The organism is Bartonella capreoli (assembly GCF_902813205.1).
Classification (GTDB): domain Bacteria; phylum Pseudomonadota; class Alphaproteobacteria; order Rhizobiales; family Rhizobiaceae; genus Bartonella; species Bartonella schoenbuchensis.
In genome coordinates, this window is sequence record NZ_CADDZX010000001.1 from 57,672 (window position 1) to 288,357 (window position 230,686).

The 230,686-nt window shown below is 37.1% G+C and carries 174 protein-coding genes, 2 tRNA genes and 6 pseudogenes (2 of these 182 only partly in view); 103 read left to right on the forward strand and 79 right to left on the reverse strand.

Annotation, left to right across the window (positions count from 1 at the left end; genetic code table 11):
* From J7R05_RS00250 to truB, 11 genes are all read left to right on the forward strand, one after another.
* Window positions 1–545 carry the 3' portion of a hemolysin family protein gene (locus tag J7R05_RS00250; protein WP_208540700.1) on the forward strand. It extends 484 nt beyond the left edge of the window, so 545 of the gene's 1,029 nt are visible here — the last part of the coding sequence; the start codon falls outside the window, past its left edge; its stop codon occupies window positions 543–545.
* Window positions 546–552: 7 nt separating this feature from the next.
* Window positions 553–2,142: an apolipoprotein N-acyltransferase gene (gene lnt / locus J7R05_RS00255; RefSeq protein ID WP_208540701.1), complete on the forward strand. Its 1,590-nt coding sequence runs from the start codon at window positions 553–555 to the stop codon at window positions 2,140–2,142.
* A gap of 148 nt (window positions 2,143–2,290) precedes the next feature.
* Window positions 2,291–2,701, forward strand: a complete 411-nt coding sequence (locus J7R05_RS00260; RefSeq protein ID WP_010703292.1) for a helix-turn-helix domain-containing protein — start codon at window positions 2,291–2,293, stop codon at window positions 2,699–2,701.
* 133 nt (window positions 2,702–2,834) lie between these two features.
* Complete coding sequence (gene metK, locus J7R05_RS00265) at window positions 2,835–4,103, forward strand: methionine adenosyltransferase (protein WP_010703291.1); 1,269 nt, start codon at window positions 2,835–2,837, stop codon at window positions 4,101–4,103.
* A complete protein-coding gene (gene trmB / locus J7R05_RS00270) occupies window positions 4,100–4,801 on the forward strand; it encodes a tRNA (guanine(46)-N(7))-methyltransferase TrmB (protein ID WP_208540702.1) in 702 nt (233 codons plus the stop codon). Before metK ends, trmB begins: the two co-directional genes overlap by 4 nt.
* A 143-nt stretch (window positions 4,802–4,944) precedes the next feature.
* The gene (gene rimP / locus J7R05_RS00275) at window positions 4,945–5,571 is read left to right on the forward strand and encodes a ribosome maturation factor RimP (RefSeq protein WP_208540969.1); all 627 of its coding nucleotides are present in this window, start codon (window positions 4,945–4,947) and stop codon (window positions 5,569–5,571) included.
* Window positions 5,572–5,620: 49 nt separating this feature from the next.
* Window positions 5,621–7,234 carry a transcription termination factor NusA gene (gene nusA, locus J7R05_RS00280; RefSeq protein WP_208540703.1) on the forward strand — a complete coding sequence of 538 codons (1,614 nt, stop codon included), beginning with the start codon at window positions 5,621–5,623 and terminating at the stop codon, window positions 7,232–7,234.
* 19 nt (window positions 7,235–7,253) lie between these two features.
* Window positions 7,254–7,889 (forward strand): RNA-binding protein, encoded by a 636-nt coding sequence (locus J7R05_RS00285; protein WP_208540704.1) that lies wholly within the window; start codon window positions 7,254–7,256, stop codon window positions 7,887–7,889.
* On the forward strand, window positions 7,886–10,435 hold the full coding sequence (infB, locus tag J7R05_RS00290) for a translation initiation factor IF-2 (protein WP_208540705.1): 2,550 nt from the start codon (window positions 7,886–7,888) through the stop codon (window positions 10,433–10,435). Before J7R05_RS00285 ends, infB begins: the two co-directional genes overlap by 4 nt.
* 126 nt (window positions 10,436–10,561) lie before the next feature.
* Entirely contained in the window at window positions 10,562–10,969 is a 408-nt protein-coding gene (rbfA, locus tag J7R05_RS00295) for a 30S ribosome-binding factor RbfA (protein WP_208540706.1), read from the forward strand.
* A 6-nt stretch (window positions 10,970–10,975) separates the two neighbouring features.
* Window positions 10,976–11,938, forward strand: coding sequence for a tRNA pseudouridine(55) synthase TruB (truB, locus tag J7R05_RS00300; protein ID WP_208540707.1), 963 nt, complete (start codon window positions 10,976–10,978; stop codon window positions 11,936–11,938).
* 108 nt (window positions 11,939–12,046) lie between these two features.
* On the opposite strand, the gene J7R05_RS00305 is transcribed toward truB, so the two are convergent.
* On the reverse strand, window positions 12,047–13,675 hold the full coding sequence (locus J7R05_RS00305) for an MFS transporter (protein ID WP_208540708.1): 1,629 nt from the start codon (window positions 13,673–13,675) through the stop codon (window positions 12,047–12,049).
* A 297-nt stretch (window positions 13,676–13,972) separates the two neighbouring features.
* Here J7R05_RS00305 and rpsO point away from each other — a divergent pair, with 297 nt between their 5' ends.
* Window positions 13,973–14,242, forward strand: a complete 270-nt coding sequence (gene rpsO / locus J7R05_RS00310) for a 30S ribosomal protein S15 (RefSeq protein WP_007476079.1) — start codon at window positions 13,973–13,975, stop codon at window positions 14,240–14,242.
* 230 nt (window positions 14,243–14,472) lie between these two features.
* Window positions 14,473–16,674 (forward strand): polyribonucleotide nucleotidyltransferase, encoded by a 2,202-nt coding sequence (gene pnp, locus J7R05_RS00315; protein WP_208540709.1) that lies wholly within the window; start codon window positions 14,473–14,475, stop codon window positions 16,672–16,674.
* A 1,089-nt stretch (window positions 16,675–17,763) separates the two neighbouring features.
* Here the strand turns inward: pnp and hslU are convergent.
* Window positions 17,764–19,074, reverse strand: coding sequence for an ATP-dependent protease ATPase subunit HslU (gene hslU, locus J7R05_RS00320; protein ID WP_208540710.1), 1,311 nt, complete (start codon window positions 19,072–19,074; stop codon window positions 17,764–17,766).
* A pseudogene (gene hslV, locus J7R05_RS00325) lies at window positions 19,075–19,657 on the reverse strand (ATP-dependent protease subunit HslV).
* A gap of 200 nt (window positions 19,658–19,857) precedes the next feature.
* Here hslV and J7R05_RS00330 point away from each other — a divergent pair.
* From J7R05_RS00330 to J7R05_RS00350, 5 genes are all read left to right on the forward strand, one after another.
* Window positions 19,858–20,847, forward strand: a complete 990-nt coding sequence (locus tag J7R05_RS00330) for an asparaginase (protein ID WP_208540711.1) — start codon at window positions 19,858–19,860, stop codon at window positions 20,845–20,847.
* Window positions 20,848–20,984: 137 nt separating this feature from the next.
* Entirely contained in the window at window positions 20,985–21,983 is a 999-nt protein-coding gene (gene coaA / locus J7R05_RS00335; RefSeq protein WP_425490145.1) for a type I pantothenate kinase, read from the forward strand.
* A 13-nt stretch (window positions 21,984–21,996) separates the two neighbouring features.
* Window positions 21,997–23,370, forward strand: coding sequence for a leucyl aminopeptidase family protein (locus J7R05_RS00340; protein ID WP_208540712.1), 1,374 nt, complete (start codon window positions 21,997–21,999; stop codon window positions 23,368–23,370).
* 5 nt (window positions 23,371–23,375) lie between these two features.
* Entirely contained in the window at window positions 23,376–24,239 is an 864-nt protein-coding gene (locus J7R05_RS00345) for a C40 family peptidase (protein ID WP_208540713.1), read from the forward strand.
* 549 nt (window positions 24,240–24,788) lie between these two features.
* Entirely contained in the window at window positions 24,789–25,346 is a 558-nt protein-coding gene (locus tag J7R05_RS00350; protein ID WP_208540714.1) for an SH3 domain-containing protein, read from the forward strand.
* Between the two features lie 61 nt (window positions 25,347–25,407).
* Here the strand turns inward: J7R05_RS00350 and irrA are convergent, their stop codons facing one another.
* On the reverse strand, window positions 25,408–25,851 hold the full coding sequence (gene irrA / locus J7R05_RS00355; RefSeq protein ID WP_349770590.1) for an iron response transcriptional regulator IrrA: 444 nt from the start codon (window positions 25,849–25,851) through the stop codon (window positions 25,408–25,410).
* Between the two features lie 259 nt (window positions 25,852–26,110).
* On the opposite strand from irrA, the gene fabA reads away from it, so the two are divergent.
* From fabA to fabI, 3 genes are read left to right on the forward strand one after another with little or no spacing between them, the layout of a single operon-like run.
* The gene (gene fabA, locus J7R05_RS00360) at window positions 26,111–26,620 is read left to right on the forward strand and encodes a 3-hydroxyacyl-[acyl-carrier-protein] dehydratase FabA (RefSeq protein WP_208540716.1); all 510 of its coding nucleotides are present in this window, start codon (window positions 26,111–26,113) and stop codon (window positions 26,618–26,620) included.
* Window positions 26,621–26,676: 56 nt separating this feature from the next.
* Complete coding sequence (gene fabB, locus J7R05_RS00365; RefSeq protein WP_208540717.1) at window positions 26,677–27,897, forward strand: beta-ketoacyl-ACP synthase I; 1,221 nt, start codon at window positions 26,677–26,679, stop codon at window positions 27,895–27,897.
* Window positions 27,898–27,947: 50 nt separating this feature from the next.
* The gene (gene fabI / locus J7R05_RS00370; RefSeq protein WP_208540718.1) at window positions 27,948–28,766 is read left to right on the forward strand and encodes an enoyl-ACP reductase FabI; all 819 of its coding nucleotides are present in this window, start codon (window positions 27,948–27,950) and stop codon (window positions 28,764–28,766) included.
* Window positions 28,767–28,910: 144 nt separating this feature from the next.
* On the opposite strand, the gene cyoD is transcribed toward fabI, so the two are convergent.
* The 11 genes from cyoD to J7R05_RS00425 all read right to left on the reverse strand — a co-directional run bounded on the left by cyoD (window position 28,911) and on the right by J7R05_RS00425 (window position 41,896).
* Complete coding sequence (cyoD, locus tag J7R05_RS00375) at window positions 28,911–29,435, reverse strand: cytochrome o ubiquinol oxidase subunit IV (RefSeq protein WP_246468180.1); 525 nt, start codon at window positions 29,433–29,435, stop codon at window positions 28,911–28,913.
* 5 nt (window positions 29,436–29,440) lie between these two features.
* Window positions 29,441–30,106 (reverse strand): cytochrome (ubi)quinol oxidase subunit III, encoded by a 666-nt coding sequence (locus tag J7R05_RS00380; protein WP_208540720.1) that lies wholly within the window; start codon window positions 30,104–30,106, stop codon window positions 29,441–29,443.
* The gene (cyoB, locus tag J7R05_RS00385) at window positions 30,103–32,121 is read right to left on the reverse strand and encodes a cytochrome o ubiquinol oxidase subunit I (protein ID WP_208540721.1); all 2,019 of its coding nucleotides are present in this window, start codon (window positions 32,119–32,121) and stop codon (window positions 30,103–30,105) included. The genes J7R05_RS00380 and cyoB overlap by 4 nt, the downstream gene beginning before the upstream one ends.
* Window positions 32,122–32,197: 76 nt before the next feature.
* A complete protein-coding gene (gene cyoA / locus J7R05_RS00390) occupies window positions 32,198–33,169 on the reverse strand; it encodes a ubiquinol oxidase subunit II (protein WP_208540722.1) in 972 nt (323 codons plus the stop codon).
* 129 nt (window positions 33,170–33,298) lie between these two features.
* A complete protein-coding gene (gene aroQ / locus J7R05_RS00395) occupies window positions 33,299–33,754 on the reverse strand; it encodes a type II 3-dehydroquinate dehydratase (protein ID WP_208540723.1) in 456 nt (151 codons plus the stop codon).
* 24 nt (window positions 33,755–33,778) lie between these two features.
* The gene (gene recF / locus J7R05_RS00400; protein WP_208540724.1) at window positions 33,779–34,951 is read right to left on the reverse strand and encodes a DNA replication/repair protein RecF; all 1,173 of its coding nucleotides are present in this window, start codon (window positions 34,949–34,951) and stop codon (window positions 33,779–33,781) included.
* A gap of 12 nt (window positions 34,952–34,963) precedes the next feature.
* The gene (dnaN, locus tag J7R05_RS00405) at window positions 34,964–36,085 is read right to left on the reverse strand and encodes a DNA polymerase III subunit beta (RefSeq protein WP_208540725.1); all 1,122 of its coding nucleotides are present in this window, start codon (window positions 36,083–36,085) and stop codon (window positions 34,964–34,966) included.
* A gap of 194 nt (window positions 36,086–36,279) precedes the next feature.
* A complete protein-coding gene (gene dnaA / locus J7R05_RS00410; protein WP_208540726.1) occupies window positions 36,280–37,854 on the reverse strand; it encodes a chromosomal replication initiator protein DnaA in 1,575 nt (524 codons plus the stop codon).
* 690 nt (window positions 37,855–38,544) lie between these two features.
* Entirely contained in the window at window positions 38,545–38,811 is a 267-nt protein-coding gene (gene rpsT, locus J7R05_RS00415; protein WP_208540727.1) for a 30S ribosomal protein S20, read from the reverse strand.
* 215 nt (window positions 38,812–39,026) lie between these two features.
* Window positions 39,027–41,714, reverse strand: coding sequence for an aconitate hydratase AcnA (acnA, locus tag J7R05_RS00420; protein WP_208540728.1), 2,688 nt, complete (start codon window positions 41,712–41,714; stop codon window positions 39,027–39,029).
* Between the two features lie 17 nt (window positions 41,715–41,731).
* Complete coding sequence (locus J7R05_RS00425; protein ID WP_208540729.1) at window positions 41,732–41,896, reverse strand: hypothetical protein; 165 nt, start codon at window positions 41,894–41,896, stop codon at window positions 41,732–41,734.
* Window positions 41,897–42,006: 110 nt separating this feature from the next.
* Between J7R05_RS00425 and ccmA the strand changes: the two genes are divergently transcribed.
* Genes ccmA through J7R05_RS00450 form a run of 5 tightly spaced genes read left to right on the forward strand, consistent with a single transcriptional unit; the run spans window position 42,007 to window position 44,939 of the window.
* Complete coding sequence (gene ccmA, locus J7R05_RS00430; protein WP_208540730.1) at window positions 42,007–42,618, forward strand: heme ABC exporter ATP-binding protein CcmA; 612 nt, start codon at window positions 42,007–42,009, stop codon at window positions 42,616–42,618.
* Between the two features lie 13 nt (window positions 42,619–42,631).
* Complete coding sequence (gene ccmB / locus J7R05_RS00435) at window positions 42,632–43,294, forward strand: heme exporter protein CcmB (RefSeq protein ID WP_208540731.1); 663 nt, start codon at window positions 42,632–42,634, stop codon at window positions 43,292–43,294.
* Between the two features lie 45 nt (window positions 43,295–43,339).
* Window positions 43,340–44,089, forward strand: a complete 750-nt coding sequence (locus J7R05_RS00440; RefSeq protein WP_208540732.1) for a heme ABC transporter permease — start codon at window positions 43,340–43,342, stop codon at window positions 44,087–44,089.
* A 36-nt stretch (window positions 44,090–44,125) separates the two neighbouring features.
* Window positions 44,126–44,359, forward strand: coding sequence for a heme exporter protein CcmD (gene ccmD, locus J7R05_RS00445; protein ID WP_418214935.1), 234 nt, complete (start codon window positions 44,126–44,128; stop codon window positions 44,357–44,359).
* Window positions 44,334–44,939, forward strand: coding sequence for a DsbE family thiol:disulfide interchange protein (locus tag J7R05_RS00450; protein ID WP_208540733.1), 606 nt, complete (start codon window positions 44,334–44,336; stop codon window positions 44,937–44,939). Before ccmD ends, J7R05_RS00450 begins: the two co-directional genes overlap by 26 nt.
* 873 nt (window positions 44,940–45,812) lie before the next feature.
* Here the strand turns inward: J7R05_RS00450 and J7R05_RS00455 are convergent.
* Complete coding sequence (locus tag J7R05_RS00455; RefSeq protein WP_078689334.1) at window positions 45,813–46,346, reverse strand: GcrA family cell cycle regulator; 534 nt, start codon at window positions 46,344–46,346, stop codon at window positions 45,813–45,815.
* Window positions 46,347–46,773: 427 nt separating this feature from the next.
* On the opposite strand from J7R05_RS00455, the gene J7R05_RS00460 reads away from it, so the two are divergent.
* The 3 genes and pseudogenes from J7R05_RS00460 (at window position 46,774) to J7R05_RS00470 (ending at window position 49,949) form a co-directional block, all read left to right on the forward strand.
* Window positions 46,774–47,961 (forward strand): aspartate aminotransferase family protein, encoded by a 1,188-nt coding sequence (locus J7R05_RS00460; protein ID WP_208540971.1) that lies wholly within the window; start codon window positions 46,774–46,776, stop codon window positions 47,959–47,961.
* 18 nt (window positions 47,962–47,979) lie between these two features.
* Window positions 47,980–48,906: pseudogene (gene argF / locus J7R05_RS00465) on the forward strand (ornithine carbamoyltransferase).
* Between the two features lie 29 nt (window positions 48,907–48,935).
* Complete coding sequence (locus J7R05_RS00470; protein ID WP_208540734.1) at window positions 48,936–49,949, forward strand: Hsp33 family molecular chaperone; 1,014 nt, start codon at window positions 48,936–48,938, stop codon at window positions 49,947–49,949.
* Window positions 49,950–50,035: 86 nt separating this feature from the next.
* On the opposite strand, the gene J7R05_RS00475 is transcribed toward J7R05_RS00470, so the two are convergent.
* Window positions 50,036–50,620, reverse strand: a complete 585-nt coding sequence (locus J7R05_RS00475; protein WP_208540735.1) for a Smr/MutS family protein — start codon at window positions 50,618–50,620, stop codon at window positions 50,036–50,038.
* Window positions 50,621–50,679: 59 nt separating this feature from the next.
* A complete protein-coding gene (locus J7R05_RS00480; protein WP_208540972.1) occupies window positions 50,680–51,372 on the reverse strand; it encodes a Tim44/TimA family putative adaptor protein in 693 nt (230 codons plus the stop codon).
* 183 nt (window positions 51,373–51,555) lie between these two features.
* Between J7R05_RS00480 and J7R05_RS00485 the strand changes: the two genes are divergently transcribed.
* A complete protein-coding gene (locus J7R05_RS00485; protein WP_208540736.1) occupies window positions 51,556–52,053 on the forward strand; it encodes an FxsA family protein in 498 nt (165 codons plus the stop codon).
* 134 nt (window positions 52,054–52,187) lie between these two features.
* Window positions 52,188–52,664: a protein-export chaperone SecB gene (gene secB / locus J7R05_RS00490; RefSeq protein WP_010703251.1), complete on the forward strand. Its 477-nt coding sequence runs from the start codon at window positions 52,188–52,190 to the stop codon at window positions 52,662–52,664.
* Between the two features lie 76 nt (window positions 52,665–52,740).
* Here secB and J7R05_RS00495 read toward each other — a convergent pair whose 3' ends face one another.
* The gene (locus tag J7R05_RS00495; protein WP_208540737.1) at window positions 52,741–55,041 is read right to left on the reverse strand and encodes an NADP-dependent malic enzyme; all 2,301 of its coding nucleotides are present in this window, start codon (window positions 55,039–55,041) and stop codon (window positions 52,741–52,743) included.
* 212 nt (window positions 55,042–55,253) lie between these two features.
* Between J7R05_RS00495 and mutS the strand changes: the two genes are divergently transcribed.
* The gene (gene mutS / locus J7R05_RS00500; protein ID WP_208540738.1) at window positions 55,254–57,980 is read left to right on the forward strand and encodes a DNA mismatch repair protein MutS; all 2,727 of its coding nucleotides are present in this window, start codon (window positions 55,254–55,256) and stop codon (window positions 57,978–57,980) included.
* A gap of 615 nt (window positions 57,981–58,595) precedes the next feature.
* Here mutS and ilvD read toward each other — a convergent pair.
* The 3 genes from ilvD to J7R05_RS00515 form a co-directional block, all read right to left on the reverse strand.
* Window positions 58,596–60,434 carry a dihydroxy-acid dehydratase gene (ilvD, locus tag J7R05_RS00505; RefSeq protein WP_208540739.1) on the reverse strand — a complete coding sequence of 613 codons (1,839 nt, stop codon included), beginning with the start codon at window positions 60,432–60,434 and terminating at the stop codon, window positions 58,596–58,598.
* A 763-nt stretch (window positions 60,435–61,197) separates the two neighbouring features.
* Window positions 61,198–61,273, reverse strand: a tRNA-Ala gene (locus J7R05_RS00510).
* Between the two features lie 126 nt (window positions 61,274–61,399).
* Window positions 61,400–61,780, reverse strand: coding sequence for a TIGR02300 family protein (locus J7R05_RS00515; protein WP_010703247.1), 381 nt, complete (start codon window positions 61,778–61,780; stop codon window positions 61,400–61,402).
* A 190-nt stretch (window positions 61,781–61,970) separates the two neighbouring features.
* Between J7R05_RS00515 and aroA the strand changes: the two genes are divergently transcribed.
* The 5 genes from aroA (at window position 61,971) to pncB (ending at window position 76,010) form a co-directional block, all read left to right on the forward strand.
* The gene (aroA, locus tag J7R05_RS00520) at window positions 61,971–63,299 is read left to right on the forward strand and encodes a 3-phosphoshikimate 1-carboxyvinyltransferase (RefSeq protein WP_208540740.1); all 1,329 of its coding nucleotides are present in this window, start codon (window positions 61,971–61,973) and stop codon (window positions 63,297–63,299) included.
* The gene (cmk, locus tag J7R05_RS00525; protein WP_208540741.1) at window positions 63,296–63,940 is read left to right on the forward strand and encodes a (d)CMP kinase; all 645 of its coding nucleotides are present in this window, start codon (window positions 63,296–63,298) and stop codon (window positions 63,938–63,940) included. Before aroA ends, cmk begins: the two co-directional genes overlap by 4 nt.
* A 140-nt stretch (window positions 63,941–64,080) precedes the next feature.
* Complete coding sequence (gene rpsA, locus J7R05_RS00530; RefSeq protein ID WP_010703244.1) at window positions 64,081–65,781, forward strand: 30S ribosomal protein S1; 1,701 nt, start codon at window positions 64,081–64,083, stop codon at window positions 65,779–65,781.
* Window positions 65,782–66,000: 219 nt separating this feature from the next.
* Window positions 66,001–74,592 (forward strand): GH36-type glycosyl hydrolase domain-containing protein, encoded by an 8,592-nt coding sequence (locus J7R05_RS00535; RefSeq protein ID WP_208540742.1) that lies wholly within the window; start codon window positions 66,001–66,003, stop codon window positions 74,590–74,592.
* A 113-nt stretch (window positions 74,593–74,705) separates the two neighbouring features.
* The gene (pncB, locus tag J7R05_RS00540; RefSeq protein ID WP_208540743.1) at window positions 74,706–76,010 is read left to right on the forward strand and encodes a nicotinate phosphoribosyltransferase; all 1,305 of its coding nucleotides are present in this window, start codon (window positions 74,706–74,708) and stop codon (window positions 76,008–76,010) included.
* A gap of 371 nt (window positions 76,011–76,381) precedes the next feature.
* On the opposite strand, the gene J7R05_RS00545 is transcribed toward pncB, so the two are convergent.
* From J7R05_RS00545 to nth, 10 genes are all read right to left on the reverse strand, one after another.
* Window positions 76,382–76,792 (reverse strand): YbaN family protein, encoded by a 411-nt coding sequence (locus tag J7R05_RS00545; protein ID WP_208540973.1) that lies wholly within the window; start codon window positions 76,790–76,792, stop codon window positions 76,382–76,384.
* A gap of 385 nt (window positions 76,793–77,177) precedes the next feature.
* Entirely contained in the window at window positions 77,178–78,089 is a 912-nt protein-coding gene (locus J7R05_RS00550) for a metal ABC transporter permease (protein ID WP_208540744.1), read from the reverse strand.
* Window positions 78,090–78,096: 7 nt separating this feature from the next.
* Entirely contained in the window at window positions 78,097–78,951 is an 855-nt protein-coding gene (locus J7R05_RS00555) for a metal ABC transporter permease (protein WP_281388186.1), read from the reverse strand.
* Complete coding sequence (locus tag J7R05_RS00560) at window positions 78,948–79,778, reverse strand: manganese/iron ABC transporter ATP-binding protein (protein WP_208540745.1); 831 nt, start codon at window positions 79,776–79,778, stop codon at window positions 78,948–78,950. Before J7R05_RS00560 ends, J7R05_RS00555 begins: the two co-directional genes overlap by 4 nt.
* Entirely contained in the window at window positions 79,775–80,683 is a 909-nt protein-coding gene (locus tag J7R05_RS00565; protein WP_208540746.1) for a metal ABC transporter substrate-binding protein, read from the reverse strand. Before J7R05_RS00565 ends, J7R05_RS00560 begins: the two co-directional genes overlap by 4 nt.
* A 317-nt stretch (window positions 80,684–81,000) precedes the next feature.
* A complete protein-coding gene (gene pheT / locus J7R05_RS00570) occupies window positions 81,001–83,415 on the reverse strand; it encodes a phenylalanine--tRNA ligase subunit beta (RefSeq protein ID WP_208540747.1) in 2,415 nt (804 codons plus the stop codon).
* A 31-nt stretch (window positions 83,416–83,446) separates the two neighbouring features.
* The gene (pheS, locus tag J7R05_RS00575) at window positions 83,447–84,532 is read right to left on the reverse strand and encodes a phenylalanine--tRNA ligase subunit alpha (protein WP_208540748.1); all 1,086 of its coding nucleotides are present in this window, start codon (window positions 84,530–84,532) and stop codon (window positions 83,447–83,449) included.
* A gap of 92 nt (window positions 84,533–84,624) precedes the next feature.
* Window positions 84,625–85,026 (reverse strand): 50S ribosomal protein L20, encoded by a 402-nt coding sequence (gene rplT / locus J7R05_RS00580; RefSeq protein WP_208540749.1) that lies wholly within the window; start codon window positions 85,024–85,026, stop codon window positions 84,625–84,627.
* 33 nt (window positions 85,027–85,059) lie between these two features.
* On the reverse strand, window positions 85,060–85,263 hold the full coding sequence (rpmI, locus tag J7R05_RS00585; RefSeq protein ID WP_010700643.1) for a 50S ribosomal protein L35: 204 nt from the start codon (window positions 85,261–85,263) through the stop codon (window positions 85,060–85,062).
* 136 nt (window positions 85,264–85,399) lie between these two features.
* Complete coding sequence (gene nth / locus J7R05_RS00590) at window positions 85,400–86,140, reverse strand: endonuclease III (RefSeq protein ID WP_208540750.1); 741 nt, start codon at window positions 86,138–86,140, stop codon at window positions 85,400–85,402.
* Between the two features lie 544 nt (window positions 86,141–86,684).
* On the opposite strand from nth, the gene J7R05_RS00595 reads away from it, so the two are divergent.
* Window positions 86,685–86,936: a BQ00720 family protein gene (locus J7R05_RS00595; RefSeq protein WP_007476185.1), complete on the forward strand. Its 252-nt coding sequence runs from the start codon at window positions 86,685–86,687 to the stop codon at window positions 86,934–86,936.
* A gap of 328 nt (window positions 86,937–87,264) precedes the next feature.
* Here J7R05_RS00595 and J7R05_RS00600 read toward each other — a convergent pair whose 3' ends face one another.
* Window positions 87,265–87,852 (reverse strand): transglycosylase SLT domain-containing protein, encoded by a 588-nt coding sequence (locus J7R05_RS00600; RefSeq protein ID WP_208540975.1) that lies wholly within the window; start codon window positions 87,850–87,852, stop codon window positions 87,265–87,267.
* A 111-nt stretch (window positions 87,853–87,963) separates the two neighbouring features.
* Entirely contained in the window at window positions 87,964–89,127 is a 1,164-nt protein-coding gene (locus J7R05_RS00605; protein ID WP_208540751.1) for a DNA recombination protein RmuC, read from the reverse strand.
* An 89-nt stretch (window positions 89,128–89,216) separates the two neighbouring features.
* Between J7R05_RS00605 and def the strand changes: the two genes are divergently transcribed.
* From def to truA, 3 genes are read left to right on the forward strand one after another with little or no spacing between them, the layout of a single operon-like run.
* Window positions 89,217–89,747 carry a peptide deformylase gene (gene def, locus J7R05_RS00610; protein ID WP_208540752.1) on the forward strand — a complete coding sequence of 177 codons (531 nt, stop codon included), beginning with the start codon at window positions 89,217–89,219 and terminating at the stop codon, window positions 89,745–89,747.
* Window positions 89,747–90,676: a methionyl-tRNA formyltransferase gene (gene fmt, locus J7R05_RS00615; RefSeq protein ID WP_208540753.1), complete on the forward strand. Its 930-nt coding sequence runs from the start codon at window positions 89,747–89,749 to the stop codon at window positions 90,674–90,676. The genes def and fmt overlap by 1 nt, the downstream gene beginning before the upstream one ends.
* Before the next feature lies 1 nt (window position 90,677).
* Window positions 90,678–91,421, forward strand: a complete 744-nt coding sequence (gene truA / locus J7R05_RS00620; RefSeq protein ID WP_208540754.1) for a tRNA pseudouridine(38-40) synthase TruA — start codon at window positions 90,678–90,680, stop codon at window positions 91,419–91,421.
* Window positions 91,422–91,448: 27 nt separating this feature from the next.
* Here truA and J7R05_RS00625 read toward each other — a convergent pair whose 3' ends face one another.
* On the reverse strand, window positions 91,449–92,312 hold the full coding sequence (locus J7R05_RS00625) for an LOG family protein (RefSeq protein WP_208540976.1): 864 nt from the start codon (window positions 92,310–92,312) through the stop codon (window positions 91,449–91,451).
* A gap of 109 nt (window positions 92,313–92,421) precedes the next feature.
* On the opposite strand from J7R05_RS00625, the gene dapD reads away from it, so the two are divergent.
* On the forward strand, window positions 92,422–93,270 hold the full coding sequence (dapD, locus tag J7R05_RS00630) for a 2,3,4,5-tetrahydropyridine-2,6-dicarboxylate N-succinyltransferase (RefSeq protein WP_208540755.1): 849 nt from the start codon (window positions 92,422–92,424) through the stop codon (window positions 93,268–93,270).
* 80 nt (window positions 93,271–93,350) lie between these two features.
* On the opposite strand, the gene lepA is transcribed toward dapD, so the two are convergent.
* The 5 genes from lepA to dnaK all read right to left on the reverse strand — a co-directional run bounded on the left by lepA (window position 93,351) and on the right by dnaK (window position 101,666).
* The gene (gene lepA / locus J7R05_RS00635; RefSeq protein WP_010703225.1) at window positions 93,351–95,156 is read right to left on the reverse strand and encodes a translation elongation factor 4; all 1,806 of its coding nucleotides are present in this window, start codon (window positions 95,154–95,156) and stop codon (window positions 93,351–93,353) included.
* Between the two features lie 261 nt (window positions 95,157–95,417).
* Window positions 95,418–96,332 carry a DMT family transporter gene (locus J7R05_RS00640; protein WP_208540756.1) on the reverse strand — a complete coding sequence of 305 codons (915 nt, stop codon included), beginning with the start codon at window positions 96,330–96,332 and terminating at the stop codon, window positions 95,418–95,420.
* A 35-nt stretch (window positions 96,333–96,367) separates the two neighbouring features.
* On the reverse strand, window positions 96,368–97,273 hold the full coding sequence (gene argB, locus J7R05_RS00645; RefSeq protein WP_208540757.1) for an acetylglutamate kinase: 906 nt from the start codon (window positions 97,271–97,273) through the stop codon (window positions 96,368–96,370).
* Between the two features lie 1,206 nt (window positions 97,274–98,479).
* Complete coding sequence (gene dnaJ, locus J7R05_RS00650; RefSeq protein WP_208540977.1) at window positions 98,480–99,610, reverse strand: molecular chaperone DnaJ; 1,131 nt, start codon at window positions 99,608–99,610, stop codon at window positions 98,480–98,482.
* A 160-nt stretch (window positions 99,611–99,770) separates the two neighbouring features.
* Window positions 99,771–101,666 (reverse strand): molecular chaperone DnaK, encoded by a 1,896-nt coding sequence (gene dnaK, locus J7R05_RS00655; RefSeq protein ID WP_208540758.1) that lies wholly within the window; start codon window positions 101,664–101,666, stop codon window positions 99,771–99,773.
* Window positions 101,667–102,451: 785 nt separating this feature from the next.
* Between dnaK and J7R05_RS00660 the strand changes: the two genes are divergently transcribed.
* From J7R05_RS00660 to thpR, 4 genes are all read left to right on the forward strand, one after another.
* A complete protein-coding gene (locus J7R05_RS00660; RefSeq protein ID WP_208540759.1) occupies window positions 102,452–102,961 on the forward strand; it encodes a copper chaperone PCu(A)C in 510 nt (169 codons plus the stop codon).
* A gap of 923 nt (window positions 102,962–103,884) precedes the next feature.
* Window positions 103,885–104,607 carry a response regulator transcription factor gene (locus tag J7R05_RS00665; RefSeq protein ID WP_208540760.1) on the forward strand — a complete coding sequence of 241 codons (723 nt, stop codon included), beginning with the start codon at window positions 103,885–103,887 and terminating at the stop codon, window positions 104,605–104,607.
* Window positions 104,608–104,646: 39 nt separating this feature from the next.
* The gene (locus tag J7R05_RS00670; protein ID WP_208540761.1) at window positions 104,647–106,431 is read left to right on the forward strand and encodes a sensor histidine kinase; all 1,785 of its coding nucleotides are present in this window, start codon (window positions 104,647–104,649) and stop codon (window positions 106,429–106,431) included.
* Between the two features lie 905 nt (window positions 106,432–107,336).
* Window positions 107,337–107,876 (forward strand): RNA 2',3'-cyclic phosphodiesterase, encoded by a 540-nt coding sequence (gene thpR / locus J7R05_RS00675; RefSeq protein WP_208540762.1) that lies wholly within the window; start codon window positions 107,337–107,339, stop codon window positions 107,874–107,876.
* Window positions 107,877–107,978: 102 nt separating this feature from the next.
* On the opposite strand, the gene grpE is transcribed toward thpR, so the two are convergent.
* A complete protein-coding gene (grpE, locus tag J7R05_RS00680) occupies window positions 107,979–108,653 on the reverse strand; it encodes a nucleotide exchange factor GrpE (protein ID WP_208540763.1) in 675 nt (224 codons plus the stop codon).
* Between the two features lie 121 nt (window positions 108,654–108,774).
* Window positions 108,775–109,845 (reverse strand): heat-inducible transcriptional repressor HrcA, encoded by a 1,071-nt coding sequence (hrcA, locus tag J7R05_RS00685; protein ID WP_208540978.1) that lies wholly within the window; start codon window positions 109,843–109,845, stop codon window positions 108,775–108,777.
* A gap of 610 nt (window positions 109,846–110,455) precedes the next feature.
* Here hrcA and rdgB point away from each other — a divergent pair.
* Complete coding sequence (rdgB, locus tag J7R05_RS00690) at window positions 110,456–111,100, forward strand: RdgB/HAM1 family non-canonical purine NTP pyrophosphatase (protein WP_078689306.1); 645 nt, start codon at window positions 110,456–110,458, stop codon at window positions 111,098–111,100.
* The gene (gene hemW, locus J7R05_RS00695; RefSeq protein ID WP_208540764.1) at window positions 111,100–112,299 is read left to right on the forward strand and encodes a radical SAM family heme chaperone HemW; all 1,200 of its coding nucleotides are present in this window, start codon (window positions 111,100–111,102) and stop codon (window positions 112,297–112,299) included. Before rdgB ends, hemW begins: the two co-directional genes overlap by 1 nt.
* Window positions 112,300–112,391: 92 nt before the next feature.
* Here hemW and dapE read toward each other — a convergent pair whose 3' ends face one another.
* The 3 genes from dapE to J7R05_RS00710 form a co-directional block, all read right to left on the reverse strand.
* Window positions 112,392–113,564, reverse strand: a complete 1,173-nt coding sequence (gene dapE / locus J7R05_RS00700; RefSeq protein ID WP_078689304.1) for a succinyl-diaminopimelate desuccinylase — start codon at window positions 113,562–113,564, stop codon at window positions 112,392–112,394.
* A 577-nt stretch (window positions 113,565–114,141) separates the two neighbouring features.
* Entirely contained in the window at window positions 114,142–114,870 is a 729-nt protein-coding gene (locus tag J7R05_RS00705) for a M48 family metallopeptidase (protein ID WP_078689303.1), read from the reverse strand.
* A gap of 22 nt (window positions 114,871–114,892) precedes the next feature.
* Window positions 114,893–115,684, reverse strand: coding sequence for an alpha/beta hydrolase (locus J7R05_RS00710; RefSeq protein ID WP_208540979.1), 792 nt, complete (start codon window positions 115,682–115,684; stop codon window positions 114,893–114,895).
* A gap of 210 nt (window positions 115,685–115,894) precedes the next feature.
* Between J7R05_RS00710 and infC the strand changes: the two genes are divergently transcribed.
* Both infC and J7R05_RS00720 read left to right on the forward strand, forming a co-directional pair.
* Window positions 115,895–116,413 (forward strand): translation initiation factor IF-3, encoded by a 519-nt coding sequence (gene infC / locus J7R05_RS00715; RefSeq protein WP_010703209.1) that lies wholly within the window; start codon window positions 115,895–115,897, stop codon window positions 116,411–116,413.
* Between the two features lie 213 nt (window positions 116,414–116,626).
* Window positions 116,627–118,393 (forward strand): ABC transporter ATP-binding protein, encoded by a 1,767-nt coding sequence (locus J7R05_RS00720; RefSeq protein WP_208540765.1) that lies wholly within the window; start codon window positions 116,627–116,629, stop codon window positions 118,391–118,393.
* A gap of 26 nt (window positions 118,394–118,419) precedes the next feature.
* Here J7R05_RS00720 and J7R05_RS00725 read toward each other — a convergent pair whose 3' ends face one another.
* Window positions 118,420–123,066 (reverse strand): translocation/assembly module TamB domain-containing protein, encoded by a 4,647-nt coding sequence (locus J7R05_RS00725; protein ID WP_208540766.1) that lies wholly within the window; start codon window positions 123,064–123,066, stop codon window positions 118,420–118,422.
* Complete coding sequence (locus J7R05_RS00730; protein WP_246468184.1) at window positions 123,066–124,973, reverse strand: autotransporter assembly complex protein TamA; 1,908 nt, start codon at window positions 124,971–124,973, stop codon at window positions 123,066–123,068. The genes J7R05_RS00725 and J7R05_RS00730 overlap by 1 nt, the downstream gene beginning before the upstream one ends.
* A 471-nt stretch (window positions 124,974–125,444) precedes the next feature.
* On the opposite strand from J7R05_RS00730, the gene J7R05_RS00735 reads away from it, so the two are divergent.
* From J7R05_RS00735 to trxA, 14 genes are all read left to right on the forward strand, one after another.
* Window positions 125,445–126,977, forward strand: coding sequence for a YifB family Mg chelatase-like AAA ATPase (locus J7R05_RS00735; RefSeq protein ID WP_208540768.1), 1,533 nt, complete (start codon window positions 125,445–125,447; stop codon window positions 126,975–126,977).
* Between the two features lie 682 nt (window positions 126,978–127,659).
* Window positions 127,660–130,089, forward strand: a complete 2,430-nt coding sequence (gene gyrB, locus J7R05_RS00740) for a DNA topoisomerase (ATP-hydrolyzing) subunit B (RefSeq protein ID WP_208540769.1) — start codon at window positions 127,660–127,662, stop codon at window positions 130,087–130,089.
* 116 nt (window positions 130,090–130,205) lie between these two features.
* Window positions 130,206–130,988, forward strand: coding sequence for a bifunctional demethylmenaquinone methyltransferase/2-methoxy-6-polyprenyl-1,4-benzoquinol methylase UbiE (gene ubiE, locus J7R05_RS00745; protein ID WP_208540770.1), 783 nt, complete (start codon window positions 130,206–130,208; stop codon window positions 130,986–130,988).
* 3 nt (window positions 130,989–130,991) lie between these two features.
* Window positions 130,992–132,578 (forward strand): 2-polyprenylphenol 6-hydroxylase, encoded by a 1,587-nt coding sequence (gene ubiB / locus J7R05_RS00750; RefSeq protein ID WP_208540771.1) that lies wholly within the window; start codon window positions 130,992–130,994, stop codon window positions 132,576–132,578.
* Window positions 132,579–132,650: 72 nt separating this feature from the next.
* Entirely contained in the window at window positions 132,651–134,045 is a 1,395-nt protein-coding gene (gene coaBC / locus J7R05_RS00755; protein ID WP_208540772.1) for a bifunctional phosphopantothenoylcysteine decarboxylase/phosphopantothenate--cysteine ligase CoaBC, read from the forward strand.
* A 228-nt stretch (window positions 134,046–134,273) separates the two neighbouring features.
* Window positions 134,274–134,993 (forward strand): sulfate transporter family protein, encoded by a 720-nt coding sequence (locus J7R05_RS00760; RefSeq protein ID WP_078689294.1) that lies wholly within the window; start codon window positions 134,274–134,276, stop codon window positions 134,991–134,993.
* An 887-nt stretch (window positions 134,994–135,880) separates the two neighbouring features.
* Window positions 135,881–136,801, forward strand: a complete 921-nt coding sequence (gene accD / locus J7R05_RS00765; protein ID WP_010703199.1) for an acetyl-CoA carboxylase, carboxyltransferase subunit beta — start codon at window positions 135,881–135,883, stop codon at window positions 136,799–136,801.
* Between the two features lie 3 nt (window positions 136,802–136,804).
* Complete coding sequence (locus J7R05_RS00770; RefSeq protein WP_208540773.1) at window positions 136,805–138,112, forward strand: bifunctional folylpolyglutamate synthase/dihydrofolate synthase; 1,308 nt, start codon at window positions 136,805–136,807, stop codon at window positions 138,110–138,112.
* Window positions 138,113–138,155: 43 nt separating this feature from the next.
* Complete coding sequence (locus J7R05_RS00775) at window positions 138,156–139,157, forward strand: complex I NDUFA9 subunit family protein (RefSeq protein ID WP_208540774.1); 1,002 nt, start codon at window positions 138,156–138,158, stop codon at window positions 139,155–139,157.
* 751 nt (window positions 139,158–139,908) lie between these two features.
* Entirely contained in the window at window positions 139,909–142,374 is a 2,466-nt protein-coding gene (locus J7R05_RS00780) for a sensor histidine kinase (RefSeq protein ID WP_208540775.1), read from the forward strand.
* Between the two features lie 54 nt (window positions 142,375–142,428).
* On the forward strand, window positions 142,429–143,922 hold the full coding sequence (gene tsaE, locus J7R05_RS00785; protein ID WP_208540776.1) for a tRNA (adenosine(37)-N6)-threonylcarbamoyltransferase complex ATPase subunit type 1 TsaE: 1,494 nt from the start codon (window positions 142,429–142,431) through the stop codon (window positions 143,920–143,922).
* Window positions 143,923–144,355: 433 nt separating this feature from the next.
* Window positions 144,356–147,487: a double-strand break repair protein AddB gene (gene addB / locus J7R05_RS00790; RefSeq protein WP_208540980.1), complete on the forward strand. Its 3,132-nt coding sequence runs from the start codon at window positions 144,356–144,358 to the stop codon at window positions 147,485–147,487.
* The gene (gene addA / locus J7R05_RS00795) at window positions 147,484–150,939 is read left to right on the forward strand and encodes a double-strand break repair helicase AddA (RefSeq protein WP_208540777.1); all 3,456 of its coding nucleotides are present in this window, start codon (window positions 147,484–147,486) and stop codon (window positions 150,937–150,939) included. The genes addB and addA overlap by 4 nt, the downstream gene beginning before the upstream one ends.
* A gap of 108 nt (window positions 150,940–151,047) precedes the next feature.
* Entirely contained in the window at window positions 151,048–151,371 is a 324-nt protein-coding gene (gene trxA / locus J7R05_RS00800; RefSeq protein WP_010703192.1) for a thioredoxin, read from the forward strand.
* Window positions 151,372–151,457: 86 nt separating this feature from the next.
* On the opposite strand, the gene J7R05_RS00805 is transcribed toward trxA, so the two are convergent.
* From J7R05_RS00805 to J7R05_RS00815, 3 genes and pseudogenes are all read right to left on the reverse strand, one after another.
* The gene (locus tag J7R05_RS00805; protein ID WP_208540778.1) at window positions 151,458–153,035 is read right to left on the reverse strand and encodes a peptide chain release factor 3; all 1,578 of its coding nucleotides are present in this window, start codon (window positions 153,033–153,035) and stop codon (window positions 151,458–151,460) included.
* Window positions 153,036–153,045: 10 nt separating this feature from the next.
* On the reverse strand, window positions 153,046–154,695 hold the full coding sequence (locus J7R05_RS00810; protein WP_208540779.1) for a lysine--tRNA ligase: 1,650 nt from the start codon (window positions 154,693–154,695) through the stop codon (window positions 153,046–153,048).
* A 339-nt stretch (window positions 154,696–155,034) separates the two neighbouring features.
* A pseudogene (locus J7R05_RS00815) lies at window positions 155,035–155,550 on the reverse strand (argininosuccinate synthase domain-containing protein).
* 177 nt (window positions 155,551–155,727) lie between these two features.
* Between J7R05_RS00815 and J7R05_RS00820 the strand changes: the two are divergent.
* On the forward strand, window positions 155,728–156,372 hold the full coding sequence (locus J7R05_RS00820) for a LysE family translocator (RefSeq protein WP_078689284.1): 645 nt from the start codon (window positions 155,728–155,730) through the stop codon (window positions 156,370–156,372).
* A 7-nt stretch (window positions 156,373–156,379) separates the two neighbouring features.
* Here the strand turns inward: J7R05_RS00820 and rlmN are convergent.
* The 6 genes and pseudogenes from rlmN to lptC all read right to left on the reverse strand — a co-directional run bounded on the left by rlmN (window position 156,380) and on the right by lptC (window position 162,204).
* Window positions 156,380–157,610: pseudogene (gene rlmN / locus J7R05_RS00825) on the reverse strand (dual-specificity RNA methyltransferase RlmN).
* A gap of 42 nt (window positions 157,611–157,652) precedes the next feature.
* The gene (locus tag J7R05_RS00830; protein WP_208540981.1) at window positions 157,653–158,156 is read right to left on the reverse strand and encodes an invasion associated locus B family protein; all 504 of its coding nucleotides are present in this window, start codon (window positions 158,154–158,156) and stop codon (window positions 157,653–157,655) included.
* A gap of 868 nt (window positions 158,157–159,024) precedes the next feature.
* Entirely contained in the window at window positions 159,025–159,489 is a 465-nt protein-coding gene (gene ptsN / locus J7R05_RS00835) for a PTS IIA-like nitrogen regulatory protein PtsN (protein ID WP_208540781.1), read from the reverse strand.
* 578 nt (window positions 159,490–160,067) lie between these two features.
* Window positions 160,068–160,862: an LPS export ABC transporter ATP-binding protein gene (lptB, locus tag J7R05_RS00840; RefSeq protein ID WP_078689282.1), complete on the reverse strand. Its 795-nt coding sequence runs from the start codon at window positions 160,860–160,862 to the stop codon at window positions 160,068–160,070.
* Window positions 160,863–160,875: 13 nt separating this feature from the next.
* On the reverse strand, window positions 160,876–161,445 hold the full coding sequence (locus tag J7R05_RS00845; RefSeq protein ID WP_246468194.1) for an LptA/OstA family protein: 570 nt from the start codon (window positions 161,443–161,445) through the stop codon (window positions 160,876–160,878).
* A gap of 114 nt (window positions 161,446–161,559) precedes the next feature.
* The gene (gene lptC, locus J7R05_RS00850; protein ID WP_208540783.1) at window positions 161,560–162,204 is read right to left on the reverse strand and encodes an LPS export ABC transporter periplasmic protein LptC; all 645 of its coding nucleotides are present in this window, start codon (window positions 162,202–162,204) and stop codon (window positions 161,560–161,562) included.
* 194 nt (window positions 162,205–162,398) lie between these two features.
* Between lptC and ihfB the strand changes: the two genes are divergently transcribed.
* The 7 genes from ihfB to J7R05_RS00885 all read left to right on the forward strand — a co-directional run bounded on the left by ihfB (window position 162,399) and on the right by J7R05_RS00885 (window position 168,194).
* On the forward strand, window positions 162,399–162,677 hold the full coding sequence (gene ihfB, locus J7R05_RS00855; RefSeq protein ID WP_208540784.1) for an integration host factor subunit beta: 279 nt from the start codon (window positions 162,399–162,401) through the stop codon (window positions 162,675–162,677).
* Between the two features lie 8 nt (window positions 162,678–162,685).
* On the forward strand, window positions 162,686–162,997 hold the full coding sequence (locus J7R05_RS00860; protein ID WP_208540785.1) for a LapA family protein: 312 nt from the start codon (window positions 162,686–162,688) through the stop codon (window positions 162,995–162,997).
* A 154-nt stretch (window positions 162,998–163,151) separates the two neighbouring features.
* Window positions 163,152–164,084, forward strand: a complete 933-nt coding sequence (locus tag J7R05_RS00865; RefSeq protein ID WP_208540982.1) for a class I SAM-dependent methyltransferase — start codon at window positions 163,152–163,154, stop codon at window positions 164,082–164,084.
* A gap of 2 nt (window positions 164,085–164,086) precedes the next feature.
* Window positions 164,087–164,926: a TrmH family RNA methyltransferase gene (locus tag J7R05_RS00870; RefSeq protein WP_010703180.1), complete on the forward strand. Its 840-nt coding sequence runs from the start codon at window positions 164,087–164,089 to the stop codon at window positions 164,924–164,926.
* 26 nt (window positions 164,927–164,952) lie between these two features.
* On the forward strand, window positions 164,953–165,441 hold the full coding sequence (gene lspA, locus J7R05_RS00875; RefSeq protein ID WP_208540786.1) for a signal peptidase II: 489 nt from the start codon (window positions 164,953–164,955) through the stop codon (window positions 165,439–165,441).
* A gap of 965 nt (window positions 165,442–166,406) precedes the next feature.
* Window positions 166,407–167,180 carry a Bax inhibitor-1/YccA family protein gene (locus J7R05_RS00880; RefSeq protein ID WP_182479942.1) on the forward strand — a complete coding sequence of 258 codons (774 nt, stop codon included), beginning with the start codon at window positions 166,407–166,409 and terminating at the stop codon, window positions 167,178–167,180.
* A 135-nt stretch (window positions 167,181–167,315) separates the two neighbouring features.
* On the forward strand, window positions 167,316–168,194 hold the full coding sequence (locus tag J7R05_RS00885; protein ID WP_208540787.1) for an endonuclease/exonuclease/phosphatase family protein: 879 nt from the start codon (window positions 167,316–167,318) through the stop codon (window positions 168,192–168,194).
* Here the strand turns inward: J7R05_RS00885 and polA are convergent.
* From polA to J7R05_RS00915, 6 genes are all read right to left on the reverse strand, one after another.
* Complete coding sequence (polA, locus tag J7R05_RS00890) at window positions 168,191–171,100, reverse strand: DNA polymerase I (protein ID WP_208540788.1); 2,910 nt, start codon at window positions 171,098–171,100, stop codon at window positions 168,191–168,193. The two genes, J7R05_RS00885 and polA, sit on opposite strands and share 4 nt — an antisense overlap.
* Before the next feature lie 326 nt (window positions 171,101–171,426).
* Window positions 171,427–172,134: a DNA polymerase III subunit epsilon gene (gene dnaQ / locus J7R05_RS00895; RefSeq protein ID WP_208540789.1), complete on the reverse strand. Its 708-nt coding sequence runs from the start codon at window positions 172,132–172,134 to the stop codon at window positions 171,427–171,429.
* A 4-nt stretch (window positions 172,135–172,138) separates the two neighbouring features.
* Window positions 172,139–172,741, reverse strand: coding sequence for a dephospho-CoA kinase (coaE, locus tag J7R05_RS00900; RefSeq protein ID WP_208540790.1), 603 nt, complete (start codon window positions 172,739–172,741; stop codon window positions 172,139–172,141).
* The gene (locus J7R05_RS00905) at window positions 172,738–173,613 is read right to left on the reverse strand and encodes a shikimate dehydrogenase (RefSeq protein WP_208540791.1); all 876 of its coding nucleotides are present in this window, start codon (window positions 173,611–173,613) and stop codon (window positions 172,738–172,740) included. Before J7R05_RS00905 ends, coaE begins: the two co-directional genes overlap by 4 nt.
* Window positions 173,606–174,202, reverse strand: coding sequence for a Maf family nucleotide pyrophosphatase (locus tag J7R05_RS00910; protein ID WP_208540983.1), 597 nt, complete (start codon window positions 174,200–174,202; stop codon window positions 173,606–173,608). Before J7R05_RS00910 ends, J7R05_RS00905 begins: the two co-directional genes overlap by 8 nt.
* 8 nt (window positions 174,203–174,210) lie before the next feature.
* On the reverse strand, window positions 174,211–175,035 hold the full coding sequence (locus J7R05_RS00915; protein WP_208540792.1) for a pyruvate, water dikinase regulatory protein: 825 nt from the start codon (window positions 175,033–175,035) through the stop codon (window positions 174,211–174,213).
* A 731-nt stretch (window positions 175,036–175,766) separates the two neighbouring features.
* Between J7R05_RS00915 and rho the strand changes: the two genes are divergently transcribed.
* Genes rho through J7R05_RS00945 form a run of 6 tightly spaced genes read left to right on the forward strand, consistent with a single transcriptional unit; the run spans window position 175,767 to window position 182,706 of the window.
* On the forward strand, window positions 175,767–177,032 hold the full coding sequence (gene rho, locus J7R05_RS00920; RefSeq protein WP_208540793.1) for a transcription termination factor Rho: 1,266 nt from the start codon (window positions 175,767–175,769) through the stop codon (window positions 177,030–177,032).
* Window positions 177,033–177,064: 32 nt separating this feature from the next.
* Complete coding sequence (gene mnmE / locus J7R05_RS00925; protein WP_208540794.1) at window positions 177,065–178,372, forward strand: tRNA uridine-5-carboxymethylaminomethyl(34) synthesis GTPase MnmE; 1,308 nt, start codon at window positions 177,065–177,067, stop codon at window positions 178,370–178,372.
* 45 nt (window positions 178,373–178,417) lie between these two features.
* Window positions 178,418–180,286 (forward strand): tRNA uridine-5-carboxymethylaminomethyl(34) synthesis enzyme MnmG, encoded by a 1,869-nt coding sequence (mnmG, locus tag J7R05_RS00930; RefSeq protein WP_208540795.1) that lies wholly within the window; start codon window positions 178,418–178,420, stop codon window positions 180,284–180,286.
* Complete coding sequence (rsmG, locus tag J7R05_RS00935; RefSeq protein ID WP_208540796.1) at window positions 180,286–180,933, forward strand: 16S rRNA (guanine(527)-N(7))-methyltransferase RsmG; 648 nt, start codon at window positions 180,286–180,288, stop codon at window positions 180,931–180,933. The genes mnmG and rsmG overlap by 1 nt, the downstream gene beginning before the upstream one ends.
* 6 nt (window positions 180,934–180,939) lie before the next feature.
* Window positions 180,940–181,737, forward strand: a complete 798-nt coding sequence (locus J7R05_RS00940) for a ParA family protein (protein ID WP_208540797.1) — start codon at window positions 180,940–180,942, stop codon at window positions 181,735–181,737.
* 60 nt (window positions 181,738–181,797) lie between these two features.
* Window positions 181,798–182,706, forward strand: coding sequence for a ParB/RepB/Spo0J family partition protein (locus J7R05_RS00945; RefSeq protein ID WP_208540798.1), 909 nt, complete (start codon window positions 181,798–181,800; stop codon window positions 182,704–182,706).
* Here J7R05_RS00945 and J7R05_RS00950 read toward each other — a convergent pair.
* The 5 genes from J7R05_RS00950 to dapF all read right to left on the reverse strand — a co-directional run bounded on the left by J7R05_RS00950 (window position 182,703) and on the right by dapF (window position 187,764).
* Window positions 182,703–183,164, reverse strand: a complete 462-nt coding sequence (locus J7R05_RS00950; protein WP_246468185.1) for a hypothetical protein — start codon at window positions 183,162–183,164, stop codon at window positions 182,703–182,705. The two genes, J7R05_RS00945 and J7R05_RS00950, sit on opposite strands and share 4 nt — an antisense overlap.
* 541 nt (window positions 183,165–183,705) lie before the next feature.
* Window positions 183,706–184,395, reverse strand: coding sequence for a septation protein A (locus tag J7R05_RS00955; protein WP_208540800.1), 690 nt, complete (start codon window positions 184,393–184,395; stop codon window positions 183,706–183,708).
* On the reverse strand, window positions 184,392–185,615 hold the full coding sequence (gene ftsY / locus J7R05_RS00960; RefSeq protein WP_208540801.1) for a signal recognition particle-docking protein FtsY: 1,224 nt from the start codon (window positions 185,613–185,615) through the stop codon (window positions 184,392–184,394). The genes J7R05_RS00955 and ftsY overlap by 4 nt, the downstream gene beginning before the upstream one ends.
* Window positions 185,616–185,629: 14 nt before the next feature.
* Complete coding sequence (gene mtaB / locus J7R05_RS00965) at window positions 185,630–186,913, reverse strand: tRNA (N(6)-L-threonylcarbamoyladenosine(37)-C(2))-methylthiotransferase MtaB (protein ID WP_208540802.1); 1,284 nt, start codon at window positions 186,911–186,913, stop codon at window positions 185,630–185,632.
* Window positions 186,913–187,764, reverse strand: coding sequence for a diaminopimelate epimerase (gene dapF, locus J7R05_RS00970; protein ID WP_208540803.1), 852 nt, complete (start codon window positions 187,762–187,764; stop codon window positions 186,913–186,915). The genes mtaB and dapF overlap by 1 nt, the downstream gene beginning before the upstream one ends.
* Before the next feature lie 309 nt (window positions 187,765–188,073).
* On the opposite strand from dapF, the gene J7R05_RS00975 reads away from it, so the two are divergent.
* From J7R05_RS00975 to lpdA, 8 genes are all read left to right on the forward strand, one after another.
* Entirely contained in the window at window positions 188,074–188,607 is a 534-nt protein-coding gene (locus J7R05_RS00975; RefSeq protein WP_208540804.1) for an AprI/Inh family metalloprotease inhibitor, read from the forward strand.
* A 72-nt stretch (window positions 188,608–188,679) separates the two neighbouring features.
* Window positions 188,680–189,858: a cell division protein ZapE gene (gene zapE / locus J7R05_RS00980; RefSeq protein ID WP_208540805.1), complete on the forward strand. Its 1,179-nt coding sequence runs from the start codon at window positions 188,680–188,682 to the stop codon at window positions 189,856–189,858.
* A gap of 271 nt (window positions 189,859–190,129) precedes the next feature.
* Window positions 190,130–191,095: a malate dehydrogenase gene (gene mdh / locus J7R05_RS00985; protein ID WP_208540806.1), complete on the forward strand. Its 966-nt coding sequence runs from the start codon at window positions 190,130–190,132 to the stop codon at window positions 191,093–191,095.
* 83 nt (window positions 191,096–191,178) lie between these two features.
* Window positions 191,179–192,375: an ADP-forming succinate--CoA ligase subunit beta gene (gene sucC / locus J7R05_RS00990; protein ID WP_208540807.1), complete on the forward strand. Its 1,197-nt coding sequence runs from the start codon at window positions 191,179–191,181 to the stop codon at window positions 192,373–192,375.
* A gap of 3 nt (window positions 192,376–192,378) precedes the next feature.
* Window positions 192,379–193,281 (forward strand): succinate--CoA ligase subunit alpha, encoded by a 903-nt coding sequence (gene sucD, locus J7R05_RS00995; RefSeq protein ID WP_208540808.1) that lies wholly within the window; start codon window positions 192,379–192,381, stop codon window positions 193,279–193,281.
* Between the two features lie 137 nt (window positions 193,282–193,418).
* Window positions 193,419–196,409 carry a 2-oxoglutarate dehydrogenase E1 component gene (locus J7R05_RS01000; RefSeq protein ID WP_208540809.1) on the forward strand — a complete coding sequence of 997 codons (2,991 nt, stop codon included), beginning with the start codon at window positions 193,419–193,421 and terminating at the stop codon, window positions 196,407–196,409.
* A 33-nt stretch (window positions 196,410–196,442) separates the two neighbouring features.
* Window positions 196,443–197,645 (forward strand): 2-oxoglutarate dehydrogenase complex dihydrolipoyllysine-residue succinyltransferase, encoded by a 1,203-nt coding sequence (odhB, locus tag J7R05_RS01005; protein WP_208540810.1) that lies wholly within the window; start codon window positions 196,443–196,445, stop codon window positions 197,643–197,645.
* A gap of 32 nt (window positions 197,646–197,677) precedes the next feature.
* The gene (gene lpdA, locus J7R05_RS01010; RefSeq protein ID WP_208540811.1) at window positions 197,678–199,084 is read left to right on the forward strand and encodes a dihydrolipoyl dehydrogenase; all 1,407 of its coding nucleotides are present in this window, start codon (window positions 197,678–197,680) and stop codon (window positions 199,082–199,084) included.
* Window positions 199,085–199,217: 133 nt separating this feature from the next.
* Here the strand turns inward: lpdA and J7R05_RS01015 are convergent, their stop codons facing one another.
* Together J7R05_RS01015 and J7R05_RS01020 are read right to left on the reverse strand one after the other, a co-directional pair.
* The gene (locus tag J7R05_RS01015; protein ID WP_208540812.1) at window positions 199,218–200,456 is read right to left on the reverse strand and encodes a saccharopine dehydrogenase family protein; all 1,239 of its coding nucleotides are present in this window, start codon (window positions 200,454–200,456) and stop codon (window positions 199,218–199,220) included.
* 51 nt (window positions 200,457–200,507) lie between these two features.
* Complete coding sequence (locus J7R05_RS01020; RefSeq protein ID WP_208540813.1) at window positions 200,508–201,605, reverse strand: carboxynorspermidine decarboxylase; 1,098 nt, start codon at window positions 201,603–201,605, stop codon at window positions 200,508–200,510.
* A gap of 810 nt (window positions 201,606–202,415) precedes the next feature.
* Between J7R05_RS01020 and J7R05_RS01025 the strand changes: the two genes are divergently transcribed.
* From J7R05_RS01025 to mnhG, 6 genes are read left to right on the forward strand one after another with little or no spacing between them, the layout of a single operon-like run.
* Window positions 202,416–205,337 (forward strand): monovalent cation/H+ antiporter subunit A, encoded by a 2,922-nt coding sequence (locus J7R05_RS01025; protein WP_208540814.1) that lies wholly within the window; start codon window positions 202,416–202,418, stop codon window positions 205,335–205,337.
* Window positions 205,337–205,678, forward strand: a complete 342-nt coding sequence (locus tag J7R05_RS01030; protein ID WP_208540815.1) for a Na+/H+ antiporter subunit C — start codon at window positions 205,337–205,339, stop codon at window positions 205,676–205,678. The genes J7R05_RS01025 and J7R05_RS01030 overlap by 1 nt, the downstream gene beginning before the upstream one ends.
* Complete coding sequence (locus tag J7R05_RS01035; protein ID WP_208540816.1) at window positions 205,675–207,300, forward strand: monovalent cation/H+ antiporter subunit D; 1,626 nt, start codon at window positions 205,675–205,677, stop codon at window positions 207,298–207,300. The genes J7R05_RS01030 and J7R05_RS01035 overlap by 4 nt, the downstream gene beginning before the upstream one ends.
* A complete protein-coding gene (locus J7R05_RS01040; protein ID WP_208540817.1) occupies window positions 207,297–207,779 on the forward strand; it encodes a Na+/H+ antiporter subunit E in 483 nt (160 codons plus the stop codon). Before J7R05_RS01035 ends, J7R05_RS01040 begins: the two co-directional genes overlap by 4 nt.
* Window positions 207,779–208,060, forward strand: a complete 282-nt coding sequence (locus J7R05_RS01045; RefSeq protein WP_010704433.1) for a K+/H+ antiporter subunit F — start codon at window positions 207,779–207,781, stop codon at window positions 208,058–208,060. Before J7R05_RS01040 ends, J7R05_RS01045 begins: the two co-directional genes overlap by 1 nt.
* Complete coding sequence (gene mnhG, locus J7R05_RS01050; protein ID WP_208540818.1) at window positions 208,057–208,449, forward strand: monovalent cation/H(+) antiporter subunit G; 393 nt, start codon at window positions 208,057–208,059, stop codon at window positions 208,447–208,449. The genes J7R05_RS01045 and mnhG overlap by 4 nt, the downstream gene beginning before the upstream one ends.
* Window positions 208,450–208,480: 31 nt before the next feature.
* Here mnhG and J7R05_RS01055 read toward each other — a convergent pair whose 3' ends face one another.
* The 3 genes and pseudogenes from J7R05_RS01055 to J7R05_RS01065 form a co-directional block, all read right to left on the reverse strand.
* On the reverse strand, window positions 208,481–208,885 hold the full coding sequence (locus J7R05_RS01055; RefSeq protein ID WP_208540819.1) for an MliC family protein: 405 nt from the start codon (window positions 208,883–208,885) through the stop codon (window positions 208,481–208,483).
* Window positions 208,886–209,300: 415 nt separating this feature from the next.
* The gene (aroB, locus tag J7R05_RS01060) at window positions 209,301–210,437 is read right to left on the reverse strand and encodes a 3-dehydroquinate synthase (RefSeq protein WP_208540820.1); all 1,137 of its coding nucleotides are present in this window, start codon (window positions 210,435–210,437) and stop codon (window positions 209,301–209,303) included.
* Window positions 210,403–211,042 (reverse strand): annotated as a pseudogene (locus J7R05_RS01065) (shikimate kinase). Before J7R05_RS01065 ends, aroB begins: the two are co-directional and overlap by 35 nt.
* A 259-nt stretch (window positions 211,043–211,301) precedes the next feature.
* On the opposite strand from J7R05_RS01065, the gene J7R05_RS01070 reads away from it, so the two are divergent.
* The 3 genes from J7R05_RS01070 to J7R05_RS01080 all read left to right on the forward strand — a co-directional run bounded on the left by J7R05_RS01070 (window position 211,302) and on the right by J7R05_RS01080 (window position 214,069).
* Window positions 211,302–212,240, forward strand: coding sequence for a site-specific tyrosine recombinase XerD (locus J7R05_RS01070; RefSeq protein ID WP_208540822.1), 939 nt, complete (start codon window positions 211,302–211,304; stop codon window positions 212,238–212,240).
* A gap of 74 nt (window positions 212,241–212,314) precedes the next feature.
* Window positions 212,315–213,271, forward strand: a complete 957-nt coding sequence (locus tag J7R05_RS01075) for an acetyl-CoA carboxylase carboxyltransferase subunit alpha (RefSeq protein ID WP_078690249.1) — start codon at window positions 212,315–212,317, stop codon at window positions 213,269–213,271.
* 48 nt (window positions 213,272–213,319) lie between these two features.
* On the forward strand, window positions 213,320–214,069 hold the full coding sequence (locus J7R05_RS01080; protein WP_208540823.1) for a L,D-transpeptidase family protein: 750 nt from the start codon (window positions 213,320–213,322) through the stop codon (window positions 214,067–214,069).
* Window positions 214,070–214,301: 232 nt separating this feature from the next.
* On the opposite strand, the gene J7R05_RS01085 is transcribed toward J7R05_RS01080, so the two are convergent.
* The 3 genes from J7R05_RS01085 to J7R05_RS01095 form a co-directional block, all read right to left on the reverse strand.
* Window positions 214,302–215,384 carry a D-alanyl-D-alanine carboxypeptidase family protein gene (locus J7R05_RS01085; protein WP_208540824.1) on the reverse strand — a complete coding sequence of 361 codons (1,083 nt, stop codon included), beginning with the start codon at window positions 215,382–215,384 and terminating at the stop codon, window positions 214,302–214,304.
* Window positions 215,385–215,483: 99 nt separating this feature from the next.
* A complete protein-coding gene (locus tag J7R05_RS01090; protein ID WP_208540825.1) occupies window positions 215,484–216,290 on the reverse strand; it encodes a lysophospholipid acyltransferase family protein in 807 nt (268 codons plus the stop codon).
* Between the two features lie 526 nt (window positions 216,291–216,816).
* Window positions 216,817–216,891, reverse strand: a tRNA-Gly gene (locus J7R05_RS01095).
* A gap of 879 nt (window positions 216,892–217,770) precedes the next feature.
* Between J7R05_RS01095 and holA the strand changes: the two genes are divergently transcribed.
* Window positions 217,771–218,814, forward strand: coding sequence for a DNA polymerase III subunit delta (gene holA / locus J7R05_RS01100; RefSeq protein ID WP_208540826.1), 1,044 nt, complete (start codon window positions 217,771–217,773; stop codon window positions 218,812–218,814).
* A 537-nt stretch (window positions 218,815–219,351) separates the two neighbouring features.
* Window positions 219,352–220,206 (forward strand): YihY/virulence factor BrkB family protein, encoded by an 855-nt coding sequence (locus J7R05_RS01105; RefSeq protein ID WP_208540827.1) that lies wholly within the window; start codon window positions 219,352–219,354, stop codon window positions 220,204–220,206.
* A gap of 531 nt (window positions 220,207–220,737) precedes the next feature.
* Here the strand turns inward: J7R05_RS01105 and J7R05_RS01110 are convergent.
* Window positions 220,738–221,427 carry a TlpA disulfide reductase family protein gene (locus tag J7R05_RS01110; RefSeq protein WP_208540828.1) on the reverse strand — a complete coding sequence of 230 codons (690 nt, stop codon included), beginning with the start codon at window positions 221,425–221,427 and terminating at the stop codon, window positions 220,738–220,740.
* A 63-nt stretch (window positions 221,428–221,490) separates the two neighbouring features.
* Between J7R05_RS01110 and argH the strand changes: the two are divergent.
* From argH to J7R05_RS01135, 5 genes and pseudogenes are all read left to right on the forward strand, one after another.
* Window positions 221,491–222,865 (forward strand): annotated as a pseudogene (gene argH / locus J7R05_RS01115) (argininosuccinate lyase); the annotation flags it as partial.
* A gap of 63 nt (window positions 222,866–222,928) precedes the next feature.
* Window positions 222,929–223,108 (forward strand): lipoprotein, encoded by a 180-nt coding sequence (locus J7R05_RS01120; protein WP_208540829.1) that lies wholly within the window; start codon window positions 222,929–222,931, stop codon window positions 223,106–223,108.
* 8 nt (window positions 223,109–223,116) lie between these two features.
* Window positions 223,117–224,391, forward strand: coding sequence for a diaminopimelate decarboxylase (lysA, locus tag J7R05_RS01125; RefSeq protein ID WP_208540830.1), 1,275 nt, complete (start codon window positions 223,117–223,119; stop codon window positions 224,389–224,391).
* 114 nt (window positions 224,392–224,505) lie between these two features.
* Complete coding sequence (locus J7R05_RS01130; RefSeq protein ID WP_208540831.1) at window positions 224,506–226,935, forward strand: TIGR02302 family protein; 2,430 nt, start codon at window positions 224,506–224,508, stop codon at window positions 226,933–226,935.
* A 267-nt stretch (window positions 226,936–227,202) separates the two neighbouring features.
* Window positions 227,203–227,964: a class I SAM-dependent methyltransferase gene (locus tag J7R05_RS01135; protein WP_208540832.1), complete on the forward strand. Its 762-nt coding sequence runs from the start codon at window positions 227,203–227,205 to the stop codon at window positions 227,962–227,964.
* 42 nt (window positions 227,965–228,006) lie between these two features.
* Here the strand turns inward: J7R05_RS01135 and J7R05_RS01140 are convergent, their stop codons facing one another.
* Complete coding sequence (locus J7R05_RS01140; protein ID WP_208540833.1) at window positions 228,007–228,690, reverse strand: response regulator transcription factor; 684 nt, start codon at window positions 228,688–228,690, stop codon at window positions 228,007–228,009.
* A 67-nt stretch (window positions 228,691–228,757) separates the two neighbouring features.
* Here J7R05_RS01140 and J7R05_RS01145 point away from each other — a divergent pair, with 67 nt between their 5' ends.
* Window positions 228,758–229,321 (forward strand): L,D-transpeptidase family protein, encoded by a 564-nt coding sequence (locus J7R05_RS01145; RefSeq protein WP_007476382.1) that lies wholly within the window; start codon window positions 228,758–228,760, stop codon window positions 229,319–229,321.
* Here J7R05_RS01145 and J7R05_RS01150 read toward each other — a convergent pair.
* Together J7R05_RS01150 and tsaD are read right to left on the reverse strand one after the other, a co-directional pair.
* Window positions 229,313–229,747, reverse strand: coding sequence for an EVE domain-containing protein (locus J7R05_RS01150; RefSeq protein ID WP_208540834.1), 435 nt, complete (start codon window positions 229,745–229,747; stop codon window positions 229,313–229,315). The two genes, J7R05_RS01145 and J7R05_RS01150, sit on opposite strands and share 9 nt — an antisense overlap.
* Before the next feature lie 114 nt (window positions 229,748–229,861).
* Window positions 229,862–230,686: the 3' portion of a tRNA (adenosine(37)-N6)-threonylcarbamoyltransferase complex transferase subunit TsaD gene (gene tsaD, locus J7R05_RS01155; RefSeq protein ID WP_208540835.1), read on the reverse strand. It continues 270 nt past the right edge of the window; the window shows 825 of its 1,095 coding nt (coding positions 271–1,095); the start codon falls outside the window, past its right edge — the gene reads right to left on this strand; it ends in the stop codon at window positions 229,862–229,864.

Consider the following 230,686-nt stretch of genomic DNA (forward strand, 5'->3'; position numbering starts at 1 on the left):
CACTTCAGTTAAACCATACAGAGGGTTTAGATACCCCAATTGGTAAACTAGATCTTATTCGGACGGTTTTATTTGTTCCAAGCTCTATGCTTGCTAGTAAATTATTAACACGTATGCAAGCTACACGAACACAAATGGCTTTGGTTATTGATGAATATGGTGGCACAGACGGTTTAGTTTCTATGGAAGATATTGTTGAGCTCATCGTTGGTGATATTGAAGATGAACACGACAATATCAACAATGTTATTGTGCGTGAACCCGATAATAAATGGCTTGTTGATGCAAGAACTGAATTAGAAGATGTGGAAAAAGCTCTCGGTCCTGATTTCATTGTAGGAGAATATGGTGATGAAGTCGACACCATTGGTGGTTTGATTGTTTCCATTCTTGACCGCATTCCTTCAAAAGGTGAAATCATTGAAGCTATACCTGGCTACAAATTCCGTATTTTAGAAGCTGATAAACGCCGGATTAAGCGATTACGCATTGTTCGTATCCCAGAAAATGAGCACTTAACTGAAGAGGCTACTTTAAAAGGGTGATGATCAAGTGCTTGTTAATAAGCTCACAGCTTTTCTACTTTCTATCACTGGTTGGAAACGGCAAATATGTGTTTTTTTATGTGGTGTACTCACATCCTTTGCGCTCCCACCCTTCTATCTGACACCTGTCAGCTTTTTAACTTTTCCTGTCTTTGTTATCTTACTTGATGCAATCTACGCTATTCAAAATCTCAAAAAACGCCTTTTGATAAGTGCATTAACTTGCGGAAATTTTGGCTTTGGTTATTTTGTTTGCAGCCTTTGGTGGATAAGCAATGCTTTATTGATAGATCCGATTACTTATGTTTGGACAATACCATTTGTTGTTTTTGGCCTTCCTGCTTATCTTGCTCTTTATTGGGCTTTTACTGGTTTTATTGTTGGTTGGTTATGGACAAAAGGGATAGCACGCTTTTTTGTCCTTGCTTTTGCACTGGGACTAGCAGAATGGTTACGCGCCATCTTGTTGACAGGATTTCCATGGAACGCTCTTGGTTATACGGCTATGCCAACTCCGATGCTCATGCAATCAGATATGATTGTAGGACTTTACGGAATGAATATTCTTGCTGTTTTAGTCTATAGTTTACCTACAGTTTTATTCACGAATGAAAAAAAGAAATCTGCACTTGTTCTTTGTTTTTTACTTACATTAGCCCATAGCTTCTTTGGATTTTATCGACTGAATAGAGCACCTAATATTACTGATTATCAAAAGAGTAGTTATTGGGTACGCATTGTTCAACCTTCCATCCAACAAAACAAAAAATTAGATAATGCTATACCTGAAGATATATTCACAGCTCATCTAAATTTAAGTATAATGTCAGAAACTGATCAAACTTTAAAACCTGACTTCATCGTATGGCCGGAAGCATCTGTTCCTTATATTCTCACAGGTACCTCTGATATCACAATGCGCATCGCCTCACTTCTTAAGCCACAACAATGGGCTATTATTGGTGCTGTGCGAGCCAATACTGACTTCCCAAATGCCCAAACACAATATTTTAATACAATTGAAGTTATTGATGCCAAAGGCAATATTCTTAACGCTTCCGATAAACTTCATCTGGTCCCTTTTGGTGAATACCTCCCCTATCAAAGTTTATGGAATAAAATTGGATTACATGCCATTGCGGATAAAATTGGTGGATATAGCTCTGCTTCTGAGCGCCAAACTATTATGATGCCAAATGGATTTTCTTATCTCCCTCTCATTTGCTATGAAGCCATATTTCCCCATGAAATGACTTTTAAAGGCCCTCTTCCTCAAGCAATTATTAATGTTACAAATGATGCATGGTTTGGCATAACACCTGGCCCGTATCAACATTTTCAGCAAGTACGGCTGCGTGCAGTTGAACTAGGAATACCTCTTATACGAGCAGCCAACAATGGAATATCAGCTGTGATTGACCCTTATGGACGAATCGTTGATGCTCTTGAACACAATGCTATTGGTTTTCTTGATTCTCCGATTCCATCGCCAATTATTCTAATATGGAACAATGAATACAGAATATTCTCTACTTTCATCTTATTCATTCTTATGCTATTGTGCCGTATTAGTTTTGGCTTTACAAGACGACCTTAATGATTGAGTGCTTATGTATAATATCATGTTATGCGTACCAGTAACGTTGGGGAAAAGTATTACATATTATCCTAATTTATGATAAACTAACTTTACGTGCATCTAATATTGATTTGGAAACAAAGCGCTGAAAATAAAGAGTTGCAGTATGACCGAAACTAGAAAAAAGCCCGATCCAATAGATGTTTATGTTGGCACTCGTATTCGTTTACGTCGTAATATGTTAGGTCTTACCCAAGAAAAATTAGGTGAGCAATTAGGTATTACTTTTCAGCAAATCCAAAAATATGAAAAAGGTACAAACCGTGTTGGTGCAAGTCGCCTTCAAGCAATTGCAGAAATTATGGATGTTCCTGTTTCTTATTTTTTTGATAAAGGCATTACTCAATCCGTAGAAGGTTTTGCTGAAAGCGAGAGTAATTTCATGGATTTTTGCTCTAGCAGCGAAGGAATCCAATTAATGCGTGCTTTTACTAATATACTTGATGCTAAAGTACGTCGAAAAATCATTGATTTAGCAAAAGCTCTTTCTGAAGAAGATCAAACAAATAAATTATAAAAATAAAAATTACATTTTTCCTTTAATATCGCCTCATAAATCAGCATTGACGATTTGCCATAGGATTGGCAAATAGAGCAAACTTTAAATAAATAATAAGAAAGTGCCGGTTTTCTTTTTTGAGGGAGTTTTTATGCCGCATCAAAATTATTTTTTCACTAGTGAATCAGTATCCGAAGGGCATCCTGACAAAATCTGTGATCGTATTTCGGATGAAATCGTTGATATGGTTTATAAAGAAGCGCAAAAAACTGGAACTGATCCATGGTTAATGCGAATCGCTTGTGAAACTTTAGTAAGCATAAATCGCGTGGTTATTGCTGGTGAGGTACGTGTTCCTGATACGCTTTTAAAAAGAGATAAAAATGGAGAATTTATTTATGATAAAATTGGTTCTCCGATCATCAACCCTACTCATTTTCGTACAGTTGCACGTCAAGCTATTCGTGCAATTGGTTATGAACAGGCAGGTTTTCACTGGAAAACGGTTAAAATTGATGTTCTCTTGCGTCAACAATCGGCTGATATTGCACAAGCGGTTGACAATGCAACTGATCGTCAAGGCCAAGAGGGGGCAGGCGATCAAGGTATTATGTTTGGATATGCTTGCCGTGAAACACCAGACCTTATGCCTGCACCAATCTATTATGCGCACAAAATCTTAGAGCTTCTTGCCATAGCGCGCCATAAAAAAGAAGGAGAAGCTGGAAAACTGGGGCCAGACGCTAAAAGTCAAATAACAATACGATATAAAAATGGAAAACCTATAGAAGTAACGTCTATTGTTCTTTCAACACAACATTTGGATGAAAGTTGGGATTCAAATAAAGTACAAACAGTGGTTGAGCCTTATATTCGCCAAGCTTTACGTGATATTCCTATTTCTGATGAATGCAGTTGGTATATCAACCCAACAGGCAAATTTGTTATTGGCGGTCCTCAAAGTGATGCAGGGTTAACAGGACGCAAAATCATTGTTGATACTTATGGTGGTGCAGCACCCCATGGTGGAGGGGCGTTTTCAGGTAAAGACACAACAAAAGTCGATCGTTCTGCAGCATATGCTGCACGCTATCTAGCTAAGAATATTGTTGCAGCTGATTTAGCAGAACGGTGTACTATTCAACTTTCTTATGCAATTGGCGTTGCACAACCCCTATCTATCTACCTTAACCTTCACGGAACAGGAAAAGTAGATGAAAATACTATTGAAACCGCAATCCGCAAAATAATGGATCTTTCACCAACAGGTATCCGAAAACACCTTGGTCTTAATAAACCCATTTACGCCAAAACAGCTGCTTATGGCCATTTTGGGCGCAAACCAGAACATGATGGTTCATTTTCATGGGAAAAAACTGATCTAATTGCAACGCTTAAATCAATGATTAAAGTACCATGATTCCACATAAAACACGTATGAGCGAAGCTTTTTTTGGTCGCCGACAAGGAAAACGGCTACGAAACAATCAACTTTCGTGTATAAAAACGCTTCTCCCCACTCTTAATATTGATTTAAATAAACCAGCGCCCTTAGAGTTAACATCTTTATTTGCTACTCAAGTAAAGGAAGTCCGGCTTGAAATTGGTTTTGGTGGAGGTGAAAATTTAATTCATGAAATGGAACGTTTTCCACAAACTGGTTTTATTGGCGTAGAACCCTTTATTAATGGTATGGCAAAAATATTGGTCCATATTGAAAAACACACACATTATCAAAATCATCTTCGCCTTTATGATAATGATGCCACACAACTTCTTGATTGGCTGCCAACAGCATCACTTGATGGAATAGACCTTTTTTATCCCGATCCATGGCCTAAAAAAAAGCATTGGAAACGGCGATTTATCAATGCAAAAAATCTTAATCGTTTTGCTCGAGTTCTTAAGATAGGTAAAAAATTCCGTTTTGCTAGTGATATAGATACTTACGTTAATTGGACCCTATATCACTGCACACATCACGACAGTTTTGAATGGCAAGCAGAAAATCCTCAAGATTGGAAAAACCCCTACCCGTCATGGCAGAGCACCCGTTATGAAGCAAAAGCTTTGCGCGAAGGCAGAACACCTGCTTATCTTACTTTTATTAGGAAATAGCTGATAAAACACTTTACCATGGACGACTTGAAAAACTTTAAATTTAAGAATATAATGAAAAGAATTCTTAATCTTGTGATAAGGAGTGGGTTATTTGGACCCGCTCTTTTTTAATATCAGTGGGTCAAAACAACTTGAATGATATAAACGAAACTGGAACAATAAATAACATTGACGAGCCGCGTCTATTTGAAGAAGATGGCATCGAAGGGCGTGTGGCTGCTCTTGTCTCACCATTGCTCAAACCTTTAAGTTATCGTTTAATTCGCGTAAAATTCTCTGGTTTAAATGGCTTAACTCTTCAGATTATGGCTGAACGCACTGATGGCACCATGACAATAGAAGATTGCGAAATTATTAGCCGCACTGTTTCGCCTTTTCTTGATGTACAAAACATCATTGAACGAAAATATCATTTGGAAATCTCATCTCCTGGTATTGATCGCCCATTGGTAAGAAAATCTGATTTTTTCAAGTGGCAAGGACATGTTGCAAAAATTGAAACTGGTGTTGTTATTAATGGACGCCAGAAATTTCGTGGCACACTAACAAATATTACACAAAATAGCTTTACCTTAAATACCGATAAAGCTTCCCACGGAGAAATAGCGGATGTTTTGATTCCCTTCGCTGATGTTACGAATGCGCGTCTAGTACTCACTGATGAACTTATTCGCGACGCACTGAAAAAAGATAAAGAGTTACGTCAACAGCTAATCCCTGAAGATAATTTCAACACTTTAACCGAAAAAACAAACTGTCAAAATTAATATTAATTAGGATCATTCCGCTTGGATGGTATAAAAAAGGAGAAAATCTATGGCTATAAGCGCTAACAGGCTTGAACTTCTGCAAATCGCAGATGCTGTTGCACGCGAAAAGTCAATTGACCGTGAAATTGTCATTTCTGCAATGGCTGATGCTATACAAAAAGCAGCACGTTCACGTTATGGTCAAGAAACCAATATCCGTGCTGAGATTAATTCTAAAACTGGTGAAATTAAATTACAGCGCTTGCTTCAAGTCGTTGATATTGTTGAAGATTATACAAATGAAATCGCTTTATCTGACGCCTTAAAATATCAAGTCGATATAAAAATTGGTGATTTTTTCTGTGACCCTTTACCTCCTATGGATTTTGGGCGCATTGCAGCGCAATCTGCCAAACAAGTTATTGTCCAAAAAGTACGTGATGCGGAACGTAACCAGCAATTTGAAGAATTCAAAAACAAAGTTGGTGAAATAATTTCTGGTACAGTCAAGCGTGTAGAATATGGTAATGTTATTGTCGATCTAGGACGTGGAGAAGCTATAATACGACGTGATGAGCTAATTCCTCGTGAGTCCTTTCATTATGGAGATCGGATCCGTGCTTTTGTTAATGACGTACATCGTGAACAGCGAGGGCCGCAAATTTTCCTTTCGCGTACGCACCCTCAATTTATGGCAAAACTTTTTACCATGGAAGTGCCAGAAATTTATGATGGTATTATAGAAATTAAATCCGTTGCACGTGATCCAGGTTCGCGTGCCAAAATTGCTGTCGTTTCACGTGATGGCTCAATTGATCCTGTTGGAGCGTGCGTTGGAATGCGAGGAAGTCGGGTTCAAGCTGTTGTTGCAGAATTGCAAGGAGAAAAAATTGACATTATTCCTTGGTCACCTGATGCTGCAACATTTATTGTCAATGCACTACAACCTGCTGAAGTTTCAAAAGTCGTTCTTGATGAAGATGCAGAACGTATTGAGGTTGTCGTTCCTGATGACCAACTCAGTCTCGCTATTGGGCGACGTGGGCAAAATGTTCGTTTAGCCTCGCAATTAACAGGGTGGAGCATTGATATCTTAACAGAACAAGAAGAATCCGAAAATCGTCAAAAAGAATTTAATGAACGCAGTAAGCTTTTCATGGAATCCTTAGATGTTGACGAAATGGTCGGACAAGTTATGGCATCAGAAGGTTTTGCTTCAATTGAAGAAATTGCCTATGTTGATCTTGAAGAAATCGCTTCTATTGATGGTTTTGATAATGAAACTGCTTCAGAAATTCAAAGCCGTGCACGCGAATACCTAGAACGCAAAGAAAAAGAATTAGATGAAAAACGTAAAAAACTCGGTGTTGCTGATGAATTGCGATCACTTCCTGGCATGACAAACGCAATGTTGGTTGCTATTGGTGAAGATGGTATTAAAACAATAGACGATTTTGCAGGTTATGCAGTGGATGACTTAATCGGCTGGCGAGAACGCAAAGGAGGTCAAGTTCAAAACTTCTCTGGTATCTTAACCCCATTTGATATTACACGTACTGATGCAGAAGCTATGATTTTAGCTGCACGTGTGCAAGCAGGTTGGATATGCCAAACTGATTGTGTCGTAGAAAATTCTACAGAAAATGAGAAAACAGATAACGTGGATGAAGATACACTTTAAAATAGGAGACACACTTTAAATGAATGAACGGACCTGTATTGTGACAAAGAAGAGCGCTTCAACAACAGCGTTGATCCGTTTTGTCGTTGGTCCAAACAATCAAATTATCCCCGATCTTAAAGCTAATTTGCCTGGGCGTGGTATTTGGGTTTCTGCTCATCATCATACCATTGAAGAAGCAATTAAACGTAAAGCTTTTAGCAGAAATCTTAAAACAGATGTGGAGGTTGCTTCAAATCTTGCTAATATTGTGGATAAACTCCTCCTAAAGTCTGCCCTTGGGAGCCTTTCTATGGCGCGAAAAGCAGGTGCTGTTGTTACAGGTTTAACCAAAGTTGATTCTGCTATCCGCTCTGGTCAGGTTGCTCTCGTGCTGCATGCAAAAGAAGCTACAAAAGATGGTAAACGGAAAATTTTACAAGCAATCTATGCAATACAACAGAAAACGAATCAGGATATAAAAGTTTTATCTTTATTTACAAGCGATGAAATGAGTGTGGCTTTTGGAGCTAATCTTGTGATACATGCAGCCTTATTGAATACAAAATCTGCAGAGGGTTTTAGCAAAACGATAAACAAATTGATCGCCTATCGTAACGAGAAATACAATAAGCCTTGTGAGATGACGGCAAAAGCCGTGAAGGAAATACAATGAGTGAAAATAATAATGACAAGATAACAGCTAAAAAGACGCTGACCCTCAAACGAACAGGGCTGGAAACTAGTATGGTCAAACAAAATTTTAGTCATGGCCGTACAAAAGCTGTAGTTGTCGAAACTAAACGACGTAAAATTACACGTCCTGATGAAAAAGTTGAGACATCATTGTCAATTACTAAACCGCATGTGGCTCAACCACGTTCCAAACCGCGGTTTGAAGAAAAAGCAACGAGTAAACCTATAGCCCAAAAATCTGTGGCTCAAAGTAATCTTTCGTCAACTGAAATAGAAGCAAGATTTCGCGCTTTAGAAGAAGCAAAAATCCAAGAACAGATAACGCGTCAACAAGCTGAAGAAAAAGAAAGACGTGCCAAAGAGCGTGAAAAAAGTTTACGTTTACAAGCTGCTCAAGAAAAAACAAAACAGCAAGACAATCAACACACTGTTGTACAAACTCAAACTTTCTCTCCTGCAGTCTCTCTAACAGAACCAATAGAATCAGCAAAAGCAGCTGCCCCGTTTAAAAATACAGCTTCAATCGAAAAACGTGCCATAGATGACAATGAAGACGAAGAAAAGCGTAACCGTCGCGCTAATCTTTCTAAATCAGAAATACGTGCACCTAAAGCTGTAAAAGGTGCCGATGAACGCCGCCGCGGAAAACTCACACTTAACAGTGCCTTAGATGAAGAAGGCAGTGCACGTGGCCGTTCAATGGCTGCAATGCGCCGCAGACAAGAAAAGTTTAAACGCGCTCAAAACCAAGAACCACGGGAAAAAATTTCTCGTGAAGTTATTCTTCCTGAAACTATTACCATCCAAGAACTTGCACAACGTATGGCTGAACGCTCCGTTGATGTTATTAAATTTCTGATGAAACAGGGCCAAATGATGAAGCCCGGCGATGTTATTGATGTAGATACTGCTGAACTTATTGCTATTGAATTTGGTCATACAGTTAAATGTGTCTCAGAATCGGATGTAGAAGAAGGTATCTTTAATATAGCTGATGACCCTCAAAAAATGCGGCCACGTCCACCAGTGGTAACAATTATGGGTCATGTCGATCACGGAAAAACGTCTTTGCTTGATGCTATTCGCAAAGCCAATGTTGCATCTAATGAAGCAGGTAGTATTACGCAACATATTGGTGCTTATCAAATTGAACACAATGGTCAGAAGATTACCTTTATTGATACACCCGGACACTCTGCCTTTACAGCCATGCGTGCTCGAGGTGCCCAAATCACTGACATTGCTATTCTGGTAATCGCTGCAGATGATAGTGTTATGCCGCAAACAATTGAATCAATCAATCATGCAAAAGCTGCTGGTGTGCCTATTATTGTTGCCATTAACAAAACTGATAAACCAACTGCTGATGCACAAAAAGTGCGCACAGAGCTTATGCAACACGAAGTTTTCGTGGAATCCATGGGTGGGGAAACTTTAGAGGTTGAGGTTTCTGCTAAAACTGGTCAAAATCTTGATAAACTTCTAGAAGCTATTCTTCTTCAAGCTGAAATTCTTGACCTGAAAGCAGATCCAGAGCGAACTGCAGAAGGTATTGTTATTGAAGCAAAACTTGATCGAGGACGTGGATCTATTGCAACTGTTCTTATTCAAAAAGGTGCATTGCATCTTTCCAATATTATCGTAGCAGGTAATGAATGGGGCCGTGTTCGTGCCTTGATTGATGATCATGGTAACCATATTAAAGAAGCAGGTCCTTCTACACCGGTTGAAATTTTAGGTATGCAAGGTACACCGCAAGCTGGTGACCGTTTTGCTGTTGTAGTGAATGAAGAAAAAGCACGTGAAATTTCTGAATATCGTCAACGATTAGCACGTGAAAAAGCTGTAGCACGAAAAGCTGGTTCTCGTGGTTCTCTTGAACAAATGATGACAAAACTGCAAACCGCTGGCATAAAAGAATTTCCGCTTATTATTAAAGGAGATGTTCGGGGATCTATTGAAGCGATTGCATCAGTATTAGAAAAGCTCGGAAATGAGGAAGTATGTGCACGTATTGTTCACTCTGGTACTGGAGGAATCACTGAAAGTGATATTTCTCTTGCTGCAGCATCTAATTCTGCTGTTATTGGTTTTAATGTCCGAGCTAATAAACAAGTGCGTGATCTAGCAGCAGCTCAAGGAATCGAAATTCGCTATTATAACATCATTTACGATCTCGTTGATGATGTCAAAGCGGCCATGTCAGGATTACTTTCACCAGAAAAACGTGAAACATTTCTTGGTAATGCTGAAATTTTGGAAGTCTTTAACATTACAAAAATTGGAAAAGTTGCTGGCTGTCGAGTTACAGAAGGTAAAATAGAACGAGGTGCAAGCGTTCGTCTCATTCGAGATAATATTGTTATTCATGAAGGAAAACTTAAAACACTTAAACGTTTCAAAGATGAAGTCAATGAAGTGCAAGTTAGCCAAGAATGTGGGATAGCATTTGAAAATTATGAAGATACACGTATAGGTGATATTGTTGAAATTTTCCGAGTCGAGCACATTAATCGCACATTATAAAATTACCTGATAACTTTCCTCTTTATTAAATGAGAGAATTATTGGGTTGATGGATGGCGCCTCTTTCCTTTTTAATTTTTTAAAAAAGTAAAGAGAAGAGAAATTGTAATAAAGGTTATGAGGTCAATGAAAAACACAGGCCCATCACAACGGCAATTAAGAGTGGGAGAACAAGTTCGCCACGTATTAGCTCATATACTGCAACGAGATATTTTACTTGATGATGTCTTAAAAGGTGTTGTTATTTCTATCTCTGAAGTACGTATGTCAGCAGATCTGAAAATTGCCACTTGCTTTGTTTCTCCGCTCAGTACTGTTCACGATATTTCTCACACTGCTATTATAGAAGTCTTGAATAAACATAGTCGTTTTATCCGTAAAGAAATTAGCCATCAATTGCGACAAATGAAATACATACCTGAATTACGTTTTCGGTTTGATAGTAGTTTTGATAATTTTTCAAAAATTGATGCTCTACTCCATTCACCTGAAGTAGCACGCGATCTTCTTCATAATAACGAGCCTGAAAATTAAAAGAGCATGGCACAACAACGCAAAAAAAAAGGTCGTTCTATCTCTGGTTGGGTAATTCTTGACAAACCAAAAGGAATGAGATCAACAGAAGCTGTCTCACAAATCAAATGGCTCTTTAATGCACAAAAAGCAGGGCATGCAGGCACACTCGATCCACTTGCTTGTGGTATGTTACCTATTGCATTAGGCGAAGCAACCAAAACTATTCCTTATGTTATGGAAGGTATAAAAACCTATCACTTTCACGTAGCTTGGGGAGAAGAGCGCTCAACAGATGATCTCGAAGGTGAAGTCATTAAAACAGCGACTCAACGTCCAACACAAGAAGATATCCTCGCCCTTTTACCTAAATATACAGGTGTTATTTTACAAACACCTCCAAAATTTTCTGCAATTAAAATTGCCGGAAATCGTGCTTATGATTTAGCCCGTGCAGGCGAAATTGTTGAAATTCCGCCCCGCGAAGTGAAAATTGAATCCCTCAAACTTACTGGAACCACCACACAAGGACATTCCATTTTTGAAATAACATGCGGAAAAGGAACATATGTACGCTCCTTAGCACGCGATATGGGACGTGATCTTGGTTGTTATGGATATATTGCTGACTTACGCCGTGTCGCAGTAGCTCCTTTTAATGAAAATGATCTCATTCCATGGAGTAAATTAGAAGCAGCCGTAACACATAAAGACGAAAAAAGAGAAAATTATGCATTTCCCAAACGCGATTTCTCTATACTTGATGAACTACTAACTGAAACAAAGGCTGCATTAGTTCATCTCCCTCATTACCCCATAAACGAAAATCAAGTACAGCATTTAAGCACGGGCAATCCAGTACTCTTACGTAATCAAAATACATCCGTTGATGAAAGTGATGTTTGTATAATCTACAAAGACCAACTTCTCGCTATAGGTACTATTGAAAAAAACCAATTCAAACCCAAACGTATTTTCACAAATAGATGAACTTCTTTCTGCCTGCGATAACCTCTTTATGAAACGAAATATTCTCTTACACTTATTACGAATAATTGATCTATTTTACCACTTTATATCCAAGCTGTTCTACTAAAATCATTGCTCTGTAGAAAGCTTCAAATATACCTCATCAGCCTGTGGTACTGTTTGCCATTCGATCATACGATGTACTCTTATACCATCGGGTGCACAATTTAATCGATCAAGATGTTTATTCACCTCTGCATCTGCTTTTATAGCCCGATAATTATGGCGTAAATAATCTACCCATGTTGGCATATGATAAACTTCTGTCCAATAGCCAGGTTTTTCAAGGTTACGTACAAGAACCCATTGGCGAGCACCATCACGTCGACGAATATGACGACGACGTGCCATAACTTCAAGAAATTCTTCGAGATCATTTTCATTGATTTGATAATCAATCATAATCATGATAGGGCCACTACATGCTTCCAAGTCAAGCAAAACTTGTGGTTCTTTAAATTGATTAAGTGGATCAAAATCTATCTGAGGAATTTCTTGGATTTTAAACTTTATACCCGCAAGAGCCCCTAAAATTAAGAAGAGAGCACAAACACTCAAAGCCACTGTTGGAGAATAAGCATCAGCAAATACACCCCAGATCACACTACCAACTGCCATACCACCATAAGATGCAGTCTGATAAAGTGCTAAAGCACGTGCAACAACCCAGCGTGGTGTAGAAAGTTGTACAGATGTATTAAACAGCGACAACGCTAAAACCCAGAATAAACCAGCAGGAAATAAAACAAGATGGCTTACAACAATTGAACGACTAATTGCTAAAACAAAGCAAACAAAAGAAAAACCAATAAATGAAGTTGCAACAATCGTTTCTGAACTAAAACAATGCCGTATATACGAATTAACAAAGCCAGCTGTAATCGCACCTATACCAAAACAACCAAGTAACGTACCATAGAGAAGGGCACCTCCCCCAAGAATGTCACATGCAACAATTGGTAACAAAGCAGAAACCGAAATCGTCCCGATACCAAAAAGAAATGCTCTGGCCATAACGTTTAAAAGATTAGGCGACATCACAATATAACGCAGACCATCTGCTATAGCCCCTAAAAATTTCTCTCGTGGTAATGGTAATGTATTGGTCTTATAGTTTGGTTTCCATAAAAATAAAGCACTCGTTAAAGGAATATAACTCATAGCATTTAATAAAAACGCAACTGCTCCACCTAGAGTAGCAATGATAGCTCCTCCGATGGCAGGACCTATACTGCGCATTAAATTAAAGCCAATACTATTTAGAGTAACAGCAGCAGGAATATTTTCTCTACTTACAATATCCCCCATTGTTGCTTGCCAAGCAGGATTATGAAAAGCAAGCCCACACCCAATCAAAAATGTAAAGCACAGTAAAAGCCAAGGCGTTATCAATCCTAAATAGGATAAAACAGTCAAATTAATTGATACAATTATCATAACTATTTGTGCAAATAACATAATTTGGCGCCGATTAAAATTATCGGCTAATGCTCCTGCCATCAGAGAAAAAACAACAAGCGGTAATACTGTAGCACCTTGAACAAGCCCAACCATGAAATGCGACGAACTAATCAAAGTCATCAACCAGCTTGCCCCTACAGCTTGTATAACAACTCCTAAATTAAAAATGAGATTCGCTGACCATAAATTTCGAAACATTGAATTTCGAAAAAGCTCTAACGTCGAAATTTTCTGCATCTTTTGTCTCCAAATCGGCAGTCTAATCTTTTCTTACCATAAACACATTGCGCAAAGCTGCAATCTTTCTCTCAAATAGATATGCCATATTTCATAAAATAGCCTTAAACTAAACAACTTTATTTCTAAAGAAGATCTTCAATATACTTTCAAGGGCTAGTATTTTGTTCTTCTTTCTTATATAAATACCAAAGCAAGTAAGAATTTTTATTCTTCCTGTTTTTTCATAGACCCTCGCTGGACGACATCTCGGCTATGGGTGGCTGTTGTTTCCTCATTTTTTGAAAGGATGATATGATGTCGATTACAGCTGAACGTAAACACGCTCTCATTACAGAATATGCAACTAAAACCGGTGATACAGGTTCGCCAGAAGTGCAAGTTGCTGTTCTTTCTGAACGTATTTCTAATTTAACTAATCATTTTAAATCTCACAAAAAGGACAATCATTCTCGTCGTGGCCTTTTAAAGATGGTTTCTAAACGCCGTCGTCTTCTTGACTACCTTAAAGAAATTGACCAAGATCGCTATCAGGTGTTGATCGGAAAACTAGGCTTGCGTCGCTAAAATAAAGTAAATGGGTGTTTTTACAAAAAATATCCATTTATGTCAGCTTACTGCTTTCATCTTCAAAATTGATAAAAAATTTTCATAAGGCAGGATTGCCAGTTGCTTCGTATCTCAATTGTGATTTATTCTTATCTTTGCGAAAGAACAGAAGCATCTTGTTGTCTTGCCCGCATTTGAAAGAAAACATACAAAATTAGAACGTGAACACTGGCCATTAAGGATAAAAAATGTTTAAAACCCATAAGGTAGAAATTGAATGGGCCGGTCGGCCACTCATCCTCGAAACAGGAAAAATTGCACGTCAAGCTGATGGTGCAGTTCTTGCAACCTACGGTGAAACCATCGTCTTGGCAACCGTCGTTTCAGCAAAAAATCCAAAACCAGATCAAGATTTTTTTCCATTAACCGTCAATTATCAAGAAAAAACCTATGCTGTTGGTAAAATACCAGGTGGTTATTTCAAACGCGAAAGCCGGCCGAGTGAAAATGAAACATTGATTTCACGTTTGATTGATCGTCCGATTCGTCCTCTTTTTGTCGACGGTTATAAGAATGACACTCAAGTCATTATCTCTGTTATACAGCATGATTTAGAAAACAACCCTGATATTCTTGCTATGATTGCATCTTCTGCTGCATTAACTTTATCAGGCATTCCTTTTGTAGGTCCTATCGCTGGTGCTCGCGTTGGTTATTGTAATGGACAATATGTTCTCAATCCTCACATTGATGAAATGCCCGAATCAAAACTTGATCTTGTCGTTGCCGGAACAGAAAATGCCGTGTTAATGGTTGAATCAGAAGCGCAAGAATTACCTGAAGATGTCATGCTTGGTGCTGTTATATTTGGTCAAAAAGGTTTTCAACCGGTTATTGACGCTATCATTAAACTTGCCGAAGTTGCCGCAAAAGAACCGCGCGATTTTATTCCAGAAGATTTATCTGACCTTGAAACAACTATGCTTGAAATGGTCGAAAAAGACCTTCAAAAAGCTTATACAATCACCGATAAACAAGAACGTCACACTGCAATTGACGTTATTAAAGCAGAAGTTGTTGACAAATTTATGTCGAAAATGGAAGAAAATTGTGAATTTAATGCTGATCAAATTGCCACTGTTTTCAAGCATTTACAGGCTAAAATTGTTCGCCAAAATATTCTTGATACTGGAAAACGCATTGATGGACGCACCCTTTCAACTGTACGTTCAATTCAATCAGAAGTTGGTATTTTACCTCGTGCACACGGATCAGCGCTTTTTACCCGTGGCGAAACACAAGCGCTTGTTATCGCAACCTTGGGAACGAGTGAAGACGAACAATATATTGATTCATTAACAGGAACGTACAAAGAAACATTCTTACTCCATTACAATTTTCCACCTTTTTCAGTAGGTGAAACAGGACGTATTAGTTCTCCTGGCCGTCGAGAAATTGGTCATGGTAAATTGGCATGGCGTGCTATTCACCCAATATTGCCCACAAAAGACTCTTTCCCTTACACTATTCGTGCTGTATCGGAAATTACTGAATCTAATGGATCATCTTCAATGGCAACTGTCTGTGGAACTTCACTTGCGCTCATGGATGCAGGTGTTCCTTTGGCTCGCCCTGTTGCGGGTATTGCGATGGGCCTGATTAAAGAAGGTGAACGTTTTGCTATTTTGTCTGACATTTTAGGCGATGAAGATCATCTTGGTGATATGGACTTCAAAGTAGCAGGTACAAAAAATGGTATCACATCTTTGCAAATGGACATTAAAATTGATGGTATTACCGAAGAAATTATGAAAATAGCACTTGAGCAAGCCAAAGACGGTCGAATCCATATTCTCAATGAAATGTCAAAAGCCTTAACCAGTGCACGTGATGAACTAAGCGAATTTTCTCCACGTATAGAAATGATGAACATTCCTGTAGATAAAATACGTGATGTTATTGGCTCTGGTGGAAAAGTAATTCGGGAAATCGTTGAACAAACTGGAGCTAAAATTAACATTGAAGATAATGGAGCAATTAAGATTGCTTCTACCGATGCTAAAGCCATTGAAGCAGCAAAACGTTGGATTCATTCGATTGTTGATGAGCCCGAAATTGGTGCCATTTATCAAGGAACAGTTGTAAAAACTGCAGAATTTGGCGCATTTGTGAACTTTTTTGGCTCACGCGATGGACTCGTCCACATTTCCCAACTGGCATCAGAACGCGTAGAAAAAACAACTGATATCGTTAAAGAGGGTGATAAAGTTTGGGTTAAATTAATGGGCTTTGATGAACGCGGTAAAATCCGATTATCGATGAAAGTTGTTGACCAACAAACCGGGAAAGAAACTGCTCTCGATGATTCAATAAAGTCAGAAAAAGAAAATAGTTCTGATAAAAAAAGTAACACTGAACGAAAACGCCGCAGTAAGAAAAAAGAAAATTGAGTTTTTTCTTATTATCATGAAAAAAATGCTATCCTCACGTTAGGGTAGCATTTCTTTTTGAAAGAACCCAATGCGTCACTGTTTTTATCTTTAAAAATATGATTTTCTTCAACTTAACCCAAATTAATATTGGCTGTTTTCTGATTTAATTAAGATACTCAATGAATAATAAATACAAACTTTTAAATTATAATCGTCTTGGTAATTAAATTTCTTAAAATCTACCAATGTCAAATTCCGTCTCTTTTGCAAACAAGCTAAATTATTTGCCTATGATGGATGGTGTGTTTTTACAATTTGATAAATACCGTGATCCTCGCTAAAAATGACTTCTTGGATTTGTCTAAATAGGTCAAACCAAGTATATAAATTGTCACCAACAAAGATAAAACTAGCAAACATCACTTCAATGATGAAATAGATAAATTATATTAGTGATAAATTACCCAAAATCAAAGTCTTGTATTTTGGTTTTAAGTATCACTATCTATATAGATAGATACAATTTTTATCGTTTCGTTCATCACTACTCAGTTTTGAAAATAAATTTCATAACATTTTGGCATGTTTTTATGGTTGTTACTGTTCCAGAATCTGCCATATTTGCTATTCCGTGTATTTCTGGAAAAACTGTTATTTTAGTAACTAGATTAAGACTTCTTTTCTTATGCAAAAACCTAAGAAAATAAATAAAACCTAGCCTGCACTTAATCTTTATGAAATTAATCATAACGGAAAGCAACCAAAAACACATGTAACAATTAACAGCTATTATTTTCATGGTTTTTTATTAGAACGATCTTGTTTACGAGTTTATCATAGATTTTCACGATACAATCATTTCAAACCTACGGTCTCATACAACAAAACATAAATATCTTATCTTCATCTTAAGAAAGGAAAGCATTGCGATTATCAATACCTACAAAATCCTTCAAATAAGAAAGCAGCTTATTTTATTGTTTGCTAACCTAATCTACTCTTGTGAAAGAGTGTAAAAAACTCTTTCACAAAGTTTTGATATATAAAAAGCACACAGTTTTTAAAGTTATCGAAACACAACGAAAAGATGATAACAAGCGATAATCCTTAAAGAATAAAACGTGAAAGATCGACATCAGCCGCCAGATCACCTATAGATTGTTTGACATAAGCAGCATCAACTTTAAATGAAGTACCAGCTTTATCAGGCGCTGTAAAAGAAATTTCATCTAGAACACGTTCCATCACTGTTTGCAATCGACGTGCCCCAATATTTTCAATCCTTGCGTTTAAATCAACAGCAATATCAGCCAAAGCATCAATTGCATCATCTGTAATTTCTAAATGAACCTCTTCTGTCGCCATTAAAGCAATATATTGCTTAATCAAACTTGCTTCAGGTTCGGTAAGAATACGCCGTAAATCTTCCCTTGTTAAAGCATTTAACTCTACACGTATAGGCAAACGACCTTGAAGCTCTGGCAACAAATCAGATGGCTTGGACACATGAAACGCACCAGAAGCAATAAAAAGAATATGATCCGTTTTTATCTGCCCATATTTAGTAGCAACTGTTGTTCCCTCAACTAAAGGCAAAAGATCCCGCTGAACCCCTTCACGTGAAACAGTAGCACCTGCTCCACCGTCTCTGGTTGCAATCTTATCAATCTCATCAATGAAAACAATTCCATCATTTTCAGCCACACGCAATGCTTCTTGAATAATTTGATCCTGATCAAGAAGTTTTTCAGATTCATCATCAATTAATGGTTTAAAAGCATCCCGCACAGTTGTTTTGCGGATTTTTGTACGAGTCCCCATTTTGCCAAAAATATCTGATAGACTCATAATACCCATTTGTGCACCAGGCATACCAGGAATATCAAAGGTAGGAGTACCGTTACTGCTATTATCGGCTACTTCAATCTCAATTTCTTTTTCATCTAATTCACCTTCGCGTAATTTTTTACGAAAACTATCACGTGTAGCAGGACTTGCCGTTTTGCCAACAAGGGCATCTAAAACCCGCTCTTCAGCATTCATATGGGCTTTAGCTTTCACCTCATCCCGCCTTTTTTCGCGTACAAGAGAAATTGCTATTTCAACAAGATCACGAATAATTTGTTCAACATCACGCCCAACATAACCAACTTCGGTAAATTTAGTGGCTTCTACTTTAACAAAAGGCGCACCAGCAAGTTTTGCCAATCGACGTGCTATTCCTGTTTTACCAACACCTGTCGGCCCTATCATTAAAATATTTTTTGGCATAACTTCTTCACGCATTTGTCCTTCAAGTTGTTGCCGACGCCACCGATTACGCAAAGCAATAGCAACAGAACGCTTAGCGTCTTTTTGACCAATAATAAAACGATCAAGTTCAGAAACAGTTTCGCGAGGAGAAAATACAACACACATTCAAATAGCTTTCTCTAAAGAATTATAACTCTGTATCCAATGTTTCAATTGTGAAATTGCCATTGGTATAAACACAAATTTCAGCGGCAATGCTCATCGCCTTACACGCAATAGCTTTTGCATCCAAATCCGTATCTATGAGTGCCCGCGCAGCCGATAAAGCAAAATTGCCCCCAGAACCAATTGCCATGATTCCATCTTCTGGTTCTAATACATCTCCAAGACCTGTTAAAGCCAAAGTTACTTTTTTATCAGCCACAAGCATCATTGCTTCAAGACGACGCAAATAGCGGTCAGTTCGCCAGTCTTTTGCAAGCTCTACACACGCACGCATAAGCTGATCAGGATACTGTTCAAGCTTAATTTCCAATCTTTCTAACAATGTGAAAGCATCCGCTGTAGCGCCTGCAAAACCAGCAATAACCGTTCCACCCTTCCCAAGACGACGCACTTTACGTGCATTACCTTTCATAATGGTTTGCCCAAGTGAAACCTGACCATCACCAGCCATAACTACTTTATCACCCTTTCGTACAGTAACAATAGTTGTACCATACATTCTATCAGACTTATGTTCTGTCATTAAGAAAACTCCTTAATATTGCTTCCCTTTATCAGACATAAAATGCAACTATCTATCTCTTTATTTAAGAACATATATTGCAAAACACAACGACTGAGCTTAACTCAATTATTTAAATAAGAAAATGATACCGTTGCTGCCAACTTAAATTATTGTTAAATAACTTTCACATGTAATCTGCATTTTTAAAAGGGCAAACTATGAAAAAAATAGCCATAGGAACATTGGGTGGCACTATTGCAATGGCGCCCGATAGTTTTGGGAAAATGCAACCAACTTTAACTTCAGATATCCTTATAAAAAGTGTTCCTGATTTAAAAAATATTGCCGATATTTATGCTCAAACATTAACACAATTACCAAGCGGATCTTTATCTTTTAAAATTCTTTTTGAAACAATAGAATGGGCAACACAGCAAATTGCAGCAGGTGCCGATGGTATTGTCTTAACACAAGGTACTGATACACTAGAAGAAACAGCTTTTTTTCTTTCCCTTTACTGGAATAAAGTTGAACCACTTGTTATAACTGGCGCTATGCGTCTGCCCTGTAATGCAGGTGCTGATGGGCCGGCTAATCTTTTAGCCGCAACCCGCGTTGCTGCTGATCAACAAAGTCGTAACAGAGGTGTCTTGGTTGTAATCAACGATACTATTCATTCACCCTACTGGGTGCAGAAAAGCCATACTGTCAAGGTTGAAACATTTCAGTCAGATTTAGCAGGTGTTTTAGGAACCATTTTGGAAGGAAAACTTATTTATTTCAATGATCGAAATTTCTTCCCTACAACTTTTACCTTTCCCAAAAATGATGATCACCAAGTTGCACTCCTGCACTCCTCTCTTTCATCTGATACAAACTTAATGAAATTCTGTCTTGAAAGTGGACATTATGCAGGCCTTGTTATAGCTGGTTTTGGTGCAGGTCATTGCTCTTTTCAAGAAGCAGACATTATACGACAATACGCCAAGAAAATTCCAATTATCATCGCAAGCCGTTCTTATAATGGCTCAACAGCTAAAACAACCTATGGTTATAAAGGTTCAGAAATCGATATGATCGCTTCTGGCGCCTTAATGTCAGGTTATTTATCCGCAGTGAAAGCACGTTTACTTTTATGGGCTTTTTTGGCACAAGGTCTATCACGAGAACAAATTAATATGTATTGGAATGATTGGACTATAAGTTGAGCAAACCCGTTGATTATCTTAAATGAAGAGAATATGCACAATAAAATATTTCTGACAATAAAGCGCCCTATCTTTTCATACTCAAACATTGCTATTGCAAAAAAAGCAATCCAGCAAAAATCCTTGGCTGGTAAAAAATGATTGATATCAATCTGTCAAAAACCAATCAAGGAGATGATCTGATCAACTACATTTCTGGCCCTTATTCTCCTTATAGTGTCTTTACCGCACAAGAATGGTCACAGTTTCGTGCAGATACACCACTTACTTTAACCTTTGATGAAATTAAGCGTCTACGATCAATTGGCGATCCTATTGATCTTGAAGAAGTACAACGCATTTATCTCTCGTTGTCGCGTTTGTTATCATGCCACGTTGAAGCAGTGCAAAAACTCTTCCAAAAACGACAACAATTTTTGTACCAAGAAGACACAATAAAAACTCCTTTTATTATTGGAATTTCCGGTTCTGTTGCAGTAGGAAAATCAACCACTGCACGCATCCTTCAAGAACTTTTGAAGCGCTGGACATCCAGCTTTAAAGTCGACCTAGTGACAACTGATGGTTTTCTCTATCCTAATGCCGTATTACAGAAGAAAAATCGTATGAATCGTAAAGGTTTTCCTGATTCTTATGATATTAAAAAATTGCTGAGCTTTCTTTCTGCTATAAAAGCTGGTATCGGTAATGTCAGCGTGCCACTTTATTCACACATGACCTACGATGTTTTAGAAAATAAAGAAGCTATCATTGACCACCCTGATATTTTAATCGTTGAAGGTGTTAATGTTCTTCAGATCAGTAATTTTCTCAATGATAAAAAAATTATGCCTTTTGTTTCAGATTTTTTTGATTTTTCAATCTATGTAGACGCTGAAACAGAAATGATTCGCCATTGGTATCTAGATCGTTTCAAGCGTTTATGTAAAACAGCGTTTCAAAACCCTGAATCTTATTTTCATCGTTATGCGCTCTTAAGTGAAGAAGAAGCCTTTAAAATTGCTGAAAATCTTTGGCGTACGATTAACTTAAAAAATTTACAGGAAAATATATTGCCAACACGGCCACGAGCTAACCTTATTCTACGGAAAGGAAGAAACCATTTAGTCGAATATGTCGCACTTCGAAAACTATAAGGATCAAATAGATATGCTTCAACACCAAATTAATTTCACTTCAACACGTGCTGACAATAGCTGCCCTATTATTTTAGTGTGCAAAAAAAATTGTGCTGACTTACCTTTTGATGCATCAACAACCAAATGGATGAAAGTCAATAATTTTACTGGAAAAGCAGGGCAAATATTATTTGTTCCTCATGAAACAGGACAACTAAAAAAAGTTTTATTTGGAATTGGCAATGGTGAAGAACCTTTTATCACAGGGCTTCTTGCCAAACATCTGCCCGCCGGCCATTGGCATCTACAAGGATCAGCCGCAAATGAAATAAATACTTATTTAGGATTAGCATTAGGAAGCTATCAATTTAACCGTTATCTCCAAAATCCTTCTTTCAAATCATTATCGATTCATGTTCATGACACAATTGATCTTAATGAACTCAAACGAATTTATGAGACAGTCTTTTTTGTTCGTGATCTTATCAACACTCCAGCCAATGACATGACCCCTGATACTCTGGAGACCACAACCTACCAACTAGGGCAAACTTATAATGCTCACGTCAAAAGCATTTGTGGAGACGAACTCCTTACACAAAACTTTCCAATGATTCACGCCGTAGGGCGGGCAAGCAATATTGCACCACGACTTATTGAACTACAATGGGGGCAGGAAAATCATCCTAAAATAACATTAGTTGGTAAAGGCGTGACCTTTGACACTGGGGGATTAGACATTAAATCAGCCAACAACATGCTGTTAATGAAAAAAGATATGAGTGGTAGTGCACATGTCTTAGGCTTAGCTAAGCTTATTATGGATGCACAATTACCCTTCCGTTTACAGGTTCTAATTCCAGCCGTCGAAAATGCAGTTTCGGGTAACGCCTTTCGGCCAGGTGACATTTTAAAAAGTCGAAAAGGACTAAGCGTTGAAATTGGCAATACAGATGCTGAAGGCCGACTTATTCTTGCCGATGCATTAACCTATGGTGATGAAAACAAACCTCAATTCATGCTTTGTATGGCTAGTTTAACAGGGGCTGCTGGCATAGCATTAGGTCCAGATCTTCCTGCATTTTATTGTAATGACTCATCATGGGCACAAAAAATTTCTCAAGCTGCCAACTGTGTTAGTGATCCTCTTTGGCAAATGCCACTCTGGCAACCTTATAAGGAAAAATTATCATCACCGATTGCTGATCTCAATAATGTGACTCAGGATAATTTAGCTGGTTCTATAACTGCTGCCTTATTTCTCAACTCTTTTGTTGAAAAAACCCAACATTTTGCTCATTTTGATCTTTATGGGTGGATACAAAAAGAAAAACCAGGTTATCCTACTGGTGGTAGTGCACAAGTTATTCGTGCCCTTTATCATCTTTTCAAAGACCAAAGTTAACATAGATGATACATAAAGATCCACGATTATATCCATTCAGAAATGATCTTGCAGATCAGCACATTATAAAAGAAATGACAGCTCAACGCCCTATTCAAGGAGAAAAAAAACGCGTTAATACAGCAGTTGCCGGTTTGTTTAAGGATAAAAGTCAAAAAAGCGAAAGGCAAACTGAATGTCTTTTTGGAGAAGAACTTTTAATCTTTGAACAAGGAGAAACCATGTCATGGGGGCAATCACTCAAAGACAACTATGTGGGTTATATTGATACAAAAATTCTTTGTACACCAACTATAAAACAAACTCATATCGTTTCAGTGCCGCGTAGCTTTCAATATTTACAGGCTGACTTACGTGGACCAATAGAAAGTGCCTTATCCATGGGAAGCAAAGTAAGTGTCGTTGATGAAATTGAGACACGAAATACAATGTATTCTATCCTTGAAAATGGAAAAGTTATTGTTTCTTGTCACCTTAAGCCCATTGAATATATCTATGAAGATTACGTTACAGTTGCGCAAACTCTTGTCGGCACACCTTATCTTTGGGGTGGTGTCAGTGGTTTTGGTATTGATTGTTCGGGATTGGTCCAACTTTCTATGATGATGACCGGTCAAATGGTTTTACGAGATACCGATATGCAACAGAAAACCATAGGAAAACAATTAACAGACGATGAAAATCTTCAACGAGGTGATTTGATTTTTTGGAAAGGCCATGTTGCTATTATGGTCGATCACCAAAATATCATTCACGCAAATGGCAAATCTATGGATGTTATGATCGAACCATTAGAAGAAGCTGTCGCATATTTTGCTAAGAAAAATCAGTATCTCATAGCAAAACGTCGACCAATCCAGAAAATATAACATACGCTCTCTCATATGAGAGAGTTTAAAAAATACAACAACGCAATTATTATTTATCATATGTAGAAAATAATAATTTGATTTTATATACTTATTAATGCAGAGCTGAATTCCACACTTACTTTTTTAAACATATAAATTTACCACCTGTTATAAGGCTTTTCATTTACGCACTTTAACTAAAACATTTCCGTTTATAATTTTGCACGTATTTTCCTCATAAGATAGCTTATGCATAAACATTAAAACATTGAAAAATGACTTTTTATTATTGTATATTATAAATTGTATCATTTAATCAAATGAATGGCAAAAAGTTCGTTTATATATTGCTTTATTAAAAGAAGAAATTTACTTTAATGTTATGATGAATCTTTATTTATTGTACATCTATATTTTCAATATGTTTTTAGTATTTTCCACTAATTTTATCATAATTTCTCAATTAATTTAAACCTCTTTAACTAAACATATGCCATATTAAATAAGTCTCAGACCTATTTTCCAAATGTTAAATTACAAAGCGTAGAATAAGAAAAAGGTTGAAAAATGAAAAATTCTATTTGGTTTCGATTTTCAACATTCCTATCATGTATATTAATAACAGGAGAATTTTTATTTGGTTCTCTTGTTCCTTCGTACGCACAAGCACCCAATCAAAATTTTGGTCCAAGTGGTTTACCACTTCCACGATTTGCGTCGATTAAGCCTGCGCGTGTTAATGTACGCGTGGGACCAGGAAGTAATTATCCTATTATCTACACCTATCAAAAGCAGGGCTTACCTATTGAAATTATTCAAGAATATGATCAATGGCGCAAAATTCGTGATGCTGAAGGAGACGAAGGGTGGGTCTATCAATCGCTTTTATCGGGAAAACGAACTGCTATAACTATTCCGTGGCAAAAAGATAAAACAAAAAGACTTATGGTACGCCAAACCCCAACAGATAATGCAAAACTTTTAGCAGAAGTAGAACCCAATATTATCGGTAATATCCGTCAATGTGACGGGCATTGGTGTGAACTAGATATTCGTAACATTCGCGGATGGTTTCATCAAACCCAATTATGGGGAATTTATCCTGATGAAAAAATCAAAAATTAATGATTTTTCAGTTTTTGAACTTAATTTTTACGTATTAAACTGTTTAATTCCTAATATCAGACTAAATTTTGGGTTTTAATCGAATGATTAAATCAACATGTGAAATTTCCATCCCCTCCGGCGGTTTAGGCAAATTTTCAATGATAGGAGCCCCTTTTAAATTACAAGGAATATCAAGAATACGATTCTCACCTTCAATGTAGAAATGGTAATGATCAGATGTATTCGTATCAAACCAAGTTTTTGAACCTTCTACAGCAATAATTCGTAATAAACCAGCTTCCGTAAATTGATGAAGTGTATTATAAACTGTCGCTAAAGATACAGGAACATTTGATTTAACCGCCTCTTCATAAAGCTCTTCAGCCGCAATATGGCGATTACCTTGAAAAAAAATCATTTTGGCGAGCTCTAATCGCTGGCGTGTTGTCCGCAAACCATTTTGGCGTAAATGCTTTTCTAATTCAGGTAAGGAATAATAATTCACAACTCTCTCACGAACTATTTCTCTTTATAAATCCTAAATTGTTTATGTTTATTGACGCAATATAAGCTGCATTACATTTATATTCAAGTAAGGTTGACATTCAGGAAAATGAGGAAGATAAAATATAAATTCTTGATTTTATCAAAAATAGCTTTTCATAATAAAAATATATAAAAAAGGCCTTTAATCATATAAAATCATTTCCTTCTCCCTCAAATTTGCTTTAAAAATAAGTTGAAAAAGCACAATGAAATATACGGAGATAAATGGAGTAACAATGACTGAACAAAAGTCTCGCTACACTTATGAAGAGCTCCTAAGCTGTGCTCGCGGTGAAATGTTTGGTAAAGGTAATGCGCAATTACCTGCACCTCCAATGTTAATGATTCACCGAATCACCCAAATTAGTGAAACTGGTGGTGAATATAATAAAGGAGTAGTTCGTGCGGAATTTGACATCACTCCAGATCTATGGTTTTTCGATTGTCATTTTATCGGTGACCCTGTCATGCCAGGATGTCTTGGTTTAGATGGACTATGGCAATTAACAGGTTTTTTCCTTGGTTGGTTAGGTGAACCAGGAAAAGGGCGTGCTATATCGACAGGCGAAACAAAATTATCAGGTATGGTTACTCCGCAAACTCAACTGCTTGAATATGAAATCAATTTTAAACGTATTCGACGTGGGAATTTGGTCTTAGGAATAGCAGATGGATGGGTGAAGGCAGATGGAAAATCCATTTACAAAGCCAATGATTTACGCGTTGCTTTATTTAAAGAAGACTAACATTATTCCATCAGAAAAAACATTTTGTTGTGCTCTAATGAACTAAGGAGGTATGAATGCGTCGAGTTGTTGTAACCGGAATGGGAATTATCTCCTCAATTGGAAACGGACTTCAAGCTGTTTTAACGAGTTTGCGTGAAGCAAAATCAGGAATTTCTTATGCACCAGAATATGCTGAATTAGGCTTTCGTAGCAGAGTTTATGCCAAACCAAATGTAAATATAGAAGAATTGGTTGATCGACGAGCTATGCGTTTTCATGGTCATGGAACAGCATGGAATCATATTGCTATGGATCAAGCAATAGCTGATGCAGGTTTAGAACCTAGTGAAGTATCAAATGAACACACTGGTATTATTATGGGTTCTGGAGGACCCTCCACTCGTTCAATCGTTGAAGCTGCCGATATTACACGTCAGAAAGGCCCTAAACGTGTTGGACCTTTTGTGGTACCCAAAGCGATGAGTTCTACAGCAGCAGCAACTCTTGCAACTTTCTTTAAAATTAAAGGAGTAAACTATTCGATCTCTTCAGCTTGTGCTACATCCAATCATTGCATTGGTAATGCTTATGAGATGATACAATACGGCAAACAAAATCGCATTTTTGCGGGAGGTTGTGAAGATTTAGATTGGACGTTATCTGTTTTATTTGATGCCATGGGTGCTATGTCTAGTAAATATAATGACACACCAGAAAAAGCTTCACGTGCGTATGATATCAATCGTGATGGATTTGTTATTGCTGGTGGCGCTGGTGTTTTGGTTCTTGAAGAGTTAGAAGTAGCCAAAGCACGTGGCGCAAAAATCTATGGTGAAATTGTTGGTTATGGTGCTACATCTGATGGACATGATATGGTTTCTCCATCTGGTGAAGGAGCAGAAAGATGCATGCGCATGGCGCTTGCAACCGTAAAAAATAAAATTGATTACATCAATCCCCATGCAACAGCAACACCCATTGGTGATCCCCCTGAAATAGAAGCAATCCGCCAGATCTTTGGGACAGGTGATCAATGCCCACCAATTTCTGCTACAAAATCTTTAACAGGTCATTCTTTAGGTGCAGCAGGTGTTCAAGAAGCAATCTATACATTGTTAATGATGAATCATAATTTTATTTGTGAGAGTGCTCATATTGAAGAACTTGATCCCGCTTTTGCCGATATGCCGATTGTCCGTAAACGCCGTGATCATCAAGAATTAAATACTGTATTATCAAATACATTTGGTTTTGGAGGTACCAATGCAACGCTTGTTTTCCAACGTTATACGTAAATGATGATTCTTAACTGATTGACAATGGCACGATCTTACGGAGAAATAATATGAAAGGTTTGATGGAGGGCAAGCGTGGCCTCATTATGGGGATTGCGAATGATCATTCAATTGCTTGGGGCATTGCATGTCAATTAGCAAAAGAAGGAGCTGAACTCGCGTTGACTTATCAAGGAGATGCTTTTGGAAAACGCGTTCAACCGCTTGCAAAAAAACTTGGCTGCAAATTATTACTTGAGTGTGACGTTGAAAAAATTGAAAATGTTGACCAAGTTTTTGAATATTTAAAAAAAGAGTGGGGATCAATTGATTTCGTTGTCCATGCCATTGGTTATTCAGATAAAACACAATTAAAAGGGCGTTATGTCGATGTTACAACTCGCGAGAATTTTACTCGCACAATGGTAATTTCAGCTTATTCTTTTACGGAAATCGCTCAACGCGCGGGTAAGCTCATGCCCAATGGTGGAACACTTTTAACACTCACTTATGGAGCTTCACAGCAAGTTGTTCCTAACTACAATATCATGGGCGTTGCTAAAGCAGCCTTAGAAGCTATGGTGCGTTATTTAGCTGCAGATTTTGGTCCTCAAAATATCCGTGTCAATGCAATTTCAGCTGGTCCTGTTAGAACCTTAGCTGGTAATGGCATTGCAGCTGCAAGAGCAATCTTTTCATATCAACGTCGCAATGCACCACTCCGCCGCACTGTAAACATTAATGAGATTGGGAAATCTGCTCTTTATTTGCTTTCTGATTTATCATCAGGTGTTACTGGAGAAATTCACTATGTTGATTCAGGATACAACATTATGTCCATGCCAACACTTGAAGAACTAAAACAAAGTGAAGAAACTCAAGGAGAATAATGGTTTAGACATTAGAAAAAAGTAGAAAAACTTATTCAATAATTCTTACGAATTCTTGCCAAAATATTTAAGCCTATAAATTTTTAAGAGAATGATTCCTTTTACTATAGAATCATTCTCTTTCTCTTTTACAATGAAAGCATTCTAATCATTAAAAGACGATGAATCTCTCAACGCTGGTTCTTCCGGCTCTTGTGCACTTGACGCCGGTTCCTGCATACCTTGCACTGGTTCTTCCGGCTCCTGTATACCTGATGCTGGTTCCTCCTGCTCTTGTATACTTGATGCAGGCTCTTCTGGTTCAGTTACATTCATTTCTAACACTTCTGGCACAATAATACGTCCTGAACCACCCATCATATTATAATTCAAATGAGAAATAGCCCACCACGTTCCTCCAATAATAATGAAAACGCATATAGCCGCAAACCATAAGGTTATCCAGTTCCACTTAGCGTCTGGACCAGAATTCAAGTGCAAAAAGAAAACAATCTGTACAACAATCTGGATCAGTGCCATACCAATGAGATAAATAACTTTTGTACTAACCGCCCAACTGTCCAACATCCCATACATTACAGGAATAAAAGAACCTAAAGTAAAAAAAACAGCCAGAATAAAACCAACCAAATAAGAGATAGTACTTGGATTATGTGCTTTGTCATGCATGCTCATTACAGTACTCCTAACAAGTAAACCATAGTAAAAACACCAACCCAAACAATATCAAGCAAATGCCAGAAAATTGAAAGACATGTTAAACGTGTTTTATTGTTCTGATCCAAACCACTACGACATAGGTGAAAAAACATCACAATCATCCAAAGCAGACCAACACTTACATGGAGACCGTGAGTACCAACCAAAGCAAAAAATGCTGACCAATAAGCAGATAAAACTTCTCGCCCAAAAAGCTGCGTACCTGTTGTCAAATCAATACCAGCATAAGCGCCAGCATCATAATAATACACCTCACTCAAAAGTTCATGAAATTCATAAATTTCCATCCCAATAAAGCAAGATCCAAGTACAAAGGTTATAGCCATCCATAAACGTACGCCAGCCAAATTACCCTTGTGGGCTTGCACCATTACGAAGCCATAGGTAATTGATGACAACAACAAAATAGCAGTTTCAACCAACACAAAGTTTAAATCAATAAACTCATTGCCTGCTTTACCTCCACCATAAGAAGCAGAAAATACAGCAAAACTTGAAAAAAGCGTCGCAAACACGATCAAGTCCGAAAGGATATAAATCCAAAATCCAAATATCATTACCGAACTATTGTCGTGGTGATGTTCATCCGCGTAAACATTATTCATTGTTACCGCACTCATGCTTTTACTCCTTGTTCTTTAAGAACAGCTGTGAAGGTGTCTTCTGTTTTCTGCACTTCTTCAGCTGGAATATAATAACCATGATGATCGCCCATTAATGAATGGCAAATAATCGTTGCAACAAAGCCAATCACCCCAATCGCAACAAGCCACCAAATATGCCAGACAAGCGCAAAACCCACAATTAATGAGAATAAACCTGCAATAACTCCAGCTGATGTATTTGACGGCATATGGATTTTTGTAAACCCACTCGTTGGACGCTGATAACCATTTTTCTTCATATCCCAATAAGCATCCTCAGCCTGTACTTCTGGAATAATTGCAAAATTATAAGAAGGAGGAGGAGAAGAAGCCAACCATTCAAGCGTACGCGCATTACCCCAAGGATCATTCGGTGTTACTGGCAAGCGCCCCTTATGCTTGATACCATACCAAATTGCCAAAACAACTTGCAGCACAAAACAAAGGATACCAAGAAGAATAATAAAGGCTCCCACTGCAGCAATAACAAACATTGGTTGCCAACTAGGCTCAATATAGTGTTGGAGACGACGCGTAACGCCCATCAAACCAAGTATATAAACCGGGAAGAAAGCAATGTAAAAACCAATAAACCAACACCAGAAAGATGCGATACCTAACATGCGGTTTGGTTTAACACCAAAAACTTTTGGAAACCAAAAAGCCAGACCCCCCAAATAAGCAAAGACAACACCCCCAATAATTGTATGGTGAAAATGAGCCACCAAAAATAGAGAATTATGAAACTGCCAATCAGCAGGCACAATGGACATCAAAACACCTGTCAACCCACCACCAACAAATGTAAACATCATCCCCATACACCAAAGCATAGGAGGCTCAAAGCGAATCCGACCCTTATACATAGTGAGCAACCAATTAAAGACTTTAACACCCGTTGGAATTGCAATAATCATCGTTGCAACGCCAAAGAAAGTATTAACAGCTTCACCACCACCCATTGTAAAGAAATGGTGCCCCCAAACAATAAGTGAAAGAATCAAAATGACCAAAATCGCCCAAACCATTGAGCTATACCCAAAAAGACGTTTTGAAGAAAAGGTGGGTACAATTTCAGAAACAATCCCAAAAGCAGGAACGACTAAAACATAAACTTCAGGGTGACCAAAAATCCAAACATAATTAATCCAAACCATTGGATTGCCACCAGCTGCATTGGTAAAAAAATTCATACCCAAATAACGGTCACCTGCCAACAATGCAAACGCTACAGCTAGAACAGGATAAATAACTATAATAAGAATATTGCTAACAAAAGCTCCCCAACAAAAAACGGGCATCTTCATCAATGTCATCCCGGGAGCGCGCATTTTAATAATAGTTGCAACAAAATTGATTGCCCCCATCGTTGTCGCGATACCAGAAAGCTGAAGTGACCACAAATAATAATCAACACCTGTATCTGGACTACTTTGTAACTCTGAGAAAGGTGGATACATCAACCAACCACCACGACCAAAATTACCAACACCAAGAGATATATTGAGTAGTATTGCTGCTGCAACCGTAATCCAAAATCCTAGATTATTTGCAAACGGAAACGCAACATCACGAGCACCGATTTGAAGAGGTATAAGGTAATTAAAAATACCAAATAAAATTGGTGTCGCCATGAAGAAAATCATAATAACACCATGAGCCGAGAAAATCTGATCAAAATGCTCAGGAGGCAAATAACCTGCTGTTTCATTACCAAGCGCCATAGCCTGATGTGTTCGCATCATAATCGCGTCAGCAAAACCACGCACAAGCATGATAATTCCGAGAACGACGTACATAATACCAATGCGCTTATGATCAACTGTTGTAATCCAATTACGCCAAAGAATTCCCCACCAGCCAAACGCCGTTAAAGCAATAATAGCGACCAAACTAATCACAACAATTGCAATACATGTATGAAGAACAATTGGCTCATGTGTAAGTGCATGAAAAGCACCAGCCGTAGGATCCGTAAATCTTCCAAACATTTCTCACCCCATATCCAATGAATTTTAGTTTTAAAAAACCTTTTTAAAAAAGAGTTTTTTCTCGATTGATGCCTTCTTAAAGAACACCCGGATCAAAAACAGAACAAAGTGTACCCCAAAGTGTCTGAGCGGCAGCACGCTTCATTAAATCTTCATTACATATCGTATTTTCATCAACACACCGGTTAACAATTCGATAATAAAGCCGTTCTTCAACAGGTGCAAAATAACGCACTTCAGCATCTTTTTCTTTCGCAACAACATCACCCATACGAGGTACACTTGAAAGTTGACGATAAGATAAACGATCAAGTTTTTGCCCACTCGCCCGAGCTTTAGCAATCCAATCATCGAAATCCTCTAAAGACACAGAATGCCATTGAAAACGCATACTTGAAAAACCATCACCACTATAGTTCGCCGAGCCCCCGTTGAATATTCCTTGCTCATCAGCCACTAAATGTAATTTAGAATTCATCTGCGGCATAGCATAAAGAACTGTACCAAGTTTTGGCACCCAGAATGCATTAACAGAGTTTTCTGATGTTAACTGCAACAATACTTGACGACCTTCCGGCGCATAAATTTCATTGATCGATGCAACACCATATTCAGGATAAATAAACAACCATTTCCAATCCAGAGCCACAACATCGACCTGCAACGGCTTCTCCTCACCAGCAACATCTACTGGAAGTGGATTTGAAGGTTCAAGCCTAAAAGTGTAATAAGCCGTCAATAAACCTAAAATCGCAACAATAACAATGGGAACACCCCACATAAAAACTTCAATTTTATTTGAGTGCCCCCAATCAGGCAAATAATCTGCCGTTGTGTTCGATGCGCGATATTTAATAGCCAAAAGAACTACCGCAATCATCACTGGAATCACGACACAAAGCATAACAAGAACACATATAACAATTAAAGTAAGCTGTTGACGTGCAATATACCCCCCAGGTTGAAGAACATCTATTTTACAACCGGATAAAAGTAATGCCCCCCCTAAAATAGCAAGCATCTTAATTTGTTCAAAACAGTTTCTCATTCTGACCTGCCTGTTATATGTATTAATAAATTATCATAAAAACAGTAATAGTATTTTTATAAACTATCTTACTCATTTGAAACAAATTATTAAGAAAATGTCAAACACACCTTATCAATATTGTCCAATTTATGCCTTTTTTATACCACATTTCAGCCGCTTAGCAATATAATTAAGTGCAAATAAATATCCCTCACTCCCACACCCGGCAATGACTGCATCTACCCCCATAGAAATATAAGAATGATGACGAAAAGATTCACGCTGATAAATATTTGACAAATGAATCTCCACTATTAACCCTGAAAACATTTTTAATGCATCAAGAATTGCAAGAGATGTATGACTATAAGCAGCTGGATTAATAATCAATCCAGCACTCACTCCAGTTGCTGCTTGTATCCACTCAATTAATTGTCCTTCATAATTACTTTGATGAAATTGCACCGTTATTCCAAGGTTTATTGCATAATTTTTGCAAGAATTTTCAATATCTTCTAAGGTTTCACTGCCATAAATTTCTGGCTCACGTCTTCCAAGAAAATTCAAATTAGGACCATTTAAAACCGTTATAATTGCAGACACAACAAGCCTCTTTTTCTTCAATTATTATCCCATCAAAAACTTTGAATAGGTTTCTTTCTGCAATAAAGCTCCATCTTCAATCTCAAAGAACTCTGCTCGTCCTTTTAAGGAATCAAATAAAATACGATCTGTTCCCGTCATAAATGTCTGACTACCTAAATCATCAAGAATATCAAATAAAGCAGCACGCCGACGAGAATCAAGATGAGCAGCCATTTCATCAAGAAGAAGAATAGGTGTCATATTTGACATCATACCCGTTAAACGCGCATGACATAAAACTAAACCTGTCAACAAAGCTTTCTGTTCACCTGTTGAACAAGATGTTGCAGCTATATTTTTATCCGCATAAAAAACCTGTAAATCTGTACGATGCGGCCCTTCTAATGTTCGCCTAGCAGCATAATCTACCGGGCGATTGCGACGCAATCGTTCTAAAAATTGCTCTTCAACCTCAATTGCTGATGTTGTTCCAAGAGCTTTTTCCAAAAAACCATCAATTTGCAGAAAAGCCCGTGGAAAAAGTGTATAAGACGATGTTTGCTCAGACATATCATTCAAAAGCTGAATAACATCAATCCGTGCAGCTGCAATAGCTGTCGCAAGTTCAGCCATCTGCGCCTCTAAAGCATCAAACCAAGCACAATCTTCATTTCCATCTAAAAACAAACGATTACGCGCGCGCATAGCCTTATCATAATCTGCGATGCGCCGACTATGTAAAGAATCAATAGCCAAAACCATACGATCTAAAAAACGACGTCGATCAAGTGAAGGCCCCATAAAAAGTCCATCCATAGAAGGAGTCAACACACTCACATGGCAATAATCTGTCAAACAATCACACGACTCATGCACACCATTGATATGTACTTTTCGGCTACTATCACCAGTCTCTAAAGTTGTACCAATATGCACTTCACCATAAAGAGCACATTGGAGACGAGCAAATACAACAAATGCAGCCTCTCCACTCTTAGAAAAACTGATATCAGAATAAGCCGCACGCCGTAACCCACGACCAGGAGAAAGAAAAGATAATGCCTCTAAAAGATTAGTTTTACCAGCACCGTTATGACCAGTAAAAACTACATGCTGACCTGATAAATGAACATTGAAAGAGCAATAATTGCGATAATGCGTTAATTTCAGCTGCCTCACTGTTACCTTATGTACACGGCTAGCACTGCACTGCAAAGCGCATTATCCTTAAACACGAATAGGCATCAGCACATAAAGTGCAGCTGCATCATCACTTTCACGAATCAGTGCCGGTGCCCCAGCATCAGCCAACATAAAAACCATTTCATCACTTGTAAGTTGCGCAGCAATATCTAAAAGGTAACGTGAATTAAAGCCTATCTCAAGCGGATCAGATGTGTAATTTGCAATTAATTGATCTTCTGCACTTCCAGAATCAGGATTATTAACCACAAGCTTTAGCTGCCCATTTTCGATTGTTAATTTTACCGCACGACCACGGTCGCTTGAGATTGTTGAAACACGATCAACTGCAGCAGAAAAATCCTGCCGGTTGACAGCCAGCTTTTTATCATTGCACAGAGGAATGACGCGTTGATATTCTGGAAATGTTCCATCAATTAATTTCGATGTCAAAACCACAGACCCAACAGAGAAACGAATCTTTGTTTCTGAGAGTTCTATAGAAACATCAGCCTCAGTTTCTTCGGCAAGAAGTTTTTGTAACTCTCCCACAGCTTTACGAGGAATAATAACACCCGGCATATCCTTAATTTCTGAAGGCGCCTCCATATCAACCTGCGCTAGACGATGACCATCAGTCGCAACTAAACGCAACTTCAAAATACCATCATCAACGACATGAAAATAAATACCATTAAGATAATAACGCGTTTCTTCAGTCGAAATAGCAAATTGCGTACAATCAAATAAGCGCTTTAAATCTGATGCCGACAAAGAAAAACGACAACTAAACTGACCTGGAAGTGACTCTGGAAAATCTACCTTAGGAAGACATTGAAGTTGGAAATTAGCACAACCAGAAACAACAGACATTGTATTTGCTTGATTATTATCAACCTTTAGCACAATCTCACTTCCACTGGAAAGCTTACGAACAATGTCATAAAGCAAATGCGCTGGAACAGTTATTGCTCCTTCCTGCTCAACTTTAGCTAAAGAAGACTCTATAACTTCAAGATCAAGATCTGTTGCTTTTAATTGTACACCATCACCACTTGCGTTAATCAATACATTTGACAAAATAGGAATCGTATTACGACGCTCAACCACACGATGAACACGATTAAGAGACTTTAAAAATTGATTGCGGTCAATTGTAATGTGCATAAAAATCCCCGTTGATAATTTATTTCATAACTATAGGAATTTGCTCAGCCAAAGCACTCGATTCATTTAAAGAATCATAGTTGAAGTTTATTCAACCTCTACTAAAATGGCAATAGGGCATCACACAAGCAAAAATGACTATTTTCACTGAATCTTTCCAACATATCAATAAATAGAATAAAAAATTATCAATGTTATACAGCCTGTTCTCCAATTAGTCGCTTAAGTAACTCAAGTTCTTTAGCTAAAGTTTGATCATCATAAATCAAATCTTCAATTTTGCGTACAGCATGTAAAACTGTTGTATGATCGCGCCCTCCAAAACGACGCCCAATTTCAGGCAACGAGCGAGGCGTCAACACTTTTGCCAAATACATTGCAACTTGCCGTGGCTTAACAACTGTACGTGTTCGGCGATTGGATAATAAATCCTGCTTAGAAACGTTATAATGACGTGCAACCGTACGTTGAATTTCCTCAATTCGAATACGTTTTGGCTCACCTGAACGTGTCAAATGACCTAATAATTCATCAACACGCTCTAAAGACAAATCAGATTCAAAAGACTGACGGAATAAAAGCTGATTAAATGCTCCTTCAATATCGCGCCCTGACCCTAAAATTGTTTTAGCAATATACTCTAAAATATCATTAGAAATTTCAATTGCACTATCATCTTGTCGTGCTACCTTCAATCGTTGCTGCAACATTTTTAGGCGCATTTCATAATCTGGCGCTTCAATTTCAAGAGCAACCCCCCCTTGAAGACGAGACCGAACCCGAAGATCAAGCGATTCCAATTCCGCTGGTGGACGATCTGCAGCCACGATAACCTGCTTTGCACTATCAAGTAACATGTTGAGCAAATGGCAAAATTCGTGCTGAATCGATTTACCCTGTAAAAATTGCATATCATCAATAATTAAAAGATCAATATCGCGAAGCTGTTCTTTAAAAGAAAGAGCATTATTATCACGAATAGCTGTCGCAAAACGCCACATAAAATATTCAGCAGTCAAATAAATAACCCGTGCTGGCGTTAAACGCTTCAAAGCGGCGGCTGCGATAGCTTGAAGCAAATGCGTTTTTCCCAAACCAACTGATGCATGAATAAAAAGAGGATTAAATCGTAACGCACTTTTATGACCCTCCGCAATTGAACGCGCTGCAGCTAAAGCAACACGATTTGAAGCACCCTCAACAAAATTCTCAAAAGTATAACGCGAATCAAGTGGCGAACCAAAGATTCCTGCCTGAGAATTCTTAGTTGAATGCTCCACATAACTCTCAGCTAAAGATGAAGTATTCTGCTCCTCAGAAACTGCAATAACAGAGCTTCCATTTGTTTTGCACATTTCATTTTTTGAAACACGTTTTAAATCACGAACAATAACTTCAACTCGAAGAATCGCTGAATTTTCCTGTTGCCATAAACTGGTTAAAAGAGAACCGTAATGATTATTAATCCATGAACGCAAAAATGCTGTAGGAACAGAAAGTTTCACAAGATTGCGATTATACTCGGAAAGTTTCAAACGACCAAACCAACTGGTATAAGCCTCAACACCAACCCGCACTTTTAATTGCGCCATCACACGTGCAAAAGCAGCTGCACCTTCTTCTTCCAAAATAACTGGACGCTCTCCAAGAGTACTTGTACCACCCATTTCATTTATATTCGTCATTTGATTTATTGCTCTTTCTGTTGACAGGACATCCACCGAAACCCTTTTCAAGGAATTAGCTCTAGAACTCAATTTATCCACCATTTTTTATTCCGATAAAAACTACAATCTTGTCCTGCCAAACAGCTAAATATTTACTTAGCCAAGGCAAGTGCTCCTTTCCCAAAATGAGATGATTCATCCTCCCCTAAGATAGCCTCATTACAACCTGACTAACAAAGATGACCAATAAGATTTATCTTTTACTGATTGTACGATATGCTCTTCAAGATGACAAAACATATCAATAAAGAAACCAAAAAGCTCACTCGAAAACTCGCTTAAGCTAAAGCATTCTTCACCTAACACGCTATAGCATCTAGCTGATGTAAACCTTGTGCATTTTCAATTTCTATTAAAGACCATACAAAACAGAAGAGGTAAAATGCAAGAGGCCAAAATAAAATCAAAAGACCATTAAAATCCGCAATAATTTTGCAATCGTAAAAAACAAATAAGAAAGTTCATTGATTCAACTCACTTTTTCTTTACGAAAAATTTACTACTAATGAAAAAATTCATTCATTAAAAAAAAAATAAAAAAAGCTTGACAAGAAAAGACTCTATCACAATCCACAAGGCTTGTGGATAACTATCTTAACATTATAAATTTATTCTATTTTTTAACAGTAATAACCGTCGTATAGCTTTTATAAAAAAAGCATCATGTTTGAAAATAAATAAAAAAGCCAGCACCTGTTCGGCACTGACTTAATTTAATAAATTAGAAAAAATTTAGGCGCTAAAGGCTTTTAAGCGTTTCGCTAAACACGACACCTTTCGTGCAGCAGTATTCTTATGAAAAACCCCTTTAGAAACCGCACGCATAATTTCAGGTTCAAAATTTTTAAATGCTACTTCTGCAGAAGCTTTATCACCGCTAGCTAAAGCATCATTAAATTTACGAATAAAAGTGCGAACGCGTGAACGGCGGGCCTTATTGATTTGCGTGCGTGCTGCAATCTTGCGCACTGCTTTTTTGGCTGAAAGTGTATTCGCCATCGTATCTTTCTCTTTCAACTAATCAGTAAAAATTAACTCGACAAAATATTTTACTGAAATAAACAAGTCTAAGCTCTAAAGCTGTTCATTATTGATGCTCTTATAACGTAATCTGAAAACAAACGTCAATTAGATTCTCAAAGATGAACCTAAAAATCAGCAACACACCTCTTTGAGACCCTACTTAAACACACTGTTAAACAGATAAATCTTATTTAACCTGCCAAATTACGCAAAACATAGTGCAAAATGCCACCATGATGCAAATAATCTAACTCATCCTCAGTATCAACACGACATAATAATGGTACAGTTTTCACCATTCCATCAGAAAAAGTGATTGTAGCTGTAGTCTTCTGACGAGGTTTCAAATTATCGATTCCTTCAATCGTTATTTGTTCATCTCCTTTTAAACCAAGCGATTGCCAACTTGCACCCGCTTCAAATACAAAAGGAACAATACCCATACCAACAAGATTAGACCGATGAATACGCTCAAAAGATTGAGCAATCACTGCTTTTACGCCAAGAAGATTAGTACCTTTAGCCGCCCAATCACGAGATGACCCGTTGCCATATTCAATACCAGCAAAAATAACGAGTGAAACTCCTTCTTGCTTATATGCCATTGCTGCATCGTAAATTGTTGTTTCCTCTTTGGACGGATAATGAACTGTATAACCTCCTTCACAACCACTTTCTCCCAACATAAAATTACGAATGCGAATGTTAGCAAAGGTCCCACGCATCATAACTTCATGATTTCCACGACGGGTTCCATACTGATTAAAATCAGCCACTTTAACACCATGATCAGTCAAATATTGCCCCGCAGGCGAATCAACCTTAATAGAACCAGCAGGAGAAATATGATCAGTCGTAATTTTATCACCAAACAAACCTAAAATTCGTGCATTTTTAATATCTTCTAACGCACCAGGAACTTTCAGCATACCATCGAAATAAGGCGGATTACGTACATAAGTTGATTGATCATCCCAAGAATAGGTAACACCAGAAGACACTTGGACTTTTTGCCAATTTTCATCTCCCTTAAACACATCTGCATATTTCTCAACAAAAATCTTACGAGTAACATTTTCTTCGATAAATTCTTGTATTTCTTTAGAAGTAGGCCAAATATCTTTTAAGTAAACTGGCTGACCATCCGAACCTCTACCTAGAGGTTCTTTGGTTAAATCTTTGCGTACTGTCCCCATAAGAGCATGCGCTACAACTAACGGTGGTGAAGCCAAATAATTTGCTTGTACATCAGGTGATACACGCCCTTCAAAGTTACGATTACCTGAAAGGACTGCTGAAGTAATTAAACCATTATCGTTTATCGTTTTGGAAATGGCTGGCAGCAAAGGACCAGAGTTCCCGATACATGTCGTGCATCCAAACCCAACTAAGTTAAACCCTAAAGCATCCAAATCTTTCTGAAGACCTGAACTAAGAAGATAAGCTTCAACTACCTGTGAACCAGGCGCAAGAGAAGTCTTAACCCATGGCTTGGTTTTGAGACCTTTTGCCACAGCATTACGTGCCAAAAGGCCAGCAGCAATAAGAACACTTGGATTTGATGTATTCGTACAAGAAGTAATCGCAGCAATCACCACATCTCCATGACCGAGCTCATACTCCTCACCCTCAACCTTATAACGGTTATTTTGCCCAGTAGTTTTCTTATAATCCTGAACCAATGCCATCTCAAAACCTTGGCCCACATCTTCCAATGGAACCCGCCCTTCAGGACGTTTAGGGCCAGCCATAGAAGGCACAATGCTTCCCATATCTAATTCAATTACATCACTAAAAACAGGACCAGACCCTGTTTCATCACGCCACATCCCTTGTGCTTTAGAATAAGCCTCCACCAAAGCAATCCGACTTTCATCGCGCCCTGTCATATTGAGATAGCGTATTGTTTCTTTATCAATTGGGAAAAAACCACAGGTTGCCCCATATTCAGGCGCCATATTCGCAATTGTCGCCCGATCAGCAAGCGTCATATACTCTAAACCAGGACCAAAAAATTCAACAAATTTACCAACAACACCTTTTTGGCGTAAAATTTGTGTTACCCTTAGAACTAAGTCAGTAGCAGTTACACCTTCTTTCAGTTTTCCAGTTAAATGAAAACCAATAACTTCAGGTAATAACATTGAAACTGGCTGCCCCAACATGGCAGCTTCTGCTTCAATACCGCCAACACCCCAACCTAAAACACCCAAACCATTCACCATGGTTGTATGCGAATCAGTCCCCACGCACGTGTCAGGATAAACCGTCTGACAACCATCCCCATCGTTCATCCATACACATTGCGCTAAATATTCTAAATTGACCTGATGACAAATCCCTGTTCTGGGAGGAACAACACGAAAATTTTTAAACGCTTTCTGCCCCCATTTAAGAAAACGATAACGCTCGCCATTGCGCTCATATTCACGCTCAACATTTTTCTTAAATGCCATTGAATTGCCAAAATTATCAACGATAATTGAGTGGTCAATGATGAGGTCAACAGGAATGAGAGGGTTTATTTTTTCAGCGTCTCCTTCCAATTTGACCATAGCATCGCGCATTGCAGCAAGGTCAACAATTGCAGGGACGCCTGTAAAATCTTGCATGAGGACACGTGAGGGGCGATAAGAGATTTCTGCACCAGCACTGCCTTTATCATTCAGCCAATGAGCAATATTTAAAATATTTTCTTTTTTAACTGTACGGCCATCTTCAAATCGTAGCAGATTTTCAAGAAGAACCTTCATGGAAAATGGCAAACGAGAAACACCTTTAAGACCGTTTTTCTCTGCTTCAATCAAGCTATAATAAACGTATTCTTTGCCACCAACATTTAAAGTTTTACGACACTTAAAGCTATCAATTTGAGACATGATTGTTCACCCTTATATTACACATTCACCCATTTCCCGGAATGAACAACACAAACTACAGATATAAATGCAGCTTGAATATGAATGCAGTCACTTCCGCTATCCATTCCCCGCTTTCTTCGGTCAATTCGCAAGCTCGATCCTAAAATCCATTCTACATCGACAACTGATAGAACATACACCTTATAAAACTATTCCTAGAACTATTCTAGATACAATTACATAAAAAACGTGTTTTTTATTTTACAATGTAATAAAAGCTATAGAAATAACAAGAATAACAGGCAATCACATGGTGTTATTAGGTAAAAATCTAGCAGCACGTAGAAATGAAGAAATTTTATTTCAAGGTCTTTCTTTTTGTCTACTCCCACAACAGCTCATGACAATCACAGGCCCAAATGGCATCGGAAAATCGACATTGTTGCGAATCATTGTCGGCCTTCTTGAAGCTGCTGAAGGCCATGTCATTTTTAAAGAACGTACACAGACATATCCTTTAGCTAGTGTATGTCATTATCTCAGTATTCAAAATGCTATGAAATCCTCCTTATCAGTCATTGATAATTTGCAATTTTGGGCAGCATTTTACAGTCAATATCTGCGTACGCCCCATGAAGCCCTTGCAGATGTTGGTCTTTCTGATCTTGGGCACCTACCTTTTCGCGTTTTATCAACTGGGCAAAAAAGACGCGTAGCTATTGCTCGTCTTTTGCTATCTTATCGTCCTGTTTGGATTCTAGATGAACCAACATCTGGCGTTGATAGCCATACCCAAAACATTTTCGCAAATCTTTTTCAAAATCATCTCAACCAAGGCGGCATGATTATTGCTGCAACCCATACACCCCTTGGTCTTCCAGAAAACTATACGATTGCCCTAGAGCATTTTCTACCCTTATAAAGAGAAAGTATAAATGAAAGCATTATTCTGGCGAGATCTTAAATTAACCTTAGAACCACAAGTTTCTTCACTAACAGAGCTCTTATTTTTTATTGCTGTTATTATGATCATTCCTTTTGCCATCGGGCCAGATCCAGATATTCTCGCACGAATAGGTCCAGGTATATTATGGCTTGGTGCTCTTCTAGCTAGCCTACTTAACCTTAATAAACTGTTTCAAATTGATCATGATGATGGCAATCTTGATCAACTTATCCTTGCCGCTCACAGACAAAGCTTAACACTTATTGTTTTTACCAAATGCCTTGCCCATTGGGCAGGCACTATGCTGCCTCTTATTCTTGCTACCCCTATTTTAGCATTTATGCTCCATTTAGATGCTAAAACAACTTTCGCAACGATGCTCACCCTTTTATGTGGAACACCTGCTATCATTTTTATTGGTGCCATTGGTGCAGCATTGGCAACATCATTGCCGCACAGTACTATCCTCACTTTCATTATTATTCTGCCATGGACAATTCCAATCATGATTTTTGGTGTTGCAGCTTCTACAGCCCCAATAATACCAAACATCTTTTTTACTGCCTTGGCTTTTCTTATTGCTTTCTCACTTTTTTTGAGTGTCTTTAGCTCTTTTGTCGCAGCTATAACACTGAAATATTTATTAGAATAATAAAAGATAATTGCTGCAAAACTAAAGTTTGCTTATTATAAACTTATGAATGAATTACCACGTCAAAAAAATACGAAGCTTTTCCTCATAAATTCAACTCGTTTTATGGAAATTAGCAATGCTGTTTTGCCTTGGTTAACTAGTGCAACAGTGCTTTTTCTTATCTTAGGATTAGCTCTTGTTATACATTCTCCCGATGACTATCAACAAGGTATTACTGTTAGGATTATGTATATTCATGTGCCTTTTGCATGGCTATCTACAATTTGCTACATTATGATGAGTGCCGCTGCACTAAGCAGCCTGATTTGGAATAATTGCCTTGCTGATATAGCACTCAAATGTAGTGCTCCCATTGGAGCAATCTTTACAGCTTTAGCCTTAATGACAGGAGCCCTTTGGGGACGCCCCACATGGGGAACATGGTGGGTATGGGATGCTAGATTAACATCAGTTTTAATCTTATTTTTTATTTATCTTGCTATTATCACGCTCGCTCGTGCTTTTGATAACCAAGTAAAAGCTGCACGTGCTACAGCGATTTTAACACTGGTTGGATTAGTTAATATCCCCATTATTAAATTTTCCGTCAATTGGTGGAATACGCTTCATCAATCAGCATCACTTTTACGTTCAGGTGGTACAACAATTGATGGCCCCATGCTATGGCCACTTATAACTATGATGTTTTGTTTTATCCTTCTATTTATCTTATTAAACTTAATGGCCATGCAAAATGAAATTACTCGCCGTCATATTCAAGCACTCCAAACTAAAATAACCCGTCGTACTTAACATTAAAACTTCTTTACCATACCTAACTCAAATAATATGCAAAACAAACTTTTAGCAAATTTTTCTCAGCGCATTGATTTTCTCCTTGGCACTCTTCACCATGAACAAACTGTCATTTTAAGTTACATGCTTTCTGCAATTACTCTGCTTTGTTTTATTGGGCATATTCTCCGTAAAGGAGCCCATCAAAGAAAAATCTTGCAACAACTACAAGCAAAAGAGCTTATTTTGGAAGAAAAATGCGATGAAAACAACTCCATCCAAATGTAAAAAAAGTATATCTTTATCTATTTTATTTGGCCTGCTTGCGCCATTTTTGCTCTTTCTTCTCCTGATCTTACTGCTCTTTAGCTCTATAAAAAACAAACACTCCAACAATCTCTCCATCACCCCAAATATATTAATTGGAAAACAAGCTCCCAAAACTAACCTTCCCTTGTTAAACAAAGACGATTATTTAAATTTAGAACAGTTTAAAGGACGCATAACATTAATTAACTTTTGGGGATCCTGGTGCCCACCCTGCCGTGAAGAACATCCCGTCCTGATGAAAATCGCAAAAGATCATCGTTTTGATCTTATCGGAATTAATTTTAAAGATAACAAAGAAAATGCCAAACGTTTTTTAACCCATTTTGGCAATCCTTTTAAACTTATCGGTTTTGATGTTTCAAACCATACAGCCATTAACTGGGGCGTATATGGACCACCGGAAACCTTTGCTCTGGATAAAGAAAACATCATCATTGCCAGACATATTGGCCCTTTAACATGGCAAATTTATCAAAAAGAAATTCTGCCAAAAATAGAAAAAGCTATAGCTGTCAAAGGATCTTCTAACGATAAATGATTTATTTCACCCAAATAAACAATTTTACTCTTTCGGTGCTTTATTAAGAAATAAAACAAACAAGCAATATTTTTGATTTAAATCATTTCTATATTAGAGTGGACATTTCAGCTTTCTTACGAAACCTTAAAATTAGTTTGTACACACCGTATTAGTTTAGCTTTATTCTCTTGATGTGCACTTTTTATACAAGCACAGACTTTATCTTTCAAATCACTATAACTTGGTTAACACCACAGTTCACTCAGTATTACTCATTCTACCCTATGAACCGTAATCTCAAACAATTCAACCAATCATGTTAATATGCAATAATGGGCTTTATTGCTGTAATATCAAGAATAGCCTCAATTAACATATACAGTTAACAACTAACAAAAAACACCTCTATGAATAAGAAGCAATAAAACTGCTTAACAACTAATAATAATTAAATACGCACAGTTAGTACTTTGATATAGCCACCAAGACTTGCTTGAACTTCCTATTACTTTCGTTTTAGGAGAATTTCTTATCATAAAAGTGCATCAAAAAATGAAAAAGTAAATATCAAACACACCAGTTGAATGATACAATTTAGCCTTAAGAATCAAGAAATACCTACAGATAACAAAACATCCGCGGAATAATGAAACTTTGTCTAAATTTTGTAATGATTTATACACACACTAATGCGTATTATCATTCGAACGAACAACCACGAAAAGTGAAATTTGAACCCTCAAGATTCCAATAAAAATTTCACATCCATTTAAATATATATCTTCACAAAAGATCTCTTTTATAAGATCCAGATTTAAAAAATAATTTTTTACTTTTTTAACTAAAATTCACTTATAAAATATAAATTCTAATATAGGATAATACCTTTAATTATATTCTTACTCGCCGTTTTTCTGATATTGGTTGAAACGCTATTTTGGCATGAAAAGCGCAATAAGGGTTGCCTTCACCAGAATCAGCGCCACAAAAATGAAAATCTGATGACAAAGGATCTCCCACTGGCCATCTACATGTATTTTCACTCAGTTGCAAAAGATTAAGATGACGTGAAATAGGAACAACCACTTTTGATTGCTCTAAAACATCAACTGCCTCCACATCCTCAGCTATAAAATCCATTTTCAAAGCTGTAGCTCCAACACTGCAAGAAATAGCATTTTCTGGAACTACAGAGGATGCAGCACGACGCATTCGTGGTATTGATGAACCAACACCTGTTGATGTTTTTTGTACACGCGATATCACAGGTGTTGTTTTACCACGCCCTGGTAATTTTAGCCGATGCACTTTACCGATCACTGCATTTCTGCTAACCCCACCTAGTTGAGCTGCGATCTGACTTGCACTTAGACCCTCACTCCAAAACTTCTTAAGAAGTTCAACGCGTTCACATGTCCAGCTCATACAAGAACTCCTTTCTGATTATATCATTGAAATGCATTTTTATCGCATTTTCAAATGTCTTAACTTTTTTTTATATTTTAAAATCAAGCGCAAAAAGATCTCTTTTGATCCGTAGATTTACAAACGTAAATACAATTTCGTTTGCTTATTTAGACTATAATATGCACTGACTCTATGACAAGAGCCTTTACCTTCTGAAATGTCTTTTTAAAAAGTTTTCCCCAACTTGCGAATCAATCATAGACAAAATTCTTTCTTTTTCTCCAACCTTTTCATGTAAACATACCTTTTAGAAACCTTAATTGACTTTTTATAAATTGGCGCGATAGTTTATCGATAATTTTGAAGTACCGATTACATTGCATTGATAAGCGTAGCAGTATTTTGTTCATCAGATTGCGGTGCTTAAGAAATAAAGGAAATAATGATGGAAAGCACCTCTACACAATCACTTTATAATAATTATGCTCGACGTAATTTGTGTTTTAAACAAGGCAATGGTGCATGGCTTATTTCCGATAAAGGAGAGCGTTATCTTGATTTTACATCTGGCGTTGCTGTCAATGTTTTAGGATATGCTCACCCAAAACTAATTGATGCTCTTAAAATAGAGGCTGAAAAACTTTGGCATATTTCCAATCTTTTTCAATCACCTGAACAAGAAACACTTGCTACACGTCTTTGTGCAAATAGCTTTGCTGACAAAGTTTTTTTCTGTAACTCTGGTGCAGAAGCATTAGAGTGCGCATTTAAAACTGCACGACATTATCACTACGCAAATGGTCAACCAGAACGTTTTGAAATTATTACTTTTGAAGATGCATTTCATGGCCGTACACTTGCAACGCTTGCTGCTAGCGGACAAAAAAAATATCTTGAAGGTTTTGGCCCTAAAGTAAGTGGTTTTATTCAAGTTCCCTTTGGGGATGAAAAAGCTTTACGTAGTGCCATTAATAAAAATACTGCAGCCATCCTTATTGAGCCCATTCAAGGAGAAGGGGGGCTTCGAGTAGTACCTCTTGAAACTCTAAAGCTTTTACGCAAACTATGTGATGAAAATGGCCTGTTATTGATTTTAGACGAAGTTCAAACTGGTATTGGACGAACAGGTAAACTTTTCGCTTATGAATGGAGTGATATTATACCTGATATTCTCACTCTAGCAAAAGGGCTGGGTGGGGGCTTTCCATTAGGGGCTTGCCTTGCAACAGATAAAGCTGCAAAAAGCATGACACCGGGAACCCATGGTTCAACTTTTGGAGGCAATCTTCTTGGTATGGCTGTTTGCAATAGTGTTCTTGATGTTGTGTCAGAACCTGGTTTTCTTAACCATGTGCAACACGTAGCTCATCAGCTAAAACAAGGGCTTTTAACTATTCTTGAAGCTTATCCTGATGTTATTTGCTCAGTTCAAGGAAAAGGCCTTATGATAGGTGTCCAGTGTATCGTTCCCCAAAATGATGTCATCACTGCATTGGAAAATGAATATATTTTAAGTGTTAGTGCCAGCAATAATTTTGTGCGTTTCTTACCTCCTCTCATCATAACTGAAGAAGAAATACGTGAAGGTCTGCACCGTATTGAAAAAGCAATTGCTCACCTTTCAAATTCATAAAAAAATAAATGTAATCTCATGATAAATGCTCTTTGCTATTTTTTTGACTTATCCATTTTAACCCTGAAAACAGCACGCACTATCATCGATTATGCTGCAATCCTTAAAACAACTTTCAAAGCAGAGCAAAATTCAAAACCCTTTATTAGTAAAACATTAGCAATGATTTTTAAAAATCGTCCGTCCACACGCACTCGCATTTTATTTGATATCGGCATGCGATAGCTTAGTGGAGAAACGCTTATGTTAACTGGTTCACAGATGCAACTCAGTCACAGCAAAATCATTGCTGATACAGCACGAATATTATCGCGTTTTGTAGACATCATTACACTAAGGACTACAGTACACCATCGAATGCTCAAATTAGCACAACATGTCCAAATTCCTGTCATTAATGTCCTCACAGATGATACGCATCCTTGCCAAATTCTAGCAGATATTCTTACTTATGAAGAGCATCGTGGACCAATTTTTAGCAAAATATTTGCTTGGATGGGAAAGAGTAATAATGTTCTTCATTCCTTAATCGAAGCGACAGCTCTTTTTAACTTTCATCTACGCATTGTCATACCCAAAAGCAGCAAACCACAAACAAAATATGTTAAACGGGGTGCTCATATTACACTTACTAACGATCCCCAAAAAGCTGCAGAAAATGCTGATTGCATTATTACCGATACATGGGTTTCCATGGGGCAAGAATTTCGTGCCCGCAATCATTCTATTTTTCAGCCCTATCAAGTCAATGAAGCTTTAATGAAATTAGCAAAACCCAATGCTCTTTTTATGCATTGTCTTCCTGCTCATCGTGGCGAAGAAGTCGTAGATACTGTAATTGATGGACCACATTCTGTCGTTTTTAATGAAGCTGGAAATCGTTTTCATACCCAAAAAGCGATTTTTGCTTGGTGTTTACATGACGCATTTTTCTCTACACAATAACTTACTTAAAATCATAAAAAGTCAAAGACATGAACACTGAAAGCAAAAAAAACAATAACGAAACTTATTCTAATGACGTCTTCTTGAATGGAGATGATACTGTTATTCCCTTTCAAGTTGAAGGACTTGATGTGCGTGGACGTATTGTACAACTTGGAGAAGCTGTAAACTCTATTCTTACAAGCCATCAATATCCTGAACCTGTCTCTTATCTTTTGGCAGAAGCTTTGGTTTTAACCGTTCTGCTTGGAACATCACTCAAAATTAAAGGGAAATTTATCTTACAAACTCACTCTAATGGACCAGTAAATATGCTGGTATGTGACTTTACTACTCCCTCTCAGCTACGTGGTTACGCTCGCTTTGATGAAAAAAATTTAAAACAAGCAATAATCAATGGTCAAACATCTTCAGAAATGCTGCTTGGCAAAGGAACCTTAGCATTTACCATCGATCAAGGTTCCCATACGAAACGCTATCAAGGAATTGTCGCATTAGATGGATCAAATCTACAAGAGGTTGCCTGTACTTATTTTGATCAATCAGAACAAATCTCCACAGATATCCGTTTGGCAGTCGCCATGTTAATCAATCATGATCACCAAGGAAAATTAACAAAAACCTGGCGAGCAGGGGGTATTTTAACCCAACTTTTGCCTCAAGCATCACCCTATCATAAAACGCATATAACACATAAACAAGTAAAAGAAACCAAAACTCATGCCCAACTTAAAGATCAATGGCAAGAAGTTAAAGTACTCACTAAAACCATTGAAAATGAAGAGCTTACAGACCCTCAAGTTGGTCCTAAACGGTTACTGTTCCGTCTTTTTCATGAACAAGGCGTTACAGTTTTTAAAGCCTCTTCTATTGTGGCTCAATGTTCTTGCTCACGCAAAAAAATTAAAATGATATTAGATAAATTTTCTACTGAAGAACGTGCTCAAACAGTTGAAAACCAACAAATTTCAGTCACATGTGAATTTTGTTCAACAGTCTATTATTTCAAACCACAAGAATTTTCTGAAACAGAACACGAATGATCTCTACTTATAACAAAGAAGAGTTGTTTCTTCTTAATTCAACAATAAACATGATTTGCACAATTTCGCTAAACACAGCATCATAACTATTTCCCCTTATGTAAACTGCGTAACCGGATATAAAGTGCACCGTTTCCACCATGCTGACGAGAAGCTTTCTCAAAAGCATGAATATAATACCGAAAAACTGGTGTTGATAACCAATAAGGAACATACTGACATAGAACGCCATTACTGCCATGTGATTGGCCTTTTCCTGTAATCACTAGAACATAGCGCAACCCACGCTGTTGAGATGATTGTAGAAATTTTTTCAAGAAAAAATAGGCTTCATCCTGTATAAAACCATGAAGATCAATACATGCTTCAATAGGATAGTAACCCTTTGCAATTTTACGATGTGTTGCACGATCAAAAAAATATATTTTTTCTGTTTGTTCTATCATCCCTCTACTGTTTTTAACCATTGCTAATTGTTTTTGATTTTGTTGAGAAAATGAAAGAACATGTTCTTCTTGCAGTTTTTTATGTTTGGTATTTTGAATATCTTCTCTCATAAAAGGAGAGCTTCTATCATGAAGTGGTATCGTAGTACGACAAACCTTCTCCCACAAAAGGCTATCTTCTAACACCAATAACTTATGCCCCTCCTCCTCTTGACCTCTAGCCATTTTGACCCTGCAATTTTCTTGAATTTAATTAAAAAAACTCAAATAAACGAACAATCGTTTTAATCTCCATCTTCTGTTGCAAAAAGTTTCCAATTTGGATCTTGTGACAAACTGTTGCGAACAAAGGTCCAAACATCTTTAATTTCTACAATAGCTTCAGGATCACCATCTATACATTCGTCTTGCTTATTATAAGTTACAGAAATAATTTCACTAACAATACGCACAGTTAAAAACTCTTCATTTTTTTGCATTTCTGCTGCAACAAATTCAACTTTATTAATCCCGACAAAAGTAAATTCGACTTTCTCTTCTCTTTTTTCGCGCTGCTCAATAGCTGCACAAAAACTTTCAAAAACATCTTGAGAAAGCAACTTTTTAAGCTGATCACGATCGCCTTGTGCAAAAGCTGTCATAATCATCTCATAAGCAATTTGAACACCATTGATAAAAAATTGAGGAGAAAAATTAGAATCAGCCTGACAGATAGCCCGTAAACCATCATTCAATGCGCTTCCTTCTGGTGCAATTGCATCAATTTCGCTAAAATCTTTCTTTCGTGCGTTAGCCTGATGAGGAAACGAAAAACTATGATCGACTGTTTCTGTTTCAATCTGCTTTTTAGAACAACCAGAATAAGGATCAAAGGGAGGTCTTTCAAAACCAGTCCGCTTTCCTAATACATTACGTAGTTGCATAAAAACAACAACCATAATAACAAGAGCTATTACAAGTACAACGTCAAATTCCATGGGTGCTGTCAATCTCCAAACTTAAAGTGATCTGTAATAAACATTGCAGTTAATATTATTTATCAATAAATATATAAATTAAATAAATCTACCATTCAAATAGTGTTTATGGTCTCTAATTTAAGTTGAAAAGACACTATATATAAATTTTCCTATAAAAAATCTTGAGAAGGGAAGTTTCGTGTGACAAAATTCTATCATATAAAGCCTCGCTTTTTTGTGGTTATTGTCCTTAGCGTTCTTTTTATCGAAATTGCCAGTTTTATTGTTGTTGGGAATGAAATCGGAATTTTAGCAACTTTAAGTTTAATCCTTTTAACAATGATAATTGGAAGTATTTTATTACGTATTCAGGGTATTAGCCTTTTAAAAAATATACAAAGAGAACTTATCCAAGGGACTATGTCAGAATATTATATAGCTGATGATGTCCTCATTATTATTGGAGCGATTTTACTTATTTTTCCTGGTTTTGTAAGCGATATTTTAGGAATATCACTCCTTATAAAACCTATACGTACCTTTATCCGTTTCCTCTTTTTATCATTAAAAAATAAAATTAATGCTAAAACCAGTGCCAATACCCAAAATAAATCTGAAAAAATAATTGAGCTTAACGCAGAGGATTATCAAAGCTATAATATCAAGGAATCTCCTTGGCGTATAAATGATGATCATTAAAATATAAAAAAACGACAACAAACCAAAAAATAACGAAGACAAAAGAACGTTTCTTGTAACCTTGCACAAAGCATGGTAACCACTTTATTTTGAAACCTGAAAAATATATGCATTCTATATGAAAGGTATTTAATATGGCCGAAGGTGAAATAAATAATAAAAATGCAGGGCCAGTTTTTGCTGTATTGACTCAGTACTTAAAAGATTTTTCATTTGAAAATCCAAACGCCCCTCAGTCATTGCGTCCGCGAGAAAAAGCACCGCAAATTGATATTAACATAAATGTTGATGCCAACCCAGCTGGCAACGATAATTATGATGTAACCTTATCACTTTCAGTCAAAGCCTTTGATGATGCTGAAATATTATTTCATGTAGAACTAATTTATGGTGGTATTTTCCATATTAAAAATATTCCACAAGAACACGTTATGCCATTGGTCTTTATTGAATGTCCCCGTCTTTTGTTTCCCTTTGCTCGGCAAATTATATCTGATGCTACTCACAATGGTGGTTTTCCGCCCTTGCGCATTGATCCTATCGATTTTGCAGCTTTATTTCAAAAGCGTATTGCTGAAGAACAAAAAAATAACTCAACACAACCATCTTAAAAATTGTTTCAAAACAGATGCGATCTATTTTTGGTTTTCCAATATCAAAAAGATCTTAAAATTTCAGTTTTTTCTCTCAAACAATTTTTGCTGCATGATAAGCCGCCAGTGTTGCAATATTGACAATATTTGTGTCGTGTCCACTAAACGGCACAATTTGGACAGATTTTTTCAACCCAATTAAAATGGGGCCAATAATGGTTGCTTGGCCAAGCTCTTGTAACATTTTACTTGCAATTGAAGATGAATGATATCCAGGCATGACCAAAATATTAGCAGGTTCTGTTAACTTCATAAAAGGATATTGTTGCATCAATTTCGGATTGAGTGCTACATCAGCACTCATTTCTCCATCAAATTCAAAATCAACCTTACGTTCACACAAAAGATCAACAGCATCTTGAATATGCTGAGTAACCTGCCCTTTCATATACCCAAAGGTAGAGAATGCTAAAAATGCTACCCGTGGCTGATACCCCAGCCCACGAACAAAAGAAGCCGTCTGTTCAGCTATGTCGGCAAGTTCTTCAGCGCTAGGATGTTCATAAATAGCTGTATCAGCAATAAATACAGTCCGTTCACGACAAATAGCCATTGAGATACCAAGCAGCCGTTCTTTTGGTTTTTCATCAATTACCCGGCGTATATCCATTAAAGCTGTTTCATAATTTCGTGTTACCCCTGTAATCATCACATCAGCATGGCCCAATGCTACCATACAAGCGGCAAAATAATTGCGATCATTATTAATGCGGCGATGACAGTCTCTCAACAACCAACCTTGGCGCTGCATTTTTTTATAAAGATAATCGGCATAAGCATCCGTATAATCGGATAGCTTAGCATTAACAATAGAAATACCCTCACGTTCAAGATCAATTCCAGCAACAACAGCAGTATCTTTAATCTGTTCTTCACGGCCAATTAAAATTGCTTTGCCCAATTTTTGATGAACATAAGAAACTGCTGCACGCATCACTTGTTCTTCTTCGCCTTCTGCAAAAACAATTTGTTTTGGCGCTTGACGAACACGATTGTAAACACCACGCATCATGGATGCAATAGGATCGCGCCTAGCATTTAAATCACGCTCATAAGCCTCTAAATCATCAATATGCTTCCTTGCAACACCACTCTCCATTGCTGCTTTTGCCACTGCAATTGAAACAACTGTAAGTAAACGTGGATCAAATGGAACGGGAATAATATAGTTTGGGCCAAATTTTAGCCGATTGCCATGGTAAGCTTCTGCAACGCTATCTGGCACATCTTCATGCGCTAAACCAGCAATAGCTCTTGCTGCAGCAATCTTCATACTTTCATTAATAACTGTCGCACGCACATCAAGCGCACCACGAAATATATATGGGAAACAAAGAACATTATTAATTTGATTGGGATAATCTGATCGACCTGTTGCTATAATAGCATCATCACGTACTTGCATAACCTCTTCAGGTGTAATTTCGGGATCGGGATTGGCCATAGCAAAAATGATCGGCCGTGGAGCCATTGACTTGACCATTTCACGAGTTAATGCACCTTTAACTGAAACTCCGAAAAATATATCAGCCCCTTCCATTGCTTCGGCAAGAGTACGCTTATCTGTTTTTGTAGCATGAGCAGACTTCCACTGATTCATCCCCTCTTCACGACCTTCATAGACAACGCCTTTAGTGTCACATAATATAATATTTTCAGGACGAAAACCCATTGCTTTGATGAGCTCAATACAAGCAATCCCCGCAGAACCAGCGCCATTGCAAACCAACCGCGTATTCTTCATATCACGCCCAGTTAAATGCAAAGCATTGAGAACACCAGCAGCTACGATAACTGCTGTTCCATGTTGATCATCGTGAAAAACAGGAATGTTCATTATCTCGCGCAAACGGCTTTCGATAATAAAGCAATCAGGCGCCTTAATATCTTCAAGATTAATGCCACCAAAAGATGGCTCCAAATGATGCACTAGATTGATAAAACTTTCTGTATCGTTTGTGTCAATTTCTAAATCAATCGCATCGATATCTGAAAAACGCTTAAAGAGTACTGCTTTTCCTTCCATCACTGGTTTAGATGCCAGTGCCCCTAAATTCCCTAAACCTAAGATAGCAGTCCCATTTGATATAACAGCAACAAGATTGCCTTTTGCTGTATAATCATAAGCCAATGCTGAATCGTGAGCAATTTCTTTAACCGGAATAGCCACACCCGGCGAATAAGCAAGCGCTAAATCACGCTGAGTTGCCATAGACTTTGTTGCAACAATTTCAAGCTTTCCTGGCCGACCACGACTATGAAAATCAAGAGCCTCTTGCTCGCTTGCACTATAAGCTTTTTTATGCACTTTTTGACCCTGTTCACTTTTTTTCATCTGACTTATTTTTCTCCAAAAACAGTATATATTCTGCTTACTAACAAGTGCAACTACTTGATTTTAAAGTTTGATTCATATGCTAAAAATCGCTATGTTTTCATTAAATAGATAATTTACTATACGTTTCAATTTAGAGATAATAAAGATCTGCATTGAAGTAAATAAAAAAGGGCGTAAAAACCTATATCAAAGGAAATGGGCACGTCAAAATGACAGAAAAGGCTGAATATAAAAATAATTTAATCCCACAGTCTGCAACTGCACATCAAGATCGCCTTACACCCATGATGGAGCAATATATAGAAATCAAAGCAGTCAATAGCGATTCTCTCCTTTTTTATCGTATGGGTGATTTTTATGAATTATTCTTCAATGATGCAATTGAAGCTTCACAAGCTTTAGGAATCACGCTCACAACACGTGGCAAACATTTAGGCGAAGACATTCCCATGTGTGGTGTTCCTGTTCATTCTGCAGATGATTATTTGCAAAAGCTTATCGCTCGTGGCTATCGTGTTGCTGTATGTGAACAAACAGAAGATCCTGCAGAAGCAAAAAAGCGTGGTTCAAAATCCGTTGTTCAGCGTGATGTTGTACGCCTTGTTACACCCGGAACCATAACAGAAGAAAAGCTCCTTGATCCAACGCGCGCAAATTATTTGATGACACTTGCTCGCACCAGAACCAATGATAGAAAAGAGTTTGCCCTTGCTTGGATTGATATTTCCACGGGCATATTTCGTGTTACACAAAGTCACCATGAAAAGCTTTTGACAGATATCATGTGCGTAGACCCACAAGAAGTAATTGTAGCCGACTCATTTTTCCATGATCCATCGCAAAAATCGCTCTTTAATGCTCTTGGTCGTATTGTCTCACCTCAACCACTTAGCCTTTTTGATACAATAACCGCTGAACATGATATTTGTAACTATTTTAAACTATCAACTCTTGAAGGCATTGCAGACTATTCACCTGCAGAACTTTCAGCAATCGCAGCAGCCATCCGTTATATTGAAAAAACACAAATCACTCATCGTCCTCCTCTTATGCGACCTGAGCGCCAAAATGAAAGTGCCACCCTTTTTATTGATGCAGCTACTAGACTTAACCTTGAACTTATTCGTACCACATCTGGACAACGCGACGGGAGCTTACTAAAAACTATCGACCGCACTGTCACAGGAGGTGGTTCACGTCTTCTTGCTGAGCGCTTAATTTCCCCGCTTACTACTCCTGAAATCATTGATAAACGTCTTGATTCAATTGCCTTTTTTCTGAGCAATACTTCCCTTGCAAAAGCTATCCGTCTTATTTTGAAAGGGGGGGCAGATATGCCGCGTGCAGTTTCACGCTTAGCTCTTGGCCGAGGAGGACCACGTGATATAGCCACAATTCAGCGTGGTTTTGAAATTATTAATGAGCTTAACCAACTTCTGAGCAATGAATTGCCTCCTCAAGAAATAGGTGACGTACGAGAAGTATTCTCACATTTACCCATTGCTTTGCATGTTCAATTAGAAAAAGCATTAGCCGATGATCTGCCTCTTCTTAAACGTGATGGTGGTTTTATTCGTTCTAATTATCATCAAGAATTAGATGAAACGCGCAGTTTACGTGACGAATCCCGTCGTATCATTGCTGAACTTCAAGCACAATATGCTCAAGAAACAGATATTAAAACACTCAAGATTAAGCATAATAACATTTTAGGATATTTCATTGAAGTCACAAGCTTACAAGCTTCAGCTCTCACAGATAACCCGCAATCAAAAGAACGTTTTATCCACCGGCAAACAATGGCAAGCGCTATGCGCTTTACTACAACAGAGCTTGTTGAACTTGAAAGTCGTATTGCTCATGCAGCAAATCACGCAATAACGCTTGAATTAGAAATTTTTGATACACTTGTTAATGAAATTACCGCACATGTTGATTTCATTCGTACAGCCTCTGAAGCGCTTGCTGTTTTAGATATATCTGTTGCTTTAGCTCATTTAGCTGAAGAACAAGGATATTGTCGTCCCAAAATTGACGATTCGCTTACCTTTCAGATCACTGGGGGACGTCACCCCGTTGTAGAGCAAGCATTACGAAAACAAGCAACAGAATCATTTGTTGCCAATGATTGCGATCTCTCTGCACAACAAGACCATCAATATGCAGCAATTTGGTTATTAACAGGCCCAAACATGGGAGGAAAATCAACCTTTTTACGGCAAAATGCTCTCATTGCTATTATGGCACAAATGGGCTCCTTTGTTCCAGCTGCTTCAGCTCATATTGGTGTTGTTGACCGCTTGTTTAGTCGTGTTGGTGCTTCTGATGATCTTGCACGGGGGCGTTCAACTTTTATGATGGAAATGGTCGAAACAGCAACCATTCTCAATCACGCTAGTAACCGTTCTCTCGTTATTCTTGATGAAATCGGGCGGGGTACATCAACCTTTGATGGCCTCTCAATTGCCTGGGCAGCCGTTGAATATCTTCATGAGGTAAACCACTGTCGTGCCATCCTTGCCACACATTTTCATGAAATGACAGCGCTGACTAAAAAACTTAATCGTCTTCATAATGTAACAATGAAAGTCAAAAATTGGAATGGTGATGTGGTCTTTCTGCATGAAGTCACTAAAGGAGCTGCTGACCGATCCTATGGTGTACAGGTTGCAAAACTTGCAGGACTTCCCCCAGCAGTTATCGCTCGTGCTACAGATGTTCTACAACAATTAGAAAAAGGTGAAATGAATGGAAAAGGAAACAAATTAATTGATAACTTGCCGCTATTTTCTCCTCAAACAACGTCACCTACAACTGAAGAAACAGATAAATATTATGCAATTAAAGAAGCTTTAAATAATATCCACCCTGATGAATTATCACCTAAGGCTGCGTTAGAAGAGCTCTATCGCCTTAAACAGCTGAATGCACAATAAATTTTCTAATAAACTGTAGAAAGATTTCTTATCATTTACTTAGGCATATTTTTTAAAAAAGCTTTATTTGGATTTAAATCCTTTTGATTTTTCTCCTTTTAGGATTCATAATTTTTTATTTGGAACATGAACAATTTGACAAGTAAACTTCACTTTTCTGATTTTTCCTTACCAACAACATTAAGTGATTTAATTATCAGTATTATGGTGCATCAGTTTCTTTGGTAAACACTCTTACCTTGTCAAGATAACCTTCAAATATACCACTCTCTATTCATTCCCCATTTATGCTTATAACTCATTGTATTATTATTGCTTTTTGTTATGATCAGCATAACTTATAGATAAGTGTAAATTGATTTCATCTCTTAAGTGCAGATCTTCTTTTGGCATTTTAGTAGAGCTTATTTATAGTATTGTTTGGGATAACTTTTTGTTCTCTCTATGACGTAGAGAAACTACAGCAATTAAAAATTACATCATTACATTTTTCAATCTCTCTAAGCTTTAATCAAAATAGTTCATAACTCTCCCCTCTACCAATGAGTGACAATCTGAAAAATTAAAGTTTTGGTCAATTTTATTTATCTGCACTAAACTTAAATTTTACTTAAATCAAATATTACGAACCGCGCCTTTAGCAGCAGAAGTAGTCATAGCTGCATAAGCTTTTAGAGCTTTTGAAATCTTACGCTTACGTTCTTCAACCGGTTGCCAAGCAGTGTTTCCTTTTTCTTCCATCTTGGCACGACGGCGTACAATCTCAATATCATCAACCATCAAATGAATGATACGGTTTGGAATATCAATCTCTATGATATCGCCCTCTTCCACTAAAGCAATTGTGCCCCCTTCAGCAGCTTCTGGTGAAATATGACCGATAGAAAGCCCTGAAGACCCCCCCGAAAAGCGACCATCTGTTATAAGTGCGCAAACCTTCCCTAATCCTTTAGATTTAAGATAGCTCGTGGGATAGAGCATTTCTTGCATTCCAGGCCCACCACGTGGACCTTCATAACGGATCAAAACAATGTCACCTGGTTTAATTTTATCGGCCAAGATTGCTGAAACAGCTGAATCTTGACTTTCAAAAATCCGTGCAGGACCTTTAAAAGTTAAAATCGACTGATCAACACCTGCGGTTTTCACAATACAACCATCTTGTGCAAGGTTCCCATAAAGAACCGCCAATCCTCCATCTTGCGAATAAGCGTGTGCAATATCACGGATGACACCTTTTTCACGATCAAGATCAAGAGTATCATAACGAGATGCTTGGCTAAAAGCTATCTGTGTTGATACACCACCTGGTGCCGCACGATAGAATTCATGAATGCTTTGTTCATTGGTTTGTTTCACATTCCACCGACACAAAGCCTCTTTCATCGTTTTTGCATGAACCGTGTAAGTTGATGTATCGATAAGTCCGGCTGCATCTAATTCACCCAAAAGCCCCATAATACCACCAGCGCGATGAACATCTTCCATATGAATATTAGCAATAGCAGGTGCAACTTTGCACAAAACAGGAACACGGCGTGAAAGACGGTCAATATCAGCCATGGTAAAATCCACCTTGCCTTCTTGCGCTGCTGCTAAAAGATGCAGCACAGTATTAGTTGATCCGCCCATAGAAATATCTACAATCATTGCATTTTCAAAAGCCTTGCGTGAAGCGATAGAACGCGGCAAAACTGTCTCATCATCTTGTTCATAATAACGCTCTGTTAATGTAACGATACGTCGGCCTGCCTCTTCAAAAAGCCGCTGACGATCCGCATGTGTAGCTAACATCGATCCATTTCCAGGAAAAGAAAGCCCTAATGCTTCTGTAAGACAATTCATAGAATTGGCAGTAAACATGCCTGAACAAGAGCCACATGTAGGACAAGCGGCGCGTTCCATTTCAGAAACTTCTTCCTCTGAATTACGATCATCAGCCGCAACAATCATTGAATCAACTAAATCAACAGTAATATCCTGATCTTTCCATTTAATCTTGCCAGCTTCCATAGGCCCACCTGAAACAAAGATTGTTGGAATATTTAACCGTAAAGAAGCCATCAACATGCCAGGCGTAATTTTGTCACAATTAGAAATGCAAACAAGAGCATCTGCACAATGGGCATTGACCATATATTCAACAGAATCAGCAATGATTTCACGGGAAGGTAAAGAATAAAGCATTCCATCATGCCCCATAGCAATCCCATCATCGATAGCAATGGTGTTAAATTCCTTCGCAACACCACCAGCGGCAGCTATTTCTTGTGCAACAAGTTGCCCAAGATCTTTCAAATGGACATGCCCTGGCACAAATTGTGTGAAAGAATTCGCAATTGCAATAATGGGCTTACCAAAATCCGTATCTTTCATTCCTGTTGCACGCCAAAGACCACGAGCCCCTGCCATATTGCGTCCATGAGTTGACGTTCTTGAACGATAAAAAGGCATTATTTCTTTCCTTGAATAATTTAAAATTCTTCTCTATTGTGTTGCACCCTAATTATAAAGACAAGAATTTTAGCGCTAAAAATAAAATATTGTTCTACTGAAGCATTTGAATCTCTAAAAGACTGGTATTCTTTATAAAATTCAATTCAATAGCTGTTATTTGTTCATAATCAATAAGATTATCCTATGTACCACTTCTTTAATTTTGATTAAATATAACAATAAGTTACAAGAAATAAATAAAAGCACAACCAGACAATAATAATAACCAATATCAATTGAATTCATGATGAATAAAATTTAAATCATGAATTTATAGTGCATAATGCATTGATTTTATTAATTGTTTTCTTGAAAACAAAATTCAAATCCCATTGCTATTTTGGTATGTGCTGCGCATTACGAATCATGAAGTTAGCACTATTTTCCAGTTTATGGATCTAATTTTACGCTACTCTTGAGATCTTTTATTACAAGTTATAATTCAATCAATGACTTTTTTGTACTACCTTCGAGCAATAATAGAGTTTTTGTTTAGCGAATAGTTTATTTCACTTTGCTTTTATTAAACTTTCATTTTTATGGCTGTTAAAAATTCAAAAAGACATAGAATGAATGAGTGCAAGACAAACATATTACAAACTCTATTGAATAAACCTCTTAAAAAAGAGATTGATCACGAAAACCACAGTACCTCTCAACCGATGTATAAATCTTCTTTCCAAATATTTGCGTTATATTAAGAAAAATATCCCGACCTTTTTGGTGGAGCTAAGCGGGATCGAACCGCTGACCTCTTGCATGCCATGCAAGCGCTCTCCCAGCTGAGCTATAGCCCCATAAAAGATACCCCTCTCTTCCCAAAAGGAAGATTAACAATCTAACAAGATTCCTAAAACGAGAAAAATCGAAGATCAAGAGGAATTTGTCTTCAACAAAACGAATACTGAATCTTCTCGTTTTTTTTAAGTACCATCATCGTCTGGAACACTACCACCAATAATGTCGGTTACATCGTCATCCTCATCGCTTTCAGTGTGCGATAAAAATGTATCGTCGTCATCCCCGAGATCCATATCATCATCTTCCAAAATAGGGAGATCGTCATCCTTAGAATCGTCAACATCTTCTTCCAGCAACATAAAAGCAGACTTTTCAAGTGCTGTATCCAGCTCTTCAGTGTCAACTTCTTCTTCGCTACTGGCTTCAGCTGCGGCAACCTCAAAATAAGAGCGCGGATAAGAAAGCCCTGTATAAGGTGATACAATAGGATCACGATTAAGATCATAAAATTTCTTTCCCGTTTCCGGGTCAACACGTTTGGTTCCAAGTTCCTGTTTTGCCATGGACCGTGCCTCTTTTTTGGTTAGCTACAATTTCATTTAAAAACGAATTTAAGGTGCTTAAGCGAAAAACAATGTATTTGTCAAAGATAAATGCATCGTTTCACACGGATTTTCTCATGACGCTTATTAAAGCGTGTGCTAAAGAACACTTAATTTTGTAAAATTTAGATTAAAATTAAATAAAGCTTCTATGCAAAACGCAATACCCGCAACAGCTCAAAAATCTACCAATCTTTGTGGTACAATCAAAATACCAGGAGATAAATCAATCTCTCATCGATCTCTCATATTAGGGGGGCTTGCAAATGGTGAAACACATATTCACGGGCTTCTTGAAAGCGATGACATTTTGCAAACAGCTGCTGCTATGCAAGCTATGGGTGCCCATATTCATAAGGAAAATAATCTCTGGGTCATTCGCGGAACTGGGAATGGTTGCCTTTTGCAAGCACAGACACCTTTAAATTTTAAAAATTCTGGAACAAGCGCTCGCTTGATTATGGGAATGGTCAGTTCTTATCATATGAAAACAACTTTTACTGGCGATTCTTCTCTATCTAAACGTCCCATGAAGCGTATCCTTGACCCTTTGTGTTTTATGGGCGTTTCAGTTGAAAAAATGTGTGATGATCATTTACCTTTAACGCTTTATGGTCCTAGAATGGCTAGCCCGATTTATTATCGTGTACCAATGGCTTCTGCCCAAGTTAAATCAGCAATTCTTCTTGCAGGTCTTAATACTCCTGGTATTACTACTGTTATTGAGCCAATCCTCACCCGAGATCACACGGAAAAAATGTTAAAAGCATTTGGTGCTGAACTTGAGATAGAAACAGATAAAAAAGGTACACGTTTCATTCATCTGAATGGCCAACCACATCTTACTGGACAAATTATAGATGTTCCAGGGGACCCTTCCTCTGCTGCTTTTCCACTCATTGCAGCCCTTCTTGTGGAAGACTCCGATATCATTATTGAAAATGTTCTCATAAACAACTCTAGAATCGGTCTTATCCAAACATTGTGGAAAATGGGAGCTAAGATCGATCTTTTAAATCAACGCCAAACAGGCGGAGAGGATGTTGCCGATCTACGAGTCAGATCATCAATATTAAAAGGCGTAACTGTACCTAAAGAGCGAGCCCCATCAATGATTGATGAATATCCCGCTTTAGCAGTAGCAGCAGCCTTTGCTGAAGGTAAAACAACTATGCTAGGAATTGAAGAATTGCGTGTTAAAGAATCAGACAGGCTTTCTGCTATTGCCCAAGGATTAAAAATCAACAATGTCGATTGTGAAGAAGGTGTAGACTTCCTTATTGTCCATGGGCAAAACTCAACAAAAGGCCTAGGAGGTGGATGCGTTACAACATATCTTGATCATCGAATCGCAATGTGCTTCCTTGTCTTTGGATTGGCATCAGAAAAACCCGTAACCGTCGATGATACGCGAATGATTGCCACCAGCTTTCCAGAGTTTATCCCCTTAATGCACCAACTTGGAGGTCAAATTCTTTGAAACCTTTTATCATTGCAATTGATGGCCCAGCAGCTTCTGGTAAAGGAACATTAGCCCGTAAAATTGCAACCCATTACCATCTTTACCATTTAGATACTGGTCTAACCTATCGTGGTGTTGCTTATGTACTTTTACAACAAGGATTGGCTCTTGATGATGAAACCAGTGCTATCACATACGCCACAAAGCTTGATTTTAACACTTTAGATTCAAATCTTCTCACTTCTCATGAAATTGGCGAAGCGGCTTCAAAAATAGCAACCATACCGGCTGTGCGCGAAATTCTTGTTGCAAAACAACGCAATTTTGCCAAAACCCTGCCAGGCAGCGTGCTTGATGGTCGTGATATTGGCACTGTTGTTTGCCCTGACGCAAATATAAAATTCTACGTTTTTGCAAATGCTCAAACACGCGCAAAACGCCGCTATCAAGAAATTTTAAAAAAAGGAGCACAAGCAGATTATCATGAAATCCTTGCTAATCTTAAACAACGCGACAAACGTGATTCAACCCGCAAACAAAGCCCTTTAAAACCAGCAAAAAACGCCCACTTGCTTGACACGTCAGAATTGAGTATAGAAGAAGCATTAACAGCTATGTGTACCTTTATTGATCCTGTCATAAAAGCTCATATTAGTTAAATAAAATCACCCTGGTGATTCCAGCTTAGCGCTAATTTTTCTTTCCTGTATTAAAGATGAGAAATCATGGAATTACCCCATATTAACACTAACCCAGCGCTTATACCTCTTTAAATAAAGGTATATATTTAGGAGTTCTTATGTCACAATATAATCCCACAACAGCGGATTTTGAAGCTCTTTTAATGGAATCCTTTCAAACCAACGATCTTACTGAAGGATCCGTTGTGAAAGGTCGTATCATTGCAATCGAAAAAGACATGGTCATTATCGATGCTGGCCTTAAAGTAGAAGGACGTATTCCACTTAAGGAATTTGGCACAAAAGGTAAAGATGGTTCCTTGCAAGCTGGTGATGAAGTTGAAGTTTATGTTGAACGCATCGAAAATGCGATGGGTGAAGCTGTTTTATCACGCGAAAAAGCACGTCGTGAAGAAAGCTGGACTCGCCTTGAAGAAAAATTCAATGCCGGTGCGCGTGTAGATGGAGTTATCTTTAGCCAAGTTAAAGGTGGATTTACAGTCGACCTTGATGGTGCCATTGCTTTCTTGCCCCGCAGCCAAGTTGACATTCGCCCTATCCGCGATGTTGCACCTTTAATGCACAATCCACAATCTTTTGAAATTCTAAAAATGGATCGTCGCCGTGGCAATATTGTTGTCTCACGCCGCACCGTCTTAGAAGAAAGCCGTGCTGAACAGCGTTCAGAAATTGTTCAAAATCTTGAAGAAAATCAAATTGTTGAAGGCGTTGTTAAAAATATTACCGATTATGGTGCCTTTGTTGATCTTGGTGGAATTGACGGCCTTTTGCATGTTACCGACATGGCATGGCGGCGTATTAATCACCCATCTGAAATCCTTACAATGGGTCAAACTATTAAAGTTCAAATTATTCGCATCAATCAGGATACGCACCGTATTTCACTTGGGATGAAGCAACTTGAAAATGACCCCTGGGATAGCATTAGTGACAAATATCCAGTTGGTAAGAAAATTACAGGTGCTGTTACGAACATCACTGATTATGGTGGTTTTGTTGAAATTGAACCAGGAATTGAAGGGTTAATTCATGTCTCTGAAATGAGCTGGACGAAGAAAAATATTCATCCTGGAAAACTCCTTTCTACATCACAAGAAGTAGAAGTTGTTGTTCTTGAAATCGACGCTTCTAAACGGCGTATTTCCCTTGGTTTAAAACAAACATGTGAAAATCCATGGGTAGCTTTTGCTAATAAATTTCCTGTAAATTCACAAATTGAGGGTGAGGTTAAAAATAAGACAGAATTTGGTCTTTTTATCGGCCTTGAAGGTGATGTTGATGGGATGGTACACTTATCTGATCTTGATTGGAACCGTCCTGGTGAACAAGTCATCGAGACTTATAACAAAGGTGATATCGTTAAAGCTGTTGTTCTTGATGTTGACGTTGAAAAAGAACGCATCTCTTTGGGAATTAAGCAACTTTCCTGTGATAAAGTTGGAGAAGCAGTAGCTTCTGGTGAATTGCGTAAAGGTACTATCGTGACCTGTGAAGTTTCTGGAATCAATGAAAATGGCATTGATGTGAAATTAATTGATCACAACCTTGAAACGACTATTCGCCGTTCTGATTTGGCCCGTGATCGTGATGAACAAAACCCTGAACGTTTTGCTATTGGACAAAAAGTTGATGCTTGCATCACCACATTCGATAAAAAAACGCGGAAACTGTCAGTATCCATCAAAGCCTTGGAAATTGCAGAAGAAAAAGAAGCAGTAGCGCAATATGGATCAACAGATTCTGGTGCTTCTCTTGGTGACATTCTTGGTGTGGCCTTAAAAAAACAAGAACAAGATTGATAATCTCAATAACTAATACTTAAGACCGCTTATATTTTTGAGCGGTCTTTTTTATCTTTTGCTGGAAACATTTTCTTGACTTTTCAGCGGGCTGACAAAAAAATAAATATTTTCCAATAAAAAACTTATTTTTTTCACTAACCATTCATGACTAGGATAAAATGTTAACAATTCATTAAATAAAGAGAAATTTGCATAATTGAGTGGCAATAGAATATTATGGCACCCACACTATTTTTCATGAAGTGGTTTTCTTCTCAAAAAACAGAAATTTGTTATTTTTCTAAAACCGATTCCCCTATTCGTTCAACTGATAAATCGCAAGAAGAGCTTTATAAATTAGGCCATGATATAGCTTTGGGCAAAAACAATTTTCTTGCCGAATACAAGGGAGAGAGTGATTTTCGCAAACGATTAACTGAAAATGCTAAACTTATTCTCCATGCTTTCCGCATTAGCGATGTTGCTGCACGTAACAATGAAACTATAGCACCATCTGCTCAATGGCTTATTGATAATCATTACACCATTGACAAAACCATACAACAGTTACGCTGCAATTTTCCAAAAACGCTCACTAACAAACTCTCCCTTGATGAACAAAAAGCAGGAATCCCACGTATTTTTGCTTTAACCTGGCTTTATATCGCCCATACAGATAGCAGTTTCTCACAAGAAACCCTTACAGCCATGGTTAATGGCTTTCAGAAAGTATGTAACCTTAAAATTGGCGAATTATGGGCTTTGCCTTCTGTTATTCGTATGATTTTAATTGAAAATGTTCGTCGTCTTTCATTGCGTATTGAGCAAGCACAGCATATGCGTTACCTTGCCAATCAAGTGGCTAACAAAATTACCCTTGCAAAAAATGAGACTGAATTACATAATCTTTTCACTCTTTATGAAAAATTTACTGCTAATTTAACCTTTTCAACTCATTTATTTTATCGTCTGCGGAGTGCATCTGTTGATGTTACAGTGGCACTGACTTGGCTTGAAAAGCAATTACATCATCACGGCAGTAATCCAGAAATTGCAACAGCTGATGAACATACCCGTCAAGCAAAAGACGGTGTGACCATGGGCAATATTATTCGTGCTCTTAAAACTATTGATGATATTGATTGGACAGCGTGGTTTGAAACCGTTAGCTATGTGGACTCTATCTTGCGTCAAAACAGTGATTTTTCTGAACTCGATTCTCATTCACGTAATACCTATCGGCAAGTGATTGAAAAAATCGCACACCGTTCTCCACTCAGTGAATTGGAAGTTACGCAAAAAGCCGTAGAGATGACGCAAACCTTCCTTGAAGATGACGCTCATCAAAATAACTCTTCTATTGGCTGGTACCTTGTTGACAACGGGCGTTATGCCTTTGAAAAAGCTTGTGGATACACTCCATCCCTTTTCATAAGATGGATGCGCGCTTACCGTCGCTTAAAAGTAGGAACAATTGCAATTCCTGTTTCTATTTTAACGCTCATCCTTTTGTTTGCAACTTATACTCTATTACAGATATCCAACCTAGCGCCATGGGTGAGTCTTATTTTTACCGCTCTGGCACTCTTTCCTGCCATGGAAGCTTCTTTTTCCTTTTTTAATACTGTTGTTTCATGGTTTATCCCACCAAATCAGCTCATTGGTTATGAATATAAAGAGGGGATTCCTAAACACGCACGTACAATAGTTGTCGTGCCCACTTTAATTACTTCATATGATTATATTGATGAACAAGTGCGTAATCTTGAAGTACATTATCTTTCTAACCCGCAAGGTGCTATTCATTTTGCGTTAATCACGGACTGGGCAGATTCTTCATTAGAAGAAACACAAGATGACCTTGATTTGCTGCATTATGCACAAGAGAGCATAGCTAAACTTAACCACCGTTATCATCGTGATGACATTCCTTTGTTTTTCCTTCTTCATCGCCGACGCCTTTACAATGCTAGCGAAAAATGCTGGATGGGGTGGGAACGTAAACGTGGTAAGCTTCATGAGCTCAACCTTTTACTACGAGGAAATCAAAATACGAGCTTTTACACTCCAGATCCACGCCTTCCTGTAGATTGTCGTTTCGTTATGACCCTGGATTCAGATACACGTTTAACACCTGAAGGGGTTACTAAACTTGTTGGCAAGCTCAACCACCCACTCAATCATCCCGTTTTTGACCCTCAAAATGGAACAATTGTAAAAGGTTATAGCATTTTACAACCGCGTATTACGCCTTCTCTTACAACAGGAAAAGAAACATCAATTTTTCAACAAATTTTTTCTACCAATCGTGGAATTGATCCTTATGTCTTTGCTGTCTCTGATACTTATCAAGACCTTTGGGGAGAAGGAACTTTTACCGGCAAAGGTCTTTATAATATTGATGCATTTGAACAAGCGCTTAGTGGAAAAATCAAAGAAAACACTGTTCTTAGTCATGATCTTTTGGAAGGAAGCTATGCACGCGCAGCACTCGTGAGTAATGTAGAGGTAATTGAGGATTATCCAACAGCCTATAACATTGATGTTGCTCGTCATCACCGTTGGATTCGTGGTGATTGGCAATTATTGCCTTATCTCTTTAAGCGCTGTCAAATTAATCTTATGAATCGTTGGAAAATTCAAGACAATTTACGCCGTTCTCTCACACCACTTACATGGCTAATTGCAGCAATCATGGGATGGTCTATTTTACCATTAAAGATAGCAGCCATCTGGCAAATATTTTTACTGCTCAGTCTATTTATCTCTCCAATTCTAGGTATGCTTCAGACATTCATGCCATTTAGTCTTGATTATTCTTTGCGTGGACAGCTGAAATTAATTTTGAACAGTATTATTTCAACGGCAGCAGAAATACTTCTTAAAACCACCTTTATTGCTCATTCAGCTTATTTTGCAACCGATGCAATCATCCGCACTTTCTATCGCATGTTGATTTCAAAACAACATCTCCTTGAATGGAAAACCTCGGCTGCAACAAGATTAATCCCCAATAGTTTAAGCTTCTATATTCTCACAATGTGGCCAGCATCACTGATTGGTGCCATTGCCATAGCGCTACCTATATCCTTTTATAGCCCGACAATCTTCATTGCTTTGCCCTTTGGACTGGTTTGGTTTTTCTCACCACTCATTGCGTGGATTGTAAGCCAACCAGCAACATTCCAAGATATGCTTGATATATCTTCAGAAGATGAAAAAGCACTTCGGTGTATTGCACGACGTACGTGGCTTTATTATGCAACTTTCGTCAATGCGCAAAACAATTATTTGCCACCTGATAATTTCCAAGAAGATCCCGAACCCCTTGTCGCTCAGCGTACATCCCCCACCAATATTGGAGTTTATCTTCTTTCCACTATTGCCGCACGTGATTTTGGTTGGATTGGCTTTAAAGATGCTATTACACGCATCAAGCGTACATTAAGTACTCTTGAAAAAATGGAAAAATTCCGTGGTCATCTTTATAATTGGTATGAAACAGACACTCTTAAACCTTTATTGCCAACTTATGTTTCAACAGTTGATTCAGGTAATCTTGCCGGTCATTTAGTGACACTCTCTTCAGCTTTAAATGAATGGGCTCAAACACCTGACATGTTTTTACAAAGTGATCCAGCAGGTTTACTTGATGTTAGTGATATTCTTGAAGAAACTTTAAAAGAGATTCCTGATAATCAGCATTTTTCATGCTCTCTATACCAACAGATCGAAGAACGCATTGTTTACTTTCGTCATGTCGTTAGTACTTTCAAAGAAAAGACAGAAACTGTAACTTCATGCACTATTAATTTTCCACTCTTAGCTCGTGATATTGCACTCTTAACAGAGGAACTTGATAAAAAAATTCAAACTGTAGAATCTGCTCACACTCTGTCTTGGGCTAAATGTCTTGTGGAAACCTGTGAAGCACATCATCATGATATTACCTATGACTATGACATCGAAAAACTGCGCAAACAATTAAACACTTTAGCGACAAAAGCACGACAAATAGCTTTTGATATGAAATTTGATTTTTTAGAACAACCTGAACGGCAACTTTTGTCTATCGGCTATCGTGTTCAGGAAAATAAACTTGATGAAAGCTGTTATGATCTTCTAGCTTCAGAAGCACGTCTCTCAAGTCTTTTTGCTATTGCCAAAGGCGATATAAAATTCAAACATTGGTTTCATCTTGGCCGTTTACTCATCCCAATTGGTTGGAAAGGTGCTTTATTATCATGGTCGGGATCTATGTTTGAATATCTTATGCCTTCTCTGGTTATGCGTGAACCCTTAGGATCCATACTAGATCAAACTAATCGATTGATTATTCGCCATCAAATACAATACGCCCGTAAACGGGAACTGCCATGGGGTATTTCAGAAGCTGCGTTTAATGCCCGCGATCATTTAATGAATTACCAATATTCCAATTTTGGAGCTCCAAGCCTTGGACTTCAACGCGGTTTATCACGTAATGCTGTTATTGCTCCTTACGCCAGCATTTTAGCTGCGCAATATATGCCAACTCAAGCTCTTATAAATTTAAAACATTTACGTGATCTTGGCGCTTTAGGAGCCTATGGATATTATGATTCTATTGATTTTACTCCTTCGCGTGTGCCAAAGGGAGAACAATATGCTATCGTGCGTAATTATTATGCGCACCATCACGGCATGTCAATTCTTGCAATTAATAATGTCATTTTTGAAGGACGGATGCGTAACCGTTTTCATCGTGATCCCGTTATTGAAGCTACACAATTATTATTACAAGAAAGAGCCCCCCTTCAAATTCCTATCATTCACGCCAAAGTTGCTAACCCAATGCGCAATGACTCTGGAGAATTTGATGACGCTCCTTTGCGCACTATTACAAACCCGCTTCTCAAACCCCGTGAGACTTTGCTCTTATCCAATGGTTGTTATTCCACAATGCTAACAGCCAATGGTTCCGGCTATAGCCGTTGGCATGATTATACTATCACACGCTTTATCCCTGATGCATCAGAAGATCAACAAGGTACCTTGTTTTTCCTACGTGATACACAAAATGGACGCTGGTGGTCTGCCACCGGTGAGCCAACACGCATTGTCGAAGAAGAATCAGTCACCATTTTTACAGATGAAAAAGCTGAATATACAAAAATAGTTGATGGTATAAAATCAACGCTTGAATGTCTTGTGGCATCGGAAGGTGATGGTGAAGGCAGACGCCTTCAGCTTATAAATACAACCAACAAAGATCGCATTATTGAAGTGACATCTTATAGTGAACTAGCACTAGCAACTATGGATAGTGTTTGTGCTCACCCTGTTTTTTCACACATGTTTGTAGAAACAGAAATTGCTGATTCAGGTGGAACGATTTTTGCTAAAAGGCGCAAACGCGCCCCTAGTGATCCGGATATTCATATTGCCCATTTTGTCACTGACCCATCTGGAACTATTCCAAAATCAGAAGCTGAAACTGACCGTTGTATTTTTATTGGTCGTGGTCGATCTATTCATCGTCCAGCTGCATTTGATCAAAATGCCCACTTTAGTAACCGTCAAGGCTGTGTTCTTGACCCGATTATCTCAATTCGCTGCTACTTAAAAATTCCAGCACATGAAAAAAAAGAACTTATTTTCTGGACATTTGCTGCTCATTCAAAAGAAACGCTGCAAAATCATATTGAACGTTATCGCCAACCTAATATGTTTCAGCGAGAATTTTCTATAACATGGACACGCTCGCAAGTTTCACTATTTCAAAACAATATCCGCCCCAGAGAAGCTATTGTTTATCAAAAATATGCAACACCACTTATATACCCCGACAGAACATGGCGTCTTCCCTCTAAAATGCTTGCTAATACTCTTGGAAAACAATCTGATCTTTGGCCAATGTCCATCTCAGGAGATTATCCTATTTGTCTTCTCAGAATTGATAGTGAAACGAATATAACTGTACTACGCGACCTGCTTAAAGCACACGAATATTGGCGTATGCGAGGGTTAATTGTTGATATGGTTGTTTTGAATGAACAGGCATTTTCTTACATACAAGACACTCAACGCGCTATTGAATGGACATGTGAATCTTATCGTCGTCATGCCAATGAAATGAATGGAAATAAACATATTTTTACCCTTCAACGTGATCAAATAAATGAGCAAAGTTTCAAGACACTCCTTGCATCAGCCCGCATCATACTTCATGCCCAAAATGGTTCCTTATCTGAACAGCTTAAATGTACAGAAAATATTGATCCCGATCTGATAACTCGCAATCGTAGGAAAGATGTTAATCACAAACTAAATCACAGCAAACATGACAAAAAACGACAAGCAGAAACGCAAGATGAACAAAATTCATCTACTTCTATTGGTCTTATAGCTCAGCAAAAACAATCATCTCCTCTTATCAATGGAAAAGACCTGCGTTATTGGAATGGTTATGGGGGGTTTAATCAACATAATCATTATGTGGTGCATCTTAATGGGCATACCACTACACCACAGCCATGGATTAATGTCATTGCTAATCATAATTTTGGCTTTCACGTATCAGCTGAAGGTGCAATCTTCACCTGGGCTCACAATAGTCGTGATTATCACTTAACCCCTTGGACCAACGATCCTGTTTCCAATCGCCCAGGAGAAGCACTATATCTTGTTGATCGTCTTTCTTTAAAACGTTTTTCTCCAGTCTCTGCTGTCGAATGTGATGACAGTGTTGTTTACGAAGCTTGTCATGGTTTTGGATTTTCAACCTTTAAATCCACACATTCCGATATTGCATTAGAACTTACCCATACGCTCGATCGAGAAAGACCTGTTCGTTTTTCGCGCCTTATTATTAAAAATGAAAGCAAAAAACCACGCAGTTTACGTCTTTATAATTACGTTGAGTGGGTTTTGGGTAATGCACGTACAAAATATGCTCCCTTTATCATTCCCTCTTATGATTCCAAACGTGGCGCACATTTTATTCAAAACCCCTATCACATCGAAAGATCTCAACAGGTCACTTTTTTATCAGCATCCGAAATACCAACCAGTGTTACGACTGATCGCACTGAGTTTATTGGTTCAACAGGAACAGTTAAACACCCTCATGCCATTTACAAAGCTGAAGAACTTTCAAATACAGTAGAAGCAGGCCGTGATCCTTGTTCAGCATCAGCCTATGATATTTATCTATTACCGGGTCAAACAAAAGAAATCATCTTTTATCTTGGTAGTGCTGGAAATAGACAAGAAGCTGAAAAATTGCTGGATCAAGTACGCATAGATGATTTTCAAGTTATTCTTGCACAACAAAAACAGCAATGGAATGATTTTGTTTCTCCTTTGCAAGTTAAAACGCCTGATCCTTCTTTTGACATTATGGTCAATCATTGGCTTCCTTACCAAATCTATGCATGCCGCATGATAGCACGTGCAGCTTTTTACCAAGCCAGTGGCGCATTTGGCTTTCGCGACCAGTTACAAGATAGTTTATCTTTGTTACTGCTTAAACCACAATTAGCGCGTGAACAATTATTAAGCGCTGCAGCCCGTCAATTTACTGAAGGTGATGTACAACATTGGTGGTTTCCTGATACTAACGCTGGTGTTCGCACACTCATTTCTGATGACATAGTCTGGCTTGCTTATGGAACAGCCCTTTATGTCAATACTACTGGTGAGCACACATTTCTTGATACTCCTATTCCTTTTATTGAAGGAGCTCCTCTCAAAACAGGACAACATGATGCTTATTTTCACCCCATACAATCGCCAAAAATTGCAACACTTTATGAACATTGTGCCCTAGCTTTAGATCTTACTATCAAACGTTGTGGTCCACACGGTCTCCCACTTATTTTAGGTGGTGATTGGAATGATGGTATGAATTTGGTAGGCTTAGAAGGAAAAGGTGAAAGCATTTGGTTGGGCTGGTTTCTTGGCACCACATTACAAGCATTCATTCCCATTGCTAAAAACCGCGGTGACGATAACCATGTAAAAGCTTGGAGCACACACCTTAAACGTTTAACAAAAGCTCTGGAAAAAAATGGTTGGGATGGCGCTTGGTATCGACGTGGTTATTTTGACGATGCAACCCCTTTTGGTTCTCAAATAAATACTGAATGTCAAATTGACGCCATCGCTCAATCTTGGGCTGTAATTTCTAAAATGGCATCTCCCAATCGCCAAAAACAAGCAATGATGTCAATGCTTGATCATTTATGCGATGAACAAGGTGGGCTTATTCGTCTTTTCTGGCCGCCTTTTAATAAAAGCACTCTCGAACCCGGCTATATTAAAGGATATCCACCAGGTATTCGAGAAAATGGTGGACAATATACCCATGGTGCTATTTGGAGTATTATAGCGCTTGCAGAAATAGGTGAAATAGACAAAGCGTACAACTTATTTTCCATGATAAACCCTATCACTCATGGTCAAAATCCTGAAATTTACTGTGTTGAACCTTATGTCATGGCCGCAGATATCTATGCTGTTGAACCACACCGAGGACAAGGTGGTTGGACATGGTATACAGGTTCAGCAGGCTGGTTTTATCGTGCAGCGACAGAAACTATTCTTGGGATTCACATCCAAGCCAATCAGTTATTTTTACGCCCACATTTACCCTCCTGTTGGCCTGAATACGAAGTAAAAATGAAATTCTATGAAGCCGTTTATATTATTAAAGTTAAATGGGCTGCAAAAGATACTCTCCGTGTTAACAGCGCGGAATATACCAACACTGATGCAGGTATAGAATTACAAAAAACAGGTGTTCATGAGATCATACGTACTCTTAAATCCCCAACTCCAAAAAAATGAAAAGTTTTTTATACTGTTCACAGTTATAAAGTTGTTATAGTTTTTATATTTTTTATGATGATTATATTGATACACAACAATTTTAGATTTCACTCAGTTGAAAGAACAGGGGCATGAATCATACAGATATCGCTAGACGCGTTTATAACCACACATGGAAACTTGACCCCATTATTCGCTCGCTTCTCGATACGGATTTTTATAAGCTTCTTATGGTACAAATGATTTGGGGACTTTACCCAAATGTTCATGTCACCTTCTCACTTATAAACCGCAGTAAAACAATTTGTCTTACCAATGATATTGATGAAGGTGAGCTACGTGCTCAGCTTGATCATGCCCTCAGTTTACGCTTTACCAAAAAAGAAATAATCTGGCTTGCTGGTAATACATTTTATGGACGCAAACAAATTTTTAAACCGGATTTTCTTAATTGGCTTGAAAAATTTCAACTACCCGAATACGAATTAACCCACAAAGACGGTCAATATATTCTACGTTTCCATGGTCCATGGGCTTACAGCTCTATGTGGGAAATTCCTGCCCTTTCTATTATCAGTGAATTACGTTCACGCGCTGCAATGAAAAACCTTGGTCGTTTTGCACTCGATGTCCTTTATGCTCGTGCTAAAGCAAAAATGTGGAGCAAAATTGAACGCCTGAAACAATTGCCTGATCTTAACATCGCTGACTTTGGCACTAGACGTCGCCATTCTTTTTTATGGCAACGTTGGTGTGTCGAAGCATTAAAAGAAGGAATTGGCAATTCTTTGGCGGGATCTTCCAATATCCTTCTAGCAATGGATACAGACTTAGAAGCTCTTGGAACAAATGCGCATGAATTACCTATGGTTATCGCAGCCCTTGCTAATAATGACAACGATTTGCGCCAAGCATCTTACCAAGTTCTGCAAAATTGGAACCGTTATTATGGCGGAAATCTTTTGATTGTTTTGCCTGATACTTTTGGAACAGAAGCATTTTTACGCAATGCACCAGATTGGGTAGCAGACTGGACAGGGTTTAGAATTGACAGTGCTCTACCTATTGAAGGAGGTGAACGCATTATAAAATGGTGGCAAGAAAAAGGAAAAAATCCACGAGAAAAATTATTGATTTTTTCCGATGCACTAGATGTAGATACAATTGAAAAAACCTATCATCACTTTCATGGTAAAGTACGCATGAGTTTTGGGTGGGGAACCAACCTCACTAATGATTTTGAAAATTGTGCACCCCAAAACATCATAAATCTTGAAGCTGCTTCCCTTGTTTGCAAAGCCACTCATGCTAATGGCCGACCAACTGTAAAACTTTCAGATAATCCTGAAAAAGCAATTGGAGATCCACAAGAAATACAACGTTATTTGAATTTTTTCAATCTTGAACTATCCACTATCAAACCCATCAAAATTTAATCATTAACTGATTAGATAAAAAAGAAACAAACTATGAAATAAATCATTGTCCAACCCAAATAGCGATATTATTTCTATTTCTCTTAACAAGCCAAAATAATATCATTACATGAATGACCTCTTATTGCTTGTTAAAATGATTTGATCAGCACCTAAAAGCATTCACGCACAATTCTATTGATGATAAATTTTTCACGAGGCGTACTCCATCTAGCGAACATGCCTGTACTACTTTAGAAAATGACAGCTGATGTGTATATTGATATCAACAGATGAAAACTTTATCTTAAAGGTCTTTAATCAGAAAATTTTCTGCAAACAGTCTCAATAAAACAAGAAAAATGTAAGACAGATTCAATTAATAAAATTTTTTATTTTGATAATGATGATGACGTAGATGAGGATGGGCGTGTCACAATATAAATAGCGATCATCAACAAAAGAATTGCAGCTGATAAAGCAAACCATAAAGCAGGGTGTACAATTATTAAAAATGATAAAAAACCACCGATGATACTTACCACAGCAAAAATTTTAACAAAAGGTGAGATGATTCTCTTTTCTTCCCATTGCTTAATGGGAAGACCAAAAATTCGATGATTATGCAACCAATAATGAAACCGTGGTGATGAACGGGCAAAACACCATGAAGCAACTAATAAAAAAGGTACGGTTGGCATAATAGGTAAAACCACACCGATCAGACCTAATACAATCATCACCCAACCCAATATAGAATAGAAAACCCGTAAAGGGCGAGATATTTTAAAATCTTTTTCTATCATTTATTGCTGTTTCTTCTCTCATTCAAATATCATAATGTAAAATTTTGTCTTCTATATATAAGCATATAATTTTGCTGAACGCTCTCCATCAACAAGCATATTTCAATAATGATCATTGCCTAAAATGTAGGACAGTTTATGCAATATGATGATCATTTAAAAGTTTTCAAGAAATGAAAATAAGTTTTTAGGACATTTAAAAATAAAAAGGCTGCACGATAAATCAATGCAGCCTCTTAATTACGAATGCAGTGTTGGGAGGAGAAAATACTGCATCCATCGGCTAGACATTAGGAGGAAAATAACCTAGCACCCCCCCATTTAATAAAAAGAAAAATTTAAAACAACATACAAAAATGCATGGCTGCTATGCAAAGATCTATCATACTTGCGTTTCCCGAGTTGTAGCCTGTTGAACAAAAATCCATATAAAAACAGCGGTAAAAATTAGTGTCAAAATCAACACAATTGTAGAAGCAGAATCAGAACCAACAAATAAGCTTAGATAAATTCCTAAAAAACTAGAAAAAACAGCAACCAATACAGCAATCAAAAGCATAGAGAAAAACCGCTTAGTAATAAGGTAAGCAATTGCTCCTGGTGCAATCAGCAAAGAAATAACTAAAATAATCCCAACTGCTTTCAAAGCCGCAACAATCGTGAGAGAAATCATTGTTAACAGAGCATAATGGAGCACTGATATCTGTAATCCTATTGCACGCCCTTGAATCGAATCAAAAATATACAGCATAAAATCACGCCATTTTGTTCCCAAAATTAAAGTGACGATAATAGAAATTATTGCTGTCTGCGTAATATCAAGCCAATTAATGCCCAAAAGATTACCGAATAAGATGTGATTTAAATCCAAATTACTATAAATCGCCGTTGCTAGAACAAGCCCCAAACCAAACATAGACGAAAAAACAACCCCCATGACCGTATCTTGTTTTATACGGCTATTGCTCCCTAAAAAACCTGTCATGATGGCACAAATCATACCAGCAATGAAAGCACCAAAAACAATTAAAATCATCGTAACATTGGCTGGATATAAATGATGAAACCAAGAAAATGGCAAAGAGGCTAAAAGTGTTATCACCCACGGTGTTGTCATATAACCAATAACTACACCAGGAAAAACTGCGTGAGAAATCGCATCTCCTAAAAGCGCCCACCCTTTTAAAATAAGGAAACAAGAAAGCATAGCCATTGGAATGGAAAGAATAACGGTAATAGTCATACCCTTAACCATAAAAGAAAGCTGAAAAGGGAGCAGTAATTGATCTATCATGTTGTTATCACATTTTTTTTGCCATTCTCACGCGCAAACGGGCAGCGAGAAAACCGTATTTTGGAGAAAAAATAAAAGTTATAATAAACAGAAACGCCTGGAAAAGCACAACAACACCACCGGTATGCGCATTTAAAAAATAACTTACATAAACACCCAATACACTCGTAAATGTTCCAATCACTACTGCAATTATCAAAAGGTTCACAAAGCGATCACTTAAAAGATAAGCCGTAGCCCCTGGTGTTACCACAAGACAAATAACCAAAAAAGCTCCTACTGTTTGCATGGCAGCAACAGTGCAAGCGGCAAGCAGCGTAAAGAAGAGAATTTTCAATAGCTTTACATTCAATCCAAGAGCACGTGCATGACTTTCATCAAATAAAGAAACTAATAAATCTTTCCACTTCGCACATAATATCAACAAAGAGAAAACACTAATACAAACTAACTGCATAATATCTGATGAACTAATTGCCAAAACATTTCCAAGAACAATCGTATCAATGTTAACAGCCATTGGTTTTAATGACTTGAGAAACAATCCAAGAGCAAAAAAGGAAGAAAAAGTTAAACCAATAATCGTATCTTCTTTCAGTTTTGTTCGATGGTTAAGAAATAACATCGCAGCAGCAGCAGCCCCACCAGAGAAAAAAGCCCCAAGCGAAAAAGGCAATCCTAAAAGATAAGCCCCAGCAACCCCAGGCACAATCGAATGAGAAAGTGCATCACCAATTAACGACCAGCCCTTTAACATTAGAAAAGCCGAAAGAAACGCACAAACACACCCAACCAACCCCGAAACCCACATTGCATTGACCATATATTGATAGTTGAATGGCTCAAGTAACCAAGACATCATGAAACGTGCTTCCGCTCTTGATCGTAGTCAAAAAATAAAGGCTCTTCACCATCTGCAAAAATATTATTTTTTTTTCCACCTTGGAAATCAATATTATGGCGGTGTAACGTACCATCAAAAGTTCGTTCAAGATTTTTCTGCGTGAAAACCATTTGTGTCAATCCAGAAGCTAAAACAGTTCCTTTTATTAAAATTGTACGATCACAAAATTCAAAAACAGAACTTAAATTGTGGGTAGAAACTAATATTATCGCACCTTCTTTACGCAGATCTTGCAATAAAGCAATAATTTTATCTTCCGTTTTAATATCAACTCCCGTAAATGGTTCATCTAACAAAATAGCTTTTGCCTCCTGTGCTAAAGCACGCGCTAGAAAGACACGTTTTTTCTGTCCACCAGAAAGTTCCCCAATTTGGCGTTTAGCAAACGCCAACATATCAACACGCTCTAAAGCAGAACGAACAGCCTCGCGATCTTGCGCACGCGCATAGCGAAAAAAATTCATATGGCCGTACCGCCCCATCAATACAACATCTTCAACAAGAACAGGAAAATCCCAATCAACATCTTCACTCTGAGGTACATAAGCAATAAGATTTTGTTTTAAAGCCTTCTTAACCGGCAAACCTAAAATGCGAATTTTTCCCTTTGAAGGCTGCACAAACCCCATAATGGCTTTAAATAACGTTGACTTTCCTGATCCATTAACCCCGACCAATGCTGCAATCGAACCAATTGGATTTTCAAAACTTACTTCACGCAAAGCCATATGCCCATTGCGATAAACCACCGTTACATCTTGAACAGATATTCCAGATTCAATCATTGACCTTTCACCCCATAAGATAACCCATGGGCAATACGCGCGCTCGTAACACGTAACAAATCAATATAGGTCGGAACCTCCCCGCTTTTTTCACTGAGTGAGTCAACATAAAGAACACCGCCATATCGAGCACCTGTTTCTCTTGCAACTTGTTTTGCAGGTGCATCAGAAATGGTGCTTTCAGAAAAAATGACTTGAATATGGTACTTGCGAACCATATCAATAACATGCTTAACTTGCTGTGGTGTTCCCTGTTGATCAGCATTTATTGGCCATAAATAAAGCTCTTTTAGACCAAAATCACGAGCCAAATAACTAAACGCACCTTCACTGGTCACAAGCCAACGCTTATCTTCTGGCAATGCTTCCAATTCAGCTTTGATTGGATCAAGACTTAAACGAATCTTCTGCTTATAGATTTCAGCATTTTCTTTATAAATGTTAGCATGCTCAGGATCATACTTTACAAAGGCATCACGAATATTATCAATGTAAATTAAAGCCAAAGTCGGTGACATCCACGCGTGAGGATTCGGTTTACCGCTAAAAGGCCCCTCGCCAATTGCGATGGGTACAACACCTTGTGAAACAACAACACTTGGAACATCTTTAATATTTTGAAAAAATTTTTCAAACCAAAGCTCTAATTCTAACCCATTCCACAATATAAGATTGGCGCCTTGCGCACGCATAAGATCGCGCGGTGTGGGCTGATATTCGTGAATTTCAGCACCTGGTTTAGTAATGGATTCAACATCAGCAACATCACCTGCTACATTACGTGCCATATCAGCAATAATAGTGAACGTTGTAACAGCTTTAAATTTGTTAGCGCTCAAAGCTAAGTTAGGAATTAAAAAGATTAAACCTAAAAAAAATGTAGTAAAAAACGTTTTTACTTTCATCGATCTACTTCCTATTGCAAATGATTTGCATTATCAATTAGCAGTTAATTTTTACCTTTGCAACGAGAAATTATCCAAAATAACGGTTTTTTTCTGTTATTTTCAGTTATTTAAAAAATTTTTTTACACCGAAAACTGTTTATAATTTCAATTAATAGTCTACTGATATTGAAAATCAATTTCGAAAAATTCCCTGGCCCTTTAATTTAAGGCCCATATTTGCCACTCTAGTACTCAACAAAAAAATACCCAAAAGGCTCTTATGTATAAAATAATTCATACAAAAGAATAGTAACCAACTGTGAAAAACATAAAACTCAGCAACGCAAACATGCACCTGTGGCTTTAGTAACATTTTCCACGACTTTCAAAGCAAGTTCTTCAAGATCTTCATCTGTTAAGGTTCGTTCAATAGGTTGAATAGCAACTTCAATCGCCACAGACTTTTTATCCTCACCAAGACTTGGATCTTCAAAAAGATCAAAAATCTGTACTGAATGAATAAGTTTTTTATCTGCCCCACGTGCAGCATTAACAATTAAAGAAGATGCTATTGCTTTGTCAACCACAAATGCAAAATCGCGTCGTACCATTTGAAAAGGTAACAACTTTAAAGGAGAACGAATTTTTGTTGCCTTTTTCTTTGGTTCCGGAATTTGGTCAAGAAAAACTTCAAAACCGCATAAAGGACCACTAACATCTAATTTTTCTAATGTATCAGGATGAAAAACACCAAAGAAACCAAGAATAATCTTCGGTCCAAGCTTAATGACACCTGAACGACCAGGATGATACCAATCAGGTGTTTCAGTTCCAATTTGTACTTTGCTAATATCTACACCACACGCCTCCAAAATAGCCAATGCATCTGCTTTGGCATCAAAAACATCAACTGTTTTTACATTTCCGCTCCAAAAACGCCCAGACCCTTCAAATTTTTCTGTACCACGACGAATACCACCAGCAACACACTGTTGTTCATCAGGTGCATCGCCCTTATAAATACTTGAAACTTCAAACAAAGCAAAATCTGGAAAACCACGATCAACATTTCTCTGTGCAACAATAAGCAAACCAGGCAAAAGAGAAGGGCGCATCACTGACATATCAGTTGCAATAGGATTTACCAATTTAAGCTGCGCTTGACCTCCTCCAAAAGTCAGTGCCTGATTTTCAGAAATAAATGACCAAGATACAGCTTCCACCATGCCTCTACACGCTAAAGCCCGGCGAGCAACACGTGAGACAATTTGCGAGAACGTTAAAATTTTATTATTTCCCCCAGTAAAATCTTTCAATGGTATAGGTTCAATTTTATCCAGCCCATAAATTCGTATCACTTCTTCTACTAAATCAGCTTTACCCACAACATCAAAGCGCCATGTTGGCACTTCGACCGTAACCACATCTCCTTCTCCTTTAATGCCAAATCCAAGCTGTTTTAAAATAGCAATGGCTTTTCCGCGTTCTATTTCTAAATTAGTCAAACGTTTAATTTCAGAAAATGGAAAGCTGATCTGTTTAACTTCTGGCTTCTGGTAGCCAACAACTTGCGCTTTTGATACCTCACCACCACAAAGATTCAGCACCAACTGTGTGGCAATCTCAAGCCCCGATTCCATAAAAGCAGGATCAACACCCCGTTCAAACCGATAACGCGCATCACTAATAAGGCCTAATGTGCGACCGGTCTGTGCAATGCTGCGTGAATCCCAAAGAGCTGATTCAATAATGACACGACGTGTCATTTCATCACAACTTGTCCTGACACCACCCATAATGCCAGCAATAGCAACAACCCCTTCTTCATCTGCAATGACACAATCCTTGGTACTTAAGTTATAGGTTTTACCATTCAGAGCTTGCAGCTGTTCACCTTCACAACCACAACGTACTCTTAAAGCCCCTTTAACTTTATCGGCATCAAAAACATGAAGTGGACGACCAAGATCAAAACTTATATAGTTTGTTATATCAACCAGCGCATTAATCGGTCTCAAACCGATTGCATTCAAACGTCGTTGCATCCATTGTGGTGATGCACTATTTTGCACATTGCGTACTTCACGCCAAGAAAAGCCTAAACATAGTGATGTACTTTGAAAAAAATCCAAAGTGACTTGAACTGATGTTTCAAAAGAGGTCTCAAACTGCGGTATCGATAATTCTTTCAATCGCCCAATTCCAGCTGCAGCTAAATCACGAGCAATCCCATAAACACCTGTGCAATCAGAACGATTAGGCGTCAGCCCAACATCAATTACAGGATCATTCAAACCTGCATAATCTGCATATGGCACTCCAAGAGGAGCATCCTCTGGCAATTCAATAATCCCATCATGCTCATCTAATAATTTAAGTTCTGCTGATGAACACATCATACCAAAACTATCAACACCGCGGATTTTCCCCACAGATAATGTCACATCAAGCCCCGGCACATAGGTGCCTGGCAATGCAAGAACACTAACAAGCCCAGCACGTGCATTTGATGCCCCACACACAACCTGCACAGGTGTACTGGACCCTGTATCTACTGACAAAATTTGTAATTTATCCGCATCAGGATGTTTTACAGCTGTTAAAACCTTTGCATTCACAAAACCTGCTAAAGAAGCATAATCTTCAACATGATCAACCTCAAGACCAATAGCTGTCAATTTATTACAAATTTCATCTAAAGATGCATCTGTTTCTAAGTGATCCTTCAACCAAGACAATGTAAATTTCATCTTAAAACCTCACATGAAAACCACGACAAAATTATACATTGCTCAAGCCAGTAAAAAGGGCAGGCACATCAAAGCAACGAAAACCATAATGATTCAACCAACGTAGATCAGTTTCAAAAAAAGCCCGCAAATCAGGCATGCCATATTTTAACATAGCCATACGATCAATCCCCATACCCCACGCAAATCCTTGATATTCATCCGGATCAAAACCAGCATTCTTTAACACATGAGGATGCACCATACCACACCCTAAAATCTCCAACCAATCACGACCTTCTCCAAACCTCACTTCTGAACCGGAACGATTACATTGAATGTCTACTTCCATAGATGGCTCAGTAAAAGGAAAAAAAGATGGACGAAAACGCATCTTTACCGAAGATACTTCGAAAAAAGCCTTACAAAAAGTTTCATGAAGCCACATCATATGTGCAATAGTGGAAGTTTTATCAACCACCAACCCTTCTACCTGATGAAACATCGGTGAATGCGTTGCATCAGAATCCATACGGTAAGTTTTTCCAGGAATAATGATGCGTATCGGTGTTTGTTGCTTTTCCATTACACGAATTTGTACTGGTGATGTGTGCGTGCGCAACAATTTTCGATTCCCCGCTTCATCCTCATCAAAAAAGAAGGTATCGTGCATTTCACGCGCTGGATGATCTTCAGGAAAATTCAATGCAGTAAAATTATAATAATCCGTTTCAATATCTGGCCCCTGCGCAATAGAAAAACCCATATTCGCATAAATAGCTATGATTTCATCAATCACTTGCGAAATAGGATGGATACGACCACGCTCTATAGGCGAAGAACGAACAGGCAAAGTTACATCAATTGTTTCCTTAGAGAGACGTAGAGCTGTTGCATGACGTTTGAGAACATCGCGCTTTTGCGCCCACAATTCTAAAATACGATTTTTTAATCCATTAAGTATCGGTCCGACTTTATGGCGCTCATCGGGATTCATCTTTCCTAATGCTTTTAATCTTTCAGAAATGCTACCTTTTTTGCCCAATGCCGCAATACGTACCGCTTCAAGTGCCTGTTCATCATTGGCTGCTTCTAAAGCTGAACAAATTTCTTGTTCTAGACGTTCAATATCATTCATATTTCTGCCTATTTTACATTAAAAAAACCGCACCAGTAATAACCAGAGCGGAATCTTGAATAAATAAATGCTTTAAGAAAACGCAAACTGGCTTACTTGACAGCACCTTCAAAAGCATTAGGCGTTGTGTCTTTTAAATATTCTAAAGCCTTCTTTGCAGAAACCACTAAAGCAGTAAATGCTGTGGGCTCATAAATAGCTATATCAGACAGAACCTTACGATCAATCTCAATACCGGCCTTTGACAGTCCGTCAATAAAACGCCCATAAGTTAAACCTTCTACACGAACAGCTGCATTGATCCGCTGAATCCACAAAGAGCGGAAAGTACGCTTGCGGTTTTTACGATCACGATAAGCATATTGCTTTGAACGATCAACCGCTGCTTTAGCTGCACGAATGGTATTTTTACGCCGACCACGAAAACCTTCAGCTTCTTTAAGAATTTTTTTGTGTTTAGCGTGAGCTGTAACACCTCTTTTTACACGTGCCATATGACAATCTCCTATGAATCAAAAGTGCAAGGCTTAAAGGCCATTGGGTAAATAATACTGAGTGATTTTTTTAGCATCTGATTCAGCTAGAATCATTGTTCCACGTGCATCACGAATGAACTTATTTGAACGTTTAATCATACCGTGACGTTTGCCTGCTGCTGCTGCTTTCACCCGACCTAGTGCAGTAATCTTGAACCGTTTCTTAGCAGATGATTTGGTCTTCATTTTGGGCATTTTGCTACTCCATATGTTTAAATTTGATCAAATTGATCAAAACTTGAATAAGCCATTTGAACAGCCACGGCATGCCCTGCCGGGCGGTTCCAACCATGTTTTCATAAGCCAGTATACATAAAATAGCAAGGCCGTATTAAAAAAAAACAGGAGCTCCATTCCCTTTAACTTCAACCAAGGGTGCTGGAATGGCATTTGTTTTGATTGCTGCTTTGCAAAGATCAGCAATGATGCACTGTGTACAAAGTGCTTTACGCGCCTTGCAAATGTAACGCCCATGTAAAATAAGCCAATGATGAGCATAATGCATATAACAAGCTGGTATAATTTTCACTAACTTCTCCTCAACCACCTCTGGTGTTTTACCTGGTGCTAAACCAAGGCGGTTTCCAAGGCGCAAAATATGCGTATCTACAGCTAGAGTAGGTTGACCAAAAGCAACATTCAAAACAACATTAGCCGTTTTGCGCCCTACACCAGGTAGCGCCATAAGTGCTTCGCGACTATCAGGCACTTGGCCATTGTATTGATCAATTAAAAGGCAACAAAGTGCATAAATATTTCGGGCCTTTGCACGCCAAAGACCAATGGTTCGGATATAAGATGCGATCCCATCTTCTCCCAACGCAACCATTTTTTCCGGTCTATCTGCAAGGGGAAATAACTCTTGTGTAACCTTATTAACACCAACATCTGTAGCCTGAGCTGAAAGAATAACCGCAACCAAAAGAGTAAAAGCATTCGTATACACAAGATCGCTTTTGGGAGTAGGGCGTTGAATAGAAAAACGGCGAAAAATTTCTACAATTTCACCTTTTCTATATAATGTTCCGACGACTTTTTGCATTTTTCTCAATTGCCTTGTCTTTTCAGCCATCAACCTTCTTTCTCATTTTCTTTGGAAGTTATTGCTCATACTTGGCCCTCATAAAAGAAATATGAAAAATGCTTTTTAAAGATTTGTCAATTAATCACTTTAAAGAGTAACTATTACAATGACACATATTTTATTCTTTTCTTTTTAAATTTGAAAAAGGAATAAAACGTCACAATATATTAATATAACTAATAAAGCTTACGCTAATTATAAATAGTGCGTATTTTTCATAAAAATAATGAGGAGAGCTATACGTGTAAACTCTAGCTGTTATCGCACAAAATTTAATATGCTTAAGCTTCCTCTAGAAGAGAATCAACTGGCTATTCACAATGAGCAAACAGTTAAAACCATTAATATTTCTATCATGGTATAACTTTGCATAAGTTCCAATACGCTTTTCTTCTCACTAAAGATATGTATAGCATGAGTACTAAGTTGAAAAATAATCTTTTATCAATTATTCTTTATTTATTAAATGCAATAGATCTAATTTAAGTCAGCAGCGAAAGTAACAAAAGTCAATGCATAAAGGACCAATGAAATGAGTGAGCATAAACAAATCTTGTCATTACAAGACACAGCATCTTCTAATGAAGGACAAATTGCTTATTTAAAAAAAGTTTGTACAGACGATCTAGCTAAAAATTTTCCAGATCTTCCGCCAATGACTCCAGGAATTACAGTATGGGCTCTCTTTGGTGAAACGGGCCACCCAATTATTTTATCCGATGAGCGCTCTATCGCTCTTGCAGGTGCCAATGAACATGAGTTACAAATTGTCACATTGCACTAAATTATTTTAAGAAAAATTATGAAATCATCTAATCTATGAACTTAAGTGTTGTAGCTATTTTACAGTCTTAATTCTTGTCATAAAAGCTATCGCAGAAAATTAGCTTTTTTAAAAATGAGCCTATTTTGTGATAATTATTGTTGAAGATATAACTGCACTTCCCCGACTAATATGAGCTTTAAAACTTAAAAAGTTTCAACTAATCAGAATAAAACCTGACCTAAAGAAATAGAAATAATCAATCATTTTCTCGTATATCACTCACAATAAACGTGAATTTTCACAAGATATTGAATGACTTTTTGATTCGGCTATTTGCACAATCTTTCTAGCGCCATCCACACATTCTTAATTGCTGATTATAACGTCTTGCCATTTTATCCATACGTTGTGCAGCTTCTGTAATCGCTGGAGTAGAACGGCCTCTATTGCGAGCATAAGCATCATGCCCCATATAATAATTTAAATAAAGATTATATGCATCATTGGGGTTAACACCATTGCGTCTAACACTTTGACGATGATACCAAGCAACAAAATCAGCAGAATCAGCAAAATTAGTTCGTCGTGCAGAAGATCTTCCTGTAGAGCGGATATAGACTGCCCACGTATTATCAAGCGCTTGAGCATAACCGTAAGCCGTTGAACGACGCTTCCACGGAATAAAACCAAGAAGTTTTTTACGTTTAGGACGTGCATTATGACGAAAGCCCGATTCTGTATTAATCGTTGCAAGAATAATAGATGCAGGAATTCCATGACGCATTTCGGCATTTCTAGAAGCTTTTTTCCAATTATCAAAAAAGCCATTCTTTTGAGCTAAAATAGCACAAGCATTATTTGTATATGTGGGAGGCTTTGTTGCGCAACTGCCTAAAAAAAATACAAATGTCCCCAATAATAAAAGGCGCCGCATCACCTTGTGTTCCCTTATAAAAAGATAAAACGTGATATAAATACTCCCAAATTCTTACCAAATTAATAAAAGATAAAATGATCCTCTATTTATTTGGGTAACTCTATTTTACTACTCATCACTCAAATGTAATGTTTGTGACTGAATATGCGCTGTTATTGGCTTTGACACAAAATCATTTTCTTTTAATTCAAAAGCCTCAATGCGGCTAGCACGTCTCATGATTTTAGAAGACGATGTTAAAATTGCCTCAATATCCTCGCCTGTTTTGTAAAAATGTTTCTGTAAAGCACGAACACGCATATCCATCCGTCCAAAGTCTTCCATTAATTTTGCTACCTCTGATTGAACCAAATGCGCTTGTTCACGTATCTTTGCATCTTTCATAATGGTTTGTACAACTTGAACAGATAACATCAACAAAGATGGCGAGACAATAATCACATGCGCACGATTGGCTTTTTGTACTAATGATTCAAAATCTTCATAGATTGTTGCAAAAATTGATTCTGATGGCACAAAGAGAAAAGCTGTATCATGTGTTTCTCCGGGAATTAAATATTTTTGCGCAATATCACGAATATGAACATCCATATCAGTGCGAAATTGGCGTTCAGCTCTTTTTCGTTCTTCAGAAGATGATGCTTTGCGCATAGCATTCCAAGCTTCTAGAGGAAATTTAGCATCCACAACAAGGGCTGGTGCTTTATTTGGCATATGAATAAGGCAATCTGGTTGTTTTCCATTTGAAAGAACCGCTTGAAAAACATAAGTATTAGCTGGTAAAGCGTCAGAAATAATAGCTTCCATCCGTCCTTGGCCAAAGATGCCGCGTGTTTGCTTGTTGTTTAAAATAGCCTGCAGTTGAATAATCTGCCCAGTAAGCGATTGAATATTATTTTGTGCTGCATCAATGACCGCTAAACGTTCTTGCAAACGAGTCAAATTTTCATAAGTAGATTTGGTCTGCACTTGGAGAGTTTGACCTAAATTAGTTGTCATCCCATTGAGTTGTTCGCGAATAGACTGATTTAATTCAGCCTGTCTTTGACCAAAAATTTCTGCCATTGTCTGCATGCGCCCTTGCATTTCTGCTTGGGTTTTTAAAAATGCAGCCATCTGCATCTGCATTTCATGCGCGTGTGTAGTCGCTTCAATAGTCTTTTTCCGGTTACTGCGTATAATTATCATCAGCACAAAACCAGCTAAAAATAAAACTATAAATCCATAAAAGCGCTCATTTAAGAGTATCAAAGAAAAAAACGAATCAAACATAATAGTAATATAGCGATTTTATTACGAAAAAGTGCGCGAATCTCTTATTCAATATTGACCAGTCATAAACCATTGATTAATTTATTTCCATGCTAATGAAATCTTTAGTTACTCTACCTGACCCGATTCTACGTGAAGTTTCAAAACCTGTCGAACATATCGATCTAGCCATTCAAAAGCTAGCCGACGATATGTTGGAAACCATGTATCACGCTCAAGGCATCGGTCTTGCTGCTATTCAAGTTGGTGTGCCATTACGTATGCTGGTTATAGATATTGCTGAAAACAATACCCCTAAAAATCCGCTTGTTGTGATCAATCCGGAAATTTTATGGCTATCAGATGAACGCAATATTTACAAAGAGGGTTGTCTTTCTATTCCTGAATATTATGCACAAGTTGAACGTCCTAAACGTCTTCGTGTTCGTTATAGCGATCGTGAAGGAAAACAAACAGAAATTGAAGCAGATGATCTTTTGGCTACTTGTCTGCAACATGAAATCGACCATTTGAATGGCTGCCTTTTTATTGATCACATTTCAAAAATCAAGCGCGATATGGTAATTCGAAAATTAAAAAAACGCGCAAAAGAAAAAAACACACAGAAAGCAATTATTTAATGGTATTACGATTAGGTTTTATGGGAACACCTGATTTTTCTGTGCCCATTTTTCATGCCTTATTAGATGCTGGTCATGATATTGTAGCAGTCTACAGCCAACCTCCCCGTCCGGCGGGACGGCGTGGTCTTAAATTGGTTCCTTCTCCTGTCCAAAATGCTGCACAAGCAAAATCCATCCCCGTTTTTACCCCTCAAAGTCTCAAAACACCTGAAGAACAAGATCGATTTGCAGCATTATCTATTGATGTTGCTGTTGTTGCAGCTTATGGATTACTTTTGCCAAAAGCTATTCTCGAAACACCACGCTTTGGTTGTTTAAATGTTCATGCCTCATTATTACCGCGCTGGCGTGGTGCAGCCCCTATTCAACGCGCGATTATGGCTGGTGACCAAGAAACTGGAATCATGATTATGAAAATGGATGAAGGGCTAGATACAGGGCCTATTGCTTTATCCCGTTCAATCACTATCACCGATAATATGACAGCTCATGAACTTTCAAACAAGCTTTCACATATAGGAGCAAAGCTCATAGTAGAAGCTCTATCAACTCTTGAAAGAAACCAACTCAAACTTACCCCACAACCCTTGGAAGGGGTAACCTATGCTGCCAAAATTAAAAAAGAAGAAACCCGAATTGATTGGACGCAATCTGCACAATCCATCCACAAATGTATCTGCGCTCTCTCCCCCTTTCCTGGTTGCTGGTGCATTATGGATATTGGTGGAAAACAAGAACGGGTAAAAATTCTTGGAAGTCGCGTAAGAGAAGGTGTCTCACTTGAAATTGGTCGAATAGAAGCAAAAAATTTGATTATCCATTGCGGAAAAGGACAAATAGAAATAACTCACCTCCAACGATCTGGCGGTAAAATTCTTGATAGTCCAACATTTTTGCGGGGAACCAATATTTCTGCAGTTTTTTGATATGGTACGTTTTAAACTTACTCTTGAATATGATGGTTCAAATTATGCTGGTTGGCAACGTCAAGCGGGGCTGCGCACTATACAAGGTGCCATTGAACAAGCTATTTTTAACTTTAGCGGCGAAAAATTGACCATCGTTACAGCTGGTAGAACCGATGCTGGTGTCCATGCTATAGAACAAGTTGCGCATGTTGATTTTACGAAAAACTGGCATGCTAATACTGTACATAATGCACTCAATGCTCATTTGCAGCAACAAGGTGAAAATATTGCTGTTTTAAATGTACAAAATGTCCCAGATAGTTTTCATGCACGATTTTGCGCAACTAAACGCTATTATCTCTTTAAAATTCTCAATCGTCGTTCACCACCAGCTCTAAATGTCAAACGTGTATGGTGGCTGCCAAAACATCTTAATGCAGATGCTATGCATGAAGCAGCTCAAAAGCTTGTAGGACAGCATGATTTTACTACTTTCCGCTCAGCCCACTGCCAGGCTAAAAGCCCTATCCGCACCCTTGAACGCTTAGATGTGTACAGAAAAGGAGAAGAAATTTTTCTATATGCACAGGCTCGCTCTTTTCTTCACCATCAAATCCGTTCATTTGTAGGAAGTCTTGTGAAAGTTGGTACTGGACAATGGACAGCTCAAGATCTTGAAGCAGCGCTTAATGCCAAGGATCGTGCACGCTGTGGCATGGTCGCACCTCCTTCAGGTCTTTATTTGATGAAAATTGACTATTAACTATTTTAAAAACGTCTTCTTAAGCTATCAACCCAACTTATAAAAAGAACGAATTACTTCAAAAGCTTGTTCTGCTGTATTGACGAACGTGAAAAGATCAACATCAGAAGGAGAAATCATGCCTTGAGTGGACAAATAATCAAAATTGATAACATTGTTCCAAAATTCCTTCCCAAATATTAAAATAGGAATCTTTTTCATACGACCTGTTTGCATTAAAGTTAATGCCTCAAACAGCTCATCCAAAGTGCCAAATCCCCCAGGAAAAATAGCCAATGCTTTCGCCCGTATTAAAAAATGCATTTTTCGTATTGTTAAATAATGAAAATTAAAACACAAATGCGGTGTTACATAAGTATTAGGCCATTGTTCATGAGGCAAAGAAACATTCAAACCAACCGTCGGTGCACCAACATCATCAGCTCCACGATTTCCTGCTTCCATTACCCCAGGTCCTCCCCCCGTTGCAATTATGAATTCGCGATATTTTGTGGTAGCAGAATAGCGCGAGCACAAACGCGCAAACTCTCTTGCCTCATCATAATAATGAGACATATTTTGCAAATTATTCTTTTGTTGTTGATTTTTTGCTGCCCACGCTTCTTGCCCAGGCTCAGGAATACGTGCCCCACCAAATAAAACAACAGTTGATTGAATGCCACATTCCTGAAAAACCATTTCTGGTTTTAAAAACTCAAGACCAAGACGCTGTGAACGCAATTCAGGACGCATCATAAATTCCTGATCCATATAAGCTATACGGTAAGTAAGTGAACGCATCTGTGGTGTATCAGATATTGTATCCACTTGTTGCCTAACCTCTTTTGCATAGGAAGATAGCGTATTATTTTTTTCTTCTTTTTTTACCATTCTTTTATAGCCTTCTTTTATATACCTGTTACACTCTTTTAAAACCCTTTTATTGACTACACACATTTCTTCACGTAGGCCATAAATAATAAATCTTTATGCTTTCAACTTGCTTAATGGAACTTTGGCAATGACCAATCTTACACAACTTGAAACGATTATTGAAAAAGCATTTAACAATATCGATTCTATTAATACCTCTACAAAAGGTGAAATTCGTGACAGCGTTGAACACGCATTAAATCTTCTAGACAAAGGTGAAGTCCGCGTAGCAAAACGCCAAGAAGATGGTCAATGGCATATTCATCAATGGTTAAAAAAAGCTATTCTTCTATCGTTTAAACTCAATCCTATGCGCATCATTTCTGGTGAAACAAATGGATCGTGTTGGTGGGATAAAATACCTTTAAAATTTTCTGGATGGCAAGAAGCTGATTTTAAACAAGCCAATTTCCGCTCAGTTCCTGGAGCGATTGTACGCCATTCTGCTTATATTGCACCCAATGTCATCTTAATGCCATCTTTTGTTAACCTTGGTGCCTATATAGGCGAAGGAACAATGATTGATACATGGACCACTGTTGGTTCCTGTGCTCAAATTGGTAAGCATGTTCATCTTTCTGGTGGTGTCGGCATTGGAGGTGTTTTAGAACCACTACAAGCAGGTCCAACAATTATTGAAGATCATTGTTTTATCGGTGCACGTTCTGAAATAGTTGAAGGTTGCATTATTCGTGAAGGCGCTGTTTTAGGTATGGGAGTTTTTATTGGAAAATCTACAAAAATTATTGACCGTACAACAGGTGAAATTTTTATAGGTGAAGTACCAGCCTATTCAGTTGTTGTTCCAGGCTCTCTTCCTGGAAAACCACTACCCAACGGTGAAATAGGCCCCAATCTTTATTGTGCTGTCATTGTCAAACGAGTCGATCAAAAAACACGAAAAAAAACGTCTATTAATGATCTCCTACGCGACTAAAAGTATTGTTTAAAGATCTTTCTCGACAAGCATTATATCAAACAAAATAATCAAAAAAGGCAAACACTTTCCTTTTTAAATTATTTATTCATTTTAAGTGCTTGAATAAAGGCTGACTGTGGAATTTCTACCTTCCCAAACTGACGCATGCGTTTTTTGCCTTCTTTTTGTTTTTCTAACAATTTGCGTTTACGGGTAATGTCACCACCATAACATTTAGCTGTCACATCTTTGCGTAAAGCACGAATTGTTTCACGTGCAATAATTTTACCACCAATTGCTGCTTGAATTGGAATCTGAAACATATGTTGAGGAATAAGATCTTTAAGCTTTTCGCACATAGAACGCCCACGCTTTTCTGCTATAGTGCGGTGTACAAGCATTGACAATGCGTCAATAGGTTCTCCATTGACTAAAATAGACATTTTAACCAAATCACCTTCAGAATAATCAATCATCTGGTAATCAAAAGAAGCATATCCCTTTGAAATTGACTTTAACCGATCATAAAAATCGAAAACTACCTCATTTAGAGGTAAATCATACGTTACTATGGCACGCGTCCCAACATATGATAAACCAACTTGTACCCCACGCCGTTCTTGGCAAAGTTCCAAAATCGCTCCAAGATAATTATCAGGTGTCATAATTGTTGCGCGAATCCATGGCTCTTCAATGGAAACAATTTTAACACTATCAGGCATATCAGCTGGATTGTGCAATTCCTCAACAGAACCATTAGTCATATGCATGCGATAAACAACAGAAGGTGCTGTTGCAATTAAATCTAAATTAAATTCGCGCTCTAATCGTTCTTGAATAATTTCAAGATGAAGCAGCCCTAAAAAGCCACAACGAAAACCAAAACCCAAAGCAGCCGATGTTTCCATTTCAAAAGAAAAGCTCGCGTCATTTAAGCGCAATTTCCCCATAGCTGCACGTAAATCTTCAAAATGAGCTGCATCAATTGGAAAAAGGCCACAAAAGACAACCGGCTGAGCAGGTTTAAAACCAGGCAACATATCTTCACAAGGGCGGCGTTCCTCAGTAATAGTATCCCCAACGCGCGTATCAGCAACTTCTTTAATAGAAGCAGTTATAAAACCGATCTCTCCTGGCCCTAATTCATCAACCTGTATCATTTTTGGAGTAAACACTCCAACTCGTTCAACGGGATATTTTGCTCCTGTGCCCATCATACGAATGGTTTGACCTTTTTTTAACACACCATCAATTACCCGCACCAAAACAACAACACCAAGATAAACATCATACCAACTATCAACTAGCATTGCCTTTAGTGGTTTTGTAACATCACCAACGTGGGGAGGAGGTAGGTGCATAACAATTGCTTCTAAAACATCCACAACACCTAAACCTGTTTTTGCCGATATTTCCAACGCTCCAGATGCATCGATACCGATCACATCTTCAATTTGCTCTTTAATTCGTTCAGGCTCTGCAGCTGGAAGATCCACCTTATTGAGCACAACAACCAATTCATGATTATTATCAATGGCCTGATAAACATTTGCTAATGTTTGTGCTTCCACCCCCTGACTTGCATCCACTACCAATAATGAACCCTCACAAGCCGCCAATGAACGCGATACTTCATAAGCAAAATCAACATGCCCAGGTGTATCGATAAGATTTAAGATATATGTATCACCATTCTTTGCTTTATAGTGCAAACGCACTGTTTGCGCTTTAATAGTAATCCCACGTTCGCGCTCAATATCCATAGAATCGAGCACTTGATCTTTCATCTCTCGTGTTTCAAGACCACCTGTCATTTGAATCAAGCGGTCAGCCAAAGTTGACTTTCCATGATCGATGTGTGCCACAATGGAAAAATTACGGATATAATTGCGATCTATTGTCATACAAGGCGATTTAGCAAAGAATAGCACAAAACGCAAAGACCAATTATATACTCTTGAAAACCTTAAAAGAATAGAGGTAAAGATTGTTCGTAAAACCCCATTAACTTAAACAAAGATTAAATTTTTATTTGCTTCAATCATAATGAGAATCACTCAATATGAAATTCTCTATTTTGGTTTTTTCAACTATAGACTCTAAGCATTTTCAATAACCTAGCTCTCTCAAGCAAAACCGTCATAAAAATTGTTAAGAAGAAAAAGTTAATTGATTTTTTTATTCACTACGCCTTTTTTACGCCATTGCGCAGGCTGTAATTCAGCTATTACAATCCCAATTAGAATAAATAAACCACCCAATAAAGCTGAAGCAGACAAACGCTCACCAGCCAAACGCCCAACAATACCAGCCCAAACAGGTTCACCTGCATAAATGAGTGTTGCGCGGGTAGGTGAAACAGATTTTTGTGCCCAATTCATAGTCAATTGGATCACCGTACTCATCAAAGCCAAACTTAAACCTACATTTAGCCAAACCCATGAAAATTCAGGAATATTTTCTCCCATTAAAGGCATACAGAGAAATGAAAAAACACCACCAAAAAATAATTGTATAACCGTTATACGCCGACTATCAACCTTATTTGCAAAAAGCCCAATAAGAATAATTTCTCCAGCAATCGCTAAAGCTCCAAGCAAAGTAAGAATTTCACCTTTTGAAAAATCAACACTTTTAAATCCTTGTCCCGAAACCAACACAAGCCCGACAAAAGCAAAAATAATACCAATCCAACTGGCAAAATGGGGTGGCTTTTTAAACAAAATCCATTGTAATATTGGAACCATCGGCACATAAAGTGCAGTGATAAATGCTGACTGACTACTGATAATAGTCTGAAGTCCTGCTGTTTGCAAAGTATAACCAAAAAACATTCCCAAACCGATGCTCATACCAGCAAAAATCTCATAAAAAGTTACGCTTTTCATAGAGCGCCAAAAAATCATTCCAGATATGAATGCTGCAACAATGAAACGAAACCCTACAAAAAAAAGTGGTCCACTATATTGTACTGCAATATGAATAATTAAAAATGTAATACCCCAAAGTATTGTCGCAGCAAATAATGCCAATTCTTGCTTACTGAATAAAAAACGCCTCAATTGTTGCATCTCAGCCATGAAAGGTTCCATCCCTAAATTGATTCCGATACATTTTATGAAACGATAAGCGTCCCAACCCCATGTTCGGTAAATAATTCAAGCAAAACAGAATGAGGTGTTTTACCATTTAAAATAACTACACCTTCCACGCCATTTTGAATAGCCTCAATACAAGTTTCTACTTTTGGAATCATACCATCCGAAATTGTTCCATCTTTGATAAGGTGCTTAGCCTCAGAAATTGTCAATTCTTTTAAAATTTTACCCTTTTTATCCAACACACCAGGAACATCAGTTAGAAATAAAAGGCGTTTAGCTTTTAAAGAACCAGCAATTGCTCCAGCAAAAATATCAGCATTAATATTATAGGTTTTACCATCGCGGCCTGGAGCAACCGGAGCAAGTACCGGAATCATTTCAGAACGTGCTAACAGATCCAGCAATGTTCGGTCAATTTCAACAGGTTCACCAACAAATCCTAAATCTAAAACACGTTCAATGTGTGACTCAGGATCAATTATAGTCTTATAAGCTTTTTCAGCAAAAACCATATTGCCATCTTTGCCACAAAGACCAATTGCCCACTCTCCTTCAGCATTGATAAGAGCTACAATTTCCTTATTGATGGAGCCTGCTAACACCATCTCAACTACTTCAACGATTTTTTCATCAGTTACGCGTAAACCATTTTCAAATCGCGATTCGATACCCATTTTCCTCAAAATTTCAGCGATCTGAGGGCCACCCCCGTGAACTACAACAGGATTAATGCCTGATTGTTTCAAAAGAGCAATATCACGTGCAAATGCCTGCCCCAAAGCAGGATCACCCATAGCATGTCCGCCATATTTTACAACAACCGTTTTATTTTCATATTTTTGCATGTAAGGCAAAGCAGATGACAAAAACGCTGCCTGTTTTTCGAAAATATCTGCGGCAGTATTTGCAATATCACCCATTAAAAGAGTCTCCTCATCATTTTTTGCCCTCTTTTATAAAATTTAGGGAAAATGAAAACAGATTTGAAATACATTTTTTATTCAACTCCTTAAAAATCATCTGATTTTTTCCAAAATTGCGTTTAAAACAAACGAAACTAGATAAATGCATCTTAAGCAATTATTGACACTGGAGTGTTTAAAAAAGAGGAACAAAAAATATTACCACTTTATAATCTTACTTTATCAAAAGTGCTAAGATAATATAGAAAACCCTTTGGGAAATGCTATATAATTACTGATTAAACTACACAATAACGCTTTAACAAAATAGGTTGTAAAAAATCAATGGTTTTATGGAGAAAATATATTTTTCTATAATGCAATTAATTGCCATACCTTTAGTAAATGGAACAACTTGGTAAGTGTAATAATCTCTAATACATAAATGTATTATCATCACTAATTAAACATTGTTTAATGGAATCCAAACCTTAGCAATTTCTGCATAAAAGTTAAACATTCATAAAGGCGATTGTATTTTGGTCTCTATGCCCATCTTTTAAGGGTTTTACTTTTATCATAATCTGTACCATATTGGCCCAATCCACTCTATCCTTTTTGAAGAATTAACTGTCAAATTATGATGCACCTTAATAAGTTTCCAATAAAATTAATTATCATCATTGTGCAATATTGAAACTTATTCGTTATTTTCTCTCACAATCCATAGCTTTACAAGCTACTGAAATTTAAACACTAATTCATTACTCAACTATCATTGCTGTAAAACTAAAGCTGTAAAACAAAAATTTCTTTCAAACACAAAAATCAAATGTGATTTGAGTTTTTCTATTATATTTTACAAAACATATGACAAAAAACATTGAATATATTGAAATTTGTGCAATCAATTCACAACCTCTTCATACTGTAGAAACTACAAAAAACTGAAGAACAGATGCATGAAATCTATAGTTAATGATACTCTGATTGCATCCAATGAAAAGTATTTTATACATAAATCTTAATGAAGCTATGTTTATCGTCCTTAACCTCAGGCAGAGGATTGACTATTCTTATATTTTCTAAAACCATCCTCTATAGGTATTTTAGAGATTATACTTAAAGAAAAACCTGTTAGGTTACCTGATTTAAGAATATGTAGACAGATTTATTGCAAAAACATTCGTGTGTATTTTTTGTCGTTCCCTGCTTATGTTTATTTTATGAATTTTGACCAGCAATATTTTCAAAAAACTCTTTCATACGTGAAAAAAAACCGTGTGATTGCGGTGAATTTTCATGGTTGGAAAGCTTATCAAATTCTTGCAATAATTCACGTTGTTTTTGCGTCAATTTTTGCGGTGTTTCAATAGTGATATGTATATAAAGATCACCCCTTGTTTGTTGGCGTAACATAGGCATTCCTTTACCTTTAAGGCGGAATTGATGCCCATTTTGTGTACCTTCTGGAACCTTCACTCGGGCTTTGACACCATTAAGATCAGAAACCTCAAACTCTCCCCCTAACGCAGCCGTAATCATTGAAATAGGCACACGACAATGAAGATCTGCCCCATCTCGTTGAAAAAATTCATGCGGTTTAATGGAAAGAAAAATATAAAGATCACCCGCAGGACCTCCACGAGTTCCAGCATCACCTTCGCCAGAAAGACGAACACGAGTACCATCTTCAATACCCGCTGGAATATTGACACGCAACGAACGGTTCGCTTCCACCCGTCTTGTACCATGGCATTTTGAACATGGGTCTGTGATAATTTCACCACGGCCATGACAAAGTGGACATGTTCGTTCAATAGAAAAAAAGCCTTGCGCAGCACGCACACGCCCAGCCCCATAACAAGTGCCACAAGTTTGTGGCTTGGAGCCTTTTTTTGCACCCGATCCCTCGCAAACATCACACATAATGGAACTGGGAATATTAATTTGCGCCGTTTTACCTGCAAATGCTTCTTCTAATGTCACCTCCATATTATAACTTAGGTCTGCACCACGTTCACGGACATCACTCCGTTTACGATGTCCACCGCCCATGATTTCACCAAAGAAATCTTCAAAAATATCAGCAAATCCACCACCAAACGGACTAGCCCCTTCACGACCACCATTTTCAAAAGCGGCATGACCAAATCGATCATAAGCAGCCCGCTTTTGAGGATCTTTCAGAACTTCATAGGCTTCACCAATTTCTTTGAATTTTTGTTCTGCTTCTTTATCCCCTGGATTACGATCAGGATGATATTGCATTGCCAGCTTACGAAAAGCAGATTTCAGCTTTTTATCATCACATCCACGCGTTACGCCGAGAATTTCGTAATAATCAACTTTCATCATGTATTCCTGATAAATTTTCCGTCATCCATCTCAAGATAATATTTGTTTTAATCTACATTCTTTAAGCAACAAAGTTATAAACTTGCTCCTAAATAACAAAACCCAGCCTTATATTTCACAGGCCGGGTTTATTAACTTATAAATACATTTGCTTCAACTATTTCTTTTGATCATTAACTTCTTCAAAATCAGCGTCCACAACATCATCATTTTTGGTATCTGTTTCAGTATCAGTCTTTGCTTCTGTTTCTGAAGCCTCATACATAGCTTGTCCAAGCTTCATGCTAACTTCTGCTAATTTTTGCATCTTCACTGTTACTTCTTCAGTATCAGTACCTTCAAGTGCAGTCTTTAAATCAGCCATTGCTGTCTCAATTTGACCTTTATCTTCAGGCGATACCTTATCACCATATTCAGCTAAAGATTTTTCAGTTGAATGGACAAGAGCTTCTGCCTGATTTCTCGTTTCAACACTTTCACGACGCTTTTTATCTTCAGCAGCATGCGCTTCTGCATCCTTGACCATATTTTCAATATCAGCATCACTCAAACCACCTGATGCTTGAATACGAATCTGATGTTCCTTGCCAGTACCTTTATCCTTAGCTGAAACATTCACAATACCATTTGCATCAATATCAAAAGTGACCTCAATCTGAGGGACACCACGTGGTGCTGGTGGAATACCAACAAGATCAAACTGAGCTAATAACTTGTTATCATTAGCCATCTCGCGTTCACCTTGGAAAACACGAATAGTGACAGCATTTTGATTGTCATCAGCTGTTGAAAAAGTTTGCGATTTTTTAGTCGGAATAGTGGTATTGCGTTCAATTAGACGCGTAAATACCCCACCTAATGTCTCAATACCCAAAGATAAAGGCGTAACATCTAAGAGCAACACATCTTTTACATCACCTTGTAATACACCCCCTTGAATAGCAGCACCCATAGCTACAACTTCATCGGGATTAACGCCTTTATGTGGATCTTTACCGAAGAAGCTTTGTACGACTTCCTGAATTTTAGGCATACGGGTCATACCACCCACCAAAACGACTTCATCAATTTCACCAGCGCTTAAACCTGCATCTTTTAATGCAGCTTTACAAGGCTCAATAGTGCGCTGAATCAAATCTTCTACTAACGATTCAAATTTCGCTCTGGTTAATTTCATCGTTAAGTGTTTAGGACCAGATTGATCAGCTGTAATAAATGGTAAATTAACCTCAGTCTGCTGTGAAGAAGATAGCTCGATCTTTGCTTTCTCCGCTGCTTCCTTCAAGCGCTGTAAAGCTAGTTTATCATTTTTCAGATCAATTCCATGCTCCTTCTTGAATTCATCCGAAAAATAGCTAACCAAACGCATATCGAAGTCTTCACCACCTAAGAATGTATCTCCATTGGTTGACTTAACTTCAAAAACACCATCTCCAATTTCAAGAACAGAAATATCAAATGTACCACCCCCAAGGTCATAAACTGCAATAGTTTTACCGTCTTTCTTATCTAAACCATAAGCTAAAGCAGCAGCTGTGGGTTCATTAATGATTCGCAAAACTTCAAGCCCAGCAATTTTACCAGCATCTTTAGTCGCTTGACGTTGCGCATCATTAAAATAGGCAGGAACAGTAATAACCGCCTGCTCAACCTTTTCACCTAAATAAGATTCTGCGGTCTCTTTCATTTTTTGCAAAATCATTGCAGAAATCTGCGATGGAGAATATTTCTTTCCTGCTTCCTCAACCCATGCATCACCATTGTCACCTTTAACAATTTTATAAGGCACAAGCACTTTATCTTTTTCAACCATAGGATCATCAAAGCGGCGCCCAATTAGACGTTTAACCGCAAAAACCGTTCCTTCAGGGTTGGTAACCGCTTGCCGTTTAGCAGGTTGCCCAACAAGCCGCTCACCACTATCGGTAAAGGCAACAACAGAAGGTGTAGTCCGTGCTCCTTCTGAATTTTCAATGACCTTCGCATTTTTGCCATCCATGACAGCAACACAGGAGTTGGTCGTCCCCAAATCAATACCAATTACTTTTGCCATATTTTAATCTCCATTCAGCAAGCTGCCTAAACCTTTATCAAGCATCTTTCCAAGACAGCTCCTTATCACATTTAAAGCCTGTTTTTGATTTCAATACTATAAACGATAATTTGAAAATCATAACAAGTCTTGTTAGCTGGTATATAAGAACAGCTTTTTACCCCTACAAGAGAATAACGAGAGAAACATTTCTAAAATAAAAATTTTCTTTAAAATAAGCATTCGTACTTTTAATATCTTCGCTAAAATATATTTCTACAACTAAAACAAGTACAATAGCATATCTCTCACAAAGCTGTAAATTACGCCCATAAAACTTGAAGGAATAAGAATAATTATTCCACTTTTCCTTAACCTTTATTTCTCATAGTGACTAAAAATATTCAAGGAAAAGTTTGTAAAAATATCCTTCGTGCACAATAAGTTTACCCAAATATTTCCAATCGTACTAAATAAACTTTATATTGGTTGCAATAAATCAGACTTAATTGCTAGACATAAGTATTTCTGCATCACTTATAAAATTAAACTCAATCTTTAAATGAAGTGAAACTCTTAATTCTTATGTACTCCCTAACATATTTTCTCTCTGAACATCTTGAACTTTTCTCATTTCTTTAACTAATATGCGCATGTACCCTTTTGCTTAATCATTCATACCAACATAATTTGTGCAATATTACCTTTTATTAATATGCGTAAGAATTGTACTTACAATTAATATGAGTTTAATAAACTAAAAATAAACCAATGGCGACACCTACCACCCCAAAATGGAGAGTTTTATGGACACACACACTACTTCTACACAATATGCATTTAAAACTATTATCACCTGCATCTTGTATACTCTTATTTCTGCCTTTATAGCTCTACCTGCAATTGCAAATGTTAACCAATACAAACTTGGCGAATTAGAAATCATTTACCCTTGGACACGAGAAACGCCTAAAAGTGCAAAAGTTGGCAGCGGTTATCTCCATATTATTAATCACGGCAATACCCCCGATCGGTTAATTGCTATTTCAATGGACGGAGTACAAGAAACAGAAATTCATTCCATGGCAACAGTTAACAATATTATGCAAATGAAAAAACTATCCAATGGCATTGAAATTCCCGGCAATGGTGAAATCATGTTGAAACCTGGTGGTAATCACATCATGTTTATAGGGCTTTCACAGCCATTTCAACAAGGCAATAAAATCAATGCAAAGTTAACATTTGAGAAAGCTGGAGCAATTAATGTTGACTTTTTCGTAGATGCTATAGGAGTAACATCACCTTCTAAGTGACATACCTCTCATTAAACTCTTACAAAAGCCATATGACACGATAAGAGTAGGGTTTTTACGCTTTTCAATTTTTCTTAAACACCATTAATAGTCTATAATCTATCATAAAAATAGAGCGTTTCCCACCGCTCTTATTTATCATATTTGGCCAATGTCAGCAATATATAAGTATTGTTCAAAGTAATTTATCAAGCGGCTTTAACATTGGTTCATTGGTTTCAAAAACAAATGTATTTTAGCCTTTTTCTACAAAACTTTTTTAGTTTTTTAAACCTTGTACAGCAGCAGATTTGTAATCTTACGATCAGATTGGTAAACATTAATAGAAAAAACACCATACGAATTATTAACGATTAAAACCATTCCTTCAAATGTTTCTTTAATCTTGAACTTCTCTGCTCAAAACAATTTTGTAATTTTCAATCTAAAATCGATTTTTTCTGTACCAAACTGAAAATTATTAAGTGCAGCTTTAAGGTTGTCTTCTTTTTGTTTATAATTGCCTATATTAATTGACTAATTTTAGAAAAATTTAAAATCCTCTTATAATTTTCTTTGGTACAATAACAGCGTATCTTTAATAGCGCACCTGTTTCCCCTATATCACCATACTATAAAAACAGATTAGGTGCACTTTATAAACTCCAACCATTAAAAAAAATGAACTCTTTCACTTCTTTGGCACAAACAATGGTAGATTTTGTAAAAAACGCCTCAATGAAAACCTACACTAAGCGAGGGAATCCTAACTAAGCAAAAACGCATTACAAAACTGCAAAGAAAAAATAGTCTTTACCATTAAGACGAAATGTATTTTACTTTGCTACAATTTGTACCATATTTGTTTTGCAAAAAAAATATGAACTCTCATATAAGAGCTATGGGCGATTCTCTGCCACAGCGATAGAAAGGTCTAAGAAGCTATGAAGGATACTCCAGCAATCACCCAGACGATTGTACTTGTTGATGATGATCGCAATATTTTGACATCCTTATCTTTTGCACTTGAAACAGAAGGCTATCGGGTTGAAAGCTATACAGATGGAGCATCTGCGCTTAAAGGCTTAACGTTACATCCCCCTCACTTAGCTATTTTTGATATTAAAATGCCACGCATGGATGGAATGGAACTTTTGCGTCGACTACGTCAGAAGTCTGATATCCCAGTTATTTTTCTTACATCTAAAGATGATGAAATTGATGAACTTTTTGGGCTTAAAATGGGTGCTGACGATTTTATTACCAAACCTTTCTCTCAACGTCTTCTTATTGAGCGAGTAAAAGCTATTTTACGCCGTTCAAACGCTCGCAATCAAGCGCTTCTAACAGGGACATCACCTGCCTCTTCTCTTAAACGTGGAGATCTTGTTATGGATCAAGAACGTCACACCTGTACATGGAAAAATAGACCTGTTATATTAACAGTCACAGAGTTTTTGATTCTGCAAACTTTAGCGCAACGACCAGGAGTTGTTAAAAGTCGTGATGCTTTAATGGATGCCGCCTATAATGATCAAGTTTACGTAGATGATCGTACCATTGATAGTCATATTAAACGTTTGCGTAAAAAATTTAAACAAGTGGATGATGATTTTGCAATGATTGAAACGCTTTATGGTGTAGGTTATCGTTTCCATGAGGTTTAAAATTATTGTGTCACGATAATTTGAACAACAATCAAATCAATGACAACAAATACTCAATCAAACACTGTATCAAATAAAACACCCAATAACGTTTCCCCTACACGATTTCCTATACTTACTCATTTGCATTTTCGGGGACAGCGTTTATTTAGACAATTGTTTTTTTCTAGTCTTACACGCCGCATTGTCATTTTAAATCTCGCTGCTCTTGGCATTTTGGTTACAAGTATTTTGTATCCTAAACAATTTCGTGATGGTTTGATTGAAGCAAAAATTGAAAGTTTGCGCACCCAAGGAAAAATCATTGCTGGGGCTATTGCTGCTTCTGCAACAGTAGATACGAATTCTATTTTAATTGATCCCCAAAAACTTTTGGAATTACAAGCTGGAGAAAGTGTTACACCAACACCCCAATCAACCGACACTTGGGATTTTCCTATTAATCCGGAGCAAATAGCTCCACTTTTACGCCGCCTTATCACACCAAAAACAACAAGAGCACGTATTTATGATCGAGATGCCACTCTGCTTCTTGATTCACGTGTTCTTTATTCCAGTGGAATAGTTTCTAGCTATGATCTTCCCGCTATTGAAACAAAACAAAGTCCCTGGAAACGCTTATATTCATGGTTTTCACATGCACTCTACGGTGGTGGCCTTGCTCTTGATAGAGAGCAAGCAAAAAATAATGGTGATATCTATCCAGAAGTTTATCAAGCATTAAATGGTTCTTCTGCTACTGCCCAACGACGTAACAAGCATGGACAACTGATTGTTTCGGTTGCTGTTCCTGTGCAGCGCTATCGTGCAGTAGTTGGTGCTCTTCTTCTTTCAACCCTCAGTTCAGACATTGATAATATTGTGAAAGCTGAAAGGCTTGTTATTTTTAAAGTTTTTGCAGTTGTTGGTAGTGTACTTTTTGTACTTTCTTTGTTTTTAGCCTATACAATTGCTAATCCATTGAGCAAATTATCTGCCTCTGCCAATCGTGTGCGTCATGGCAACAATAAGCGGGTAGAAATTCCTGACTTTTCAGAACGTGAAGATGAAATTGGCCATCTTTCAACTTCTATACGCGATATGACTAACGCCCTTTATACACGTATTGAAGCTATTGAACGCTTCGCTGCCGATGTGAGCCATGAATTAAAAAACCCTCTTACTTCACTGCGCAGCGCTGTTGAAACGCTACCATTGGCTAAAAATGAAGCAGCACAAAGACAATTGTTTGAAATTATCCAACATGATGTCCGCCGTCTTGATCGTTTAATTACCGATATTTCTGATGCCTCACGGCTTGATGCAGAACTTGCCCGTGAAACTGCGCAGATTGTTGATATGAGTCAGCTTTTGGAAAGTCTTATTCATGCCGTTCGTGAAGTATATCGTAATAAGCAAACTATTAATATCAGCCTTAATATTATGCCGCGCCCTTACAATAAGCCCTATCTTGTTTTGGGACATGAATTACGTTTAGGTCAAGTCATTTCCAATCTTATTGAAAATGCACGTTCCTTTATTCCGTGTAACAATGGTGAAATCCGTATTACAATGAAAAATAATGCTTCAACTCTTACCTTAACTGTTGAAGACAATGGCCCTGGCATTCGTTCAGAAAGTATTGATCACATTTTTGAACGTTTTTATACTGACAGACCAAATGAAGATACATTTGGACAAAATTCAGGACTTGGTTTATCTATTAGTCGGCAAATTATTGAAGCCCATAATGGAACACTCACAGCTGAAAATATTATTGACCCCTTACTTGAAAATAGCAAAACTGGTGCACGGTTTATCATTGTTCTTCCCCTTACCAAATAGAACCTTCTACTCACAATACACCAAGGTGCAAAAAAGATAAAATATCGCTATGTTAATTATCTCCAACTAAAGAATAAAAAGCTGGATTAGCAATCCTCCTGAACAAAGAAAACTATTCCTCTCTCTTGCCTTACTTGACTGTATGAGCTAACCCAACATAAAGTAAAAAGTAAAACTGATTAGTAATCAGAATGCGATACTGTGCGCAAAAAATAAAAAATGCTGCAAATAACATTCCAGAAAATTTAAAGAACAGCATTTAAATTTGTAAAATTGGCTTTTACAATAGAATTTAGAAAACGAATTCAACTGTATTATTTTCTTTAATTTTGAATATGAATATTTTTCCATTAATCAAATTGTTGAATTTGTGAATTAATGCATTCTTCTTTTAAAATTTTTTAGCTTTCATAAAATACAATTTACAGTCATTTGTTAAGCTATCAAAATATTCTTTTTAGAAACATTACTCTTAGTACACTGTAATGTTTTGTATAATAATAAAATTCTCGAAAATAAAAAAGCTTACTTTTTAGTTAGACACGTTAGGGCGTAATCTTTTTGCCATTTTTTTAGTCAATAAAGATTATTAAGTAATCAGAATTTTTAAGTCCCCCTTACTCTAAGCTGCATTCAGTGCCACTAAAATGGACAGATATTTTATTTTTTCACAAATTGTATATCAAATTTGCTGTTCTAATATTCACGCAAAAGTCTTTTCTATTGGTGACAGCACCACCCTTTTCAGCACAAATAATCTTATGAATTCAATTAATAATATAGGGCTCGTTATTTCTGTCTACATCATTATCTATCTTATAATAATTGGCTCTATCTTAGTTTATCCATCATCACATTCAAAACATTTAAGCGTCAAAATTATCTGCCAACAATAAGGAGGCTCTATGCCACGTCTATTTGCTGCTATTAAAATTCCTCAAGAAACAACAAAAGCACTTATATCACTGCAAAATGGCTTGCCAAAAGCCCAGTGGATTAACCCACAAAATTTCCATGTCACCTTGTCTTTTTTTGGAGAGATCGCAAACTCTGTTGCTGATGAACTTATTGAGGCCTTTGATACAATAAAATGCCCTCCTTTTATGCTCCAACCTAATGGCTTTGAAATTTTTGGTTCAGAAACTTCCCCTCATTCTCTGGTTGTCCGCATAAAACCCTGTGAACCCCTCACCCTTTTACATGAGAAAATACTATGCATTCAAAAACGTTTAGGATTAACTCCCGATGAGACGCAATATACCCCGCATATTACTCTTGCACGACTGCTCGATATTCAACTTGAGGACCTTTCTTCGTATTTATCTGCTCAAAGTGATTTTTCTTGCCCTCCCTTTTCAGTTGACCACTTTGTCTTACTCCTGTCGAAAGACCCCTCAAGTGATGCCCTTTATATTGTAAAAGGAAGTTGGCCCCTTCAAGCGTAAGAGCACTTCAACAAAGTACTCTTTAAAGCTGTTCTAAAAATTTCTTTAACAATGCGAAGTCGAATATAAAATAATATGCCTTCATAGTTTAAAATATCTTTTTTACTGATGTGTTGAGGCTGGATCAACTTTAACAGAATCTTCTTTAAGCCCCCCCTTAGCTACACCAACCATGGCCGGACGCAAAACACGCTCACCAATAATATAACCTGCCTGAACGACTTGCTGTACAGTATTATCAGGAACATCAGTGTTAGGAATTTCAAACATTGCCTGATGAAAATGAGGATCAAATTTCTGCCCTTCTGGGTGAATCTTTTTTACTCCATGGCGTTCTAAAGCTGTCATCATGGCCCGCTCTGTCATTTCAACGCCTTCTGCTAGCATTTTCAAGCCAGTATCATTTTCGCGTGCACCTTCTGGAATAGCTTCTAAAGCACGATTAAGATTATCAGAAACAGATAACATATCACGGGCAAAATTAGCGATCGCATAAGCCCTTGCATCAGCTACATCACGCGTTGTACGACGTCGAAGATTTTCCATATCAGCAGCAAAACGTAAAAGTTGATTTTTTAGTTCCTTATTTTCATTCTGTAAATCAGCTAAGGGATCTGTAGACTCACTTTCTTTTTCTTCAACGTTCTCGCAAATCTCTTCTTTATTCATTTTCAAAAGCTCATCAGCAGCTTTTTTAAGTATTTCACGATCGTTTGGGTTTTTTAGATTACAATTTTCAAATGAAGCATCAGCAAATTTGTTTTTTTCGTCAGACATAAAAGTTCCATTCCTTCATAAGATTTGTTATTTCCGATATTGAAATTTTGCAGACAAAAATCAAGAGGTATTTATTCACCTTAACATAATGAGTGTCTACAATAAAAATGCCCGATACAAGCTAACGCAATAACTGTGACATAAGTTGAGCTGTATAATCAACCATAGGTACAATTCTTGCATAATTAAGCCGTGTTGGTCCAATAACACCCAAAGCACCAATTACCCTTTGCTGTGAATCGCAATAAGGTGCTACCACTAAAGAAGAACCTGAAAGCGAAAACAACTTATTTTCCGAACCGATAAAGATACGAACCCCCAAACCTTCATCTGCTAAATCAAGCAATTGTGCCATACTTTCACGCGTTTCAAGATCATCAAATAAATGCCGTAACCGCTCTAAATCTTCTTCTGCTTTTACATCTTCAAGTAAATTGCTTCGCCCACGAACAATAAGATGCATCTTATGATCTGAATCTTCTCCCCCCCAAAGAGCTAATCCAGTTTCAACAAGATGATGGGATAATTGATCAAGCGCAGCCCGCGTTTCCACACATAAACGTGCAATTTCCGTTTTAGCTTCATTGAGTGTACGCCCTTGAATATGAGCATTGAGAAAATTCGTTGCTTCCGTCAATTGCGAATGCGTAACGCCTTCTGGCAAATGAATGATGCGGTTTTCAACCTCACCTTGTTGTGTCACTAAAACTGCAAGAGCATGCTCGCAATCAAGACGTACAAATTCAATATGTTTTAATGTACCTTCATGTTTCATCGCTAAAACCAACCCCGCTCCACGTGAAAGGTCTGAAAGAATTTGGCTAGCTTGGATCAAAAAGTGTTCAACTGATTGTGTATGACCTGCTTCTTTGACTTGAAATTCAATATTCTCACGTTCCTCAGATGGTAAGTCGCTTACTTCCATAAATGCATCAACAAAAAATCGTAAACCTGATTGCGTTGGCATTCGCCCTGCAGACACATGAGGTGCATAAATCAAACCCAGGTGTTCAAGATCACTCATTACATTGCGAATTGTTGCAGGTGATAATGTTTGTTGTAAAAGCCGCGATAGATTACGTGATCCCACCGGCTCACCATCATTAAGATAGGCTTCAACAATATGGCGAAAAATATCACGCGAGCGTTCATCAAGCCCTTTAAGCTCATCGGTAATAGATGCTTGTTTTATCACAATTATTTCACCACTTCAAAAACACTTTTTCTTATATAAGTTTTATTAAGGTTTGGTCAAATAGTCTAAAGCAACGTAAAAAGCATATCACATATTTATTGCCAAAAGTACTATCGTTTTATCATCAAAGATACCATCATCAAAAGAGAAGCTATTTTATGTAGCACTCTAATCTTCATCCTTCTCAAATGCAAATAATCCTCTTTGAATAAGATCTCAAAAAAAATTATAGAAGGATCAAATTACGCAAAATTTGGCAATATTCACATTTTATAATTATTCAAGTTAGACACCACTATAAAAAATTTTCTCACGATAAAATCCTTAAAAACCATAAGGGTGTTATTTTTTGTCATATCTATAAAAATATATTCATGATTGACTTTAACTATGATGTAAATTTACAAACTAAACCTAATACTAATTTCGTTATAATAAGTCGCAAAACTTTTGTGGACGTGAAAAAACCACCGCAAATAAATCTCTCAAGCTGTATTGATCACTTCATTTATTGGAATTTACAAAACCGGTATTGTCAAATTTATTCTCCTATAAACAAACTCTCAATCCAACAAATAATTCATCCCTCATATCAGGAGAGATACGTATGAAACGTATAACAAATGAAAAACTTGTTATTGCTACACATAACGCCGGAAAATTGCATGAAATCACCGCATTAATTGCTCCTTTCGGCTTAACAACACTCTCAGCAAAAGAGCTCGGTTTGCCCGAACCAAAAGAAACAGGAACAACATTTGAAAAAAATGCCTATATCAAAGCCTTTGCAGCAGCAAAAACTACACAGCTTCCTGCTTTATCTGATGATTCTGGCTTAGAAATAGACGCATTAGGTGGTGCACCAGGCGTCTATACAGCCGACTGGGCCATTCAGCCTGATGGTACACGTAATTTTTCAAAAGCTATGCAAAAAATAGAAGATGAATTACAAAAAATTGGAGCCCTTGAAAAAGGCCAGCGTAAATGTCGGTTTATATCAGTCATCTGTGTTGCATGGCCCGACGGCTATGCAGATTATTTTCGTGGCAGCATTGAAGGCACATTCATTTGGCCACCACGTGGAGATAAAGGTTTTGGTTTTGATCCCATTTTTCTACCAGATGGATATGAAAATACCTTCGGTGAAATGTCAACAGAGCAAAAACATGGCTGGACACTTAATGATAAAACACCCCTTTCCCATCGCTCACGCGCTTTTAAGCTCTTTGTGGAAAATTTTTTGGCATCCTAATGGCTGAACCCTTCGGTATTTATATTCATTGGCCTTTTTGTGTTGCTAAATGTCCTTATTGTGATTTTAATTCGCATGTTCGCAAAAATGGGGTGGATCAACAGCGTTTTGTAGCCGCCTTTAAACGCGAAATGACAACACAATATCGTATGATAGGCCCCCGTCATATTACAAGTATCTTTATAGGCGGTGGTACACCTTCCCTTATGACACCTCAAACTGTTGATGCTTTACTACAAACTGTCGCCAAAAATTGGACAATCAACGATAAAACTGAGATCACGTTAGAAGCCAACCCTTCCAGTGTAGAAGCAGAGCGCTTTCGCGGCTACCGTGCGGCAGGTATTAATCGCTTATCTTTAGGTGTACAAGCACTCAATGATAAAGCCCTGCGACAACTTGGCCGTCTTCATGATGTTAAACAAGCTCTTCATGCTATCACTTTAGCACGTGAAATCTTTACACGTTTATCTTTTGATTTAATCTATGCCCGCCCTGAGCAAACGCTTAAACAGTGGAAATATGAACTTTCCCAAGCTATTGATTTAGCAGCAGACCACCTTTCCCTTTACCAACTAACCATTGAAGAAGGGACCGTCTTTAAAAAGCTTTACGCTGCAGGAAAACTTATTCTTCCAGTATCTCAGCTGGCAGCAGACCTTTATAATCTTACTCAAGAAATAACAACTATGCACGGCCTTCCCGCTTACGAAATCTCAAACCATGCAATGCCTGGTGCTGAATCTCGTCATAATCTTCTTTATTGGCGCTATAATGAATATGCAGGTTTTGGCCCAGGAGCACATGGACGTTTTATACAACGCCCGATGAAAAATTTCTCTACTTTTTCAAAAATACCACTATCCAAAACTGAAAAACTTGAACGTTATGTCACAATGAATGAAAAACATCCCGAACGTTGGCTTGAATTGGTAGAAACCACAGGACATGGCTGTATCGAAACAGAACAATTAACAAGAAAACAACAGGCCAACGAAATGTTGCTCATGGGTTTGCGCCTTTCAGAAGGTCTTGATCTTACACGCTATGAAACCTTAAGTTTAAAAAGTTTATCACCAGTCAAACTTGCCAATTTACAACAACAAGGTTTGATAGAAATGGTAGACAACCAGCGCTTAAAAGCTACAACTAAAGGATTTATTGTTCTCGATTACATCATTAATCAATTGGCAAATTAGCACTTCTGTTTCAGGTAAAAAATTACGAATAATGACCCTGACTATAAAACGCTTTTAATAATTAACCTATTTTACGTTTATAGTAATCGTTTTTATGCAAAAAAATCAACAATGAAGCGTTCATAAATCGAAGTGAGATTTTCCAATGCATCAAGAGTAACGCATTCGTCCACCATATGCATGGTTTGCCCTGGTAAACCAAATTCAACAACGGGGCAATAATCCTTAATAAACCGTGCATCTGAAGTACCGCCAGAAGTTGAAAGTTCTGGTCTATTTCCTGTCATACTTTCAATAGCGTTCGATAAAGTTTCAATCAGCTTACCATTTTGAGTTAAGAAAACGCTACCTAAATTTGGCACCCACTCAAGTTGATAACATGGAAGCTCATTATGATTGTTTTCTGATTGTACCGATGCAAGACGATTTTCAACTTCAGCAATGAGTGTTTCTCTTGTCCAAAGGTCATTGTAGCGTATATTGAAACGAATTACTGTGTGCATAGGAATAATATTGACAGAACAATTACCCGTATCAATACTTGTTAATTCCAAATTACTTGCTTGAAAATTTTTTGTTCCTTGATCTAGAGGAGTTTGTATCAGTGCCTGAACAAGCTTATGTGCCAAAGGTAATGGATTGGCTGCTCGTTCAGGAAAAGCAACATGACCTTGCCGACCCTGCACTCTAATAATACCGGAAATTGACCCCCGACGACCAATTTTGATCATATCACCAACAACTTTTACACTTGTCGGTTCACCAACAATAGCCGCAGTCCATTTTTCGCCCTTTTCTACTGCCCATTTTAAAAGTTTTACTGTGCCGTTAAGAGCGGGACCTTCTTCATCACCAGTTATTAAAAAACTTATTGTCCCTTTAATTGGCTGTTTCTTAAAAACCCGTGCTAGCGCTGCTATAAAGCACGCTATGCCTCCTTTCATATCAACAGCACCCCTTCCATAGAGTTTTCCTTGATCTATGACGCCTTTAAAAGGAGGATAAGTCCAATTGCCCAGCTCACCAGGTGGGACTACATCACTATGACCCGCAAACATAAGATGTGGACCTTTATTTCCAATCTTTGCATAAAGATTTTCAACATCTTCTGTATTTTTATCTACAAAAACAGGGCGTTCAACAGTAAATCCCAGTTTTGTTAAAAAGTGTTCCAAAGTCGACAAAGCACCTGCTTCATGAGGTGTAACAGAAGGGCAACGGATAAGCGCCTGTAATAACTGAATAGGATCTGTAAGAACAGGCATAAATATATTCCAATCTGTACAAAGAGTGATTTAAAAATGTTAAGCTAAATCATAAAAAAGATAAAGCAAAAATGTTAAAAGCCCTTACTAAACAAAGCAAAAAAACAATTTCAATAAAGCGACTTAGTCGCCTTTTATCAAAATATCATCAACAACATGGCTGGATATTAAGCCCACCTAAGTACAATTTTTTGCATAAAAGGCAGTGTAAAACACACTGTAAATATCAACTAAATAATGATTTCAACATATAGCTATTTTTTGATTTAATAACTAGTACTTCAAAAATCATAAAACCAAACCCACAGAAAGAACAAGAATAATTAAAAATAGTAAAAGAATCTGATCTTTTCATTTAATACATCTAATAATGATAGTATATTTTGGTCAATGCTTGCAAAATAATATCTGTTACAATAAGCCCACTAATCGATAGGTATGCATAAACTATAAAGGGCAAAAAACTTTGTATAAAAATACAAAGTAGGAGATGATATCGCACACAATGACAAAAAATAGCAGATAATTATCAATAAAAATGTATGAAGTTTAAAAAATAACCATAATATTCTTTGTATTAGTGAAAATTAATCGCGTGCAATGTATGACCATTTTTCTTTAACCAAGCATGATAAGTTTTACTACCTGGGCAAAGTTTCTCACAAAGATCCCAAAATTGTGATCTATGATTCATTTCGATAAGGTGAGCAACCTCATGTGCAACAACATATTCAACAATTTCTCTTGGCGCCATAACAAGACGCCATGAAAAAGATAAACGCCCATCTACCGAACATGACCCCCAGCGGCTTTTGATATCTTTATAACGGATTGATTTAACTTTACGTTCCACTTTATGTGCATACTGTTCTACTAGCGGTGTTATAATGATTTTAGCTTGTTTTTTTAAAACATCAGCAATTCGCCTTGGCAAATATTCTAACCGACTATAGATAATAATTTGCGGTTTTTGTTCCATACCACCTGCAATGATTTCATCCACCCCACGTCCTTCTTTATGTTTTATAATGTGTGCAACACCCAATAAAGGAATTGTTGCACCCTCCTTGAGATCAGAACTTTCACGCGACATGAGAACATGAGTAAGATGTGTTTCTATCCAACAACGATGTTTTTCAAGGAAAGACTGAACCGCATTAAGATTCATCGCTGGTGGTATTGTTAAACAAATCCCCTGTCCATCCGCATCAATGCGTAACGTAAAACGGCGTGCATGTTTATGTTCTCGTACCCGTAAAGGCACAACGCGATCAGAGAGAATAAAATCTTGCTCATAAATAGCCATGCATCATGTCTCTATAATCTAATCAACTAGATCTTGATGGTTCATTGATTCGATTAATTAATGACATCAACACCTTTTCAAAACAATCCAAATCTTGTGGACGTGAAAACCGGTGATTTGCATCACGAACAAGTGTTAATGTTACATCATGCAAAGGCAAATGATCAAGTAAAGCTAATGCATGTTGATAGGGAACTATTTCATCTTCCATTCCTTGTAGAATATGAACTGAGCACCCAATATCAATGCATCCTTTCATAACACAGTTATTTCGCCCATCTTCAAGTAATGCCTTTGTAAAAGGTGTTGGTTCTAAATCATAACTTGAAGAACGCTCAAAATAGCCTTTTTCTTCCAGAGCTTTCCATTCTACCGTGGTCAAAGTTGGTTCAATCAAAGCTTGTGTAAAATCCGGAGCAGGCGCAATCAATATCATCCCGGCAAGTGGTTTATTTTGCTGCGCGAGCATCATAGCAAGCCTTAAAGCAATCCACCCTCCCATAGAGGAACCAATTAAAATTTGTGGTCCTTCACAATAAGCTTCAAAAATCGCTAAACTTTCTTTCACCCAACGTGAAATCGTACCTTCAAAAAAATCTCCTTCTGATTCCCCATGACCAGAATAATCAAAACGCAAGCAAGACAAATTATTTTTTTGAGCAAAAGCATCAACCACCATTGCCTTGCTTCCCAGCATATCAGATCGATAACCAGATAACCAAACCAATCCCGGAGAACGACTACCTTTACGATGACGTACAGCAAGAACTGTATCTTCAAACGAAAAAAACTGACAAGGAATATTTTGATCTATCATCATTCTTCCTTAATAAAATAGTTTTTACTATAAAAGAAAAACCTCTTTTTTCAAAACTAAACTTAAAACAACGAATAAATAAGCTTGTATTAACGATAGTGAAAAAAACATGAATTCTTATTGTTTTTCTGTATAGATATTGTATATTAAGGCATTCTATAAATAAATCAAAATTAAGGAGCATAGACCATTCGCCGATCATTTAAAATGACGCCTAGCCAAAAAGATGGGCCACGTTCAAATCAAGATATTCGTGTTCCTTGCGTTCAACTCATTAATGATGAAGGACAAAATCAGGGAATTATTGCAACGCAAGAAGCGCTTGCTATGGCTGCAGATGTTGGGCTTGATTTGGTTGAGATTGTGCCAAATGCAGAACCGCCTGTTTGTAAAATTATTGACCTAGGCAAACTGAAATATCAAAATCAAAAAAAAGCAGCTGAGACGCGTAAAAAACAAAAGACTATCGAAGTCAAAGAAATCAAGATGCGACCAAATGTTGACGTTCATGATTATGAGGTGAAACTTAAGGCCGTTCATCGCTTTATTGATCATGGTAATAAAGTAAAAATTACTTTGCGTTTCCGTGGCCGTGAAATGGCGCACCAAGATCTTGGAATGAAGCTTCTTCAGCGAGTTAAAGAAGATACAAGTGAAATTGCTAAAATTGAATCTGAGCCTAAACTTGAAGGTCGCCAGATGATGATGGTTATAGCACCTAAATAATTTTAATTGAGGAAACGTGCTTTAATACAACTCGTTTTGGTCGAGTTGTGAATATGATCTTAAAATATTGTAGAGTGTTGATGTAATATTTTTGAAAACAAAAATTGGCACACTAAATCTCTCTAGAGAGTATTCCTTATAGAAGAGGGTTTGCTTTTCTATAAGGAGTACTTTAATCTTGCGTGAAATAATGAGAGAAAATAAAAGTATTTCATGGCAAAAATGCAAACATCCCTTTCTGGTAAATACCTTATCATCCGTCTTTTACGAGAGAATTTTCGTAAACATGTGTACTGGTATAGTGCAGCCATTGTTGCAATGATCATCATTGCATTGGCCACTGCAATTAGTGCATGGATGATGCGTGATATCGTCAATCATATTATTGATGGACACAGTTTTAACATGATTGTTTTCATCTCTAGTATTTTTGCATTTATTTTTATTCTCAAAGGGGTTGCAACTTTTGCTCAAACCTATTGTCTGAGTAAAGCAGGCAATAGTATCATTGCCGAACAACAGCGTAAAATTTACGCACGTCTTATGAAGCAAGGCGTTTCTTTTTATCAAAATAATTCTTCATCTGGTCTTCTTGTTCGTGTAACCCATAATGCAACAGCAGCTCGTAATATCATCGATATAATTATTACAACCTTTGTGCGTGATTTACTCTCTGTCATTGGCCTTTTGGTTGTTATGTTTATTCAAAATTTTACGTTAATTGCCATTACCTTAACAGTAGGACCTCTTGCATTTTTAGGAGTTCGAATGGCTTTAAAACGTATTCGTGGCCTTATGGAAAAAGAACTTCTCTCATTAGGTGAAATTATCAAAGTTATGCAAGAAACTGCTGTTGGTATTCACGTAATTAAAGCTTTTTCGTTAGAAGAGTTGATGAAAAAACGCATGAATAAAGCTATTTGTGATGTTGAAAAACAAGCAAATAGTATTGCAATGCTTGAAGCTGCTACACATCCAATCATGGAAACGCTTGCCGGCATCGCAATTGCAGTTATTATTTGTTTTTCCGGCTATCTTGCAACCCAGCGTGCTGGTGTTCAAGGCGAATTAATGTCGTTTCTTGTAGCTTTGCTCCTCATTTATGAACCTGCTAAACGATTGGCAAATGTGCGTGTCAAAATTGAATCTGGTTTGGTCAGCATTCGTACAATGTTCGAAATACTTGATTATCCACTTACTGTTATAGAACATAAAGAAGCTAAAGACTTTAATAAAACACACTGCTCTATTCGTTTTGAAAATGTTTCTTTTGCTTATATGGATGATCAAACAGTCTTAAACGACATTAACCTGGAAATAGAAGCAGGAAAAATGACAGCATTGGTGGGGCCATCTGGTTCAGGTAAATCAACCCTTATCAATCTTATCATGCGCCTTTATGACCCTACACAAGGATCTATATTCATTAATGATCAAGACATTCGCTTCATCACATTTCATTCCCTTCGAAACCTCATAGCTTATGTAGGGCAGGACACTTTTTTGTTTCAAGGAACTATTAAATATAATATCGGGCTTGGAAAAAAAGGTGCCAACAACAATGATATTATAAAAGCAGCAAAAGCAGCCAATGCTCATGACTTTATTATGGATTTGCCCCAAGGTTATGATACACAAGTGGGCGAGAATGGGAATAATCTTTCAGGAGGTCAAAAACAGCGTATCGCTATTGCCCGTGCAATACTTCATGACAGTAAAATCCTGATTTTTGATGAAGCTACAAGTGCATTAGATTCACACGCTGAGGCTCAAATTAATGAGACAATTCAAAACCTTACTAAAAAGTGTACAATTCTTGTGATTGCTCACCGTCTTTCAACAATTGCGCATGCTGATAAAATTATTGTAATACAAAATGGGCAATTAGTTGAACAAGGTACTCAGATAGAATTGTTAGCAAAGAAAAAAGGCCTTTATAAAAAGCTTCATAATACTCAATTTAAAAAGCAAGAGTTTTAGGCGACTAGCTTTTAAAAATTTTGTATTTAATACTCTCTTTCATAAAACAAACCAAAACTGGAATTGTTTTCATTTCCTATAGCACCTTTTGCCTTGAGATGGCGTGAAATATCTAAATCAATTGTTCCTTTTGTTGTGCCATCTAACCCTGCCTCAAAACCCAAATAAATATTATCGCGAACATAACGCCCAACACGTAAACCGGTATTGCCATTTTCATCAACAATAACGTCAAGATCATCAAGACCAACCTTAGCACGTAAAGTATTCAATAAAGATGTATTAGAAGCACCAGCAAGCTCAGCTACAGCTGCTGCAAGTTGAGCAATTTGAAATGGCGATAATTCATTAAGAGAGCGCTTAAAAATCAAACGTGCTAATACTTCATCTTGCGGTAAAACAGGTTGTGACTCAAATTGAATATCAAGGTTATCAATAGTTCCACTCACTGTTACAGTAACATGAATGTCGCCATTATTACTGTTAGTAACAAAATAAACAGTTGGATTGAGATTGCCACTAAAACTTACCTGTCCTTTATCAAAATTGAGACGTTGTGATAGAATATCAAACCGTCCACGAATCATCTGAAGCTCTCCAACTGGATGTACATCATGTAACGGACCTGTTAAACTAATACGTCCCCCCAACTCAGCATCCAAACCTCGACCACGAACAAAAATTTGGTTGTGTGCATTAATTTGCATATTTAATTGCACAACAGAAGAAGGTTCTTTAGAAATATTATGATTGCTTCTGTAAGCTTTAGCATCAGCACGTTCAAGCGTTTTTAGAATTAATTTAGTTAAATTATGATGTCTAATATCAAGGAATGTTGCATTTCGAAAATGATCAGGAATAAGAATTTCAGCCTTTTCAACTGTAACTTCACCATCAATAACAAGATTGCTCAACAAATGACCAGTCATTGTTGTTTTGCCTGTTAGCGTCGCAAAAATCATAGATCTATCATTATAATTGATACGGTCGAGGTGAATAGATAAATCTGTTTGCAGATCTGTAGAAATACGGCCTGAAACAGAAACAGATCCCTCACCAGATGAACGAGCAGAAGCATGCTCTAAAATTATATGATCGCCATTCAATTTGGCTTTAAGCATTATATTGCTTAGCTCCAAATTTGTTTGCGAATCAAAAAAACCACCATTTACTATCGAAAAAGATCCTATCAACTGTGGCTGAGACAATGTTCCATTTAAAACAGCATCAATTTTTGCTATTCCTGTTATATGCGCACCACGTTTTGCTAAAAATTGATCAACAAAAGCAAGAGGCATTACACCTTTAACACTCAGTTCAGTTGGTGAATTATCCAAAGAAAGACGCCCATTTACAAAAAGATCCAAATCTTTAGATCCAGTCGCTGTTATATGCTGAATATGAAGTGTTGATTTTTCATAAAAACCACGAGCATTTATATTAATTAATGATGCATTCTTATGAAGCATAGAATTGATTGTTAAATTTTGACTAGAAAATTCAAAATGCGCAGATGGATCCTTCAATGTCCCCCCAATATCGACCTTACCAGTTACCTCTCCTCTCAAAGCTTGCCCTTCAATAAAACTGTTAAACAAAAGCACAGATAAATTTTTCAAATCAATATGAAGATCAAGTTCGCCTTTATCTAAAGATACAGTTCCTTGTGTTTGCGCTTGCAACCCTTCTCCAGCTAAATTCGCCCCTAAAGTAAAAGTTTTATCTATCACCTTACCACTAGCAGAAAACATAAAAGGTTTTATCTTTCTCTCTTGGAGAGCTGCAATTGTCAGCTCATAACCTTTTATATCATAGGTCACATCAGGATTTTCAAAACGACCATGAATCATAATTTGCCCTGACAAAGTACCAACCGCACCAAGATCCGGTTTCCATAGGTTAGCTAAAGCTACAGGAATAGCATTCATAGTCAGATGCAAATTTAAAACATCCTGAAGAGTACCATTAAGCACAATCTTACCTTGATCGACAATAAATCCTAATTCACTTATTGTTATCCCGTTCTCACCAAAAATGATTGTTGCTGGAGTGAATAATTTTGCATGAAAATTGGAGTATTTTATATCCATAGCGTCGAATTGGATTTTTTGTTCATCGGTCAATAGTCCTGCCGTAATCATACGACCAGAAAATTGCGTATTTGTATTGTTAGGTAATACCGCCTGAACATTAAAAACCGTTCGCTCACTGTTACCATCAGCGTGAAATTTTAAACGATCGGCCACCATAAATGATGTTTGAATACGCTCTGCATTGACAAAACCTTCAAATTGTATCGCATTGAAAGGATTGAATATATCAGCCTGCATTGCTAATTTTTTGATTTCATTTTTTGCAAATATTAAATGATCACTCTTGATTTTCAGATTAGTTTTTTGCTTACCATTGTGTTCATCAAAAACAAATTCTCCTCTTACTCTTCCGCTACCTTTTTGCGAAAACAACGCAGCAAACGTTGAGATATCGTCAACGTCAATATGCAAAGTTCCCTTTATAAAACCTTCAAACGTTTGAAAAAGATCACCTGTTATTTTTGTAGATGCTCCTTCAATATTGATATCCTGAAATTTCCAAATACGGTTGAAATCTTCAAAAGAAGCAGACAATTGTAACGGTTGTTGAGCAAAAATCCCTTTACCTTCTACAAAGCCAGTTACATTAGAAGAAACCGATGTATTATCCACCAATGCATTGACATTTAATATTGTATTTTGAAGCTTTTTACCCATAAAAAGTGCCTCAGTAATATCAGCGTGCGTACTGACCATTATAAGACTATTATGTCCTCTAACAGCACCTTTTATAGTGATCGCACCCTTCATCCTCGGGTCTAACATAGTAAGGTCAGATATTTGAGCATAAACATCCATCTCAGCACTCACATTTGAAAGATGTCCATTAGCTGTTACATTGGCATAGTCATTTTTCAACTGCAAATGATGTAAAATTAAGCCCTTCGTGTTTCGAGCAACATTACCTGAAAGGGTAAGCTTTCCTTTTAATAAAGAATCAACAGCCTTAGTACCTATCATCACGTTATCAGCAGCTCCTGACAACTCAAGATCAAAAGTGCTACCAAGTAAACTCATACTCCCTTTGGCTTTAACATCTGCATTCCCAGACATTGGTCGCCCAATTAACATACCCAGAGGAACTAATGTCTGTGCTTTTAAACCAAGATCCCCTTTAAAAACAAAATGATTTACTTCTCCCTTTAACCAAGCAGAAAAACTTTGAGCCACAATACTAAAATCATGAACTAATATCGGTTTTCCAGAGACAACATCTGTATCTATATGGAGATGAATCGTTTGATCTAGACCATCTTCAAATGCATTCTTAGTATTTGCAACCCCCTGAAGAGTACCATTAACCTGAATGCCAACATGACGGGAAGCTGGATCATCCAGATTTTCGCTCACACCCCCCATATCAAAAACTGCATCACGAACATGAATATTTTCATTACTCAAATGATGTACAATAAGCCGACCTTTCCAAGCTTGTTGATCTTGGCGACCATAATCAATGGTTAAAGTAAAATTATTCACACGTGTTTGACCTTCTGGCAATAAACGAGCAGATTCATTTGTTTGATCAAAACCTATATTGCCATCAACAAAAAGACGCCGCAAAAATCCATCAGCTGTTATCTCAGCATTAGCTACAACATTAATTGCTTTACCTTGAACAACCATATGATCAAGGCGTGTGATACCCTCTTTTGTTATCACCGCCTCTATTCCCAATGTTACATTAGATTCAAAAAGGTTGCGATATTGAGAGGGCATTAAAAGGCCAATTGTACCTGCCAACTGCGCAGAAAGGCTATGACCATCTAAAACCCCTGCAAGAACAATATTGCCATTTAAAATAGGTTGGCGATCAACCTCTGCCCGAAGTGCAACAACTAAGTCATCAAAGGTACCATCACCTTTAATGACAAGATTTAATGCAGGGCGTTTCTCAATATTAAAGATACTAGCCAATATACCATTTTGCGGCTCGTTAGCGGTAATATCAATTTGAGCTATACGGCTTTTCTTGGATATCTTTGTTAAAATAGAAAAATAACCTGATGCATCCAAACGATGAGCCTTTACATCAGCATCAATAGCTGCATTGGTTAAAGCTAAATGTCCTTCTAATGATACATCAGAAGGAAGACCAAAAAGATTTTGTCCAAAAGTCACCTGTTCAGCCTTAAACATATTGACAGAAATAGACATAGGTAATTTGGGAATGGAAAACTGATCAGCTTCCAAAAAAGAAACAGATGTAGAACTGTATGGTTTGCGTAAAAATGTAACATGCCCTACCAAAATCTCGTTAACCTCAATACGCCCCCTTAACAACGCTAAACGATTCCAATTCATTTTCGCATTGGTAATGGTAAGCCAAACACCTTTATGATCACTTACTGTAATGGCATCAATCGATGGTTCAGACGATAATATTCCTTGTACATTATGCAAACGAATTTGACGATTAGGCGTTGAAAGTTTGTGTTCAATAAAAGAAACAAACCATGAACGCTCACCTCCTATTATGTTTTTAAAAGGTGAATCACCTTTCTGTACAAAAACAAAAAAGCTTATTACAAGAAAAGAAAATCCAAATAAGAAGGCAAAAAAACGCAATATTTTTTTCATTAGAATGCTTGCCCTATACCCACATAAAAACCTAAACGTGGATCACCTTTCTCCCGCTTAAGAGGCCAAGCCAAATCAAACCGTAAAGGACCAAGACCTGTCATGTAACGTCCCCCAATGCCTACCCCCCATTTAATATCTTGCGAAAAATCAAAATGTGCCTTCTCCCTCACAAGACCACCATCTATAAAGCTGACCAATCCTATTGTATCATTGACAGAAAGACGTAATTCAGCTGAACCTTCAACAAGTGCATGTCCACCAATAATAGTATCATTTCTCGCCTTTATGCCAATATTGTGATAAGCATAACCACGAACAGACCCTCCACCACCAGCAAAAAAAAGCATATCTGAAGGCAACTTCGCTTTATCGCTGCCAATAATTGTACCAAGTTTTGTTCGTGTTGCAAAAACAAAACGGTCTTGTTCATCAAGCACCCAATAAGAACGACCTTCTATTGTTATTTTCGTCACAAAATCATTAGCATGCGCTTCATATAATGGTTCAATTATCGTTTCACCATACAAACCTTTTGTCGCATTAAATTTATTATCACGGCTATCATAAATCAAACCATTCTGTAACCCAACCATCGTAAAATCACGGCTCCCAAGATAATCATCATGCGACTGACCATTAGAAGCGACCACAGCAAACTGCCCAGATAAATTATCATTAAAAATATGGGTAAGACCAAACTTTCCCCTGATAGCTTGTGTTGTATAATTATCTAAGCTATCTCGTTGCATTTTTAATTCTGTTTCAAAGTCTGTGTCAGGAGTGATTACACCAGGCTTTGTTAATGTTGTTCCAAAAAGATAATTAAAATTCTTTGGATTGTAAGATTTTGTTTTATGATCACCAATACCACTTATTTTAGTTTCAATTTTAAGGCGTTCTGCACGGCCAAAAAGATTGTTATGCATCCAATAAGCTTCGAAACCAGCGCCATCTAATGTTGAATAGCTACCACCAACACCAAAACGTCGTGGTTTACGTTCCTCTAAAACGAGCGTCAGGGGTAAACTCCCATCAGGGTTAATTGCATCAGCCTCTTGTATATTGACAGCACGAAAAACATCAAGCCGCGCAAGCCGTTTATTAGCTTTAGCTAATGCATCAGAATTATATTGCTGACCTGGCTTTAATGCTGTTATCCATTTAACATAATCTGAATCTATGCGTGGTTGTTCACTCACATTACGCACACTTAAAGAACCATAATAAGCTTTTTGCCCAGGGTCAGTTATAATCTGCGCATCAATAAGGTGCGTAGTGTGATCAGCAACCACATCACGGCTCACAATGTTAACTTTAGCATGTCCATGTCGACGCCACCCTTCAATTACCCATCGTTCTGCCTTAAAAATAGTTTCAGATTTTGCAACAGCCCCAATCTTATAACCCAACTCTTTAACTGAAGGCATTGAATTTGTTTTTTTTATAAGTGGAGCAGTCTGTGTGATACTTGCAGCACTAAAAACATACTGTGGCCCAGCATCAACTGTAATAACAATGGTAGATTGAACTGGCAATTGAGTCATAGGAGACAAATCAGCAACTTCCAGACCATTAATCTTAATACTGATAACACCCCCGTAACGTCCATCAGCATAAAGAGCAGAAAGAATGGCTTGATAATTTGAACGAGCTTTAGCCAATAAACCAGAAGAACTGGAAACTGCTTTATCTTGATCAGCAACAAGAGAAGACACGTCTTTAACTATTTGAGCCCCTATTTGCGGCGCACCTTGTGGTACAACAACTTCAACTTGATAAAATTTTTCCGTACCACTTATATCCCCTGAAGAAAGATTTGGCTTTTTTTTACCCCACAAATGAATGCCAAAAAGCTCAAACGCTGCAAGCGATTGCGGAAAAGCAAAAACTAAACATAAGCCCACAAATATGCTGTATATAGTTTTTGATTTCGATGAAACTTTTTTCTGATATATTACCAAATCAGATACTCTTAAAATAAATATTCTATAGTATGTTTTTTATACATAACATCTAAAAAGAAAATAAATATGTCTGTTTTTTAAATTCTTCACGCATTTGATTATATCAAACAATATTTTTATGGTGATATCATATCATTTTCCTGTGTTTATAAGCCTCTGATATTATAAAAACAAATAGGCTCGTTTTTCTTTTTTTAAACATCCTTATTAGCTTATTCTACAATATCTTGAGCTGTAATATTACCATAGTTAAATTTATGTAAATCCCCATCTGTAACTATGCCATAAAACTTGTATATATTTATTTATATACAAATAAATTGCTCCATCAAAAGCATCGCACACAGACCTTGCTTGATTTTTATAGGCAGATATGATTGTTTTTTCACAATCAAAAAAAGGGGGAGACTTATGGTCGCGCGTGTTACAACAATTGCTTTTCGTGGTTTAGAAGCAATCCCTGTTGATGTGCAGGTTATGATTGCTCCTGGTAGGATAGGAATGGCTATTGTTGGATTAGCAGATAAAGCTATCGCAGAAAGCCGTGAACGTGTGCAAGCAGCTCTGCATGCTTGTGGACTTTCTATGCCTAACAAACGAGTTACGATTAATCTTGCACCTGCCGATTTACCTAAAGAAGGTTCACATTATGATCTTCCTATTGCAATAGGTTTAATGCTCGCTATGGGACTTCTTCCCCCTCAAATAGCACAAAATTATATCATTTTAGGAGAATTATCACTGGATGGATCTATTACTGCTGTCAACGGGGTTTTACCAACCGCAATGACAGCTTTATCACTTAACAAAGGGTTAATTTGTCCCCACCAATGCGGACCTGAAGCTGCATGGGCAAATGCAGATATGGATATTCTTGCACCCGATACACTTCTTGCTATTGTCAACCACTTTAAAGGAACACAAATCCTAAAGCGTCCACAACCACGCCAATACACAATCCAAACTGAATTACCAGACCTTTGTGAAATTAAAGGACAAAAAGCCGCCAAACGTGCTTTAGAAGTATGCGCAGCTGGACGGCATAACCTTTTATTTGTAGGTCCTCCTGGCGCAGGAAAATCTATGTTAGCTCAATGCGTACCTTCCATTTTACCGCCTCTTGATAGTCGCGAGCTTTTAGATGTTTGTTTGATTGCCTCTATTACTGGAGAAATAGTACACAATACCATTTCACGCCACCGTCCCTTTCGTTCTCCTCATCATTCTGCTTCCATGGCAGCGATAATTGGTGGTGGCCTCAAAGGAAAACCAGGAGAAGTAACACTTGCGCATAATGGCGTTTTATTTCTCGATGAATTGCCTGAATTTTCTCCACAAGTCCTTGATTCTCTTCGTCAACCCTTAGAAAGTGGAGAATGTATTATTGCTCGCGCTAATCACCATATTAGTTATCCCGCTCGCATCCAGCTGATTGCTGCAATGAATCCTTGTCGATGTGGCATGGCAGGCGAAGAAGGCCATGTTTGTGCTAAAGGTCCACGCTGTCAGAGCGATTATCAAGCTCGTATTTCTAACCCTTTGCTCGATCGAATTGACCTGCGCATTTGCGTGCCTGCCCTAACAGCTATGGATCTCATGCAACCAGAACAATCCGAAAAAAGCTGTGACATTGCAAAACGCGTTGCACGAACCCGTGTTATTCAAGCCAAACGTTTTGCAAAATTGGGCCTTGGTCATATTCGCACCAACGGTGATTGCCCTGGCAAAATTATTGAACAAATTGCTATTCCAGATCAAAGTGCGACCACATTGCTACAAGATATTAGTGAAAAAATGCGCTTTTCTGCACGCGCTTATCACCGTATCCTCAAAGTTGCACGCACTATCGCTGATCTTGATGAAGCAGATCAACTTTCACGCCATCATCTTGCAGAAGCCATTTCCTATCGATTAAACAATGAAAAATTAACAACTATTGGTTGAAGAAGTTATTCGTCAATAAAAATGAATCGGCAAATAATATAAACAAAATTTTATTAGTTTACCATCATTTCCAAATATTTTAAGAATATAACTTAAGTGCATTAATTAATTTTGCATTTCTTGCAAAAATATTCCACATTTTTCTCTCTGACAACTGTAAAGCTACACAAAGTAGCACCAAATAAAATAAAACAATCAACTTATTAGGTTATTCAGCCATTAAGATTAAAGTTTATAATCATCAAAAATATTGTTTTCTTTTAGCTATAACTTGACCGAAATAGTGAGCGTTTTTATAGGCTAAAATGTCTGATGTTTTCAAAATTGTCAGAAAAAACATAATAATTCATACATTTATCCAGAACACATGGGAGGTAGGAATGTAAATCTCATTGTAAACGTTTTTGAAGCATAAACACAAAGAAAAGCGATCCTTGAGTACAGAAAATATCATCAAACCTTCCTGCTCTTCTTTTAATCAAATAAATGCAAAAAATAAAGATTTGACATCATTTACGTATGGAAAAATTAATCCACCTAATTATAGAGTAACAAATGTTGAATATATACTTGATATACGGTAAATGTTTTAATGCAATCATATTGTAAACAACACATTAGAATACTAAACCTGAGCAGAGCCAATAAAATATTGATATCAAATACAGAAATGGATTGACTTATGAGTGATGAAACAACCTCATCATCAAGTAGTGAGTATGGTGCCGCTTCCATCAAAGTTCTCAAAGGTCTTGATGCTGTACGTAAACGCCCCGGCATGTATATCGGTGATACTGATGATGGTTCCGGTTTGCACCACATGGTTTACGAAGTTGTAGACAACGCTATTGATGAAGCTTTAGCTGGTCATGCTACCCTTGTAAATGTTACGCTTCATGCCGATGGATCTTGTTCTGTTCGTGATAATGGACGTGGAATTCCAACTGATATTCACCCAACGGAAGGCGTTTCAGCAGCTGAAGTCATTATGACACAACTTCATGCTGGTGGAAAATTTGATCAAAATTCTTATAAAGTGTCAGGAGGATTACACGGCGTTGGTGTCTCTGTTGTCAATGCGCTTTCAGTTTGGTTGCGACTACAAATTAAACGTAATGGCAAAATCCATGAAATGTCGTTTACCCGTGGAGTGGCTGATTGTCCACTTAAAATTGTTGGCGATTGCGATGCAGAAAGTGGAACAGAAATCAGCTTCTTACCAAGCTCTGAAATCTTTACTAAAACTAAATTTGATTTCGAAACTCTAGAACGTCGTTTGCGAGAGTTAGCTTTTTTAAATTCTGGTGTACACATTCTTCTCACAGACCAACGCCATGCTGATGTTCAATCAGTAAAATTACACTATGACGGTGGGTTAATTGAATTTGTAAAATATATTGACCAGTCTAAAAAAGTGCTCATTGATAATCCTATTTACATTACAAGTGAAAAGGATGGGATGAGTGTAGAGGTTGCTTTATGGTGGAATGATTCCTACCATGAAAAAGTATTATGTTTTACCAATAATATTCCGCAACGTGATGGAGGAACTCACCTAGCAGGCTTTCGCAGTGCCTTAACACGCCAAATCAATGGTTATGCTGAATCTTCAGGTATTACAAAAAAAGAAAAGGTTAACTTAACTGGTGATGATTGTCGTGAAGGATTAACAGCTATTCTTTCAGTCAAAGTTCCTGATCCCAAATTTTCCTCACAAACAAAGGATAAATTGGTTTCTTCTGAAGTGCGTCCTATTGTTGAAAATTTAGTAAATGAGGGTCTTTCAGCATGGCTAGAAGAACACCCTAATGAAGCGAAAATTCTCATCAGTAAAGTAGTAGAAGCTGCAGCAGCCCGTGAAGCAGCGCGTAAAGCACGTGAGCTCACACGGCGAAAGGGAGCTCTTGACATTACTTCACTTCCAGGAAAGCTTGCTGATTGTCAAGAACGTGATCCCACAAAATCAGAAATTTTTATCGTTGAGGGAGATTCAGCTGGTGGTTCAGCTAAAAGTGGGCGTTCACGTCAAAATCAAGCGATTTTACCTTTGCGTGGTAAAATTCTTAACGTCGAACGGGCGCGTTTTGACCGAATGCTTTCATCTGAAATGATTGGTACACTTATCACCGCTCTTGGAACTTCTATTGGTAAAGATGAATTCTCGCCCGATAAATTACGTTATCATAAAATCATCATTATGACAGATGCGGATGTTGATGGGGCCCATATTCGTACTTTGCTTCTCACTTTCTTCTTTAGACAAATGCCTGAATTGATTGAGCGTGGTCACCTTTATATTGCTCAGCCACCTCTTTATAAAGTATCACGTGGTAAATCTTTTCAATATATTAAAAATGAAACAGCATTTGAAGAATTTTTGATCGATGCAGGGTTGGAAGATACGGCATTAGAATTATCAACAGGTGAGATTCGTACAGGCGCTGATTTACGCCAACTTGTTCAAGATGCTTGTTTGTTACGCCAACTGTTAAATGGTCTTCATACCCGTTATGACCGCAATATTGTTGAGCAAGCAGCAATTGCTGGTGTTTTTAACTCTGAAGCTTTTGCAACACCAGAGAAAACCCAAAAAACAATAGATAATGTCGTGCACCGCCTTGACTTAATTGCTGATGATATGGAACGTGGTTGGAGTGGGTATAGTACAACAGATAGAGGTTTGTGTTTTGAGCGCATTTTACGCGGTGTTAAAGAGGCTGTTGTGCTCGATATAGGGCTTATAAATTCAGCAGATGCACGTCAAATTGATCGTGTTTGTCAAAATCTCACAGAAATATATAATCCTCCCACTCTTTTGCGTCGCAAAGATAAATTAGAGCATATTTTTGGACCAATGAGCTTATTAGAAAGTATCTTTGTAAACGGTAAAAAAGGCATCACTCTACAGCGTTATAAAGGTCTTGGAGAAATGAATGCTGAACAGCTTTGGGAAACAACCCTTGATCCTGATGCGCGCTCTCTTTTACAAGTTAAAATCAATGATGCAACTGACGCAGATTCTCTCTTTTCCCGTTTAATGGGTGATGAGGTTGAACCACGGCGAGTTTTTATTCAAAATAATGCTCTAAGCGTTGCTAATCTTGATATCTAAAAGTACTTTTTTGTTTTAAGCTTAAGCACCATGGGTTTTGCGTATTACTTTTTTGTATATGAGAATTTTCTTTATTCTTCATTTACATAAAAGAAAAATAAGAAAGGTCGTCACATATGCCAGCTGAAATGAAACGCGTAGGGGCTGACGGTGGCATGGAATATTCTTTTGGTTTCAAAAAAGTTGATGAAATGCAAAAGCAGTCTATGGTCGATGATGTATTTCATTCTGTTGCGACAAACTATGACAAAATGAATGACATTATGTCTCTTGGGTTGCACCGTATGTGGAAAAATTCCATGGTTGCATGGCTCTCTCCACCAGCGATTTCTGGCTGGAAAATTCTTGATGTAGCTGGTGGCACGGGTGATATCGCTTTTCGTATTCTCAATGCTTCACGCAAACAAGTTCACGCTACAGTACTTGATATTAATAATTCGATGCTCAACATTGGCAAAGAGCGTGCGCATAAAAATGGTCTTGCTCCTTTTATTGATTTTGTTGAAGCCAATGCAGAAGATCTTCCTTTTGAAGATCAAAGCTTTGATGCTTATACAATTGCTTTTGGAATTCGCAATGTGCCACATATTGATAAAGCTCTTAAGCAAGCTTTGCGTGTTTTAAAACCGGGCGGGCGTTTTTTATGTTTAGAGTTTTCAAACGTCGAAATGCCTTTTCTTGATAAAATTTATGATCTTTGGTCTTTTCATGCCATTCCCCAACTTGGTCAACTCATTACTGGTGATGGCGATGCTTATCGCTATTTGGTTGAATCCATTCGTAAATTTCCCAAACAAGATGATTTTGCCCATATGATTAGTCGTGCAGGTTTCTCGCGAGTATCATATCGCAACCTCACCGGTGCTATTGCAGCATTACATTCAGGCTGGAAGATCTGAAAAATGGTACAAATTTCCGCTTATTTCCAACTTATGCGCGCAGGATGGATTTTAGCGCGCGAGGGTGTCCTTAGTGCTCTTCCCAGAGAAGGTCTTCATGGCCCTTTAGCGACATGTCACCATATAGCAAGGATTTTAGCACGGCGTAAAACAAAAAAGAAGCACCGATCTGAAAATATGTCACACGCCATTAATAAGCTTGGCCCCTCTTATATTAAGCTTGGTCAATTTCTTGCCACCCGACCTGATATTGTAGGGCGTGACATTGCTAAAGATCTGGCACAGCTACAAGACCGTGTCCAAACATTTCCTTGTACTGCAGCTATTGCCCAAATTGAAAGTTCGCTAGGTCGCCCTATGGATGATTTATTCATAGACTTTTGCCCACCTATTGCTGCTGCTTCTGTTGCCCAAGTTCATCCAGCTGAATATTATGATGAAACAGGTTATAAAAAAAAATGTGCCGTTAAAGTTATCCGCCCCAATATCAGAACTCGTTTTGCCAAAGATCTTAAAAGTTTCTACCTTATTGCCCGTTTGCAAGAGCGTTATATTCCCGCTTCTCGACGTTTACGCCCTGTTCGTGTTGTTGAAACTTTGGCACAAACTACCCGTATTGAAATGGATTTACGCTTAGAAGCAGCTGCTCTATCAGAAATGGCTGAAAATATTCAAAATGATGTAGGTTTTCGGGTACCTCTTGTTGATTGGGAAAGAACAGGGCGTGATGTTTTAACGATGGAATGGATTGATGGCATAAAAATGTCTAATATTCCAGCACTTAAAGAAGCAGGTTTTGATTTAAAAAATCTAGCAACCACGCTTATTCAATCTTTCCTTCGCCACACATTACGGGATGGTTTTTTTCATGCTGACATGCATCCTGGTAATTTATTTGTAGATCAACAAGGGTGTATTGTTGCAGTTGATTTAGGAATTACAGGGCGGCTTAGTAAAAAAGAAAAATATTTCCTCGCTGAAATTCTTTATGGTTTTATTACTCGTGATTACTATCGAGTGGCACGCGCCCACTTTGAAGCAGGATATGTACCACCTCATCACAGTATTGAAAGTTTTGCTCAAGCCAACCGAGCTATTGGTGAGCCCATTCACGGACAATCAGCACAAAGCATTTCCATGGCTAAATTACTCACGCTTTTGTTTGAAGTTACTGAATTATTTGACATGAAAACTCGACCTGAACTTTTGTTACTGCAAAAAACTATGATTGTTGTAGAAGGTGTAGCTCGCACATTGGACCCAGCTTTTAACATGTGGAAAGCCTCTGAACCCGTTGTTAAAGAATGGATTGGCAAAAATTTAGGACCTATGGGACTTATCCAAGATTTTAATGAGGGAGCACAAGCACTGTTTTCACTGGCACGTCAAACACCAAAATTAGTGAAAAACTTTCAACGTATAGAAGAAAATCTCAACCAAATGACAAAAACAGGACTGTATCTTTCCCCCCCCACCTTTAAGCACTTTGTTTTAGAACAAAATCGCAATCACCGTTATAGCCGTTATAATTTATTTATCACGACCCTTTGTCTCATTATTCTAGGCTTTTTTCTTTTTCATTTTTTCTAATTTGCTTAATATGCTAAAAAGAATAAAGTTTATGAAATCATTGAAATCACTTTATTCCTTTGGAAGCATTTTATGGCCAGTATCACTATCCGTAATCTTTCACCTGAAGCCAAAGCAATGTTGCGTACACGAGCAGCGCAAAATGGTATTTCTATGGAAGAAGAAGCCCGTCGTTTGTTAAGCAATCCTACCGCATTATCCACACCACCATCACAAGCAAGTACTGTTGAAACGCAATCATTGCAATCAAAATCTGTGCTTCTCATTATCGGCGGTGGAATTGCTGCCTATAAAGCACTTGATCTGATTCGTCGTTTACAAGAACGTGGAGCGCATTTGAACATTATTATGACAAAAGCGGCTCAAAAATTTGTTACCCTCTTAGCAGCTGAAGCTCTGAATGGTGGTGCTGTATATAGTGATTTATTTTCACGTGAAAAAGATCATGATATTAGCCATATTCGGCTAGCACGTAATGCTGATTTAATTATTTTAGCACCAGCTACTGCTGATCGTATTGCAAAAATAGCCGTCGGTATAGCAGATGATCTAGCTGGTTGTGTGCTTTTAGCAGCACGTTGTCCACTTTTGATTGCGCCAGCTATGAATCCGGCTATGTGGGCTCATCCTACAACTGTACGTAATGTTGCACAATTGCATGCTGATGGAGTTCATATAGTAGGGCCAGAAAATGGTAAAATGGCTGAACGAGATGAAATAGGTTATGGACGTATGAGTGATCCCTTAACCATTGTAGCCTCAGTAGAAACTCTTTTGAGGGAGCAAGAAAAACCACTTTCTGGTCGTCATTTCATTGTTACTTCTGGCCCCACATACGAACCAATTGACCCGATACGTTATCTTGCCAATCGCTCCTCAGGCAAACAAGGCCATGCAGTTGCAATAGCTTTAGCCAACTTGGGGGCTACAGTAACACTTATTTGTGGACCTGTTGATCTTCCTGATCCGCAAAATGTAAAAACTATTCACGTGGAAACGGCTTGTCAGATGTTAGAAGCTGTTCAAGCTGCACTACCTGCTGATGGTGCTATTTTTGTTGCTGCTGTTTGTGATTGGCGTAGCCAAACGCAATCTTTACAAAAAATCAAAAAGGAGAATAACAAAATTCCACCATCTTTGCATATGGTTGAAAATCCTGATATTTTGGCAACTATCGGTCATGCTTCAAACCGCCCCCCACTCGTTGTTGGTTTTGCTGCTGAAACATGTAACATTATTGTGAACGCACAAAAAAAATGTGTTCAAAAAGGAGTAGATTTCATTCTTGCAAACGATGTTTCTCTCCACACTGATGGAACAAGCGTAATGGGTGGAGATACAAACAGAATTTGTCTGGTCAGTAGAAAAACTGTTGAACAATGGCCATGTATGAGTAAACAACAAGTAGCTGAAAAATTAGCAAAGATTATTGTGTCATTTTTTCATTCTCTTTCCCTCACTGATTAGAAGAAGAAAGAGCTTCTTGTTTCAATAAAAATAAAAATTTTTAAAAGTTGATGATATTTTAAAAGCACAACATAAAATAAGAGATAAATTTTAATTAATACAATTTACGTAAGGACCATATAATTTACCAAACAGAGCTTATATAAAACACCATTAATACGGGCTATGATAATGCTATTTATTTAATCTATCTCTTGTTTTCTATTCTTCTCTTCTTATCTATCGTTTATGATTTTTACCGCTACTTATTTGGCTCTAAAACGCCTTTTTACCCCGCAATATTGCATTATGATGTTGAAAATTTTGGGGCTTACTTGTGTTGTTTTCATCATTATATGGCTACTCATAAACAAGCTTTTTATGCCTTATCTTTGGCTTTGGGTTACGCATTTTTTTCCCATATTAACAGATTGGACAGGATTATTAAAACTTAGCACATTAATCATTCTTAACTTTGGTCTAGCTTTCTTAGCGCCCTTTCTGATTGCTCCAACTACTGCTATAATTGGCAGTTTTTTCGTTGACGCTGCCGCTGAAATTATTGAAAAAGAAGATTATCCCAATGAACCTGTTGGGCAAACTATGTCGTTTACGTCTTCGCTTATTCTTTCTTTAAAATTTGCTGTCATAAGCCTTTTAGGTAACGCAATTGCCTTTATTTTATTTTTCATACCAGGTGTTAATTTGATCGCTTTTTATGTTATTAATGGCTATATGCTAGGTCGTGAATATTTTTTGCTCTCTGCTTATCGTTTTCAATCCCAGAAAGAAGCCCATAGTTTTTTACGCATCCATCATATGACAGTATTTTGGGCTGGTTTGGTGATTGCGTTTTTCGTTTCTATTCCCATTGTTAATTTAGTAACACCACTTTTTGCGGCTGCCTTTATGACATATTTATATAAAATGCTCCCCCATAATCATTCTACACTTATTACACTAAAATAACTTACATCCAAAAAATAATTTATACTCAATCAAGTCAAATAGTTGACTTACGAAAGAGGTATTTCATTCCAGAATTAATTTTATTAATAAAACGTGTTTGTTTTATTGGTTTTATTTTTCTTAATAAAGGTACAGCTTAAGTTAGTAATACTTGTAATTGAGATTATCATACCACTTTTAAAGCCATATACTTATAGATAAATGTTTCAAAACACCACATCATGCATTCATAAATTGAAGCAAATTTTTAAAAAATTCATTTTTATGGACAGCATTTTCCCATATAAATTCTTGCTTTCATTATTTTATAAGTTATTATAATGCTATAGTATTAAGCCCTTTTGGCTGAAAATTTACCTTATTCGGTTGATAATTTAATCACTGTTGACTTATCACAAAAAACAGATAAAAAATTTTTCCTGCTAAAATGAACAATGAATTTTTATTTTAGCTATTAATATCTTAACAGTCAGTAACACACAGATATCAAAAATTTTGCAAAACAGTTTAAATTTTGTCTATTATGTTTTTGCAGTAAATGTCACTAATCAAATATTAAAGGAAATATCTTTGATTAACCAGAATAACTCTACAGTTAAAGTGACCAAACAATACATCCCTACCTGCTACAATAGGATTTAATATTCAAATAAATAAGCAAATTATATTGCTAAAATTGTTAACAGATTTATTAAAGGGAATACTCTCAATTCATGCCATTTTTGCTCTATTAAACAAACAAGGGAAGCTAAAATGATATATTGAAAGCTAACACTGGTAAAAAATAAAACAAATAGTTGATTAATCAGTCAAAAGAATCCGACTATTCAATCCCAATATGCCCTTAAGCCATATAAAGTGTACAACATCTAAAGGGAGGTTACCAAATGAATTGGATTACAAATTATGTTCGTCCTAAAATTAATTCTATATTAGGTCGCCGCGAAATTCCAGATAATCTATGGATCAAAGATCCTACTAATGGTGAAATGGTATTTCATAAAGATTTAGAAGCTAATCAATATGTGAGTCCTTCTTCTGGTCATCACATGCGCATTAGTGCCAAAAATCGTCTCATGCATTTTTTTGATGATGGTGTTTATACATTACTTGAAAATCCAAAAGTTGTCACAGACCCATTAAAATTTCGCGATACAAAACGCTATACTGATCGGTTAAAAGAATATCGCTCTAAACTCGGTGTTGATGATAATATTTTAAATGCACGAGGAACTATTGAAGGCTTACCAATTATTGCCACCGTTCAAGACTTTGCCTTTATGGGTGGATCACTTGGCATGGCTTCAGGGGAAGCTATTATCAAAGCTTTTCACACTGCCATTGAAGATAAATGTCCTTTGGTTCTTTTTGCTGCTTCTGGTGGAGCACGAATGCAAGAAGGAATATTGTCACTAATGCAAATGCCTCGTACAACAGTAGCAATTGAAATGATGAAAGAAGCAAAACTTCCCTATATTGTGGTTCTAACCAACCCTACCACTGGTGGTGTAACTGCTTCTTATGCGATGTTAGGAGATATCCACATTGCCGAACCTGGAGCCATGATTGGTTTTGCGGGGCCACGTGTCATTCAACAAACCATTCGTGAGACTTTACCAGAAGGCTTCCAAAGTAGTGAATATCTGCTTAATCATGGTATGATTGATATGGTTGTATCACGCTTGGAAATGAAAGCCACTATTGCACGACTTTTACGCTTGATGATGAAACATTCTGCACCTCAAAAACCTTCTTACCCATCATCTCAAAATTCTCAAACAGTATTTTCTGAAACAAATGCTGCTTAAATTATGAAAAAAAGCCACACACAAAAAGTGATTGATGATTTACTGGAAAGCTATCCAAAAAAAATTGCTCCTTCTTTAGAACGTATTTCTCGTCTTTTAGAGTGTCTTGGCAACCCACATTTAAAACTTGCACCCATTATTCACATTGCCGGAACAAATGGTAAAGGATCTGCTTCAGCCATTTGTCGGGCTTTGTTGGAAAGTTCAGGCTACCGCGTTCATGTATACAGCTCTCCTCATTTGGTGCGTTGGAATGAACGCTGGCGACTAAGCGGTCAATTTGTCACAGATAACCAACTGATCAAAACAATTCACCAAATTATAGAAGTAAACCGTAACGAACCAATCGCTGTTTTTGAAATTCTCACAGCAGTTGCTTTTATGTTGTTTAGCACAAATCCGGCTGATGTAATAATTGTAGAAGTTGGATTAGGAGGGCGTTTTGACGCTACCAATGTAATTAACAAGCCAGCTGTATCCCTTATTATGCCTATTGACTATGATCATGAAACCTTTCTTGGCAACACTATTGAACAAATCGCTTTTGAAAAGGGGGGAATTATCAAACAGGCTGTTCCTGTGGTCATTGGCAAGCAAAATTATGATATAACTCATTGTGTTTTAAGCACTCTTGCTGATAAAAATAAAGCACCTTATTTTATTTTTAACCAGGATTATCAAAGTTATGAAGAATATGGGCGTATGGTATTCCAAAACAATCAAGGTTTAATGGATTTACCACTTCCTAACCTTATCGGCACTCATCAAATTGCTAATGCTGGTGCTTCTATCGAAGCAATCTATCAAGCAGGGTTTCAACTTTCACAACAAACAATAAGCAAAGCTTTGCGCAATCTTTACTGGCCAGCACGAATGCAGCACCTCACCCATGGACGACTGGTTGATCAACTTCCTCTCAGTACTGATTTATGGCTAGATGGCGGACATAACCCCGCTGCTGGAAAAGTTGTTGCAGCAGAACTTACACAATGGAAAAAAAAATCAAACCGTCCTATTATTATGATTGCTAGTATGCTTAAAACTAAAGACGCTATTGGTTATTTTCGCCTCCTAGCCAATCTTGTAGATAAAGTTTACACGATCCCATTAAATTCCAATGATGCGAGTGTATGCCCAACAATCTTAGCTCAATCAGCTCAAAAAGTAGGACTTATTGCTAGCCCACAAGTTAATCTACAAACTGTTTTTCATAAAATTAGTTTAGAACATAAAGATGCAATCATCTTTATTGGTGGCTCTCTTTACTTTGCAGGTGATATTTTACGTGACAATGAAACACCACCATGTTAAAAAATTCCCTTTCATAAAGCTTTAATAAATAAAATTTTTTACCATGAAACTTGATTGTACTCTTTATCAACATCCTAAACTTATCACTGTTTTCGGTGGGTCAGGTTTTGTAGGACGACATATCGTTGAAACTTTAACCAAACAGGGTTATCGCGTTCGTATTGCTGTTCGTCATCCACAAAAAGCTTACTACATGTTACAAGTAGGCGAAGTGGGTCAAACCCAAATGCTTGCAACTGATGTTAAGAACCGTGCTTGTGTTGCCCGCGCATTGCTTGGAGCAGATGGTGCAATCTTTCTTCCTGGAAGTTTAACACAAGCAAGCCAGTCGAATTTTCAAAATGCACAAATTGATGGCGCAAAAAATGTTGCAGAATTATCAGCTCAAGCGAATATTCCGCTCATTCACATGTCTACACTCATCGTCAATGATGAAAATACCTTGTGCTCTTATGCTCATGTCAAATTTACAAGTGAGCAAATTGTGCGTCATAGTCACCCTCAAGCAATTATTATGCGCCCATCGGTTATTTTTGGGCCGGAAGATTGCTTTTTTAATACCTTGGCAAATTTATCTCGCTTTTCGCCTATTATACCACTTTTTGGTGGTGGGCAAAGCAAATTGCAACCTATTTATGTTGGTGATATCGCTGAATTTGTTGCACGCGCTTTGGAAGGAAAGGTTGCTTCTGGAAAAAGTTATGATCTTGGTGGACCTGTAGTTATGACATTCCAGAATATCGTTGAAAATGTACTAAAAATCATTCACCGCAAGAAAATAGTTTTATCTATGCCTCTTTCCATTGGTCTCTTCATTGGAAATATTTTAGGAAATATCGGTAAAATACCCTTATTGCCGGAACTTATGACAGCTGATCAAATACGCTTTCTACAAATAGACAATATTGTCTCTCAAGAAGCTATTAAAAATGGACGAACTTTAGAAGGGGTCGGGATTACTCCTAAAACAATGAGCGCTATTTTACCCAGTTATCTATGGCGGTTTCGTCCTCAAGGACAGTTTTCTAAAAGTTTATCAGCTTAATATACATTTTTTGTGATTAAATTGATAATATCTACACTTTTAAAATCTAAAAGAAAAAGAACCAGATGTATTGACGCTCAAACCTTATTCATGTGTTATTTTTCAGACAATATAACCTCATGAATAAATTCTTTGACCCCTCTTTTTGCAATGTCAAAACCACTGCAAACTATTAGTATTTTGCTTTATCAATAGAATTTATGATATTTTATTGCCTGTTGCGGGTATAACCATTCACTATATCGATATATTATTATATCAATATATTGTCGCATAAGCTCATGAAAATCTAAAATCATATAAACATATAAAGAAATCTTTATATGTGCGTGCATTTTTTAAGCTTCTTTAATCACTTTGAACAAAGTAATTTTAAAAGAATAAAAATAATAGCTTAAATATTACGTTATCAAGGATACCGAATTTGCTGTTTATAGCTAGCAAGAAATCTGGTATTCCTTGCCAAAAATAGAAATATTTAATCTGATGATGTGTCGTAAAGAATTTTCTTCTAATCAACCTTTAAGTGAAGCATATATTTCTTGTACAGAAAACTACAAAAATAAAACAATCGTTTTGCCCAAATATTCTAATGAAAAAGTTGCATACCTTTATCTTGATCGGTTAAAAATAAAATCAAACGTTCTATCAGAAGATATAAGCCACCTATATTGGAGTTACCTACAAAAACCTTATAAGCCAAATCTAACCGTTATTAGAACGTTTCCCTGGTAAAAAAAGGAGATGCATCGTGCGCAACTTTGGTGAGTATACCTCCAAAGAAAAAACTCAAAAAATCACTCAAATTTATACCAGTATTTTTTGCTTCTTATTCTTTTTTTCTCCATTGCCAGCTGTTGCTCAACCGTTAGCATTCCCCTCTCTTTCTAACTTCACTTGGCCAGATGGTTCATGGCTTATTTTAGCTCTCTTTGGGGGTATTTCTTGTGCCTCACTGCTCATATGTATAGCGGTTATTGTGGCTATAAAAAAAGCTTCATGGAAACCGTTGAAAATGATTCAAGCAGATTTTTTTGAAAAGCTTAAATATTATGAGTGGCTTTTTGAAGAAACAGGCCAATGCCTTCTTATTTGGGAAAATCCAACAGCTTTACCGCATATAGTTGGTAATATTTCCGCATTACAAAAAATGGAAATTAACCAGAAAAATTTTCAATGTTTTGGGCGTTGGTTAGAAGAATCATCTCTAAGACAACTTGATCAAGCGCTGATTGAATTGCGTTGCAATGGTTGCCCTTTTGAGCTTTCTATTACTACGACAAATAAAATATTGTTGCAAGTTACAGGCGTCATTGCAGGAACAGCGGCCATTGCGCGTTTTCAAAATATTTCAACACAACAAAGTGAAAATATTCGCTTACAGAAAAATATCGCCGAATTACTTAAGGAACTGAACCTACAACGTAACCTTCTTGATCATATTCAAGAACCTGTGTGGATCCAAGACTGCAAAGGGAAAATCTGCTTTATCAATCGCGCTTTTCGAGAAATAACAGGCTTTAAAGAAGGCAGTAATCATATAACTGACCTTTTCAATGAAGCCACACAGTGCAAAACAGGTGAAGCAGAAACAGTTTTTCAAGAACATGTGCATACAGTTGTTGATGGAGAACGGCGCCACTTTCACCTCACCCGTGTCACAACAAGAGAAGGGATGGCAGCTTTCGCCCGTGATGATAGTGCACATGAAAATCTTACCAAAGAAATGAGACGAATTCTTCAAAATCATTGTGAGACACTCGATCAAATTTCAACAGCTGTGGCAATTTTTGATGCTCATCAAAAGTTAAAATTCTGCAATCATGCCTTTAAGGTTTTATGGCCACTGGAAAATTCTTTTTTAGAAAGTGAACCAAGTCATTCATTGCTTCTGGAACAATTGCGTGAAAAAGGATTGCTTGGTGAACATCCTGATTGGCGTGCATGGAAAGAAGAGCTTTTTAAAGCTTACCAGCAAATAGAATCGGACCAACAAATTTGGAATCTTCCCGATGGACGTACAGTGCGTGTTATTGCTAGCCCTCATCCGCAAGGAGGTGTTACTTGGTTTTACGAAAATCTTACTGAAAAAATTGATCTTGAGCGGCGCTATAACACATTAATTAAAATACAAGGTGAAACACTTGATAAACTTTCAGAAGGTGTAGTGGTTTTTGGAACTGATGGTCGCCTTCGTTTATCAAATCCAGCCTTATCAAAATTGTGGTCTTTACCTTATAATTTATTAGTAGAAGGGACCCATATTACACAATTACAAACCCATTGTTCAACTTTAACAGTGGGGCAAGAATGGGAACAATTTACCAAATTTATCACTGGTTTTGCTGATAAACGTGATGCATATTCAGGTCGCATAGACTTAAAAAATGGAACGATTATTGATTATACATTGGTACCATTGCCCAACGGACAAACAATGCTAACATTTGTTAATGTTACTGATAGTGTTCATATTGCGCGCGCACTACAAGAAAGGAATGAAGCTCTAGAAAGTGCTGATCGTTTACGCAACGAATTTGTCCAACATGTTTCTTATGAATTACGTACACCCCTTACCAATATTGTTGGATTTTCTGACATTTTACGCGACCAAATTTTTGGCTCTATCAATGAACGCCAACATGAATATCTTGGCCATATCCAATCAGAGTCAAATGCCCTTTTGAATATTGTTAATGATATTCTTGACCTTGCAACTCTTGATGCAGGCATCATGGAATTGGACATTAAACCAGTTAACATTGCCGATGCTATGGCACAAGCAGTTGCCCGAGTAGAAGAACATCTTAACGGGCGCTATATCACATTTTCACAACAGATTTCTCCTTCTTTAAATTTCATTTTGGCTGATGCAACACGTTTGCACCAAATTTTTGTTAATATACTTAGTAATGCTGTTAATTTTGCAACGGAAAAAAGCACGATTGAATTTTGTGCAAATAAACAAGGAGACAACATTGTTTTCAGTGTCCATAATGAAGGGTCTGATATCCCAACTGATATTATGGATCGTATATTTAAACGTTTTTCTTCTCGTCCGCACCATGGTGGACGTGCAGGAGCAGGTCTTGGCCTCTCTCTTGTCAAAAGTTTCGTTGAACTCCACGGTGGACACGTTAAAATTTTAACCGGTACGGGCCAAGGGACAACAGTTAAGTGCTTTTTTCCAGTGCAAAAAGAGGATATAATTTTTTAATCTTACTTTTAGTTATTATAATAATTTTTTTCTACAAATTTCATGGAATTCTTTATGAATTTTAGTTTTTTTCTCGAAAATGAAGAAGCAACTAAACTTTTTGCGCAAGATTTAGCCCTTGCCTTAAAACCAGGCGACCTTGTAACACTCCAAGGTAATCTTGGGGCAGGAAAATCAACACTTGCCCGCGCACTTATCCATGCACTTGCTAACGATAACACATTGGATGTTCCTAGTCCTACCTTTACTCTTGTTCAAAATTATCAGCTTCCGCAATTTGAAGTTATCCATGCTGATTTTTACCGCCTTTCTATGGTGGAAGAAATTGATGAATTAGGGCTTCATGAAGCACGTGAACAAAGTGTTTTATTGATAGAATGGCCAGAAAAAGGAGCAGATCTCTTAGGGCCTACTACCTTTGCCATCACCCTACAACATGAAAACTGTGGACGCTGCATTAGCGTAACATCAGCAGCACATTCTGCCCAGCGCTTGCAACGGTCCTTTGCCATTCGCTCTTTCTTAACAGCTCATGGCCGTGGCCATGTTCACCGTTATTTTTTAGCAAGTGATGCTTCAGCACGTTCCTATGAACTTTTAGATGATGGTCACCACCAAGAAGTTCTCATGGATGCAGCAATTATGCAAACAACATATGATGCCAATTCGGCTTATTCAGAAATAACACATCTTGCAAAAGATATCCGTCAATTTGTAGGGATAAGTCGGCTTATTTCGGATAATGGATTTTCTGCTCCTCGTATTTTTGTTGAAGATTTTGAAAAAGGCCTTTTAATTTTAGAAGATCTAGGGCGTGAAGGACTTTTAGATCAAACAGGCAATCCTATAGAAGAGCGTTATCTTGCTTGTAGTGAACTATTGGCGACTTTCCATCAAAAATCATGGCCTTCAGAAAAACAATTTGCAACATTTTTACTTCAAATTCCCTGTTATGATTACCAAACTATGCAAGCAGAACTTTCCTTACTGCTGGATTGGTATATACCCTTTCAAAAACAAAAACCCTTAGATGAAAAACAACGTGAAGCTTTTTTTACCTGTTGGCACCCTTATCTTGACATGTTAATCCAAGGAGAAAATACCTTTGTTATGCGCGATTATCATTCGCCTAACATTCTTTGGCGCGCTCATAAAAAAGGTATCGATCGTATTGGTCTTATTGATTTTCAAGATGGTTTGAAAGGTCCAACAGTTTATGACCTTGTTTCTTTAGCGCAAGATGCACGTTGCTATATTTCACCAACATTGGAAGAAAAAATTCTCGATGCTTATTGCAATGCACGCCGTCAAGCATCACAATCTTTTGATGAAAACGAATTGCGTAAACTTTATGCGTTTGCGGGTGCTCAACGAATTTCAAAAATTTTAGGAATTTTTATACGGCTTCATCAACAAGATGGAAAATCATCTTACCTTAAACATTTGCCCCATCTACAAGATTATCTTGCCCGTAATCTTTCACACCCAATTCTTGCTGATTTACAAAGCCTTTATCAAGAAATGGGTATACTTGCAGACACACCATAGACAATCCAACCATTGAGCGCATTATTATGCGTCTTATACACATTTTCTCATGAGTAGGAAACAATTCATGAGATTTAATTTTGTATCATTAAACCACCTTTTTTAAAGCAAAAAATCGTTTTCTCTTATTCTTAAAATGCAGATTTCCTCCTGATTAATCATAATCTTTTTGCTCCATACAAATGGGGATATTATTATCTTCAGCCCTTACAAATCTATTGCTTTAATCATTACGTGCCACAAAACTATAAAACAAAGCGTAATGGTTGTATTATAGCTGCAACCGCAACACTTCACTCCTCTCACTTCTTTTTTGGAAAAACCACTGTATAAACGCAGTTTTTCAAGCTTTTGCTAATTGAAAATTAATATACAATGGAAATAATCAAAAGATAACTAAGATGGAATCTTTATGCTCCAAAAACAAGGCTCAATGACTCGTAAACCGCGTGTATTTTCTATTTCTCCTGGAACTTCTTTTTTGCCTCATTTTGTTGATGCACTTCTCTCAGGTACCCTTATTGATGACTTTGCACCAAATGGAGATATCCAAGCTGCGCTTGTTGATACCCTTATTTATGTACCAACACGGCGTGCTGCTCGCGCTTTACGTGCAGCCTTTACTGAAAGAAGTCATACACGGTCGAGCTTTTTGCCCACTATCCGCCCTTTAGGAGATATGGATGAAGAAAGTTCTTTTTTTGTTGAAAATCATGATAGTATTTTAACACTCAATCCCCCTATTAAAGAAAGTGAACGTCTTCTCCTTCTAGCACGCCTTATTCGTCCCTGGCGTGAAAATCTGCCAGCCCATTTGCGTGCTATATTTGGTACAGAAGATGTGCTCATTCCTGCTAATACCGCTGATGCAATTTGGCTTGCTCAAGATTTAGCAAGCTTGATGGATGAAGTTGAAACAGAATCTGCAGATTGGTCAAAACTTAAAGATATCTGCCCTGATATGGTTGCTGAATGGTGGCAAATTACTTTAGATTTTTTAACTATTATTACACAAAATTGGCCTCAAATTTTAAAGGAAAAACAACGAAGCAATCCGGTTGAATGGCGCAACCAAGCACTCAAAATACAAGCAGACATTTTACACCGCACACAACCTAATAAACCTATTATCGTTGCTGGTGCAACAGGTTCTATTCCTGCAGTTGCCCATCTTTCAAAAGTGGTTGCCTACCTGCCCAAAGGAGCCGTTGTTCTCCCAGGGCTTGATCTTTATATGGATGAAGCGCAATGGGATGCATTAGGCACAATGAATAAAGATACAACAACTCTTGATTGTTTTGATCATGCTCTTGGTGCTTTTAGTCACCCTCAATATCATTTAAAGAAATTTTTATCTCTTATGAAATGTCAACGCATTCATGTGAGTGAAATTGGCCAAAGAAGTATAATGCAAACAAAACGCGCTGTCATTGTATCAGAAGCGCTACGACCCGTTTCTACTACAGATCAATGGGCACAAATCGTGCGTGATGATTATGAAAATGTTTGCGCAGATTGGTCACTGATTGAAGCCAGTAATGAACGCGAAGAAGCTTTAGCTATTTCTATTGCTTTACGTAATGCCATTGAAGAACCTCAAAAAATTGCAGCTCTTATTACTAATGACCGCAATTTAGCACGCCGTGTTGTCGCTGAATTACAGCGATTTGGGATTGAAGCAAATGATTCAGGTGGAATACCACTTGCACATACATTACCTGCAACCCTATTACGACTGCTGTTAGAGAATGTATTTAAGCCTGGTGATCCTATCGCCTTTCTATCTCTTCTTAAACATCCACTCACAATTCTAGGACAAAATCGTCAACGTTTACGTGAAATAGTAGAAAATTTTGAATTATTTGTTCTTCGAGGCAATCCTAATCATATCAACCTTTGCGAATGTGATCAATTTCTTGAAACATGGGTGCAAACATATTCCTATAATATGTCTGACAACTGCCCCCTTGATCCACAAAAAACCGAAGAGGCACGATCGCTTTGTCACTTTTTGGTTAAAGCAGTTGAACCACTAGCGTCTTTGATAAAACAGGATAAAGAATGTACCATCACTGAAGTTGCAAGAGCAACTGTTGAGGCATTTGAAAATTTTGGGCGAGACGATAATAACTCTTTTGTGCATCTTTACCAAAATGAAGCAGGAAAAGCTCTATCAATTTTTTTGCATGAATTGGTGAGCGATCAATCAGGATTAAAGTTTCATCTTTATGAATGGCCTGCTATGTTTTCAGCTCTTATAGCAACCCGTTGTGTAAGCCCCTCTCCCGGTGGGCATCCGCGTTTATTTATTTGGGGGACCTTAGAATCACGCTTGCAAACAGTCGATACAGTTGTTCTTGGTAGCCTTAATGAAGGATTTTGGCCTTCAACAACTCGCAATGATGCTTTTTTATCGCGGCCAATGAAAATGACACTAACTCTTGAACCACCTGAAAAGCGTATTGGCCTTGCAGCACATGATTTTCAATGGGCCATGGGAATGAATAAAGTGGTGATGAGCCGAGCTACGCGGGTCAACCATATTCCTTCTGTTCCCTCACGCTGGTTGCAACGTTTAGAAACAGTAGTAGGCAAACAAGTTTGGAAAAAAATCTGCTCACGGGGAGAGACATTTCTTCATTGGGCAAAAATGCTCGACAAAACAGATACGATTGGTTTTACACCACGACCTTGCCCTGTACCGCCACTCGATATGCGCCCACGTCATTTTTCAGTGACTGAAATAGAAACATTGCGCTATAATCCTTACGCCATTTATGCTAAAAAAATCTTGCGTCTCAAACCACTTAAGGCACTCATTTATAGTCCCTATGCAGCTGACCGTGGAATTTTATATCATGCTATTCTTGCCACTTTTTGCACACAAATAAAAGACCCAAACGTTGCTCATGCATTAGCGACATTTCTGTCCATTGGGCGCAAAGAATTTGACAAATTAAATTTGCCTCCTGACATTAAAGCAATTTGGTGGTCAATTTTTGAAAATTTTGCTCCTTTCTTTATTAAATGGGAACAAAATCTCGGACCTCGTAAACGACATGTTGAAGTCGCTGCTCAAAAAACGCCTATAGGCACAACAGGTGTCACTCTTTCAGGGCGTGCTGATCGTATTGATATTTTACCTGATAAAATGGTTGAAATTCTTGATTTTAAAACCAATACTCCTCCTTCATCTAAACAGGTTCGTGCTTTATTACATCCACAATTGGCGTTGGAAGCAGCTTTGTTAATGCAAGGAGCTTTTACAGACTTCCAAGATCTTACTCCTTCAAACTTATTTTACGTCCCCCTTAAAGGAAAAGGTCCAATCAAATCTAAATCGATTATTTCATACCAAAAAAAAGCAAAAGATCAGACAAGTGCAGTCTTACTTGGTCAAGAAGCATGGAAACGTCTTATTACATTAATTGAGTATTATCAAAATCCACAACAAGGTTACCTTTCACACGCACTCCCTTCACCTCATCGTTATGAAGGTGATTATGACCACTTGGCTCGATTATCGGAATGGTCTAGTAATTTTTATAAAGCAGGTTCATCATGACTACTTTTTTTATTCCTGAAGCAGCCCTTGATGCACAAAAAAAAGCGACACATCCAAAAACAAATGTATGGGTTTCTGCAAATGCAGGATCTGGAAAAACCCACGTTTTAAGTGAACGCGTCATCCGTTTGCTTTTAAACGGTACACCTCCAGCGCGCATTTTATGTCTAACTTATACCAACGCAGCTGCTTCTGTGATGCAATCGCGTATTTTTCGCACACTCTCTAGTTGGAATGAACTTAATGATGAGCAACTCCAAACAGTTTTATCGCAACTTGAAAATAAGCCCTCAAGTGCACAAAAACTCGCTCATGCGCGTAAACTCTTTGCTCGTGCCCTTGAAACACCAGGTGGCTTAAAAATTCAAACCATTCATGCATTTTGTGAAGCTTTATTGCATCAATTTCCGCTAGAATCTAATATTGCTGGTCATTTTGAACTGCTTGATGATACAAATCGAACACAGTTATTGCACCAAGCCCGTTGCCAACTTTTGGCACATAGCCATATACAATCGGCTTTAAAAGAGCTATTTAAAACTATTAGCGAAAGTACATTTGATCAATTGCTACATGAAGCTGCTCAAAAACAGCATGAACTTTCTGATTTCTTACCGTTCATTTTATCTGAAAGTGGAGAACAGCAATTACGTGCATTTTTTAATTTAGCACCCAATGAAACACATTCACAAATACTTAAAGAAATTCAACAAACCGCTTCATTGTCTCCATATACCTTCAAATATTTTCAAACCTACAGTAATAAAAAAGCAACAGACATTATAGCGAAATTTTCTCAGTTAGCGACTGTCTCAGATGAAGAAGATATTATAGACGTTGTATCAAGCATCTACTTTACAGCTGACGGCATACCACGTAATTTTTCATGTCTTTTTTCCAAAAAATTAGATGAAACTTCGTCTTTTATTCAAAAAGAAATTGAAGAAAAACAAAACAAGGTTTCTACTTTATTAGACAAATATCAAGGTATAAAACTTGTCACACTCAATATGGCTGCTTTTCAGATTTGTGCTACTTATCTTAAAATCTATGCGGATTTAAAAAAGGCCAACGGCCTGTTAGATTTTGATGACCTTATTGAACGTACACTCTATTTATTGCAGCGTAAAGGTGCGAGTCAGTGGGTGCAATATAAACTTGATCGTGGCATTGATCATATTCTTATCGATGAAGCACAAGACACCAACCCTGAGCAATGGCAAATTATTCAGCTTTTAGCGCAGGAATTTTTTGCAGACTATAGTCAACACACAAACATCCGCACTATTTTTGCTGTTGGTGATGAAAAGCAATCTATTTATTCTTTTCAAGGTGCTGAGCCAGAAAATTTTGCTAAAAATGGCAGGATGTTTCAAAAACAAGTGCAACGCATTAATCAAAAATTTGAAAAAATACAACTGCACTATTCTTTTCGTTCTACAGCTGATATCCTCAAAGGTGTTGATCTTGTATTTGAAACGCCAGAAAATTATAAAGGACTTTCAGCAGACAATGTAAAAACAGTGCATGAACCTGTTCGTATTAACAGCCCAGGGGAAATTATTTTATGGGACACCATTTCCAAAGAAACAAACAAACTTCCTGATGATTGGTATTTAACTGTTGATCATTTGGATACACCTGAAATACGCTTAGCCAATAAAATTGCCGCAACCATTGCTAACTGGTTGCACTCAGGTGAAATGCTTCCAGCAAAGGGGCGTCTGCTGCGTGCCAGCGACATTCTGGTTTTAGTTCGTAAGCGACATGATCAATTTGTACCAGCTCTTTCTCGCGCACTTAAATTACACAATGTTCCTGTGGCTGGCGCTGACCGTTTACAATTAACCAGCCATATTAGTGTGCGCGATTTAATGGCGCTTGCACAGTTTGTTTTGCAACCACAAGATGACCTCTCTCTTGCCTGTGTTTTAAAAAGTCCACTTTTTGCGCTTAGCGAAGATGCACTCTATCACCTTGCAGCAAAACGTACAGGATCACTTTGGCAAAGCCTTTGTACCCACGCTTCATCACATGTATCTTATAAAGATGCTTTTGAAAATTTAAGCAAATACCGTACCTTTGTTGATAAAATGCCCGTTTTTGAATTTTATAGCCATATTCTCAACAATGACAAAGGACGACAAAAAATCCTCGCTCGTCTAGGATCTGAAGCAAATGAAATTCTTGATGCTTTTATGGATTATACACTCACGATTCAAAAAACCGGTTTGCCAGGACTACAAGCCTTTTTAGAAACATTGAGTGCCAATAAACCAGAAATCAAACGTGAACTTGATCAAAACCATGAAGAAGTTCGCATTATGACTGTCCACGCTGCTAAAGGATTGGAAAGCGCTGTTGTTTTTTTTGTTGATCCAGGTAGTGCAATTTGGGATACACGTTATACACCACACTTTTTCACATTTCATTTGAATGGAAGACAAGCTCTTATTTGGCGCCCAAATGCACAATTTGATACAAAATTTAAAAAAGCACTCTCATATTTAAAAGAGCGTGCAGAAGAAGAGTATAAGCGCCTTCTTTATGTAGGAATGACGCGTGCTGAAGATCGATTAATTGTTTGCGGTTATAGCGGTCAACAAGAAAACCCTAATACATGGCTAAAATTAGTAAAAAAAGCCCTTCAGCCCCACACCGTTGCTATAAAAGACCCGACAGAAGATGTAGCAGCTTGGCGCTATTCTATTACACCTTCTTCTACCCTAATAAACAAAGAAATACTTGATGAAGGCAACCAAACATTGCCACCTTTACCTGATTTTTTTCATCATAAAATGCCTTCAGAACCAGCTTTACCAAAACCCTTAAGACCTTCTGTTGCTAGTCTTTTCATTGATGTTGACGCGGAATCTTTCCCTAATCAAACACACCTTAGCATTTCACCTGTTTTAGGAGAAAAAAATACAAACAAAATTTTTACTATTGAATATGGTAATTTGGTTCACCGCTTACTACAATATCTGCCTGAGTGCCCTCCCCAACAGCGTTTTGATTATGCCCAGCGTTATCTTAACATCAAGGCTTCCCATTGGCCTGAAATTCAAAGAGAAAAAGCATTCCAACAAGTTTGTAAATTGTTAGAAAATCCACATCTCAAATCTCTTTTTTCTGATAATTCCCGCGCTGAAGTTTCGCTTACGGGTACCCTTAAAATTCATGGTAAAGAACAGATAATTTCCGGACAAATTGACCGTTTATGTGTCACCCAAGACAGCGTTCTTTTTGCTGATTTTAAAACAGGAATTCTACCAGAAGATGAAACAACTATCGCACCAAATTATTTATTACAAATGGCTCTTTATCGAAAATTGCTGCAAACTATTTACCCAGATAAAAATATTGATGCCTTTCTTATTTATTGTAAAGAAGCAAAAATTTTTACACTTACTCCTGAAAAACTCGATGCATGTTTAAATGAATTTACCTGATAAAGAAGAAAAACTTTATAAAAGGTCTTGTCCTCCTTTATTTTATCATTACTTGACATTAATCGAAGTCATCTTAATATGTAAAAAGAATATATAAAGGCTCAATCAATGACATGTATAAAAGCTGACAATAGCAATTTCGAAAACGAAGTTCTTACCTCTTCCACCCCTGTTGTAGTTGATTTTTGGGCAGAGTGGTGTGGCCCTTGCAAAATGATTGCACCAATCCTTGATGAAATTTCAATGGAAATGCAAGGCCAGGTGAAAATTGCCAAAGTTAATATTGATGAAAATCCAGAATTGGCTACACAATATGGAGTTCGCTCGATCCCCACTCTCTTGATGTTTAAAAATGGAAATATCTCATCTCATATGGTTGGTGCCGTTTCTAAAGGACGCCTCTGCGAATGGATTAAAGAGGGGCTTGGTTAAATCTTCTTATAATAAACTTTTATATAAAGAGAAAAGTTCTAAAGAGCTCTTTACCTTCTTAAAACGATTTTCTTTGCTAAAAATTATTATTTAGAACGGATTTGATAATCCTTAAAAGGTGAAAATTTTATTTTTGGGGCTCGTTCTGCTTCATAATTTAATGAAAAATGATTTTCTGCTAAAAAAACCGGATCACCATCTAAATCATGAGCAATAGCAGAGCGGTGGTTTGTGATAAAATTTTGAAGTTCATCTTTATTGTCTGTAAAAATCCAACGACAAATATTAAAACGCGCTGGTTCAAAGTTTACGGGTAAAGAATACTCCACCTTCAGTCTTTCTATTAAAACATCAATTTGCAAAGCACCAATAACACCAATAAGAGCAGGTGATCCATCGTCAGGAATAAAGAGTTGAACAACTCCCTCTTCAGCCATTTGCCTTAAAGCTTCTTTAAGCTTTTTTGCTTTCATGGGATCGTTCAAACATACGCGACGCAAAATTTCTGGTGCAAAATTTGGTAAACCTTTAAAAAGAATATCCTCGCCTTCAGTCAAAGTATCACCAATTCGCAAAGTTCCATGATTAGGAATCCCGACTACATCACCAGCATAGGCTTGATCAGCAATTTGGCGTGAACGAGCAAAGAAAAATTGCGGTGTCGAAAGCGTCATTGGTTTTCCCGTCCGAACTAATTTTGCCTTCATACCACGCTTAAGCGTCCCCGAACATACCCGTAAAAACGCAATCCGATCACGATGATTAGGGTCCATATTGGCTTGAATTTTAAAGACAAACCCTGTCATCTTGGATTCTACAGCCATTACGGTGCGCTGATCAGCCACCTGATCACGAGGACTTGGACCAAAATCAACTAACGCATTTATCAAATCACGAACACCAAAATTACGTAAAGCTGAACCAAAATAAACAGGTGTCATATGACCTTCACAGAAAGCTTGAAAATCAAAATTTTTGCATGCATCACGGGCAAACTCTACTCCTTCAATAAAAGATGCGCGTTGATTTTCAGGAAGTAAATTAGAAACCTCAACAGGCCCAGAAACTATTTGTGGAGTTACTTCATCATCATGTTGACGAAAACGATTATGATGAAGATCAAAAGTACCTTTAAAATCTTTACCTATACCTACAGGCCACGTGATTGGAGCAGTATCAAGAGCAAGTTTTTCTTCAATTTCATCTAAGATTTCTAGGGGGTCACGCGCCTCACGATCCATTTTGTTAACAAAAGTAACAATAGGAATGTCCCTCATTCGGCAAACTTCAAATAGCTTTAATGTCCTAGGCTCAATTCCGCGTGCACCATCCAATACCATGATAGCACTATCAACCGCCGTGAGAGTGCGATATGTATCATCGGCAAAATCAGCATGGCCTGGAGTATCTAATAAATTAAAAATATGCCCCTCATATTCAAATGTCATCACAGATGTTACAACCGAAATACCGCGGTCACGTTCAATTTTCATCCAATCAGAACGAGTTTGAATACGGTCTTTTTTTGCTCTCACCTCACCAGCAAGTTGAATAGCTCCACCAAACAGTAAAAATTTCTCTGTTAACGTCGTCTTTCCTGCATCAGGGTGAGCAATAATCGCAAATGTACGCCGCCGCTTTACCTCTTGCGCTCTATTTTCCATTATTTCCCCCTTAAAATCGTGCAAGCACTTCAGCAATGAGCGCACGCATTTTATCAATTCCATAAAGTGCAATAAACGATCCAAACCTTGGTCCCCGTTCTTGTCCTAAAAGAACTTCATAGAGCATTTGAAAAAAAACATTCGAAACACCAGGGCCCCCTTCAGGACTTTTTTTGTTATGATCTTGATAACGTTCGGTTAAACGTGCCACATCAAGAAGCGCATTTTGAATTGTATTTTCATCAACAGTTTCTGGAAGACTGGCTAATTTTTCATCAATTTTAGCCAATGTTAAACGTTCATCTTCATCAGGTATGCGAAATTTCTTGTTTGGTTTTACAAAAACACCAAAATATTTAATGGCAAATTCTACTAACTGGTCAAGCATTGGGTACGTTTGTGGATTTGCTCCTTTAGCATAGCGAGAAATAAATCCCCAAAGAACTTCTTTATTTTCAGCATTTGAAGCGCTTACTAAATTCAATAACATAGCAAAAGATACAGGCAAACTAATCTGTGGAGGGCAACCATTATGGATATGCCATACGGGGTTATTTAGCCGTTCTTTCCATAACTGGCGATTATAAGCTGAAAGATGTGCATAATATTCATCAACAGCTTTTGGAATAACATCAAAATAAAGTCGTTTTGCCGTTTTAGGCTTTAAAAACATATAAAGTGCTAGGCTTTCTGTTGGTGCATAAGTCAACCATTCATCAATAGTCAAACCATTCCCTTTAGATTTGGAAATTTTTTGCCCCTTATCATCTAAAAAAAGCTCATAATTGAACCCTTCAGGCGGATTACCATCAAGTACTTTGCAAATTTTAGAAGAAAGAGTGACAGAATCGATAAGATCTTTTCCTGCCATTTCATAATCAACCCCAAGCGCTTTCCAGCGCATTGCCCAATCCACCTTCCACTGGCATTTAACCTTTCCACGTGTGATTTCTGTTTCAATAGTTTCACCTGTTTCAGGTTCTATATAAGTAACAGTGCCTTCCTCAACATTACGGTCAATCATTGGTACTTGTAAAACTTTTCCAGAAACAGGAGAGATAGGTAAAAAGAGTGAATATGTTGCCCGCCGCTCTTCACCCAATGTTGGTAGAATAATATCCATAACCTGGTCATAACAGGCGAGTATTTTTAAAAGTGCTTCATCAAAACGACCAGAGTTATAATAATCGGTAGAGCTGACAAATTCATAATCAAAATCAAAATGATCAAGAAAAGTGCACAAACGCGCATTGTTAGCTGCTCCAAAAGAAGGGTAAACATCCCCAAAAGGATCTGGCACACGACTAAGTGGCTGACCAAGATAACACTCCATCTTTTCACGGTTAGGTACATTATCAGGAACTTTGCGCAAACCATCCATATCATCAGAAAAACACAAAATTTTTGTTTTAACTTGGTTCTCAGTTAAAATGTGAAACGCATGACGTACCATGGTCGTGCGGGCTACTTCTCCAAAGGTACCAATATGCGGCAAACCAGAAGGCCCATAACCTGTTTCAAATAAAACGCTCTCTGGATAACCTGTTTTTTCATAACGCTTGATAATTTTGCGTGCTTCTTCAAACGGCCAAGCTTTCGACTGGGCAGCTGCATCAATTAATTCGGGTGTAAGACTAAGGGCAGCACATTGATCACGCATTTATAATTTTTATCCTTAAATTAAATTGTTTAATACCATGGTGTATGGTCATTGAATTTATTCGTCAATAATAGCAAAGTTAAAAGTAGCAAAATTCTTTTATCTCATTTTATTACTTCACAATAAGCCTTGCTTTTATATTTTAATTGGCTTTTTTAAGTGTCGTCATTTTAAACTTGACCCTACTACACTTACTCCAAAAGAAAACAAATCCTTTCATATTGAAGACAACATAGACAAATAACGTACCTGTTGTTGGTGAAAATGAGTAATAAAAACTTTGTTAAATATTTTGTCTAAAAGTTATTTTTCCAGAAAAAATATTAAAGTAGTTTTTTATTATTTTCGTAATTTTGATGAACGCATTGCTAATGTGCGTAAGCGTAAAGCATTTAATTTAATAAAGCCAGCAACATCTTTAACTTTAATATTGGGGCCAAGAGCATAAGCAAAAAGTTCAAAACGTACTTGATCATTCCCTTTTCCTGTTGCGCCATGAGCAATTGCATCTGCACTTATTTCTTTAGCAATTTCAATAAGATATTTTGAAATAAGTGGGCGAGCAATTAATATCCCCAAAAGATAAACCCCTTCATAAACTACATTTGTTCGAAACATTGGAAACACAAAATCACGTACAAATTCTTCACGCAAATCTTCAATATAGATTTCTTTAATACCAAGCATTTTGGCTTAAAACGTGCAGGCTCTAATTCTTCCCCTTATCCCAAATCAAGCTGTAAAAGTTACAACTTTTACACCGAGTTTGCTTTGTAACCATTTAAGAATGATTGACGTATCTAATCCCCCTGAATAAACTAAAACAACTTTCTTAATATCTTGCCATTTTTTCATTTTAAAGCTCTACATTATTTTCCTTCTTTTATTCAGAAATCAACCCCATGCAAACAATCAAAATAAATTCCCCTTAAACAATATTAAAAGGATGCAAAAAAGAATGAAAAAGCTTAAAAAAATGTGTATGTGAAAAGTCTTATATTATAGCAATCTCTTTATATAAAGGAAGTTTAAATGTCATTTTTCCCTGAATGGCCCATTTTTGTACAATTCGCTCTAATATCTTTGATTTTAGCGCTTATCCCAGGACCTGATATGATGCTTTCAGTGGGACGGACCATTGCACAAAATAAAAAAGCTGGGATTATGTGTGCCTTTGGTAGTGCAACGGGTTTTGCCATTCAAGTTACTGCTGTGGCTATTGGTTTATCAGCACTTATTGTCACCTCACCGAGGGCTTTTTTTCTTCTGAGAATTGTTGGTGCTTTCTTTCTTCTATGGCTTGCTTTTCAAACATTGTTAAAAAACTCAACATTTTCCCTACAACAAACATCCCCACCAAAACATCAAAGCCTCAAACGTAATTATCTTGCAGGAGTTGGAATTAATCTTTTAAATCCCAAAGTTATTCTTTTTAATATGACTTTCTTACCTCAATTTATCGATGTTAATGACCCTATGGTCAAACAAAAATTGTTTATTTTGGGGCTTTCCTATATCCCTATATCTTTACCCATTACAATTTTATTGGTTCTTATGGCCAACAAATTTTCCACGAGTTTAAAAGAAAACCCTTTTTATATTCGCATGCTCAATTGGCTTATTGCCGCTATCTTCATTATTTTTGCTTTACGCCTACTTATCATCAAAGCGCACTAAATTAAGCTTATTCATCCCCAGTTGTATTTTCGCAGTGCAATCGCTCAGATTTACGTAAGCGTTCTGAAGCTGATTTTAGCTGTCCACAGGCAGCTAAAATATCACGACCACGCGGCATCCGAACGGGTGAAGCATAACCTGCTTGATTAATGACATCAGCAAAGCGTTCAATTTGTTCCCAATCAGAACATTGATAATGACTTCCCGGCCATGAATTGAAAGGAATTAAATTGATTTTAGCAGGAATACCTTTAAGCAATTGTACTAATTGTTTAGCATCATCCAAACTATCATTCACGTCTTTCAGCATAACATATTCAAATGTAATTCGTTTTGCATTAGAAAGACCAGGATAATTACGACAAGCGTCCATTAACAGAGTAAGCGGATATTTTTTATTGATTGGTACCAATATATCTCGTAATGCATCATGTACAGCATGAAGAGAGATTGCTAACATAACTCCAATTTCTTTTCCGGCTCGTATAATTTCAGGAACTACTCCACTTGTTGAAAGTGTGATTCGCCGTTTCGATAAAGAAAGTCCATCACCATCAGATGCAATCAATAAAGCTTTTTTGACCGCTTCAAAATTATAAAGCGGCTCACCCATACCCATCATAACAATATTGGTGACTTTGCGCCCTTCGATTGAAACGGCTGCACCATCAGGTGTATTTTTCTCAGGAAAATCACCCAAACGATCACGTGCAACTAATAATTGCGCCAAAATTTCTTCAGCTGTCAAATTACGAACAAGTGTCTGTGTTCCTGTATGACAAAAAGAGCAGGTTAATGTACACCCTACTTGAGATGAAATACATAAAGTACCGCGCCCTTCTTCAGGAATATAAACCGTCTCAATTTCAACAGGCTTTCCAGCACCACGCGCTGGGAAACGCAAAAGCCATTTACATGTTCCATCGTTTGATTTTTGTTCTTCAACAATTTCTGGACGCGTAATAGAAAAATGATCTTGAAGCATTCTGCGCATTGGCTTGGCAATATTTAACATTTCATCAAAATGTGAAACACCACGCACATAAAGCCAATGCCAAAGTTGACGTACGCGCATACGCGTTTGATGCTTTGGCACACCAATTGCCTCTAAAGCTTGCACCATTTCATCATGCGATAAGCCAATTAAGGATAGTTTAGACCTCTCCTTTATCACAATATCATTTACTTTGAGCACTTGACATGCACCACCTGGTTGAAAAATCATATAAAATAGCCATCGATTTCCAGTTTATATAGCTATTTTTAAAATTATAGGTGCTTTAATGACATTTTTGTGCCATATTTAACGCAGCAGTCACCCCTTTTAAGGAATAAGTGTAAGTAGTATGCGTTCCCCGTTTTGAGATCGCCTTTACCACCATATTTTTACCTGAACGCATAGCAGAAACAAGCTGTTTTTCCATCTCCGATGATGCTAACCAAGCTGATGAATCCTTTGTAAAAAAGTCAAAATCCTTATCCCCAACAGTCACAGTAACTTTTGACCCTTCTTTAAGTGTATAACCAGCCATAAATTGTGGTTCGAATGTAACAGGTGAATCAGAACGTTTAGTGACCAAAAAGAAATTATCACCATGATTAACAGTTGTTGGAAGCGCACTTAAAGGTACTGACAACACATAACAAACTGTATTTTCTGATGATTTATAAGAATAAGCTCCCCAAGCTTCAAATTGATTTAGGCGGTTTGGCGTTTGTGCCCATGTTATCCCAGCAGCAGCTAGAATCATCACAGACGTAGTGATAAAAGTCTTTTTTAACATCTTCATTTAGCTCACTTCTTTATTCTCTTTAACAAAATTCTTTTATTAATGAAGCCTAACAAAGGCTGGCTAAATATTTAGCATTATTGTTGTTAATTATTTAACAATAAAATAAGGCTTCTAATTAAAATAAGCCTTTCATTCTAGTGTAGCCTTTTGGCTTTTATAGAATATAAATTTTTTTATTTATAACCAGATAAAAAGACAACACTCTGATTTCATTTCGTCAAATTTATTTTTGCATAAAGAACTTATGTTTTCGTAAACGAGTATATTTCTGCCGTTTAAAATAAAAATATACCTTACTCTGTTTGATAATTTGATTGCAAAATAGAACAAAAAATAAACACATTGTCAAATCGTTAAGCAACAAATTGTAAGAATTATACTGTATACAAATGAATTATTACACAACTTTGAAAAAACATATTTTTGTGGGAAATTTTGAATTTTAAAATCTTGTCGTTATCATTAATCGATATTAAAAATTGGATCTACACGCATAAAAATACAAGAGTAGTTTTGTCTCTATATTGATCAACTCTTTGCCTATACACGAAATACGAACACTTTAGTTCACTTATTAGAGTATGCTTAAAGATCAGGCATCACATTCCTTATCAACTAAGGCCAACTTTTAGATTTGTGCGCGATGCTATTTTACGCCTTTTCCTTATTTTGCTTATTCAAAAGAAATATCGCAAAATTATTAAATATTATGTGCCTTCTAATTTTGAAATACTTACAAAAGAGACTATCAGGATATTAATCTTTTTTTTTTAAGATTAATTACTTTAACATAAATTATGTCATATTCAGTCTTCGATTACTTCTACCATAATACATATATATGTACCAATATTGCCTCTCAGGCTGCATTTAATGTTAAATGTTGAAGTAATAAAGCATCAAGTGCGTCAACATCATGTGTATTGCGTAATTTGTCAATAACGTCAGAATAATGCAAAATACGCATAATTTGTGACAAAGCTTTCAAATTATCCGTGCCAGCATGCTCTGGTGCTAAGAGTAGAAAAACAAGATCAACAGGTTCATCATCAAAAGTTTCAAAATCAACTGGATGTTCAAGACGAGCAAAGATACAGATATTTCGATCAATATTAGGAAATTTCCCATGAGGGATCGCAATACCATTTCCCACACCAGTTGATCCCAATTTTTCACGCTGCAAAATAACATCAAAAACCATACGCTCATTAAGGCCTGTTAACTCATTAGCTTTCTCAGCTAAAATTTTCAGGACTTGTTTTTTCGAATTTGCTTTAAGCACCGGAATAATTGCTTCTGGTGCAATTAACTCATTCAAATTCATAATTTATTTCCTTTTTTTACGCTTAAATACTTATTTACAAATCCCAAAATAGTATTAATTTTTAAGAATTTTTGTCGATTTCTGTCAATATCTTACGTACGCTATTTTTTCATAATAGCTATGAATTATCTTTCTAATATCACTATTAATTTGATGATAAATACGTGCAGCTTGCTCTCAACAACATTGGGAAAACAAAAATAAGACTACCTTGTCAACCAAAAATTAATTCCCACTCTAGCAATAGCTATCATCATCTTTATTAACTTTTCAATTGTTATAGTTGATTTGTAACCCTTGGAAAATTGTTCTCTTTCTCACAATAAGCTGCATAATACCGCATACATATTGAGCTAAAGTGGTATTTTCATTTGGAGTATTAGCATATGGCTTAAAAAACAACTAATGACAACGACAAAGCTGTATAAAATACATTCAACTACTCTATAAAAGCTATGCGTACAATTTTGTAATTGGTTTGACGTATGTAAAGATGCAATTGATTGAAAGCAGCATCTTATTTCTTACAGTTATGATCTTTTAAATTTAATTTGATCTTCTATAGCACATTAAAATAATCAAAGAGAAAACTGATTGCCCAAATAAATTCTGCGGACATCAGCATTATTGATAATATCGTTCGGACAACCATCAATTAACACCTGTCCTTCATGAATAATATAAGCACGATCAACGAGATTTAATGTTTCACGCACATTATGATCGGTTATCAAAACACCGATACCACGTTGAGTTAAATGATGAACGAGTCTTTGGATATCAGAAATAGCAATAGGATCAATTCCTGCAAATGGCTCATCAAGCAACATAAAATTGGGGCGTGAAGCTAAAGCACGTGCGATTTCAAGTCGCCGTCGTTCACCCCCAGATAAAGAAATAGCTGGTGTTTTGCGCAAATGATCAATTTTGAATTCACATAAAAGTGCATCCAATTCTTCACGACGTTTAAAGCGATCTTTTTCGATCACTTCCAAAACAGCTTTAATATTATTTTCTACTGAAAGACCGCGAAAAATAGATGCTTCTTGTGGTAAATATCCAATACCCAAACGCGCACGTTGATACATCGGCATATGGGTGACATTAAACCCATTAATTTCAATTGTCCCCCCATCGGCTTCAACTAAACCTGTAACCATATAAAAACAAGTAGTTTTACCAGCACCATTAGGGCCTAAAATACCTACAGCCTCACCGGTGCAGACATTAAAAGAAACATCCTTAACAACCTGCCTTCCTCGATAAGCTTTAACTAAATGACGCGCAACTAAAGTTCCTTTTAAAGGTTGTTTTAAAGCCTCACTTGCAAGATCATATCTCGTTGTTTGTTTTGTTTTTTTGATTTTAAGCATAAAATCTTAATAGCTATTTTTGACTTGATTTTAAAATGATTGAAGCACGATTCTTTTTCTCAAACGCCTGACAACCTTCGAGAAAAGCTTTTCCGCTTTCCATATGTACTGTCAACTTGCACCCTGTCGCAACATTATTATTATCTTTCAAGACAACTTTATTACCTGTCAAAATCATCCTATTTGATTGTCTATCAAAAATACCTTTATCACCGGTAGCAATTTGCGTGGCTATTTTAATATAAACCTTTCCCAACGCTTCCATTTTCTTAATACCTGTTACATCAAAACCAACAGGCGATGTTGACTCTATGTTTTTCTTATTTTCATCAATTGTTTTATGTGTTTTATCATAATAAACAATTAATTGTGATGTTTGCATTAGCCGCTCACCTTGAACAATTGAAACATTGCCACTAAAAACAGCAATTTCCTCTTTATCGCGTATTTCTAAGGAATCTGCATGCAATTCTATGGGCTCTTTACTATTTGATAAATTAATCCCGAAATGAGCTTCCTCAGCATGTCCCCAAGCCATTGTCAATCCTAATGTTCCCAAGATTAAAGCCAAATATAAACCCATTTGTTTTTTATATGATGTTCTTGGCTGCACTTAAATTACCCTCAATTTTCCCATTTGTTTATGTACAGATTTATCTCTCATAAACATCATTTAAAGATTCGTGTTGGTTTCAATTTACTGTTTGTCGATCACTAAATGCACATCACCCTGAAAATATATCTTTTGCCCTTTTTCATGAATTTGCAAAGTATTTGCTTTAAGAGATAAGCCTGTACGTTTAATATGTACACATTGATCGGTTTTCAATTGGCTTTCAGATAAATCGATATCAGCAGCTATGAACTGTGCGACCATATTGTCCTGTGTTTTGACTGTAAACGGCTTATCTAATTTTAAATGATTATTAATATGATCATAAGTCCCACTTTGTGCCTGGAGAAAAGCTGTCCCCAATTTGCCTGAAGGTATCTCAGCTGTAATACCTTGTAATCCAACCACCTCAGAATGTAGAGAATCTTGAAAAGCTTCTTGCGCTTCAAGCCAATAAAGCTTGTGAGAACTTGTATAGCTTTCTAATCTTGGATTAACCATTATCAATTTTACTATCTCATCATCTTCATTCTTTAAAACCACACTACCAGAGGAAGCAGAAAGAGAAAAAAATATAAACCAAGAAAAAACCAGCACTATAATCAATGCCACGAGAGGTAAAAAGACTTTTAATAAACGGATTCGACACGAATGATGATATGCCTTCTTAAAAATATCATCAGAAGACGATTTTATTGAAAAATCTTCACGGTAATTGTGCATAGTCATATTTGTTTTATCTCTCAAATACTCTACTTTTTTCGATCTGTAGCATCTCTTAATATGTATTTTTAAATTTTGCTTCTTGCAATCTGACTGCTCTTGGTTTTATTCTGTTTTTATTAATCTATATGCGTAACGTGCGCATATGGAATGTATAATTGGTAAAATATAATCTTTTTTGTGTAAATAGAGAGGCTATTTTGATCAAATCAGAGCTCATACAAATTATTGCTCGTTATAACCCACATCTTCTTCAGCGTGATGTAGAAAATATTGTAAATGCTATTTTTGAAGAAATTTCAACAGCACTCATTAATGGCGACCGTATTGAACTTCGTGGTTTTGGAGCTTTTGCTGTTAAAAGTCGTTCAGCGCGTAATGGTCGTAATCCACGAACAGGTGAAACCGTCGTCGTTGAAAAAAAATGGGTTCCTTTCTTCAAAACAGGTAAAGATTTGCGGGATCGATTGAATAAATGAGTAAACTCATGACAACCAAACGTATTCTTTTGGCAATTATTTTGGTGCCTTTTACAATTTTTTTGATTGCTTTTACTATAGCTAATCGTCAAATTGTTACTTTAACGCTTGATCCTTTTCGAACTAATCCTGAAAATTTTACTTATCAAGCTCCCTTTTTCGTTTGGCTTTTTATTTTTCTTGCTCTTGGTATTTTGTTGAGTAGCGCAGTGCATTGGCTTATACAACGTCAATATCGTAAAGCTCTTAAAAAAAGTAAAGCAGAGCTTGAGAAATTAAAGACGTCGATTGCTAAAAACCTTAATATAACGACGCCTTAATGAATTTCACCCTTATTGTGTTTGACAATGAATCTTAAAGGTATTCTTGCTTTTTTTATAATGTTTAATTAATTTCAAATTTTCACATTATTCTAGAAATTCAATAGTCTTTCATAATAAACCTTCTTGCAAAGAAAGTACTATGACACCAAATATGTCTGCAAAATGCTTTCAAACACATTTCAATGGTGTGTACCCGCAAGAAAAAATACCTCTTGTTTTAGAAACAAGTCCCAGTGCAGACTATGCCTTAATTGACTCTGGCAATGGACGAAAATTAGAACGTTACGGCTCTTACCGCATTATCCGACCAGAAGGTCAAGCATTATGGAAACCCGCTCTACCACAAGAAAATTGGACCGATGTTGATGCCATTTTCAAAGGTAATCGAGATGAGGAGGGTATTGGTCGCTGGCATTTTCCAAAAAAACAACTTGATGAAACATGGCCTCTTTTTTGGAATGGTTTGCCTTTTTGGGGACGTTTTACTTCTTTTCGTCATGTCGGTGTTTTTCCCGAACAAGATGCTCATTGGCGTTTGATGGAAGAACAAATCATTAAAGCCAAGCGCCCTATCAAATTGCTCAATCTTTTTGGTTACACAGGCGTTGCTTCTTTGATTGGTGCACGTGCAGGTGCAACTGTTACCCATGTTGATGCTTCTAAAAAAGCCATCACTTGGGCAAAAGCTAATCAGGAAAAAGCGGGCTTATCAGATCGTTCCATTCGTTGGATTTGTGACGATGCTGTAAAATTCGTTGAACGCGAATTACGTCGTAAAAAAACCTACGACATAATTCTTCTTGATCCTCCTGCTTATGGACGTGGACCTCATGGTGAGGTTTGGCAATTATTTGACCATTTACCAGAAATGATTAAAAATTGTCGCAACCTTTTATCTGATAAACCATTATCCATCGTGCTTACAGCCTATACTATTCGTGCTTCTTTTTATGCACTTCATACTTTAATGCGTGATGAATTGATAAATCTTGGTGGTATAATTGAATCAGGAGAACTAATTTTGCGTGAAGAAACTGCTGGACGTGCTCTTTCTACTTCTCTCTTTAGCCGTTGGATTGCTTGAACATGGATACACAAAAAACAGGTCAAGTTAAAGAAATCACCTCTCTTAGCAACCCTATTATTAAAAGCCTTAAAGCACTCAATCAAAAGAAGAACCGTAATAGAGATGGAGTCTTCATGGCAGAAGGACTTAAACTGGTGATTGATGCTTTAAACCTTGGCTGGGCAATTCAAACACTTATTTTATCTAAAAATAAAGTTGGTAACACTGTTATTGAAAATATAGCTGCACGTACTGTAGCTCATGGTGGTTTTGTCATTAAAGCTTCACAAAAAGTTATGGAATCTATTACCCGGCGTGATAATCCGCAAACAGTTGTTGGCATTTTTAAACAACAGTGGCACCCTATTGAAATGATAAAGGGACTAACTCAAGATGTCTATATTGCACTTGATCGCGTACGTGATCCTGGAAATCTTGGTACCATCATCCGCACTGCAGATGCAGTGGGAGCAAAAGGGGTTATGTTGATTGGCGAAACGACAGATCCTTTTTCACCTGAAACAGTACGCGCAACAATGGGATCAATTTTTTCCGTACCACTCTACCGTTTTAGTGAAAGCGCCTTTTTGAATTGGTCTACACACTTTAAAGGCATCATTATTGGAACACATCTCAAAACATCTGTTGATTATCGTAGTGTTGATCTTAAAAAAGGTCCTATTATACTTTTAATGGGAAATGAACAACAAGGTTTACCAGATGTCCTCGCTGATCGCTGTGATCAACTGGTGCGCATTCCGCAAAATGGACGTGCCGATTCGCTTAATTTGGCTATAGCTACAGCTGTTATGCTTTATGAAATTCGCCGTCCTTATTTAACACTTGAACCCACGATTTAACACTTGAACTTATGTGAGGTCAAAATATGACACACAAATCATTATCCTTCCTTTTTTCTGGTTTGTTTATTACAGTTTTACTTGATCAAGCGATAAAATTTTGGGTTATACAGACTATACCTTTAGAAACAAAAATTCCGCTTCTTCCTTTTATTTCGCTTTACCACGTACGCAACTCTGGTATTGCGTTTTCATTTCTTTCTTCCTTTTCCCATTGGGGAATCATTGCTTTTACGCTCATCATTATTATTTTCCTTTTATGGTTTTGGAAAAATATCGAGCGTGATAAAATTTTAACACACTTTGGTATTGTCTTGATCCTTGGTGGAGCAATTGGAAATCTTATTGATCGTGTTCGTTTCCATTATGTTACTGATTATATATCATTCCACATTGATGGCATCTTTTCTTTTGCTATTTTCAATCTCGCTGATACTTTCATAACACTTGGATCCATTGCCGTGTTAATTGATGAATTCCGTATTCTTGCTTCGAAAAAAAAGCTATCTCAATAATAATACTTCCGAGAAATAATATACTACTTCATTATTTATGAAGCTATTTCTGCTATAAATATAACCTCTTATTTTATCTACTGATAAGGTTAACCCACAACGTATTTACATTCTATCTGCTACTGTTTTTTCTTTACAGAGCTTAGTAAAATTGTAATCCTAATTTACAATAGAAAAATTCGATACTCACTCTTTAGTTCGCGATATTATTAAAGCTTCTTCCAGCTTTGTGTAGTATTTTAATGTATAATAAAGCCGTTGTTAGAAAACTAACACCGGATTAATAACTACGGATTTAAGCTAATAGAAAAAAATGCCTTTAGGTTAAAATCTAACATCTCATAGGATGTTCTTTATTGCCATCAAATGAACAGTATAATATCGGAGATATTAGTAAAGCAGATTTTGTTACTGTTTAGATTATTCTGATTTGTTTTTGCAAAATTGACGATATAAAAATAGTGCCTCTTTTGGCTATTGAAGTACTGACAACCAAAATTTGGCTTGGATAGTACTTCAGTTATGAATTATTGTTAATCACCCAAAATAGAAAAATCTTTAGTATTCATAAAAAAATAAAGTGCTTAATTAAGTTTTTGAAATTATGCGCATTAATAAATATTACTGAATATAGCTAATTCTTTTCAAATTTATTTAAGCAAAATTGTTCATTCAAACTACTGATAAAATAGATTCCTAATCTTTTAAAATATCCTTGAAATAATTAAATATTTCCAGTTAAGATGTGCTCTTTCATTACGAATTTGTAAGTTTTCCTTTCAATAAAAGTCTCTTGTAATTTTTAAATAAATCTCCATAATAGAAAAGGCGTATGCTGGAATTTTACCAGCAACGTTTAGGGTCGTTTATATGAGCTTAATAATGGCTTATGTAACGTTATTAAAAGGAATTTTTACCTTTTAATCCTAACTCGTGACGGAACATATGCTAAAGGACTTTTTATTATGGCTGATTTCAAAAATTTACGTTCGGCGTCTGTTTCTCATGCCGATGCATCAATCGACCAAGGATTGCGCAGTTATATGCTGGGCGTCTATAACACAATGGCCATTGGTTTACTTATTACAGCTTCTGCTGCTTATATAATTGCATCATTGGCCACAACAGCAGATATAAATCAAGCAGTTGCACAAATTAATGGTAGCGTTTACTTAACATCATTTGGAGTGACATTTTATACGTCACCTTTGTCTTATGTTATTATGTTTTCGCCGCTTGTTGCTGTATTGTTTCTTAGTTTTAAAATCAATACGCTTAGTACCAATGCTGCTCGTAGTCTCTTTTTTGGTTATGCAGCGCTCGTTGGCCTTTCATTGTCGTCAATTATTTTGCGTTACACACCTGAAAGTATTGTGCAGACTTTTGTTATCACTTCTGCAGCTTTTGGCTCTCTTTCGCTTTATGGTTACACTACAAAACGTGATCTTACAGCGATGGGATCATTCTTATTTATGGGGTTGATTGGCCTATTACTTGCTATGGTCGTTAATATTTTTCTGGGATCAAGCGCCTTACAATTTGCTATTTCAGTAATTGGTGTTCTCGTTTTTGCGGGTTTAACAGCTTATAATACACAGACTATCAAATTAATGTATTATGAAGGTGATGCAGATGACACGCGTGGTCGTAAAATTATTATGGGTGCGTTAAATCTCTATCTTGATTTCATTAATATGTTTGTTTTCTTGTTGCAATTTTTGGGTTCAAATCGCAATTAACTATACAGTTATTGTTTTATTGAAAAGCCTTGTTTCATTCAAGAAACAGGGCTTTTTTGTTTTTAACATAAGCGCGTATTTTCTAATCTTTTAGCATTATATTTACGTGTACTGAACAACTAACTCAAACATAAAATGATAAAGAAGCCTCATAAACAAAAATTTCGCTGGCCTACTGCATTTATCCAGCAAAAGCTTCATAAACCCCTCTTAAGTGTTATTCGTAATCGTTCTGGTTACCGACCAAATACTATTAATTATGATAACGATTATGATCTTGTTGTTGCTTCTTATAATGTTCATAAATGCGTAGGTGTTGATAAAGTTTTTAACCCTACTCGCATTGTACGTGTTATTGCAGAATTACAAGCTGATATTCTCGCACTCCAAGAAGCGGATAAACGTTTTGGTGAACGCATTGGTTTGATTGATCTTAAATTGTTAAAAGCTGAAACAAATTTGATTCCTGTGCCTTTAAATACCATGTCACCCAATGGCCACGGTTGGCATGGTAATGCTCTTTTTGTGCGTCAAGGGAAGGTACATGATATTTTACAAATCTCCCTACCTGGTATTGAACCACGAGGTGCTATAATGGCAGAATTAGAAATGGAGACAGGTTTTATTCGCATTATTGCAGCTCATTTTGGCTTGTTACGCCATTCTCGCAATCAGCAAGTAAAAATGCTTCTTGCACTTTTGCAAAAACGTTCTTTTATGCCCACATTACTTATTGGTGATTTTAATGAATGGCGAGTAGGGAAAAAATCGTCATTAAATCATTTTTTTCCTTATTTTGATATTACACGAGGAACTGTACCAAGTTTTCCTTCTCGCTTTCCTTTTCTAGCTCTTGATAGAATTTTTGCTTTTCCTCCCCATTTGGTAACAAAAATTGAAAGTCATTATTCCCCACTAGCACGTGTTGCATCAGATCACTTACCAATTAAAGCTCACCTTAATCTTGCCAATGTAATGACGACATTTAAAGATCAAATAAGCGAGAAAAACTAATGTGCCTCATTCCAGTTTTGAGCAGCAGCGACTTTTACTTTAAGAGGGACAGACAAAGATAATGCAGGCATTGCAGCATTTTCCATTACCTTTGTAACAAGGACTTTTGTTTTTTCACTTTCAGTTTCTGGTACTTCAAAAATCAGTTCGTCGTGAACTTGTAGTAGCATTTTTGCTGACAGTCTTTCTTTTTTCAAAGCACCTTCCATCTGGATCATAGCACGGCGAATGATATCTGCAGCTGATCCTTGAATTGGTGCGTTGATAGCAGCTCTTTCATTGAAAGTGCGGATTTGGGAATTAGTCGCTTTTATTTCAGGGTAATAAATACGACGTCCAAAAATTGTTTCCACATAACCATGTTGGCGTGCAAATGATTTAGTCGTTTCCATATAATCTTTAATTCCTGGAAACCTTTCAAAATAAATATCAATATAGCGACTTGCCTCATTTCGTGAAATACTTAATTGGTTTGCCAATCCAAAAGCTGAAATACCATAAATAATACCAAAATTAATCGCCTTTGCACGTCGGCGTATATCTGAGGGCATTCCTTCTACTGCAACTCCAAATATTTGCGATGCGGTTATAGCATGAATATCTTGATCTTGCGCAAACGCTTCTTTCAATGCAGTGATATTGGCGATATGTGCAAGAATGCGCAATTCAATCTGACTATAGTCGGCCGATAATAGTACACATTCCTTTGGAGCAATAAAGGCTGTTCGAATTTTGCGCCCTTCTGGCGTTCGTATTGGAATATTTTGCAGATTGGGCTCTGATGAAGATAATCGCCCTGTTGATGTCGTTGCTAAAGAATAATTAGTGTGAACACGCCCTGTCTCAGGCAAAATGTAATAAGGTAAAGCATCTGTATAAGTGGATTTTAATTTTGTAAGTTGGCGCCAATCAACGATTTTATGTGGTAAAGTGTGACCTTCAGCGGCTAATTCTTCTAAAATTTGTGCAGAGGTTGACCACTGACCATTTTTGGTCTTAACGCCCCCAGGTAAACCCATTTTACCAAAAAGAATATCACTTAATTGTTTTGGTGAGGCAATATTAAATCGTTCACCAACCAATTGGTAAATTTCCTCTTCTAAAGAAAGAGCAGCCTGCGCTAACTCACATGAAAGACGTAAAAGAATTTGCCTATCAACCAGAATTCCTCGTTCTTCCATTTTTGCGAGAACTTCTATCAGTGGTCGATCAAGACGCTCATAAATTTTAGTCATGCCTTGTGCAACAAGTTGTGGCTTTAAAACTTGCCATAACCGTAGCGTTATATCGGCGCCTTCTGCTGCATAAAAGGTTGCCTGTTTTAAATCTACTTGTGCAAAAGAAGTAATTTTCTTTCCGTTATGCGTTAAATCTTTGTAAGCAATTGGTTTATGCTTAAGCCATCGTTCAGATAAAATATCCCTATCATGAGTCGAAGTTCCAGCATCTAAAGCATATGATATGAGCATTATGTCATCAAAAGGTTGTGTCACAATGGCGTATTGTTTCATAATCAACCAATTATATTTCATATTATAGCCAATTTTTAATACAGCTTGATCTTCTAATATTGGTTTTAAAAGCGCTAAAACCTTTTGTGTTTCAATTTGTGTGACTACACGCCCACCTCCTAAAAGGTCGCATCCTCCTTCAGTGTGTTCTAGTGGTATATAAACTGCTTTTTCTGGCTGTAATGCCAACGAAAAACCAATAATTTTCGCTTGTATAGGGTCTAATGAGGTTGTTTCTATGTTAAAAGCAAAATAACCTTGCTCTTGTGCTTCTAGTAACCATTCTCTTAAGATTTTCTCATCAAGGATGGTTTCATAAGAATCTCCTATATTTTTTTGTACAAGAGCCTGATCTTTACGTTTTTGTGCCAAAGTCTGTGGTGAATCTTTACAAAAATCATGGGTTAATAATGAACCAACTTTCTCACTATCCAAGTCAGGCCCATGAATAATAGTTTGGGTCCACTCAGTATCTACATCAAGTGCATCAATAACCTCTGCATCACATGCTGTTGCTTCTGCTACACGACGGGTTAACGTTGTAAATTCCATAGCTTTTAAAAAAGCAATTAAACGCGGGCCATCTTGTGGTTCTAAAATGAAATTATCTAAATTATTGTCTATAGGTACATCTGTTTTAAGCTTTACCAATTCACGAGAAATCTTTGTTTGCTCTTTATAAGCTTGAATATTTTCACGCCGTTTTACTTGTTTGATTTCTTCTGCGTGTTGCAATAAGAGATCGAGAGTACCAAATTGATTTAATAATTGTGCTGCAATCTTTGGACCAATACCTGGAACACCTGGAATATTGTCTGTGGTATCTCCAACTAAAGCTTGCAAATCAATCATTTTTTCAGGCGTTACACCCCATTTTTCTATGACTTCAGAAACACCAATATGTTTATCTTTCATTCCATCATATAAAGATACATGCGTATTTACCAACTGCATTAAATCTTTATCTGAGGAAATAATTGTTGTTTTTGCTCCCGCTTGAGTTGCCAATTGCGCATAGGTCGCAATTAAGTCATCTGCTTCAAATCCTTCTTTTTCGATGCAAGGCAAATTAAAAGCTTTTGTAGCTTGTCGTATCAAAGCAAATTGAGGAATAAGATCTTCAGGAGGAGCTGCACGATTAGCTTTATATTGAGGATAAATTTTTTTACGAAACGTATCAGATGAATAATCAAAAATAACAGCAAAATGGGTTGGCACAATACCAACAGCTGTATTGCGAGCATCACAAAGTAATTTCCATAACATGTTGCAAAAACCGGCTACAGCCCCTACAGGAAGCCCATCTCTTTTGCGTTTTAAGGGTGGTAAAGCGTGATAAGCACGAAAAATATAACCTGATCCATCAACTAAAAATAAGTGATCTTTTGTTTCCATGATAATTTCATTTCTTCATTTTAGCGCAAAATAAATTTATTTTTATATTTTTTTCGATCTCATTTCAAAATTTATAGAGTTGCCTCTGAAAAGCCATTTTTTTGTTTTTATAAGATATAAAGCCGTTGCGTTTTATAGTCAGTACCGAGAGCTTTTCTTTGTTATTATAGGATATGATAGCTTTCATTTTACTCCTTCTATGATAGCTGAGGTACAACGTAGCGGTAAGGTCGTTGTGGTGTTCCCCTCCCCACAACGGCCGTATTTTTAAGAATTATATTATCCAATCCAAATTTTTAATAATTTTTTCAAAGAAACTTAAATTCTTATTGAAAAATTCTAAAGTTATTCCACAAAGCCTTATCGCCCATTTTTTTAACTAAATCAGCGTGCATATCTTTTTCTTGTGTGCTCAACCTTGAAGGTAAAGCGTGGGGACGAGTTTTAACTGTATGGGGAATATTCTTGCCATTTTGAACATTTTCATCAAGGTCACTATTGTTATCAAAACTAAGTACACCCTGTTTTCCACCAATTAACTCAATATAAACATCAGCAAGAATCTCTGCATCAAGTAGAGCACCATGAAGAACACGATTACTATTATCAATCCCAAAACGTTTACATAAAACATCAAGAGAATTAGGTCCCATAGGGAATTTTTGCCGTGCTATAGCTAGTGTATCAATGACATTATCAACACTGATAAGCGGTTTATTGATCCGCCCTAATTCCGCATTAAGAAAGCTTATGTCAAAACTTGCATTATGAGCAACCATTGTTGCACCATCAATAAATTCTAGAAACTCATCAGCAATATCTTCGAATTTCTTTTCATTTTTTAAACGTTCATTGGTCAATCCATGAATCGCTACAACTTCGTCAGGGATAATAACTCCTTGCGGATTTAAATAAACATGGAATTGGCGTTTCGTAAGATAACGATCAACCATCTCTACACAGCCAATTTCAATAATACGATCGCTGTCTTTATCTAAACCCGTTGTCTCGGTATCAAAAATAATTTCACGCATTTCTTTAATTCTTTAAAGATACATCCTTTAGTAAACTCTTTATTATACGAAAAACTTGTTGACGTGTATTATCTAAACTTTTTCCCGTATCAATGACAAAATCCGCACGTTCTTTCTTTTTTTCATCGGATATTTGTTTGGCACTGATCGCTGCAAATTTTTCCTCACTCATATTTGAACGATTCATTACACGCTTCTTTTGTATTGCTGATGGTGCAGATACAACAATTACACTATCTACTCGATTTTCACTGTTTGTTTCAAAAAGAAGCGGAATATCAAGAACTATTAGTTTTTTTCCCTGTTGGCGTGCTCTATTAACAAATTCTTCCTCTTTTTTCCAAACTAAAGGATGAATTATTTTTTCTAAAGTTTGTAGTTTTTCGTGATTATTTATCAAAACTTTAGAAAGTTTTAAACGATTAACTTGACCATTTTCAACAACACCTGGAAAAATACGTATAATAAGTGATAAAACCGGCTCACTACAATAAAGTTGGTGCACTACTTCATCAGCACTAAAAACAGGAACACCTGCTTGTTCAAAAAAACGAGCAGTTGTTGATTTGCCCATGGCAATTGATCCGGTCAATCCTATAATTTTCATATTTTATTTTCACTTATATCCTCTACAATCGCTGTTCGCAATGCTTTTGTTACAAGCGGTCTTGTTCCAAACCATCGTTCAAAACCAGGTACAGCCTGATGTAAAAGCATACCAAGTCCATCAACTGTTTTCAAACCATGAGCTTTTGCTTGTTGCAAAAAAGGGGTCATCAATGGAGTGTAAACAACATCTGTTACCAATGCTGTTGGTTTTACTTTATGAAAATCAAAAAAAACACTCTTTTGTTTTTTATGATTTGTCATACCTACAGAAGTTGCATTAACAATGAGATCAACTTGATAAAATATTTTGTAAATATTATGCCAGTCATAGACCTCAACAGGTTTTCCAAAATACTCAGCCAAATCATCTGCATGTTGTCTTGTACGATTAAGCAAAAAAATACGTTCAAATCCACGTTTTTTCAAAATATATAAAACAGCGCGTGCAGCACCTCCTGCACCAAAAACAAGTGCTGTTTCTTTAACCCAATCAGGAGTAAACTCATCAAGATTAGCACTAAAACCATATGCATCAGTGTTTGTGGCACAAAGTTTTTGCCCTTCAAACCATAATGTATTAACAGCACCAATAGCCGTTGCTACCTCATCTTTATAAGTTGCTAAATGAAAAGCCTCCTGTTTATGGGGTAAGGTAACATTGCCTCCACAAAACCCCTTTTTTTGTGAAGATATAAGAAAACTCTTAAATTCTTCGGTTTTTACCTCTTTTGCAAGGTACTCACCTTGTAAACCATATTGTTTGAGCCAAAAATTGTGAATCTTTGGTGATTTTGAATGATGAATAGGATAACCAGCAATAAAAGTACACGGATACTCTTTTTTTTTGCAATTTATTGCAAAATTAACCATCAATAACTCCCAAATGACGCAATTTAGCCAACAAAGGTAATAATGGTAAACCAATGATAGTAAAAAAATCTCCTTCTATTTTATCAAAAAGATGGATTCCTTCTTTTTCAATTTGATATACTCCTACACTTTTTAAAACATCCGTTCCTACACGCATTAGATAACGTTCAATAAATTCTGATGAGAGAGAACGTACCGTCATATGAGCACTAAAAGCTTCAACCCAAATTTCTTGACCATTTTTGACTAAAGCTATTGCACTATGAAGAGAATGTGTTTTTCCTGATAAAGCACTTAATCGTTGATGTGCTTCTTTAATATCTGAAACTTTATGAAAAATCTGGTCCTCCAGATCGAGTATTTGATCACAACCTATAACTAATGCATGAGGAAAACGCTTGGAAACATTTTTTGCTTTTGAACTTGCAAGAAAACAACTCGTTTCTTTAGGAGTTTTAGCTCTTATTTTCTCTTCCACTTTTCGTTCATCAAAAGAAGCTCCTTCAATAGAAAAATTTAAACCAGCTTTGTCTAACAATTGTGCACGGTAAGAGCTAAGAGATGCTAATATTAACATATTTTCATCCATAATTTTTTTCATCCTCTCTCACGAAATTGTGATAAAAGTTTAAATACCGCCGCTGCAGTTTCTTCAATAGAACGTCTTGTTACATCAATAACAGGCCAACCAAAACGTTCATAAATGCGTTTTGTATAAATCAACTCTCTAGCTATGCTGGTGCGATCAGTATAATTTTCAATAGCAAAATCTTCTCCCAAATCTCGATTTTGACGAATATGTGAAATTCTTTCAGCTGAAGCAATTAAACCAACAACTAAAACATTTTTTTCTTCTAAAAGAGTTTGTGGTAAATCAATTCCTGGAATAAGAGGTATGTTAGCAGTTTTTATTCCACGATTTGCTAAATAGATACTTGTTGGTGTTTTAGAAGTTCTTGAAATTCCTACAAGAATTACATCTGCATTTAATATACTATCGGGAGACTGTCCATCGTCGTGGTCTATTGTAAAATTTAATGCTTCAATACGACGAAAATAATCTGCATTAAGACCATGCTGCGCACTAGCACGTAAATTTGTTGGTGTTCCAAGATAAGACTGAAAAGCATTTAAAACAGGATCTAAAATGGCAACACAAGGAGTGCCTATTTTTGCACATACTTTACTGAGAAGTTGTTTCATTTCTTCATCAATAATTGTGTAAAGAACAATACCCGGCTCTTCTTGAATTTCATCAAGAATTTTTTGCAACTGCGTTTTATTACGAATCATCGGATAAAGATGTTCTATTGCCTGATACATCGTGTATTGCGATGCAACAGCTCTTGCAGCAGAGATCAATGTTTCCCCTGTTGCGTCAGAAATCATATACAAATGAAAGCTTTTTTTTTCTTTTTGCATAAAAATTTTAACTTCTTGTTAATAAATGTGTATAGAACTTCACACTTATTCATAAAATAAAAACTTTTAAAAAATATTTTGTTTTTATACACAAACTAGATAACTGTGATAAATAAATTTCTCTTTTAAAAAAGAACGGGCATAATATTTCTAAAGTATTTTTATTATTTACTTTTTTTCTCTCTTCTTTGTGAACAAAACTGAGGATGAACAAGTATAACTAATAATCCACATTAAACACAGATTTTAATAAGAAGAATCCCTTTTTTAAAATATCTTTAAATTTAGATTTTTTTTAAAAAAAATTAGTCATAATAATGAATACTTAAATTACAGTAAAATAAAGTATAAATAATTTTATTTTCTATATAGATAATAATTATTAATTATTATCTATATAGTATAAATACAAATAAATATTATTAAAAAATAAAATAGAAAATATATGTATAATAATAATTAAAAATAAAAATTAATATTATTTAATTTAAAGAAATAAGTTATTTTTTATAGTATTTATTTAATTTCTAAACTTAATCATAATTATTACTTCTACTGTAATTATTATATTAAACATAAATCCAAGCTAACAGAGTAATGCTTGCAGTTTAAAAGAGTTAAGTGTATAATATTTACTTCTTGAATAAGAATGTTTTATTCTTCAAATTCCCCATAAACTCATTGATTTTTTTATTCTTCAAATTCCCCATCCTAATTAAAGAGAATATTTCATGCAAGAAATGAAACTACAAGAGCTCAAAAGTAAAAATCCGGTTGAACTTGTTACTTTTGCTGAAACATTAGAAGTTGAGAATGCTTCATTAATGCGCAAACAAGAATTAATGTTTGCTATTTTGAAAAAACTCGCTTTGCAAGATGTAGAAATTATTGGGGAAGGTGTTGTTGAAGTCTTACAAGATGGGTTTGGATTTTTGCGATCTGCTGATGCTAATTATCTTCCAGGGCCTGACGATATTTATCTTTCTCCTACACAGATTCAGTCTTTTTCATTAAAAACAGGAGATACGGTTGAAGGCCCTATTCGTGGGCCAAAGGAAGGGGAGCGTTATTTTGCTCTTCTTAAGATTAATACAATTAATTTTGAAGATCCTGAAAAAATTCGCTATAAAATTCATTTTGATAATTTAACTCCTCTTTATTCAAATGAACGTTTCCAAATGGAAATGCAAGATTCTACGAATAAGGATATGTCATCACGAGTTGTTGATTTAATATCTCCGTTAGGAAAAGGTCAGCGAGGGTTAATTGTAGCACCTCCTCGAACAGGAAAAACGGTTTTACTACAAAATATTGCTCACTCTATTACAACTAATCACCCTGAATGTTATCTTATTGTTCTTTTAATTGATGAGCGTCCAGAAGAAGTAACAGATATGCAACGTTCTGTAACGGGGGAGGTAATTTCTTCTACCTTTGATGAACCAGCAATACGTCACGTACAAGTAGCTGAAATGGTTATTGAAAAAGCTAAACGTTTAGTTGAATATGGACGTGATGTTGTTATCCTTCTTGATTCTATTACGCGTCTTGGACGTGCGTATAATACAGTTGTTCCCTCATCAGGTAAGGTTTTAACAGGTGGTGTTGATGCAAACGCTTTACAGCGTCCTAAACGTTTTTTTGGTGCAGCACGCAATATTGAAGAAGGTGGGTCTTTAACTATTATCGCAACGGCTTTGATTGATACAGGTAGTCGTATGGATGAAGTTATTTTTGAAGAATTTAAAGGAACAGGTAATTCAGAAATCGTTCTTGATCGTAAAGTTGCTGATAAACGTATTTTCCCAGCTATGGATGTTCTAAAGTCAGGAACACGTAAAGAGGATCTTTTAGTAGCTCGTCAAGATTTACATAAGATTTTTGTACTTCGTCGTATTTTAGCACCTATGAATGTAACAGATGCAATTGAATTTTTAATTGATAAATTGAAACAGACAAAAAATAATAGTGAATTTTTTGATTCAATGAATACTTAGAAACATCATAGTTTTAAAATAGGATTAGTCCTGTGGATACAATCTTTGCGCTTTCAAGTGGATTGTTGCCTTCAGGGGTTGCAGTTGTTCGACTTTCTGGTCCTCATGTCGTGAATATTGTTAAAACGCTTTGTGGCTGTTTACCTAAAGCGCGATTTATGCATTATGGAAATCTTATTGCACGTGATGGTAGTTTTTTAGATTCTGCTCTAACTGTTTTTTTTCCTGGCCCTCATAGTTTTACAGGTGAAGATTGTGCAGAATTCCATTTACATGGGGGTAAAGCAGTTGTTAATCGTTTTTTAGATGAATTATCTGCATTTCCTGAGTGCCGTATTGCTGAGGCAGGTGAATTTTCTCGTCGAGCATTTACTGAAGGAAAAATAGATTTAATTCAAGCAGAAGCTCTTGCTGATTTAATAGAGGCAGAAACAGAAGGTCAAAGACGTTTAGCTGTTATAGGTACAAGTGGACATTTAACAAAACTTTATCGTGGTTGGCGTAATGAGCTTATAACAGCACGTGCTTTAATAGAAGCTGAAATTGATTTTTCTGATGAAGACGATATTCCAGATTCTATATCTGATGAAATTTGGGAAAATATGAAAAAACTTAGCTGTTCTCTTTGTGAACATATTGCTGCAGGAGAACGTGCAAATATCTTAACTGATGGATTACGAGTTGTTATTGTAGGTGCTCCAAATTCTGGAAAGTCAAGTATTATTAATCGTTTGGCTGGAAGACCTGTTGCTATTGTAACAGAAGAAGCAGGAACAACTCGTGATGCTTTAGAAATTAGATTAATACTTGGTGGTTTGCCAGTTTTTTTTACAGATACTGCTGGTTTTAGAAAAACAGAAAGTAAAATTGAACAATTAGGTATAGAAACAGCAAAACAACATATTATAGATGCTGATTTAGTTATTCTGGTTGATGATATGAATAATCCTCAAGAAATTCATTTACCAAAAACATCAGCTGAAATATGGCGTGTTGGTAATAAACTTGATCTTTATAAAGGAGATAAAACACGTTGGTCTATACAGTTTTCAGCATTAAGTGGCTTAAATTTTGATCATTTTATAAAGGAAATAGAATCGTTTTGTCTGCGTCGTGTTGCTGAAATTGGTAATGTTGTTTCAGCACAAAAAAGACAACTCCAATTATTAAAAGAAGCCGTTAAAGAAATTGATGCTTCAATAAATCATATTTCTCTTGATTTAAGTTTACGTGCAGAACATCTTCGTCGTGCAAGTGATGCACTTGGACGAATCACGGGTGATATTAATGTTGAAGATTTACTTGATGTTATTTTTTCACAATTTTGTGTTGGTAAATAAATGATTCACGTGAAACTTTAAGATAGTTTGATATGGAATAAACAAATGCAATTGTATGATGTTATCGTTGTTGGAGGAGGTCATGCCGGCTGTGAAGCTGCTTCAGCTTCAGCACGTGTTGGAGCAAAAACAGCACTTGTTACGTATCAAATATCAGAACTTGGTACAATGTCATGTAACCCTGCTATTGGCGGACTTGGAAAAGGACATCTCGTCCGTGAAATAGATGCTTTGGGTGGTTTAATGGGGCAAGCTACAGATGCTGCTGGAATACAATTTCGACTTCTTAACCGGCGTAAAGGACCAGCAGTCAGAGGACCACGCACACAAGCTGATCGACAATTATATAAAAGAGCAATTCAAGGTTTTTTACAAAAACAAGAAAATTTAAAGCTCATTGAAGATGAAGTTATTGATCTGATTGTTGAAAATGATCATGTTTCAGGTGTTTGTTTAAAAAAACAAGGGAATATTTTTTCTAAAGCTGTGGTTTTAACAACAGGTACGTTTCTACGTGGTCTTATTCATATTGGTGATAAAACGTGGCATGCCGGTCGTATGGGTGAACAATCAAGTATGCAACTTGCTGAGCGCTTGAAAGAATATGATATAAAGCTTGGACGATTAAAAACAGGAACTCCCCCTCGCCTTAGTAAAAAAACAATTCGTTGGGATATACTTCCAAAACAACAAGCTGATGAATATCCAGTACCTTTTTCTTTTTTAACAGAGAAAATAGAGCAACCTCAGATTGAATGTGCAATCACACGTACAAATACACAAACACATCAAATTATTAGTGAAAATATACATCGCTCTGCTTTATATTCAGGAGCTATTGAAGGATTGGGACCACGTTATTGTCCTTCAATTGAGGATAAAATTATTAAATTTGGTGAACGAGATGGACATCAAATCTTCTTAGAACCAGAAGGATTAGATAGCGATATTATTTATCCAAATGGTATTTCTACCTCTCTTCCTGAGGATATACAAATTTTTTTCTTGAAGACTATTGAAGGATTAGAAAATGTAACGGTTTTACAACCAGGTTACGCTATTGAATATGATTTTGTTGATCCTAAACAACTGACCAGAACCTTGGAATTAAAATCTTTACCAGGATTATTTTTAGCAGGTCAGATTAATGGTACAACAGGATATGAAGAAGCTGCAGCACAAGGACTTTTGGCGGGGCTTAATGCTGCTCGTCAGGTAGCTGGTTTAAAGGAAATTATTTTAAGCCGTTCGATGGCTTATATTGGAGTTATGGTTGATGATTTAGTTTCACGTGGGGTTTGTGAACCTTATCGAATGTTTACATCACGGGCAGAATTTCGTTTATCTTTACGTGCTGATAATGCTGATGCTCGTTTAACTCCTTTAGCACAACAATGGGGTATTATTAGTGATACTCGATGGAACTTATATCAACATAAACAAAAATGTCTTGATCAAGCACGGTCAATTTGTCAAAAACTGTTTTTAACTCCCAATGAAGCATCTGCTCATGGATTACATATAAATCATGATGGAGTTCGGCGATCAGCTTATGATCTTTTATCTTATCCTGGTATGAATATAGAACGTCTTTCATCTTTTTGGCCTCAATTACAATCGATTGATGCTAAAACTGTTGAAACTCTAGAAATTGAAGCACAATATGCAGTTTATTTAGAAAGACAAGCACAAGATATTGCTGTTCTTCAACGAGATGAACGTTTAGAAATTCCAGCTTCTCTTGACATTCAAGCAATTTCTGGGCTTTCAAATGAATTAAAAACAAAAATTCAACAGTCATCACCACGCTCAATTGCTGATGCACAAAAAATTGATGGTATGACACCAGCAGCATTATCATTAATTATTACATCTATTCAGCGTCAAAGACGTGAAAAGGCAAAATCAGCTTAATGACTTTCTTGATAGAACAAAAATATCAGGATCTCTTAAATCTAGTTCCTTCTGTTTCACGTGAAACGGTAGAAAATTTAATGAGATTCGAATCTCTTGTGATTCAATGGAATAAACGTATTAATTTAATATCTACTGCGACAGTACCAGTTTTATGGACGCGTCATATTTTAGATTCTGCTCAGATTTATCCTTTACATAATCAGTGTTTGCATTGGTGTGATTTTGGATCAGGAGGGGGTTTTCCCGCAATTGTTATTGCTATTTTTCTTAAAAATAGAAAAGGAGGACATATTGATTTGGTTGAAAGCAATGGAAAAAAAGTAGCTTTTTTACGAACAGTCATTGCTCACTTGGATCTTCCAGCAACAGTTCATCATTGTAGAATTGAAGATGTATATAAGAAAATAAACAAGCCAGAGGTTATAACTGCGAGAGGTTTGGCTTCGCTCGATGTTCTTTTACAACTTTTATCTCCTTTGTTAACGCAAAAAACAATAGCTCTTTTTCAAAAAGGTCGGGATTATATGACAGAAATAAAAAATGCCTCTGCCAATTGGCGTTTTGATCTGCTAAAACATCAAAGTAAAATTGATACAAGTTCTGTTATCTTAGAAATTTCTCATGTTCGATCATGTAAAGGGTAAAGCAAAATGAGCGAAACACGAATTATCGCTATTGCAAACCAAAAAGGTGGGGTGGGTAAGACAACGACAGCTATTAACCTTGCAACAGCTTTGGCAGCTATAGGTGAAAATATTCTTATTATGGATATTGATCCACAAGGTAATGCAAGTACAGGACTTGGAATTGATCGTAATAGTCGTCCTTTATCCTCTTACGATGTTTTAATTTCTGGAATTTCTGTAGTTGATGCTGCTTTAAAAACAGTTGTGCCTAATTTGCATATTGTACCTTCTACACTTGATCTTTTAGGTGTTGAAATGGAAATTGCTTCATCGCAAGATCGTATTCAGCGCTTACGCAAAGCTCTGTGTGAAGATCAGATGGTGTCTCAAAAATTCAGTTATATTTTGATTGATTGTCCTCCTTCACTTAATCTTTTAACATTAAATGCTATGGGGGCAGCAGATTCTGTTTTGGTACCAATGCAATGCGAATTTTTAGCACTTGAGGGTTTAAGCCAATTGCTTGAAACAGTAAAACAAGTACGGTATGCTTTAAATCCATCTCTAGAAATTCAAGGTATTGTTTTAACGATGTACGATGGACGTAATAATCTTTCAAATCAAGTTGTTGAAGATGTACGCTCTTTTATGGGAGAGAAGGTTTACCGTACTGTTATTCCACGTAATGTACGTGTTTCTGAAGCTCCTTCTTTTGGTAAACCGGCATTACTTTATGATCTTAAATGTGCTGGTAGTCAGGCCTATTTACGACTGGCAACAGAGATTATTCAGCGCGAAAAACAAGCAAAAACTGCTGCTTAAAAAGTGTGAGAAAAGTAATTTAAAGTAATTTATTGTGAGGTTAGTTCAAAGAGTAAAATCATGAATGATGATCAATCAAAAAAAAGACTGGGTCGTGGATTGGCAGCATTAATCGGAGATGTCAGTTTAAATAATGATCCTGCACATCTATTAAATTCTGCAAGATTCACAATGAAGTCAAATATGGATTCTATCGTTTCTGAGCGGTTGGTATCTATTGAACTTATTTCACGTAATCCCAATAATCCACGACGTCACTTTACAGATTTAGAACTTGAAAATTTAGCTCAGTCAATTCGTCAACATGGTGTTGTTCAACCTGTTCTTGTAAGGCCTTCACCTCATCATCCCGGTCGGTTTGAATTAATCGCTGGTGAGCGGCGGTGGCGTGCTGCACAACGAGCCAATTTAAATCAATTACCCGTTATTATTCGCGATGTAGATGATAAGAAAGCTTTAGAATTAGCTATTATTGAGAATATTCAACGTGCTGATCTTAATCCTATTGAAGAAGCAATGGGATATGAAATGTTGCTTAACGAACATGGTTATACTCAGGCAGATTTGGCACAAGTTATTGGAAAAAGCCGAAGTTATGTTACAAATACTCTTCGTTTGTTAAAACTTCCACCAGAAGTACAGAAATTTTTGATTGATGGCCAACTTTCCGCTGGTCATGCACGTTGCCTCATTACTGTCAACAATCCACAAGATTTAGCTGAAAAGATTATTCATGAAGGGCTCTCTGTTCGTCAGGCAGAAGTGCTTACACATGAACAGGCAAATCCTAAACTTAAAAAACGAACTTTAGTGGAAAAAGATACGGAAACAAAATCTTTAGAAAAATTATTGACTGATATGATCGGAATGAAAGTAGCCATTCGACACGGTAAAGATGGTGGTGATTTAAAAATACATTATTCTTCATTAGAAGAATTAGATGATATTTGTCGGCGTTTACAAAGTTAATCAATAGTCCACAAAAGAGCACGAATTCGGTTAATATGTTTTTGACCAAATTCCAGATTACTTTGAGATAAAGTAATTTTTTCATCAAAATTATCGTTGTTTTCAAGTGCTGATACTGCAGCTAATGTTGCTTGAAGTGCCATAAAACCAATAACATAATCTCTTGGTGTAATATTATGTTTTTCTAAAACACCAGCAAGTTTTGGTCGACCAGATACAGAAGCAACAAGCCCTTCAATACTATTATCATTTCCAGTACCAGGTGCGTCTGGTTCTGCGAGTAAATTTGCAACTTCTATTTTAATTTGTTCCATTTTTACAAGAAAATTTTCTGTTAAAGGATAATTCGCAACGATATTTGAGGGGAGGGTAGATGTTATAACAGAATGATAATCTGTTTCATTTGCCATTGTTTTTTGAGCATATGTTGCAAAAGGAGAGAGTAAAATAAAAAACACATACAATGCCAATTTCAACATGGTTAGAACTATTCCCTTCTTTTACAGTTTTTCAGCAACAACTTTCTTTATTTGCTTTTTTGTTGGTAAGATTTTTCTACAAAGTATTATTCATTCCAGTAATGAAAAGAATTTATAATTTTTCTTGTTCTAAAATCGTTAGTAGAATTATAGCATTGTTGCATTGTGACAAAAAAGATTTTTCCATTCTTTAGATGATAAGTACGGCTCAGTAATTAATGCAAAAAGAGCGTTAATTTTAATATCTTTATGATTGTGATAAAAAGTATTTTATCAAAGAAGCTAACAAATCTTTCTTTAAATTCTAATATTTAATAACGCCTTTTTGAAAGAATATATACCAATGATAAGCTGGTATTATGGATTTCTTTGTCTTTAGAAAATCAAGTTAAATTATATTTTTATGCATGAATAGGCTTATCAAAAAATTTTCCTATAAATAAATTGCTCGATTAACATAGACTTTCTTCATAAATAATACTGGGCAAAAATTTATAAAATCATTCAATGATAATGAGTATTACTCTGCTTGAGAGTTAGATTTATCCTTTTTTATCAAAGGAGTTGTTGAATGTTTCATAATGATAGTTATTTGTGATAGCATAAATATGAGAGTTATGGACATAACACCAAATACTTTAAAACTAGCCCAGAAATTATCACTGAAATTACGCCAAATAACTTCATTTAGAACAGCAAGAAAAACGAAAAAAAATGCCCACCGATAGGTCAGTTTTTGCCATCCTGTATCGTTCATTTTAAGAGTAGAATCAAAAACATAACGCAATAATGGTTTTTTGAACAATAGGCCACCAAAAAGAATAAGCGCAAATAAACTATTGATGATTGTAGGCTTCATTTTGATAAAAGTGTCATTATGAAGCCAGAGAGTTAAAAACCCAAAGACCAGGACGAATATCCCTGAAATAAGTGGCACTATGGGAACTTTGCGCATAATGAACCATGATAAGCTTAAAGCAATAATAATCGCTATCATAAAAACAGCAGTTGCAGGAAAAATAGGCTTGTTAAAGCTTTTAAAGAGTCCAATATTATTAATTAGCCACTGCCCTTTATAATTGGCGAGAAAAAAAACAACCAATGGGCCCATTTCTAAAAGAAGTTTAAGTGTTGGTGAGGATGTTTCTCGGTTGTTGTTGATATTCTTCAAATTTGGATTATTGGATGAATTAGATTTAGAGTGTTTCATGAAGATTTTCCCACAATAGCTTTCGCAAAATCAGAGGCAGAAAAAGGTTCAAGATCCTCAATCTTTTCTCCTATACCGATAAAATAGACGGGTAATTTATATTTATTTGCAATGGCGATTAGAATTCCTCCTCGTGCAGTACCATCAAGTTTTGTCATAACTAAACCATTAACACCAGCAACATTATGGAAAATGTCTACTTGATTGAGTGCATTTTGCCCGGTTGTTGCATCAAGTGTTTGAAGGACTGTGTGGGGTGCTTGAGGATTATGTTTCTTTAAAACACGAATAATTTTTGCTAATTCATCCATTAATTCACTTTTATTTTGTAGGCGTCCAGCGGTGTCAATGATTAAAACATCACTTTCTTCCTTTTTTGCTTTTTCATAAGCATCAAAAGCTAAACTAGCAGCATCTGCACCAAGTTTAGTTGAAATAACATTAGCTCCTGTACGTTCACCCCAAATATGTAATTGTTCAATGGCTGCAGCACGAAATGTATCACCCGCAGCCAACGTGATTTTCAGCCCACCTTCTGCTAATTTAGCAGCTAATTTTCCAATAGTTGTTGTTTTTCCTGTTCCATTGACACCTACCAGCAAAATAACATGAGGTTTATGACTAAGATCAAGTTCCAGCGGGATAGCAACAGGTTCAAGAACTTTTTTGATTTCATCAGCCATGATGGTATAAAGATCGTCTAGAGATAAATCTTTCTCGTAACGGCTGGATGCTAAGATATCAGTAATACGTGTGGCTGTCTCTACACCAAGATCCGCTTGAATAAGAATATTTTCTAATTCTTGCAATGTGTCTTCATCAAGTTTCTTTTTGATAAAAAGTGCACCAAGGGAATCACTTAATTGCTGAGAAGAAAGAGATAATCCTTTTTTAAGACGCTCAAACCATGCCTCTTTTTGTTCAATAGGCAAGGAATGTAAATGTTCTTCAATTGTCTTTTCTTTAATTGTGTCAGTGACAATCACTTTTCCAGAAAGAGATTCAAAAGATGAAGATTCACTGTTCTGTGTTGATGTTTCCCTTTGTTTTTCTTTTTCAATATGGGTATTTTCAGATGTAGAAGCGTGATTACTCTTTGTGTTTTGTTCAGCTGTATCAGCTGTAGAAGTTTCATGAAGGGCAGGAGCTTGTTTTTGTTTGATAGTTTGCTCTTTAGATTTACGGAAAGAGAATATTTTTTTAATAAAAGACTGTGTCATAAGAGCTTTCCTATTCAAGCTGCATTCCATTTAATATGTTCAGCAATTAATTTATTACCATCATGGCCAATAATAAGGGCTTTAATGATTGTTCCAGCTTTAGTACCTTTGATGCGTGTGAGTGTGTAATCTTCAGTTCGTCCAATCTCATCTTTTTCAACAAGGATTATTTGTTGGGTGTTTTTTAAATGAGCGAGATGTTTTTGATAGGCTTTTTTTCCTGCATTACGAAGCTTTTCTGCACGAATTTTTATTGTTTTGCGGTTAACTTGAGGCATACGGGCGGCAGGTGTTCCTTCTCTTGGGCTAAAGGGAAAGACATGAAGATGCGTTAAATTACATTCATCGATCAAAGCTAAACTGTTTTGAAACATTTCTTCTGTTTCGGTTGGAAAACCAGCAATTAGATCGGCGCCATAAACCATTGTAGGGCGTTTAGCATGTAAGTCTTGACAAAACTGGATTGCGTTTTCACGCAAATGTCGCCGTTTCATTCGTTTTAGAATCATATTACTGCCAGCTTGTAAAGATAAATGCAGGTAGGGCATTATTCTTTTTTCATAAGCTAGGAGATCGATTAATTCTTGATCTATTTCAATAGAATCGATTGATGAAAGACGTAGTCGTGGTAAATCAGGGACATGATGCAAGATGGCTGAAACTAATTTTCCTAACGAGGCTTTTCCTGGCAAATCGGCACCATAACTTGTAAGGTCAACACCTGTGAGGACTATTTCTTGAACACCATTGCCTATAAACTTTTTAATTTGTTCAATGATAGTACCCATAGGAACTGAGCGTGATGGTCCACGGCTATAAGGAATAATGCAAAATGTACAGCGGTGATCGCATCCATTTTGCACTTGTACAAAAACACGCGTACGACCTTCTATTGCACCAACCATGTGTGGGGCAATGTTGCGCACCTCCATAATATCATTAACACGCAATTTTTCATCGTGATTTATGCCAAAATCAGGAAATTGATGATAGGAATGAGTATGGAGTTTTTCTTCATTCCCTAAAACAAGATCCACTTCTGTCATAAGAGCAAAATTTTCTGATTCTGTTTGAGCTGCGCATCCTGTAACGACAATACGGGCATGAGGATTTTCACGTTTAGCTTTACGGATAGCCTGTTTTGCTTGTCGTACCGCTTCAGCAGTGACAGCACAAGTGTTAAAGATAATGGCATCATCTTTGAGCTTATCAAGACCAGCAGAAGCGCTTTTTTCACGAATAACTTCTGATTCATAACTATTAAGTCGACAACCAAATGTTACAATTTTTATAGCCATCAGGAATAATCCTTTTCATAAACCCCTGTTAAGGGATCAAAAAGACCGTTGAATTCATATTCTGCTTGGCCTGTCATGACAATATGGTTATCTTCTCGATAATGAATAGAAAGTGTTCCTCCTGGTAGATTTACATCAATATGGCGTTCAGTTAATCCACGTCGGTAAGCGGCTACAGCACTAGCGCAAGCAGCGCTCCCACATGCTTTTGTTAATCCAGCTCCCCGCTCCCATGTGCGTAAGGTTAGACTTTTTTGTGATGTTATAAAAGCAATAGAGATATTACACCGTTCTGGAAAAAGTGGGTCATGTTCAAGCTTTGGTCCATATTTTTCTAATGGAATAGATTGAATATTGTGATCGACGAAAAAAATAGCATGCAAATTTCCGACAGATACAAGACAGGCATCCTGTAGGGGGCCGGCAGTTATTTTTACGTGATTAGTATCGGCTATTTCGCGTGAAACAGGCATATCTTTTGCATTAAGATGTGGACACCCCATATCAACGCAAATAAGACCATTACTTTGGCGTTCACCTTCAACAACTCCGGCAGGTGTTTCTAATCGAAAGCTTTTATTAAGGGTGTGATTTGAGAGCCATTCGATAACACAACGTGTACCATTACCGCAGGCTTTTGCTATTGAACCATCAGCATTCCATATTTCGATGCGAAAATCTGTATCATTTTGAACTGGTGGATGAATAGCCATAATTTGATCAAAATGTGTTTGGGGATCTACAGCTAAGGTAAGAATTGCTTGTGGTGTGATGTTGTGTGTGCTTTCACGCATATCAGCAACAATGATTTGATTTCCAAGACCATTCATTTTGCTGAAAGGTATCTTCATAAGGTTTCTCTATTTTTTGAGTGGTAAATGATAAGCACAATAAGGCAATATATGACTGAAAATCTTTCAGATTACTAGTATTTGTTCGAGATAAAACTAAATAAGAAGAGGCATTATTATTCGAGATTGACAATTTTCATTGTACTTCCATGTTTTTTGCCTTTATTTCACGAGTTTTTTTATATGTTAATTTATCTTAATATAATGGTACATGTAAATGGTAGTACATATAAAAATGCGTTCATGTCTTTTGAGTACGTTTATTTATTATTATTTATGGGAGGTTATTATTATGGGAAGGAGAAAAATATGATCTTTTCAAGAATTTCGGCTTTCGTTGCACTATCAGCTATAACTATTTTAAGTGGTTGTTCAACATCCCGATTTGGGAACAATGATAGTGGTAACGCACGAGAAGTTGTTTATCCTGTTCAGCAGATGTTGGAATCTGTAACAGCATCTGATCTCCCAGAAATTGAAACGTCTGTCTCTTCAATTAGTGAGAGTGAATATCCTAGTAGTGAAATACAAGAAGCAAGTATTGAGCTACCAAGTAATACTGTTGATTTATTTCCTGCCAGTATTGCTGGTGTGTGGAATTTGTCTGTAAACGGTAAGGTTTGCCGAATTGCAACTCCACAGACAAAATTTGGTCAAGGGTACCGTGCTGGTCCTTTACTTTGTCCAAGAATATTTTCCGGAGTTAAATCATGGGCTATCAAGGGAAAGAGATTGTATTTCTATGATGGTTCAGGGCACGCTGTAGCTGCTTTTTATTCCCCTAGTGGGAATTATTTTGAGGGGCGGACATTTGATAACCAGCTAGTTTTTTTAAGCCGTTGATAAAAAAATATTATTCATAAATATGTGTGGATTTTTCTTTTACTAAAAGTGATTTGCAAAAGGGATGCTTGGATGGTTTTAGTTTCGACGCGCTATGAAGATTTAGTTTCCAAAGGAGAAATTAATTCGGATCCAGCTCAGTTAGCTTTAATAAAATATTTTGATTGTTTGCTGCAAGAAATTTCGGCACAAAATACTTTTCAGTTTTGGGCATTTTGGCGTCACTTTAAAAGAAAAAAACAACCTTGTTTACGTGTTTTTGAACAAAATAATAATCATAGTTGTATTCAGGGGCTATATATTTATGGTGAAGTAGGGCGTGGCAAAACCATGTTGATGGATTTGTTTTTCTCTTGTTTACCACAAGACAGTAAAAAACGCGCCCATTTCAATGATTTTATGGCTGATGTCCATGAACGTATCAAAATACATCGTCAGATGCTTAAAGGTACAAAAGCTAAACAAGATGATCCTATTTTAGCTGTTGCAAAAGGTCTTGCACAAGAAGCGCGCGTGCTTTGTTTTGATGAATTTAGTGTAACAGATATTGCAGATGCTATGGTACTCTACCGCCTTATTGCGGCTTTGTTTGATCATGGGGTTATTTTCGTTGCCACTTCGAATGTTGCTCCTGATGATCTTTATCGTAATGGTTTGAATCGAGAGCTTTTTTTGCCCTTTATTCAAATTTTAAAGACCCATGTTCATGTTGTTAATCTTGATGCAAAAACAGATTATCGTCTTGAAAAGTCAAATCTACACCATGTGTATGTAACACCGTTAGGGCCTGCGGCAGATGCAAGCATGGATCAGGCATGGGAGTTTGTGCTGCAGGGTCAAAAAGAAGTGTCTGATACTCTATCTGTAAGGGAGCGCTTTATTCATATTGCACGTTCTGGTGCAGGGTGTGTGCGTTTTGATTATCAAGATCTGTGTGCAAAGCCTTTGGCAGCAGCTGAGTATTTAGCGTTAGGGGAGCGTTATCATACAGTTTTTATTGATAATGTTCCGGTGATGGATGATACACATCGCAATGAAACAAAACGGTTTATTTTACTTATTGATATCCTTTATGAACGCCACATAAGACTGTTTATGTCGATGGCAGCAGAACTTGAAGATTTGTATCAAGGGTACTGGCAAACAACAGAAACATTTGAGTTTCAAAGAATACAATCACGTCTTTTTGAAATGCAAAGCCAAGACTATCTAGATTTTTGGAAAAAACAGTTTTTGGATAAAATAAAATGATTATTACTTTGTCTTTAGGTAAACTATAAAATAATAGTTCTTTGAATTAAAAGTATTGTAATAATCTATTGTGTTTTTTTAAGATTCATCTTATCGGTAAAATACAGTAAGTTTCTAATTTTTGATTTATAGAGGGATTTTATGTCAATGAAGAGAGAAATGTGATTCATTTCATACTTTCCCATTTTTGATAAATTTAGGGGAAATATTCAATCTTATTGGCACTGAGAATTTTGCACTTAGTTATCTGATAAAAATTGAGGAAGAAAAAATGGCACGAAAGAAAATAGCTCTTATTGGCTCCGGTATGATTGGGGGTACTTTAGCACATATGATTGGGCTTAAAGAACTTGGTGATGTTGTCTTGTTTGATATTATGGAGGGAATGCCGCAGGGTAAAGCTCTCGATATAGCTGAATCTTCACCGGTTGATGGTTTTGATGTCAATTTAACAGGTTCTAATGCTTATGAGGCAATTGAAGGAGCTGATGTTATTATTGTAACTGCAGGTGTTGCGCGCAAGCCTGGTATGAGTCGTGATGACCTTTTAGGGATTAATCTAAAAGTTATGGAACAGGTTGGTGCAGGAATTAAAAAATATGCACCTTCAGCGTTTGTTATCTGTATTACAAATCCTCTTGATGTGATGGTTTGGGCATTACAGAAATTTTCAGGTCTTCCGGTGCAAAAAGTTGTTGGTATGGCCGGTGTTCTTGATTCGGCGCGGTTTCGTTATTTCTTGTCTGAAGAATTTAACGTTTCTGTTAAAGATATAACAGCGTTTGTTTTAGGAGGACATGGTGATTCGATGGTGCCTTTGGTGCGTTATTCGACTGTTGGTGGTATTCCTTTGCCTGATCTTGTTAAGATGGGTTGGACAACTCAAGAAAAACTTGATCAAATTGTTCAACGTACGCGTGATGGTGGTGCGGAAATTGTAAGTTTGCTCAAAACAGGTTCTGCTTTTTATGCGCCAGCTTCTTCTGCCGTTTCTATGGCTGAAGCTTATTTGAAAGATACTAAGCGTGTTGTTCCTGTTGCTGCTTATCTTTCAGGTGAATATGGCATCAAAGATATGTATGTTGGTGTTCCTGTTGTTATTGGTGCTGGTGGTGTTGAAAGAGTGGTTGAAATTGATCTTAATAGGGATGAAAAAGATGCTTTCGAAAAGTCAGTCGACGCAGTGCAAAGGCTCTGTGAGGCTTGCGTTTCTATTGCGCCTAATCTTAAAAAATAAAGCTCAATTCTACGCTTAAATAATAAGATGCTTTAAGTGTTTGAGAGTTGATTTAGTGGTCCATAAAAGAAAAGGGAAAACGAATGAATATTCATGAGTATCAAGCCAAACGTATACTTCACGAATATGGTGCACCAATTGCAAACGGTGTGGCTGTTTATTCTGTAGAACAAGCTGAAAAGTGGGCGAAAAAATTGCCGGGACCACTTTACGTGGTAAAAAGTCAAATTCATGCTGGAGGTCGTGGTAAGGGGAAGTTCAAAGAACTTGGCCCTGACGCAAAGGGTGGTGTTCGGCTTGCACAATCGGTTGAAGAAGTTGTTGCTAATGTAAAAGAAATGCTTGGTAAAACTTTAGTAACCAAACAAACAGGTGCAGAAGGTAAGCAGGTTAACCGCCTTTATATTGAAGATGGTGCTGACATTGAAAGAGAGCTTTACCTTTCACTTTTAGTTGATCGTACGGTTGGTCAGGTTGTTTTTGTCGTGTCAACAGAAGGGGGCATGGACATTGAGACGGTTGCTGAAGAAACACCCGAAAAGATACTCACTCTTCCTATTGATTGCGCAAAGGGTGTTACCTCTGTAGATTGTACAAAGCTTTGTGATGCATTAGATTTGTGTGATAGTGCGCGTGAAGATGGAGAAAAGCTCTTTCCTATTCTTTATAAAGCTTTTTGTGAAAAGGATATGAGTCTTCTTGAAATCAATCCGCTTATTGTTATGAAAGATGGTCATTTGCGCGTTCTTGATGCGAAAGTTTCTTTTGATAATAATGCTTTGTTTCGTCATCCAGATATTTTAGAGTTACGTGATATTTCAGAAGAGGATTCAAAAGAGATCGAAGCATCGAAACATGACCTTGCTTATATCGCTCTTGATGGTACGATTGGCTGCATGGTAAATGGTGCGGGTCTTGCTATGGCAACGATGGATATCATCAAGCTTTATGGAGCTGAGCCAGCCAATTTCCTTGATGTTGGTGGTGGTGCTTCAAAAGAAAAGGTTACTTCTGCTTTTAAAATTATTACCGCTGATCCGAATGTTAAAGGCATTTTGGTCAATATTTTTGGTGGAATTATGCGTTGTGATGTTATTGCTGAAGGTGTCGTTGCTGCTGTTAAGGATGTTGGTTTGAAAGTTCCTTTAGTTGTTCGTCTTGAAGGCACCAATGTCGAGCGCGGTAAAGAAATTATCGATAATAGTGGTTTGAATGTTATTTCTGCTGATGATTTAGATGATGCTGCTCAGAAAATTGTTACAGCCGTGAAGGAAGCTTAAGTTATGTCGATTCTTGTCAATAAAAATACAAAAGTTTTAGTTCAAGGGCTTACAGGGAAAACGGGAACGTTTCACACAGAACAGGCACTTGCTTATCATGGTACGCAAATGGTTGGCGGTATTAACCCTAAAAAAGGGGGTGAAACGTGGGAAGGGGCAAAAGGAGAAACTCTCCCTATTTTTGCCAGTGTTGCAGAGGGTAAAGAAAAAACAGGTGCTGATGCTTCTGTTATTTATGTGCCACCTGCAGGTGCTGCAGCAGCTATTATAGAGGCTATAGAGGCTGAGATCGGTTTAATTGTCTGTATTACAGAAGGCATACCGGTTATGGATATGGTTGAAGTTAAGGCTAAATTAGAACAGTCACAATCACGCTTAATTGGCCCTAATTGTCCTGGTATTCTTACGCCTAATGAATGTAAGATTGGTATTATGCCTGGTTCTATTTTTAAGAAGGGTTCTGTTGGTATTGTTTCACGGTCGGGAACTTTAACCTATGAAGCAGTGTTTCAAACGAGTCGTGAAGATCTTGGGCAGACAACTGCTATTGGTATTGGAGGTGATCCTGTTAAGGGGACTGAATTTATCGATGTATTGGAAATGTTTTTGGCTGATGATGAAACCAAGTCTATTGTTATGATCGGAGAAATTGGTGGTTCCGCTGAAGAAGAAGCGGCACAATTTATCAAAGACGAAGCCAAAAAAGGCCGTAAAAAACCGATGGTTGGTTTTATTGCTGGTCGTACAGCTCCTCCAGGGCGTACAATGGGGCATGCTGGAGCGGTGATTTCTGGTGGTAAAGGTGGTGCAGAAGATAAGATTTCTGCAATGGAATCTGCTGGAATTCGTGTTTCTCCTTCACCGTCACAAATTGGTAAGACTTTGGTTTCAGTTTTGAAGGGATAAAAGAAGGTATCTGGGTGGGTCTTTGTATCCATCCAGATAAACCAAAAAGTAAAAATTTTTTTTACAATGTCCTAACTCTTAGTTAAAAGTAATGTGGGTATATTAAGGAGACGGAACGAGATGTTCCGGGAAGATATATGACAAGGCAGAATGAGATAAATGGTCTTTTTGCGCAAACGTCGTTTCTATATGGTGGAAATGCAGATTATATAGATCAACTTTATGCCGAATACGAAAAAAACCCCACGAATGTGGATGAGCAATGGCGTGCTTTTTTTGAGAGTTTTCAGGACAGTAAAGAAGATGTTCTTAAAAATGCTGAAGGGGCAACATGGCAACGTGACCATTGGCCGTTAAAGGCAAGTGGAGAATTGGTTTGTGCTTTAGATGGTGATTGGTCTGCTCTTGAAAAGCATTTAGGTGATAAGTTAAAGGCAAAAGCTGCTGTGCAAAAGGGGGTGGCTTCTAGCAAGCAGGATATTGTTCAAGCAACTCGAGATTCTATTCAAGCGCTTATGATGATCCGTGCTTATCGGACACATGGGCATCTTCGTGCGCGGCTTGATCCGCTCCAGTTGGCAGAAAAACCTGAGGATTATAAAGAACTATCTCCAGAAACTTATGGTTTTAGTTCTGCAGATTATGAGCGCCCGATTTTTATTGATAATGTATTAGGGTTAGAATACGCAACCATTCCACAAATGCTTGAGATTCTTAACCGTGTTTATTGTTCAACAATTGGTGCAGAATATATGCATATTTCTGATCCTGCTCAAAGAGTGTGGATTCAAGAGCGTATTGAGGGATCAGGTAAGCAGAGTGCTTTCACACAGGAAGATAAAAAAGCTATTCTTAACAAGCTTATAGAAGCAGAAGGTTTTGAACAGTTTTTGGATACAAAATATAAAGGTGCAAAGCGTTTTGGTCTTGATGGTGGTGAGGCGCTTATTCCTGCTCTTGAACAAATTATTAAGTGTGGGAATGCTTTAGGTGTGCAAGAGATTCTTGTTGGAATGGCTCACCGTGGCCGTTTAAATGTTCTTTCACAAGTTCTGGCAAAACCGCACCGGGCTATTTTCCATGAATTTAAAGGTGGTTCTTATAAGCCTGATGATGTGGCGGGATCGGGTGATGTAAAATATCACTTAGGAGCTTCAGCTGACCGTGAAATTAATGGTCAAAAAGTTCATTTATCGCTTTTACCTAATCCATCTCATCTTGAAATTATTGATCCGGTTGTTATTGGGAAAGCACGCGCTAAGCAAGATCAACTTGTTGGCCCTACACGCACTGACGTTATTTCATTAAGTGAGCGTTCAAAAGTAATGCCTGTGTTAATTCATGGTGATGCAGCTTTTGCGGGGCAAGGTGTTCTTCAGGAAACTTTTGGTCTTTCAGGTTTAAAAGGTTATAGTGTTGCGGGCTCTATCCATGTAATTGTCAATAATCAGATTGGATTTACAACTAATCCGCGCTTTTCACGCTCTTCATCTTATTCATCGGATATTGCGAAGATGATTGGTGCGCCAATTTTTCATGTGAATGGTGATGATCCTGAAGCGGTTGTTTTTGCAGCAAAAATAGCAACAGAGTTCCGTCAAACTTTTCATAAGCCGGTGGTGATTGATATGTTCTGTTATCGCCGTTATGGACACAATGAAGGTGATGAACCTTCTTTTACGCAACCTCTAATGTATAAAGCAATTCGTAACCACAAGACGACAGTTCAACTTTACAGTGACCAGTTGGTAGCACAAGGAGTTGTTGGTTTAGAAGAAATTGAGCGCCAAAAGAAAGAATGGCGCGATAAGCTTGAGGTTGAATTTGAGGCAGGTGCTTCTTATAATCCCGATAAAGCTGATTGGCTTGATGGAAATTGGTCAGGCTTAAAAGCGGCTGGTGATGCTGAAGAACAGTGTTGTGGTGCAACAGGCGTTGAGTTGAAAACTTTAAAAGAAATTGGGCAAAAGCTTGTCGAGGTTCCATCAAGTTTTCATGTCCATAAGACTATTCAGCGTTTTTTAAACAATCGTGCTAAAATGTTTGAGACCGGTGAGGGAATTGATTGGGCAACAGCTGAGGCTTTGGCTTTTGGTTCACTTTGTTTAGAGGGAACACCAATTCGTCTTTCTGGTGAAGATGTTGAACGTGGGACCTTTTCGCAACGTCATTCAGTTCTTTATGACCAAGAAAATGAAACACGTTATATTCCTTTGAATAATTTACAAAAAGAGCAAGCACTTTATGAAGTTGTAAATTCTATGCTCTCTGAGGAAGCGGTTCTTGGTTTTGAGTATGGATATTCACTTGCTGAACCACGTGGTTTAACGCTTTGGGAAGCACAATTTGGTGATTTTGCTAATGGTGCACAGGTCATTTTTGATCAATTTATTTCATCTGCAGAGCATAAATGGCTTCGTATGTCTGGTCTTGTTTGTTTGTTACCTCATGGTTTTGAGGGGCAAGGGCCAGAGCACTCTTCGGCACGTTTAGAGCGTTATCTTCAACTTTGTGCGGAAGATAATATGCAGGTTGCTAATTGTACAACTCCTGCAAATTATTTTCATATTTTACGGAGACAAATTAAACGCGATTTCCGGAAACCATTGATTTTGATGACGCCTAAATCACTTTTGCGTCATAAACGGGCGGTTTCTTCTTTAAGCGAAATGGGGCCAAAAACGAATTTCCGCCATTTATTGCTTGATGATGCGCAATGTCTTAAAGATTCTGCGATTAAATTGCAAAAAGATGATAAGATCCGCCGTGTTGTTCTTTGTACGGGTAAGGTTTATTATGATCTTTATGAGGAGCGTGAAAAAAGGGGAATTGATAATGTTTATTTGCTTCGCGTTGAACAGCTTTATCCTTTTCCAGCGAAAGCTTTAGCGGATGTGCTGTCACGCTTTTTACAAGCTGAAATTGTTTGGTGCCAGGAAGAACCCAAAAATATGGGAGCGTGGTCGTTTATTGAGCCTTACTTGGAACAGGTTTTAACTCATATTAATGCAAAATATTCACGTGCGCGTTATACTGGGCGCCCTGCGAGTGCATCGCCAGCTGCTGGATTAATGTCTAAACATCTTGAACAACTTGCCGCGTTTCTTGAAGACGCGTTGGGTTCTTAACTTAATTATTACTCTGACGTATGGAAAAATATTATGGCTAGTGAAATCCGTGTTCCTACTTTGGGCGAATCGGTTACTGAAGCAACAATTGGCAAATGGTTTAAACAGTGTGGTGAAGCCGTTGCTGTAGATGAGCCTTTGGTTGAATTGGAAACTGATAAAGTAACGGTTGAAGTTCCTGCACCTGTTGCAGGGAAATTATCAGAAATTCTTGCAAAAGAAGGTGATACAGTTGAAGTGAATGCTCTTTTAGGGTTGATTGAAGCGGGAGCTGCTGGTGCTTCGTCATCGTTTGCATCTTCTCTTTCTGCACCAAGTCCGGTTGCAGCTTCTGGACCGGCTTCATCTTCTTTGGGTGGTGCAATGCCTCCTGCTCCTTCGGCAGCAAAGTTGATGGCTGAAAATAATATTGAAAAAGATAAAATTTCAGGTTCTGGCAAACGCGGACAGATTCTCAAAGGGGATGTTCTTGATGCATTAACACAAAAAACAGGAGCAGGTGCTTCTGTGCCGGTTTCTTCATCTTCATCTAATGAAATGCGTGAAGAGCGCGTTCGTATGACAAAATTACGTCAAACAATTGCTCGTCGTCTTAAGGATGCACAAAATACAGCAGCTATGTTAACGACATTTAATGAAGTTGATATGTCTGCAGTAATGGATTTGCGGAAGCGTTATAAAGATCTTTTTGAAAAGAAACACAATGTTAAGCTTGGCTTTATGGGCTTTTTTACCAAAGCTGTTTGCCACGCATTAAAAGAACTTCCTGCAGTTAATGCTGAAATTGATGGGACGGATATTGTTTATAAAAACTATGTCAATGCTGGAATTGCGGTTGGAACAGATAAAGGGCTTGTTGTTCCGGTGGTTCGTGATGCAGACCAAATGTCAATTTCAGAGATTGAAAAAGAAATTGGCCGTTTAGGGCGCCTTGCTCGTGAGGGAAAATTGGCAGTTTCTGATATGCAGGGTGGGACATTCACTATTACCAATGGTGGTGTTTATGGGTCATTAATGTCGACACCAATTTTAAATGCACCACAGTCTGGTATTTTAGGAATGCATGCGATTAAAGAGCGTGCAATGGTTGTTGGGGGGCAAGTTGTGATCCGCCCAATGATGTATTTAGCGCTTTCTTATGATCACCGTATTGTCGATGGGCAAGAGGCTGTAACTTTCCTTGTACGTGTCAAGGAAAGTTTAGAAGATCCGGAACGTCTTGTTCTTGATTTGTAGAAGTGCAGTTTTGGGGATGAAAGGAAAAACGAATGTCTTATGATGTTGTTGTGATTGGAGCGGGCCCAGGTGGTTATGTTGCAGCGATTAAAGCGGCACAATTAGGTCTTAAAGTCGCGATTGTTGAAAAACGTGCGACATTGGGTGGTACCTGTCTCAATGTTGGTTGTATCCCTTCTAAGGCATTGTTGCATGCTTCAGAGGTATTTGCTGAAACGCAGCATGGTTTTGAAGAACTTGGTGTTTCTGTCTCCAAACCTAAGCTTAATCTTAAAAAGATGATGGAGCATAAAGAAACCGTTATAACGGCTAATACGAGTGGTATTTCTTTTTTGATGAAGAAAAATAAAATTGATACTTTTTTGGGTACAGCAAAGATTTTAAATGCAGGCCAAATTGAGATTACCGCTAAGGATGGTAGCCAACAAACAATTGCAACAAAAAATATTGTTATTGCTACAGGTTCAGATAGCTCAAGTATTCCAGGTGTCAATGTTGAAATTGATGAAAAGGTTATTGTGTCTTCCACAGGAGCACTTGCGCTTGAAAAAGTTCCAACACGTATGGTTGTTGTGGGTGCAGGTGTTATTGGCTCAGAACTTGGTTCAGTGTGGAGCCGTTTGGGTGCAAAGGTTACCGTTGTTGAATTTCTTGATAAAGTTTTAGGATCAATGGATGGTGAAATTTCGCGTCAGTTCCAAAAATTGATGGAAAAACAAGGAATTGAATATAAACTTGGTGCGAAAGTTAAAGCTGTTACTAAATCTAAATCAACTGCTAAGGTGGTTTTTGAGCCTGTTAAAGGTGGTGCAGAAGAAGTTCTGGAAGCAGATGTTGTTTTGATTGCAACTGGGCGTCACCCGTATGTTGAGGGTCTTGGTTTAGCAGAGGTGGGTGTTCAGTTAGATGAACGTGGTTGTGTTGTAACTGATCAGCATTGGCAAACCAATATTCCAGGAATTTATGCAATTGGTGATGTCATTAAAGGCCCGATGTTAGCGCACAAAGCTGAGGAAGAGGGCATCGCTGTGGCTGAAATTTTGGCAGGTCAAAAAGGTCATGTTAATTTTGATGTTATTCCTGGTGTTGTTTATACGCAACCAGAAATTGCCAGTGTAGGTAAGACAGAAGAAGAGCTTAAAGCTGCCGGCATTGACTATAATGTTGGGAAATTTCCTTTTATGGCTAATGGACGTGCACGCGCGATGCAAAAAAGTGATGGTTTTGTTAAGATTCTTGCTGATAAAAAGACAGACCGAGTATTGGGTGGACACATTCTCGGATTTGGTGCAGGTGAGATGATTCATGAAATTGCGGTTTTGATGGAATTTGGTGGCTCATCAGAAGATTTGAGCCGTTGTTGCCATGCACACCCCACTTTATCAGAAGCGGTACGAGAAGCAGCTTTAGCGACATTTTCTAAGCCATTTCATACTTAAGAAAATTTTTAAAAAAGTTTTATGATGTTTCTTGAAAGAGACATCTGTTTTACAGATTAATCTATACCATGCGATTTTATTAACCGCCTCTTTAAAAAAGGGGCGGTTTTTTATATTTTAGCATATTGATGGATTAAAATTGTAATTGTTTATCTTCTTGTTTTTCTCTTATACAGGTTGGCAGCCCCATATGATCAAGTTGTTTAAGGAAGGGGAGTGGTGGTAATTCTTCTACATTAACCATGGTTTTTACATCCCATGTTCCTGTGGCGATAAGAATGGCAGCAGCTGCTGCAGGTACACCGGCTGTATAGGAAATCCCTTGTGCGCCTGTTTCATTAAAAGCTTGTTTATGATCAGCTATATTATAGATAAAAACTTCTCTTGGACTTCCGTTTTTTATGCCTTTAATGAAGTCTCCAATACAGGTTTTTCCTGTGTAGTTTGGCGCTAGAGAAGCTGGATCAGGTAAGACAGCTTTTACGACTTTCAAAGGAACAACTTCCTGGCCTTCTGCTGTTTTAATAACCTGTTCTGATAAAAGTCCAAGGTTTTTTAAAACGGTAAAAACATTAATATAGAGTTCACTAAAACCCATCCAAAAACGAATATTTTGAACATCGAGATTTTTGGATAACGAATGAATTTCATCATGTCCTGTCATGTAAGCTTTTTGTTTTCCAACAACTGGTAAATCCCATTCATGGTTGATTTCAAACATTTGATTGGAGACCCACTTTTTATTTTGCCATGACCATACTTGCCCTGTAAATTCTCGAAAATTGATTTCTGGATCAAAATTGGTTGCAAACCAACGTCCATGCTTTCCGGCATTGATATCAATAATATCAATGTCAGAAATTGTATCAAAATAAGTATCATGTGCTAACGCTGCATAAGCATTAACAACACCAGGATCGAAACCTGCGCCTAAAATAGCCGTTATACCTGCTTGTTCACATTCTTTACGTCTGGGCCATTCGTAATTGTTGTACCAAGGTGGTGTTTCACAAATTTTTAAAGGGTCTTCATGAATCGCGGTATCAATATAAGCGCATTTTGTTTTGATACAGGCTGAAAGAACAGACATATTCAAAAAAGGAGAACCAACATTAATAACAATCTCACATTTGGTCTGTTGAATAAGCTTTACAGTTTCTTCGATGTTCATTGCATTAAGCATATGGCTTTTAAGAACACCTGCTACTTTCATTGCTTTTTTATCTTTAATGGAAGCAATTATTGCCTCACATTTTTTGAGTGTTCGTGAAGCGATATGAATTTCTCCAAGTATATCGTTGTTTTGAGCGCATTTATGCGCGACAACTTGTGCAACACCGCCAGCACCAATAATGAGAACATTTTTTTTCATTGTAGTTGGTCTCCTTTTTAATATCGCTGCATAATTTTTATATTATTTTGATTATGAAAGACTGTTTTTATAGTCATTATAGTTGAATTGACGTTGAATGGTTAGATTTCCATTGCATTCTTTAATAACAATGGCAGGCATCGCAACGCCATTAAACCAGTTTTTCTTAACCATTGTATAGCCTGCGGCGTCTTGAAAAGACAGTCTGTCGCCTATTTTAAGTAATTCAGGAAATTGGAATGTTCCAAAAATATCGCCAGCAAGACAAGATTTTCCGCAAACCATGATTTCATGTGATCCTTGATTTGGTTCTAATTTTGCATTTTCACGATAAATGAGAAGATCAAGCATATGTGCTTCAATTGAGCTATCAACAATAGCGAGGTTTTTTTCATTATACAGTGTATCCAGAACACTAACTTCTAATGTGGTACTTTTTGTGATAGCAGCTTCCCCTGGTTCCAGAAAAACGGTTACATTACAAGTTTGAGAAAAACGTTTTAAACGTTCTGCAAGAGCTTCTAGAGGATAATTATCAGCAGTAAAATGAATTCCACCACCAAGGCTAATCCAGTCAACAGCGATGAAGAGTTTTTTAAATTTTTCTTCAATATGATTAAGCATTTGGTTGAAAAGATTAAAATCAGCATTTTCACAATTATTGTGGATCATTAAGCCATTTATAAGGGGTAAGACTTCTTCGATCGCACTTTGATTGGTTTCACCCAAACGGCTAAAAGGGCGAGAGGGATTTGCAAGATCAAAATTTGATGCACTAATACCTGGATTTAGCCTTAATCCTCGTTGAATAGTTTTGGTAGTATTCGCAAAACGTTGGAGTTGTTGAATTGAATTAAAGATAATTTTGTCTGCATAAGTACATACTTCATCAATTTCATCATCTGCCCAAGCAACCGAATAGGCGTGGGTTTCTTTTCCAAATTTTTCTCTTCCTAAGCGTAATTCATAAAGAGATGATGAGGTACTTCCATCCATATATTCAGACATGAAATCAAATACACTCCATGTTGCAAAACATTTCAAAGCCAGCAAGACTTTTATTCCCGACATTTCTCGTAAACGAGCAATAATTTCCATATTCTTTATGAGTTTGGATTTATCTATAAGATAATAAGGGGTTTTAATCATTGCTCATCCATTCTCTTTTGAAGAATCTTATTATTTCTACCAATGTTTAGTACCTATAGAAATAGGATGTCTCAAGGGAAAAAGTATCATAAAGGAAAATCTGCTATATCTAGTCATAAAAAGACGATCTATTATCTCATATTGTTTTAAGTTATTTTGAGATTTGTGCTGTATGCATTGCTTTTAAAATTTGTACTATTTTTAAAGCTTCTATATCTAGGGTAAGTGCTTTCATAATAACAAAAAATGCCACTGATTTAGCATAAAAACGATATTGAAATGGGAAAATTTTTTAGCTATTTTCCTCTAGAGATTTTAACAGTTACAAGATGTTAGGAGCTCAAGAATTTTGAGATTATCGTCATTATCAGTGTTGTTATTATAAATGTAGTAATAAGTGATAATATTTCGGCATGATGTTTGTTGTGTTTGCACATTCAGATGTTAAATAAGCGGCTATAAAGGCATTATTAATTCAAAGAAAGATTTATGATCTTTCTTTGAAAAAAGAAGATTACAGCCTTTAAGATATATATGATTTTTGTTTTGATCATTTATGATCCAAATAATCATAATTATTCATTGTGTCGTCAATTTTATTGTATCGTCAGCTTTATGGGTAAATGCTTTTTAAAAAGTCACAAGAGGCTAAGACGATGTGGGTGTGTATAGTTTTCTTTCAAAAAGCAGTTATTTTCTGAAAATTTGCGACATTTTTTTAATTTTGTTTAAATTTTATTATCATAATTGTGAAATAAAGAAGTTTTTTTACCAATACCAAAGCGTTAAAGATAGGGTGGAGCTTGGATAATGACAATACGGGAAGCAATGTTGATATTGCTAGTTTTGCTTCCCCTTGGTGGTAGCGCTATCATCGGTTTTTTTGGTTCAACTGCCAAAAATAACGAAGCATGGTTTGCTGGGGCAATAGCGTTTTTTAGCCTTCTTTTCACACTGATACTTTACCCAACGCTTTATGGAAATCATGTAGTACGTTTAGATATTGCTTGGTTACCTGAGTGGGGTGTTAATTTAACTTTGCGCATGGATGGTTTATCGTGGCTTTTTTGCCTTTTAATTACAGGGATAGGCCTGCTTGTTGTTGTTTATGCACGTTATTATATGAACCCGGCAGATCCGGTTCCACGATTTTTTTCTTTTTTTCTAGCTTTCATGGGATCAATGACAGGAGTAATCTTATCAGGAAATCTCGTCTTTTTAGTCATTTTCTGGGAATTGACCAGCATTTTTTCCTTTTTATTGATTGGTTATTGGTATCATAATGCTAGTGCGCGTGATGGGGCCCGTATGGCTTTAATCGTTACGGGTTTTGGGGGCTTTGCGCTACTTTTGGGAGTTTTACTCATTGGTCATATTGTTGGTAGTTTTGATTTAGATGAGGTCTTGCAATCTGGGGATCTCATCCGGTCGAATTCTCTTTATATACCCGTGCTTATTTGCATTTTATTGGGAGGGCTAACAAAGAGTGCACAGTTTCCCTTTCATTTTTGGCTGCCAAAAGCCATGGCTGCCCCAACGCCTGTATCATCTTATTTGCATTCAGCAACAATGGTAAAAGCAGGGTTGTTTTTGCTTATTCGTTTATGGCCAGTTTTATCGGGAACAGAATCTTGGTTTTTTCTAATAGGTTTTGCAGGACTCACAACATTGCTTCTTGGGGCTTATTTTTCAATGTTTCAGCAAGATTTGAAAGGTCTTCTTGCTTATTCAACTATTAGTCATCTTGGTTTAATTACAACACTTTTAAGTCTTGGCAGTCCACTTGCATGTGTTGCGGCAATTTTTCATATTGTTAATCATGCTACCTTTAAAGCGTCTTTATTTATGGCGGCCGGTATTGTTGATCATGAAACAGGAACGCGTGACATACGCAAATTAACAGGTCTTTTTCGTTATATGCCTATTACAGGAACTCTTGCTTTAGTCGCGGGTGCGGCTATGGCTGGTGTTCCTTTATTGAATGGTTTTTTATCAAAAGAAATGTTTTTTGCGCAAGCGGTTGAAACGCATATGGAATCGTGGTTGGATTGGATTGCACCTTACGTGGCAACGCTTGCTAGCCTGTTTAGCGTGACTTATTCTGTACGTTTTATTCATGGTGTTTTTTTGGGGCCAAAACCTGTCAATTTACCCAAAATACCGTGTGAACCACCACGTTTTATGCGCTTTCCGATAGAGTTTTTGGTTTTTATTTGTTTGGCCGTTGGTATTTTTCCCAGTTTAACAATGGGATTCATTTTAGATAATGCGGTTATAGCTGTTTTAGGACCTGCGAGAGTTTCTTATAGTTTGGCTGTTTGGCATGGCTTTGATACCCCTTTGATGATGAGTTTCGTCGCTTTATCAGGAGGGGTACTACTTTATATTTTAGGGCGTCGTTATTTTCTATCTTGTGATGAAGGTCCTCCTTTTTTTCGTTATTTAAAGAGGCAGCGTGTTTTTAAACGAATTCTCATGATGATTTCTTGGAAATGGGCGCGTGCAGCAGAAGCTCTTTTGTCAACACGTCGTTTACAAGTTCAATTGCATTGGGTGCTTTTGGTTTGTTTTGCGTTTGTTGGTTTTTTATTATGGCATGATGGTTTGATTTCAGCTGGTCCATTATTGCTTTTTCCACTTGATTTACCCTTCATAGCCATTTGGCTGATTGGTGGGGTTTGTGCTCTTTTAGTTGCTTTGTATGCAAAATTTCATCGTTTTGCATCATTAATGCTTTTAGGTGGCGCTGGTTTGATGACCTGTGCGTCTTTTTTATGGCTTTCTGCACCCGATTTGGCGCTGACACAATTGGTTGTTGAAGTTGTAACGGCAATTCTTTTACTTCTTGGTTTGCGGTGGTTGCCTAAGCGTTTGTATGATCCTGCTCCACAGCCTATTGGTTTTTTCGTGCGTTTGCGCCGTATGAGCGATTTTATCATAGCGTTTGTGGGAGGAGCAGGTATGGCGTGGTTATCATTTGCGATAATGACGCGCCCCCAAGGGGTAACAATTTCTGATTTTTTTCTTACTCATGCTTATTCTGAGGCTGGTGGTCGCAATGTTGTGAATGTGTTATTGGTTGATTTTCGTGGCTTTGATACAATGGGAGAAATTGTTGTTTTGGGTATCGTTTCGCTCACTGTTTTTGCTCTTTTGCGGCGTTTTCGCCCTGCTCCTGAAAGTGTTGATGCGCCTTTTCAGCAACGTATTCAAACAGCTTTTGATACAGCGCAACCTGATCGTGAAGTTGGAGATACTTTATCGGATTATTTAACTATTCCTTCTGTTATTATGCATTGGCTTTTTCCTGTTATTATCGCTATTGCGGTTTATTTATTAATGCGTGGGCATGATTTTCCAGGAGGTGGGTTTGCTGGTGGTATTACTTTAGCGGTTGGATTTATTCTACAGTATCTTGCTACTAATATTCGCTGGGTGGAAAGCCATTTACGTGTTTTACCTGTTCGTTGGATTGGTTTTGGCTTATTATTATCAGTGGCAACTGGGGCAAGTTCTTGGTTTTTTGGATATCCTTTTTTAACATCGTTTTTTCAATATGTTCATTTCCCTTTAATTGGAAACATTCCGATAGTATCTGCTTTGTTGTTTGATTTTGGCGTGTTTTCTGTGGTTTTGGGGGCGAGTGTTCTTATTTTAATTGCGCTTGCACATCAATCAATTCGCTTTTACCGAATTAGTAAGAAATCTATTACAAAGAAAAAGGAAAGTTAATGGAAGTTGTTCTTTCTTTAGGCATTGGTGTTTTTATTGGATCAGGCATTTGGCTTCTTTTGCGTCCACGAACTTTTCAAGTTATTCTTGGTTTGTCATTGCTTTCTTATGGGGTTAACCTTTTTATATTTTCAATGAGCAGACCACGCAATAATGCAGCGCCTATTGTTGACCCTTCTATTGTGATTAATCCTGCAAATTATGTTGATCCTTTACCTCAGGCTTTAGTTTTGACAGCAATTGTGATTGGTTTTGCAACAACAGCACTATTTTTAGTCATCCTTTTGGTTTCACGCGGTTTAACAAATTCAGACCACGTTGATGGGCATGAAGTAAGATGACAGAAATTTGGCTGCACCATTTACTTATTTTACCTGTTCTTGTGCCATTAAGCATTGGAGCAATTCTTCTGTTTTATGATGAACGTCGTTCACAACTTAAATCACGCGTTAGCCTTTTTTCCGCAGGTTTATTGGTTGTTATTTCTGTTGTTTTGCTTATGCGTACTGTTGAAATAGCTCCAGCTTCAGATGTATACCGGCTTGGCAATTGGCCTTCTCCTTTTGGTATTGTTTTGGTTCTTGATCGCTTAAGTGCTATGATGCTTTTGCTTTCAAATGTGTTAATTGCTGGTGGTTTGATTTTTTCACAAGCTTATTGGTGTAAAGCGGGCCCTCATTTTCAGTCGCTAATGCAGTTTTTGATGGTGGGGATAAATGGCGCTTTCTTAACGGGTGATTTATTCAATTTATTTGTATTTTTTGAAGTTATGTTAACCGCCTCTTATGGGCTTGCATTACATGGTTTGGGTCAATCACGGGTGCGTGCAGGTATGCATTATGTGGTCATTAACCTTGTTGCTTCATTGTTTTTCTTAATTGGCGCGGCACTCATTTATGGGGTGGTTGGTACGCTTAATATGGCTGATTTAGCGATCAAAATGAAACATATAGCTGATGCGGATATTGTTTTATTTAAAGTAGGTGCAACATTTTTAGGTGTTGCTTTTTTGCTCAAAGCTGGCATGTGGCCACTTAATTTTTGGTTGGTGCCAGCTTATAGTGCAGCAGCAGCGCCTATTGGTGCTTCTTTTGTGATTTTAAGCAAGGTGGGCATTTATGTTATTTTGCGGTTAACGCTGTTATGGTTTGGTTCTGAAAGTGAATATTTGGCTCATTTTGGTCATACGGTTTTATTTTATGGTGGGCTTGCTACGCTGACTTTTGGTGTTATTGGAGTATTAGCCAGCCAAGTTTTAAGACGTTTGGCATCTTACAGTATTCTTGTGTCTTCTGGTACAGTGTTAACAGCGATTGGAACAGGTAATGTGGCACTGACTACGGGTATACTTTTTTATATTGTTTCTTCCACTTTAGCGCTCGGAGCTTTTTTTCTTTTGGTTGAATTGGTTGAACGCAGTCGAGATATGGCTACTAATGTTTTGGCTGTTACGATGGAATTGTATGGTGAGGATGAAGAAGAAAAGGAAGATGAAATTGGTACTTATTTACCAGTAACGTTGGCTGTTCTTGGAGCTTGTTTTAGTATCTGTGCAATTTTGATTATTGGATTGCCTCCTTTTTCTGGTTTTGTTGCAAAATTTATGATGCTTACAGCTATTTTAAACGCAAACGAGGGAAATTTTTCTACTTATGTACCAGTTTTACGTGATTGGTTTTTTGTAGTTTTTGTTATTTTATCTGGTTTTGCAACTTTGGTTGCAATGGTACGTATGGGCATTCGAACTTTTTGGGTTCCTTTTGAAGGCAAAGTCCCACGTATACAAGTGATTGAATTTGCGCCTATCGCTGCTCTTTTTTCTTTATGTTTTATTATGACAATTATAGTTAGCCCTGTGAGTCATTATATGTCTGAAACTGCTAAGACTTTGCATGATCCTAAAAATTATATTGAGAGTGTTTTATTTGATTTTTCTCTCAAAAACACTGAGAGGAATCAATGAAGCGCTTTTTTCCTCATCCTTTCTTAAGTGGTGCGATTGTTTTTATGTGGCTTATTTTAAACGGTTTCAGTTTAGGCCAGTTCCTTTTAGGAAGTGTAATTTCTTTGTTTGGTGGTTGGATGATGCAGCTGCTTGAACCGAAAAAAGTTACAGTTAAAAGTTGGAATGCGGTTTTTCGGTTGATTTTTCGAGTGTTGGTAGATTCTATTTATGCAAATATTATGGTGGCTTGGTTGATTTTAACAAAAAAGCACCAGGAACAACATTCTGGTTTTATTATTGTGCCTCTTGCACTTAAGAGTCGTACAGCTTTGGCTATTTTAGCATGTATTTTTTCGGCAATTCCAGGTACTGTTTGGATTGCATATAATAGCAAAAATAGTGAACTTCTCATTCATGTTCTCAATTTAGCAGATGGAAATGATTATCAACAGCTGATCAAACAACGATATGAACAATTGCTTTTGGAGATTTTCTAATGAGTATGATGATCCTTTATTGGGGAATTTTCCTCTCACAGATTTTCTTAAGTTTGGCGATGATTCTAGCGTTTTTTCGATTGATTTATGGTCCAAGGGCACAAGATCGAGTTGTGGGGTTGGATACTCTTTATATGACGACTGTTCTTTTATTTCTTATATTTGATATTCGTTCAGGGACAAATATTTATTTTGATGTTGCCCTTATGATTGGATTGTTAGGTCCGATCTCAAGTGTTGCTTTAGCAAAATTTTTGATGCGTGGAGAAATTATTGAATGAAAGGTGATGTTTCGCTCTGGATTGCTATTATTATTACTATTTTTTTAGTGCTGGGATCTGGTCTTACACTTATTGGAGCAATAGGGCTTATGCGCTTTTCTTGCTTTTATGAGCGTCTCCATATGCCTTCATTGGGTGCAAGTTTAGGAACTGGAAGTATTGTTATTGCTTCGATCCTTTATGCGATATTTGTAGATGGTCATTTTGTTGTACATGAAGCTTTGTTAGCAATTTTTACGCTTGTGACAATACCTGTTACGACTATGCTTCTCTCACAGGCTGGTGTGCATCGAGATCACTCAGAAGATTGGCTGCAAAAGCCGCCAACCTTTTTGTTAAATGAGACAGAAGAAGAACTGCCTACATTGGAAGATAAAACATCACACTGAAACCAGTGTGACTTTTAATCTAAAATTTGTTTTATTTTGTGTTTCTTTCTTCTTCACACATAATGGGCTTTTCTTCATTGGGATCATTAATAAGGTCATAAAGTGTGGCTTCATTTTTAGTTGTCCACCAAATGTATTGGGCTCCCGCATATTTTGAACCTGAAGCTGCAATTACATTTGCTCCAATAATGCGTTCACCGTTCCATGTGAAATCAACTAACGAAATATTGCCAGCGTTGAGATAAGTAACTTCAATACGTTCTCTATTGGTTTGAGTGCCACATTGATAGACAACTGTTTCTTTAGTGGGGTTTGAATTGCTTGGTACTTCAATGACTAAAGAACTGGAAAAAATATTTGTTTTATTGAACAAGGAATAAAAAATAACAAAAGCTCCTAAAGCAAAAAGTCCTAAAATAGGTAGAATTTTTTTCATTGATGCTTCCTTCTTACTCATAAGTAATAACCTTAATTGATGAAATGGTGTCTACGGCGGGATTCGAACCCACGACCCCAGGATTCATACCACTTCGATTTTCATCGCCAGTCTTTGTTATTGTAAGCTGTTTGTGGTCTGGACTGTCTCTTCACCTTGAAGTATACACTTTTTAGGTGCTGCCCGTTCAGTCTCTACACCTTCCTTGTTTTTTTAAAACAGGCTTGGCTCGGGATTGGCATACAGTCTCCTGTGAAGCTTTCCCCGAATTTGAGCAGATCCACTTTAAGGATTTCTCCTCAAAGCGCCCAATTCATTTAGGAATCCTGTGCTCTATCCTACTGAGCTACGCAGACTCAAATCACACCTATTCTTTTAACTAAAGTATAAAAATTAATCAATTAATAAATAGAAATTAATCAGATTTCATTAATTTTTGTTTCAGGAAAGTCAAGACTGCATTTGGTGAAACGTTTTTAGCGATAAATGATTGGCCCAGTGCGCGTGTTAGGATAAAAGTTAAGTTATTTTGCGAAACTTTTTTATCTTGGGCAATAAAGGTCATAAGTGTTTCGGCATCTGGAAGTTTGCCGGGGATATCTTGTAGTTTTGTTGGTAAACCAACGGTTTTAAAATGTGCTTTAATACGTTGTGTCACTGTGGGGCTGATTAAATTTAATTGTTCAGAAAATTGGTGGGCTAAAATTATTCCAATAGCTACAGCTTCACCATGGATTAAACGATTTGAATCATAGGTAGTTGCTGTTTCAAGCATATGTCCAAATGTATGACCAAGATTTAGCAAGGCGCGTTGGCCTGTTTCATGTTCATCGTGCGTTACAATATCAGCTTTAAATTGACATGAGCGAGCAATAGCTTCTATTTGTGTTGGGCCCTTGGAAAAGACTTTTTGCCAATTTTTTTCAAGCCATTCAAAAAAATGAGGTTGATTAATGAGGCCATATTTAACCATTTCTGCATAACCAGCACGAAATTCGCGTGAAGGTAATGTATTGAGAACATCAGTGTCAGCAATAACGCATTGGGGTTGATAAAAGGTACCGATGAGATTCTTACCATAGGGACTATTGATTCCAGTTTTTCCACCAACGGATGAATCAATTTGTGCTAGAAGTGTTGTAGGCATTTGAATGAAATGCATACCTCGGCGTATGATACTTGCAGCAAATCCTGCAAGATCACCAATAACACCGCCCCCCAAAGCAATAATGCTATCGCCTCTTTCTAAACGAGCGACAAGAATTTTATCGATCACATTTTGCAAAATTGGAAACGACTTTGATTGCTCTCCTGCTTCTACGATGATAGGGACCGTGTAGATTTCATTTTCTGCTAGTTTTGTCTGCAATGTGTTCAAATGAAAAGCAGCAACATTTTTATCTGTAACAATAGCTAAACGTATTTTTTGATGAGAACTCTTTTGATGCAAATAATGCTTAATCTTTGAGACTGCTTGTGCAATTAAACCTGAGCCGATAACGATATCATAACAATGTTTATTCAATTTGACAGTAACAATTTTGGTTTGCATGCTTTTTATCTCTATCGTTATTTTATGGATAAATAGCGTTGTACAGCCTGTATCACATTATGTGCTACTATGTGATAATGTTCTTCATGATTGTTAATTGTTAAATTTGCTTGTGCGTAAATAGGATAGCGTTGCTCCATGAGTTTTTGCATCGTTTCTTTAGGATTTGCCGTTTGAAGCAATGGTCGTGCAAAACACCCTGAAACACGCTCTATGAGGACATGAAGATCTGCTTTAAGCCATATGGATATACTATTTTGATGAATGGCTTTTCGGATGTTTTCATTCATATAAGCACCTCCACCTGTCGCTAAAATGAGAGGACCTTTTTTAATGATGTTTAGAATAACTTTCTGTTCAAGAGCGCGAAATTTTGATTCGCCATACATTTCAAATAATTGAGCGATTGTCATCTGTGCAGCTTTTTCGATTTCTTGATCAGAATCATAAAATGGCAAACTGAGCATAGCAGCGACATGTTTTCCAACAACGGATTTTCCTGAACCCATAAGGCCGACGAATACAAGTGTTTGTTGGTTAAGACGTGATAATAGTTGGTTTTTTATTTGTGTTATTGGAATATTTTGAAGCTGCTTATTTTTCATGATTTTATTTCGATATTTATCTTCTTTAAAATCAATTTCTGTTAATCTTTGTCAGGCATAATAAAGTTAGGAATATTTTTGGGATAATTTATTTTCTTATGCCAATATTCACCTGATTTTGATAAATTTTTTCATTATAATCAGCTATTTTCCAGTCTTATGATAAATAGTGTTTATAATTTGGGTTGAATTTCATAATAAAAAATATGCGTCGCAATGTTCCTTTTTATTTATGCAATGTATTTTTGAAAGCAAATCCATGAAAAGTAACGCTGTGATAGATCGTTTTCTTGAAATGATGAGTGCTGAACGAGGGGCTTGTGCCCATACACTTTCTGCTTATCAGAATGATTTACAATGGGCACATGACCAGTTGTGTTCACGCTCTGTTTCACTTTTTTCGGCACAAAGAGAGGATTTAATCAATCTTTTGTCGCTTATGCATACTGCTGGTTTTGCAGCCACTTCGCAAGCACGTCGTTTATCGACTTTGCGTCAGTTTTATCAATTTCTTTATGCTGAGGGATTAAGAACAGATGACCCTTCTCATGATATTGATACGCCTCGTCAAAGACGTCTTTTACCAAAAACCATGAATGAAGATACAGTGACAAAATTACTTGATCGTGCGCAACTAGAAGTAGATCAAACAGATTATGGATCAAAAAATCACATGCGTGCGTTGCGTCTTCAGGTATTAATTGAAATGCTTTATGCGACAGGATTACGCATTAGTGAGTTGGTAAGTCTTCCAGTTCAAGCAGCACGCGGAAAGGAGCAATTTATTGTTGTTCGTGGTAAGGGAGAAAAAGAACGTATGGTTCTCTTATCAGATAAGGCGTGCCAAGTTATTTCTCAGTGGTTAGTTTTGCGTGATCAGGGCAAGGATGCGGCAAGCTTTTATCTTTTTCCTGCTCGCTCATCAACAGGATATGTCGCCCGCCAGTTTGTTGCACGAGGATTAAAAGAGCTTGCTGAAAGAGCAGGGGTGAAAGGCAACAACTTTTCTCCCCATGTGTTGCGCCATGCTTTTGCTAGTCATCTTTTGCAAAATGGTGCTGATTTGCGTGTGGTTCAGCATTTATTGGGGCATTGTGATATTTCTACTACCCAGATTTATACACATGTATTGGAAGAAAGGCTGTATTGTTTGGTTAATGAGCATCACCCACTTGCCGATCAGCATAAGGCCGGGTAAAGAAAAAGTAATATTTTGAAAAATACTTAAAAAAATTATGGATATATAAGTTATACACGAGTAAGTTAGGAACAATGTATAATTATCTTGATTTTGAAAAACCTGTTGCTGATCTAGATGTGCAAATTCTTGAATTGAAAAAGATTGCTCAAGAAAAGGGTAGTCTTGACATGAAGGATGAGATTGCGCGTCTTGAGATGCGTTCTCAGATGGCTTTGCGCGATCTTTATAAAAAGTTGTCACCGTGGCAAAAAACACAAGTGGCACGTCACCCTAATCGACCTCATTTTATGGATTATTCAGCATATTTATTGAGTGATGTTACACCTTTAGCAGGTGATCGTAAATTTGCTGAAGATGAAGCTATTCAAGCTGGCTTTGCACGCTTTAAGGGTGAAGCGATTGCTTATATAGGTCAAGAAAAAGGCCATGATACACAAACACGTTTACGCTATAATTTTGGTTCTGCTCGCCCAGAGGGGTATCGTAAAGCTGTGCGGATTATGGAAATGGCTGATCGTTTTGATTTGCCATTATTAACTTTTGTTGACACAGCCGGTGCTTATCCTGGTGTAAGTGCTGAAGAACGTGGACAGGCGGAGGCAATTGCACAATCAACAGCGGCAACTTTACGTCTACGTGTTCCTGTTGTTTCAGTCATTATTGGAGAAGGTGGTTCTGGAGGGGCAATAGCAATTGCTGCAGCTAATAAGGTTTATATGTTAGAGCATTCAATTTATTCAGTTATTTCGCCAGAAGGAGCGGCTTCTATTTTATGGCGTGATCCAACTCGTGCGAAAGATGCAGCAACCAATATGCATATTACTGCTCAAGACCTTTATAAGCTAAAGGTTATTGATGGCATTATTCCTGAGCCTTTAGGGGGAGCACATCGGGGAAAGGAAGCTGTGATGGAGACGACAAGTAATATTATTTCTGTTGCTTTACATTCTATGGCTGGTAAGGATGGTGAAACCATAAGACAGGAGCGTTGGGAAAAATATCTTCAAATTGGCCGTTCTTTGGCTTAATTGGAAGTGGTTTGTGTGAGAGACTTTATAGGTTAGAGTTTTATTTCAATGAAATTAAGTCGATATTTTTTATCATTTTTTTTGTTAGCAGTTGGGATATTGACAGCGTGTCAGGAGCGGTTGCCTGCCTCCATTCAGGCTAAGGTTAAGCAACCATTACCCAAAGAAATTCAACATAAAATGATTGAGTATAATGTCGATCCATATGCACCAATTATGATGCGTTTTTTTAAGGAAGAAAATACTGCTGAAGTTTGGAAGCAAGACCGCACCGGGCGTTTTGTGCTTGTGGCAAGTTATGACATTTGTAAATGGTCAGGCCAACTTGGACCTAAATATAAAGAAGGGGATTATCAAACACCAGAAGGTTTTTATACTGTTAATGCAAGTCAAATGAATCCTTATTCGAGTCGTTATCTTTCTTTTAATATTGGTTTTCCTAATCTTTATGATCAAGCACATGGCCGTACGGGTAGTTATCTTATGGTGCATGGGGGTTGTACTTCTGTAGGCTGTTATGCAATGACTGATAATAATATGGGACAAATTTATGCTTTTGCACGGGATGCTTTTAAGGGTGGGCAGAAAGAATTTCAGTTACATACCTTCCCCTTTCGCATGACCGATGCTAATATGAAGCGTCATCGTGATAACCCTCATTATCCATTTTGGATGATGCTCAAAGAAGGTTATGATCTTTTTGAGACCAAGCGTGCGCTTTCAAAAATTGACGTTTACGAAAAACGCTATGTTTTCGATCGTTTTACCAAAAAAGGTTTAAGTGGGGTAAAACCATAAAATATGGTTTTATTATAAAAATATCATACCTTTTATAATTTATTAAAAACTAGAAAGATAATTAGCATTTATTTCGCTAAATTCATTTACGATGATAATATATCATGCTTTAGTAGAAAATTTGAACAAAATTACCGGAAAAACCTGAAAAACCGATCATGAAGGTAATGAAAACATATAGGCTATTTTCCTGTGCTCCACGTGGATCATCGATAATAATTTATTGTTTTCATTATAGAATATAGGTAGGTCGTTTATGTGGGATAGGGATTTTACGCGGTATTCTTGTATTAGTTTTATATACCTGTGGTGCGGCAATGAGTTGTACTGTCAAAGGAAGAACGGAAGAAGGTAAAGCTTTGATTAAAGGAGAAGTAAGGATAATATTTCCTTCCTTGTCGAAGGTGTCTTCTAGGCGTTTTTTTACAATTTCAGGATCGCATATTTTTTCTTCCATATCGGTGATTTTCATCATTTTAGTGCCATAAGGCTTTAAGGTGGCTAATGTTGATTGTGGAGAGCCTTGAAGAGAGAAACCTGTTTCAAGTAATTGTGCTGCTTTTCCTTCTCTTGCATCAATGGTATCTGACCCTAAAACAACAGCGATAATCATACGTTTATTGCGGGTCGCTGAAGCAACAAGATTGAAACCAGAGGCGCAAGTAAAACCAGTTTTCATACCATCTATGCCATTAAAACGGTTAATGAGGTTGTTTGAGTTCAATTTGATTTTTCGTCCATCACCAAAATCAATAGCTGGGATAGAAAAATAATGAGCATATTGGGGAAATTCCCGACGGATTTGAACAGCGAGAAGAGCAATATCACGCGCTGTGGTGTAATTATCTGGATGCGGCAGACCACTTGCATTGGCAAAATGAGTTCCAAACATGCCTAAACGTTGGGCTTGGGCATTCATTTGTTGCACAAAAGCTTCTTGTGAACCAGAAACAGCTTCACTTAAAGCAATGGCCAAATCATTGGTTGATTTAACTAATGTAATGCTTAAAGCTGTTTCCAGTGTAAGGATGGAACCTGCTTTATAACCTGAGTGAGAGGGAGAAGCTTGTGATGCATTTTTGCTAATGGTGATATGTTTTTGTGGTGAAATTTCTCCTGTGCTCATGGCACGAAAAATGACATAAGTGGTCATTAATTTTGTTAAAGAAGCAGGGTACCATCGTTCAAAAGCTTGATTGTGTTCTAATATTCGTCCAGTTGCAGCGTCAACAGAAATAAAGGGATGAGATAGAGTCAGAGTACTTGTCATACTTAAAATGAAAGATAAACAGAGGCTGTATAAGAGTTGACGCATATAATTTTTAAGTCCAATTATTGTTCAGTTTAAGTAACTTAGAATTGTTTTAGCTTTAAATACAATAGATTTGAATGTATAAAATAAAGAAAGAAACGTTTAATTACGTATAGGTCCCTTCCAATGATGACCGAGCACTTGAAGCTTTTTAACAGCAGAGGGCGGCATAGGTGGAGGAGTGGGGTCTTGAGCGGCCAATAAGAGCAATTCATCACAGGCTTTTTCTGTTTTTTCGATTAGTTGGTCTAAAAAATCACGTTTATTTAAACCAGTTTCGATAGGAGGAAGAATACGCACACGAATTGTTCCTGGATAGCGACGAAAATTATTACGTGGCCAATATAAACCAGCGTTGTGAGCAATGGGTACAACTTGGAGTTTTAATTCGTTGTAAAGAGCAGTAATGCCTGGTTTATAATTTGGTTCTTGACCGGGTTGTCGGCGTGTTCCTTCGGGAAAGATCAGAATTTGGCGCCCTTGTTTTGCTTTTTGTTTTGCTTTTTGTATGATGATTTTAAGAGTTTGAATAGGGGTTGCTCGGTTAATCGGGATAACTTGTGTTTTGGCCATATACCAGCCAAAAAAAGGGATCCACATCAATTCACGTTTTAAAATAAGAGCAGGATCATCAAAATAGGGTACAAGGCTAAAAGTTTCCCATGCAGATTGATGTTTTATCGCAATAATATATGCATCCTTTGGGAGGTTTTCTATGCCTTCAATTTCATAGTGTGTTCCAGCAATGTATTTTTGTAAAAATAATGTAACACGTGCCCATGTTTTAGGGATAACCCACGCTTTTTTACGGGGCATTAAAAAATAAAAGGGGGCATAAAGAATCATTTGCACAAAAGTGGTTGTATAAAAGGCAAACGTAAAGAGAAGAGAACGAAGGATAAGTACCATATTTTTATTTAATATTTGCAATGAAACTCTCGTTGTTCCACTCTATGTGTGGAAAATATCGTCATTATAATACACTTATTTTTATGTATTTTAGACTATAAAACAAAAAACTAAGAATATTACAAGTTGTTAGAAGCAAATTTTTCTCAACAAATTTTATCTATTAGTTGGTTTTGATCTTTTTCATCAGATTGGAATTTAAAGAAATTTAGAGTTTTTATTAGAAATAAAAACCTAAAATATTAAGTGTGGTAGTTAGTTGTGACTACATTAAATGCGTAAAATAGTCTTATGTTTTTTACGCAGACGGTACCTCTTTTATAACTGATCGAATTTAATTCGATTTGATACAATAATTCAAGTAAATATAGCTTAAAATGCCCAGATAACATAAATTATTACAGAGTGTTTTGCTTAATTATTTTTGTAAATACTTAAATCAAGAAACAATTCTTACAAAAAAAATCACTTGAAGAAGTGCTTTGCATTACAAAGTGAATTTTGGTGGAAGTAAAATATATTTTATTGGAGCGGGCGATGGGATTCGAACCCACGACCCCAACCTTGGCAAGGTTGTGCTCTACCCCTGAGCTACACCCGCTCACACATTCTCAAACGCCTTTTGTATGGCTTAGCCTTGTCTGAATTGCAACAAAAAAATCACGTTTCAGTAAAATTTATTTTAATTTATTTTGATGTTAGTGAAATTTATTTTTTAAGGTTAAAAAAGTATTATTCAACTGGTGATTTAAATAGTGCTAGATAATTGATTTATATTTTAGGAAATATGTCCTTCTCAAGGGAGGGTAAGTGATTATAAATTTAAGCAAAATACACTTTTATCTATCAATAAGTTAAAAAAATTGGCAATGTTGTTTGTATTTTTCAAGATTGATTAGCCAGTTAGGGTGGTCTTTTTAATGATTGAAAAAATTGATGCTTGTGATTCTTTGGGAGAAGCATTGAAAATTTTATTCGATTTTAAATCATGAGAAGCGGCAGTTTTTGCCAAATAGAGTTACTCAATGAGATTTTGAGTTTTCTAAAATTTTTCATAATCGTGTGGATAGTTTATTTAAGCAAGCAGTATCACGAGATTTATCTTATTTATGATTACTACTTTAGTGCAAGTGGATATTTTGGAGTTAAATAAATATAGTTTCAGCATTAGATATGTTAAGTATTTGATTTTGTAATACATTTAACTGAAAAAATTATTAAAGAGAATAAATTAATCACAATTATGATGATGCATTCTATATATCAAGTTTTGAATGTGAGGGATCGGTGTACAGATAGTGTATGGAGAGAGTGCGTAGTAGAACAATGATCTTGGACATGCACTAAAAAGAATGTAAATTGCATGTTAGAATTTTTTGGCATGATTGGCATACTTTAAAAATTTCACGATGAAGTTTTTGAAATGATATACTAATGATACACTATAATGGATTTGATATTTTGGTAGTGGATTAATATTTTGGCTGTAAAAAAAGCACATGAAGTTGATCATTTTCTCACGCATTTTTCGCGTTCCTTTCCCATTATTTTAATTTATGGTCCTGATCGTGGTCTTGTTTGTGAACGTGCGCAGCGTTTTGCTAAGCTAACGCAAGTGGCGATAGAGGATCCTTTTTCTACGATTCGTCTCAATGCAGCTGAGATTGATAAAGATCCCGTACGATTGCAGGATGAAGCACATACTTTATCGCTTTTTGGTGGTGATCGTTTGATATGGATATCCAATGGTGCGAATCAAAAAGGTTTTCTTGCTGCTCTTAAGCTTTTAATTAAAGAACCGCCCAAAGCATGTTTCATTTTAATTGAAGCAGGGGATCTAAAAAAGGGTGTTGGGTTGCGCAATATTGTTGAAACAGCATCAACAGCGCTGGCTTTACCCTGTTATACGGATGATGTCCGTTCCCTTGATAGAGTGATTGATGAGGTTTTGAATGGTTTTAAAATGACTCTTTCTTTGGAAGCGCGCAAGTGGTTATACGAAAATTTGGGGGCGGATCGCCTTGTTTCGCGTGGTGAGTTGGAAAAGCTTTGTCTTTATGCTCTAAAGAAAAATGAGGTTACACTTGAGGATGTGAAGGCTGTGGTAAGTGAGGCTAGCGCTCTTTCCCAAGATGAAGTTATTGATGCTATTTTACTGGGGGATGTAGCGAGTTTTGAGATGCATTTTAGTCGATATGCGACTATGCAAAATACGCTTTTTTTTGTTTTGAGTGCAGCGCAAAGGCATTTTCAACAATTACAGCTGTTGCGCTATCAAGTAGAAGTTGAAGGGAAAGCTCCTTTTGCAGTCATATCTCAAGCACGGCCACCAATTTTTTTTCGTAGGGAAAAAATAGTTGAAAAAGCCCTAAAATATTGGAGGTTGGAACAAATTGCTTATGCTATGGAAAAAATTCAGTGCGCTGTTTTAGATAGCCGTAAAAATCCATTTTTGGGTGAAGCTATTGTTCATCAAGTTTTATTAGGATTGGCAGTTAGTGCACAAAAACGCATCTCTTCTTAAAATATTGGCTCCATCGGCATTAAAGCGTTTTTGTGACTTGGGTAATTTTTTGTAATTTGGGTAATTTTATGAGATATATTTTTCCTTTAAGGTGATTTTTTTGTCAAAAGACAAAAAACAATAATTCATAAAAGCTTTTGATCATGAGATTGTAGTATTACTCGTAATACGAGCAAGCATTGTTTGTTTTGAGTAATTGCCAAATTTGCATCAAGATCAAAAAGATCATTGTACAACATGATTTAAGTATAAAATACAAGATTACTTAATATTTTGGGGTACGGTGTATGAAGAAGTACTCCTTTATTAATGATAACATGGGAGTTAAGCAATGATCTTAGCAATTTGAGGTATCAATGAAATTTGTTGATTTGTCGTTGTTGATTTTAGTATAGTTTTTTTAAATTTGGCTATCATAATTGTTATTCTTAAAAAGGTATCTGTTTTATACGAGAACAACTTTCATTTATGAAGTTTAGATCATTTTTATAAAGCTTAAAGAGACTTAAAGGGAAAGTTATCAGAGAGTGTGAAGATTTGGTAAAAAATGTTTTGTGCTATAGCTGTCGTATTCTCATTAATGCAATAAGTCATTATGTACGTGATAATGGCAGTGCTTTTGCAAGTCATATCGTACTTTCAGGGCTTTTAGCATTTTTTCCTTTTTGTATTTTTGGAGCGTCTCTGGCCAGTTTTTTTTGGGATTTTGCGTATACACCGCAAAAAATTGAAGCGCTTATACACTTGTTGCCCGATGCAATTGCAGAACCTTTTTCTAAAGAAATCGTCAATGTTTTGGTAACGCAACGAAGAGGCTTATTAACGCTTTCTTTTGTTGGGGCGGCTTATTTTGCTTCAAATGGGGTAGAAGCTTTACGTGCAGCTTTGAATAAGGCTTATCGTGTTGTTGATCAGCGAAGTTTGTTTTTTTGTCGTTTTCAAAGTTTATTTTTTGTGATCATTGGAACGATCGGTATTAGTGTTATCAGCTTTTTATTAGTTTTAGCACCTTTGTTGATAAAAATTACACAAAATCATTTTCCTTTTATTGTTGAATATATTGGTGTTATTCGTTTATGGCGTTACACAATTGCAGTGGTTGTTTTATTTACTAGTCTTTTGATTGTTCATAAATGGCTACCAGCAAAGCGCAGGAAATTGATAGATATTTTACCAGGAGTTATGGTGACACTATTTTTGTGGTTTGCGGCATCGATTACTTTTGCACATTATTTAACAATGTTTAATTATGTGTCCACTTACGCTGGGTTAGCATCTATTATGATTGCTATTATTTTTCTTTATATGTTGAGTGCGATTTTTATTTTGGGGGGTGAAATAAACGCAGCAATTATGTTTTATCGCACCCGTTTACAACATTCAAATCTATAAAGCCTTTTTGTTAAATATAGGAAATAAAGGTGCACATTCTACTATCGCTTTTTGGTGATTGATAAGGATGCTTTGTGCCTAAAGCTAAAATTGATTGTCTTATGCGTTATCAGTTTCAAATATGTATTATGGCAAGTTAAGTTACCTTTGTTTATTCTCAATTCTTAGAATATTTATTTAGTGAGACGCTTATTAACAAAGGCTGTTTTTAAGGAGTTTGACGGTACAAGATTTGAAATGTAAATTGTAAAGTGTGAGGTGTCGTGTATTGTGAAGACAGGTTAAGGCCCTTAGCAATGGATGATGCGGGTGGGAATAGCAAAGTGAAGCTTACCTTATACTTAATACTGAGTAGTGCATATTTTTATTCAGCTAGCTCAATCGACTAAACTTTAGTGATAGGTGTTTTAATAGGAGGTTTGTGAGGGTGGAGCAATTTGCAAATGGACTTTACTTTTTTTATTAATAATCATTTCTAATTTCTATTTTTGAGTGGTTTTAAGGCATAGTTATTTGTGGTCATTGAGAGCGTTATTTTGTTTCTTTAATGATAGCTTTTATGAGTGCTTTGGCATCGTTATTGGCCCATGGAGCTATACCATTAAATGAAGCAATAAGGTCACCATCTTGATCAACAAGGAGTGTAATGGGTAGCCCTAAAGCTAGTCCTTGTTTGCGGATGTTGGTAAAAATGTTCATTTTTTCGTCGCGGTAGTAGGTCAAATTATCAGCATGCACTTCACGTAAAAATTGTTTAATTTTTTCAGGAGAAGCAACTTTATCGATGTTAATGGCTATGACATCAAAATTCTCTCCCTCCATATCGCGTTTTAATTGTGCAAGTTCTGGCATTTCTACACGGCAAGGTGCACACCAAATGGCCCATAGATTAATAAGCAGTGGTTTTCCAGTAAATTTGGAGAATTTATGGTCTTTTCCTTGAATATCTTTAAAAGAAAACTGGCTTATATTATAAGAAGTATCGGCAAATCGGATGTGCTTAAAAAAGCCTTTGGCTTCTTTTTTGATCGTTATTATCTTTTCCTCTTTTATTTTGTTGGCGTTTATTTCTTGTGCTTTTGCAACTGAAATAAAATAAGGAAAAAGAGATGCTTTATTATCATGGTTTATTGTTGCGTATAAACTTAAGGCAATGATAAAGGATGTAAGTAAACGTTGTGTTTTTTTATTTTTCCAGTTGATAAAAGTTTGAGAGATCATAATTTTTATCCTTTGGATGGGCGCTTTTAAAGTATGACAGATAATAAATTGAGATAGATGTAGGGTGGCCGTTTTGCACAAGGCCCTGCTGCGGTTATGAAGATATTAATGCTTCCATTAATTGTGATCAAAAACTTTATTGGCAAGATATTGAAGGTTCACTTTCTCATGTGGCAACGTTAGCACAAACAAAAATTATTTCACACTCTGATTATGAAAAATTATGCATAGTTTAAAGCTTATTCGTCAAAAAATTGAAGAAGGCACATTTACTTTTTCGTGAGAGTTTGAAGATATTCATATGAATATTAAGGCGCGGTTTGAGCCAATTGATTGGTCTTGTAGCAGGCCGTTTGCACACAGCGTGTTCACGTAATGATCAGGTTGCAGTTGATTTTCGTTTATGGGTGCGTGACGAAACGCAAAAAATAGCACAAGTATAAAAGAGCTCGTAGAACAATTGCTTATTCGAGTAAAATAGTATGTCGATACTTTTATGCCAGTTTTACACATTTAAAAACTGCCCACCCAGTAACGTTTGGTCATTATATGATGGTTTATGTTGAAAATATTTAGCCGGGATTTATCACATATGCGTTGATGCGTTTGAGCGAATGAATGAGTCGCCTCTAGGGGCGCTTGTGCATTGGCGAGAACAGGCTTTTCAATCGATCTCTTGCTTTATGACAGCACAAGCTACTGGGGTTTCGTGAACCGACGCGCAATTCTAATAGATAGTGTTTCAGATCGTGATTTTGCGTTGGAATTTTTAAACACGCTGGTGCGCTCTGTGCAATGTATCTTTTAATGTCTTAGCAGAAGAGATTATTCTGTAGTCGAGGGCACAATTTCAGTTTATTCATTTATCAGATGCTTTTTTAATAGGTTCATCTATTATGCTACAAAAGAGAAATTTTGATGCTGCTGAGCTTATACGGGCCAGATCGGGACGGTTGAGTGGCGCGTTTATTGGATTTTTAACAGTAATGAAGAGACTACCTCTCGCTTATTGAATATGCAGGAAGATAAAACTTATGTTTTTGATGGGGCTTTGGTTTTGGAATTATTGGCTGGCAGCAATGACGGGGATCATTGGTGATTTGGAAGTAAATAAAAAAGTTATGAAATAAGCAGCAGATTCTGGTTATGCGATAGAAACAGATCTAGTTGATTGGCTTGTACGCAAATTGGGGCTTTTCTTTCGTGAGGCTCATCATATTACTGGATGCATTGTGACATTGGCAGAAAAAGAGAAATGTCGTCTTAATAATTTGTCATTGGCTGAATTTCAACGATCTATCCTGATATAAATGCAGCTGTTTTTGATGTTTTAACAGTTGAAAAATCAGTTGAAAGTCGTAAAATTTTTGGTAGAACAGGGCCTTTAGAAGTACTTCGCCAAATTGCCTATTGGAAAAGGCATCTTGTGAGTGCGTGAATAGATTTTATTATAAATACAAAAAAGATGCAGAAAAATATCAATATAAGAAGAAAAAGGCGTATGGGAACTATTTTAAAGAATTTAATAATTGTCCTTTTTTTTAATGTTGTTATAGTTGGGTGCGGGCGTAAAGGGGCATTAGAATTACCTTCTTTAACAACGATGGAGCCTTCGCAAGGAGCTTTTGTTTCTGAAAGAAAGACGGATAAACCTTTTATTCTCGATCGATTGATACAATAGAGGTTTTTATGCGTTTTTTCCCTTATCATCAAGACATGCTTTATGCTGAAGGTCTTTTACTTTCTACACTTGCAGATAAAGTTGGAACACCTTTTTATTGTTATTCAGCCAATGCACTTGTTACTCATTTTCAAGACTATCAAAATGCATTTCATGATATACCTAGCCTTATTGCTTATGCGGTTAAAGCAAATTCCAATCAGGCTATTTTACGGCTTTTAGCACGCGGTGGGGCGGGCGCTGATGTGGTGTCAGAAGGTGAATTACGACGCGCTTTAGCTGTTGGTATTCCTGCGCATCGTATTGTTTATGCTGGGGTTGGTAAAACGGTTAGAGAGATAGATTTTGCTCTTGCACATGATATTTGCTGTTTTAATGTCGAATCAGAGCAGGAACTTGAACAATTATCAGCACGGGCTGTTGCACTTTCAAAAAATGCACGCGTTTCGTTGCGTATTACTCCAGATGTAGATGCGAAGACCCATCAGAAAATTACAACTGGTAAGTCTGAAAATAAATTTGGTATTCCATTGGTATTGGCATATGATGCGTATAAAAAAGCAACGCAATTGCCTGGTCTTCAAGTGTGTGGTGTGGCTATGCATATTGGTAGCCAGATTTGTGATTTAAAACCATTTGAAGAGGCGTTTATAATTGCTGCAGATTTTGTGCGCCACTTACGCAATGATGGTTATGCCATAACCCATTTAGATATTGGAGGTGGGCTTGGGGTTTCTTATGGTCGTGAGTCGTATTTAGTGCCTTCTCCTTTTGATTATGCTGCACTGGTAAAGAAACATATTGCACCTTTAGGGATTACCGTAATTTTAGAGCCTGGGCGCAGTATTGTAGGCAATGCTGGTGTGTTGGTAACATCTGTTGTGTATTTCAAAAGAGGAAAGGGGCGCAGTTTTGTTATTGTTGATGCAGCAATGAATGATTTTATGCGTCCAACACTTTATGATGCTTGGCATGATGTGATACCAGTGAAAAAAACACCATTAAATGGTGAGATGATCAATGCAGATATTGTTGGCCCTGTTTGTGAAACTGGTGATTATTTGGCATTGGATCGTTATCTGCCAGTGTTAGAGGCGGGTGATCTTTTGGCAATTACTGGAGCGGGCGCTTATGGTGCGGTGATGGCAAATACCTATAATAGCCGACTTTTGGCACCAGAGGTTTTAGTTCAAGATACGCGTTATGCTGTTATTCGCCCACGTCTTGATTATGCGCAATTGATTGGTTTTGATCATATTCCAGATTGGGTTGAGAATTTTTAAATGTCTTTGACATTGTTTCCAATAAACTTTTATGGAACGATTTATATGGTACAAATTATTTTGTATAGGTCTTATGATTCTTAAACTTATTATAAAAAGGACAAATGATTGTCTATGAAAGATGAAAACATCAAAGGTTTTCTGAAAATAAGGCTTTTATTTGCGCGCCTTCTCGCTTGGTGTTTCTTATTTTTTGAGCGGATATGGCCGCGACTGTTGCCATTTTTTTTAGCGTTAAGTCTTTTATGTTCACTTAGTTGGTTTGGTGTTTTTAATCTCTTAAGTTATTGGTGGCATTTATTTTTTCTTTGGCTTGTACTTTTTGCTATTTTGGGAAGTTTGTTTCTGCTGTTTGGCTTTCGCTTTCCCACAGTAAGGGATGTTGATTGTTATATTGAACAGACAAATGGGTTTAAAAACCAGCCTTTAAGTGTTCAAAAAGATCGTTTGTGTGTTGAAGATAATGATGGTTCTAGTGTAGTTATTTGGCGTGAACATCAACGCCGCATGGCAGAACAGTTGCATCATGTTCAAATCGGATTTGCTTACCCCAATAGTGCTGCCTATGACCCTATAGCTCTTAGGGCACTATTTATTTTGTTGTGTGTGTGTGCTTTTAGTTTTTCTTTTGGCTCATCTGGGGGGCGTTTATCCGATGCGTTTGATCTACGCCCTGTGATTGATGAATCATCAATACGTATTGATGCTTGGGTAACACCACCTGCTTACACAGGTATTGCACCTATTTATTTAACACAAGGTGAGACAACAAAGCTTACTGTTCCTGAAGGTAGTGATGTCGTTGTGCGCGTTGTTAATGGCGCTGGTGTTAAGGTTAAGGCTGTATCTGAAGACGGTGGACACAAAATTTTACTTTCTGAAAAAAGTGAACAAACGGCTTTAAATGATCCAATGACTCGTTTTGAAACACGTTTAGATCGTTCAATGCATTTGTCTATGTCATCGCGTCATAGGCAACAACAATGGCATTTGCACATGATTAAGGATAAAGGGCCGACGATTCATTGGCTTGCAAAACCAGAGAGGATTTTGGCTGGTTCATTAGAGTTACGCTATGAAATGGATGATGATTATGGTGTAACAAAGGCTTTTGTTGCAATAGAACCTCTTCTTGATCAGAATAAAAATGCTTCTCCTCTTTATAAAGCGCCTGAGATAAAGCTTCTTTTAGCGCGTGGTGGAAAAGGTAAAATGCGAACAGTCCAAGATATATCTGGTCATCCATGGGCTGGTAGCGAGGTTAAAATCACTTTGGTAGCAGAAGATGGGGCTGGTCAGCAAGGGCGTAGCAAAACTTTTATTATGATGTTACCACAGCGTATTTTTGCTAACCCTATTGCCCGTGCAGTAGATGAGCAGCGTCGTTTGTTGGCACTTGATGCACATGCACAAGAACGTGTACTTGATATGCTTTCTGCTTTGCTTGTGCGCCCGGAAGATGGTCTTCAAAATGTGACACATTTCTTAGCATTGCAGAGTGCATGGATAAGGCTTTCTGCTGCAAAAACAGATGATCAATTGCGTGATGTGGTTCATTATTTATGGCAAATTGCTTTAGGTATTGAAGGTGATCAGTTCGAGTCTGCTCAGCAAAGATTAAAACAAGCACAGGCTGCTTTGCGTGATGCATTGCGCCATGGCACTTCAAGTGAGGAAATTGAGCGACTGATGGCAAATTTACGCCAAGCTGTGAATGATTATATTAGTGCTTTGCCTGAAAAAAAATCAAAAGATGGCAATGAGCGTAAGACTACACTTTCTGAGGATTCATTATCCCAAAAGTTAGATTCGATTGAAGAAATGGCTAAGTTGGGTTCTTCTTCTGCAGCTGAACAGCTTTTAGCTGAAATTGAGCAAACACTTGATCATTTGCAGAATCGAAAAAGCAATCAAGCTAAAGAGGAAAATGATCATCAAGAAACACAAATGAAAAAAAAGCTAGATCAACTTGGTGATTTGATGCGTCGACAGCAGGAAATTCTTAATGATACGCACCATTTAGAAAAAAAACAACGTTATGATGAAAAAGATGTCACAAGCAATGGGGAAAAGCAAAGCAAAGCTTTGGAAGATCGTCTGATTGAATTACAGTCTGAGTTATCAGAATTAGAAAAAAGACTCTCAGCACAAGGTCTTAAACAAAATGATGCGTTGAAAGAGGCAGAAAAGAAAATGAACTTAGCAAAGACCGCTCTTGATAATGGGGACTATGAAACGTCAATGCAAAATCAGTCAGAGGCTTTAGAATCCTTGCGACAAGGCGCGCAAAGTGTTCTACAAGAAATGCGTGAGATATTGAAAAAAGAAGGAAATAATCACAATGATGCTCATGGCCCTCAAGATCCATTAGGACGTCCGCTTTCTTCACAGACAGGTCAAGATCAAGAAAGTTTGGGGGGAACACAGAAAAATGATCAAATGCGTGCACGACAGATTTTGAAAGAAATTCGCAAACGCCTTAATAATGGTCGTATTCCTGAGGCAGAAAAAAGCTATCTTGAAAGATTGCTTCACTTTCGTTAGTCAAATGTAAATCAATATTAGAAAAAGCGCATTAAAAATTTTTATAAAGTAAGATGCGTTCAAAATAAAGAATACAGCAAAGTAACCGTGCTTTTGATGAAGTGATAATACCGTGGTGTATTTTACTTATGTTACTTTGTTTTTCAATTATTTTGGTTAAAAGTGGAAGGTGAAGATTTTGCTCTTGAGGGGAAGGGGTGCAAACCCATATAAGTTGATTATAAAGGGCTGCAACGTTTGATATTTGTTTCTACATGGTAATGTAAATTGGATATAGTTACACTCAAAGATTTTTATGCTTCTGCACTTGGTCTTCGGGTGCAAACAACGATTTGTGACCAATTGAATTTCTATTGGCCAAATCTTGCTGATAAGCGAGTAATGGGCTTTGGTTATGCAGTTCCTTACCTTTCTGTGTTGTGTACACGTGCACAACACTGTTTTGCTTTTATGCCCGCTAGTCAGGGTGCTTTACCTTGGCCTTGTGCTGATAGGGTTGCTACAGCACTTGTTTTTGAAGAAGATTTACCTCTTCCTGATGCTTCGATTGATTGTGTTTTATTGGTACATGCACTTGAATATACAGAAAATTCACGCGAAACTCTTAAAGAAATATGGCGTGTTTTGGCACCTAATGGTCATTTGATTGTTATTGTTCCCAATCGCAGCGGTTTTTGGGCATGCAATGATCGTACACCTTTTGGTTATGGTGAACCTTATAGTCGCCAACAAATTGTTCGTTTATTTGAGGAAACAAATTTTATACCCGGACCTGTGCAAGAAATTGTACATTATACACCTTCCTTAAATTATACAGCGCGGTTGTTTTCGTTTTTCTATAAACCATTTGTACGCCACCTTTTTCCTTATTTTGGTGGGCTTTTAATGTGTCAGGCGCACAAACATATTTATCAAGGCATAAGTATACAACGCCGCCAATCACGACGTGTGTTCATTCCTACATTATCACCACAGGCTCGCGAGAGATATACTTTGTCTGGATCTGATTTTGTTTCAGAGAAAAATTGATGATGTCAGAATTATTTTAAAGGTAATCATTGCTCATAAAATTCAAAGATTAAGGCGATAGCCGTTTTGATCTGTAATGAGGATCTGAGCATTAGAGGGGTCTTTTTCAATTTTTTTGCGTAAACGATAAATATGGGTTTCTAATGTGTGGGTCACAATGTTTTTATTGTAGCCCCAAATATGTTCCAGCAATGTTTCGCGGCTTACAACTTTGTTACGTGTGTTATAAAGATATTTAAGAATTGCCGCTTCTTTTTCGGTAAGGCGGATTTTATTGCCATGGCAATCAATCAGAAGTTTTTGCCCAGGTTTAAAAGTGTAAGAACCAATGCGAAAAGTTGCATCTTCATGGTGTTCGTATTGATGTAATTGAGTTCGAATACGCGCTAACAATACTGCAAAACGAAAGGGTTTTGTTACATAGTCATTGGCACCTGCTTCGAGGTTTAAAAAAGTATCACAATCTGTGTCATGATCAGTTATCATAATAATGGGAGCACGAAATTTTTGATCGCGTAATTTTTTAACAGCTTCACGACCATCTAGATCAGGCAGTTTAATATCAAAAACAGCAAGATCGATTTTTTCTTTATGAGCTATTGCGATTCCTTCTTTGGCTGTTTTTGCTTGGAGCACTTCAAATTCTTCATGGATTTGCAATTGTTCTAGTAGAATAGAGCGCAAGTCATCCTCTTCCTCAACAATTAAAAGGGTGTAGCTGTTCATTTTTTTTCCTTATAAAGCCTATGTGCGCTATACTTTGTGGAAAGTAATTTCATGAAAATAAAATCTTATGCAAGTAGAATTAAAAAAGAAATGCTATAAAAAACAAACTTTTGTTGCTTTTATGGTCATCCGTCGACAAGCAGGTGTCCATACACGGGGTATTCTTTGTGCTGGTCAGCATCGTTTTTTTTGTGCTTTAGGGCGAGGCGGTATTTCCCCTTATAAGCGCGAAGGTGATGGTGCTACGCCTTTGGCAAATATGCGTTGTTTGGGAGGATTTCGCGATAATTTTTATCGTCCTTTTCCACGTTCAGTTTTGCCATTTCATCGTATTCGCGCACAAGATGGTTGGTGTGATGCTAGTGGTGATGCTAATTATAATCGTTTGGTACGCCTTCCTTACCCTAAAAGTGCTGAAAAAATGCACCGTGAAGATGGTCTTTATGCGATTGGCCTTATTCTAGATTGGAATAGCACACAGCGCAAAATGGAAAGAGGAAGTGCTATTTTTATGCATTTAGCACGGGACAATTATGCCCCAACAGAAGGATGTATTGCACTTTCCCGCCGTGATATGGAACGTCTTTTACCCTATATTAATTGGCGGACAAGAATTGTTGTTTTAGGTTAAAAGCATTTCTGGTTTAAGCCCACCCATAGAGCAAACTTCTTTCCACTCATCTTCTGTGACAGGTTGTACTGATAAGCGCATGGTTTTAACCAGTGCCATGTTTTTTAATTTTGGATTAGCTTTGATTTGTTTTAATGAAACAGGGGTTGGCATATCACAAAGGGCACGAATATCTACGCATTCCCAGCGTGGATCAGAAGTTGTCGAATCAGGATGTGCTTGTGCACATACTTCTACAATGCCTACTATTTCTAACCCTTTGTTGGAATGATAAAAGAATCCTTTATCACCATATTTCATGGCACGCATATTATTGCGCGCTTGATAGTTGCGTACACCATCCCATTGTTCGCCGTGTGCGCCTTTTTGCTTTTGCATGGCCCATGACCATTTTTGAGGTTCAGATTTAAAAAGCCAATAAGCCATTTAGCCTCCTTTTTTATGAACTGAGTTTTTTGTATTGCACTGTGTTTGGTTTTTGCGTTTAATTTTATAAAAAATAAGTGTTGGAAAGATTTTAGCCATAGGGATTTTATATTCTCATACTTTTGCTCCTCGCCGTCCTGTACCGATTAAGGGGGGTGCTTTTTCATCCAACGGCCAGCGTGAGCGAGGGGCAATATCAAGAGAGCTTGTTTGCCCCTGTTCTATGCGTTTTGCACCGGCAAAAGCAATCATTGCGGCATTGTCTGTGCACAAAGAAGGAGGAGGAGCAATAAATTCAAAACCATGTTGGCAAGCCAGCTCTTGCAAACTTAAACGAATGGCTTGATTGGCTGATACTCCGCCTGCAACAACTAAAGCAGGGGGGCGATATTCTTTCTGATGAGCAAGGGGATAGTGGTGGGTAAAATATTGCAAAGCTAAACTAACACGATCTTGCAATGTATCAATGACTGCTGCTTGAAAACTTGCAGCGATGTCAGCAATATCACGCTGTGTTAAAGGAGCCATTGTTGTTGCGGCTTTGCGAACAGCAGTTTTTAGGCCGGAAAAAGAAAAATCTAACCGTTTTTCACCCTTTAAAGGTCGTGGGAGAGAGATACGATTTTTATCTCCTAATAGCGCTGCTTTTTCAAGAGCTGGACCACCAGGGTAAGGAAGACCTAAAAGATTTGCAGTTTTATCAAAGGCTTCTCCCAAGGCATCATCAATGGTTGTTCCTAAGCGTTGGTAATTTCCTATCCCGTGGACAAGAATGGTTTGTGTATGACCGCCTGAGACTAGGAGCAATAAATAGGGAAAGTTTATATCATGAGTCATGAGTGCTGTTAAAGCATGCCCTTCTAAATGATTGACAGCAATAAAAGGTTTTCCGGTAGCAAGAGCTAGTGCTTTTGCACTCATAAGTCCCACTAAAAGCCC

Coding starts and splice junctions, on each gene's coding strand:
- J7R05_RS00260 (WP_010703292.1), top strand. CDS start 2,291: ATGACCGAAACTAGAAAAAAGCCCGATCCAATAGATGTTTATGTTGGC.
- metK (WP_010703291.1), top strand. CDS start 2,835: ATGCCGCATCAAAATTATTTTTTCACTAGTGAATCAGTATCCGAAGGG.
- trmB (WP_208540702.1), top strand. CDS start 4,100: ATGATTCCACATAAAACACGTATGAGCGAAGCTTTTTTTGGTCGCCGA.
- nusA (WP_208540703.1), top strand. CDS start 5,621: ATGGCTATAAGCGCTAACAGGCTTGAACTTCTGCAAATCGCAGATGCT.
- J7R05_RS00285 (WP_208540704.1), top strand. CDS start 7,254: ATGAATGAACGGACCTGTATTGTGACAAAGAAGAGCGCTTCAACAACA.
- infB (WP_208540705.1), top strand. CDS start 7,886: ATGAGTGAAAATAATAATGACAAGATAACAGCTAAAAAGACGCTGACC.
- rbfA (WP_208540706.1), top strand. CDS start 10,562: ATGAAAAACACAGGCCCATCACAACGGCAATTAAGAGTGGGAGAACAA.
- truB (WP_208540707.1), top strand. CDS start 10,976: ATGGCACAACAACGCAAAAAAAAAGGTCGTTCTATCTCTGGTTGGGTA.
- J7R05_RS00305 (WP_208540708.1), bottom strand. CDS start 13,675: ATGCAGAAAATTTCGACGTTAGAGCTTTTTCGAAATTCAATGTTTCGA.
- rpsO (WP_007476079.1), top strand. CDS start 13,973: ATGTCGATTACAGCTGAACGTAAACACGCTCTCATTACAGAATATGCA.
- pnp (WP_208540709.1), top strand. CDS start 14,473: ATGTTTAAAACCCATAAGGTAGAAATTGAATGGGCCGGTCGGCCACTC.
- hslU (WP_208540710.1), bottom strand. CDS start 19,074: ATGTGTGTTGTATTTTCTCCTCGCGAAACTGTTTCTGAACTTGATCGT.
- J7R05_RS00330 (WP_208540711.1), top strand. CDS start 19,858: ATGAAAAAAATAGCCATAGGAACATTGGGTGGCACTATTGCAATGGCG.
- coaA (WP_425490145.1), top strand. CDS start 20,985: ATGATTGATATCAATCTGTCAAAAACCAATCAAGGAGATGATCTGATC.
- J7R05_RS00340 (WP_208540712.1), top strand. CDS start 21,997: ATGCTTCAACACCAAATTAATTTCACTTCAACACGTGCTGACAATAGC.
- J7R05_RS00345 (WP_208540713.1), top strand. CDS start 23,376: ATGATACATAAAGATCCACGATTATATCCATTCAGAAATGATCTTGCA.
- J7R05_RS00350 (WP_208540714.1), top strand. CDS start 24,789: ATGAAAAATTCTATTTGGTTTCGATTTTCAACATTCCTATCATGTATA.
- fabA (WP_208540716.1), top strand. CDS start 26,111: ATGACTGAACAAAAGTCTCGCTACACTTATGAAGAGCTCCTAAGCTGT.
- fabB (WP_208540717.1), top strand. CDS start 26,677: ATGCGTCGAGTTGTTGTAACCGGAATGGGAATTATCTCCTCAATTGGA.
- fabI (WP_208540718.1), top strand. CDS start 27,948: ATGAAAGGTTTGATGGAGGGCAAGCGTGGCCTCATTATGGGGATTGCG.
- cyoD (WP_246468180.1), bottom strand. CDS start 29,435: ATGCATGACAAAGCACATAATCCAAGTACTATCTCTTATTTGGTTGGT.
- J7R05_RS00380 (WP_208540720.1), bottom strand. CDS start 30,106: ATGAGTGCGGTAACAATGAATAATGTTTACGCGGATGAACATCACCAC.
- cyoB (WP_208540721.1), bottom strand. CDS start 32,121: ATGTTTGGAAGATTTACGGATCCTACGGCTGGTGCTTTTCATGCACTT.
- cyoA (WP_208540722.1), bottom strand. CDS start 33,169: ATGAGAAACTGTTTTGAACAAATTAAGATGCTTGCTATTTTAGGGGGG.
- dnaN (WP_208540725.1), bottom strand. CDS start 36,085: ATGCACATTACAATTGACCGCAATCAATTTTTAAAGTCTCTTAATCGT.
- dnaA (WP_208540726.1), bottom strand. CDS start 37,854: ATGGTGGATAAATTGAGTTCTAGAGCTAATTCCTTGAAAAGGGTTTCG.
- rpsT (WP_208540727.1), bottom strand. CDS start 38,811: ATGGCGAATACACTTTCAGCCAAAAAAGCAGTGCGCAAGATTGCAGCA.
- acnA (WP_208540728.1), bottom strand. CDS start 41,714: ATGTCTCAAATTGATAGCTTTAAGTGTCGTAAAACTTTAAATGTTGGT.
- ccmA (WP_208540730.1), top strand. CDS start 42,007: ATGGTGTTATTAGGTAAAAATCTAGCAGCACGTAGAAATGAAGAAATT.
- ccmB (WP_208540731.1), top strand. CDS start 42,632: ATGAAAGCATTATTCTGGCGAGATCTTAAATTAACCTTAGAACCACAA.
- J7R05_RS00440 (WP_208540732.1), top strand. CDS start 43,340: ATGAATGAATTACCACGTCAAAAAAATACGAAGCTTTTCCTCATAAAT.
- ccmD (WP_418214935.1), top strand. CDS start 44,126: ATGCAAAACAAACTTTTAGCAAATTTTTCTCAGCGCATTGATTTTCTC.
- J7R05_RS00450 (WP_208540733.1), top strand. CDS start 44,334: ATGAAAACAACTCCATCCAAATGTAAAAAAAGTATATCTTTATCTATT.
- J7R05_RS00455 (WP_078689334.1), bottom strand. CDS start 46,346: ATGAGCTGGACATGTGAACGCGTTGAACTTCTTAAGAAGTTTTGGAGT.
- J7R05_RS00460 (WP_208540971.1), top strand. CDS start 46,774: ATGGAAAGCACCTCTACACAATCACTTTATAATAATTATGCTCGACGT.
- J7R05_RS00470 (WP_208540734.1), top strand. CDS start 48,936: ATGAACACTGAAAGCAAAAAAAACAATAACGAAACTTATTCTAATGAC.
- J7R05_RS00475 (WP_208540735.1), bottom strand. CDS start 50,620: ATGGCTAGAGGTCAAGAGGAGGAGGGGCATAAGTTATTGGTGTTAGAA.
- J7R05_RS00480 (WP_208540972.1), bottom strand. CDS start 51,372: ATGGAATTTGACGTTGTACTTGTAATAGCTCTTGTTATTATGGTTGTT.
- secB (WP_010703251.1), top strand. CDS start 52,188: ATGGCCGAAGGTGAAATAAATAATAAAAATGCAGGGCCAGTTTTTGCT.
- J7R05_RS00495 (WP_208540737.1), bottom strand. CDS start 55,041: ATGAAAAAAAGTGAACAGGGTCAAAAAGTGCATAAAAAAGCTTATAGT.
- mutS (WP_208540738.1), top strand. CDS start 55,254: ATGACAGAAAAGGCTGAATATAAAAATAATTTAATCCCACAGTCTGCA.
- ilvD (WP_208540739.1), bottom strand. CDS start 60,434: ATGCCTTTTTATCGTTCAAGAACGTCAACTCATGGACGCAATATGGCA.
- J7R05_RS00515 (WP_010703247.1), bottom strand. CDS start 61,780: ATGGCAAAACAGGAACTTGGAACCAAACGTGTTGACCCGGAAACGGGA.
- aroA (WP_208540740.1), top strand. CDS start 61,971: ATGCAAAACGCAATACCCGCAACAGCTCAAAAATCTACCAATCTTTGT.
- rpsA (WP_010703244.1), top strand. CDS start 64,081: ATGTCACAATATAATCCCACAACAGCGGATTTTGAAGCTCTTTTAATG.
- J7R05_RS00535 (WP_208540742.1), top strand. CDS start 66,001: ATGGCACCCACACTATTTTTCATGAAGTGGTTTTCTTCTCAAAAAACA.
- pncB (WP_208540743.1), top strand. CDS start 74,706: ATGAATCATACAGATATCGCTAGACGCGTTTATAACCACACATGGAAA.
- J7R05_RS00550 (WP_208540744.1), bottom strand. CDS start 78,089: ATGATAGATCAATTACTGCTCCCTTTTCAGCTTTCTTTTATGGTTAAG.
- J7R05_RS00555 (WP_281388186.1), bottom strand. CDS start 78,951: ATGATGTCTTGGTTACTTGAGCCATTCAACTATCAATATATGGTCAAT.
- J7R05_RS00560 (WP_208540745.1), bottom strand. CDS start 79,778: ATGATTGAATCTGGAATATCTGTTCAAGATGTAACGGTGGTTTATCGC.
- J7R05_RS00565 (WP_208540746.1), bottom strand. CDS start 80,683: ATGAAAGTAAAAACGTTTTTTACTACATTTTTTTTAGGTTTAATCTTT.
- pheT (WP_208540747.1), bottom strand. CDS start 83,415: ATGAAATTTACATTGTCTTGGTTGAAGGATCACTTAGAAACAGATGCA.
- pheS (WP_208540748.1), bottom strand. CDS start 84,532: ATGAATGATATTGAACGTCTAGAACAAGAAATTTGTTCAGCTTTAGAA.
- rplT (WP_208540749.1), bottom strand. CDS start 85,026: ATGGCACGTGTAAAAAGAGGTGTTACAGCTCACGCTAAACACAAAAAA.
- rpmI (WP_010700643.1), bottom strand. CDS start 85,263: ATGCCCAAAATGAAGACCAAATCATCTGCTAAGAAACGGTTCAAGATT.
- nth (WP_208540750.1), bottom strand. CDS start 86,140: ATGGCTGAAAAGACAAGGCAATTGAGAAAAATGCAAAAAGTCGTCGGA.
- J7R05_RS00595 (WP_007476185.1), top strand. CDS start 86,685: ATGAGTGAGCATAAACAAATCTTGTCATTACAAGACACAGCATCTTCT.
- J7R05_RS00600 (WP_208540975.1), bottom strand. CDS start 87,852: ATGCGGCGCCTTTTATTATTGGGGACATTTGTATTTTTTTTAGGCAGT.
- J7R05_RS00605 (WP_208540751.1), bottom strand. CDS start 89,127: ATGTTTGATTCGTTTTTTTCTTTGATACTCTTAAATGAGCGCTTTTAT.
- def (WP_208540752.1), top strand. CDS start 89,217: ATGCTAATGAAATCTTTAGTTACTCTACCTGACCCGATTCTACGTGAA.
- fmt (WP_208540753.1), top strand. CDS start 89,747: ATGGTATTACGATTAGGTTTTATGGGAACACCTGATTTTTCTGTGCCC.
- truA (WP_208540754.1), top strand. CDS start 90,678: ATGGTACGTTTTAAACTTACTCTTGAATATGATGGTTCAAATTATGCT.
- dapD (WP_208540755.1), top strand. CDS start 92,422: ATGACCAATCTTACACAACTTGAAACGATTATTGAAAAAGCATTTAAC.
- lepA (WP_010703225.1), bottom strand. CDS start 95,156: ATGACAATAGATCGCAATTATATCCGTAATTTTTCCATTGTGGCACAC.
- J7R05_RS00640 (WP_208540756.1), bottom strand. CDS start 96,332: ATGGCTGAGATGCAACAATTGAGGCGTTTTTTATTCAGTAAGCAAGAA.
- argB (WP_208540757.1), bottom strand. CDS start 97,273: ATGGGTGATATTGCAAATACTGCCGCAGATATTTTCGAAAAACAGGCA.
- dnaJ (WP_208540977.1), bottom strand. CDS start 99,610: ATGAAAGTTGATTATTACGAAATTCTCGGCGTAACGCGTGGATGTGAT.
- dnaK (WP_208540758.1), bottom strand. CDS start 101,666: ATGGCAAAAGTAATTGGTATTGATTTGGGGACGACCAACTCCTGTGTT.
- J7R05_RS00660 (WP_208540759.1), top strand. CDS start 102,452: ATGGACACACACACTACTTCTACACAATATGCATTTAAAACTATTATC.
- J7R05_RS00665 (WP_208540760.1), top strand. CDS start 103,885: ATGAAGGATACTCCAGCAATCACCCAGACGATTGTACTTGTTGATGAT.
- J7R05_RS00670 (WP_208540761.1), top strand. CDS start 104,647: ATGACAACAAATACTCAATCAAACACTGTATCAAATAAAACACCCAAT.
- thpR (WP_208540762.1), top strand. CDS start 107,337: ATGCCACGTCTATTTGCTGCTATTAAAATTCCTCAAGAAACAACAAAA.
- grpE (WP_208540763.1), bottom strand. CDS start 108,653: ATGTCTGACGAAAAAAACAAATTTGCTGATGCTTCATTTGAAAATTGT.
- rdgB (WP_078689306.1), top strand. CDS start 110,456: ATGAAACGTATAACAAATGAAAAACTTGTTATTGCTACACATAACGCC.
- hemW (WP_208540764.1), top strand. CDS start 111,100: ATGGCTGAACCCTTCGGTATTTATATTCATTGGCCTTTTTGTGTTGCT.
- dapE (WP_078689304.1), bottom strand. CDS start 113,564: ATGCCTGTTCTTACAGATCCTATTCAGTTATTACAGGCGCTTATCCGT.
- J7R05_RS00705 (WP_078689303.1), bottom strand. CDS start 114,870: ATGGCTATTTATGAGCAAGATTTTATTCTCTCTGATCGCGTTGTGCCT.
- infC (WP_010703209.1), top strand. CDS start 115,895: ATGACGCCTAGCCAAAAAGATGGGCCACGTTCAAATCAAGATATTCGT.
- J7R05_RS00720 (WP_208540765.1), top strand. CDS start 116,627: ATGGCAAAAATGCAAACATCCCTTTCTGGTAAATACCTTATCATCCGT.
- J7R05_RS00725 (WP_208540766.1), bottom strand. CDS start 123,066: ATGAAAAAAATATTGCGTTTTTTTGCCTTCTTATTTGGATTTTCTTTT.
- J7R05_RS00735 (WP_208540768.1), top strand. CDS start 125,445: ATGGTCGCGCGTGTTACAACAATTGCTTTTCGTGGTTTAGAAGCAATC.
- gyrB (WP_208540769.1), top strand. CDS start 127,660: ATGAGTGATGAAACAACCTCATCATCAAGTAGTGAGTATGGTGCCGCT.
- ubiE (WP_208540770.1), top strand. CDS start 130,206: ATGCCAGCTGAAATGAAACGCGTAGGGGCTGACGGTGGCATGGAATAT.
- ubiB (WP_208540771.1), top strand. CDS start 130,992: ATGGTACAAATTTCCGCTTATTTCCAACTTATGCGCGCAGGATGGATT.
- coaBC (WP_208540772.1), top strand. CDS start 132,651: ATGGCCAGTATCACTATCCGTAATCTTTCACCTGAAGCCAAAGCAATG.
- J7R05_RS00760 (WP_078689294.1), top strand. CDS start 134,274: ATGATTTTTACCGCTACTTATTTGGCTCTAAAACGCCTTTTTACCCCG.
- accD (WP_010703199.1), top strand. CDS start 135,881: ATGAATTGGATTACAAATTATGTTCGTCCTAAAATTAATTCTATATTA.
- J7R05_RS00770 (WP_208540773.1), top strand. CDS start 136,805: ATGAAAAAAAGCCACACACAAAAAGTGATTGATGATTTACTGGAAAGC.
- J7R05_RS00775 (WP_208540774.1), top strand. CDS start 138,156: ATGAAACTTGATTGTACTCTTTATCAACATCCTAAACTTATCACTGTT.
- tsaE (WP_208540776.1), top strand. CDS start 142,429: ATGAATTTTAGTTTTTTTCTCGAAAATGAAGAAGCAACTAAACTTTTT.
- addB (WP_208540980.1), top strand. CDS start 144,356: ATGACTCGTAAACCGCGTGTATTTTCTATTTCTCCTGGAACTTCTTTT.
- addA (WP_208540777.1), top strand. CDS start 147,484: ATGACTACTTTTTTTATTCCTGAAGCAGCCCTTGATGCACAAAAAAAA.
- trxA (WP_010703192.1), top strand. CDS start 151,048: ATGACATGTATAAAAGCTGACAATAGCAATTTCGAAAACGAAGTTCTT.
- J7R05_RS00805 (WP_208540778.1), bottom strand. CDS start 153,035: ATGGAAAATAGAGCGCAAGAGGTAAAGCGGCGGCGTACATTTGCGATT.
- J7R05_RS00810 (WP_208540779.1), bottom strand. CDS start 154,695: ATGCGTGATCAATGTGCTGCCCTTAGTCTTACACCCGAATTAATTGAT.
- J7R05_RS00820 (WP_078689284.1), top strand. CDS start 155,728: ATGTCATTTTTCCCTGAATGGCCCATTTTTGTACAATTCGCTCTAATA.
- J7R05_RS00830 (WP_208540981.1), bottom strand. CDS start 158,156: ATGTTAAAAAAGACTTTTATCACTACGTCTGTGATGATTCTAGCTGCT.
- ptsN (WP_208540781.1), bottom strand. CDS start 159,489: ATGAATTTGAATGAGTTAATTGCACCAGAAGCAATTATTCCGGTGCTT.
- lptB (WP_078689282.1), bottom strand. CDS start 160,862: ATGCTTAAAATCAAAAAAACAAAACAAACAACGAGATATGATCTTGCA.
- J7R05_RS00845 (WP_246468194.1), bottom strand. CDS start 161,445: ATGGGTTTATATTTGGCTTTAATCTTGGGAACATTAGGATTGACAATG.
- lptC (WP_208540783.1), bottom strand. CDS start 162,204: ATGACTATGCACAATTACCGTGAAGATTTTTCAATAAAATCGTCTTCT.
- J7R05_RS00860 (WP_208540785.1), top strand. CDS start 162,686: ATGACAACCAAACGTATTCTTTTGGCAATTATTTTGGTGCCTTTTACA.
- J7R05_RS00865 (WP_208540982.1), top strand. CDS start 163,152: ATGTCTGCAAAATGCTTTCAAACACATTTCAATGGTGTGTACCCGCAA.
- J7R05_RS00870 (WP_010703180.1), top strand. CDS start 164,087: ATGGATACACAAAAAACAGGTCAAGTTAAAGAAATCACCTCTCTTAGC.
- lspA (WP_208540786.1), top strand. CDS start 164,953: ATGACACACAAATCATTATCCTTCCTTTTTTCTGGTTTGTTTATTACA.
- J7R05_RS00880 (WP_182479942.1), top strand. CDS start 166,407: ATGGCTGATTTCAAAAATTTACGTTCGGCGTCTGTTTCTCATGCCGAT.
- J7R05_RS00885 (WP_208540787.1), top strand. CDS start 167,316: ATGATAAAGAAGCCTCATAAACAAAAATTTCGCTGGCCTACTGCATTT.
- polA (WP_208540788.1), bottom strand. CDS start 171,100: ATGGAAACAAAAGATCACTTATTTTTAGTTGATGGATCAGGTTATATT.
- dnaQ (WP_208540789.1), bottom strand. CDS start 172,134: ATGCGTGAAATTATTTTTGATACCGAGACAACGGGTTTAGATAAAGAC.
- coaE (WP_208540790.1), bottom strand. CDS start 172,741: ATGAAAATTATAGGATTGACCGGATCAATTGCCATGGGCAAATCAACA.
- J7R05_RS00905 (WP_208540791.1), bottom strand. CDS start 173,613: ATGGTTAATTTTGCAATAAATTGCAAAAAAAAAGAGTATCCGTGTACT.
- J7R05_RS00910 (WP_208540983.1), bottom strand. CDS start 174,202: ATGGATGAAAATATGTTAATATTAGCATCTCTTAGCTCTTACCGTGCA.
- J7R05_RS00915 (WP_208540792.1), bottom strand. CDS start 175,035: ATGCAAAAAGAAAAAAAAAGCTTTCATTTGTATATGATTTCTGACGCA.
- rho (WP_208540793.1), top strand. CDS start 175,767: ATGCAAGAAATGAAACTACAAGAGCTCAAAAGTAAAAATCCGGTTGAA.
- mnmG (WP_208540795.1), top strand. CDS start 178,418: ATGCAATTGTATGATGTTATCGTTGTTGGAGGAGGTCATGCCGGCTGT.
- rsmG (WP_208540796.1), top strand. CDS start 180,286: ATGACTTTCTTGATAGAACAAAAATATCAGGATCTCTTAAATCTAGTT.
- J7R05_RS00940 (WP_208540797.1), top strand. CDS start 180,940: ATGAGCGAAACACGAATTATCGCTATTGCAAACCAAAAAGGTGGGGTG.
- J7R05_RS00945 (WP_208540798.1), top strand. CDS start 181,798: ATGAATGATGATCAATCAAAAAAAAGACTGGGTCGTGGATTGGCAGCA.
- J7R05_RS00955 (WP_208540800.1), bottom strand. CDS start 184,395: ATGAAACACTCTAAATCTAATTCATCCAATAATCCAAATTTGAAGAAT.
- ftsY (WP_208540801.1), bottom strand. CDS start 185,615: ATGACACAGTCTTTTATTAAAAAAATATTCTCTTTCCGTAAATCTAAA.
- mtaB (WP_208540802.1), bottom strand. CDS start 186,913: ATGGCTATAAAAATTGTAACATTTGGTTGTCGACTTAATAGTTATGAA.
- dapF (WP_208540803.1), bottom strand. CDS start 187,764: ATGAAGATACCTTTCAGCAAAATGAATGGTCTTGGAAATCAAATCATT.
- J7R05_RS00975 (WP_208540804.1), top strand. CDS start 188,074: ATGATCTTTTCAAGAATTTCGGCTTTCGTTGCACTATCAGCTATAACT.
- zapE (WP_208540805.1), top strand. CDS start 188,680: ATGGTTTTAGTTTCGACGCGCTATGAAGATTTAGTTTCCAAAGGAGAA.
- mdh (WP_208540806.1), top strand. CDS start 190,130: ATGGCACGAAAGAAAATAGCTCTTATTGGCTCCGGTATGATTGGGGGT.
- sucC (WP_208540807.1), top strand. CDS start 191,179: ATGAATATTCATGAGTATCAAGCCAAACGTATACTTCACGAATATGGT.
- sucD (WP_208540808.1), top strand. CDS start 192,379: ATGTCGATTCTTGTCAATAAAAATACAAAAGTTTTAGTTCAAGGGCTT.
- J7R05_RS01000 (WP_208540809.1), top strand. CDS start 193,419: ATGACAAGGCAGAATGAGATAAATGGTCTTTTTGCGCAAACGTCGTTT.
- odhB (WP_208540810.1), top strand. CDS start 196,443: ATGGCTAGTGAAATCCGTGTTCCTACTTTGGGCGAATCGGTTACTGAA.
- lpdA (WP_208540811.1), top strand. CDS start 197,678: ATGTCTTATGATGTTGTTGTGATTGGAGCGGGCCCAGGTGGTTATGTT.
- J7R05_RS01015 (WP_208540812.1), bottom strand. CDS start 200,456: ATGAAAAAAAATGTTCTCATTATTGGTGCTGGCGGTGTTGCACAAGTT.
- J7R05_RS01020 (WP_208540813.1), bottom strand. CDS start 201,605: ATGATTAAAACCCCTTATTATCTTATAGATAAATCCAAACTCATAAAG.
- J7R05_RS01025 (WP_208540814.1), top strand. CDS start 202,416: ATGACAATACGGGAAGCAATGTTGATATTGCTAGTTTTGCTTCCCCTT.
- J7R05_RS01030 (WP_208540815.1), top strand. CDS start 205,337: ATGGAAGTTGTTCTTTCTTTAGGCATTGGTGTTTTTATTGGATCAGGC.
- J7R05_RS01035 (WP_208540816.1), top strand. CDS start 205,675: ATGACAGAAATTTGGCTGCACCATTTACTTATTTTACCTGTTCTTGTG.
- J7R05_RS01040 (WP_208540817.1), top strand. CDS start 207,297: ATGAAGCGCTTTTTTCCTCATCCTTTCTTAAGTGGTGCGATTGTTTTT.
- J7R05_RS01045 (WP_010704433.1), top strand. CDS start 207,779: ATGAGTATGATGATCCTTTATTGGGGAATTTTCCTCTCACAGATTTTC.
- mnhG (WP_208540818.1), top strand. CDS start 208,057: ATGAAAGGTGATGTTTCGCTCTGGATTGCTATTATTATTACTATTTTT.
- J7R05_RS01055 (WP_208540819.1), bottom strand. CDS start 208,885: ATGAAAAAAATTCTACCTATTTTAGGACTTTTTGCTTTAGGAGCTTTT.
- aroB (WP_208540820.1), bottom strand. CDS start 210,437: ATGCAAACCAAAATTGTTACTGTCAAATTGAATAAACATTGTTATGAT.
- J7R05_RS01070 (WP_208540822.1), top strand. CDS start 211,302: ATGAAAAGTAACGCTGTGATAGATCGTTTTCTTGAAATGATGAGTGCT.
- J7R05_RS01075 (WP_078690249.1), top strand. CDS start 212,315: ATGTATAATTATCTTGATTTTGAAAAACCTGTTGCTGATCTAGATGTG.
- J7R05_RS01080 (WP_208540823.1), top strand. CDS start 213,320: ATGAAATTAAGTCGATATTTTTTATCATTTTTTTTGTTAGCAGTTGGG.
- J7R05_RS01085 (WP_208540824.1), bottom strand. CDS start 215,384: ATGCGTCAACTCTTATACAGCCTCTGTTTATCTTTCATTTTAAGTATG.
- J7R05_RS01090 (WP_208540825.1), bottom strand. CDS start 216,290: ATGGTACTTATCCTTCGTTCTCTTCTCTTTACGTTTGCCTTTTATACA.
- J7R05_RS01110 (WP_208540828.1), bottom strand. CDS start 221,427: ATGATCTCTCAAACTTTTATCAACTGGAAAAATAAAAAAACACAACGT.
- J7R05_RS01120 (WP_208540829.1), top strand. CDS start 222,929: ATGGGAACTATTTTAAAGAATTTAATAATTGTCCTTTTTTTTAATGTT.
- lysA (WP_208540830.1), top strand. CDS start 223,117: ATGCGTTTTTTCCCTTATCATCAAGACATGCTTTATGCTGAAGGTCTT.
- J7R05_RS01130 (WP_208540831.1), top strand. CDS start 224,506: ATGAAAGATGAAAACATCAAAGGTTTTCTGAAAATAAGGCTTTTATTT.
- J7R05_RS01140 (WP_208540833.1), bottom strand. CDS start 228,690: ATGAACAGCTACACCCTTTTAATTGTTGAGGAAGAGGATGACTTGCGC.
- J7R05_RS01145 (WP_007476382.1), top strand. CDS start 228,758: ATGCAAGTAGAATTAAAAAAGAAATGCTATAAAAAACAAACTTTTGTT.
- J7R05_RS01150 (WP_208540834.1), bottom strand. CDS start 229,747: ATGGCTTATTGGCTTTTTAAATCTGAACCTCAAAAATGGTCATGGGCC.